Raw genomic sequence first — 162477 nt, 5'->3', positions numbered from 1 at the left:
GCCGGGGGTCCCCCCCTAGACCGCGCGGTGGCCCCCTCCGTGGACGGGGGGCGCCAACTTTTTTGGCCTGGCTTGGGGGGGGCCCCCCCCCCCCGGGGGGCGGGGGGGGGGGGGCCCCGGGCGCCCCGCTGCGGAAGAGCCGGGATCAGGCGTCGACCTTCTCCATGACCTCGTCGCTGACGTCGAAGTTGGCGAAGACGTTCTGCACGTCGTCGCTGTCCTCCAGCGCGTCGATCAGCTTGAACATCTTGCGCGCGCCCTCCTCGTCGAGCTCGACCTGCATGGTCGGGACGAAGCTGGACTCGGCCGAGTCGTAGTCGATGCCGGCCGTCTGGAGCGCGGTACGGACCGCGACCAGGTCGGTGGCCTCGCTGATGATCTCGAAGGACTCGCCGAGGTCGTTGACCTCCTCGGCGCCGGCCTCGAGCACCGACTCCAGGACGTCGTCCTCGGACAGCTCGCCCTTGGGGAGCACGACGACGCCCTTGCGGTTGAACAGGTACGAGACCGAGCCCGGGTCGGCCATGGAGCCGCCGTTGCGGGTCATGGCGACGCGGACGTCGGAGGCGGCACGGTTGCGGTTGTCGGTGAGGCACTCGATGAGCACCGCGACACCGTTCGGGCCGTAACCCTCGTACATGATCGTGGCGTAGTCGACGCCGCCGGCCTCGAGGCCGCCGCCGCGCTTGACCGCGGAGTCGATGTTCTTGTTCGGGACCGAGCTCTTCTTCGCCTTCTGGATGGCGTCGTAGAGCGTCGGGTTGCCGTCCGGGTCGGCACCGCCGGTGCGGGCCGCGACCTCGATGTTCTTGATCAGCTTCGCGAAGAGCTTGCCGCGCTTGGCGTCGATCACGGCCTTCTTGTGCTTCGTCGTAGCCCATTTAGAGTGGCCGGACATCTGCCTGTCTCCTTCGCGTAACCCTTTACTGAACGAACCCGAGAGATCCTACCGGGATCGGATCAGCTCGCGGCGCGCACCATGTCGACGAAGAGGCCGTGGATGCGGTGATCCCCCGTGAGTTCGGGGTGGAACGAAGTCGCCAGGACGTTCTCCTGGCGTACGGCCACGATGTGGCCGCCGTGCTCGGCGAGGACCTCGACCTGGGCGCCGACGGACTCGACCCAGGGGGCGCGGATGAAGACGCCCTCGACGGGTCCGTCCTCGATGCCCTGGACGGTCACGCCGGCCTCGAAGGACTCGTTCTGCCGCCCGAAGGCGTTGCGGCGGACGATCATGTCGATGCCGCCGAAGGTCTCCTGGCCCGAGCGCGGGTCGAGGATCTTGTCGGCGAGCATGATCAGCCCGGCGCAGGTGCCGTAGACGGGCATGCCCGCGGCGATGCGCTCGCGGAGCGGCTCCATGAGACCGAAGAGCACGGCCAGCTTGGAGATGGTGGTGGACTCGCCACCGGGGATGACGAGACCGTCGACCTCGGCGAGCTCCTCGGGGCGCCGGACCGGCCTGGCCACGGCGTCAGCCGCGGCCAGGGCGATCAGGTGCTCCCGTACGTCGCCCTGGAGGGCCAGGACACCAATCACGGGAGAGGGGTTCATCGGTGCTTACCAGCCCCGGTTGGCGTAGCGCTCGGCCTCGGGGAGGGTGTCGCAGTTGATGCCGACCATGGCCTCGCCCAGGTTGCGGGAGGCGTCCGCGATGACCTTCGGGTCGTCGAAGAAGGTGGTGGCCTTCACGATGGCGGCGGCGCGCTTGGCCGGGTCGCCGGACTTGAAGATGCCGGAGCCGACGAAGACGCCCTCGGCACCGAGCTGGCGCATGAGCGCGGCGTCGGCGGGGGTGGCGACACCACCGGCGGAGAACAGCACGACCGGCAGCTTGCCGAGCTCGGCGACCTCCTTGACGAGCTCGTACGGGGCGCGCAGCTCCTTGGCCGCGGCGAAGAGCTCGTTGTTGTCGAAGCCGCGCAGCTTGGCGATCTCGTTCTTGATCTGGCGCAGGTGGCGGACGGCCTCGACGACGTTGCCGGTGCCGGCCTCGCCCTTGGAGCGGATCATGGCCGCGCCCTCGGCGATGCGGCGCAGGGCCTCGCCCAGGTTGGTGGCACCGCAGACGAAGGGGGTCGTGAAGGCCCACTTGTCGGAGTGGTTGACCTCGTCGGCCGGGGTCAGGACCTCGGACTCGTCGATGTAGTCGACGCCGAGGGACTGCAGGACCTGGGCCTCGACGAAGTGGCCGATGCGGGACTTGGCCATGACCGGGATGGAGACCGCGCCGATGATCTCTTCGATCATGTTCGGGTCGGACATACGGGCCACGCCGCCGTCCTTGCGGATGTCCGCGGGGACCCGCTCCAGGGCCATGACGGCCACGGCGCCGGCGTCCTCGGCGATCTTCGCCTGCTCGGCGTTGACCACGTCCATGATCACGCCGCCCTTGAGCTGCTCGGCCATGCCGCGCTTGACGCGGGCGGTGCCGGTCTCGGGGGACTGGAAGGTGGTGGAAGGCGTGGTGGACACAGGTACCTCACTCGTGACAACGGGGGTTGACGACAAGAAGAGGAAACAGGCCACATGGGGTCCACATCAAGGGCCAATGTGGACCCGGTGGATCGTTTTCCCAGGTGACGTGGGGTCAGGCGGGTCGATCGGCAAGGGCCACGGGCGGCTCGTCGTCCATTTCGAAGGCCAGCGGGAAAGGCGCGTGGCCTGCGAGGCGGAACCAGCGGACCTTGCGGTGGCGGCGCAGGGCGCGGGCGGCCCGTACGGCGTCGTTGTGGAAGCGGCGTGCCATCGGGACCCGGCGGACGGCCGCGGCCAGCTCCTCCGCGGCCTCCGGGCCGCCGGGCGCCTCCCGTACGAGCTCCACCTGCTCCGGCTCGCCGAAGACGGCCCGCAGGGCCTGGCTGAGCTCGCTCTCGGCGACCTCGCGGTGGTCCTCCTCGGCCTGCCGGGCGGCGTGCGCGGCCTCGTACAGCACGATCGAGGCGGCGGGGTCGAGGACGCCGGAGGTCGCGAGCTCCTGGGTGACCGAGGCCCGGCGCAGGAGCTGGGCGTCGAGGGCGGCGCGGGCGGCGTCGATGCGGGAGTGGAGGCGGTCGAGGCGGCCGGCGGTCCAGCTGAGATAGACGCCGATGAGGATCAGCGCGACGACGGTCCAGATCAGGGTTTCGGTCACGGGCGCAAAGGCTACCCGGGCGGCGGCAGCACACCTTCCCAAAGGGCGTGGTCATGGGCGAACAGGACACGGACCGGCCGCCCGGCCGCGAGCTCGGCCAGCCGTCCGAGCCAGGGCCGGCGCGGGGTGCCGAACTCGCCGGCCGTGTCGTACGCCTGCCCCGCGAGGACCGTCAGGCGGTCGCCGTGGTCGAGGACGAGCGACTGGTGCCCGTCGACGTGGCCGGGCGTCGGCACGATCCGTACGCCGGGGGCGAGGACGTGCTCCCCGTCGACGGGCGTCCAGGCGACGCCCGGGAGGAGCGTGTCGATGGTGTACCCGCCCGCCCGCGCGGTGGCCAGCTCGCCGCGCTGGACGAGGGCGGGGGTGCCGGGGAAGCGCTGGTTGCCGCCGATGTGGTCGAAGTGGAGGTGGCAGTTGACCACCGCGTCCACCTCGCCGGGCGGCACGGTGAGCGGCCGGCGCTCGATCGCGTAGTGGGCGTCGGTCTCGGGAGACCCCTCGCCCATGCCGGTGTCGAAGAGGACGGTGCCGCCGGGATGGCGCACGAGGTACGCGAAGGCGGCCTCCACGCGCGCGTGCGTGCCGCCCCACTCGGCGGCGGGTCGGGTGAAGCGGCCGAGGTCGAGCCGCGTGACGTCGATCATGGAACCAGGTTGCGCCCGCCGGCCCCCGTCGCGCCCACCGGTTCCGCCGGGGGCGGAAAGGGCGGGCACGACGGGGAGGACCGGGATCAGAGGCCCAGCCGGGCCCTCAGGCCGCCCGTCTTCTCGTCCGTGTCGACCGCCGCGGCCCCGTCCGCGACCGTCTCGTAGACGGCGAGGATGTCCGCGCCGACCGTGGACCAGTCGAAGCGCCGCACGTGCGCCGAACCGCGCGCGCTCAGCTTCGCGCGCCGTGTCTCGTCGCCCAGGAGCCGGATCGCCGCGTCCGCGAGCGCGTCCGCGTCCTCGTTGGCGAAGAGCTCGCCCGCGGCACCCTGGTCGAGGACCTGGGCGAAGGCGTCGAGGTCGGCGGCGAGGACCGGCGCGCCCGCCGACATGGCCTCGACGAGGATGATGCCGAAGCTCTCGCCGCCGGTGTTGGGCGCCACGTACACGTCGACGCTGCGCAGCAGCCGCGCCTTGTCCTCGTCGCTGACCATGCCGAGGAACTCCACCCGGGACCGCATCTCGGGCGGCAGCGAGGCCACCGCCTCCTCCTCGTCCCCGCGCCCCGCGACCAGGAGCCGCGCCCCGGGCCGTTCGGTGAGGATGCGGGGCAGGGCGCGCATGAGGACGGGCAGGCCCTTCCTCGGCTCGTCGATCCGGCCGATGAAGCCGAGCGTCTCGCCCTGCCACTCCTTCTTCGGCTCGGCGCGGGCGAAGAAGTCCACGTCGACGCCGTTGGGGATGAGGACGGCGTCGCCGCCGAGGTGCTCGACGAGGGTCCGTCGCGCATACTCGCTCACCGCGATGCGGGCGCTGATCTTCTCCAGGGCGGGCTGGAGGATCGGGTACGCGGCGATCATGGCGCGCGAGCGGGGGTTCGAGGTGTGGAAGGTGGCCACGATCGGCCCCTGCGCCGCCCAGCAGGTGAGCAGGCCCAGGGAGGGCGAGGCCGGCTCGTGGATGTGGACGACGTCGAAGGTGCCGTCGTGCAGCCAGCGGCGCACCCGGGCGGCGGAGAGGAAGCCGAAGTTCAGCCGGGCCACCGAGCCGTTGTACGGGACGGGCACGGCACGGCCGGCCGAGACCACGTACGGCGGGAGGGGGGTGTCCTCGTCGGCGGGGGCGAGGACGGAGACCTCGTGCCCGAGCCGGATGAGGTGCTCGGCGAGGTCGCGGATGTGGAACTGGACGCCGCCCGGCACGTCCCAGGAGTACGGGCAGACGATCCCGATCCTCACGTGGTCCGCTCCCCGTCCCGGTCCGGGCTCGGTGGAGCCGCGGGGCGTTCGTCCAGGTCGGCGAGCCACAGGCGCTGCAGCATGTGCCAGTCCTCCGGGTGGTCCGCGATGCCGGCGGCGAAGGCGTCGGCCAGTGCCTGGGTGGCGGCGGCGGTCCGCTCGGTGCGGGTACCCGACTCGGGTACGTCGACGGGCGGGTGGATGCGGCCGCGCATGACGGCCGTGTCGTCGTACCAGAGCGTCACGGGCAGCAGCAGCGCGCCCGTCTGCTGCGCGAGGATCGCCGGTCCGGCCGGCATCCGCGCGGTGTCGCCGAAGAAGGCGACCTCGACGCCGGACGCCGACAGGTCGCGGTCGGCGACCAGGCAGACCAGGCCGCCGGCCCGCAGCCGCCGCGCGAGGGTCCCGAAGGCGGAGCCCCCGGTGTGCGGGAGGACCTCCATGCCGAGGGACTCGCGGTAGGCGACGAACCGGTCGTACAGCGTCTCCGGCTTGAGCCGCTCGGCGACCGTCGTGAACGGGACGCCGAGGGCGCGGGTCACCCACACGCCCGCCAGGTCCCAGTTGGCCAGGTGGGGCAGGGCGAGGATGACGCCGCGCCCGGCGGCGAGGCCGTCGAGCAGGTAGTGGGCGTCCTTGATGTCGACCTCGCGCTCGACACGCTCCTTGCTCCAGGTCGGCAGCCGGAAGGACTCCATCCAGTACCGCATGTACGAGCGCATGCCGGCCTTCGACAGCTCGGCGAGCCGCTCGGGCGTGGCGTCGGGCACCACGCGCGCGAGGTTGGACTCCAGCCGCAGGACGCTCTTGCCGCGCCGCTTCCAGGCGAAGTCGGCGATCCGTCGGCCGAGGCCGGTCGCCACCGGCTCCGGCAGCTTCTTCACGGTCGACCAGCCGAGGCCGTACACCCCGTCGGTCACCCTGTCCTTCAGCGCGCTCACGTGGCCGCCTCGCTCCCCCTGGCCGCGGCGTCCGCCTCGGCCGACTCCCGTCGTACCGTCACCACTCGCTGCCCCAGGGTCACCGCGCTGCCGACCGCCACGATCCACAGGGCGATCGGGAGCAGCACCTGGACGCCGGGCACGCCGAAGGCGTGGAGTCCGGCGAGACCGGCGGCGACCAGCGAGATGACGAGGCGCTCGGCGCGCTCGATCAGTCCGTTGACGGCGACCGGCAGGCCAATCGATTCGCCACGGGCCTTGGTGTACGAGACGACCTGACCGCTCGCGAGGCAGAAGATGGCGACCGCGCACAGCACGTTGTCGTCGCCCTTGCCCGCGTACCAGAGCGCGAAGCCGCCGAAGATCGCGCCGTCCGCGACCCGGTCGAGCGTCGAGTCGAGGAACGCCCCCCAGCGGCTGGAGATCCCCGCCTGCCGGGCCATGTTGCCGTCGACCAGGTCGGAGAAGACGAACAGGGTGATGACGATCGTGCCCCAGAAGAACTCTCCGCGCGGGAAGAAGACCAGCGCGCCGGCCATCACTCCCGCGGTGCCGATGAGCGTGACCGCGTCCGGAGTGACGCCCCGGCGGAGCAGAAACGCGGCGAACGGTGTGAGGACACGCGTGAAAAAGGCACGCGCGTACTTGTTCAGCATGGCCTTCCCGAGGTTCGGTGGGCCGCGCGGCCCCTATGACCACCGGCTCACCCATCGTAGCCACGCGCGCGCCGCCGACGTGGCGGGCACCCTTTCCCGCCACGTAGGTGCCCTCCCGCGGGCCCGCGCGTGTACGACGTATGGACGCGTCCCGAAGCCGGTGCAAAGCTCGAAGGACCACCGCGGGCACGCGCAGGAGCCGCACCGCGACACGCCACTCCCCCGCGACACCCGTCGTACCGCCGCACCGTGCGAGCAGTCGGGAGGAACACATCATGGGTGACAAGGCGAACACGACCCCCGGAGCCGCCGGCAGGGCTTTGACGGCCGACCGGCCCGCGTCGTTGCGGAACGTGGTGCTGGTCGGCCACAGCGGATCGGGCAAGACGACCCTCGTCGAGGCGCTCGCCCAGGCCACCGGGGCGGTCAACCGGGCGGGGCGCGTCGAGGACGGCGGGACGGTCTCGGACTACGACGAGATCGAGCACCGCCAGCAGCGCTCCGTACAGCTCTCGCTCGTCCCGGTCGGCTGGGACGGATTCAAGATCAATCTTCTCGACACCCCCGGGTACGCCGACTTCGTCGGGGAGCTGAGGGCCGGTCTGCGGGCGGCGGACGCGGCCCTCTTCGTCGTCTCGGCCGCGCAGGAGGCCGATGCCGTCGCCGCCTCGACTCGCATGGTCTGGGAGGAGTGCGCCGCCGTCGGCATGCCCCGGGCCATCGTCGTCACCCACCTCGACACCGCCCGCACCGACTTCACCGAGCTCACCGCCGTCTGCGCCGACCTCTTCGGGCGCGACGACCCCGACGCCGTCCTGCCCCTCTACCTGCCCGTGCGCGGCAGCGAGGGCGCCGACGGGCACGCGCCCGCCACGGGGCTCGTCGGTCTGCTCTCGGAGCGGGTCCTCGACTACTCGACGGGCGTACGGCGCGAGGAGGAGCCCGACGAGACCCAGCGGCAGGTGATCGCGGAGGCCCGCGCCCGGCTCATCGAGGGGATCATCGCCGAGAGCGAGGACGAGACCCTCATGGACCGCTACCTCGGCGGCGAGGAGATCGACCTGAAGACCCTCGTCGACGACCTGGAGAAGGCCGTCGCCCGGGGCAGCTTTTATCCGGTCCTCGCGGCCGCCCCCGCCGCCGACGGCGGCACGCAGGGCCTCGGCACCCTCGAACTCCTCGAACTGATCACGGGCGGCTTCCCCTCGCCCCTGGAGCACGAGCCGCCCGCCGTCACCACCCCCGACGGGCAGGCCCGGCCGCCGGTGAGCTGCGACCCCGACGGCCCCCTGGTCGCCGAGGTCGTCAAGACCGCGGCCGACCCCTACGTCGGCCGGATCTCCCTGGTCCGGGTCTTCTCCGGGACCCTGCGCCCCGACGAGACCGTCCACGTCTCGGGCCACGGCCTCGCCGACCGGGGCCACGAGGACCATGACGTCGACGAGCGGATCGGCGGCCTCACCTCGCCCTTCGGCAAGCAGCAGCGGCCCATGGCGCACTGCGTCGCCGGGGACCTCGCCTGTGTGGCCCGGCTGGGCCGCGCCGAGACCGGCGACACGATCTCCGCGAAGGGCGATCCGCTGCTCATGGAGCCGTGGAGCATGCCGGAGCCGCTGCTGCCGCTCGCCGTCGAGGCGCACAGCAAGGCGGACGAGGACCGGCTCTCGCAGGGCCTCGCCCGGCTGGTCGCCGAGGACCCGACCATGCGCCTCGAACAGAACCAGGACACCCGCCAGGTGGTGCTCTGGTGCCTGGGCGAGGCCCACCAGGACGTCGTCCTGGAACGGCTCCGCGGCCGGTACGGGGTGCAGGTCGACGCCGTGCCGTACAAGGTGTCGCTGCGGGAGACCTTCGGCGGTGCCGCGGCCGGCCGGGGCCGGCACGTCAAGCAGTCCGGCGGCCACGGCCAGTTCGCGATCTGCGAGATCGACGTGGAGCCGCTGCCGGCGGGCAGCGGGATCGAGTTCGTCGACAAGGTGGTCGGCGGCGCGGTCCCCCGCCAGTTCGTCGCCTCCGTGGAGAAGGGGGTACGGGCCCAGGCCGCCCGGGGCGTCGCCGCGGGCCATCCGCTCGTCGACGTCCGGGTCACCCTCCGGGACGGCAAGGCGCACTCGGTCGACTCCTCCGACGCCGCCTTCCAGACGGCCGGGGCGCTGGCGCTGCGCGAGGCGGCCGCCGACGTCGCCGTCCATCTCCTGGAGCCGGTCGCCGAGGTGCAGGTCCTCGTCCCCGACGAGTACGTCGGTCCGGTCATGAGCGATCTGTCGGGGCGGCGCGGCCGGGTCGTCGGCACCGAGCAGGCGGGGCCGGGACGGACCGTGGTCAGGGCGGAGGTGCCGGAGATCGAGATCAGCCGGTACGCGATCGACCTGCGCTCCGTGTCGCACGGCACGGGCCGCTTCGACCGCGCGTACGCCCGGCACGAGCCCATGCCGCCGCACCTCGCGGAGAAGATCCGCGAACAGGCCTGAAAGGAGCCCCGGTTGACGGGGCGACAACTGAGGACGTCCGCCCGGCGCGCGCCGGGCGGACGTCATTCGGCCGTCGGTATCCACAGGCCGTGACGCATCAGGCAGTACCCGGTTACGCTGTGGTGCCCAGCTCAGAAGGTGTGCGGGGCGCGGCAGTTGGGAACAGCCCGCAGAGGTGATCGCGGCGATGGGGGCGACAGTGGCTTTCGACGGATTCGGACCCGGGGCGCAAGTCCCCCTCATGGGCTCGGACGGGCAGACGGGGGCGACCCAGGCCCTCGCCTCGGCCGCGTACCGGGACAGCCCGCTCTCGACGATCCAGGAGGCGGACAACGACCTCTACAAGACGACGGTCAAGGAAGGGAGATGGGGGCTCTTCCGGCCGGACCTCGGCGAGGCCTTCTCGCGTGCCGTCCAGGTCCGGGTCCTCGGCGGCGCCCGCAAGGCGCTGATCCAGTCCTTCGGCGCCGACCCGCAGCCGGTCGTCGAGCACTGCCTCGCCGCCACGCACATCCGCAGACAGCGCGACGTCAAGCTGACCCTGATCACCTTCGTCTGCGGGGTGCTCTTCCTGCCCGGCCTGCTGCTGTGGCTCGGCGTCATCCAGCTCCGCCGCCTCGCCGCGGGGAACGAGAACCGGCGCGCGGGCGCCCTCGGCACCGCCCTCCTGTTCGCGGCCGGCCTCTTCGCGGCGATCGTCCTGGTCAAGCTGCCCTTCGACGGCATCCTGCCCAACTACCTGCGCGCGATGATCGTCGCGCCGGTCGTGGGCTGGTTCCTCGCGCGCCGCATCTGCGAGAAGTACGCGATCGACCTGCGGGAGCGCTGGACGGGCCTGCTCAGCGGCGGCGGCGTCGGCCCCCACGTCCCCAAGTCGGCTCCGCAGGACCCGGGCGAGAAGTCGGCCGAGGAACTCCGCGTCAACCTGGAGAAGCTCTCCGCCGAGCAGCAGTCCAACATCGTCTTCTACGCGGGCGCCAAGGGTGTCCTCGGGCTCGGCACCCGCTGGGGCAGCTGGACCCTCGCCGAGGAGCTCGTCCCCCAGGAGGGGCGGGAGATCCACGCGTTCCGCGCCTGGGACGTCATACGGAAGATCCACGACGAGCTCACGCTCCTGGAGCGCGGCTCGCTCAAGACGGGCTTCCCCAAGCCGACGGTCAAGCACTGGATCATCTCGCCGGTCGGGGAGGGCGCCGACGAGGTCACGCGCCCCGAGGGCGACAGCATCGTGCACTACCAGGTCAAGCCGCACGAGATACAGCGCATCTGCAACGACCAGCAGTTCGGCGCGGGCAACCGCCACTACCTCGGCGTGCAGTTCACGCTCTGGGACGGAAACCTCGTCCTCACGATGATGGTGACCGTCACCTCGCTGCTCCACACGCTGCGGATCGAGGTCACCGGACACGCGCTCGGGCCCGTGCACGGCCTGTTCACCACGAAGCCGAAGGCGAAGACCAAGGAGGTCTCCAAGACCGTCCGCTTCTGGGAGACGAGGGAGATCCAGCAGCCCCTCCTGGAGACCGACGACATCGTCCGGCTCGCGGTGCGCGCCCCGCTGACCTGGTACCCGCCGGTCCTGGAGTTCCTCGGCGGCAAGATGGTCCTGCCCGAGCCCTTCGGGCTCCGGCACGTGTGGGCCGGGCCGCTCTGGAAGAACCGCTTCATGGCCGACGACGCGATCCGCATGGCCACGCCGGTGCTGCGGGCCGTCCACTCCGCGACGGTCAGGATGCTGGACGACCACGGCGTGGACACGGAGCGCTTCACCAACCGCTCGATGTTCCTCGGCGGCGCCGTCCAGGACCCGGGCCCGAAGAAGGCCGACGTCTACGACGCCTGACCCGGGTCACCCCCGCACGGACGGACGGATCAGATGGTGGCCGGCCAGGCGTCGGCCAGCATCTTCCGGGTGTCCGCGAGCAGCTGCGGAAGCACCTTGGTGTGCCCGACGACCGGCATGAAGTTGGTGTCGCCGCCCCAGCGCGGCACCACGTGCTGGTGCAGGTGCGCGGCGATCCCGGCACCCGCGACGGCGCCCTGGTTCATGCCGATGTTGAAGCCGTGCGCCCCCGAGGCCGTCCGCAGCGCGACCATCGCGCGCTTGGTCAGGTCGGCGAGTTCCGCCGTCTCCGCCGCGTCCAGGTCCGTGTAGTCGGCGACGTGCCGGTAGGGGACGACCATGAGGTGGCCGCCGTTGTACGGGTAGAGGTTGAGGACCGCGTACACGCTCTCGCCGCGGGCGATCACCAGCCCGTCCTCGTCGGACTTCGACGGAATCGAGCAGAAGGGACAGCCGTCGTCGGCCCCCGGCCCGGTCGGCTTGTTCTCGCCCTGGATGTACGCCATCCGGTGAGGCGTCCACAGGCGCTGGAACGCGTCCCGCGTCCCGACTCCGATCTGCTGCTCCGGCTCAGTCGTCATGCTGTGCAGCATATTGCGTCGCCCGTTCGGAACGTGTCGCCGGGGCGGAAGATCCATGCAGCCGCCATGCTGATCCGATGAGCGACAGGTCACCGAACCCGCCCCGGCTGGAGCGCTGGGACCGCAGTATGGAGGCGCCGCTCGCGGTGGCCTCCGTGGTCTACCTGGCCGGCTACGCGGTGCGCATCCTCGCCCATCACCAGCTGTCCCAGGGATGGCTCGACCTCATCCTGGCGGTCACCCTCGCCTCCTGGGCCCTCTTCGTCGCGGACTACGTGGTGCGGCTCCGGCTCAGCGGTCTCGGCCCGCTCCGCTTCCTCCGCACCCATCTCCTCGACACGGTGGTCGTGGTCCTGCCGCTGCTGCGGCCGGTGCGGATGGTCAACATCTACAACCAGATCCAGCGCCGCCACGACGAGCCGCGGCTCGGCCTCTACGCACGCGTGATGGTCTACTCCGGCCTCACGGTGGCCCTGCTCGGCTTCGCGGGCGCCCTGACCGTCTACCAGTACGAGGCGGACGCCCCCGGCGCCTCGATCCTCACCTTCGGCGACGCGGTGTGGTGGACCTGCGCCACGCTCGCGACGGTGGGGTACGGCGACGTGGTGCCGGTGACGCCCATGGGCAGAGTGGTGGCGGTGGGCGTGATGGCCTGCGGCCTCGCCCTCCTCGGCGCGGTGACGGGTTCGTTCTCGTCCTGGCTGATCCAGGCGTTCCGGCGGGAGGACGAGACGGACGAGGGGACGGGGAACAGGGGGAGGCCCCCGGGGAACTCCCCGGGGGCCTCCTGAACGCGATCGGGGTCGTCAGACCTGGACGCGGTCCTCGACGATCTTGGCGATCTTGGCGATGGCCTCGTCGACGGGGATGCCGTTCTCCTGCGAACCGTCGCGGTAGCGGAAGGAGACGGCGCCGGCGGCCATGTCCTCGTCACCCGCGATGATCATGAAGGGGACCTTCTGCTTCTGCGCGTTCCGGATCTTCTTCTGCATCCGGTCCGAGGAGGAGTCGACGTCCACCCGCAGGCCCTGCTTCTTCGCCTTGGCGGCGAAGTCGTGCAGGTAGTCGACGTGCGCGTCGCCGATCGGGATACCGGTCGCCTGCACCGGCGCCAGCCACGGCGGCATCGCACCCGCGTAGTGCTCCAGGAGCACCGCGAAGAAGCGCTCGATCGAGCCGAAGAGCGCGCGGTGGATCATGACCGGGCGCTGCTTGGTGCCGTCCGGGGAGGTGTACTCCAGGTCGAAGCGCTCCGGCAGGTTGAAGTCGAGCTGGACGGTCGACATCTGCCAGGTACGGCCGATGGCGTCCCGCGCCTGCACCGAGATCTTCGGGCCGTAGAACGCGGCGCCGCCCGGGTCGGGGGTCAGCGGGAGGCCCTGCTTCTCGGCGACCTGCTGGAGGACCGCGGTGGCCTCCTCCCACACCTCGTCGGAGCCGACGAACTTCTCCGGGTCCTTGGTGGACAGCTCCAGGTAGAAGTCGTTCAGGCCGTAGTCGCGGAGCAGGTTGAGGACGAAGGTGAGGGTCTTGTCCAGCTCCTCCGCCATCTGCTCGCGGGTGCAGTAGATGTGCGCGTCGTCCTGGGTGAAGCCGCGCGCCCGGGTCAGACCGTGGACGACGCCGGACTTCTCGTACCGGTACACGGTGCCGAACTCGAACAGGCGCAGCGGCAGCTCACGGTAGGAGCGCCCGCGCGCGTCGAAGATCAGGTTGTGCATCGGGCAGTTCATGGGCTTGAGGTAGTAGTCCACGCCCTCGTCGAGCTGCATGGGGGGGTACATGCCCTCGGCGTACCAGTCCAGGTGGCCCGACTTCTCGAACAGCTTGCCCTTGGTGGCGTGCGGCGAGTAGACGAACTCGTAGCCCTCCTCCTCGTGGCGCTTGCGCGAGTAGTCCTCCATGACCCGGCGGATGATGCCGCCCTTGGGGTGGAAGACCGCGAGGCCGGAGCCGATCTCGTCCGGGACGGAGAAGAGGTCCAGCTCGTTGCCGAGCTTGCGGTGGTCGCGCTTCTCGGCCTCGGCCAGGAAGTCGAGGTGGGCCTTCAGCTCGTCCTTCGACGGCCAGGCGGTGCCGTAGATGCGCTGGAGCATCGGGTTCTTCTCGCTGCCGCGCCAGTAGGCGGCGGCGTTGCGCATGAGCTTGAACGCCGGGATGTTCCGGGTGGTCGGCAGGTGCGGACCGCGGCAGAGGTCCTTCCAGCACAGGTCGCCGGTCTTGGCGTCGAGGTTGTCGTAGATGGTGAGCTCGCCGCCGCCGACCTCGACGTCGGCGCCGTCGTCGGTGGACGCGGAGCCCTTGATGCCGATGAGCTCCAGCTTGTACGGCTCGTCGGCGAGCTCCTCGCGGGCGGCCTCGTCGGTCACCACGCGGCGGGAGAAGCGCTGGCCGCGCTTCTGGATCTCCTGCATCTTCTTCTCGATGACCTTGAGGTCCTCGGGAGTGAAGGGCTTCTCGACGTCGAAGTCGTAGTAGAAGCCGTCCCGCACCGGCGGGCCGATGCCCAGCTTGGCCTCGGGGAAGAGCTCCTGCACGGCCTGGGCCATGACGTGCGCGGTGGAGTGGCGCAGGATGTCGAGACCGTCCGGGGAGGAGATCTCCACGCCCTCGACGACATCGCCCTCGGCGAGCTCGTACGAGAGGTCCTTCAGCTCGCCGCCGACACGGGCGGCGATGACGGTGCGGTCGTCGGCGAAGAGGGCACCGGCGGTGGTGCCCGCGCTCACCGCCCTCTCCTCTGCCTCCGAGGCGGACTGGACGGTCACACGGACTTCAGACACGGGTGTTCTTCTTCCATTGGGGCGCAGGCAGGCACGAGGTGCCGGCGCCGACGGTGCGCGGCAGAGACGAGGTGCCGCGTCGCCGTCGATCTTACCGATCGGACAGGCCCGCCCGCGAAACGGTTTCCGCCGCACCGCGCCCTTCGCCCCGTACCGCCCGGAGACCCGTGCGTCGCCCCCGGCCGCGCCCCTCACCCCTCGTCCGGGCCGCAGGCCTCCTCGAAGTAGTCGAGGTTCTCGTGGAGCGACTTCATCAGCCGGTCCCGTTCCGCCTCGTCGACCTGGACGGGGACGACCCCGGAGGCGTCGGTCAGCCGCCGGAAGCCGCCCCGGCTCTCCAGGCGGCCCACGACCCGGATGGGCAGCCCGACGAGGTGGGCGTGGACGGCGGTGCGGTACTCCTCCTCGCCGAGGGTGACCCGGACGTGCGGGACCTCGGCCCCGCCGAGCACCCGCAGCCGGACGGTTCCGTCGCCGCGCGGGCCCGAGCGGCGCATCCGGACGACGGCCCCGGTGATGCGTACCGGCACGGAGGGCTCGTCGGTCAGGTAGCGGGCGCTCGCCTCGCGCAGGGCGGGCAGGTCGCCCGGAGAGAACTCGACGGGTTCGGGGCGGGCCGCGCAGCCCTCGGGCGCTCCGGCGGCCGGGGCCCATTCGAGGGCGACCCTGGCCCCTTCCGTGCCCCGGACCAGCGCGACGAGGGCCTCGGTGAGCTCGCGGCTGACGCCGGCCTCGACGGCGGCGTCGAAGGCCTCCATGCCGCCGGTGGCCCGCTGGTAGTCGGTGGCCTCCCGGGCCGCGTAGAGCGCGTGGTAGAGCCGGACGGCGATGGGACGGCCCGGCTCGACGGGCAGGAAGGCGGTCAGTCCGCGGCCGCCGGGAGCGGCTCCGACGACGACGGTCTCCAGAGAGGCCTGGGCGGGCCGGCGGTGGCGGGCGCCGTGGTAGCCGGCCCGGCCTCGGACGGCTAGGGCGCCCGCGAGGAGCAGCTGGCGGGCCGCCGACCTGAGCTGTTCCTGCACCGTCCAGGGGACCGTGCCGGCCGGTCCCGGGGGGACGTCGCGCCACCAGCGGATCTCGTCGCTGGGGACGGAGAGGCCGGTGAGGACCTCGCGCGCGGAGGGCGTACCGCTGTGGGCGAGGGCGGTGAGCGCCTCGCCGAGCAGGTCCTCGCAGTCCGGGAAGGCCCGGCTCTCCGGGACGAGCAGGCTCGTGCCGCCGCCCGGGCCGACGGGCGGGGTCCAGCGGCTGTAGCGGCCGGCGGCCCCGCCGCGCCGCCGCCAGCCGTGGCGGGCGAGGAGGGCGCCGAGGACGCGCGGGTCGACCCGGCCGGGGTCGGGCGTCCCGTGGACGTCGGCCCAGGGCCCGGCGGGCGGGGCGGGAATCCCGGTCCAGTGGCCGGGGGTGTCGCCGGGCGCCGGGTGGGGGCGGTAGGGCGGGGGAACGGGGGCGGGTCCGCGCCCGGACCCGCCCCCCTCCCCGAACCCTGGTTCGTCGACAGGCCGGTGCATCAAGGTCTCCCTCCCACGCCGACCCGGGTCATGATCTCGCAGAGCGCCCGGTCGTCGAAGATCCGTGCCGTCGGGATGCGCACGGTGGTCCGGCGGCGTCCCGTGACCGGGTGTCCGGCCAGGTTGGTCCAGTAGCAGCAGTGCCGCAGGTCGAGCCGGTCGTGGCTCGCCCGCAGCCAGTCCTCCTGGGACCTCGGGACAAGCATCACGACCAGGATCTTGTGCACGGACACGGGGGTCCGGGCGAGCTTCACCAGGTGGTCGTTGTCGAGGGTGAAGGAGAACGCGCTCCCCGGCGGGCGGGGAGGGATCTGGTAGGTGCACTTGAGCTGCACCTTGATGGTGACCTCGTCGTCGACGGTGTGTCCGGGCGAGCCGTGGCTCACGTGCCAGTCGATGCCGTTGTCCGGAAAGGGCTGGGACAGCGAGCAGCCGGCCGCGGCGGCGACGGCGTGCAGGTATCCCACCTGAAGGGTCTCCATGCATGCGGTGGTGGCGAGTGAGCCGCGCGTCGGTGCCACCCGCTGGGGCGGCAGCCCTCCCGACTCGGGCTGGGCGAGCGCCATGTCGTTTTTCCTTCCCCGTCCCCTCTGTTGTGACCGGTCCGCGTACGGCGCAAACAGTGCGGGTATCACCGTTTCGGGCAGGGGGTTGGCCATCTGCCGCACGTGTGCGAGGAGTTCGGGGATGACGACGCACTGGTACGAGGGGCCCCTGGCCGCTTTCGACACGGAGACCACGGGAGTTGACGTCGAGGGGGACCGGATCGTCTCGGCCGCCCTGGTGGTGCAGGACGCGGCCGGGGCGCGGCCGCGGGTGACGCGCTGGCTGGTCAATCCGGGCATACCGGTGCCCGCCGAGGCCACCGCCGTCCACGGCCTGACGGACGATCACCTCCAGCGGTACGGCCGGTGGCCGGCTCCGGTGATGGAGGAGCTGGCGCGCGCGCTGGCGGAGCAGACCGCGGCGGGACGTCCGCTGGTGGTGATGAACGCGCCGTTCGATCTGACGATCCTGGACCGCGAGCTGCGGCGGCACCGGGCGTCCTCGCTCGGCACCTATCTGGAGAGCGCCCCGCTGTGCGTGCTCGACCCGCGGGTCCTGGACAAGCACTTGGACCGCTACCGCAAGGGCCGCCGCACGCTCACCGACCTCTGCGCGCACTACGAGGTGGAGTTGGCCGGGGCGCACGACGCGGCGGCGGACGCGGCGGCGGCGCTGGAGCTCGTACGGGCGGTGGCCCGGCGCTTCTCGGCCCGGCTGGAGCGGCTGTCACCGGCGGAGCTCCACACGCTCCAGGCGGTGTGGCACGCCGCCCAGGCGCGCGGCCTCCAGGCGTGGTTCACGCGGCAGGGGACTCCGGAGACGGTGGACCCCGCGTGGCCGCTGCGGCCGGAACTGCGCACGGCGGCATGACGGATGGGGCGCGGCGGCATGACAAAAGCCGGCCCGTCTTTCGACGGACCGGCTTTTCCCGGTGGGCGATACTGGGATCGAACCAGTGACCCCTTCGGTGTGAACGAAGTGCTCTCCCGCTGAGCTAATCGCCCGGGAACGGTTTGAACCATACAGGCCGACGAGGGGTTCCTTCAAACCGTCCCGCCCGTCACCGATCGCCGCCTCCCGGCGACGCTCTCCGAGCGGCCTCCCTCATCTCGGCCGCGAGTCCCCGCCGTCCCCCGCGCATCATCAGCGCGTGGTTGACCCGGAAGGCCGGCCGTCCGGGGACGGCGAGCAGCCGCAGGAGGCGGGCGCGGACCTCCACCTCCTGCTCGTACACGGCGCGGGTGCCGGTTCCTTCCGCCGTGACGGTCCAGCGGGCCCACCCGTCCAGGTCCCCGCCGAGGCCGACCTCCAGGATCCGGGCGGCGGGGTCGCGGCGCAGGGCCCGGGCGGTGACGACGAGTTCGTACGGGAGGAGCGAGCGGAAGCGGGCGGTGCCGGTGGTGTCGTCGAGGGGGACCACCTCGCGGACCTGGGGCCACCAGCGGGGGTACTCCTCGGCCCGTTCGAGTACGGCGTAGACGGCGTCGGGCGGGGCGGCGAGCCGCCAGACGCTCCGGAAGCGGTACCGGCACCAGTCCATGCGTCCAGTCTGGGGTACTCAGGCCGGGATCTGAGTACGGTGACGCATTCCCGTGCCGTGTGGCCGGAGCCACACTCCCGGTATGAACACTTCCCTGCCGCCCGCGGACGAGCTGGTGCTCGTCGACCGCGAGCTGGCGCGACTCGACGCGCGCCGGACCGAGTTGCTGGCCCGCCGGGCCTGGCTGATCCGGGCGCTGTACCCGCCGGTCGCGATGTCGGCGGCGGCGCCGCCGGGCGCCCGGGCGCTCGCGGACTCGACCCCGCGGAGCGCGCAGAACGTGCTGCTGACGCTCGGTGGGACGCTCCTGACGATCGCCGCCGTCGCCTTCACGCTGGTGAGCTGGGGCTCGATGGGGATCGGCGGGCGCGCGGCGGTGCTGCTCGTGGTGACCTCGGCGGCCCTGGCGGCGCCGGTGGCACTGCTGCGGAAGGGTCTGGTCTCGACGGCCGAGTCGGTGGCGGCGCTGGGCCTCGTCCTGATGGTCCTCGACGCGTACGCGCTCCACCGGGTGGCGCCGGCCGGGACGGACGGCCTGGGGTACACGGCGGTGGCGGCCGCGGTCCTCGCGGGCGCGTGGACGGCGTACGGCTCGGCACTCCCCCGGCTGCGGACTCCGCTGCCGACGGCCGTGGTCGCGGCCCAGCTGCCGCTGCCGCTCGGCGCGCTCGCGGCCGGGAGCGGCCCGACGGCCTTCGCGTGGGCGGCGCTGGTGACGGCCGCGGCGGACGTGGCGGCGGTGCTGTGGACCCGTCCGGCGGCGGTCCGGATCACTGCGGCCACCGGGGCGGCGGCGCTGGGCGGCTGGTCGCTCCTGACGGGCGTGTGGCTCTCTCTGAGCTCCCCGTGGAGCGGCGCGCCGCTGCTGCTCGCGGGTGCGGCTCTGACGCTTTACGTGGCCTGGCGGCGGCCCGGGCTCGCGGTGGCGGCCTCGGTGCTCGCGGGCCTGTCGGCGGTGACGGCCCTCGGCGGCCTCCTCCGCGCGGCGCTCCCCTCGGACTGGACGGTCCCGGGTTACGTGGTCTGCGGCCTGGCCCTGGCGTGGCTGTGGCACGGGATCGGCGCGCGGGACGGTTCGGGTGCGTCGGAGGGTCCGGATGCGACGGCCGGGACCCCGTGGCTGCCCCGTGGCGTGCGGCAGGGGCTGGCGGCCGCCGGTGCCGGGGTCGTGGCGACGGGCGGTCTGTGGGCGCTGCCGCCCGTCGCCGTGGGGCTTCTGGGGCCGGTGGCCCGGACGACGGAGGTGTGGTCCGGTGAGCACACCGGGCGCACCCTCACCTGGTACCCGGCGACCGCGGCCCTGGTGCTCCTGGTGGTCGCCGCCGTGCTCGCGGCCGTCCCCCGGCTGTGGGCCCGCTGCGGCGCGCTCGCGGCGGTCTGGGCGCTGCTCACGGCTCTGCCGGTCTCCCTGGACCTGCCGTACGCGACGACGCTCGTGCTCCAGCTGCTCACCACCGCGGCCGCCCTCGGCCTCGCGGTCCGCCCCGGCCCGCTGACCCGCGGGGTGCGGCAGGGCGCGGCGGCGGCCACGGCGGCCGGGCAGTCCGCCGGCCCCGCCCTGCCGCCGCTCCCCGGTACCGGGACCCCCTGGGCCGGCTGGGCGCCCCTGCGGCCCGCGACGCGGCCGACCGTCCTGGAGCCCCGCACGGCGCTCGGCTGGTGCGCCTACGCCGGCGGGCTCGCGTCCGCCCTGAGCGCGGTCGCGCTCGCCCTGGACGTGCGCGGGGCGACCTTCGCCTCGCTGGGGCTGCTGCTCGGGCTCTTCACGGGCGTCGCCGTGCTCGGGGAGGGCGCGCGCCGGGTGGTCTCGGCCTGTGTCGCCGTCCTCACGGCGGCGGGGCTCGTCCTCGCGGTGGCGGCGGCGGCCGGTTTCGAGGACCACTGGACGGCCGTGGCGCTGCTCCTGGTCCCGGCGGCCGGCGCGGCCGTGGGTGCCCGGACGCGTACGGGTCCCACGACTCTGGCGGTGGAGATCACCGGTGCCTGCGTGGGGCTGCTCGCCCTGGGGATCGCCGCCTCCCGGCCCGCGTTCCTGGCGCTCGTGCTGGCCCTCGGCGGGGTGATCGCGGCGGCGACGGCGGTCCGGCCGGAGCGGCGGCGCTTCGCCTCGTGGACGGCGGCGGTCCTGTTCCTGCTCGCCACCTGGGTCCGGCTCGCGGTCTCGGACGTGACGACCCCGGAGGCGTACACGCTGCCGGTGACGGTGCCCGCGCTGGTCGTGGGCTTCCTGCGGCGGCGGGACCGGGAGGCCTCGTCCTGGACGGCGTACGGCCCCGGTCTCGCGGCGACGCTGGTGCCGAGCCTCGTCGCGGCCTGGGTGGACCCGGACTGGGTGCGCCCGCTGATCCTGGGGGTCGCGGCGCTCGTCGTGACGCTGCTGGGGGCGCGGTTCCGGCTCCAGGCGCTGCTCGTGCTCGGCGGCGGGGTGCTGGCCCTGGACGGGCTGCACGAGCTGGCCCCGTACGTCGTGCAGGTGGTGGACGCGCTGCCCCGCTGGCTGCCGCCGGCCCTCGCCGGGCTCCTGCTGCTCGCGGTGGGCGCCACGTACGAGCAGCGGCTGCGGGACGCCCGGCGGCTGCGGGACCGGCTGGGGCGGATGCGGTGAAACGCCGAAGGCCCGGGGACGGTGTTCCGTCTCCGGGCCTTCGGGCCGGGTGGTGGGCGATACTGGGTTCGAACCAGTGACCCCTTCGGTGTGAACGAAGTGCTCTCCCACTGAGCTAATCGCCCGGGCGCACCGCAAACATTACCCCATGTCAGCGGGGGTCCCGAACCACCGATCGATCACTGCTCGATCTTCCACGGCATGACGAAGCCGTACTTCCAGAGGTAGACGCCGAGCAGGGCGGCGACGATCACCAGACCGATGGTGGTGAGGATGATGTTCCGTCGGCGGACCTTGGGGTCGAGGGCACGCTGGGCGGCCTCGGTGACCTTCCGCTTGGTCCAGCGGAGAACGAGCTGCGCCCAGACGAACTCGGTCGCCCAGATCGCCATGCCGCCGAAGATGACCAGCCAGCCCGGTCCCGGCAGCGGCAGCATCACGACGCCCGCACCGACCACGGCCAGTCCGACGACGAAGACGCCCACCTGCCAGCTCAGGTGCAGGGTCCGTCGGGACTTGATGAACTCCGGTGCGCGGGATCCCAGTTCGGCTTCCTGGCCGGCTGCGGAATCCCCTGTGCGCTCGTCACTCTCCGCATTCATACCCCCTAACCTACCGGATGCCGGAGGCCTACCCGGATGGCGGTATTACCCGGGGTTACACACCGCCGTTCGAGCTACCTGAACGATCACAAAACCGACAGAGGGGTTTACAACGGCACCGGAGGTGGCATGTCGATTTCGCCGACGTGCGAATCCCCGAGCGCACACTGAGCGAAAGGCCCTGGCGCTTATGAACACCACGGTCAGCTGCGAGCTGCACCTGCGCCTCGTTGTGTCGAGCGAGTCCTCACTGCCTGTACCCGCGGGCCTGCGGTATGACACGGCCGATCCGTATGCCGTGCACGCCACCTTCCACACCGGAGCCGAGGAGACGGTCGAGTGGGTCTTCGCCCGCGACCTTCTCGCCGAGGGGCTGCACCGGCCCACCGGCACGGGCGACGTCCGCGTCTGGCCATCCCGTAGTCACGGCCAGGGAGTCGTCTGCATCGCGTTGAGCTCCCCCGAGGGAGAAGCCCTGCTCGAGGCCCCGGCGAGGGCCCTGGAGTCGTTCCTCAAGCGGACCGACGCCGCCGTGCCACCGGGCACCGAGCATCGGCACTTCGATCTCGACACGGAGCTCTCCCACATCCTGGCGGACAGCTGAGCCAGGCCGAGAGCCGTACGGCGCCGTCCGACTCGGGGCGACGGCGCCGCGCGCACAGTCACATAGGCACGACGACGGCGTTCCCCACCGCGCAGCCGGCGCGGTGGTGGGCGCCGTCGCCCCTTTCCCGGCCGCGCTAGAGTCAGCGCCATTCCGCGGGCGCCCGCCCGCGGCCGGCCAGGGAGCGAATCGTGCTGATCCCCCACGACACCCGGATCGCCCTCGACACCGTCGTCGATCTGATGAACACGGCGCCCCAGGGCGACCGTCCCGACGAGCTCGCGGACCTGGAGGGGCTTCGGGCCTTCGTGCGCAACCACAAGATCAGCGACGTGGGCGAACTCGGAGCCGCCGACCTGCGGGCCGTGCGCGAGGTCCGCGAGAAGTTCACCGCGGTCTTCTCCGCCCCTGAGCCCCGGATCGCGGCCCCGCTGATCAACCAGCTGGTGGCGGCGGCGGGCACCACCCCACAGCTCACCGACCACGACGGTTACGACCTGCACGTGCACTACTTCGCGCCCGGCGCCTCGGTGGCGGACCACCTCGGCGCCGACTGCGGCATGGCCCTCGCGTTCATCGTGGTGGCCGGCGAGCAGGAGCGGCTGCGGCGCTGCGAGGCGCCGGACTGCGGCCGGGCCTTCGTCGACCTGTCCCGCAACCGCTCGCGCCGTTACTGCGACAGCCGCACCTGCGGCAACCGCCTGCACGTGGCCGCGTACCGGGCGCGCCGCAAGGAAGCGGCGGGCTGACGGCCCGGCCCGCCGGCCCCGCGGGCGGTCGGGACGGGCGCGGTCACAGCACGAAGAGATCGTGCACGGCGGCCGTCAGCAGCAGGCAGCCGATCACCGCGAGGAAGATCATCAGCGGCGGCTGGGAGAGCGCGAACAGACAGCCGCGCGCTTCCTCCGCGGGCATGTCGACGGGTCCGGCGGCATCGGGGGCGGCGGGGACGGGGTCCCGCGAGGTATCCAGCATCTCGGGGGGATGATGACGCACATTCCGCCCGGGAAATCCCGCAACACGCCTCACTGCAAGGGGTGTTCACCCCTTCCCGTGGATCACGGGAAAGGGAATCGCCAGAAGTGATCAGATTCCGTGCTTCTTCAGAATCGCCTCGATGTCGCTGAAGTCCTCGCCGGCGGACTGGCCGGCCTGCGGCTTCGGGGCCGCGGCACGCGAGGGCGAGGAGGCGGCCGGGGCCACGGCACGCGGCTCGGCTCCCCCGGTGGTCTCCTTGCGGCCGGCCCGGCGCCGCTCGACGGCGCGCGTGGACGAGAACAGCAGCCAGGCGCCACCGAGCACGCCGAAGCCGGCCCAGGCCACCGGGCTGAAGGCCGTGCCTGCGATCCAGTCCACGGCACCGATCATCACGAGGCCGAGCGGCACCAGAGAGTAGGCGGCGATCCGGGCGGCGGCCAGGTAGCGCTTCCGGTACGCCGTGATCGCGGCGATGCCCAGGCCCGCCACGGCCGCCGCGGAGCAGATGGTCTCGGCGAGCATGCGATCCTCCAGGTCCGGGTGATACGTCCCTTCCATCCTGCACCGCCGAGGAGGGCCGGGGCCATGTCCCGGCGCCGTTCTCAGGGAGATCTCCGGGTCGTCCCGGCCGGATCTCCTCCTCAGGGCCTGGTGAGGGAGACTGCTGCCATGAACGACTCCACCACCGCACCCGCCTCCCCCGTCGTCCTGGAAGCCTGGTTCGACCTCCAGTGCCCCGACTGCTTCGCGGCCCTCGACGACGTCCGCGCCCTGCGCGAGACCTACGGCGACCGCCTCGACGTACAGCTGCGCCACTTCCCGCTGGCGAAGCACAAGCACGCGTACGCCGCCGCCCAGGCCGCCGAGGAGGCCTTCGACCAGGGCAAGGGCTGGCCGTACGTGGAGGCGCTGCTGGCCAGGACCGCCGCGCTCGGCGACCGGGGCGAGCCGGTGCTCCTGGAGGTGGCGGCCGAACTGGGCCTGGACGCCGAGGAGTTCGACACCGCCCTGATCGACGGCCGGCACCTGCTGACCGTCGACGCGGACGAGGCCGAGGGCAAGGCCGTCAAGGTCACCGGCACCCCGACCTATGTGATCGGCGGCGAGCGCCTCGACGGCGGCCAGAGCCAGGAGGGCCTGCGGCAGCGCATCGAGGAGATCGCCGACCGCCTCCTGAAGGGCTGAGCCCCCGCCCCTGCCCGGGTGCGCCTACAGGAGCACCTTGGCGCTGTTCACATAGGTCGTGAGGTACCCGAGGGACTCGTAGAGCCGGAGGGCCGGGGTGTTGCCCGCGAAGACGTGGAGTCCGAGCAGCCCGTCCCCGGTCCCGCGCGCGACCCGCTCGGCCAGCAGCATCAGGGCCCGGCCGTAGCCGCGCCCGCGCTGCTCCTCCGCGACCTCGATGTCGTACACGAAAGCGGCCCACCGCCCCGGTTCCAGCTCGATGCGGCCGGTCCACAGGAAGCCGGCGGGCCGCCCGTCCCGGACGACCACGTGGATCGCGACGCCGGGGGTGTCCAGGCCCTGCGGGAGGTACCGGCGGTGGCTGTCGTCCGCCTTGGCGCGCGCCTGGTCCTCGGGGACGCCTCGGTCGATCCAGCTCTGGGCGAAGCCCTCCTTGGCCCGCGCCTCCCACTCCGTGAACTCGCTCCCGGTCATGGGCCGGACCTCGACGCCCTCCGGCAGGGCCGGCGGCTCGGCGGCCAGCTCCTTGACCATGTTCCGGCTGCGCTCGGTGTAGCCGAGCGAGCGGGCCATCCGCAGGGCCGCCTCCGCGTCGGCGGGCACCGATATCTGCACCTCGGCGCAGCCCCAGCTCCGCAGCACCTCCTCGGAGGCGAGCGCGGCGACCGTGCCGCGGCCCCGCCGCCGGTCCGGTTCGTCCACCAGGAGTCCCTGGATCACACCCGAGGCGGCGCCGAAGGCGGGATCCGTGGAGAGGTGGACGGCGCCGACGCGGCGGCTGTTCACGCACACGTCGTAGGTACGGGAACGGCCGCCGTCGGGCGTCTGCTGAAGCGGCCCGGCCGGCCGCAGGGTGGTGGTCATCATGGGTGTTCTACCCACCCCGGGGCCGTCCGTCATCCCGATTTACGCGGACGCGGTCCGGTTCACGCGAGGCGAGGGTCCCGGTCCCGGGCCGCGCGCTCGTCGAAGACCCGCATGGCCTTGGCGGTGACCGGCCCGGGGGTGCCGCCGAGCTCGCGCCCGTCGGCACGGTGCACGGCCTGGACGTCGCGGAGGGTCGAGGTCAGGAAGATCTCGTCGGCGCTCTCCAGCACGTCCAGCGGCAGGTCGGTCTCCTCGGCGCCGGTCCACTCCACGGCGAGGGCGCGGGTGATGCCCGCGAGGCAGCCGGAGGAGACGGGCGGCGTGTGGATCGTGCCGTCGAGGACGACGAAGACGTTCGAGCCGGTGCCCTCGCAGAGCTGCCCCACGGTGTTGGCGAAGAGCGCCTCGGAGGCCCCCCGCTCACGCGCCCTGGCGAGGGCGACGACGTTCTCCGCGTACGAGGTGGTCTTCAGGCCGGCGAGGGCGCTGCGCTCGTTGCGGGTCCAGGGGACGGTGATCACCGCGGTGGAGTCGGGGCGGCGGCCGGTCTCGCCGAGTCCGACGACGAGGCTGGTGCCGGCGTCGCCGCGCTCCGAGCCGAGCGGGGAGAGACCGCCCGTGTACGTGATCCGCAGCCGGCCGAGCTCCATCGGGTTGGCGGCGAGGACCGCGGCGCAGGCCCGGCGGACCTCGTCGAGGTCCGGGTCGGGCAGGCCCAGGCCGCGGGCGGAGCGGGTGAGGCGCTCCAGGTGAAGGGTGAGAGCAAACGTTTCGCCACGTACGGCCTTCACCGTCTCGAAGACGCCGTCGCCGACGGTCAGCCCGTGGTCCAGCACGGAGACCCGGGCGGTCTCCGCGTCGTGCAGCCCGCCGTTGACCCAGAGTTTCATCGAGAGATGGCCTTTCCGCTCGCCTCGTAGGCGCCTGACTCGTAGGCGCCCGACGCTATCGCGACGAGCCGGCCCGCCTTCAGCTCGGTCTCCTCCCACTCGCGCTCCGGGTCCGAGCCCCAGGTGATCCCGGCGCCGGTGCCGAAGCGGAGGACGCCCTCGGCGCGGTCGATCCAGAAGGTGCGTATGCCGACGGCCAGCTCGGCGGTGCCCGCGTCGGCGTCGACCCAGCCGACGCCGCCGCAGTACGGGCCGCGGGGGGCGGTCTCCAGGGCCTCGATGATCCGCAGGGCGCTGGACTTGGGCGCGCCGGTGACGGAGCCGGGCGGGAAGGTGGCGTCGAGGAGCTCGGGCCAGCCGGCGCCCTCGCGCAGGATGCCGGTGACGGTGGAGACGAGGTGGACCAGGCCGGGGTGCTCCTCGACCGCGCAGAGGGCGGGGACGGCGACGGTGCCGGTCTCGCTGACGCGCCCCAGGTCGTTGCGGACCAGGTCGACGATCATCACGTTCTCGGCGTGGTCCTTGGGGAGGAGGTCGTCGGCGGTACGGCCGGTGCCCTTGATCGGGCCCGAGGTGATCAGGGCCTCTTCGCGGCTCAGATAGAGCTCCGGCGAGGCGGTGGCGATCTCCACGCCGTGCGCGGGCAGCCGGATCGTGCCGGCGTAGGGAGCCGGGTTGCCCCGGGCCAGCAGTGCGGTCAGGGCGTCGACGTCGGCGGCGGCCGGGTCCGGCAGCCGCGCGGTCAGCACCCGGCAGAGGTTCGCCTGGTAGACCTCGCCACGCGCGATGTGCTCGCGCACGCGCCGTACGCCCGCGATGTACGCGGAGCGGTCGAGAGAGGACGTCCAGTCACCCGCCCCCGGACCCCGCCAGGCCCCCGGCACGGGCGTGGGGACCGGCTCGCGCCGCACGTCGCCGAAGCGGGCGCAGGTCAGACGGCCCTCGAAGTCCGCACAGACGGCCCAGAAGCCGGCGGAGTCCAGTGCCTCGGGGTCATGGGTGACGTCCCGGAGATCGGTCGCGACGAGGCCGCCGAAGCGGGCCAGAGGAGCAAAGTCGTGCACGTGTCGAGTCTAGGTCGGCCGGAGCGGCTGCCCGGGGTCGTGTGCGCGGGCCACGGGGCGAGGCCGCCGCCGGGGCACGAGCGGGGGCGTACGCGGGGGCTGCGCGCCACCCGGGGAACACGGCGAGTGAACGCCGGGCGAACCCTCCGGCGGGTCCTGGCGGGCACCCCGGTCGGCGCGCAGGTCAGCACGCTGCGGAAACGCGTTTTTGTACTGGCCCAGGAATCCGCTAGAGTTCAACACGTCGCCGGGACGCGCAAGCGAAACGGAAACGACAAGCGGACGTGGCTCAGTTGGTAGAGCATCACCTTGCCAAGGTGAGGGTCGCGAGTTCGAATCTCGTCGTCCGCTCGATGTGGGGGATCTTCCCGAACCCCCGTTATCACTCCTGGTGGAGTGGCCGAGAGGCGAGGCAACGGCCTGCAAAGCCGTCTACACGGGTTCAAATCCCGTCTCCACCTCCAAGGACGATTAGCTCAGCGGGAGAGCACTTCCCTGACACGGAAGGGGTCACTGGTTCAATCCCAGTATCGTCCACTGGACCTTCGGGTCCCGGATCCCCGGATCCCCCGCGCGATTAGCTCAGCGGGAGAGCGCTTCCCTGACACGGAAGAGGTCACTGGTTCAATCCCAGTATCGCGCACACAGCACCCCGCACTGCCGCTCGCGGCACGTGCACACCCGCGCGATTAGCTCAGCGGGAGAGCGCTTCCCTGACACGGAAGAGGTCACTGGTTCAATCCCAGTATCGCGCACGCAGTACGTAGTATCTTCGAGTACGACGTGCACCGCCCCGCGCGATTAGCTCAGCGGGAGAGCGCTTCCCTGACACGGAAGAGGTCACTGGTTCAATCCCAGTATCGCGCACCACCTGAAGAAGCCCCCGGCCGCAGCTCGCGGCCGGGGGCTTCTTCGTGCTCAGGCCGCTCAGGAGGAGAAGAGCATCCGGCCGAAGCCACGCTGACGGTAGTGACCGCCGTGGTGGCCGCCCTGGTGCGGGGCACCCCAGGCGGGAGCCGCGGGGGCGGGCTGCGCCGGGTAGGCCTGCGGCGGCGGCGCCTGCTGGGCCCACTGGGACTCCAGGCGGGTCAGGGCCTCCAGCTCGCCGAAGTCCAGGAATATGCCGCGGCAGCCGCTGCACTGCTCGATCTGGACGCCGTTGCGGTTGTACGTGTGCATGGCCGCATGACACTTGGGACACTGCATGCTGGGCTCAACTCCCTGACATTGCCGTTCGAATGGTGGCTTCACCTTACGTGGACGCCGAAGGAGCCGAATCGGTTCGATGTCCGGCAATCCGCCCACAGGTGTCGATCATCACGTCCTCCACCTCGTCGAGCGGCCGGCGCTCGGCCGTGGACTTGGCGACGGCCAGCGCCGCCGTCTGGACCGTCAGGGCCCGGGCCGGGACGTCCAGTTGGACCCACGGATCGGCTCCGACGGCCGGGCCCTCCGCCTCCTGGTAGGCGCCGAGGAAACGCGACCACACCTCCGGCGGCAGGATGCCCGCGGCGAACCAGGCCGCGGGGCGGGCCAGATCCCACGCGGGATCGCCGAGGCCGAGGTCGTCGACGTCGATGAGCCGCCAGGGGCCCTCGCCGACCGACCGGGGCTCGCGCACCAGTTGGCCGAGGTGGAAGTCGCCGTGACAGAGCAGCCGGGGGCCCCGTTCCCCGCCCGCGGGAATCGTCCGCCAAGCACTCAGCACGGTGGCCGCGGCCGGATGGTCCGGCGCCGTGCGGCGCATCCGGTCCACGGCGAGCGACACCTTGAGCGGGGCCCGCATCTCCGGGAGCCGCGGGGCGAGCCCCGGCGGGGGCGGCGTGCGGTGGAGCCGGGCGAGGAGCCGCGCCGCGTCCTCCCAGGGGGCGGCGTCGGGGTCGTCCGGGGCGACGGGCGAGCCGTACGGCCACACCGTGACGGGGCGGCCGTCGAGTGCGGCACCGTCCTGCGAAGGGACGGGGAGCGGGAGCGGCGGCAGGAGGACGCCGGCCGCGTCGGGGTGGGCGGCAAGGGCGAGGCGGGCGCGGTGCGCCTCGGGGTCGGTGTCGGGCGCGTGGGCCTTGGCGACGAGCCGCCCGTGGCGCACGACGGTCCCGTCGTCCCGGTCCGCGAGGACCCGGACGAGGCCGCTCGCGCAGCGGCAGGGATCGCCGGGGCGGTGAGCGGCCGCCCGCGCGACGGCGGCGAGCCGGTCGAGCCCCTCGTACGACGCGGACCGGTCGAGCCCGTCGGGCCGCTCGCGCCGGACGGACGGGTCCGGCGGTGCTTCGAGGGCCGACCGGTCGAGCGGCGTCGGGGCGGGTGAGAACGGGTCTGCGGGGTCCACGCGGGGAGCGTACGCGCTGTTCCGGGAAGCGCGAAGGCCGGTCAGCTCCCCAGCTGACCGGCCTCACGCTGCCGTCCGCCACACCCCCGTCCCCACGGGGCTGATGGCCGGATGTCCCCGACCCGGGCCGCTCTCCCGGGTCCGGACGCTGTTCAGCGCCCCAACATCACGCCCACGGACGACGCCTGTGTGACCACTGCTTCCCAGCCGCCGAAGACGACGACGAGCAGGGCCGCGAGAGGGAGGACCATGGCCGTGGCCACCAAGGGGTGACGGCGGCCCGAAGGGCTGGTGGTCGACCGCGGTGCCGTGTACGCCATGGTTCCTCTCCTGTCGTGGTCGGCGCGGCGGGTGCTTGACCTCGGGGGACGAGTGCTGCACCCGCCGCTGACAACAACACTAGGGATCGGGAGGCCCCCGGACGTCATGCCCGCGTACCGACTTCCGGGCCTCCCGGAGGATGACGACCGGCCGTACGGAGTACTCCCCTGGGTGGAGACGGACGCCCGGAAGTGGGGGTCTTCCCGGAAGGGTCGGCCCCCGCCCGGACGGCCGGAAGCGCGGGCGCCGGGGGCGCCCGGCGGGTCACCGGGCGTGACATCGCTCACTTCCCCGGGGCCCGTCCGGATCCCGGGGTCCCCCGAGCCCTCCCCCGGGGCCGGGAGCCGCCCTCCGGGCCGTCGCCGGGTTCTCGCGTCCCTTCGTCAAGTGATCTGCAACGAAGGGGGGTTGGAGCTGCGGGTGCATGCGCTCCGAGCCCTTCCGTCCCCCTCAGCACTGACAATCGATCCCGGTGCGAGGGCGCGGCCTATGAGCACGTTCGGGCGCCACTACGTAAGCTGTGCCACGTCGAACGGACGAGGGGACGGACATGGCGATGATGCGGCTCCGGCGCGAGGATCCGCGGATCGTCGGGTCGTTCCGGCTCCACCGCAGGCTGGGCGCCGGCGGGATGGGGGTCGTGTACCTCGGGTCCGACCGGCGCGGTCAGCGCGTGGCGCTCAAGGTGATCCGGCCCGACCTGGCCGAGGACCAGGAGTTCCGGTCCCGCTTCGCCCGCGAGGTGTCCGCCGCCCGGCGGATCCGCGGCGGCTGCACGGCCCGGCTGGTCGCCGCCGACCTGGAGGCCGAGCGCCCCTGGTTCGCCACCCAGTACGTACCCGGCCCCTCCCTGCACGACCGGGTCGCCGAGGAGGGCGGACTGCGCGCCGCCGACGTGGCCTCCATCGGGGCCGCGCTCTCGGAGGGCCTGGTCGCCGTTCACGAGGCCGGGGTCGTCCACCGCGACCTGAAGCCCTCGAACATCCTCCTCTCCCCCAAGGGCCCCCGGATCATCGACTTCGGGATCGCCTGGGCCACCGGTGCCAGCACGCTCACCCACGTCGGGACGGCCGTGGGCTCGCCCGGCTTCCTCGCCCCGGAGCAGGTGCGCGGCGCGGCCGTCACCCCGGCCACGGACGTGTTCTCGCTCGGCGCCACCCTCGCTTACGCGTCGATGGCGGACTCCCCCTTCGGACACGGCAGTTCGGAGGTCATGCTCTACCGGGTCGTACACGAGGAGCCGCAGCTGCACGGTGTGCCCGACGCGCTGGCCCCGCTGATCCGGGCCTGTCTGGCGAAGGACCCGGAGGAACGTCCCAGCACGCTCCAGCTGTCGATGCGGCTGAAGGAGATCGCCGCCCGCGAGGCCCAGGGCCTGCCGGTCGCGCGTCCGCCCGTGCAGCGGGAGCGGGCCGAGGAGCGGAACCCCGCCCGGCCGACCGAGCGGTACACGGAGCGGGACACCCGCGGCCACGGTCCCGAGCGCGAAGCGGAGCGGGGGCAGGCGCGGGGCACGGGGTCGGCGTCCCGGCCCTCCGCGGGGCCCCGGACCGGCGGCTCGCGCGCGCCCCAGTCACGTCCCGGCACCCGGCCGGGCGCCCGCTCCACGTCCACGGGACGCCGTCCCGCCAACCCCCGCCTGCTGCGCCAGCGGCTGTTCGTCTTCGTCGTCGTGACGCTGGTCGTCGCGCTGGGCATCGCCGCCGCGCAGGCCCTGCAGGGCTAGGGCGTGTTGCGAAAGTAGCGCCGGCCGCCCGAAGGGCGGGCGAAGGCCGTGTCGGACCCAGGCCGGAAAAGCGGCGAGCCGACCAGGAGGTCGTGAGACCTCGGTCGGCTCGTGGCTCGGGGCCGGGAGGTCGCCGGACCTCACGCGGCCGTGCGATCAGGCTTCCGGGCGTCCCGTCGCCACCGCGTAGAACGCGACCGCCGCCGCCGCGCCCACGTTGAGCGAGTCGACGCCGTGGGCCATCGGGATCCGGACCCATTCGTCGGCGGCGCGCAGCGCCTGCGTGGAGAGGCCGTCGCCCTCCGCGCCGAGCATCAGTGCCACCCGCTCCAGCCGGTGCGGGGCCGCCTCGTCGATGGACGTCGCCTTCTCCGCCGGGGTCAGCGCGAGGATCTTGAACCCCGCCTCCCGTACCGCTTCCAGGCCCCGGGGCCAGGCGTCCAGGCGTGCGTACGGGACGGAGAAGACCGCGCCCATCGAGACCTTGACGGAGCGTCGGTAGAGCGGGTCCGCGCAGTCCGGGGAGAGCAGGACGGCGTCCATGCCCAGGGCGGCGGCGCTGCGGAAGATCGCGCCGATGTTGGTGTGGTCGTTGACCGACTCCATGATCACCACGCGGCGGGCGCCGGCGAGCAGCTCCGTCGCGTCCGGGAGCGGCTTGCGCTGCATCGAGGCGAGGGCCCCGCGGTGCACGTGGTAGCCGGTGACCCGCTCGGCGAGCTCCGGCTGGACCGCGTACACGGGCGCCGGGACCTCGTCGATGACATCGCGCATGACGTCCACCCACTTGGCGGAGAGCAGCATCGACCGCATCTCGTAACCGGCCTGCCGGGCGCGGCGGATGACCTTCTCGCCCTCCGCGATGAACAGGCCCTCGGCGGGTTCGCGTCTGCGCCGGAGCTCGACATCGGTCAGGCCGGTGTAGTCGCGCAGGCGCGGGTCGTCGGGGTCGTCGATCGTGATGAGTTCGGCCACGGGGTGATACTGCCTTGTCCGGGGTGTGGTGCCAATGGGGTGCGACGGCGGGTGACAGGTTTCAGTTACCTCTGGTTACTTCACCAGCTTGCCGGGGCCCTCGGCGACGACGTCGCCGATGACGATGACGGCCGGCGGGCGGACCTCCTCGGCCCTGACCGTCTCCGCGACCGTCGCGAGCGTCGCGTCCACCCGGCGCTGGGCGGCCGTGGTGCCCTCCTGGACGAGCGCCAGCGGCGTTTCCGGGGACTTGCCGTGGGCGATGAGCGCCTCGGCGATCTTCCCGATCTTGTCGACGCCCATGAGGATCACCAGGGTGCCGGTGAGCTTGGCGAGCGAGGCCCAGTCGACCAGTGAGCGCGGGTCGTCCGGGGCGACGTGCCCGCTGACCACGGTGAACTCGTGGGCCACGCCCCGGTGCGTGACCGGGATGCCGGCCGCGCCCGGGACCGAGATCGAGCTGGAGATGCCGGGGACGACCGTGCAGGCGATGCCCTCGACGGCGAGCGCCTGGGCCTCCTCCATGCCGCGGCCGAAGACGAAGGGGTCGCCGCCCTTGAGCCGGACGACGGACCTGCCCGCCTTCGCGTGCTCGATCAGCGCGTTGTTGATGGCCTCCTGGGCCATGAAACGGCCGTACGGGATCTTGGCCGCGTCGATGACCTCGACGTGCGGGGGCAGCTCGTCGAGGAGGTCGCGGGGGCCGAGCCGGTCGGCGATGACCACGTCGGCCTCGGCGAGGAGCCGGCGCCCGCGGACGGTGATCAGGTCCGGGTCGCCGGGGCCGCCGCCGACGAGGGCGACGAAGGGGGTACGGGAGCGGTGCGCGGGCGCTGCGAGGGAACCGTCCCGGAGGCCCTCGACGATCGCGTCGCGCACGGCGGCGGAGCGGCGGGGGTCGTGGCCGGTGAGCACCGCGACGGTCACGCCCGCGTCGCGGCCGGTGGCCGGGGTCCAGGCGGTCGCCGACTCGGCGTCGTCGGAGCGCACGCACCAGGTGCGGGTCCGCTCGGCCTCGGCGGAGGCCGCGGCGTTGGCCCTCGCGTCGGTGGTGGCGACGAGCGCGTACCAGGTGTCGGCGAGGTCACCGTCCTCGTACCGCCGCTTCACCCAGGTGATCTCGCCCGCCTCGGCCATCGCCTCGACGGAGGGGGTCGCGGACGGGGAGATCAGCGTGATGTCGGCGCCCGCGGCGATCAGTGCGGGCAGCCGGCGCTGGGCGACCTGGCCGCCGCCCAGGACGACGACGCGACGGCCCGCGAGACGGAGACCGACGGGGTAGGCGGGGTGCGCCGCGTGCTCGGTGTGCTCGGCCATGGGTGAGCGGCTCCTCGGAGGGGCTGTGCGGGTGCGGGCCGCTGCTGCGGTGAAGCGGCTGGTGAGGGTGGGCGGGAACGCCTGTGCCCACGATATCGGGGGTGCGTGGCCGTCACGCTGTGACGGATCTCCCGGTCGGTGCGTCCGTACGCGTCCGTGCGCGTGCGTCCGTGCGTGCGGACGCGCGGAAGCAACGCGCGGGGAGGGACGCACCCCGGCGCGTCTCCCCCTGTGCGGGTGGGGAGACGCGCCGGAGGTGCTACTTCTCGGTGACTCCGGCCGAGTCGAACGTGGCCACCTCGTGCATCGCGCGGGCCGCGCTCTGCACCAGGGGCAGCGCGAGCAGGGCTCCCGTGCCCTCGCCGAGGCGCAGGTCGAGGTCGACCAGCGGGCGCAGGCCCAGCTTGTTGAGGGCCGCCACGTGGCCCGGCTCGGCGCTGCGGTGGCCGGCGATGCAGGCCGCCAGCGACTCCGGGGCGATCGCCCGGGCCACCAGGGCCGCCGCGCCGGTCGAGACGCCGTCCAGGATCACCGGGGTGCGCAGCGAGGCCGCGCCCAGGATCAGGCCGACCAGGGCCGCGTGCTCCAGGCCGCCGATCGCCGAGAGGACGCCGATCGGGTCCGCCGCGTCCGGCTTGTGCAGGTCGAGCGCGCGGCGGACGACGTCCACCTTGCGGGCGTGCGTCTCGTCGTTGATGCCCGTGCCGCGGCCGGTGACCTCGGCGGCGTCCACCCCGGTGTACACCGAGATGAGCGCGGCGGACGCGGTGGTGTTCGCGATGCCCATCTCGCCGGTGAGGATCGCCTTGTTGCCCGCGGCGACGAGGTCGCGGGCGGTCTCGATGCCCACCTCGATCGCGGCCAGGACCTCTTCGCGGGTCATCGCGAGACCCGTGGTGAAGTCGCCGGTGCCCGGGCGGACCTTGCGGGGCAGGAGGCCGGGAGTGGCCGGGAGTTCGGAGGCGACGCCCACGTCGATGACGCAGACCTCGGCGCCGACCTGGTTCGCGAAGGCGTTGCAGACCGCTCCCCCGCCGAGGAAGTTGGCCACCATCTGGCCGGTGACCTCCTGCGGCCAGGGCGTGACGCCCTGGGCGTGGACCCCGTGGTCCCCGGCGAAGATCGCCACGGCCGCGGGCTCCGGGATCGGCGGAGGGCAGACCCGGGAGAGGCCGGAGAGCTGCGCGGAGATGATCTCCAGCATGCCCAGGGCGCCCGCGGGCTTGGTCATCCGCTTCTGGCGCTCCCAGGCCTCGCCGAGCGCCTTGGCGTCGAGCGGGCGGATGTTGGCGACGGTCTCCTGGAGCAGGTCGTGCGGCTCCTCGCCGGGCAGGGCGCGGCGGCCGTACGTCTCCTCGTGGACGACCCAGGCCAGCGGGCGGCGCTTGGACCAGCCCGCCTGGGCCAGCTCGGGCTCGTCCGGGAACTCGTCGACGTAGCCGACGCAGAGGTACGCGACCACTTCGAGGTGCTCGGGCAGGCCGAGGGCGCGGACCATCTCGCGCTCGTCGAAGAAGCTGACCCAGCCGACGCCGAGGCCCTCGGCGCGGGCGGCGAGCCAGAGGTTCTCGACGGCGAGCGCGGAGGAGTACGGGGCCATCTGCGGCTGCGTGTAGCGGCCCAGGGTGTGGCGGCCGCCCCGGGTGGGGTCGGCGGTCACGACGATGTTGACCGGGGTGTCGAGGATGGCCTCGATCTTCAGTTCCTTGAACTGCTTGGCCCGGGCCTTCGGGAGCGACTTGGCGTACGCCTCGCGCTGCCGCTGGGCCAGCTCGTGCATCGTCTGCCGGGTCTCGGCGGAGCGGATGACGACGAAGTCCCAGGGCTGCGAGTGGCCGACGCTGGGGGCCGTGTGGGCGGCCTCCAGGACGCGGAGCAGCACCTCGTGCGGGATCGGGTCGGAGCGGAAGCCGTTGCGGATGTCGCGGCGCTCGCGCATCACGCGCAGCACGGCCTCGCGCTCGGCGTCGTCGTAGCCGGGCGCCGGGGCGGTGACGGGGGCGGCGGGGGCGGCCGCCGGGTCCTCGTCGGAGGCGGCGGGCTCGTCGACGTCGGTGACGGCCTGCTCGTCGGGGACGGCCTGCTCGTCACCGGCGGTGGGTTCCGCGGTGACGGCCTGCTCGTTCGTGACGGCCTGCGGGTCGGTGACGGCCTGGTCCTCGGTGGCCGGAGCCTCGTCCGCGACGGGGAGGGCCTCGGCTACGGGGAGTTCGCCGGCCGTCGGCTCCGCCTCCGCGACGGGGAGTGCCTCGGCGGTGGGGAGCTCGGTGACGGCGTGCTCGGTGACGGCGTCCTCGTCGGCGGCCGGGAGCGCGTCGGCGGCCGGGACCTCGGCAGGTGCCGGGAGTTCGGCCGCGGCGACGGGCTCGTCGGCGGCGGGGAGTTCGTCGGCCTCCACCAGCTCCGCGGCGTCCACGAAGCCCTCGGGGTCCGTCTCCACCTCGGCGGCGGCCTCGGGCTGCGCCGCGACCGGCTCGGTGGGCTCGGCGACGGCGGGCTGCGCCGGCTCCTCGGCCGCCACGGGTGCGGGCACGTCGGCCGTCTCCACCGGGACCTCGGCCACGGCCTCTGACACGGCCTCGGGGGCCTGCTCGGGCAGGGGCTCAGGGGCGGCCTGCACCACGACGGGGGTCTCCGCGGGCGCCTGCTCCACCGCGGCCTCGGCCACGAGGGCGACCGGCTCGGCGACCGGAACCTCCGCGACGGGCTCCGCCGGGACCTCGGCCTCGCGGACCTCGACGGCGGGCTCGGGCTCGCGCGGCGCGGGCACGGTGGCCTGCGCCTCGGCCTGCTCCGGCTCCGGGGCCTCGACGGGCTCCTGCACGGGCGCCTCGGGAGCGACGGCCTCGGGAGCGACGGCCTCAGGCGCGACGGTCTCAGGCGCGACCGCCTCGGGCGCCAAGGTCTCGGGCGTCACGGGAGCCGCTACGGGTTCTGCCGCTACGGCGTCCACGGCCTCCACCGGCTCCTCGGCCGGGGTCGGGGCCAGGTGCGGGGCGGTCGGGACGGAGCCCTCGACCTGGACGAACTGCCCGGTCTGCGGGACGACCGTTTCTGCGGGGAGGACCGGCTCGGGCGCCACGGCCTCCTGCGGCTGCGCGGCCCACGGCTCGGCGCCCTGCGGCGCCAGCTGCTGGTCCTGCGGGATGTCGAAGTACTCGGGGCCCGTCGTGGGCGGTCCCGGGTTCCGCACGGGCATCGGCGCGGGACCTGTGGCCACGACCGGCGCGGGCTGCGGGGCCGGGGCGGGCGCGGCGGCCGGGCCGCGGTCGGCGAGCGAGAGCACGACGCCCCCGGCCTCGGGCACGGGCGGGCCCATGTGCAGCGGGCGGCGGGCGGGCGGCGGGATCGGGGCGCCGGCGGGCGGCGGGACGCGCACGCCGCCGAGGTCGACGGAGCCGGAGTCGCGGCCCGCGGCCTCGTGGGCGCCGGTGTCGAGGATGCCGGGCTCGTAGCCGTGGTCGGCGAGGACGGGCTCCTGCGCGGCGAGGGGGACACCGTGCGCCGGGGTGCCCTGGGCGGGCATGCCGTGCGCCGGAGTGTGAACCGGGGTCCCGTGCGCCGGGGTCCCGGCGGTCGGCGCCTGCGCCGCGGCCTGGCCCTGAGGGGCGGTCAGCACGTCGGCGAGGACGTAGGAGTCCGGGAGCGGACCCGTGAGGGGGTCGGTGAGCGGGTCTCCCAGCGGGGCCGCCGCCTCCGGGGCGGCGGCCACGGGCGGAACGCCCTGGTGCGGGACGACGGGGGGCGCGGGCGGGGCCGGTACGGCCACCGGCGGCGCGGGCGCGACGCCCGGCGGGTGCTCGCTCCAGGCGCCCTGGGCGCCCGGCATGAGAAGGATGTCGTCGTCCTCGGCTGCGTGCTCGGAGGGGTCCAGGAAGGTGTACGCGCCCGGTGCGGGGATGCCCGGCTGCTCGACCATGCCTGCGTTCTCCGGCAGTCCCTCGCCCGAGACCTGGCCGGTGTCCGTCATGCGTACCCCTCGCCCATCGCTTGTGCTTCCTTCAGACCTGCGCCCGTCGAGAACAACGAGCGCACGCGCCGCGCGGCACGAAGGACGCGCGGACACCCACTCATTGTCGCGGCCCTCGGCCGTCGTGGCAGGCAGATCCGCCACGGCGGGCTGTGGACTGCGCCACGTCGCGCGGTCCCCCCTTTGCGGAGTACCACATCGGCGGGCCGGAAGGGCCGCCCATTCCGGACATTCGACGGGGGTCCCCCAGCCTAGCGAGGGGGACGAACGCCGAACGTGCCGGTGCGGTACAACAATCGGCCAGCCTACCTGCCCCCGCGGGGCGGCGGGGTCACGGGGCGCCGTCGCTCCTGCGTCCGGCCAGCAGAAAGACCACCGAACGCTCCCTCTCCGACCAGTCGTCGGGGTCGAGCCCGACGGTCTGGAGCAGGAGGCTCTCGACGGTGTAGCCGCCGGCGGCGAGCGCGGTGCCGACGGCCTCCGCCTCGTCGCGCGTGGAGGCGTGGACGACGATGCGCTCGGGGCGCCGGTCGGTGCAGGCGGTGACGACGGGGACGCTGCCGGCCGCGATGCGGACGACGTCCGGTTCGGGCAGGTTCTCCAGGACGTGGGGGGCACGGCCCCGGACGGTCTGGAGGGGTACGCCGTGGCGGCGGGCGGCCGCCTCGGTGCGGGCGCAGGCGGCCGGATCGGTGTCCACGGCGATGACGGCGGCGCCGAAGCGCGCGGCCTCGACGGCGAAGGCGCCCCCGGCGCAGCCGATGTCCCAGACGAGGTCGCCGACACGGGGGCCGAGGCGGGCCAACTGGGCGGCGCGCAGCGCCGGGTCCTCGCCCGCGCCGGGCCGGATCGGCGGGGCGGCCCCCGTGGTGCCGCGCCCCCGGGGGCCGTACGCCTCGGGGCCGTGCTCCTCGGGGGCGTACTCCTCGGCGGGCAGGCCCCAGCCCCGTACGGGCCGCACGGCCGGGTCCTGGCCCATCAGCCAGGGGGCGGCCGGGGCGCCGGCGCCCGTGCCGCCCACTCCCCCGATGACGAGGACGACGTTGGGGTCCCGCCAGACGTGGTCCGCGGCCCGGTCGGAGGTGAGGACGGAGACCCGTTCGCGGTCGGTGCCGAGTTCCTCGCAGATGACGAAGGTGCGGTGGACGCCTTCGAGGAGGAGGGCGAGCTCGGCCGGTCCGGCGCCGGGCGAGGTGAGGACGGCGACCTTGGGGTGGGCGCGGCAGACGTTCACGGCGCGGCGCAGGGTCCGCTGGTGGGCGACGACGATCCGGGCGTCCTCCCAGGGCATCCCGGCGCGGGCGAAGGCCGCGGCCACGGAGGAGACGGCGGGGACGACCTCGACCTCCAGGCCGTGCTCGGGGGCGCGCAGGGTGCGGACGACGCCGAAGAAGCCGGGGTCGCCGTCGGCGAGGACGACGGCGGTGCCGCGGTGGCCCGCGATGCGGCGGGCGGCGAGGTCGACGCTGCCGAGGCGGACGCGTTCGGCGGCGGGGGGCACCCCGGGCAGTGCCAGGTGGTGGGCGGCGCCGGCCACCAGGGTGGCGGCGGAGAGTGCGGATCTGGCCGCCGAGGTGAGGGGCGAGCCGTCCCAGCCGATCACCGTGACCCGGTCCGCCATCGTCGTCTGTCTCCTGTGGTGTCGTCGCAGGTCGGGGGCGTGCCGAGCGTACCCCGGGTCGGTCTCCCGGGCTCAGCTCCAGTCGGTGTACGAGGAGTATCCGGCTTCGGCCATCTGGTCGGCGACGCCGTCGAGGTCCTCGGGGAGGAGGCCCCAGAGGATGAAGTCGGTGCGCAGCTCGGTCCAGCTGCCGTCCTCGGTGCGGGTGCGGGCTATGCAGGCGTTGCGCAGGACGCCCTCGCTGATGCAGCCGATCTTCTGGGCGACCTGCTGGGAGGCGGTGTTGTCGGCCGCCGTGCGCAGTTCGATGCGCTCGAACTTCTGGTCGTTGAAGAGCCACTGGGCGGTGGCGAGCGCGGCTTCGGAGGCGTATCCCTCGCCGCGGGCCCAGGGGGCGACGATGTAGGAGAGCTCGGTGGAGCGCACGCGCCAGTTCGTGTTGGTCAGCTGGACGATGCCCACGAGCCGCTGGGTGAGGAACTCGCTGACCCCGAGGTCGAGGCCGCGGCCGGCGGCGCGTTCGGTGGGGGCGTACTCGGTGATCCAGCGGCGGGCGGCGTCCTCGGAGTACGGCTGGGGGACGGCCGTCCAGGCGCCGACCATCTCGTCGTTCATCATCTCGGCGAGCGCCGGGGCGTCACCCGTTTCGAGCGCGCGCAGCACCAACCGGTCCGTGTTGATGGAGATGTCCGGAAAGGTGGTAGTCATGCTCAGCTCCATGCCGTGGACCGTCCGAATCGACCGTGAACGCACAGCATGCAGCATGCGGCCGTCGGTGCGCATGGCCGGGTCGGGGTGTGGCGAAGGCCCCGCGCACCGGACGGGGTGCGAGGGGCCTTCTGCGCAACAACTGTACGAGGGAACCTGCCTGACGGTTCCTCGGATGCCCCGAGCCGTGCTCGGCGGCCAAGTCGACGCCCTGCCCGGCGTCTTGCCCGGGCGCCCTGCTCGGCGCCTTACCCGGAGCCTTACTCGGCGACGGGTCCGAAGGCGGGGATGACCGATCCCTTGTAGGTGTCCTCGATGTACTTCTTCACCTCGGGCGAGTTGAGGAGCTTGGCGAGCTTCTGCACGCGGGCGTCCTTCTCGTTGCCCTCCTTGACGGCGAGGAAGTTGGCGTACGGGTTGCCCTCGGACTTCTCCAGGACGAGGGCGTCCTTCGCCGGCTCGAGCTTGGCCTCGATGGCGTAGTTGCCGTTGATGACGGCGGCGTCCACGTCGTTCAGGGCGCGGGGCACGGTGGCGGCCTCCAGCTCCTTGAACTCCAGGCCCTTCTTGTCAGTGATGTCGGAGAGCTTGGCGTTGGTGCCGACGCCCGGCTTGACGGTGATCAGGCCGTTCTCGGCGAGCAGCTGGAGCGCGCGGCCGCCGTTGGTGGTGTCGTTGGGGACGGCGATCGTCTGGCCCGGCTTGATGTCCTTCACCGACTTGAGGCTCTTGGAGTAGAGGCCCAGCGGCTCCAGGTGGACGTTGACCACGGGGACGATGGTGGTCTTGTTCTTCTGGTTGAAGTCGTCGAGGTACGGCTTGTGCTGGAAGAAGTTGGCGTCGACCTGGCCGGACTGAGTGGCGGTGTTCGGCAGGACGTAGTCCGTGAACTCCTTCACCTCCAGCTTCAGGCCTTCCTTCTCGGCCAGGTTGTCCTTGACGTAGTTGAGGATGTCGGCGTGCGGCGTCGGGGACGCGGCGACGACGAGCGGCTTGGAGGTGTCGCCGGAGCCGGCCGAGTCCTTGGCGGAGGACGGGTCCGAGGAGGTGCCGCAGGCGGTGAGGCCGAGGGCGAGGGCGGCGGTGGCGGCGATACCGGCGGTGAGCTTGATGTTCTTACGCACGAAGAGTGCCTCTTTCCGGTGGTGCGGTGGACGCCTGGACAACAAGTCCGGGCTGTTTCTTCGGGATCCTTCGAGGTTCTTCGAAGGACGAAGTCTGGGTGGCCGGGGAGGCGTTACGCGGTACGGCCCCGGCGGGCGAGGAGTCGGACGACTCCGTCGCCGATGAGCTGGACGACGGTCACGATCAGGACCAGGACGACGACCGTGACGAGCATGAACGTCGTGTCGAAGCGCTGGTATCCGTAGGTGACGGCCTTGGAGCCGAGGCCCTCGCCGCCGACCGCGCCGGCCATGGCCGAGTAGCCGATGAGCACGATCACCGTGGTGGTGACGCCCGAGACGAGCGAGGGCAGGGCCTGCGGGAGCAGCACCTTGCGGACGATGGTGGGGATGCCGCCGCCCATGGCCTGCACGGCCTCGACGAGCCCGTGGTCGACCTCGCGGATCGCCGTCTCGACGAGTCGCGCGAAGAAGGGGATGGCGCCGATGGCGAGCGGCACGATCATCGCGGTGGGACCGATGAAGGTGCCGACGACGAAGGTGGTGAAGGGGATCAGCGCGATCAGCAGGATGATGAAGGGCAGCGAACGCCCGATGTTCACGATCGCACCGACGACCTTGTTCACCGGCCGGTTCTGCAGCAGTCCGCCCTTGTCCGTGAGGACGAGGAGGATGCCGAGCGGCAGGCCGCCGAGCACGGTGACGACGGTGGCCCAGAGGACCATGTAGAGGGTGTCGACGGTGCCCTGCTCCAGCAGGGGCTGCATCTCCGACCAGGTCACTTGGCACCTTCCTTGGCCAGTACGGGAACGGTGTCGGCGACGACGCCCTCGGCTTCGACGAGTTCGACCTGGAGGCCCTGCTCGCGCAGGAAGCCGACCGGGACGACGTTGTCCTCGTACCGTCCGGGGAGCTCGATCCGCATCCGGCCGATCTGCTTCCCGCCCACGGTGTCCATCGCCGCCCCGAGGATCGAGATGTCGATGTTGTAGGTGCGGGAGAGCTGGGAGATGACCGGCTGGGTCGCGGACTCGCCCTGGAAGGTGACGTCGACGACCGTGCGGTCGGGGCCGGTGGGGGCGCCGCTGACCGGGAAGAGCTCGGCCGCCAGCTGGGAGCCGGGGGTGGCCAGCAGTTCGGCGACGGTGCCGGACTCGACGACGCGGCCGTGCTGCATCAGGGCGGCGGAGTCGCAGATCGTCTTGACGACGTCCATCTCGTGCGTGATGAGCAGGACGGTGAGGCCGAGCTGCTGGTTGAGGTCGCGCAGGAGCTGGAGGATCGAGCGGGTCGTCTCCGGGTCGAGGGCGCTGGTGGCCTCGTCGGAGAGGAGGACCTTGGGCTCGCCTGCGAGGGCGCGGGCGATGCCGACGCGCTGCTTCTGGCCGCCGGAGAGCTGGCCCGGGTAGGACTTGGCCTTGTCGGCGAGGCCGACGAGGTCGAGGAGTTCGAGGGCGCGGCGGGAGCGCTCGGCGCCGGGGACACCGAGGATCTCCAGGGGGAGCTCGATGTTGTCCTTGACGGTGCGGGAGGACAGCAGGTTGAAGTGCTGGAAGACCATGCCGATGCTGCTGCGCGCCCGGCGCAGGTCCTTCCCGGCGCGGCGGCCCTTCCCGGCGAGCGCGGTGAGGTCGACTCCGTCGACGGTCACGGTGCCGGAGGTGGGGCGCTCCAGGAGGTTGACGCAGCGTATGAGCGAGGACTTGCCGGCGCCGCTCTGGCCGATCACGCCGAAGACCTCGCCCTCGCGGACGTGCAGGTCGACGCCGTCCAGAGCGGTGACCTGGCGGCCGCGCGACTCGTAGACCTTGGTCAGGCCCGAAGTGGTGATCACAGGGTTTCCGTCACTGTCGAGTGCGCGGCGCGGGGTCCGCCGGGCACGGGGCATCGTCGTTCGGACAGTCAGGCGCACGGAGGCCTTCCCGGCGGGTGGCCGGGGTCGGCGGGTGCGCGGGGCAGGCACGGTCCGCCGCCGGAAGGCGGGAGGATCGGCGCGGCCGTCTGGCCTCGCTTCGGGGCGCGAGACGCTGGCGGGGGCCCTCAGAAGGCGCACATTCGACACATACAACGAGCACCGGGCGTCGTGATCGCCTCGGTCGCAAGGGTGCGGCTGCTCGTCGTGGTCATGTCTGCAAGTAAAGCATGCGCACTAGCGAACGAAAGGGAGGCGTCCGAATACCGGACACTGCTGAGACGCCATGCGGACACCGACGGGGCGGGGGCGGGGTCCTGTTCCGCCCGGTGTGGCCTGCGGGGACGGGGCGGGCCGGGGGTGCCGATGGTGCGGTTCGGGAGCGGCGACGGCGGGCGGATGTGGTCAAGACCACGGCCCGAGGGCGTGTTGCGAAAGTAGCGCCGGCCGCCCGAAGGGCGGGCCCGACGGCGCCTGGTGCGTGCGATCGCAAGGCGGAGGGTCGCCCCGATACTGGATGTATCGGGGTGATCCCGACAACGCGGCGAGCGTGCGTGCCAGACCCCGTCGGGCAGGCGGGACTTTCGCAACACGCCCTAGCGTCCGGAGGCGGGGGGCGAACGTCCAGAGGCGGGGGCGAGCACCCAGAGGCGGGGGGGCGAGCGCATCGGGCCTTTCGCACCGTAATACCCTCGGGCGCATGCTCGACGCCCTGACGGTCACGGTCTCCGTGGCCGCGCTCGCCCTCGCCGCCTGGTGCGGCTTCGCCGCCTTCCGGGACCAGTCCACCAAGGACTGGCACTTCATCGGCATGGCCGTCGTGACCTTCCTGGTCCTGGCCCAGCTGGTCGTCGGCATCGTGCAGCTCGCGCGCGGGGAGAAGGCCGAGGAGGGCGCGACGATCTTCGTCGCCTATCTGCTGGGCGCGCTGTGCGCGGTGCCGATCGCCGGGTTCATGTCGCTCGCGGAGCGCAGCCGGTGGGGCTCGGCGACGGTGGCGGCCGGCGCGGTCGTCCTGGCCGTGCTCGAAGTGCGCCTCTACGACATCTGGACGGTGGGCTGACCATGACCGAGACCCAGGAGAAGGCGGCGCAGGGCAAGAGGACCCGTCTCGTCTCGGGCCCGGGCATCCTGCTCGTCTGGCTGTACGGCGTGATGTCGGTCGGCGCGGTCTCGCGCTCGATCTACCAGATCGCGACCGAGTTCGACCGGGCGCCGCTCGCGTACGCCCTGTCGGCGGTCGCGGCCGTCGTGTACGCCTTCATCACCTACACCCTGGTACGGGGCGGGGAGGCGGCCCGCAGGGCGGCGCTGGTCTGCTGCGCGGCCGAGCTCGCGGGCGTGCTGGTCGTGGGGACCTGGACGCTGGTCGAGCCGTCCGCCTTCCCGGACGCGACGGTCTGGTCGGACTACGGCTACGGCTACCTCTTCATCCCGGTCCTGCTGCCGCTGACCGGCATCTGGTGGCTGCGGAAGTCGCGCGCGATGGCGACCGCCGCCTGAGGCGACGGTCCCGACGGCCGCCGCGCTCTCAGGCGGCGGCCTTCTCCAGGGTCACCAGGGTGAGCTTGGGGCCCAGCTCGCGGGCGGACACCTGCTCGTACCCCTTGCTGCGGTAGAGCCGCAGATTGCCCTCGCTGCGGTGGCCGGTGAAGAGCTGGAAGCGCTTGGCGGAGGGCTCGGCCGGCGGGATGTCGTCGGCGAAGTGGCGCTCGATCCCGTCGAGGAGTCGGCCGCCGAGGCCGTGGCGCCGCATGCGCGGGTGGACGATCAGCTTGGCGATGTGCACCGTGCCGTCCTCGTCGAGGCGGGCCCGCACCGAGGCGACGACCTCGTCGCCGAGCCGGGCCACCAGGCCGTACCCCTGGTCCAGTTCGGCGCGCAGGTCGTCGAGCGGCTGGGTGAGCGGTTCGATGGACCAGTCTCCGTACAGCTCCGCCTCGCTCTGGTAGCAGAGGTACTGCAGCTTCAGGATGTGCTCCGCATCCTGCGCGTCCGCTGCTGAGATGGTCACACTCAGGCCCATGTGTGCACGCCTCCCGCTCATGTGGTTCGCCGTCGGTTTATCGCACCCTTCCCCGTCGGCCGGGGGCGGGAACCTCTGCAGCCAGCATTCTGCGCAGGCATCCCAGGCATCGGGAACGCATCGGCCCCAAACTGCCTTGTGAGATACCCAACTCTCCTGCGATTTCTCGGTAGGTGGGGTCCTGGGGGTCGAGCATCGCGGTGAGCAGGCGCGGGCACCGGCCGGGCGTTCGAGTGACGGCGGCGCGCAGGGTGCGGTGGCGTTCGGCGACGAGGAGCGAGGTCTCCGGGGAGCCGTGCGGTCCTTCGGTGTCCGGCGGCGGTGCGGGCTCGTCCTGGTAGGGGCGCTCCCGGTCGGTGGTCCGGCGGGCGCGGCGGGCCTCGGCGCGGACGGCGCGGCGCAGCCAGTCGGCGGGGCGCTCGGGGGCACCCGTCTCCTGGAGGCGCTCCAGGAGACGGAGCCAGACGGCCTGTTCGAGGTCGCCGGGGTCGACGCCGGCCGCCGGGGCCTCGGCGTCCGACTCGGCGGCGAGCAGCGGGGCGAGGGCGGCGAGGAGGCCGGGGGTCTCGCTCTCGGTGAGCGAGCCGCTGTCGGTGTCGGTGTCGGTGGGGGTCTCCGTGCCGGTGGGGGTCTCCGTGCCGGTCTCGGTGTCGTCGGCCGTCTCGGGGGTGGAGCACGCGGGGGTCGTCATGACCGGCACGATGTCCGGGCGCTCGGGCGCGGTTGCGGTCCGGGTCCTAAACCACCCGGGAGGAGGCCGTTCGGCCCGGCGTCCGACCTGAACGGCCTCCTCCCGGGCGAGTTTCAGCCCCGGTCGGCGGCGTCGAAGTCCGCCGCGGCGAGCAGTGCGGTGTCGGGGTTGTCGGAGAAGATGCCGTCGATCCCCGTCTCCAGGTACCGCTTCAGGGCGCCGAAGGAGTCGCCGTACGCCGTCGGGTCCGTGCCACGGCGGAAGTCGGCGGGCAGGAAGCTGTTCTCGTTGCGGTGGGTGTACGGGTGGAGGAGCAGGCCCTCGGCGTGCGCGTCGCGGACGAGGGTGGTCGGGGTGCCGAGGCGCCCGGTCGCGTCCTTCGGGATCACCAGGTCGAGCGTGGGGCCGATGCCCTGCGCGTACGAGGCGATCCAGCGCAGGCCCGCGGGCGTGACGAGGTCGGCGACCGTGCGCGGGTCGCCGTCCTGAACGAAGTCCCAGGGGCGGCTGCTCGCGGCGGAGAGCAGGACGACTCCCGGGGAGTCGACCAGCTTCGCGAGGCGCTGGATGCTGCTGGGCTCGAAGGACTGGAGGAAGACCGGGGAGTTCGCGCGGTGGCGTCCGTACCGGCGCAGGAGCTTGGCGAGCCGCTCCTCCAGGCCGAGGCCGAGGGAGCGGAAGTAGGTGGGGTGCTTGGTCTCGACGTGCAGCCAGACCTCGCGGCCGCGGCGGCGGCCCTCCTCCTCGGCCCAGCGCAGCACCTCCTCGAAGGTGGGGATCGTCCAGCGGCCGTCGTAGAGGGTGTTCTCCTGGCGGGTGCCGGGGATCCGCTCCTTGGCCCGCAGGGTCTTGAGCTCGGCGAGCGTGAAGTCCTCGGTGAACCAGCCGGTGTACGAGGTGCCGTCGACGCTCTTGGTGGTCCTGCGGGAGGCGAACTCGGGGTGGTCGGCGACGTCGGTGGTGCCGGTGATGTCGTTCTCGTGGCGGCAGACGAGGTGCCCGTCGCGGGTGGGGACGAGGTCCTGCTCGATGACGTGGGCGCCGAGGTCGAGGGCGTGCCGGTAGGAGCCGAGGGTGTGCTCGGGGCGGTAGCCGCTGGCACCGCGGTGGGCGATGACGGTGGGGACGGGGAGGGAGCGGTGGCCGTGACCACGGCCGCGGCCCTCGCCCCGGGCCTCGGCGGCGTGGGCGGTGCCCGTGGGGAGGGCCGTCGAGGCCCCCAGTACCGCCGCGGCTCCGGCCGCTCCGAGAACGGTCCGCCGTGCCGGGGTCCGGCGCTCGCCCTGGGTCATGAAGGCTCCTCGTGTGTGATGTCCCGCACCTGTCAACGGGGAGCTCCGACGCTAGGCAAGGAGCCCCTACAAAGGGCAGACCTGCGTCGAACATGGCGGAAACACGCGTCAACACCGCGTATCCATTCGGTGAACCCGATGTGCGGACGAGTGTGACCCGCGAGTATCGTCGCCAGCTGCACCGTCAGCTGGTCCGACCCCGCGCGTCACCCCGGAGGAACCGTTGTCCCGTCTCGCGATCATCAAGGCAGTGCTCGGGCCGGTCATGCGCCTGATGTTCCGCCCCCGCGTGGAGGGCGCCGAGAACATCCCCGGGGACGGCCCCGTCATCCTCGCCGGCAACCACCTGACCTTCATCGACTCGATGATCATGCCGATCTGCCTGGACCGTCAGGTCTTCTTCATCGGCAAGGACGAGTACGTGACGGGCAAGGGCCTCAAGGGCCGGGCGATGGCCTGGTTCTTCACCAGCGTCGGCATGATCCCGGTGGACCGGGACGGCGGGCGCGGCGGTGTGGCGGCGCTGATGACCGGGCGGCGGGTCCTGGAGGAGGGCAAGATCTTCTCGATCTACCCGGAGGGCACCCGCTCCCCCGACGGCCGGCTGTACCGGGGCCGTACCGGCATCGCGCGCCTCACCCTGATGACCGGCGCGCCGGTGGTGCCGTTCGCGATGATCGGCACCGACAAGATCCAGCCGGGCGGGGCGGGGCTGCCGCGCCCGGGCAAGGTGACGGTCCGCTTCGGCGAGCCGATGGAGTTCTCGCGGTACGACGGGATGGACCGCGACCGCTACGTCCTGCGGGCGGTGACGGACTCGGTGATGGCCGAGGTGATGCGGCTCTCCGGGCAGGAGTACGTGGACATGTACGCCACCAAGGCGAAGGCCGCGTGACTCGCTGACGCACAGGACGGTGCCCCCGTACAGGAGTCCTGTACGGGGGCACCGTCGTGTTCGCCGCCGTGCGGCGCCGCGTCAGTGCTCGACGCCGTCCGCCAGCTTCTGGCCCCTCAGCAGGAACCAGGCCGCGACCGCCGTCGCGAGGAGGACCGCGGCGCCGACGCCGGCGGCGATCCGCAGGCCGTCGACGAACGCGTCCTGGGCGGCCGTGACCAGGGCCGTCGCGGTGTCCGGCGCGAGGGTGCCGGAGGCCTCGACCGCGCCGCCGAGCGACTCGTGGGCGGCCGATGCGACCTCGGAGGGGACGCCGGCCGGGGTGGTGAAGCCCTGGTAGACGCCGGTCACGATGGAGCCGAGGACGGCGATGCCGAGCGCGGCGCCGAGTTCGTACGCCGTCTCGGAGACGGCGGAGGCGGATCCGGCCTGCTCCTTCGGGACGCTGGAGAGGATCACGTCGGCGGTGACGGTGAACGAGAAGCCGGCGCCCACGCCGACGACGAGGAGCGCGGCACCGAGCAGCGGGTAGCCGGTCTGCTGGTCGAGCGTCGTCAGGACGGCGAGCGAGAGGCCGACCGCCGCGAGACCGCCGGCCACCACGGACCGTACGGAGAAGCGACGGGCGACGAGGCCCGCGATCAGTCCGGCCGTGACCGCGCCGATGGCGGCGGGGAGCTCGGCGAGACCGGCCTCCAGGGGCTGGCGGCCCTGGACCAGCTGGAAGAACTGGGACAGGAAGAACACCAGGCCGGAGAGGCCGAGGATGGTCAGCAGGTCGGCGAGGACGGCGCCGGAGAAGCCGCGGTTGCGGAAGAGGCGCATGTCCAGGAGCGGGGCGGGCAGGGTCAGCTGCCGACGGACGAACCCGGCCAGGCCGCCGATGCCGACGAGGGCCGCGACGGCGACGTCCAGGGAGAGGCCGTGCGAGGCCAGCTCCTTGACGGCGTACACGATTCCGATCATGCCGACGAGGGAGAGGCCGACGCTGGGCAGGTCCCAGGGGCCCGGGTTCGGGTTCTTCGACTCGGGGATCAGCTTGATGCCGACGAGGACGAGGACCGCCATGACGGGCAGGTTGATGAGGAAGACCGAGCCCCACCAGAAGTGCTCCAGGAGGAATCCGCCGACGACCGGTCCGACGGCGGCGCCGGCCGAGGCCATGGCACCCCAGATGCCGATGGCGACGCTGCGCTCGCGCGGGTCGTGGAAGAGGTTCCGGATGAGCGCCAGGGTGGACGGCATCAGGGTGGCACCGGCGACGCCGAGGAGCGCGCGGGCCAGGATCATCATCTCGGGGCTGGTGGCGTAGGCGTTCAGTACGGAGACCGCACCGAAGGCCGTGGCGCCGACGAGCAGCAGCTTCTTGCGGCCGATGCGGTCGCCGAGGCTGCCCATGGAGACCAGGAGTCCGGCGATGACGAAGGAGTAGACGTCACCGATCCAGAGCAGCTGGGTACCGGTGGGCTCCAGGTCCTCGGAGAGGAACGGGGTGGCGAGGCCCAGCACCGTGGCGTCGACCGCCACGAGGAGGACGGCCAGGACGAGGACGGAAAGGGCGAGCCACCGACCGGGGCGGTGCACGCCCTCGATATGGTCCGGGTGCTTGACGGTGCTGATGCTCACTTCTCCACGCTCCTGCGCGCTCCGCCGAGCAGCAGCTCGACGATCATGTATTGGAAGTCCTTGGCGGCGACCCGGCCGTCCTGCACGGCCCAGGCGCCGGAACCGATGAGCCCGTAGAAGGCCTCGGTGAGCCAGGCGGGGGTCAGGTCGATCCGGAAGGTGCCCTCTTCCTGGCCACGCCGGAAGAGGTCGGAGACCCGGGCGTCGAGGCGGGCCCAGCCCTCGTTCTGCTGGTCGCCCTCGAAGAGCTGGTTCTCGGTGACGAGGAACGACAGCAGGGGCGCGACGGGCTCCACCTCGGCGACGAGCCTCCGTACGACCTCGTCGGCGGGCCCGTCGTCGGTCCGGGCCCGCTCCTGGGCGGCCTCCAGCTCCTGGATCCCCAGCTCTTCGAGCGCCCGCACGAGGGCGTCCCGCCCGGCGAACTGGCGGTGCAGCGTGGCCCTGCCGATCCCGGCGGCCCGCGCGACCTCGTCCATGGTGGCGGTCGCCTTCCGCGAGAGCAGGGCGGCGGCTGCACGGAGCACCTGGGTGCGATCGACTGACATGAGACGACCATACACCGAATGAGACATCAATGTCTCACTCAATTCCTCGGTGTCTCAAAATGTGTCCGGAAGGCCCCTCCCTGAGGAAAGCCCCTCAGCACGGAGAACGACGACAGCGCCGCCGCCCGGAGGGGGCGGCGGCGCTGTGGCGGGGCGTCGCGGGGGGCTGGGGCCGAGGGAGACCTGGGGCTACTTCTGCTTGGCGGTGGACCAGGCGTGCTGGATCACCAGGTCCGCCTTGACCTCGACGAGCTGGGTGGCGACCGCCGAGGGGGCGGTGCCGCCGCGGCCGTCGCGGGAGGCGAGGGCGCCGGGGACGTTGAGAACGGTGCGGACCTCGGGGGTGAGGTGCTCGGAGATCTTCACGAACTGCTCGTCCGTGAGCTCGTCGAGCTCCTTGCCCTCGGACTCGGCGACCTTCACGCACTCGCCGGCGACCTCGTGTGCCACCCGGAACGGCACACCCTGCTTGACCAGCCACTCCGCGATGTCCGTCGCGAGCGAGAAGCCCGCCGGGGCCAGCTCCTCCATGCGCTCGCGGTTGACCGTGAGCGTGGCCATCATGCCGGTGAAGGCCGGCAGCAGGACCTCCAGCTGGTCGCAGGAGTCGAAGACCGGCTCCTTGTCCTCCTGGAGGTCGCGGTTGTACGCGAGCGGGAGGGCCTTGAGGGTGGCGAGCAGGCCCGTCAGGTTGCCGATGAGCCGGCCCGACTTGCCCCGCGCCAGCTCGGCGATGTCCGGGTTCTTCTTCTGCGGCATGATCGACGAGCCGGTGGAGAAGGCGTCGTGCAGGGTCACGAAGGAGAACTCCTTCGTGTTCCAGATGATGACCTCCTCCGCGATCCGGGAGAGGTTCACGCCGATCATCGCCGTGATGAAGGCGAACTCCGCCACGAAGTCACGGGAGGCCGTGCCGTCGATCGAGTTGCCCACCGAACCGCGCTCGAAGCCGAGGTCCTTGGCGACCGCCTCCGGGTCGAGCCCGAGCGAGGAGCCCGCGAGGGCGCCGGAGCCGTACGGAGAGACGGCCGTCCGGGTGTCCCACTGGCGGAGCCGCTCGGCGTCCCGGGAGAGGGACTGGGCGTGGGCCAGGACGTGGTGGGCGAAGAGCACCGGCTGCGCGTGCTGGAGGTGCGTACGGCCGGGCATGGCGACGTCCGCGTGCTCCTCGGCGAGACCGACGAGGGCGTCCTGGAGCTCGGCGACGAGCCCGCCGATGATGCGGGCGTGGTCCCGGAGGTACATCCGGAAGAGGGTGGCGACCTGGTCGTTCCGGGACCGGCCGGCGCGCAGCTTGCCGCCGAGGTCCGGGCCGAGCCGCTCCAGCAGACCGCGCTCCAGGGCGGTGTGGACGTCCTCGTCGGCGATGGTGCCCACGAAGGAGCCGTCGGCGACGTCGCCCTCCAGCTGGTCGAGGCCGGCGAGCATGCGGGTCAGCTCGTCCTCGGTGAGCAGGCCCGCCTTGTGCAGCACGCGCGCGTGGGCACGGGAGCCGGCGATGTCGTACGGCGCGAGGCGCCAGTCGAAGTGGACCGACGCGGACAGCTTCGCGAGGGCCTCGGCGGGGCCGTCGGCGAACCGGCCGCCCCAGAGCCGGACGTCACCGTTGTTGCTGCTCACTGCTGCTCCTCGGGAGGGTGGGTGTACGGGTGCGGGTCGCGCCGGGCGGCCGTCGCACGCCCTCAAGTAGGCATAACTATGCAGTGCACCGTATGTTTTGTCAATCCGGGCTCCGTCGGCGGGCCCACCACGGTGACCGGGTAATTCAGGGGCTTCCCCGTGCCGCTGGACCTAGGATCCGGCCATGTCGAGCAGTTCGTACGAGGACGTCACGGCCCGCCTCTCCCAGGCCGTGGAGGGGGCCGGACCCGGCGCGTGGGCGGACCTGGACGAGGAGATCCGAGGTCTGGCCCGATGGAGCCGTCTCACCCCGGCGCCGGGTGAGTGGCTCTCCGTCACGCCTCCCCGGCGGCCCACCGACGTCGAGCTGGCCCTCGCCCTCTGCGCCCCCGACGGCCGGATCCGGGAGGCCGCCCTTCCGTACGCCGCCCCCGTCCCCGCGCTCCTGCCCCTGGTCGTGATCCGGTGCGCCGACTGGGCCGGACCCGTACGCGAACGGGCCCGGGCCCTGCTGCGCGCGGAGCTGCCGGGTCTCGCCCCCGAGGCGCTCGCCCCCGTGGCCGCGGTCATCCTCCGGGAGGGCCGGCGGCTGCGCGGAGAGGCCGCGCGCGAGCTGCTGACCGCACGGCTCCGAGAGGCTCCGGCGGAGTGGCCGGCCTCGCTCCTCACCGCCGAGGACCGGGCCCTCCGGCGGCTCGCACACCGGGTCGCGATCGAGCGCGGCCTCCTCTCCCCCGCCCGGCTCGCCACGATCGCCGCCACCGACCACGACGTGGTCGTCCAGGACGTGTGCGCGCCCGCGGCGATCGCCGCCGCGGGCGAGGACGTCGACGAGAGGGTCCTCGCCCCCTTGCTGGCCTCCCGCGTCGGCCGCGTCCGGGCGACGGGAGTGACGGCGCTGCGCCGGGCCGGACGGGCCACGGACGCCGAACCGTTCCTGTACGACCGCTCCGCGCTGGTCCGCGCCTGCGCCCGCTGGACCCTGCGGGAGGCGGGCACCGACCCGCTGCCGCTCTACCGGGCCGCCTGCGCGTCCGGGGACCTGACGCCCGACTTCGCCCCGGCGGGTCTCGCCGAGTGCGGCGACCGGACCGCGGACGCGCCGCTGCTCTGGTCGCTGACCGCGCACGAGCGGCCCCGTGTGCGGGCGTCCGCCGTGGTGGGGCTGCGGCTGCTCGACGCCGCCCGGTTCCCCCGGCTCGTACCGCTGCTCGACGACGATTCGCCCCGGGTCGTACGCGAGACCCGGAAGGCGCTGGCCCCCTGGGCCGACCACTTCCCGGACGGTGCCCTGGCACCCGCGCCGCCACCCCCGGCGCCCGACCACCGCTCCGTCGGTGCCCCGGCGCCCATTGACGGGCCGATCGACGTGCCCTCCGATCCCGTCGACGTACCGGCCTCCGGGCTGCGTTCATGGCTCCGACGGGTGCTCCGGAGCGTCCGCCGACGGGAGGTCTGACCGCGGCCTGCCGTCGAACAGCCGCGCACGAGGGGCGGTGGCGGCCGTTCCGGCCTAGCGTCGCGACCGTGCGCGTCCTTCTCGTCCTCGGTGCCGCCCTGCTCTCCCTGGGCGCCGCCCCCGCCCCCGTACCCCCGCCGCTGCCCGCGCGGATGGCGTACACCGGCGGGGGCTCGCAGCTGATCACGGCCGAGGCCGCCCGCACGGGCGCCACCACGGGGACGCTCACCTGGTGGGACCGGCGCGGCGGGCGGTGGGTGAGGGCCGGATCCGCTCCCGCGCGCTTCGGCGCCAACGGGCTCGTCGAGGGGAACCGGCGGCGGCAGGGCACGAACACCACGCCCACCGGGCTCTACCGGCTGCCGTACGCCTTCGGGGTGCGGGCCCGGCCCGCCGGGACCCGCTTCCGGTACGTCCGGGTGACCGAGCGCTCCTGGTGGTGCCAGGACAACGACTCCCGCGCGTACAACCGCCGGGTCGAGGGCCTGCCCCGGGACTGCCGGGCCGCCGAGGCCGAGCACCTCGCCTCGTACGGCACGCAGTACGCGCACGCGCTCGTCATCGGCTTCAACTACGACCGTCCGGTGCGCGGACGCGGAGCCGGGATCTTTCTCCACGTCAACGGCCGCGGGGCGACGGCCGGTTGCGTCTCCGTGCCGGCCGACGCCATGCGTGCGGTCCTCGCCTGGGCCGATCCCGCGCGCCGGCCGCACATCGCCGTCGGCACGCGGAGCGGACCGACGGCGATCACCCGGTACTGAGCCTCCCGGCCCGCCTCGTCAGCCCTTCTGGGCCAACCGCAGCAGGTGGTCGGCGAGCGCCTGACCGCCCGTCGGGTCCCGGCTGATCAGCAGGAGCGTGTCGTCGCCCGCGATCGTGCCGAGGATCGCGTGGAGTTCGGCCTGGTCGATGGCGGACGCCAGGAACTGGGCCGCGCCCGGCGGGGTCCGCAGCACCACCAGGTTGGCGGAGGCCTCGGCGGAGATCAGCAGTTCGCCGGAGAGGCGCCGCATGCGCTCCTCCTTGGCGGACTCGCCGAGCGGGGCCTGCGGGGTGCGGAAGCCGCCCTCGCTGGGCACCGCGTAGATCAGCTCCCCGCCGGTGTTGCGGATCTTCACCGCGCCGAGCTCGTCGAGGTCGCGGGAGAGCGTCGCCTGGGTGACGCTCAGCCCGTCGTCCGCGAGGAGCTTGGCGAGCTGGCTCTGCGAGCGCACCGGCTGGCGGTTGAGGATGTCGACGATCCTGCGGTGGCGTGCGGTGCGGGTCTGCGGAACGGACGGCCCGCCGTGCTCGTTCTCCTGCGCGTCGGTCATCGTCGTCTCATTCTCCGGTTCGTCCTTGCCCGTTCGCCACGTCGAGGACTCCGGGGAGGGCCTGGAGGAAGGCGTCCGCCTCGGCGTCGGTGAGGACCAGCGGAGGCATGATCCGGATGACATCGGGGGCGGGCGCGTTCACCAGGAGGCCGGCGTCCTGGGCCGCCTCCTGCACCTGGGGTGCGAGGGGCCCGGTGAGCACGATACCCAGCAGGAGGCCCGCACCACGGACGTGGGAGACCAGCGGGTGACCGAGACCCTCGATTCCCTGGCGCAGCCGCTCCCCCACGGCCTTGACGTGGTCGAGGGCCGCGTCGGCCCCGAGGGTGTCCAGGACGGCGAGTCCGGCGGCGCAGGCGACCGGGTTGCCGCCGAAGGTGGTGCCGTGGTGGCCGGGGCCGAAGAGCTCCGCGGCCGGGCCGAAGGCGACCGTCGCGCCGATCGGCAGGCCGCCGCCGAGGCCCTTGGCGAGGGTCACGACATCCGGCTCGACGCCCTCGTGGGCCTGGTACTCGAACCAGTGGCCGCAGCGGCCGATGCCGGTCTGGACCTCGTCGAGGACGAGGAGGGTGCCGGTGGCGCGGGTGATCTCCCGGGCGGCCTTCAGATAGCCGGGGGGCGGGACGACGACGCCGTTCTCGCCCTGGATCGGCTCGATGACGACGAGGGCCGTGTCCTCGGTGACCGCGGCGCGCAGCGCCTCGGCGTCGCCGTACGGGACGTGGGTGACGTCACCGGGGAGCGGCAGGAACGGGGTCTGCTTGGCGGGCTGGCCGGTCAGGGCGAGGGAGCCCATGGTCCGGCCGTGGAAGCCGCCCTCGGTGGCGACCATGTGGGAGCGGCCGGTGAGCCGGCCGATCTTGAAGGCCCCTTCGACGGCCTCGGCGCCCGAGTTGCAGAAGAAGACCTTGCCGGGCCGGCCGAAGAGGGCGAGCAGCCGCTCGGCGAGGGCGACCGGGGGTTCGGCGACGAAGAGGTTCGAGACGTGGCCGAGGGTCCCGATCTGCCGGGTCACGGCCTCGACGATCGCCGGGTGCCCGTGGCCGAGGGCGTTGACCGCGATGCCGCCGACGAAGTCCAGGTACTCCTTGCCGTCGGCGTCCCAGACCTTGGCGCCCTCACCGCGGACGAGGGGCAGCCGGGGGGTGCCGTAGTTGTTCATGAGCGAGCCCTGCCACCGCTGGGTCAGCTGCTCGTTTCCGGTGCCGCTCATCATTCCCCCTGTCCGTCCGGCACGACCATCGTGCCGATGCCCTCGTCGGTGAAGATCTCCAGCAGGATCGAGTGCTGGACCCGGCCGTCGATCACGCGGGCGGTGGTGACCCCGTTCCGTACGGCGTGCAGGCAGCCCTCCATCTTGGGGACCATGCCGCTGGAGAGCTCGGGCAGCAGCTTCTCCAGCTGGCTCGCGGTGAGCCTGCTGATGACCTCGTCGCTGTGGGGCCAGTCCTCGTAGAGGCCCTCGACGTCGGTCAGGACCATCAGCGTCTCGGCACCCAGCGCCGCAGCGAGTGCCGCAGCCGCCGTATCAGCATTGACGTTGTAGACATGTCCGTCGTCCTGGGAGCGGGCGATGGAGGAGATGACCGGGATCCGGCCGTCCTCCAGGAGCGCCTCGATGGCGCCGGTGTCGATGGCGGTGATCTCGCCGACCCGGCCGATGTCGACCGACTCGCCGCCGATGACCGGCTGGTGCTTGGTGGCCGTGATGGTGTGGGCGTCCTCGCCGGTCATCCCGACGGCGAACGGTCCGTGCTGGTTGAGCAGCCCGACGAGCTCGCGCTGGACCTGTCCGGCGAGGACCATCCGTACGACGTCCATGGCGTCCTCGGTGGTGACCCGCAGGCCCGCCTTGAACTCGCTGACGATGCCGTGCCGGTCGAGGGCGGCGCTGATCTGGGGGCCGCCGCCGTGCACCACGACCGGCTTGAGGCCGGCGTGCCGCAGGAAGACGACGTCCTGGGCGAAGGCGGCCTTGAGGTCGTCGTCGATCATGGCGTTGCCGCCGAACTTGATGACGACGGTCTTGCCGTGGTGGCGGGTGAGCCAGGGCAGGGCCTCGATGAGGATCTCGGCCTTGGGAAGGGCGGTGTGCTTCCGCGCGGTGTGGCTCATGACGAGTACGCGCTGTTCTCGTGGACGTAGTCGGCGGTGAGGTCGTTCGCCCAGATGACGGCGGACTCGGTGCCGGCGGCGAGGTCGGCGGTGATGGTGACCTCGCGGTAGCGCATGTCGACGAGCTCGCGGTCCTCGCCGACGGAGCCGTTCCGGCAGACCCACACGCCGTTGATGGCGACGTTGAGCTCGTCCGGGTCGAAGGCCGCGGTGGTGGTGCCGATGGCGGAGAGCACCCGGCCCCAGTTGGGGTCCTCGCCGTGGATGGCGCACTTGAGGAGGTTGTTCCGGGCGATGGAGCGGCCCACCTCGACGGCGTCGTCCTCGGTCGCGGCGTTGATCACCTCGATGCGGATGTCCTTGCTGGCGCCTTCGGCGTCGCCGATGAGCTGCCGGGCGAGGTCGTCGCAGACGGCCCGTACGGCCTCGGTGAACTCGTCCTGCGCGGGGGTGAGGCCGGAGGCGCCGGAGGCGAGGAGGAGGACGGTGTCGTTGGTGGACATGCAGCCGTCGGAGTCGACCCGGTCGAAGGTGACGCGGGTGGCGCCCCGGAGAGCGCTGTCCAGGCCCTTGGCGTCGACGTCGGCGTCGGTGGTGAGGACGACGAGCATGGTGGCGAGGCCGGGGGCGAGCATCCCGGCGCCCTTGGCCATGCCGCCGACCGTCCAGCCCTCCTTGGTGACGACGGAGGTCTTGTGGACGGTGTCGGTGGTCTTGATGGCGATGGCGGCCTTCTCGCCGCCGTGCTCGGAGAGTTCGGCCGCGGCCTTCTCGACGCCGGGGAGGAGCTTGTCCATGGGGAGCAGGACGCCGATGAGACCGGTGGAGGCGACGGCGACGTCACCGGCGCCGACCTCGGGGCCCTTGGCGCTCAGGACCTCGGCGACCTTCTCCGCGGTGGCGTGGGTGTCCTGGAAGCCCTGGGGTCCGGTGCAGGCGTTGGCGCCGCCGGAGTTGAGGACGACGGCGGTCAGCTCCCCGTCGTCGAGGACCCGCTGGGACCAGAGGACCGGCGCGGCCTTCACGCGGTTGGAGGTGAAGACTCCCGCGGCGGCGCGGCGCGGCCCGGTGTTGACCACGAGGGCCAGGTCCGGGTTGCCGTTCTGCTTGATCCCGGCGGGGATGCCCGCCGCCGTGAATCCCTTCGCTGCGGTCACGCTCACTGTGCTTCTCCGTTCGCTTCTCCGCCCGCGCTGGGGGTACCGCCCGCCGAAGGCAGGGGGAGCAGAGGTGCGGGCATCGTCGTTGTCTGCGGACCGGCGGCTGCGCGTGCGTCTCTCACGGCGCGACTCCGATCGTGGAAAGTCCGGTGTCCTCGGGGAGGCCGAGGGCGATGTTCATGCTCTGCACCGCACCGCCGGCCGTGCCCTTGGTGAGGTTGTCGATGGCGCTGATGGCGATGATCCGGTTCGCGGCCGGGTCGTACGCGACCTGTACCTGAACGGCGTTGGAACCGTAGACGGACGCCGTCGCCGGCCACTGCCCCTCGGGGAGCAGGTGGACGAAGGGCTCGTCCGCGAAGGCCTTCTCGTACGCGTCCCGTACGGCCTCGGCGGTGACGCCGGGCTTCGCGGCGGCCGTGCAGGTGGCGAGGATGCCGCGGGGCATCGGGGCCAGGGTGGGCGTGAAGGAGACGGAGACCCGCTCCCCCGCCGGTGCGCTGAGGTTCTGGATCATCTCGGGGGTGTGGCGGTGGCCGCCGCCGACGCCGTACGGCGACATGCTGCCCATGACCTCGCTGCCGAGGAGGTGCGGCTTGGCGGCCTTGCCGGCGCCGGAGGTCCCGGAGGCGGCGACGATCACGGCCTCGGGCTCGGCGAGGCCGCCCGCGTACGCCGGGAAGAGCGCGAGCGAGACGGCGGTGGGGTAGCAGCCGGGCACCGCGATGCGCTTGGAGCCTTCCAGCGCGGCGCGGGCGCCGGGGAGTTCGGGGAGTCCGTACGGCCAGGTCCCGGCGTGCGGGGAGCCGTAGTAGGTCTCCCAGTCGGCGGGGTCCACCAGCCGGAAGTCGGCGCCCATGTCGACGACGAGGACGTCGGGACCGAGCTGCTCGGCGACGGCGGCGGACTGGCCGTGCGGCAGCGCCAGGAAGACGACGTCGTGCCCCGCGAGCTCCTCGGCGGCCGTCGGCGCGAGGACGCGCTCGGCGAGCGGGAGCAGGTGGGGCTGGAGGGCGCCGAGCTTCTGGCCCGCGTTGGAGTGGCCCGTCAGGGTGCCGATCTCGACGTGGGGGTGGGCGAGAAGCAGGCGCAGGAGTTCCCCGCCCGCATATCCGCTCGCGCCCGCGACCGCTGCTCGTACCTTCATCGAAAACCCTCCTCATGGATGGCATGACTATACGTGCGCCCGCAGTTTTATGCAACGACCACTCCCGGCCGCGGGGTGGTACTCACGGCGCGGCGCGAGGGTGGAGCGGAGCTTCTATCTCCAATCCGTGTCGTTTCTAGAATGACCGGATGGAGGACATCAACGCGATCGCACTGCTGCAGGACCCGGTACGGCGCCGCCTGTACGAGTACGTGGCGGCACAGGGCCGCGAGGTCGGCCGCAACGAGGCCGCGGAGGCGGCCGGGGTGGCGCGCACACTCGCCGCGCACCATCTCGACAAGCTCACCGAGGGCGGGCTGCTGGAGAGCGGCAGCCGCCGCCTGACGGGCCGCTCGGGGCCGGGGGCGGGCCGCCCCGCCAAGGTCTACACACGGGCGCGGACCGCGCGGTCGGTGTCACTGCCCGCCCGCGACTACCGCACCGCCGCCGAGCTGCTCGCCGAGGCCGCCGAGCAGGCCGGACTGGACGCCGGGCTCTGCGCGGCCGCGCGCCGCCGGGGCGAGGCCCTGCGCGGCTCCGCGGCACCCTGCGGCGACCTGGAGGAGGCCGTCGCGACGCTGGCCGCCCGCGGCTACGAACCACATCTGGAAGGCGCCGGGAGCGACGAAGGGACGACCGCACCCGTCGTCCGCATGCGCAACTGCCCCTTCCATGCCGTCGCCGAACGCTTCCCCCCGCTCGTCTGCGGCATGAACCTCGCACTCCTGGAGGGGCTGCTCGGCACGGACGGGGCCGTCCGTGCCCGCATGGACGCCCGCCCCGGGGAGTGCTGCGTGGTGGTCGAGAGTTCTAAAAACAATGTTGATTGACATAGAAAAGTGGGCCGTGCTGGGATGACGCCATGACCGCAGCCGCGCACGCCGCCCACCTCGCCCAGCTCAACGTCGCCACGCTCCGTCACCCCCTCGACGACCCGCGCGTGGCGCCGTTCGTCGAGATGCTCGATCCGGTCAACGCCGCCGCCGACGGCGCGCCCGGCTTCGTGTGGCGGCTCGTGGAGGACGGGGAGGCCGACGCCACCGGCCTGCGCCCGGCGGGAGAGGACGTCATCGTCAACCTGTCGGTGTGGGAGACGCAGGAGGCCCTGTGGGACTTCGCCTACCGCAGCGGGCACCTGGAGGTGATGCGGCGGCGCCGCGACTGGTTCGTGCGGCACGTCGAGGCGCACCTGGTGCTCTGGTGGGTTCCCGCGGGGCACCTCCCGACCGTCGGCGAGGCCCTGGAGCGGCTGGCGGACCTGCGGGCGCACGGGCCGTCCCCGCGCGCGTTCACCTTCGCCACCTCGTACACCGCCGCCGAGGCCGCCCCGGGCCTTCACGCCGCACCGCCGACGCCCTGAGGCGGGTTGCCCCGGCCCGGCAGGCCGGGGCGCGGGCCCCGTCACATCGCGGCGCGCCCTCACGTCAACGCGGTGACGGCACCGACGAGGAGTGAGGCCCCTATGCGCGACGACATGCTTACTGCCGCTCTGACCAGGAGATTCGACACCGATCAGGAGCTGCTGCGGGGCCTCGCCCTGCGGATGACCGGGTCGCGGGCCGAGGCCGAGGACGCGCTCGCGGCGGCACGGGCCGAGCTCGGGCGGGACGGCGCGGGCGTACTGCGCGCCTGGCTGGCGGCCCACGTGGTTCTGGCGTGCGCACGCGGGCTCCGGGAGCGTGCCGGGGGCGCGGGGCGGCCGGCTGGCGGGCTCCGGGAGCGCGCCCGGGGCATGGGGCGGCCGGCGGGCGGGCTCCGGGAGCGTGCCGCGGGCGCGGGGCGGCCGGCTGGCGGGCTCCGGGAGCGTGCCGCGGGCGCGGGGCGGCCGGCGGGCGGTGCCCCGTCCGTCGGAGAGGGGGTTCGAGGGCAGACGCCCGGTGTTCCCGACGCAACGGATTCCGTGTGGCTCGCGCTGCTCGTGGTCCTTGAGGCCCTCGGTGCCGAGGAGCGGCTCGCGTACGTCCTGCACGACCTCTTCGGGCTCCCGCCGGACGAGACCGCACGGGTCACCGGCGGCTCCCCCGCGGACGCCGCACGGCACGCCCGGCGCGTCCGGGAGCGGATGCGGGGCGGCGGAGCCGCGCGTGCCGACGGCGGTCCCGGCCGCCGGCGCGCGGTGGTGGAACGGTTCCTCGCGGCGGCCAGTGCGCGTGACGCCCGCGCACTGGCCGCCGTCCTCGACCCGGACGTCGTGGCGTACTCCGGGCACGGGCCGGTCCACGGCGCCCCGGCCGTCGCGGAGGCGGCCGGGGCCTTCGCCCGGCTCGCCCGCGTGGTGCGGCCCGCGCTGGTCGACGGGTCCGTCGGGCTCGTCGCCTTCGCGGCCGGCGTCCCGGTCTCCGCGGTGGCGTTCGCGCTCCGGCGCGACCGGATCGCCGTCCTCGACATCACCACCGGGGAGGACCGTGTGCGCACCCTCGACCTGGCCTTCCCCGACGACTGAGAGCGCGGCGGGACGAAATGCCCGTGCGCCGGGGCGGCCCGCTCCGTTAGCCTCGGCGCATGTCTACGCCCCGAATCTCCTAGCTGCGGACCCACTTCCACGCCACCCGTGTGTCCCTCAGCTGTTTCGGAGCGTTATCCCGCGATCACCGTTCGTGGTGCCGACGTGCGCGTCGGCGCCCGGCTCCTGCTGTCCGGCGTCTCCTTCCACGTCACCCCCGGCGACCGGATCGGCCTCGTCGGCCGCAACGGCGCCGGCAAGACCACCCTGCTCGACACCCTGGCCGGGCTGCGCGCCCCGGCCGGCGGCACCGTGACCCGTACCGGCTCCGTCGGCCACCTCCCGCAGGACTCGCGGGCCGCCGACCCGACCGTGTCCGTCACCGACCGGATCCTCTCCGCGCGCGGCCTCGACCGGGCCGTCCGGCGGCTCGCGGAGGCGGCCCGCCGGCTCGGCGAGGCACCCGACGCGCGGGCGCTCGCCGCGTACGACCGGGCGGAGGCCGACTTCGAGGCGGGCGGCGGGTACGCCGCCGAGGCGGAGGCGGCCCGCGTCGCCGCCGGGCTCGGCCTGCCCGCCGAGGTGCTGGACCGACCCGTCGGCCGGCTGTCGGGAGGGCAGAAGCGCCGCGTCGAGCTGGCGCGGATCCTCTTCGCCGGTCACGGCCCGGAGGACACCCTGCTCCTCGACGAGCCGACCAACCATCTGGACGCCGACTCGATCGGCTGGCTGCGCGGCTTCCTGACCGCGCACCGGGGCGGGCTGGTGCTGATCAGCCACGACGTCCAGCTCCTCACCGACACCGTCAACCGCGTCTTCCACCTCGATCCGGGGCGCGCCGCGCTCGACGTCCACAACACCGGCTGGCGCACCTACCTCGCCCAGCGGGACGCGGACGAGCGGCGCCGGGTGCGCGAGCGCGCCAACGCCGAGCGGAAGGCGTCCGCACTGCACGCGCAGGCGGAGCGCATGAAGTCCCGGGTGGCGACGGCGACGACGGCCCGCAGCATGGCGCGCCGGGCCGACCGCATGCTCGCGGGGCTCGACCCGGCGCGACAGGCCGAGCGGGTCGCCCGCATCCGGCTGCCCGAGCCCGCGCCCTGCGGCCGTACGCCGCTGGGCGCCGTCTCGCTCGCCAAGGCGTACGGGGAACGCCCCGTGCTCGGCGGGGTGGACCTGGCGGTGGACCGGGGCAGCAAGCTGGTCGTCCTCGGGCTCAACGGAGCCGGGAAGACGACGCTGCTGCGGCTCCTGGCCGGGGCGGAAACGCCCGACGCGGGGCGGGTCGTGCGCGGGCACGGGCTGCGCCTCGGGTACTTCGCCCAGGAGCACGAGACCCTCGACCCGGGCCGTACGGTCCGGGAGAACCTCGCGGGGGCGGCGCCGCACCTGACGGACGGTGAGGTACGGGCGGTGCTCGGCGCCTTCCTGTTCCGGGGCGACGAGGCCGACAAGCCGGCCGGGGTGCTCTCCGGCGGCGAGAAGACCCGGCTGGCGCTGGCCGCGCTCGTCCACTCCGGCGCGAACGTCCTGCTCCTGGACGAGCCCACGAACAACCTGGACCCGGCCTCCCGGGACGAGGTCCTGGCGGCCGTGGGCACCTACCCGGGCGCGATCGTCATGGTCACGCACGACGAGGGAGCCATCGACGCGCTGCGCCCGGAGCGGGTCCTGCTGCTCCCGGACGCGGACGAGGACCTGTGGAGCGAGGAGTACCGGGAGCTCGTCACCCTGGCGTGAGGTGATCCGGGACCCCCGGGGCCGGACCGCGTGTCGCGCCCCCGGGACCCTGGCCCTGGCCCTGGCCCTGGTTCTCGCCCTCGCCCTGGCCCTGGCCATGTGTCAGGGTCCGGTCCGGGGAGCGGAAGGGAAACCCCTGAGGTCCCGGCACCCACGCCCTAGTCTGGCGGCATGATCATCGATGCGCAGACCCACGTACGGATCGCCCGCCCCTCGCGGGACCTCGCCGCCGCCGAGCGGTTCTACGTCGAGGGGCTCGGCCTCGACGTGCAGTGGCGCACCACCGCCCGGGTGCCCGGCAAGCACGACCTGCTGATGGTCGGCCCGGCCGGTGGCGGCTGGCACTTCGAGCTGACGCGCGACCCCGAGCGGCCGGTGGAGCCCGCCCCGACCGTCGAGGACCTGTTCGTCGTCTACCTCGGCGCACCCGTGGAGGAGGAGCAGGTCGAGCGGCTGCTCGCGGCTGGCGGTACGCGGATACCCGCGCACAACCCGTACTGGGACGAGTACGGGGTCACCGTCGCCGACCCCGACGGCTACCCGCTCGTCCTCTGCTCGCGCACCTGGGGCTGAGGCCTCAGCGCCGGTCTTCCCGGTCCGGCTGACGCACCGCCCGGAGGACGACGAACTTCGCGTCGCTCGCGACGAGTTCGCTGTTCCCGAAGATGCGGCGGAGGGTCACGTGGTAGCCGAGGTGGCGGTTGCCGACGATCCACAGTTCGCCGCCCGGCCGCAGGGCGCGCCGCGCGTCGGTGAACATCCGGCGGGCGGTGCGGTCGGTGGTGGCCTGGTGGCTGTGGAACGGCGGGTTGTTGAGGACCAGGTCGACCGAGCCCGCGGGCAGCTCGCCGAGCCCGTCGCCGACGAGGAACTCGACTCGGCGGTCGTCGCCGACGTGGGCGCGGAAGTTGTCCCGGGCGGAGGCCACCGCCTGGTACGACTCGTCGGCCAGGACCAGTTCCGCCTGGGGCTCGGCCAGGGCGATGGCGAGGCCGACGACGCCGTTGCCGCAGCCGAGGTCGGCGACCCGGGCCCGGCCGAAGCCGCCGGGGAGGTTCGCGAGGAGGAAGCGGGTGCCGATGTCGAGGCGGTCGGCACAGAAGACACCGGCGTGGTTGGTGACGGTGAGTCCGGGGAGGCCGGGCGCGGGGGTGTCGGCCGGGAGCTCGTACCGGTAGGGCCAGGGGTTCGGGCCGGGCTTGAGAGCCGGGTCCGGCGTGGTGTGGATCAGTCGGGCCTTCTTCACCGCGAGCGAGGTGCGGGTGGGGCCGAGGATCCGCTCGAAGAGCTTGAGGGTGGAGGTGTGGATCTCCTTGACCATGCCGGTGCCGACGATCACGGTGCCCTCGTGCACGGCGGGCGCGATCCGGTGCAGCTGGTCCTCCAGGAGCGCGAGGCTCTTGGGGACGCGGACGAGGAGCACGTCGATCCGCTCGGGCGGCGGGTCCTGCGTCGTCAGCAGCCGGACGGCCCCGGGGGCGGCACCGGCGCGCGCGAGGTTGGCGCGGGTGGCCCGACCGCCGAGGTACGAGTCGGTGATCTGGACGAGTTCGGCGGGTCCTGCGGCCTGCAGGGCGGTCGCGAGGGCTCCCCAGCGGTCGCCGAGGACGGCGACGGTGCCGGAGAGGTCGGTACCGCTCTCGGCCAGGTGGCCCAGGAGGTATTCGTCGGCCGCGTCCCAGGCGCGCAGCTGCTCGCGCGGGTCCTCGGGGAAGCGGGTCAGCGTGAAGGCGCCCCATGACGTGCTCAAACGGTTCATCGTGCTCTCAGGCTAGCCGGTCGCGGCCCTGCTTCCCCGCCGGATGCCCGCCGGATGCGCATCAGGCGCGTAGGGGGGCCTTCGTTCAGCGCAGGGCGGCGTCGAGCTGGAGGTGCCAGAGGCCGGGGCGGCCGGTGAGGGTGACGGTGGAGAGCGGGCGGACGTCGACGTTCCAGTACGTGGAGGGCGGCGCCTTCAGCGCGTACACGAGGGCGGCCCGGACGACCGAGGGCTCGGCGACCGCGACGATGGAGCAGTCCTCGGCCGGGCGGGTGTCGAGCCAGTTCCCTATCCGGGTGATGAAGGAGAGGAGCGGTTCCCCGCCGTGCGGGGCGGTGCGGGCGTCGGTGAGCCAGGCGTCGACGGCGGACGGTTCGAGGGCGGCGACCTCGGCGAGGGTGAGGCCGCGCCAGCGGCCCATGTCGCACTCGCGGAGCGCGGGCTGGGCCAGGGGCGCGTAGCCGAGGGCCGTGCCGGTGGCACGGCTGCGCGGGGTCGGGGAGCAGTAGCGCAGCTCGGCCGCGCCGAGCGGGACGAGCGCGGGCGCGGCGACCTGCACCTCGTACCAGCCGGCCTCGTCGAGCGGCCGGTCGTCGTCGAAGCGTTCGGCGAGCAGGGAGGAGCTGCGCGCCGCCGCGACGAGCGTGACCCGAAGACTCATGGCCGCGATCGTGAGGCCGGTGGCCTCCGAGGTCAAGGGGTCGGACCGGGGCGGCCGGTCAGGCGGTGAGCTCGTCGACGGCCGAGCGCAGGCGGCGTACCCCTTCCGCGATCTCGACGGGTCCCGCCACACCCGCGAAACTCAGCCGGATGTGCCCGGCGGGGGGTTCGGCGCAGAAGTAGGGGCGGCCCGGGGCGACGGCGACGCCGGTGCGCAGTGCGGTGGCGAGGAGCGCGGCCTCGGGCAGGGTGTCGGGGAGGCGGAGCCAGAGCTGGTAGCCGCCGGAGGGGACGCGGGGCAGGGCGAACTCCGGGAGATGGAGGGCGATGGCCCCGGTCATGGCCTCCCGGCGTTTCCTCAGCTCCTGGGAGACGGCCCGGAGGTGGCGGTGCCAGGCCGGGGAGCCGACGAGTTCGAGGGCGGCCTCCTGGAGGGGGCGGGGGACGAAGAAGCTGTCGACGACCTGGATGGCGCGCAGGCGTTCCAGGACGGGCCCCCGGGCGGCGAGGGCGCCGACGCGCAGATTGGGCGAGGTGGCCTTGGTGAGCGAGCAGACGTGGACGACGACGCCGTCGGGGTCGTCGGCGGCGAGCGTCGCGGGGAGCGGCCCGGCGTCCTCGTGGACGAGCCGGCGGGCGAAGTCGTCCTCCACGACGAAGGCACCGGCGGCGCGGGCGATACGGACGACCTCGCGGCGCCGGTCCGGTGCGAGCGCGGTACCGGTCGGGTTCTGGAAGAGCGGCTGGCAGACGAAGACGCGGGCCCCGGTGGCGCGGAAGGCGGCTTCGAGGAGGTCGGGCCGGACGCCGTCGGCGTCGCACGGCACGGGGACGGGCCGGAGGCCGGCGGCGCGGGCCACGGCGAGCATGCCCGGGTAGGTGGGCGACTCGACGAGGACCGGGGCGCCGGGCGGGGCGAGGGCGCGCAGGGCGGTGGTGATGGCGGACTGGCCGCCCGCGGTGACCAGCACCTCGGCGGCGGTGACGCTGCCGCCGATCTCACGGGCGAACCACTCGCGCAGTTCGGGCAGGCCGTCGGTGGGCGGGCGCCCCCAGACTCCGGGCCGGCGTCCGGCGCGGGCCAGGGCCGCGGCGAGGGCCCGCTCGGGCTGGAGGGAGTGGTGGAGGTAGCCGCCGTTGAACTCGATCACTCCGGGCGGCGGCGTGGCGAGGGTGGCGAGGACGCCTGAGGCGTCGACGGCCCGGGGGACGAGTTCGGTGGCGATGTCGGCGCTGAGCGCGAGCTCCTGCCAGGAGGTGTCCCCGGCGACGGGGGTGGCGCGCGGCTCGGCGCGGAAGGCGCCGGCGCCGGGGCGGGTGACGACGAGGCCCTCGGCGGCGAGCTGGGCGAGGGCCCGGGTGACGGTGACCGGGGAGACGCGGTAGCGCTCGACGAGCGTGCGACTCGACGGCAGCTTTCCACCTGGCGAGTAGCGGTCGAGCTCCGCCCTCAAGGATTCCACCAGTTCCGCGACACTGCTACGCTCACTCATGAGACCACAGAATAGCGCTACCAACAGCAGCACGATAGCGGTCGCGAGCACTTCGGCCGCCACCGCGACCGCGACGGCCACCACCGCCGTCGGCGCCACCGCTCCCGCCTCGCGGACCCGTGGCACCCTGCTCGCCCTCCTCGGCGTGGTCTCCTTCTCCCTGACGTTCCCGTCGACCGTCTGGGGCCTGGAGAGCTTCGGCCCCTGGTCCCTGGTGGCCGTCCGCTCCACGCTCGCCGCCCTCATCGCCGGCGCCTTCCTCCTCGCCGGCCGGGTGCCGCTGCCGGAGCGCCGCCACCGGGCCGGCCTGGCCGTGGTCGCCGGCGGTGTCGTCATCGGCTTCCCGCTCCTGACCACGCTGGCCCTGCAGACCTCCACCACCTCGCACGCCGCCGTCGTCGTGGGTCTGCTGCCGCTCACCACCGCGACGCTCGCCGCGATCAGGACCGGGCGCCGCCCGTCGCGCACCTTCTGGTTCGCCGCGGTCTCCGGGGCCGTCGTCGTCCTCGCCTTCACGCTCCAACAGAGCGGCGGCGCCGTGTCCACGGGCGACGTCTACCTCTTCGGCGCTCTGCTCGTGTGCGCCGCCGGCTACACGGAGGGCGGCCGACTGGCGGCCCTCATGCCGGGCTGGCAGGTCATCGGCTGGGCCCTGGTCCTCTGCCTGCCGCTGATGGCGGTCGCCTCGGCGGTCACGCTGTCGATCGAGCCGGTCCACCTCAACGCCCACGGTGTCCTCGGCCTGATCTGGGTCGCCGCCGGTTCCACCTTCTTCGGCCTGTACGTCTGGTACCGGGGCATGGCGGAGATCGGCATCCCCAAGGCCAGCCAGCTCCAGCTCTCGCAGCCGCTCCTGACCCTGTTCTGGTCGGTCTTCCTGCTCGGCGAGTCGCTGCCCCTGGCCGCCCCGCTCGCCGCCGTGGGCGTCCTCGTCTGCATCGCGGTCACCCAGCGGGCGAAGAGCTGACGCGACGAACGGGGGTGGCGCGGGTCACAATGGCAGTCAGAGGCCCCGAACAGGACAGCGCGTTCGCGAGGAGGTCACCCCGATGCAGGCGAGCGTGGGCGACAAGCTGCTGGTGCACGGCCGCACCGTCGGTCATCACGACCGTACGGCCGAGGTTCTGCAGGTGCTGGGGGAGAACGGCACTCCCCCGTACCGCGTGAAATTCGACGACGACGGTCACGAGGCCCTGATGTCACCTGGCCCCGACACCGTCGTACGCCCTCACTCCGAGACGGGGGGCTGAGCCCTCCCCTTCGGCGGACGGACCCTGGTCGGGTAGTGATCGGCCACCACGGTGGCCATCGCCCCGGCCCGGTCCTCGGCCACCTCCTTCGCCGCGAAGAAGCAGTGCCCGCCGACCGAGTCGTACGTGGCGGCGAGCGCCAGATGGCGTGACAGCTCCCTCGGGTCCTGCCAGGCCGCCGGCTGGGCGGGATCGCCCGCCTTGTAGAGCGCCTCGCCGACGTACAGGCCCACACCGGTCCCCCGGACCACCGCGTCCCACCAGGGCAGCAGCTTCGCGTAGTCGGCGGCGGGCAGCCCGATGTTCCAGTAGAGCTGCGGCACGACGTGGTCGACCCAGCCCTCCCTGATCCACTTGCGCGTGTCGGCGTACAGGTCGTCGTACGTCTGGACTCCGGCACGGCTGTCCGAGCCCTCCGGGTCGGTGGCGATGTTCCGCCACACGCCGAAGGGGCTGATCCCGAAGGCCACGTTCTTCCTGGTCTCCTTGATCCGGACCGCCATCTCGGAGACCAGCAGATCGGTGTTGTTCCGCCGCCAGGCCGCCTTGTCGGGGAAGTCCGCCCCGTACCGCGCGTACGCCTCGTCGTCGGCGAAGACCTGCCCGGCCACCGGGTACGGGTAGAAGTAGTCGTCCCAGTGCACGGCGTCGATGTCGTAGCGTCGCACCGCGTCCAGCATCGCGTCCTGGACGAAGCGGCGGACCTCCGGAAGGCCGGGGTCGTAGTACAGCTTCCCGCCGTAGGGCAGCACCCAATCCGGACGGAGCCGGGCCGGATGGCCGGCGACGAGCCGGGTGGGATCCGTGTGGTTCGCCACACGGTACGGGTTGAACCAGGCGTGCAGTTCGAGTCCGCGCGCGTGGGCCTCCTCGACGGCCGTGCCCAGCGGGTCCCAGCCCGGGTCGCGGCCCTGCGTACCGGTCAGGCACTGCGCCCACGGCTCGTACGGCGAGGGCCACAGGGCGTCGGCGGTCGGCCGGACCTGGAGGACCACCGCGTTGAGGCGGCGCTCGACGGCCGTGTCGAGGTGGGCGAGGAGTTCGGCGCGCTGCGCCTCGGCGGTCAGGCCGGACCGGGAGGGCCAGTCGCGATTGGCGACCGTGGCCATCCACACACCCCGGAACTCACGCCGTCGGCGCGGCCGGCCCGACAAGGCATCCGGCGCCGCATCCGAGGCCGGACCCGTCCCGGCACCCGTCTCGGCACCCGCCGCCGCTCCGGCCGTCGCTCCCGTCACCGCGAGCGCCGCCCCTCCGGCGGCGCCGGCCACGAACCCTCTTCTGCCGATAGGCCGCACTTGTACCCCTCCGCTGTCGGATACGTCACACCCACCCGGACAGCATGCCCGCCCCGGACGATCGATCATCGGTTAATGAGCGGTAACGTCGTGGGGGTCGAGGCGGACGCACCGGAATCACACGGGGCCCGCCGCCAGAGAAGAGCGAAAGGCACGAGGTGACGGACTCCATGGCCGACATTGAGCGCGTCGGAGTGGTGGGTTGCGGCCAGATGGGCGCGGGCATCGCAGAGGTGTGTGCCCGCAGCGGCCTTGAGGTGAAGGTCGCCGAGACCACCGGCGAGGCGCTGGAGCTCGGCCGCACGCGGCTCTACAACTCGCTGACGAAGGCCGCCGAACGCGGCAAGATCAGCGAGGAGGAGCGGGACGCGACGCTCGCGCGCCTCAGCTTCACCACCGACCTGGGCGAGTTCGCCGACCGCGACCTCGTCATCGAGGCGGTCGTCGAGAACGAGCAGGTCAAGACCGAGATCTTCCAGGTGCTCGACCAGGTGATGACCCGGCCCGACGCCATCCTCGCCTCGAACACCTCCTCCATCCCGCTCGTCAAGCTGGCCGTGGCGACCTCCCGCCCCGACCAGGTCATCGGCATCCACTTCTTCAACCCGGCCCCGGTGCAGAAGCTCGTCGAGCTGATCCCGGCCCTCACCACCTCCGAGGGCACGATCAGCCGTGCGCAGGCCTTCGCCGAGAAGGCGCTCGGCAAGCACGCGATCCGGGCGCAGGACCGCTCCGGCTTCGTCGTGAACGCCCTGCTCGTGCCGTACCTGCTCTCCGCGATCCGGATGTTCGAGTCGGGCATCGCGAGCCGCGAGGACATCGACAACGGCATGGAGTTCGGCTGCGCCCACCCGATGGGCCCGCTGAAGCTCTCCGACCTCATCGGTCTCGACACGATCGCCTCGATCGCCGACTCGATGTACGCCGAGTTCAAGGAGCCGCTGTACGCCGCTCCCCCGCTGCTCCAGCGCATGGTGGACGCGGGCCGGCTCGGCCGGAAGACGGGTTCGGGCTTCTACCCGTACGCCTGACCTCCGCCTACCCCGAACACCGGACGGCCCGTACACACGCACAGGTACGGGCCGTCCGGCATGTCCGGCGCCCGCTCAGCCGAGGCGCAGATGGTGGAGCATCAGCAGCCCGGCCGCCATGTTGGCCGCCGGGATCTCGCCCCGGGCGATCATGTCGGGGACCTGTTTCAGCGGGATCCAGGCCCGCCGTGAGGACTCGAAGGCGTCCTCGGGCGGGCCGGTGTACGTGGCCCGCTCCGCCCAGTAGAGGTGGTGACGGGCGTCGGTGAGGCCGTTCGACGGCTCGACGGTGAGGAGATGGCGCAGCGGCCCCGGCCGCCAGCCGGTCTCCTCCTCCATCTCGCGGGCGGCGGCGGTCTCGACGTCCTCCCCGTCCTCGACGACACCGGCGGCCAGTTCCCAGCCCCAGCTGTCGGTGATGAAGCGGTGGCGCCAGAGCATCAGGACTTCGTCGGCCTCGTTGACGGCGGTCGCGACGGCGACCGGGCGGAGCCGGATCAGATAGTGGTCGAGGTGGCGGCCGTCCGGAAGTTCGACGTCCGCGAGGTTCACTTGGAACCAGCGATTCTCATACACAGAGCGTTCGCTCAGTTTCGTCCACTGCACGTTCTTGCCACCTTCCGACTGATCGGTGCTTGTTTGGTGGCAATATCGCAGCAGTTGGCGGGCTACAGGGGAACGCGCAGAGCCCCGTCGATGAGAGCCGCCGCTTCCCGGGCGTCGCCGCCGCCGCTCGCGAGCAGATGCTCCCGCACCTGCCGCAGACGGTCCCGCAGCCGTCGTGACTCCATGCCCCGGGCCCGCTCGGTCATCTCGACCGCCGTGCGCGCGGCCCCGTCGACCTCGCCCCGCCGCAGCTCGATCTGGCACAGCATGGCCAGCCGGTGCACCCGCCCCCGGTCGTGCGAGGGCGTCCGGACCGCCGCCGAGGCGTGCTCGTGGGCGGCCGGGAGATCGCCCAGACTGAGCAGGGCCTCCGCGACCTGCACGTTGACGAGCCCCGGCTGGACGTACCCCGTCTCGGCCGGTTCCGCCCCGGGGGTGATCCTCTCCGCCTCCGCCTCCGCCCGCCGGATGCAGGCCAGCGCGGCGGCCCCGTCGCCGAGATGCGCGTACGCCTTCGCCTGCATCGCCGTCAGATCGGCGGCCAGCGCCGGGGTGATCTGCCGTCCGGCGGCCCGCAGCGCGGCCTCCGCGAAGGCGACGGCCTGCCGGTACTCCCCCATGAACAGCGACTGGTTGACCAGGAGCGCGATGACGTAGGCGCCGAGCCCGCGGTCCCCGCTGGCCTTCGCGAGCCGCAGCGCCTGATGGAAGTAGCGCTGGGCGAGCCCGTGCGCGTCCGCGTCGTACGCGCAGATTCCGGCCACCGCGACCAGGCCGCCGGTGGCCCGGTGCAGCCGTCGGCCGAGCGCGTCGCTGTACGCGCCCCGGAGCAGCGGCGCGGTCTCGTTGGTGAGGAAGCCGACGATCCGGGCGCGCGTCGCGATGCCCCCCGCCTTGCGGTACATCTGCTCGTAGTGGGACCGGGCGGCGCTCAGTACGGCGATGTCCGCCGCGGAGACCGCGGCCCCCCGCCCGTCGCGGGAGACGTCCACGTCCTCCGGCGGGTTCTCCCACTCCCACACCGGCATCACCGCGGGCGTGCCGGTCACGGCCTGGGCGCCGACTATGTGCGGCCGCTGCTGCTCGTCGGAGCGCCACAGGGCGGCCGCGCGCTCGACGAAGCCGGAGAGCGGCGTGCCGAAGGCGGGCGGGGCTCCGCCCGGGACGCCGAGGCCGATGTCGTCCAGGGTCACCTGGCGGTGCAGCCGGGCGGCGAGCACCTCGCAGATCAGGTCGGGCACCTGGCCACGCGGGCGCTGGCCCTTCAACCACCGGGCCACGGCGGTGTGTTCGTAGCGCAGGGGGATCCCCCTGGCCCGGCCGGCCCGGTTCACGCGGGCGGCGAGCCCGGCATGCGAGACGCCCGCCTCGTCGAGCAGGGCGTCGAGCAGGGTGTTGGGCTGCATGCCCCCTCCGGTCGCTCGGTGGACTCAGCCTAGGGGTGTCGGAGCCGGCCCGTGGCCGAAACCGAACGGGGGGATTTCGCACGGGGTGTGAACGAAGTACCCGTTCTTCCGGTCCGCGCGCTCTGCCCGCCCCGTTCCCGCGGCGCTTGACTGTGCTTCTCGCCGCAAGGCGAAGACCGGGCCGCCGGCTCCCCCTCGTACAGTGCGGCCGCCCGGTCCGCGTCGTCCGCCCCGCTGATCTGCCCGACACTCCGTGGCGGGGCGGGCGACGCCGGTTCCGGCCCCTCCGCTCAACAGTGGGAGGAGGGGGCGGGCCGGGGGCGGCGCAGCCCGGGTTCGGCGGGCTGCGCCGGCACCCGGACACGGTCGTTGCGTACGACGAGGAGCGCGATGTCGTCCGCGAGCCGGCCGCCCGTGTGGTCGAGGAGGGCCGCGTGGACCCGGCGGACGAGCTCCGCGGGCGCCTGTCCGGCCAGCCGGGTCAGGGTGTCGCCGAGGGCGAAGAACCGGCCGCGCTGGTCGCGGGCCTCCTCCGCACCGTCGGTGTACAGGACCAGCGTCTCGCCCGGAAGCAGCCGGGAGCCGGCGTACGGCACGAGCACGGCGGGCAGCGGGAGGACCCCGAGCGGCGGAAGCGGCTCACCGAGCGGCAGCCGCTCCACCCGCCGTCCGAGGCGGTACGGGCCGGGGTGGCCGCAGTTGAGCACGGACAGCCGCCCGTCGGCCGCGACCTCCAGGAGCAGCAGCGTCACGAACTCCTCGGCCGCCGGATGTTCCGGCTCCACCCCGCCCCGCGCCGGGTGCTCGTCACGCGCCCGCTCCCGCAGGTGCCGTTCGAGGGCCCGCTCCAACCGCCGCAGCACTCCGCCCAGTTCGGGCTCGTCGTGGGCGGCCTCGCGGAAGCTCCCCAGCACGGCCACCACGGCCCCGAGCGCGGCGAGCCCGTGCCCCCGCACGTCGCCGACGACGATCCGCACGCCGTACGGGGTGGCCACCGCCTCGTACAGGTCCCCGCCGACGGACGCGCCCCGGGAGGCCGACAACTGCCCGGCGGCGAGCGCCAGTCCGTCGAGCCGTGCGGGCGGCGGGCGCAACAGCACCTGCTGCGTGGCGTCGGCGACGGCCCGCACCCGGGCCAGCTCGCGGGCGAGCCCCCGCCGGACGCCGAGGACGAGCCCGGTACCGACGGTGAGGAAGACGACGCTGGTGGCGATCCGCATGGGCAGCCCCGGCTGCCGGGCCAGCGGACACCCGAACTTCCACAGCACGGCCACCGCGCCCCAGGCGGTGGGAAGAGCGAGCGGGGCCAGCCGGCGGAGCCGGGAGCCAGCGGAGACCAACGACCTGGAACGGATCATGCACGGCCCTTCCCGAGCCACCGACAGCGCCCGAAGGCCCTGCGGCCCACAGGTCCGCCCCTGCGGCCGCGTCGATTCTGCCGACCGTACGCAGTACGGGGGAACACCCACCGGCGATCTCACCCGAAGGAGTGAGCACCCCCGGCGCGCCGCCCTTCGCCAGTCCTCCGCCACGCGCACACGCGGGCGAACACCGGTCCGGCGTACGCCCCGAGGGCCGCCGGTCGGCTGCGCGAGCGCGATGGGGTGCGTGGGCATAATCTGGAGGAAGAAGTCTTGATGAGGCCCCGTGACCGTCACATGTGAGGCCACTCACGATGAAGCTCCGCACCTCCTCCCGTGCCCTGGCCACGTCGGTCGCCCTGACCGCCGCGTTCGTGTGCGGATCGCTGGCCACCGCGGCTCCGGCCTCGGCCTATGCGCCCGACGCGACGACCGGGCAGCCTGGTCAGGTGGTACTTCCTCAGGTCCAGGTGGCCGACGTCGGCACCACCACGCAGGACCAGCGGCTCACGTTCCAGTCCGACGGGCCTCGGGTGTTCCGCTCCGCCGCCGTCCCGGCCGCGGACGCGCAGAACATCGTGGCCGCCTACGACCTCCAGCGGTGGAACGGCTCGCAATGGGTCAATGTGGCCCACCAGCTGTACGAGCGTCAGATCCTTCCCGGCGAGAACGAGATCCCCCTGTCCATGGTCTGGATCCAGCCGCCCACGAGCGAGGGCACGTACCGCATCGTGTTCAGTTTCGGCTGGAGCCGGACGAGCACTCCCGATCGCGTTCTGGGAGAACAGCGTTGGACGTCCAGCACGACGGACGACCTCACGTGCGGCGGAATCCTCCGGGCGTGCGACGCCCGCTCCGGACACCTCGTGATCGGTGCGCCCGTCCCCTAGGGCGTGTGTCGAAAGTCCCGCCTGCCTGGCGGCTCCCGGCACGCACGCTCGCCGCGTTGTCGGGATCACCCCGATACATACGGTATCGGGGCGACCCTCCGCCTTGCGATCGCACGCACCGGACACCGCCAGTCCTGCCCTTCGGGCAGACGGCGCTACTTTCGACACACGCCCTAGTCCGAACCGGGCGTGCGCGTGGGGAACCCTGAGGAGGGCAGCCTCGTGTTCCGCTCACTCCGTGTCATCGCCGCCCTCGTGGCCGCTCTTCTCAGCGCGCTCGTCCTGGGCGCCGGCCCCATACCCCCGCCCCTGCCGAACCCCGTCTGGGTGAGGAACATCGACGACGTCCTGAACCGGAGCAAAAGCCTCGTGGAGACGTACCGCCCCGGAGAGTCGGCCGCACTGACCGAGCTGAAGGCCAAGCTGGACGAACTCATGCAGGCGGTCCCGGCCCAGCGGTCGGAGGAGATCACGGCGGCCATCGTCCGAGGACGGCAACTGGCAGAGCAGTTTGACGACAGGGCCTAGGAGAACGGCGGAGGGCCGCCCCGGGAATCCCCGGGGCGGCCCTCCTCTCGCGTGCGCTACGGCGCTCAGGCGCCGCGCAGGACGGCGCCCGTGCGCTCGGTGGCCAGGGCCACGGCCGCATCGCGGGCCGCGGTGGCCTCGTCGACCGTGAGGGTACGGTCCGTGGCGCGGAACTTCAGCGCGTACGCCAGGGACTTGGTGCCCTCGTCCAGCTGGTCGCCGGTGTAGACGTCGAACAGGCGGACGGACTCAAGGAGTTCACCCGCGCCCTCGCGCAGCGCGGACTCGACCTCGGAGGCCGGGACCTCGGTGGCGACGACCAGGGCGACGTCCTGGGTGGCGACCGGGAAGGAGGAGATACGGGGAGCCTTCAGCGGGCCCTCGTTCGCCTTCTCCAGGAGGTCCAGGTCGATCTCCATCGCGCAGCTGCGGGCCGGGAGGCCGAAGGCCTTGACCACGCGCGGGTGGAGCTCGCCGGCGTGGCCGACGAGGACCTTCTCGCCGTCCACCTCGACGTGGAACGCGGCGCAGCGGCCCGGGTGCCACGGGGCGTGCTGGTCGGCGCTGATGATCAGCTCGACCCCCGACTCGGCGGCCACGGTCCGGCCGGCCTCGATCGCGTCCGCCCAGTCGGACGGCCGGCCCTTGCCCCACCAGCCGGCCTGCTCGCGCGCACCGGCGAGGACGACGGCGGCGCGGCGCGGCTGCGCGGGGAGCGCGGCGTTGACCTCGGCGACCTCCTCGTCGGTGGGACGGCGGTCGACGGGCAGCCGGACGGCGACGCCGGGCTGTCCCTCGGGCCGGAAGACGAGACCGGTCTCGAAGAGCGCCAGGTCGTGGCTGCCCCGGCTGTCGTTGCGGCGGAGCGCGCCGAGCAGGCCCGGCAGCAGCGTCGTACGGAGCGCGGGCTCCTCGTCCGAGAGCGGGTTCACCAGGGTCACGAGGCTGCGACGGGCGTCGTCCGCGTCGAGACCGAGGTTGTCGAGGGCCTGCGCGCCGATGAACGGGTAGTTCAGCGCCTCGACGTAGCCGGCGCCGGCCAGGGCGCGGCCCACGCGGCGGTGGGTGCGCTGGCGCTCGGTGAGCCCGCGGCCGGCCGGGGGCTTCGGCAGCGTGGAGGGCAGGTTCTCGTAGCCCTCCAGCCGGATGACCTCTTCGGCGAGGTCGTTCGGCTCGCTCAGGTCGGGGCGCCACGAGGGCACGGTGACGACGAGCTCGTCCTGGCCGTAGACGTCGCAGCCGACCTCCTGGAGGCGGCGGACGACGGTCTCGCGGCCGTAGTCGACGCCCGCGACCTTGTCCGGGTGGTTCGCCGGCAGGGCGATCGTGCGCGGCGCGGACGGGGCGGTGATCTCGGTGACGCCGGCCTCGGCCGTGCCGCCCGCGAGCAGCACGAGGAGGTCGACGGTGCGCTGCGCGGCCGCGGCGGCGGCCTGCGGGTCGACACCGCGCTCGAAGCGCTTGGACGCCTCGGAGGACAGCTTGTGCCGGCGGGCCGTGCGCGCGATCGAGATCGCGTCGAAGTGCGCGGCCTCGATGACGACCTCGGAGGTGCCGGTGACGACACCGGTCTCCGGGTCGGTCACCGGGTCGGCGATCTCCGTGTTGGCCCCGCCCATGACGCCGGCGATGCCGATCGGACCGCGGTTGTCCGTGATGACGAGGTCCGCCGCGTCCAGGACGCGCACGGTGCCGTCGAGGGTGGTGATCTTCTCGCCGGCCTCGGCGCGGCGGACCCCGATGGGGCCGTCGAGCCGGTTCCGGTCGTAGGCGTGGAGCGGCTGGCCGAGCTCCAGCATCACGTAGTTGGTGACGTCGACGGCCAGCGAGATCGGGCGCATGCCGGCCTTCTGCAGGCGGCGCTGCAGCCAGATCGGGGAGCGCGCCTCGGGCGCGAGGCCGACGACGGTGCGCGCGGTGAAGCGGTCGCAGCCGATCGGGTCGGAGACCTGGACCGGGTAGCCGTACGCGTTCGGCGCGGGCACGTCGAGGAGCGCCGGGTCGCGCAGCGGCAGGCCGTACGCGGTGGCGGTCTCGCGGGCGACACCGCGCAGCGAGAGGCAGTAGCCGCGGTCCGGGGTGACGGCGATGTCGAGGACCTCGTCGTACAGCTCCAGGAGGACCGTGGCGTCGATGCCGATCTCGTACTCCGGCGGGAGCACGATGATGCCGTGCGTGCCGTCGTCGCCCATGCCCAGCTCGTCGCCGGAGCAGATCATGCCGCGGGAGACCCGGCCGTACGTCTTGCGCTCGGCGATCCGGAAGTCACCGGGGAGGACGGCGCCGGGCAGGGCCACGACGACCTTGTCGCCGACGGCGAAGTTCCGGGCGCCGCAGATGATCTCCTGGGGCTCGCCGGTGCCGTTGGCCTGGCCGACGTCGACGGTGCAGAAGCGGATGGGCTTCTTGAACTCCGTCAGCTCCTCGATGGTGAGGACCTTGCCGACCACCAGGGGACCGGTCAGGCCGGTGCCGAGCTGCTCGACGGTCTCGACCTCGAGGCCTGCCGAAATGAGTTTGGCCTGGACGTCGCGGCCGGTCTCCGTCGCCGGAAGGTCGACGTACTCCCGCAGCCAAGAAAGCGGGACCCGCATCAGATCTCCATCCCGAACGGCCGGGTGAACCGGACGTCACCCTCGACCATGTCTCGCATGTCGTCGACGTTGTGGCGGAACATCAGCATCCGCTCGATGCCGAACCCGAAGGCGAATCCGCTGTACTTCTCGGGGTCCACACCGCAGGCGACGAGCACCTTCGGGTTGACCATGCCGCAGCCGCCGAGCTCGATCCAGCCCTCGCTGCCGCAGGTGCGGCAGGGACGGTCCGGGTTGCCGACGGACTCGCCGCGGCAGACGTAGCAGAGCATGTCCATCTCTGCGGACGGCTCGGTGAAGGGGAAGAAGTTCGGGCGGAGCCGGGTCTTCATGTCCGGGCCGAAGAGCGCCTGGACCATGTGGTCCAGGGTGCCCTTGAGGTCGGCCATGGTGAGGCCCTCGTCGACGGCGAGCAGCTCGATCTGGTGGAAGACCGGGGTGTGCGTGGCGTCGAGCTCGTCGGTGCGGTAGACGCGGCCGGGGCACACCACGTAGACCGGGGGCTCCCGGTCGATGAGGGTGCGGGCCTGGACCGGCGAGGTGTGGGTGCGCAGGACGACGCCGGACTCGTCGCCCGTGGTGCCTTCCGGCCCCTGGACGAAGAACGTGTCCTGCATCTGGCGCGCCGGGTGGTCCGGGACGAAGTTGAGGGCGTCGAAGTTGAACCACTCCGCCTCGACCTCGGGGCCCTCGGCGACCTCGTACCCCATGGAGACGAAGACGTCCGCGACACGCTCCATGAGCGTGGTCAGCGGGTGCCGGGCGCCTGCCGGGACACGGTCGTACGGCAGGGTGACGTCGACGGCCTCCTCGACGAGGACGCGGGCGTCCCGCTCGGCCTCCAGCTCGGTCTGCCGGGCGGCGAGCGCCTTGGAGACGATGCCGCGGGCCTGGCCCACGATCTTTCCGGCGGCGGCCTTGGCCTGCGGCGGCAGGGCGCCGATCTCGCGGTTGGCGAGCGCAAGCGGCGAGGTGCCGCCGGTGTGCGCGGTCTTCGCGTGCGCGAGCGCGTCGAGGTCGCCGGCGGCCGCGAAGGCGGCGAGCGCCTCGTCCCGCATGCGCTCGATCTCTTCCGGTTTCAAGGCCTCGACCTCGACCGGGTCGTACGACTTATTCGGTGCCGACATCTCTTCCCGTGCTTCCGTTTGGCTGGCTGGGCGCTGCCCCGCTCGACGACAAGGGCGCAAACGTGCCAAAGGTCGAGTCTAACGGGGCGCTCGGACGGTGATGAGCCCGTGGGCAGGCCGGGCGGCCTCAGATCTCTTCTGGAACTCGTCTGAATCGCGTCAGATCTCGTCAGATGAGATGGGCCGGGGTGCCGACGGGCAGGGTAAATCGGAACTCGGCCCCGCCACGGGGGCCCCGTCCGACGGTGATGGTGCCGCCGTGGGCCTCGACGATGCCCTTGACGATGTAGAGGCCGAGGCCGGTGCCGCCGCGTTTGCTGCCCCGCCAGAAGCGGGTGAAGACACGGCTCATCGACGCTTCGGGGATGCCGGGGCCCTCGTCGCTCACGGTGACCTCCGTCCCCTCTTCTCCGTCGTCGCCCGCCGTTCCGGGTGCCACCTCGATGGTGACGGTTCCGTCGCCGTGGCGCACCGCGTTTTCCAGGAGGTTGCCGAGGATCTGGTCGATCTTGTCGGGATCGGCCCACAGGGCGGGCAGGCCGGGCCTGATCCGTACGAAGAACCGGTCCGGGGACTGGCCGCCGGTGGTGTGGACCTGGATGTGGCGGCCGATGGCGGCGGCGAGGTCGACGGGCTGGCGGCGCACCTCAAGGCGGCCGGAGTCGATCCGGGAGATGTCGAGGAGTTCGGCGATGAGGCGCTTGATGCGGCCCGCGTCGGCGTCGACGGTCTCCAGCATGAGCCGCTTCTGCTCGTCGGTGAACCGCTCCCACTTGTCGAGGAGGGTCGCGGTGAAGCCCTTGACGGAGGTGAGCGGGGAGCGCAGCTCGTGGGCGACGGTGGCGATGAGCTCGGCGTGGCTGCGCTCGGTGCGGCGGCGGGCGTCGGTGCCGCGCAGGGAGACCACGACGCGGCGGACCGGGCCGGTGGGGTGCTCGCGGACGTACCGGGCGGAGACGAGGACCTCGCGGCCGCCGGGGAGGAGCAGGTTGCGCTCGGGCTGGCCTCGGCGGGTGGCGAGGCCGCCGTACGGGTCGGTGAGGGCCCACCAGCGGCGCCCCTTGAGGTCCTCCAGCGGGAGGGCCTGGTCGAGGGGGAGGCCGAGGGCCCGGTCGGCGGGTACGGCGGTGATGCGGCCGGCGGCGGCGTTGAAGCAGACGACCCTGCCGGTCTCGTCGGCGATGACGAGTCCGTCGGGCAGGTCGTCGGGGTGGACCCCGGCGAAGGTGACGGGCCCGGCGTCCGCGGTGGGGGCCGTGGCGTCCGGGCCGGCGGTGGAGGCCGTGGTGTCCGGTCCCTCCGTGTCCGCGGCTGCCGGGGCGGCTCCGGGCTGCTCCGGGGCGTGCGGCGCGGCGCTCCGTGCCTGTGCGGGACTGTCCGTGCCGACCGTCATCCCCGTATCCCACCCCTCCGTGTAGCGCAGTGGGCCCCCGAGTGCGTCACTCTACTGGGCACAGGCGCCGGAATGGACCCTTCAGGCGGAGGTTCGGGGGCGCTGGGCGCGTGCGGAGGCGTACAGGCACACGGCGGCCGCGGTGGCGAGGTTGAGGCTCTCGGCCTTGCCGTGGATGGGAACGCGGACGACGGCGTCGGCGAGGGCCCTGGTCTCCTCGGGCAGGCCCCAGGCCTCGTTGCCGAAGATCCAGGCGGTGGGCCCGCCCATGGTGCCGGCGTCCAGCTCGTCGTCGAGGTCGTCCTGGCCCGCTCCGTCGGCGGCGAGGATCCGTACGCCCGCGGCCTTGAGGCCGGCGACGGCCTGCTCGACGGGGACGCCGACGGCGACCGGCAGGTGGAAGAGGGAGCCGACGGAGGCGCGGACGGACTTCGGGTTGTAGAGGTCGACGGAGGCGTCGGTGAGGACGACGGCGTCGGCTCCCGCGGCGTCGGCGCAGCGCAGCACGGTGCCGGCGTTCCCGGGGTCGCGTACGTGCGCGAGGACGGCGACCAGCTTGGGGCGGGCGGCGACGATCTCCTCGAAGGGCGAGTCGAGGAAGCGGCAGACGCCGACGATGCCCTGCGGGGTGACGGTCTGGGAGACCTCGGCGAGGACCGCGTCGGAGGCGTGGTGGACGCGGGCGCCGGAGGCGAGGGCGGCCTCGATGATCGGGGCGTACCGCTCGGCGGCCTCGACGGTGGTGAAGAGCTCGACGAGAGTGGGTTCGCCGCTCGCCCCGCGGTGCTCGACGGCCTCCCGGACGGCCTGCGGGCCCTCGGCGATGAAGAGGCGGTCCTTGCCCCGGAAGTTGCGCTTGGCGAGCCGTCGGGCGGCGACGACGCGCGGGGAACGCGGGGAGATCAGCTCGGGGGTGACCATGAGGTGCGGCGGTTCTCTCTATCGAGGGGGACGGCGACTTCGGGGGCCGACGCACCCGGACCCGCAGGCGCGAGCGCCTGCGGGTCCGGGCAGAGGTACTGCGGCCTGGAAGATCAGGCGGCGGCCTTCGGGGCGTTGACGTCGGCCGGCAGAGCCTTCTGCGCGACCTCGACCAGCGCGGCGAACGCGTTGGCGTCGTTGACGGCCAGCTCGGCGAGGATCTTGCGGTCCACCTCGATGTTGGCGGCCTTCAGACCCTGGATGAGGCGGTTGTACGTCATGCCGTTCAGACGGGCAGCCGCGTTGATGCGCTGGATCCACAGCTGACGGAAGTCGCCCTTGCGCTTCTTGCGGTCGTTGTAGTTGTAGACCAGCGAGTGGGTGACCTGCTCCTTGGCCTTGCGGTACAGGCGCGAACGCTGACCGCGGTAGCCGGAGGCCGCCTCGAGGATCGCCCGGCGCTTCTTGTGGGCGTTGACTGCCCGCTTGACGCGTGCCACTTGTTAACTCCTTGTAGCGGGGTCGCGGTGGGTACTCACACGACCCGAAAAAACGAATGGATCCCGGTCTGAGCCGGATGCCCCCGTCGCCGAGGGCGGGAGATCAGATCAGATGCCCAGCATCTTCTTGATCTTGGCGGCGTCACCCGGGGCCATCTCGGCGTTGCCGGTGAGGCGACGCGTCAGCTTGGACGACTTGTGCTCGAGCAGGTGGCGCTTGCCGGCGCGCTCGCGCATGATCTTGCCGGAGCCGGTGACCTTGAAGCGCTTCTTGGCACCGGAGTGCGTCTTGTTCTTCGGCATCGCGCCGTATCTCCTCGTCAGTGGCGCTCCCCCGGTGCGGACACCGGACTGCCGGGAGCGTCAATTCTTCGTGTGGTGGTTCCGGGCGGGGCCCTGGGCTGCCTGGGTGGCAGCCCGTGGGGTCACGCCTCGGGGTTCTCGACCGGAGCCTCGGCGGGAGCCTCGGCGACCGGAGCGGCCTCGGCCGGAGCGTCGGACGCCTCGTCGGCGGCGGCACCCTGACGCTCGGCCTTGCGCGCGGCCTGGGCCTCACGCGCCTCGGCCATGGCCTCGGTCTTCTTCTTGTGCGGGCCGAGAACCATGATCATGTTCCGGCCGTCCTGCTTCGGGTTGGACTCGATGAAGCCAAGCTCCTCGACGTCCGACGCCAGCCGCTGAAGCAGCCGGAAACCAAGCTCGGGGCGGGACTGCTCACGACCACGGAACATGATCGTGATCTTGACCTTGTCGCCCTGCTTGAGGAACCGGACGACGTGACCCTTCTTGGTGTCGTAGTCGTGCGGGTCGATCTTCGGCCGGAGCTTCATCTCCTTGATGACCGTGTGCGCCTGGTTCTTGCGCGCCTCACGGGCCTTCATGGCCGACTCGTACTTGAACTTCCCGTAGTCCATGAGCTTGCACACGGGCGGACGGGCGTTCGCCGCGACCTCGACCAGGTCGAGGTCGTACTCCTGTGCGAGCTCCAGGGCCTTGGCAAGCGGAACAATCCCGACCTGCTCGCCGCTGGGTCCGACAAGTCGCACCTCGGGAACGCGAATCCTGTCGTTGATGCGGGGCTCGGCGCTGATGGATCCTCCTAGGTAGCACCACGCGACCGCCTGGCGGACGGACGCGCAACGTCTGTTCATTGAGACCAACCGAGCCGGCACATGAAAAACGCCCCGGACGGGACACAGGCGGGGCTCCAAGGAAATACCGGAGCACCGCCGCGGTGAACCGCGGGGCGCAGACTCGGGCGGTTCCATCGTCCGTACGGAACGATGGGGACCGCCTGACCGGTGACCCGCCGCCCGTGAGGGTGGTCAGGTGGGAGTACGGAGCCTCCACTTGTGGGCCGGGCACACACGTGTCCGGCCGGTCGTTACACAAGGTTAGCAGGACCCGGCGGTCTCCGCTAACCGAGGACCGGCCTATCGTATGAGTCATGAGCGAGACCCCCCAGAACGAGTCCGCGGACTCCCCCGAAAACCCCGACTTCGACGCCATGACCCGCGACATCGCGGAGGTCCCGGCCGTCGAGGTGATCGTGACGGTCGCCGTCAACCTGATGAGCGCCGCCGCGGTGAAGCTCGGGCTCACCGAGGAAGGCGACAAGTACAAGGACCTCGACGAGGCCCGCAAGCTGGTGCACGCGCTCGCGGGCCTGCTGGACGCCGGCGCGACGGAGGTCTCCTCCTTCCACGCCGCTCCCCTGCGGGACGGCCTGAAGTCCCTCCAGCTCGCCTTCCGCGAGGCCTCCCTGATCCCGGACGAGCCGGGTCAGGGGCCGGGCGAGAAGTACACGGGTCCCGTGTACGGCTGATCCGCCCGTACGACTTACCTCTTCACGTAGAAGGGCTCGCCCGGAGGCGTGGCCGAGGCCGGCAGGAGTGCCAGGTCGAGGCCCCGCACCAGGCGGGCCCTCAGTGTTTCGTCGGCGGCCAGGGCGCGGGCCACGCGCTGGGCGGCCTCCGCCGGGGCGGCGTCCCCGGCGAGGACCAGGGCGAGGGTGCCGTCCGCGCTGCCGGGGCCCAGGTGGGCGCGGAGGACGGCGGGCTCGGCGGCGACGGCGGCCCGGACGGCCTCGCGCACGGCGGGGTCGTCGAGCGGGTCGGCGCTGGCGCGGCCCTCGGCGAGGGCGAGCAGCGCGGGACCGCTCAGCTGGTACGGGACGGGGCCCGCGAGGTCCAGGACGACGGTGTCGGCCTTCTCGTGCGCCGCGGCCTGGAGCGCCTGGTGGAGCGGGACGGCCACGGGCCGGGCCTCCGGGTCCCAGAGGGCGAGCGAGGCGATCGAGGTGAAGGCGGGCAGGGCCCGGCGGTCGCCGGCGGTGAGGGTGGGGACCGCCATGTCGCTGGTCTTCTCGCGGCGCAGGCCGTTCTCGTCGGTCTCGACCTCGCCGAGGACGGCGACGACGGGGACGAGGAGCCGGGCGCCCTTGAGCGCTTCGAGGACCGGGCCGTGCGCGGTCCTGTCCTCCGCCCAGGCCGCGAGGGCCGCGGCGAGCCGCGGGTCGGCGGTGCCGTCGTCGTCGGAGAAACCGGGGTCCGGGATGTTCTTGAGCGCCACGCACCGAGCCTAACCGGCGAAGGGCCGTGCGCTGTCCGCCGGGTGGCGGGCGGGGATCGCCGGGGTGGGGCGGGGACTGCCGGAGGGCGGGGCGGGAGTGGTTCACCGGCGGGCGGGGGCCGTCCGTCGGCGGGCGGGGCCGTCCGCCGGTCGTCGGTGCCCGGCCGGTCAGCGGGGGCGCTTCGTGCGGCCGATGGCGAACGCGGTCAGAAGCAGCAGGGCGCCGAGTCCGCCGGCGACGGGCGCCAGCAGGCCGAGGGGGCGGCTCTCCTCGACGGCGGCCGTCGGTCCGGGACCGAAGTACTGCTTCCGGTAGCCGGTGGTGGCGTTCTTGGGGTCGCCGCCCTTGAGCGCGGCCCCGGCCTCGATGGCGGCGGCCGGGTCGACCGTCCCGTACCCCCTGGAGTCGCTCCGGCCGCCCTTCGGGCGGTTGCGGGCGGTGTCGATCAGGAGCTGCTTGACCTGGGCCGGGGTGAGGTCGGGGTGGGCGGACCGGACCAGGGCCACGGCGCCGGAGACGAACGCGGCGGCGGCGCTGGTGCCCCAGCCCTCGTAGTAGCGGCGGTCGGGGTCGGCGATGACGATGTCGACGCCGGGGGCGCTGACCGTGGCGTACCAGCGGCGGGTGGAGAACGAGGCGCGGGTGCCGTAGCGGTCGACGGCGGTGACGGCGATGACGCCGGGGTAGGCGGCGGGGTACGAGATGTGGTCGCCCTTCTCGCCGCCGTTGCCGGCGGAGGCGACGACGGAGACGCCCTTGGCGAGCGCGTACTGGACGGCGGCGTCCTCGCCCGCGTCGGGGTGGGCGGACTTGGAGTCGTCCCCGAGGGAGAGGTTGATGACGTCGGCGCCGTGGTCGGCGGCCCAGCGGATGCCTTCGGCGAGGGCGGTGCCGCGGGTCTTGCGGGCCTTGTCGCGGGCCTTGTCGCTGCTTTCCAGGATGACCCGGACGGGCAGGATCTCGACGCCGGGGGCGACGCCGAGGACGCCGCTCTCGTCGCCGGGGCCGTGGCCGTGCCCGGCGATGATGCCGGCCATGGCGGTGCCGTGGCGGGCCCAGGCGCGGTCGCCCTCGGAGGCCCCGAAGCCGATGAGGTCGTGGCCGGGGAGGACGGAGCCGGCGAGGTCCGGGTGGTCGGCGTCGACGCCCGTGTCGAGGACGGCGACCTTGATCCCCTCGCCCTTGGTGGTGCGCCAGGCCTCCGTGGTGTGCATGGCCTCCAGGCCCCACTGGCGGGCCCGGATGGTGTCGGCGTGGGCGGGGGCGGTGGTCGCGGGCAGCACGGAGAAGGAGGCGGCGAGGAGCACGACGGCGGCCGCGCGGGCGGGACCGGCCGCGCGTGTGACGCCGGCCGCGCGGGCGGTGACGGAGGGGCTCGGCATGGAGGGAGTCGGCCCGGTCGGGGTCGGGGTCGGGCGGGTCACCGGGCGTTCTCCCTCTCCTTGACGGTCGCGGCCACGGCCTTGCGCAGCAGTGCTTCGAAGCGTCCGGTGATGCCCTTGGCCTCGTGACCGAGGCCGGACTGGGCGGTGGCGTCGGTACGGCCCCGGGCCATCGCCCGGTCCGCGGGCTGCGGGCGGTCGACGGCGCGGCCGTCGGCGAAGCCGGAGACCGCGGTGACGACGACGGGGAGGTCGGCGGGGGCGCTCAGCCACCAGCTCGCGCGCTGGCGGGCGCCGAACGCGGCCGCGACGGTGGAGGGGCCGGAGAGCGCCGGGGGGACGTCCTCGCCCAGGCGGGCGGTGAGGCCGCCGCCCTGACCGAGGGTGCGCTGCGTCTCGGCCTCGGCGCGGGTGAAGACGAGGCCGACGGTGATCACGCTGCTGGCGGTGGCGTCGGTGTACGTGGCGCGCAGGACGCGCTCGCAGCCGAGCGGCTTGAGGGTGGCGAGCAGGCCCTTGGGGAGGACGGCGGGCGAGCAGGCGGTGTCCGGGGCGACCACGATCCGCGTCCAGGTCCGGGCGGCGGCGCCGGGGCCCGCGCCGGGGCCGGGGAGCGTGCGGGGGAAGAGGGTGTCGACGGGGGCGTTGTGCCAGAGGTCCTTCGCCTCGGTGTACCCGGCGGGTTCGGCGGGCCTCGCGGGTTCGGCCGAGGCCAGCCATATACCGGCGAGGGCCCCGCCGATGAGCCCGCCGCCGAGGACGACGCAGGCCGTGACCGCGAGCACGCGCCCGGTGCGGCGCGGGCGTACGGGGCGCAGGCGGGTGGTGGTCTCGGCGGGCGACTCGGGCGGCAGGGTGCCGGCGAGGCCGTATCCGTACGGGGGCGGGGTGGCGGGGCGCGTCGTCCGGGCCGCGCCGGAGGTGTCGCGGATCGCCCGGAGCCGGGTGGTGGTCTCCACCTCCGGCAGCTCGCCGGCCCCGGACGGGGCGCCCCCGGCGCGGCCGGGCGCGGACGCCTGACGGGACGACAGCGGCGGGGCCTCCTGCGGGAGGGGCGCGGAGACCCCCGCCGGGCGCGCGGACGCGGCCCGCGTCGGCTGCTGCTGGGCACGGGTGGTCTCGGCCGCTCGGGGCGCTGCGGGCGCCGCCGAGGGCGCTCCCGCGGACGCGGAGACGGACGCGGGGCGCGGCGGGGCCGACCGGGGAACCGCCGGGGGTGCCGTCCTGGGGCGCTCGGGGGCGCCGGGGGCGGTCTGCGGCGCGGTCGCAGTGGCCGGGGTGGTTCCCGGGGCAGGGAGCGCGACGGAAGGGGCCGGGGCGGCCGGCGACGCGACCGGAGGGGCCGGGATGGCCCCCGGGGCGGGGCTCGGCGCGGGAGCCGGGGGCGTCGGCGACGTGACGGGAGCGGCCGGGGCGGTCACCGGGGCGGGGCTCGCGGGAGCCGGGGCCGTCGGCGACGCGACCGGAGTCGCCGGGGTGATCCGCGGCGCGGGGCCGGCGGGGGCCTCCGGCGGGGCCGTCGGGCGCGGTGGTGCCGTGCGGCGGTCGAAGGTTTCCGCGGCCGTGGGGGGCGCCGTGCGCGGCAGGGGGGCCTGGGGGTTCGCGGATGCCGGGTGGTCGAGGCCCTCCGGCGCGGGAGGCATCGGGCGGGGTCCGGGGGTGCCCTCGGGAGCCGGTGCCTTGGCGCGCGGCGCGGGGGCCTGGGCGGTCGGGGGTGCCGCTTGGAGCGGCTGCGGGAGGAGCGCGTCGGTGATGCGGGACGTGGGGTGTGGGTGTTCCGCGGTCATCCCCGTCCCCCGCTCGTGTCGACAATGCCCGTCACTCTACGGGCTGTTCCCCGTCGTGGAGGAACCCGGGCGGACCGAGGCCGGGGGCTACCCACCCGTATACCTGTCTGGCAAGCTCGGGCCATGACTCCCCGCGCCGCCGACCGGGCCCGTTACGACCGCGCCACCGCTCACCTCGACGCGCCCGTGGCGATCGTCGACCTGGAGGCCTTCGACGACAATGCGGCGGACCTCGTCCGCAGGGCCGCAGGCAAGCCGATCCGCGTCGCGAGCAAGTCCGTGCGCTGCCGCGCGCTCCTGGAGCGGGTGCTCGCGCGGGACGGGTTCGCCGGGATCATGTCGTTCACTCTGGACGAGTCGCTGTGGCTGGCGCGCGCCGGCTTCGAGGACGTGCTGCTCGCCTATCCGTCGGCGGACCGCGCCGGCTTCGCCGAGCTCGCCAAGGACCCGAAGCTCGCCGCCGCCGTGACGGTGATGGTCGACGACGTGTCCCAGCTCGATCTGATCGACGCCTCCCGCGCGGGCGGGGCGGAGGAGATCCGGGTCTGCCTGGAGCTGGACACGGCGCTCCACCTCCTCGGCGGGCGGGTCCGGATCGGGGCCCGGCGCTCGCCGCTGCGCACCCCCGCCGCCGTGGCCGAGGTGGCGCGCTCCGTGGTGCGGCGTCCGGGGTTCCGGCTGGTCGGGATCATGGCGTACGAGGGGCATGTCGCCGGTGTCGGCGACGCGGTCGCGGGCCGGCCGCTGCGCTCGCGGGCGATCCGGCTGATGCAGTCCGCCGCCCGCCGGGAGCTGGCGGAGCGCCGGGCGGCCGTCGTCCGTGCGGTCCGGGCGGTCGCCCCGGACCTGGAGTTCGTGAACGGCGGCGGCACCGGGAGCGTGCAGCACACGGCGGCCGAGGACGCGGTGACGGAGATCGCCGCCGGTTCGGGGCTCTTCGTGCCGCGGCTCTTCGACAACTACACCTCCTTCGACGGCCGGCCGGCCGCGCTCTTCGCGCAGCCCGTCGTCCGACGTCCCGGTGTGGGCGTGGTGACCGTGCTCGGCGGCGGCTATCCCGCGTCCGGGGTGGCGGGCCCGGACCGGCTGCCCGTGCCGTATCTGCCGGAGGGGCTCCGCTACGACCCGCAGGAGGGTCCGGGCGAGGTCCAGACCCCGCTGCTCGGCTCGCCGGCCGACGACCTGCGGATCGGCGACAAGGTGTGGTTCCGGCACGCGAAGGCCGGCGAGCTCTGCGAGCGGTTCGCTCAGCTCCGGCTGGTCGAGGGCGACCGGGTCACGGCCACCGTGCCGACGTACCGGGGGGAAGGGCAGACCTTCCTCTGAGGAGGCCGTGCGGGGCGTCTCAGAAGACGGTGTCCCGCTGGTCCGGGATCACCGTGCCGTCGGGGCGGCGGACCGGTTCCGCCGTGCCGTCGCCCGCCGTGTAGCCCGTCGTGGCGCAGGGGTACGGGGTGGTCTTCTGCCGCTTCGGCTCGATGAACATGGGGTTGACGAGCCAGCGGCCGTCACCGTTCTCGTATGCCCGGCACATGAGTTCGTTCTTGTTGCGGTTGAGGACCAGGCGCAGGCCCGTCGCGTCCCGCAGGAACGAGATGTCCGTGTCGGAGTCGCCGGCGGCGAACACCTGCCGCCGTGCGGCCGGCTGGACGCGCTCGGCGGCGGGTCCGCGCACGCCGAGGATCTCCTGGTTGATCCAGCAGCGCTTGCCGTCGATGTACGTGATCATCTCGTCCTCGCCGTCGCGGACCGTGCCGCAGCCTTTGAGGTGGGCGGTGAGCCGGCCGTGCTCGGTGGTGTTGCGGATGCCGAGGGCATGGGAGGGGTCGACTCCGACGCCCTTCGCCCAGACGTCGACGACGGGTTCGGGCGAGGCGGAGACGATCCAGACGTCGAAGCCGGCGCGCCGGAGGGTGCCGATCAGGTCGCGCTGCTGCTCGTAGTAGCGGATCCAGCCGGTGACCTGTGCGGTGCCGACGCGCTGGGTGGCGCCCTGCGGGGCCGCGAGGTTCTCGGTCCGGGCGGCGGCCGCGAAGGACTCGACCTGGCGGGTGGTCCAGCCGCGCAGGAGCTGGGCGAGCCAGGCGTACTGGGGCTCCATGCGGCGGTGGTCGTGTCCGGCGAAGGCGGTCTTCCCGCCGGTGGTGGCGCCCGTGCCGTAGACGGCGAGGAGTTCGTCGGCGCAGCGGGTGTCGGTGGAGGTGGGGAGGGTGCGGGTACCGGTGGGACAGGCGTCCCCGAGGGCGGTGGCGGCCTCGGGGGTGAGGTGGCGGCTGGTGGTGGACCAGTCGCCGCCGCGGGGCGGGCGTATGCGGTCGTTGCGCAGGAGCCAGTAGAAGGTGGCGTCGCCGACGTCGTTCTTGATGACGGTGTTGTCCCAGTCGAAGACCGCGAGGGGCTTCTTCCTCCCGCTCCCCTTCCCGGTGCCTCTGTTCTCGCAGTGCTCGGCGATGAGGGCGTCGATGCGCGCCTTGTTGTCGCCGTACCAGCCGTCGGAGCTCTTCAGGGCGGGGCAGGCGGCGGTCCCGGCCTCGGCCTGTCCGGCGGAGGCGGGGCCGGTCGCCGCGAGGGTCCCGGCGAGGACGAGGGCGGCGGCGGCCGCGGACGTGCGGAGCCGGTGGTTCATGATCGCTCTCCTGTCTGTACGCCGAACAGCCGGGCGCCTTGCGACGCCCGGCTGCCGGGTGGGGATGTGGGGGTGTGCGGGGGGGGTGTGGCGGCGGTCTAGAGGGGCGTCACGTACGCGCCCGAGATCCCGCCGTCGACGAGGAAGTCGCTGGCGTTGACGAAGGAGGAGTCGTCGCTCGCGAGGAACGCCACGGCGGCGGCGATCTCCTCGGCCTCGGCGAAGCGGCCGACCGGGATGTGCACGAGGCGGCGCGCGGCCCGCTCGGGGTCCTTGGCGAACAGCTCCTGGAGGAGGGGCGTGTTGACCGGCCCGGGGCAGAGGGCGTTGACGCGGATGCCCTCGCGGGCGAACTGGACGCCCAGCTCGCGGGACATCGCGAGGACGCCTCCCTTGGAGGCCGTGTACGAGATCTGGCTGGTGGCCGCGCCCATGATCGCGACGAAGGAGGCGGTGTTGATGATCGAGCCCCGGCCCTGGCGGCGCATGTAGGGGAGGGCGGCCTTGCAGCACAGGAAGACGGAGGTGAGGTTGACGTCCTGGACGCGCTTCCAGGCCTCCAGGCCGGTGTCCAGGATGGAGTCGTCGTCGGGCGGGGAGATGCCGGCGTTGTTGAAGGCGATGTCGACGGAGCCGTAGGTCTCGAAGGCGGTGCGGAACAGCGCCTCGACCTCCTCCGGGTCGGTGACGTCGACCTTCACGAAGGTGCCGCCGACGGCCTCGGCGGCGGCCTTGCCGGCCACCTCGTCGATGTCTCCGCAGACGACGTTGGCGCCCTCGGAGGCGAGCCGCCGGGCGGTGGCGAGTCCGATGCCGCTGCCGGCTCCGGTGATGACGGCGGTACGGCCGACCAGGCGGCGGCAGATGATCTCGTTGCTCACAGTGCGGGACCCTCCGTGCTGATGAAGACGTTCTTGGTTTCGGTGAAGGCGGTCAGGGCGTCGGGGCCCAGTTCGCGGCCGAGGCCGGACTGCCGGTAGCCGCCGAACGGGGTCCAGTAGCGGACGCTGGAGTGGGAGTTGACGGAGAGGTTGCCGGCCTTGACGGCGCGGGAGGCGCGCAGGGCGCGGCCGACGTCCCGGGTCCAGATCGAGCCGGAGAGGCCGTACTCGGTGGCGTTTGCGAGCCGGATCGCGTCGGCCTCGTCGTCGAAGGGCAGGACGACGGCGACCGGGCCGAAGATCTCCTCGACGGCGCAGGGGGCGTCCTCGGGGATGCCGGTGAGGACGGTCGGCGGGAACCAGAAGCCGGGGCCTTCGGGGGCCTTGCCGCGGATCCCCGGGAGGTCCTCGGTGGCGTAGGAGCGGACGCGGTCGAGCTGGGCGCGGGAGATGAGGGGGCCCATCTGGGTGCGCTCGTCGAGCGGGTCGCCGACGACGATCTCCTCGACGGCGGGGGTGAGGAGCTCCAGGAAGCGGTCGTAGGCGCTCCGCTGCACGAGGATGCGGGTGCGGGCGCAGCAGTCCTGGCCGCTGTTGTCGAGGAAGGCCATGGGGGCCGCGGCGGCCGCCGCCTCGATGTCCGCGTCGGCGAAGACGATGTTGGGGCTCTTGCCGCCGAGTTCGAGGGTGAGCCGCTTCACCTTGTCGGCACACTTGGCCATGATCGATTTGCCGACCCGGGTGGAGCCGGTGAAGACGATCTTCGCGATGCCGGGGTGCTCGACGAGGGCGTTGCCCGCGACCGGTCCCGTGCCCGGGAGGACCTGGAGGAGCCCTTCGGGCAGGCCCGCCGCGAGGGCGAGTTCGGCGAGGCGGAGCGCGGTGAGGGGGGTGGTCTCCGCGGGCTTGAGGATCACCGCGTTGCCGGCGGCGAGGGCGGGCGCGGTGGCCCAGGCGGCGATCGGCATGGGGAAGTTCCAGGGCGCGATGACGCCGACGACCCCGAGGGGTTCGAGGATGGTGACGTCGAGGCCGCCGGCCACCGGGATCTGGCGGCCGTTGAGGCGCTCGACTCCCCCGGCGGCGAAGTCGAGCAGGTCGCGGACGTTGCCGGCCTCCCAGCGGGCGTTGCCGATGGTGTGTCCGGCCTCGGCGACCTCCAGGTGGGCGAGTTCCTCGACGTGCTCGTCGACGACGGCGGCGAAGCGGCGGAGCAGCCGGGCACGGTCGGCGGGCGCGGCGGCGGCCCAGCCGCGCTGGGCGGCGGTGGCGCGGGCGACGGCGGCGTCGATGTCGGCCGGGGTGGCGGCGGGGACGGTGGCGACCAGCTCCTCCGTCGCCGGGTTCAGTACGTGGAGCAACTCGTTCCTTTCGGTACTCACGGGCTCAGAGGCGTTCGAAGGAGCGGCGCAGCTCCCAGTCGGTCACCGCGGCGTCGAAGGCGTCGAGCTCGACGCGGGCCATGTTGCGGTAGTGGGCGACGACCTCGGCGCCGAAGGCGGCCTTGGCGATCTCGCTGGTCTCCCACAGCTCGGCGGCCTCGCGCAGGGTGGTGGGGACGTGCGCGTACTCGGCGGTGTAGGCGTTGCCGGTGCAGGGCGGCGGCAGTTCGAGGCGCTGCTCGATCCCGTACAGGCCGGCGGCGACCAGGCCCGCGACGGCGAGGTAGGGGTTGACGTCGCCGCCGGGGAGGCGGTTCTCGAAGCGGGTGGAGCGGCCGTGGCCGACGGTCCGGAGCGAACAGGTGCGGTTGTCGTGGCCCCAGGCGACGGCGGTGGGCGCGAAGGAGCCGGGCTGGAACCGCTTGTAGGAGTTGATGTTGGGGGCGTAGAGGAGGGAGAAGTCGCGGAGGGCGGCGAGCTGTCCGGCGAGGAAGTGCCGCATGGTCGCGGACATGCCGTGCCGGTCGTCCCCGGCCATCACGTTCTCCCCGTCGGCGTTCTGGAGGGAGAGGTGGATGTGGCAGGAGTTGCCCTCGCGCTCGTTGTACTTCGCCATGAAGGTGAGGGAGTAGCCCTCCTGGGCGGCGATCTCCTTGGCGCCCGTCTTGTAGACGGCGTGCCGGTCGCAGGTGACGAGGGCCTCGTCGTACTTGAAGGCGATCTCGTGCTGGCCGGGGTTGCACTCGCCCTTGGCGGACTCGACGGTGAGTCCGGCGCCGGTCATCTCGTTGCGGATGCGGCGCAGGAGGGGTTCGATGCGTCCGGTGCCGAGGACGGAGTAGTCGATGTTGTACTGGTTGACGGGGGTGAGGCCGCGGTAGTTCGCGTCCCAGGCCTGCTCGTAGCTGTCCTTGAAGACGATGAACTCCAGCTCGGTGCCGACGTGGGCGGTGAAGCCGTGTTCGGCGAGGCGCTCCAGCTGGCGGCGGAGGATCTGGCGGGGGGCCGCGACGACCGGGGTGCCGTCGGCCCAGGCGAGGTCGGCCGTCACCATGGCGGTGGCCTCGTTCCAGGGGAGGCGGCGGAGGGTGGTGAGGTCGGGGTGCATGGCGAAGTCGCCGTAGCCGCGGTCCCAGGAGGACATCTCGTAGCCGTCGACGGTGTTCATCTCGGTGTCGACGGCCAGAAGATAGTTGCAGCCCTCGGTGCCGTGGCCGAGGACGTCGTCCAGGAAGAACTGCGCGGCGAACCGCTTGCCCTGGAGCCGTCCCTGCATGTCGGGGAAGGCCAGGACTACGGTGTCGATCTCGCCGCTCGCGACGAGGGCGTGCAGCTCCTCGACGGTGAGCGGGGGTGTGCGGTCTGCCACGGGATTGCTCCTCCTTCGGCCTGCCGGGAGCCATAAGGTATTGCCGAAGACCATTGCTTGGGAAGTCCTGGAGAAAGGGAAACGAGGAACGTGGCCAGTACGAGTGAACCGGCGGACCGGCTGACGCCCGTGCTGCGGCCGGTGCGGGCGGGCAACGGCTTCGAGGAGGCGCTGCAGCAGATCCTCCAGGTGGTACGGCTCGGGCTGGTGCCCGGCGGCGAGCGGCTGCCCGCCGAGCGGGAGCTGGCGGACCGGATGGGGATCAGCCGGGTGACGCTGCGCGAGGTCCTCAAGGTCCTCCAGGAGCAGGGGCTCGTGGAGAGCCGGCGCGGCCGGTACGGCGGCACGTTCGTGCTGCCCCGCGTCCAGACCGCCGACGAAGACGAGCTCCGCCGCCGGATCGCCTCGGTCGACATGGAGGACACCCTGCGCTTCCGTGAGGTCCTGGAGGTGGGGGCCGCCGGGCTCTGCGCGGCCCACGGACTCGACACGGCGGGCGCCGAGCGGCTGCGGGCCGCACTGGCCGCGACCCATGACGCCCCGCTGGCCGAATACCGCCGCCAGGACACCCTGCTCCACCTCACGCTCGCCGAGCTCTCCGGCTCGCCGACGCTCACCGCCCAGTACGCCGCCGTACGGGCGACGGTGAACGACCTGCTGGACTGCATCCCCCTGCTCGTACGCAATCTGGAGCACTCCCAGCACCAGCACACCGCGCTGGTGGAGGCGGTCCTCGACGGGGACGCGGACGCGGCGCGCGAGGTGATGCGGGAGCACTGCGCGGGCACGGCGGCGCTGCTGCGGGGGTTCCTGACATGAGGCGGGCGTCCCCGGGTACGTAACCCGAAAGTAACGCACGGGGCTTGCGCTCCCCCACCGGCCACCGCAAAGGTATGGCTCCAATCCATTGGGCCCGTTGCGGGGAGCTGACGCTGCCATGACGCTCGAAGACACCACCGGCACACCCGGGGGCACCACCCCACCGAAGGACGACTACCTGGAACGGCGCGCCCTGCGCCGCGGCAGCGCCGGCTGGCTGCTGCTCACCGGCCTCGGCGTCGCCTACGTCGTCTCCGGGGACTTCTCCGGCTGGAACATCGGCCTGTCGAAGGGCGGCTTCGGCGGACTCGCCGTCGCCATGGTCCTCATGGGCGCGATGTACGCCTGTCTGGTCTTCGCGCTCGCCGAGCTCTCCGCCATCCTGCCCACGGCGGGCGGCGGCTACGGCTTCGCACGCCGGGCGCTCGGCACCTGGGGCGGTTTCCTCACCGGCACGGCGATCCTCATCGAGTACGTCCTCGCCCCCGCCGCGATCTCCATCTTCATCGGCGACTACGTCGAGTCCCTCGGCCTCTTCGGCCTGGAGTCCGGCTGGCCGGTCTACCTCGTCTGCTTCGCCCTCTTCATCGGGATCCACCTGTGGGGCGTGGGCGAGGCGCTGCGCTTCAGCCTGATCGTGACGGCCATCGCGGTCGCGGCGCTCGTCGTCTTCGCGCTCGGCGCGTTCACCGACTTCCACGTCGACGGCCTGAACGACATCCCGGTCGACGGCGAGGCCTTCGGGTCGAACTCCTGGCTGCCCTTCGGCCTGCTCGGGATCTGGGCCGCGTTCCCCTTCGGCATGTGGTTCTTCCTCGGCGTGGAGGGCGTACCGCTCGCCGCCGAGGAGGCGAAGGACCCCGTCCGCTCGATGCCGAAGGCGCTCGCGATCTCGATGGGGATCCTGGTGCTCCTCGCCGTCGTGACCTTCCTCGCCGCCACCGGGGCGCGCGGCTCGGCCGCCGTCCAGGACGCGGGCAACCCGCTCGTCGTGGCGCTCCAGGGCGACGGGGAGCCCACGGCCCTCAGCCGCTTCGTGAACTACGCGGGCCTCGCGGGCCTCGTCGCCTCCTTCTTCTCCCTCATCTACGCCGGATCGCGCCAGCTCTTCGCACTCTCCCGGGCCGGCTACCTGCCCCGGTTCCTCTCTCTCACCAGCCGCCGCAAGTCGCCGTACCTGGGGCTGCTCATCCCGGGCGCGATCGGCTTCGCACTCGCCGCCGGCACCGGCGACGGGGCGCGGATGCTGAACATCGCGGTCTTCGGCGCCACGATCTCGTACGCCCTCATGGCGCTCTCGCACATCGTGCTGCGACGGCGCGAGCCCGGCCTGCACCGGCCGTACCGGACGCCCGGCGGCATCGTGACCTCGTCCGTCGCCTTCGTCCTGGCGCTGTCGGCGCTGGTCGCGACCTTCCTGGTGGACCGGACGGCGGCCTTCATGGCACTCGGGGTGTACGTGATCGCTCTCGCCTACTTCGCGTTCTACAGTCGGCACCATCTGGTGGCCGGCGCGCCGGAGGAGGAGTTCGCGGCGCTCGCCGCGGCCGAGGCCGAACTCGCCCGCGACTGAGCCTCCGGGTCACCGATGTCCGTACCGCCACCCGCCTTTCGGAGGAAGCACGTGTCCAAGCCGCTCATCGGCGTGACCACCTACCTGGACCAGGCCCGTTGGGGGGTGTGGGACATGCAGGCCGCGCTGCTGCCCTCGCGGTACCCGTGGCTCGTCCGGGAGAGCGGGGGGCTCGCCGTGATGCTGCCGCCCGACGGGCCGGCCGCGGCGGCGGAGGTCGTGGCCCGGCTCGACGGGCTGGTCGTCGCGGGCGGGGCGGACGTCGAGCCCGTACGGTACGGGGCCGAGCCCGACCCCCGTACCGGTCCGCCGGCCCGCGCCCGGGACTCCTGGGAGCTGGCCCTGATCGACGCGGCCCTGGCCTCGGGCACGCCGCTGCTCGGGATCTGCCGGGGGATGCAGCTGCTGAACGTGGCCCTCGGCGGGACGCTGGTCCAGCACCTCGACGGACACGTGGAGGCGGTCGGCGTGATCGGGCGGCACGCGGTCAAGCCGGTGCCGGGCACGCGGTACGCCTCCCTCGTGCCCGAGCTGACCGAGGTGCCGACCTACCACCACCAGGCCGTGGACCGGCTGGGCACGGGCCTCGCCGTCTCGGCCCACGCCGAGGACGGCACGGTGGAGGCCGTGGAGCTGTCCGACCCCGCCTGGGCCCTCGGCGTGCAGTGGCACCCGGAGCTGGGCGAGGACCTGCGGGTGATGCGCGGCCTCGTCGAGGCGGCGGGGGGCCGCCGGGGGTGAGCCCCCGGCGCGGGCGCCGGCGCCGCGAGGCAGGCCCTTGGCCTCAGTGCGCGGGTGCGGGCGGGGGGGCCGTCGACGCCGTAGGCCTGGCTCCCGGCCTCAGTGCGCGGATGCGGGAGAAGGCTCTCCCGCCGCGAGCCGGGCCCTCGGCCTCAGTGCACGGGTGCGGGCGGGGGCGCCGTGAGGTCGGTCCAGGTCGTCGGGCCCGCCGTGCAGGGGCCGCCGTCGTGGACCAGCAGGCGTCGCTGCGCCGGGTCGACCGCGACCGTGGCCAGGGTCGCCCACCGGCCGCCCAGGGTCCCCTCGGCGGGGGCGTGGCAGCAGACCTCGGCGCCGTCGTCCCGGTGGGCGGCGAGCAGGCGCACGAGCGCGTCGGGGCCGAGCGGGCCGGGTTCCGCCTCGCGGACGCGCGCGGAGAGCAGGCGGTGGCGGTCGTACGTCTCCGCCTCCCGGCGCCCGCGCAGCTCCCCGGCCGCGAGGGCCGGATCGAGGAAGTGGTTGGTGCGGACCAGCCAGCCCCGGTCGTCCGGGGTGACGACCGCCGAGCCGCCGGGGGCGAGTTCGACGGAGGCGGCACGGTCCGCCGTCACCACCGTGACGACGGTGGACGCCGAGACCGGGGCGGCCGTGAGGAGGTCGAGCGCCTCCGCGAACGAGCCGGCCGAGCCGAGCACCCGGCGGGCCACGAGATGGACGGGGACACCGCCGGCGGCGTCGCCCGCGTGGCCGAGGATGTTGAAGAGCACGCCCACACCGGCGTCGTTCACGCCGATCTTCCCGAGGACGCCGTGCTCGGTGATCCCCGCGAAGCCCCGGGTGTCGCCGGTGACGGTCTGGAGGTGCCAGGCGTCGGCCAACTCCTCGTGCCAGTCCCAGCACTGGCCGCCGGCGGTGGTCCCGGCCCCGCCGGTACGGACGAGGGTGGAGCACTCCCCCGTCCTCGGCGCGCCGGCCTCGGCGAGGATCTCGGTGCGCGCGTTGAGCGCGGCGATCGTCGTGCACGGCAGCCCGGAGCCTTCGGCGACCCCTTCCATCTCCTCGACCAGTTCGGGCGCCCAGGCCCGGGTCGCGTCGACGGTACGGAGGGCGAGGGCGGGCACGTCGAGCGTCCGGCCGCTGCCCGCCGCGACGGTCGCGAAGAGTTCCTCGTACACCTTCCAGGCCCGTGCGATGCCGTCGCGGGCCTGCCGGCCCCGGTCCTCGCCCCGGCGCCTCGGCGAGTCCCCGCCGATCCGGAGGACCGTACGGCCGGTCACGCGGAGGCCCGGGCGGCGAGCACGGCGGAGTCGTTCCGCATCAGGAGGGCGTAGAGGCCCGCGGCGACCGTCATGCCGACCGGCAGGGAGAGGTCGAGGCCGCCCATGGCTCCGGCGACGGGGCCCGTGTAGAGGGTGTTGACGCAGAGGGCGGCCGAGGCCACGCCCGTCACGAGGGCGAGGGCGCCCGGGAGGTTGACGCCCCGGGTGTACCAGAAGGGGCCGCCGGGGGTCTCGTCCGAGAGCGCGGGGCCGTCGTAGCGGCAGCGGCGGAGCACGATGTCGGTGGCGTAGACGGCCATCAGGGGACCGCTCAGGACCACGATCACCTGGAGCACGTTGCTGACGGTGTCGAGGAAGTTCGAGACGAGCAGCCCGTAGAGGGTCAGGGCCACCGCCGCGGCGCCGTCGAAGAGGACGCTGACGGTCCGGCGGATGCGGAGGCCGACGGCCTGGAGGGCGAGGCCGGCGCTGTAGGCGGTCAGGGCGTTGATGGAGATCGTGCCGAGGACCAGAGCGAGCAGGAAGACGGGGGTGAACCAGCCGGGCAGGATCGTCTGGAGCGCGTTCTGCGGGTCGCTCATGTCGACGACGGTCGCGGCGAACGCGCCCAGCGAACAGACGGCGACGCTGGGCAGGAAGGCGCCGAGCGCCGTCCAGACGACGACCGCCTTCTTCGAGGCCGTGCGGGGCAGATAGCGGGAGAAGTCGGCGCTCGTGGTGTACGAGAGCGGCCCCGAGGCGATCATCGTCGTCCCCGCGACGAGCAGGGTCCAGAGGGGGGCGCCGCCGAGCCGCTCTGCGGGGGCGTACGAGAAGTCGGCGTGCCGCAGGACGGCGAGCGCGACGACGCCGAAGGCCGCGACCAGGGCGAGGGTGATCGGCAGGTACAGCTTGATGATCAGGGCGTGCCCGTAGACGCTGATGACCAGGGTGAGCGCGGCGATGACCACGATCACCGCCACCTTGACGGGGGTGTTCGCCGTGATGCCGGCCTTCTCGACGAGGGCGAAGGCGGCGGTCGCCGCGGCGGCGAGGTTGAGGGCGAAGTAGCAGACGGAGACGAGCCAGCCGCCGACGGCGTTGTTCACGCGGTTGCCCAGGACGCCGTAGACGGCCCGGGTGATCACCTCGCTGGGCGCACCCGCGGCGGGTCCCGAGGTGGCGAGCAGGCCGGTGAGCAGCCAGAAGAGGTTGCCGACGACGATCACGGCGACGGCCTGCCAGAGGGTCAGGCCCATGAGGACGAGGGCACCGCCGATGACGAGGCTGAGGTAGTTCACGTTGGCCGCCGCCCACACGGAGAAGAGCTCGCGGGGGTGTCCGTGGCGCTCGCCGTCGGGGATGTGGTCGATGCCGTGCGCCTCGATGCGGCCGGGCCTGTCGGCGGCCGCCGGAGGAGTGGCCTCGGCCTCCTGGGAGCGCGGGATCGGGTCGGGAATCGTGGCAGCCATGCGGCCCTCCGAGTGCGGGTGATGCCCTCCAGGCGACCGTTCGGTGCCCACCTGGTTGCTTATTGGTCGCACACTCAATAGCATCCCGGGTATGTCGTCAAGCGTCCAGCGCAAGCGAATTCGGAAATCCCCGGAAGCCCGACGGGCGGAGATCGTGGAGACCGCGGCCCGCGTCGCCCTGACCGAGGGCCTCGAGTGCGTCACCCTGCGGCGGATCGCCGACGAGCTCGCCGTCCGGCCGGGTCTGATCAGCCACTACTTCCCCTCGGCGGAGGACCTGGTGGCCGAGGCGTTCAGCGTCGCCTCCACCGGCGAGCTCGACGCGCTGCTGCCCGCGGACCGGGCGCACGGGACACCCACGCAGTACCTCGCGCGGTACTTCGCGCTCTCGGCCGGTGACGCCTACGACGACATCAGCCGCCTCTGGATCAACGCCCGGCACCTCAGCCGCTACCGTCCCGTCCTGCGCGACCGGGTCGCCGTCCAAGAGCTCGCCTCCGACGACCGCCTCTCGGGGCTCATCCGCGAGGGCGTGGAGCGGGGCGAGTTCCGCACGGACGACCCGCGGGCGGCGGCCATCCAGATCCTGGTGGTGCTCGACGGTCTGGGCGCCCACGCGAACACCGACAGGAGCGACCGGCCGGCGGCCGTGACCCGGATGGCCGTCACGACGGCGGAGCGCGAACTCGGCCTGCCGTACGGCACCTTGACCGAGGTGACACCGCTCCCGGAACCGACGGAAGCGACCGGGCCGACCGGGCCGACCGGGCCGGGTGAGCCTGCCGAGACGGGCGACGAGCGCGCGTCCGGCGAGGAGCCCGGTGGGTCGGGTGGGTCCGGCGAGTCCGGTGACGCCGGTGGGTCGGGTGGGTCCGGGGAGTCCGGTGACGCCGGTGGGTCCGTTGGGTCCGGTGGGTCCGGCGAGTCCGGCGAGTCCGGTGGGTCCGGCGGCTCCGGTGGGTCCGGCGGCTCCGGCTCCTCCGGGGAGTCCCCCGGGCCTGCCGACCCGGCCTCTCCCCGCTGACGGCCTTCACCCCGCCGCCCCCACCGGTCCCAGCGCCTCCCCCGGCCCCGCACCCAGCACCCGTACCCCGCTACCGATCGCCACGTACCGCCTCCCCCTCCCCCCTGGAGCCCCCGTGAGCACCACCCGACTCGTCCTGCTCTCCGCCCGGCTGCTCGACCCCGCAAGCGGGGACTTCCTGCCGCAGACCGCGCTGGCCGTCTCCGGCGACGGCCGGATCTCCGCTCTGGGCGACGACCGCGAGATCCGCGGCCTCGCCGGTCCCGGCACCACCGTCGTCGACCTCAAGGGCGCCGTCGTCACCCCCGGTCTCGTGGACGGTCACGTCCACCCGGTCACCGGCGCCGAGCTGACCGGCGGCCTGGACCTGTCGCACTGCGCCGGCCTCGACGACGTACGGGAGGCGCTCGCCCGCGAGGTCCGGCGCCTCGGCCGCGGGGAGTGGCTGTTCGCCTGGGGGCTCGACCCGAACGTCTTCGGCGACCGGCCCGTCGGGATCGCCCCCTTCGACTCCGTGCTCGACGGGGTGCCGGCCTTCCTGCTGCTCTTCGACGCCCACTCGGCGCTGGCCAGCCGCCGGGCGCTCGAACTCGCCGGGGTCGACGGGCCGCGGACCTTCGCGCAGGCCTCCGCCGAGGTCGTCTGCGACGCCGACGGGCGCCCGACCGGACTGCTCCAGGAGGACGCCGCCTGCGCGCTGGTCGAGCGGGTCGCCCCGCAGCCGACCCGCGAGGAGCGCCGGGAGGGGCTCGCGACCGCCCTGCGGTCCATGGCGGCGGCCGGTCTGACCGGCGGCCACGTCATGGACGCGAACGGGGACAGCCTCGCGCTGTACCGGGAGCTCGACGCCGCCGGTGAGCTGCCGCTGCGACTGCGCGTCGCGCCCTGGTGCCAGCCCGGCACCGACGCGGACGGCGTGCGCGCCCTGATCGAGCAGCAGGGCACGGGCGGCGCGCTGTGGTCGGTGACGGGCGTGAAGCTCTTCATGGACGGGACCATCGACAACGGCACCGCGTGGCTGGAGCGGCCCGACCGCAACGGCGAGTCGACGGCCGCGTTCTGGCCGGAACCCGCCGCGTACACGGAGATCGTCGGGGAACTGCACCGGGCGGGAGTGGCCACGGCGACGCACGCGATCGGGGACGCGGCCGTACGCCACGCCCTCGACTCCGTCGAGAAGGCCCAGGCCTCCGGCGCGGTCCGGGTACGCCACCGGGTGGAGCACATCGAGACGGTGCCGGACGACACGCTCCGCCGGTTCGCAGAGCTCGGCGTCGTCGCCTCCATGCAGCCCACGCACTGCTGCGACTTCACCCGCGCCGACCACACCGACAACTGGTCCCGCCGTCTCGGCGAGGAGCGGGCCTCGCGGGCGTGGCGCTGCCGTGACCTGCTGGACTCCGGGGCGACCGTCGTCCTCGGCTCCGACTGGCCCATCGCGCCGTTCCCGCCGCTCGGCGTGCTGGCCGGGGCCCGGCACCGGCGTCCGAGCCGTGACCTCGGCCAGGCGCCGCACGGGCCCGAGCAGGCCCTGACGGGGCTGGAGGCGCTGCGGGGCATGACGACGGGACCGGCGTACGCGGCGGGCGAGGAGCACGAGGCGGGCCTGCTCGCGCTCGGCCACCGCGCCGACCTCACGGTCTTCGCGGACAGCCCGGTCACGACGTCGGCGACCGAGCTCCCGGACCTGCCGGTCCTCCTCACGGTCCTGGACGGCCGGATCACCCACCGCGCCACGGGAGTCTGAGGACCCCCCGGCCGAACCCCCGGCCCGTCCTCAGCCCGTCGGGCGGGCGCGGGTCAGTGACAGCAGGTCCCGGGCCGGGCCCGTCGGGCGGTGGCCCGCGGGCCAGACCGCGCGGAGGTCGCGGCGGAGCAGGACACCCTCGACGGGGATCGCGACCAGGCGGCGGGAGGCCAGCTCCTCCGAGATGGCGAGTTCGCTGAGGACCGCCGGGCCCGCCCCGCTGACGGCCGCGGCCTTCACGGCCGTCGTGGAGGCGAGTTCGAGGAGAGGCTCGGCGAGACCGCCGTGCCCTGCGAGGGCCGCGTCCAGGACCTGCCGGGTCCCCGAGCCGCGCTCCCGCAGGATCAGCGGGGTCGCGGCCAGTTCCGCCGGGTCCAGGGAGCCGCGCCGCCGGGCCCAGGGGTGCGAGGGCGCGGCGACGAGCGCGAGCCGGTCGTGCGCGACGACCGCCCCGTCGAGCCCGTCCGGCACGGCGAGCCCCTCGACGAAGCCGACGTCCGCGTCGCCCGCGAGGAGCTGCTGCGCGACCGTCGCGGAGTTCCCGGCCTGGAGCGACACGGCCGTGTCGGGGCGCTCGGCTCGCAGCGCGATCAGCCAGCCCGGCATCAGGTACTCGGCGATGGTCATGGACGCGGCCACCCGCAGCCGCGAGTCGCGCCGCCCGCGCAGCGCCTGGGCGCCCGCGTCGAAGGCCTCCGCGGCCTCGACGATCCGCCGCGCCCAGTCCGTCACGAGCGCGCCCGCGTCGGTGAGCCGCGAGCCGCGCGGCGAGCGGTCGACGAGAGCCACGCCGAGCTGGCGCTCCATCGAGCGGATCCGGCTGCTCGCGGCGGGCTGGGTGATCCCGACCTCGCGGGCGGCCGCGCCGAGGCTGCCGTGCCGGGCGACGGCGAGGAGCAGTTCGAGCGCGCCGAGGTCGGGGACCCGGTGGGACAGGTGCGGCCTCGGCTCGTCGCCCGCCGGCCCGGGCCGCCCCGGTATCTCACTGCTCATAAACCCAGCTTATGACGTCATAGTCGCAAGATCCCTGGTGGGTGTGGTGAAAGGGCGCGACGGTGGGGTCATGGCAAGCCTCGCAGCACCCCGCACGGCCTCCGGTCCGCACTCCCGCGCCACCACCCCCGGCGCGCACACCGTCGCCCCGGCCGCACCTCCGGCCCGCTCGGCGTCCCCGGTCACCACCGCGGCCACCACGCCGGCCGTCTCCCCCGCCCGCCTCGTCCGCTCCGTCCGGCACCTCGGACCCAACTGGTACGCCTCCGTCATGGGGACGGCCATCGTCGCCAACGCGGGCGCGGCCCTCCCGGTGGACGTCCCCGGACTCCGTACCGTCTGCGCCGCGGTCTGGGCCCTGTCGCTCGCGATGCTGCTCGTCCTCCTCGCCGCCCGGACCCTGCACTGGATCCACCACCGCGACCAGGCCCGCGTCCACCTCATGGACCCCGCCGTGGCGCCGTTCTACGGCTGTCTCTCGATGGCCCTGCTCGCCGTCGGCGGCGGCGCGATGATCGTGGGCCGGGACTGGATCGGGCTCCCCGCCGCCCTGGCGCTCGACACCGTCCTGTTCACCGCGGGCACGGTGATCGGCCTGGCGGCGGCCGTGGCCGTCCCGTACCTCATGGTCGTGCACCACAAGATCGAGAGCGCGTCCCCGGTCTGGCTGCTGCCGGTCGTCGCCCCCATGGTCTCCGCCGCGCTCGGCCCGCTGCTCGTACCCCACCTGCCCGCCGGGCAGGCCCAGCAGACGCTGCTCGTCGCCTGCTACGCGATGTTCGGGCTCAGCCTGCTGGCCACCCTGGTCATGCTGCCGCTGGTCTTCGGCCGGCTCGTGACCGGCGGCCCGCTGCCCCTGGCGCTCACCCCCACGCTCCTCCTCGTCCTGGGCCCGCTGGGCCAGTCGACGACCGCCGCGAACAAGTTCGCCGACGTGGCCCCGGGCGTGCTGCCCGCCCCGTACGCGCACGGCTTCGCCGCCTTCGCCGTCCTCTACGGCGTGCCCGTGACGGGCTTCGCGCTCCTCTGGCTGGCGCTCGCCGGGGCCATGGTGCTGCGGGCGCGCCGGCGGGGCATGGGCTTCGCGATGACGTTCTGGGCGTTCACCTTCCCGGTCGGGACCTGTGTGACCGGTGCCGAGGGACTCGCCGCGCACACCGGTCTCGCCGCGTTCCGGTGGCTCGCCGTCGGCCTGTACGTGTTGCTCGTGGCGGCCTGGCTGGTGGCCGGTTTCCACACGGTGCGCGGGCTGCTCAGCGGCGCGCTGCTCGCCGGGCCCGGGTCAGCTCCCACGACAGCGCCCGGGGCGCCTCGGCCAGCGACGGCCCGTACCAGGTGAGCAGACGTCCGTCGACGAGGGCGGCGGCGGTCCCGGGGAAGGCCTCGGGGCCGTCGTTCGCCGTGAAGCGGTAGGGCTCGTCGGGCAGGACGACGAGGTCGGGCGCGGTGGCGCGGAGCTCGTCGATCGGGATCCGCGGATAGCGGTCGAGATGGTCCTCGTAGACGTTGCGCACGCCGAGGCGGGCGAGCAGGTCGCCCGCGAAGGTGTCGCTGCCGAGGACCATCCAGGGGCGGCGCCAGATCGGCACGACGGCGGTCGGCGGCCGGCCGTCCGGTCCGGGCTCCAGGGGCGTCACGGAGTCCCAGGCGGCCTCGGCGTCGACGAGCCAGCGCGGTCTGCGCGGGACGCCGCAGGCGGCGAGGACCCGTGTCAGTTCGCTCAGGCCCTGGTCGAGGGTGCGGATCTCGGTGACGAGGACGTCGAGCCCGGCGGCCCTCAGGGCGGCGAGGTCGGGGGCACGGTTCTCCTCCTCGTTGGCGAGGACGAGGTCGGGCGCGAGCGCGGTGATCGCGGCGACGTCGGGGTTCTTGGTGCCGCCGATCCGCGCGACGTCGAGGCCCGCGGGGTGGGTGCACCACTCCGTCGCGCCGACGAGGACTCCCGGCGCGGAGACGGCGACGGCCTCCGTCAGGGAGGGGACGAGGGAGACGACCCGCGGCACGGCGCCGGCGGTCCTCATTCCTCCTCGACCTCGACGTGGTCGGCGACGGCGACGACGAGAAGGCGGGTGCCGGGCTCGGTGGCGCGCCAGCGGTGCCGTACGCCGCCGGAGAGGTAGAGCGTGTCGCCGCGGCCCAGCCGGTGGGCGCGGCCCTCGGCCTCGACCTCGGCGGCGCCGTCGGCGACGTACAGCAACTCGTCGTTCCGGTGCTGGAACTCGCGGCCCGCGTCCTGCTCGCCGGTGAACTCCATGGCGTGCAGCTGGTGGCGGCCGCGGACGAGCCCGCGGACGCCGGCGGGCAGCGCGGCGGACCGCTCGTCGGCCCGGACGACGTCGACGGTGCGGGAGGCCTCGGCGGCGGCGAGGAGCTCGCCGGCGCTGGTCTCCAGGGCCTCGGCGACGAGTTCGAGGGAGCGGCGGCTGGGGCGGGCGCGTTCGTTCTCGACCTGGCTGAGGAAGGGCACGGAGAGGCCGCTGCGGGAGGCGACGACGGCCAGGGTGAGCTGCAGCGCTCGCCTGCGTCTCTTGACGGCCGCGCCCACGCGGGGCGCTTCCTTCTCGTCCATGTCGGCTCCCTCCCTCGTGCCTCGCGCGTATCCGTACCGGGCGGTTACCTGAACCTTACGCAGCTTTGGGGCGGGGTTTCTCGTCGTGCCGAAAAGGGGTGGTCGCCGATCACGTTCGGCGACCACCCCTTTTCGGCCAGTGAGCGGACGGGCCTACTGCGGAGCGAGTTTCTCCGCGAGGCCGGGGTTGCGGTCCAGCCAGGTGCGGACGGCCTGCTGCTCCTTGCCCTTGCCGGTCTCCTGGATGACGGCTTCGAGGTCCGTGAGCTGCTTCTCGGTGAGCTCGAAGTCCTTCAGCCAGGCGCCGACCTCGGGGTTGTCGGCGGAGAAGCCCTTGCGGGCGAGGGTGTGGACGCCGTCGCCCTTGCCCCAGCTGCCCTTGGGGTCGGCGAGCTTCTTCAGGTCGTGGGCCGAGTAGGCCCAGTGCGGGGACCAGAGGGTGACGACGACCGGCTCCTTGCGCTCGTACGCGCGCTTCAGCTCGGCCAGCATGCCGGGGGTGGAGCCGTCGACGACCTCGTACTCGCCCTCCAGGCCGTACTCCTTGAGGACCTTGTCCTTGAGGATGCCCATCATTCCGGCGCTGGGCTCGATGCCGACGATGCGGCCCTTGAACTGTCCGGCCCTGCCCTTGAGGTCGGCGAGCGAGTCGACGCCCTTCACGTACGAGGGGACGGAGAGCTCCAGGGAGGTGGGGCCGTACCAGGAGCCGAGGTCCTCCAGCTTGTTCCTGTACTTGTCCCAGTACTGCTGGTGCGTGACGGGGAGCCAGGCGTCGGTCTGGAAGTCGAGCTGCCCGCCGGCGAGGCCGGTGTAGAGGGCGCCGGCCTCCAGCTGCTTGGTGTCGACCTCGTAGCCGCGCCGCTCCAGGAGCTCCTTCCAGAGGTACGTGGAGGCGATGCCCTCGTCCCAGGGGATGTAGCCGATGCTGATCTTCTTGCCGTGGCCGCCGCCCGGGCCCGAGGCGCTGGCGGGGCTCGCTCCGGAGCCGCCGAGGAAGCCCGTACCGCCGGCGACGAGGGCGAGGACGACGACGCCGACGAGGGCGGTCACGGGCTGCGGGCGGTGGGCCCACAGCTTCGCGCCGGGGCGCTTGGCGCTCAGCGCGGCGCGGGCCTTGGCGGCGGCGCGGCGGCCGAGCGGGGAGACCTGGCGGCCGAGGGCCCCGGTCATCCGGTCCAGGTACATGGCGAGGACGACGATGGAGACGCCGGCCTCGAAGCCGAGGCCGATGTCGACGTTGCCGATGGCGCGGTAGACCGCGCCGCCGAGGCCGCCGCCGCCGACCATGCCGGCGATGACGACCATGGAGAGGCCGAGCATGATGACCTGGTTGACGCCGGCCATGATCGTCGGCAGGGCGAGCGGGAGCTGCACGCGCAGGAGGGTGTCGCGCGGGGTGGTGCCGAAGGCCTGGGCGGCCTCGACGAGTTCGCCGTCGACCTGGCGGATGCCGAGCTCGGTCATCCGGACGCCCGGAGGCAGCGCGAAGACGATGGTGGCGATGATGCCGGGGACGACACCGACGCCGAAGAAGATGATGCCGGGGATGAGGTAGACCATCGCCGGCATGGTCTGCATGAAGTCGAGGACGGGCCTCAGGATGGCGCTGACCGTCTGGGAGCGGGCCGCCCAGATGCCGAGCGGTACGGCGATCGCCAGGGTGACGAGGGTGGCGACGAGGACGAGGGAGAGCGTGGCCATGGCCTCGTCCCACAGCTGCACCGAGTCGACGAGCGCGAAGCCCGCGAAGGCGAGGACGCCGGCGGCGAGGCCGCGCAGCCACCAGGCGACGACGGCGAGGATGCCGGCGAAGAGCAGCGGCTGGGGTGCGGACAGGACGGCGTCGATGCCGTCGTAGAGGCCGGTGACGCCGGTGCTGACGGCGTCGAAGAGCCAGGAGAGGTGGGCCTGGAGCCAGTCGACGGAGCTGTCGGTCCAGTCACCGAGGGGGAGCCTAGGCACGGGCGGTCACCTCCTCGCTCGCGAGCCCGCCCATGACGGCGAGGAGACGTTCCGTCGGTACGACTCCGAGGACGGAGCCTTCGGAGTCCTGGACGGTCACGGGGTGCCGGGCCAGGGCGGCGACGGCGCACAGGTCGGCGACGAGGGTGTCGGGTCCCACGGCCCGGCAGTCGCAGTCCGCAGGGCAGTCGGCCGGCACGGCGCCGTCGGTCATGACGGCGGAGGCGGTCAGCACGCGGGAGCGGTCGACGTCCTGGATGAAGGAGGCGACGTAGTCGTCGGCGGGACGGACGAGGATGTCCTCGGCGGTGCCGAGCTGGACGATCCGGCCGTCGCGCATGACGGCGATCCGGTCGCCGAGGCGCATGGCCTCGTTGAGGTCGTGGGTGATGAAGACGATGGTCTTCTTCAGCCGCTGCTGGAGCACGAGGAGCTGGTCCTGCATGTCGCGGCGGATGAGCGGGTCGAGCGCGCTGAAGGACTCGTCCATGAGGAGCAGGTCGGCGTCGGTGGCGAGGGCGCGGGCGAGGCCGACGCGCTGCTGCATGCCGCCGGAGAGCTCGTCGGGCCAGGACTTCTCCCAGCCGGCGAGGCCGCACAGTTCGAGGGCCTCGGCGGCGCGGGTCTCGCGCTCGGCGCGCGGGACGCCCTGGACCTCCAGGCCGTAGGCGGCGTTCTCGAGAACGTTCCGGTGCGGGAAAAGCGCGAAGTGCTGGAAGACCATGCTGATCTTGGTGGCGCGGACGGCGCGCAGCTCGCGGGGGGAGAGCGCGGTGAGGTCGCGGCCGTCGAAGAGGACCCGTCCCGCGGTGGGTTCGAGCAGACCGTTGAGCATGCGCAGGAGGGTGGACTTACCGGAGCCGGACAGGCCCATCACGACGAAGATCTGACCGGGTTCGACGACGAAGCCGGCGTCGACGACGGCGGCCGTCGTCCCTTCGCCACGCAGTTCGTCACGGTCGGCACCGTCGGCGAGCCGCCGGACGGCCTCGTCGGGTCGTCTGCCGAACACCTTGTACAGGTGGTCGGCCTGGAGCCTGGACACATACACCTCACGGGTAGCAACGAGAACGGCCCGCCACCCCCGCGCGGCCGGGCCGTGGAGCGGGCGGGATCGGCCCGCGGCCCGTCGCGTACGGGGATTCTCCTGTGCCGAATCCCCGTACCGGGTTCCGCTCCGGGCTCGCGCCTGCCCTCCTTCACAGGGTGCAAACGCAAAGGTGACGGGGGTCACGTGCATGCGGAGAGCCGGGGCGGGGGCAGGCCCGCCAGGGGCGAGGTCACGGGGGGCCTGTCGCTCGGAGGGGAGTGTCGGTGGGGTGCGGCATGATCGGGGGGTGACGCGACGCCTGATGCTCCTCGACACCGCCAGCCTCTACTTCCGCGCGTACTTCGGCGTACCGGACTCGGTCCGCGCGCCGGACGGCACTCCGGTGAACGCCGTGCGCGGGCTCCTCGACTTCATCACCCGGCTCGTCCAGGACCACCGCCCCGACGAGCTGGTGGCCTGCTGGGACGAGGACTGGCGGCCGCAGTGGCGGGTGGACCTGATCCCCTCGTACAAGGCGCACCGGGTGGTGGTCGAGACGGAGACGGGCCCGGACGTGGAGGAGATCCCCGACACGCTCTCCCCGCAGGTGCCCGTGATCGAGGACGTCCTCGCGGCGCTCGGGATCGCCCGGGTCGGCTCCGCGGGGTACGAGGCGGACGACGTCATCGGGACGCTGGCGGGCCGCGCCGCCGGACCGGTGGACATCGTCACGGGCGACCGGGACCTGTTCCAGCTCGTCGACGACGCGCGCGGGGTGCGCGTGCTGTACCCGCGCAAGGGCGTCGGCGACTGCGACCTGGTGGACGACGAGCTGATCCGCACGAAGTACGGCGTGCGCCCCGACCAGTACGCGGACTTCGCGGCGCTGCGCGGGGACGCGAGCGACGGGCTGCCCGGGGTGAAGGGCATCGGCGAGAAGACGGCCGCGCAGCTGATCACGGAGTACGGGGACCTGGCGGGGGTGCGGGCGGCGGCCGAGGACCGGACGTCGAAGCTGACGCCTGCGAAGCGGCGCGGCATCGTGGAGGCGGCCGCGTACCTGGACGTGGCACCGACGGTGGTGCGGGTCGCCGGGGACGTACCACTGCCGGAGTTCGACCCGGCCCTGCCGACGGCACCCCGTGACCCGGCGGCCCTGGACGCGCTGGTGAAGCGGTGGGGTCTGGGCGGGGCCGTGGGCCGGCTGCTGCCGGTCCTGGCCCGCTGATCGCCTTGATCCACACTGGGCGACAGCACCAGGGGATGCTAGCTTAGGCATACCTAAGTTCGTCGAGTCAGGAGAGCCCCTCGTGGCAGAGCAGCCGGCCCGCAAGGCACCGAAGGCCACCGAAGCGCGCGTGGTGCGCACCGAGCGGATCACCCCGCACATGGTGCGGGTCGTCCTGGGCGGCCCCGGACTCGACTCCTTCGAGGCCGGCGAGTACACCGACCACTACGTGAAGCTGCTGTTCGCCCCGGAGGGCGTCACCTACCCCGAGCCGTTCGACATGGAGCGGATCCGGGAGGAGTTCCCCCGGGAGCAGTGGCCGACGACGCGGACGTACACGGTACGGGCCTGGGACCCGGTCCACCGCGAGCTGACCGTCGACTTCGTGGTCCACGGCGACGAGGGCCTCGCGGGCCCCTGGGCGGCGCGGGCCCAGGCGGGCGAGACCGTGCGCTTCCTCGGCCCCGGCGGCGGCTACACGCCGGACCCGGCGGCGGACTGGCACCTGCTCGCGGGCGACGAGAGCGCGCTGCCGGCCATCGCGGTGGCGCTGGAGCGGCTGCCCGCGGGGGCCCGGGTGCACGCCTTCGTGGAGGTCTCGGACGCCGCGGAGGAGCAGAAGTTCGCGACGGCGGCGGGCGTGGACGTCACCTGGCTGCACCGGGGCGACCGTCCGGCGGGCGAGGCCGTCGTGGAGGCCGTGCGGGGGCTGGACTTCCCCGCGGGCGACGTGCACGCCTTCGTCCACGGCGAGGCGGGATTCGTGAAGGACCTCCGCCGGCACCTGCGGATGGAGCGCGGAGTGGCGCGCGAGCGGCTGTCCATCTCGGGGTACTGGCGCCTGGGCAAGACGGACGAGGCGTGGCGCGCGATCAAGCGCGAGTGGAACGACCAGGTGGAGCGCGAGCAGGAGAGCTGACACTCCGAGCACGCGTGAGGGGGGGTGGGCCGAGGGCCCCACCCCCCCCCTCACGGCATCACTCACCCCTCGACACCGCACACCGCACACCGCACACCGCACACCGCACACCGTCATGTCACGTCACCTCACGACGTCACGTCACCTCACGACCTCACGTCGCCTCACGACCTCACGTCATTCCCTGTCGTCAGGCCCGCCGAAGACTCGGTTCGAGGCGTCCACGTGCGCCAGCCGCCGCAGTGCCGCGAAGATCGCGTCGCCGAGCACCGTGCCGACCACCGCGCTCTCGACGAGCTCCTCGCGCGCCACGTGGTGCGCCACGTAGTCCATGTCCGCCCGCGCCACCTGCTCCGCCGCGTCCGCGTAGGCGTCGAGGATCTCGGCGAACCCGCCGTGGCCGACGTCGTCGAGCGCCGCGAGGGCCGCCGCCAGCGCCTCCCCCGCCGGGTTCTCCGGATAGGCGTGCCAGCCGCGCGCGGCGACCAGCTCCGCGACGCTCTTCCGCGCCTCCTCGATCACGGTGTCCGGCTCACGGTCGTAGCGAGGCACCAGCCGGTTCGCCGTGACGCCCAACACCTTGTGCATCGACCGCTCGGGGTCCTCGACCGCCACGATCACGTCACGGATCGCCGCAACCGACATGCCGCCCACGTCGAGGAGTGCCCGGATCAGCCGGAGGCGCTGGACGTGCGTCTCCCCGTACGAGGCCTGGTTCGGGCTCGTCAGCTCTCCGGCCGGCAGCAGCCCTTCCCGTACGTAGAACTTGATCGTCGGTACGGACACCCCGGTCCGGCGACTCAACTCTCCGATGCGCACCGCGCGTTCACCTCTCCGGTCTTTCGACGGCCTTGCCGACCGACACCTCCATCATAGATAGTGGCGCTATCAGATAGTGGCGAGTGCCACTATCCATAATCCCACGGGGGGATTCGTATGTCCTCACTCAGCCCACTCGCCCGGCTGCACCGACCGCTGGTCTGGTTCGCCGGCTCGATGGTCGCCCTCGCACTCGTCTCCGCCGTCGGCCTGGCCGTCGACGACCGGATCCTGGTCGGCGCGCCGATCTGGGCCAAGCCGTTGAAGTTCTCGGTCTCATTGGTCGCCTACACGCTCTCGCTCGCCTGGATGATCTCCCTGCTCCCCACGACCCACCGCGCCCACCGCGTCGGCTGGTGGGCCGGAACCGTCGTCGCCGTCTCCTTGACGGTCGAGATGGTGCTCATCACCCTCCAGGTGGTCCGCGGCACCCAGAGCCACTTCAACCAGGCGACCCCCTTCGACAACGCCGTCTTCCAGATCATGGGAGCCAGCATCGCCATCCTGTGGCTGAGCGCCCTGGTCGTCGCGGTACTCCTGCTGCGCGCCCGGATCCTCGACCGCGCCACCGCCTGGGCCGTCCGCCTCTCCTCAGTGATCGCCCTCGCGGGCGCCGCCGTCGGCTTCCTGATGGTCCCGCCGACACCGGAACAGCGAGCGGTCGACAACCCCCCGATCAGCGGCGCCCACAGCGTCGGGGTCCCGGACGGCGGCCCCTCCATGCCGGTGACCGGCTGGTCGACCACCGGCGGCGACCTGCGCGTGCCGCACTTCTTCGGGATGCACGCGCTCCAGCTGCTCCCGCTGCTCCTGCTCGTCCTGGCCGCTCTCGCACCGCGCTTCGCCCGGCTCGCCGACGACCGGGTGAGGCTCCGCCTCACCCTCACGGCCTCCGGCGCCTACGCGGCGACCTTCGCCCTGCTGACCTGGCAGGCCCTGCGCGGCCAGGCCCTGTCCGCACCGGACGCGGTGACGCTCACCGCGGCGGGGGCGATCGCCCTGGCGACCGCCGCCGCGACCGCCCTCTCCCTCCGGGGGCCCTCCCCCACCCCCACCCCCTCCCCGTCCCCCGCCCCGCCCCCGTCCCCCTCCGAGGAGGCCGCGGCATGACCGCCTTCCTCTTCGAGCTGACGTTCCTCCTCGCGGCGCCCGTCTGGCTGCTGATGATCCTCACGCCGGGGTGGCGGATCACCGAACGTGTCGCCGGCTCGCCGCTGACCGTCCTCCCGCTCCTCGCGGTCTGGGCCGTCTTCGCCGGCCCCGTCCTGCCGGAGCTGTGGACGGCGGTGAGCAGCCCCGACATCGACACCTTCCGTGAACTGGCCGCGCTCCCGAACGGCGCGGGCGCGATCTGGGCCCAGATCCTCGCCTGGGACCTGCTCCTCGGCCAGTGGATGTACCGCGAGTCCCGCCGACTCGTCCTCTCCCCCTACCTGATGGCCCCGCTCCTCCTCATGACGATCCTGCTCTCCCCCATCGCCCTCCCGCTCTTCCTGGCGGCACGGTCCTGGAAGAGCAGGCAGGGTTTTCCGGACACCCTTTGAGCACCGTCGCACCACACGGTGAGGGCAACGGCCGCGTTCGGCACTGCGCCGCAACTGCCGGTCCTGCCGCCGGACATCGCACCCGGCCGACCGATCCTGAAGGCCCTACGGCCCGGCTCCCCCGCCACACGGGGGTGGCCGGGCCCCGCACGTTCCGGGCGGTTCGGCCGGTTGGTTCTCCTGCCGCCCAACTGCCTCTCACCTGCCCCTCTTTCGCGCGGAGACCGCTGGCGTGATCTCCACCCGACGATGTTGACCGTGCTCATCTCGCGCCCGAAGCTCTCACCTGGCCCGCCCAACCGCCACATCGTCACCACGACTGTCCGGCACGCGGGTTGACCATTTCCCCTCTCCGTAAGGATCTTGCGATGCGCCGTACGGCCACGTTCTTAGCCACCGCCCTGCTCGCGGCAGCCGCCGTGCTCACCGCGCCCGCCGCCGGCGCCGCCGAGCGTCCCGCCCCCGTCGCCGACGGCCCCGCCATCGCCGCCCAGCAGTCCGCGAGAACCGTCCCGGGCCCCGGCGGCGTCGGGAGCTGTACCGAATCGGGCAACTCCGCCACCTGCACCGGCCTCGACCCGATGCAGACCTGGAGTGTCAACGGCACCTGCGCGACCTGGGACTTCGCCACCAATTCCTACGTCTTCTCGCAGGCGTGGGGCGGGTTGGTCAGGGGCGACACCACCGCCTTCGCGACCTGCTTCGGCTCGGCCACGTGGTGGTGGGGCGGCGTCTCGTTCGGATCCCCCGTCCCGGCCGGTCCGGTCGGGCAGGTCACCGGCCTCGCGGGCAAGTGCCTGGACGTGCGCGGCGGCAGCATGGCCAACAAGACTCCCACCCAGATCTGGGACTGCCTCGGCAATGTGAACCAGACGTGGAAGGTCGGCGCCGACGGCACCATCCGCGCCGTCGGCGTGTGCCTGGACGTCTGGAACGGCCGCACCGACAACGGCACCCAGGTGCACACCGGCCCCTGCAACGGCAACATCGCCCAGCAGTGGTCGGTCCGGAGCGACGGCGCGATCGTCAACACGAAGTCCGGCCGCTGCCTGGACGTCCGCGCCTACGACACCACCAACGGCAACGTCGTGCAGATCTGGGACTGCAACGGCACCTCGAACCAGATCTGGCACCTGCCCGTCTGATACGACCCGGCCGCCCGGCCCGGTGGCCTGCGCCCCGGAGTCTGCACCCCGGGGCCCTCGCCCCGGGGCCGCCGGGGCGTCAGTTCCGGGCGCGGACGGTGGCGACGACCTCGCGGTCCGGCTGGAGGGTGAGGCTCGGGACCGGGCGTATGTCCCTGGTGTAGAGCTCCAGCTCGAAGCGGCGGGCGAGGACGGCCAGCACCAGGACGGCCTCGACGAGGGCGAAGCGGGTGCCGAGGCAGACGCGGGGGCCGCCGCCGAACGGGAACCAGGCGTACTCCGGTATGTCCTCGGCGGGTCGGCCGTCCTCGGTGGTGAGCCACCGCTCGGGGCGGAAGGCCTCGGCGTCGCCGTACCAGCGGGGGTCGCGCTGGGTGGCCCACTGGCTGGACCAGACGCGGGTGCCGACGGGGACGGGCCGGCCGCCGAGGGTGGCGCCCTCCTTGGCGATGCCGGTGATGAGCCAGATCGTCGGGTAGAGACGGAGGGTCTCCTTCACGACGGCCTGGGTGTACGGAAGGGAGGCGTAGTCGTCGTAGCCGGGTTCGTGGTCGGCGAGGACCCGGTCGAGCTCCTCCTCAAGGGCTTCACGGACCCTCGGGTTGCGGGAGAGCAGGTACCAGGCCCAGACGAGTGTCGAACTGGTCGTCTCGTGGCCCCCGATGTAGAGGGTGACCGTCTCGTCGCGGATCTCCTGGTCGGAGAGCCGGGCGCCGGTCTCGTCCCGGGCGGCGAGCAGCCGGCTGAGGAGGTCGGGGCGCTCGGTGTCGCCGTCTCGGTGCCGGGCGACGACGCGGGAGACCTCCGCGTCGATGACGGCGGTGGCGCGCTTGATGCGGGCGCGTCCGGGGGTGGGGACCCAGTCGGGCAGGATCGCTCCGATGCCGCTGAACTCGGCGCCGATCTCCTGCTGGGCGATGTCCATGGCCCGACCGATGGCTTCGGCGTCGGCGGCCGTGTCGACGCCGAAGATGGTGCGGACGGCGATGAGTTGGGTGAGGGCCGCCATCTCCTTCTTGACGTTGATGGGCTGTCCGTCGCTCCACCGGTCGGCGAGGTCGACGGCGCACTCCGTCATGGTCGCCGCGTAGGACCGGACCTGCTTGGGGCGGACGGAGGGCTGGACGAGGGAGCGCTTGCGGCGCCAGTCGGCGCCCTTGGCGACGACGACGCCGTTCCCCAGGAGGGTGCGGAAGGCGATGCCGAGGTCGGGCTGGTCGAAGGTCCGCTCGACCTCGGTGAGGAGTTCGCCGACCGTGTCGGGGTGGGCGATGAAGAGGGCGGGGCCGCGGCCGAAGCGCCAGCGGACGAAGTCACCGCGCTCCCTCAGCTGTTCGAAGAAGGCGAGGGGGTCCTTGCCGAAGGCGGGCAGGTTCCCGAGGAAGGGAAGTCCTCGGGGGCCGTCGGCGATCCGTGGTGTCGGCTGTGCCGTGTCGCCGCGTGCCCCGGCGTCCTGACCGGCGTGCGTGGTCATGTGCGTCCCCTCCCCAACTGGCCTTCCCTGTGTACGAGTCCATGCAAGCGGAAGGGCTGACCGGCGCGCCACCCCTGTGGACAACGCCCTGTGGACAACCCCTCGCACAGGGGACGGAACGGCCGGTGCCCGTGGCGTGATCGCCACGGGTACCGGCCTGAAAGGAACGTGCCTGAAAGGAACGCGCCTTAAGGGCACGTGCCTGAGAGGAACGTGACTTGAGGGAACGTGCCTGAGAGGAACGTGCCTCGAGGGAACGTGCCTCGAGGGAACGTGCCTGAAGGGAACGTGTGTCGTCAGCCCACCGAGCTGTAGGCGACGACGCCCCGCAGCAGCGAGTCGACGGCCTTGCGGGCGTTCTTGGAGACCGTGCTGTTCTCCTTGGGCGCCGCCGCGGCGATCTGTCCGAGGACGTCGATGACCTGCTTGCACCAGCGGACGAAGTCGCCGGCGGGCATGTCCGCCTCGCGGAGGACCTCGTCGAGGCTCTTCTCGGAGGCCCACTGGTAGGCGGCCCAGGCGAAGCCGAGGTCGGGCTCGCGCTGGCCGACGCCCTCCGCCTGGTTGATCTTGAATTCCTCTTCGAGGGCGTCGAGACGTCCCCAGATCCTGACCATCTCGCCGAGCGCCGCCTTGGCGTTGCCCGTGGGCAGCTTCGGCGCGACGGCGTCGTCGGCCTGGCGCGACTCGAACACGAGGGCCGAGACGCACGCGGCCAGTTCGGCCGGGGTGAGCCCCTCCCAGACCCGGTCCCGGAGGCATTCGCTCGCCAGCAGGTCGAGCTCGCCGTAGAGCCGGGCGAGCCGTTTGCCGTTGTCGGTGACCTCGTCGCCCCGCAGGTAGTCGAGCTCGGTGAGGAGCGCGACGATCCGGTCGAAGGTCCGGGCGATCGTGTTCGTCCGCCCCTCGATGCGCCGCTCCAGCTGGTGCGTGTCGCGCTGGAGGCGGTGGTAGCGCTCGGCCCAGCGGGCGTGGTCCTCGCGCTCGTCGCAGCCGTGGCACGGATGTGCGCGCAGCTCGGTGCGCAGCCGGGCGATCTCGCGGTCGTCGGCGGCGGCCGAGCGCTGTCTGTGGTGACGCTCGGGGTGGACGTGCCCGGCCTTCGACCGCAGCGCGGAGGCCAGGTCCCTGCGGGACTGCGGCGAGCGCGGGTTGAAGGACTTGGGGATCCGCATGCGGTCGAGTGCCTCGACGGGGACCGGGAAGTCGATGGAGGCGAGCCTCTTGACCTGCCGCTCGGCGGTGAGGACGAGGGGCCGGGGTCCGTCGTGGTGCTCGAAGCCGCGGTGCCCGTTGGTCCGCCCGGCGGGGATGCCGGGGTCGAGGACGAGGGCGAGTCCCGCGAACTTGCCGGTGGGGACGTGGATGATGTCGCCGGGCTTGAGCTTCTCCAGCGAGCCGGCGGCCTGGGCGCGCCGCTGGGCGGCGCCCTGCCGGGCCAGTTCCGTCTCGCGGTCCTTGAGGTCGCGGCGGAGCCGCGCGTACTCCTCGAAGTTCCCGAGGTGGCAGGTCATGCCCTCGCGGTAGCCCTCCAGGCCCTCTTCGTTCTTCTGTACCTGGCGCGAGATGCCCACGACGGAGCGGTCGGCCTGGAACTGTGCGAAGGAGGTCTCCAGGAGCTCGCGGGAGCGGTGCCGGCCGAACTGGTCGACGAGGTTGACCGCCATGTTGTACGAGGGGCGGAAGCTGGAGCGCAGTGGGTAGGTGCGGGTGCCGGCGAGTCCGGCGAGGTGGCCGGGGTCGAAGCCGCGCTGCCAGAGGACCACGGCGTGGCCCTCGACGTCGATGCCGCGGCGGCCGGCGCGGCCGGTGAGCTGGGTGTACTCGCCGGGGGTGATGTCGGCGTGCTGCTCGCCGTTCCACTTGACGAGCTTCTCCAGGACGACCGAGCGCGCGGGCATGTTGATGCCGAGGGCGAGGGTCTCGGTGGCGAAGACGGCCTTCACGAGGCCGCGGACGAAGAGCTCCTCGACGACCTCCTTGAAGGTGGGGAGCATGCCGGCGTGGTGGGCGGCGATGCCCCGCTCCAGTGCTTCGAGCCACTCGTAGTAGCCGAGGACGTGGAGGTCCTCGGTGGGGATGGAGGCGGTCCGCTCCTCGACGATCTCGCGGACGCGTCGGCGTCCCTCTTCGTTGTTGAGGCGGAGCCCGGCGTGGAGGCACTGCTGGACCGCGGCCTCGCAGCCGGCGCGGCTGAAGATGAAGGTGATGGCGGGGAGCAGGCCCTCGGCGTCGAGGCGCTCGATGACCTCGGGGCGGCCGGGTGTCCAGATGCGGGAGCGCTGGCGGCGCTCGCGCTCGCGGTCGGCCTCGCGGATCATCTTGCCGCGGCGCCGGTCACGCGGGTTGTACGTCGAGTTCTCGGTGCGGGACAGGCGGACGAGGTCGGGGTTGACCTCGCGGCGGGAGGAGCCCCGGCCGCCGTGGTCGGTCTCCTCCTCGAAGAGGTCGTACATCCGGCGTCCGGCGAGGACGTGCTGCCAGAGGGGTACGGGACGGCTCTCCGAGACGATGACCTCGGTGTCGCCGCGGACGGTGTCGAGCCAGTCGCCGAACTCCTCGGCGTTGGACACGGTCGCGGAGAGTGAGACCAGCGTGACGGATTCGGGGAGGTGGATGATCACTTCCTCCCAGACGGCGCCGCGGAAGCGGTCGGAGAGGTAGTGCACCTCGTCCATGACCACGTAGCCGAGGCCGGAGAGGGCCTGTGACCCCGCGTACAGCATGTTGCGGAGGACTTCGGTGGTCATGACGACGATCGGTGCGTCGCCGTTGACGCTGTTGTCGCCGGTGAGCAGGCCGACCTTGTCGGCGCCGTACCGCTTGACGAGGTCGGCGAACTTCTGGTTCGACAGCGCCTTGATGGGTGTCGTGTAGAAGCACTTGCGGCCCTGGCCGAGGGCGAGGTGGACGGCGAACTCGCCGACGATGGTCTTGCCGGAGCCCGTGGGCGCGGCGACGAGCACGCCCTTGCCCGCTTCGAGTGCCTTGCACGCCTCGATCTGGAAGTCGTCCAGGTCGAAGTCGTAGAGCTCGCGGAAGGGGAACAGCGCGGTGGCCTGCTCGGCGTTTCGGGCAAGGGCGGCCGCGTACGCCTCGGCTGGTGTGAGGTCCTCTGTCATCTTGTTGTCGAGCCTACCCGCCACGTCTGACAGTGACGCGATCTTTATCGGGGCAATGCCCGCGGGGGCTCCGGCGCGGGACATGCGAAGGTCCCCGGACCGAGTCCGGGGACCTTCGCGTGATCAGGGGACCTCTACGGGGTCAGGTGATGTCGTCGTAACCGTTGAGCCGGTGTGCGGCGGCTCCGCCGGTCTCTCCCGGTCCGGTGGCCTGTCCGGGCAGGGCCCGTGCGGCGGGGACGGCTTCGACGGCGCCCACTGCCTCGGGCGTGAGGTCGAGGACGGAGGCCTCGTCGTCGTCGAGTGCGGCGTCGGGGTTCTTGCGGTTGCGGCGGCGGTCGTTCAGGAGCGAGAAGCCGACGGCTCCGAAGTACAGGATCGTGATGGGTCCCGCGAGGGCGATCATGCCGACCGGGTCGGTGGTCGGGGTGATGATCGCGCCGAAGACGAAGACGCCCATGATCACGCCGCGCCACCAGCCGGCCATGCGGCGACCGGTGAGGATACCGGTGAGGTTGAGCATCACCAGGACCAGCGGGAGCTCGAAGGCGAGGCCGAAGACGAGCACCATGCGCAGGGTGAAGTCGAGGACGTCACCGAGCGAGAGGAGGTTCTCGGCGCCACTGGGGGTGAGGCTGATCAGGACCTTCACGCTGATGGGAAGGATCAGGTACGCGAGGTAGGCACCGGCGGAGAACAGCGGAACGGCCGCGGCGACGAACGCGTACGTGTACTTCTTCTCCTTCGTGTGCAGTCCGGGCGCGACGAACGCCCACAGCTGGTACAGCCAGACCGGACTCGCGACGACGAGACCCGCGGTCAGGGAGACCTGGATCGTCGTGCTGAAGGGGGCCGTCAGTGTGTTGAAGGTGACCCTCGCGCAGTTTCCGCCGTCACTGGTGACGCCCTCTGCACACTTGGGCACCGATTGCGACAGGAACACCAGGAGCTCCTCGCTGTACACGAGGGCGACGATCGTCACCGCTGTGATGGCGAGGAGACCCTTCGCCAGTCGGTTGCGGAGTTCACGCAGGTGCTCCACGAGGGGCATGCGGCCCTCGGGATCCTTCTCCTGCTTGCGGGCAGACTTGGGCAACCCACGTCCTCATCTCGTGCGGCAGCCGCCGCACGGTGCGGCGGCCGCGGCGGACCGGGTCAGCGCTTGGTGGTGTCCGAGGGCTCGGTCACGGGACGCGAGCTGGTCACGTCGCCGGGAGCGGCCTGGATCGTGCGCGGCGCGGGCTGCTGGTCCTGCGCTCCGGTTCCGGCGTGCGGCGGGTCGGCGGGGGCGGGGGCGCTCTGCTGGTCGTCCGACTTCATCGCCTTGGCCTCGCTCTTGAGGATGCGGGCCGACTTGCCCAGCGAACGGGCCATGTCCGGGAGCTTCTTGGCGCCGAACAGGAGAATGATGACGACGAGGATGAGAATGATCTCGGTGGGGCCGAGCCTACCCATAGCTGTTTACCTTCTTCACCGAGGCGACATGGAGTGCGTGCCCGGCGGGTCGGACATGCGTCCGGCCACCGCGCTGCCTGCGATCGTAACCCGCAGGAGTAAACGCGGGGCAATGCCCGTGCATACTCCCGATTGCGTCCCACGAGCCCGGACCGAGGCCGCTTCCTGCAGCGTACGGCACCGGCTCAGCGCAGTGTCTCGCCGGTCCGGGCCAGTCCGAGGGCGGAGTTCTCCAGGTCTTCGGCGGCCTGGGTGATCCGCTCTGTGGTGTGGGCCACTTGACGGCCGAGGCGCTGGACCTCCAGGAAGACCTTGATGCCGAGGACACCGAGGACGGCGATGCCGAGGAAGCCGAGGGCGATGGCGAGCATGGGCCAGAACATGGTCAGAGCCTAGACCTTGGGCGGGATCGGGTCGTTCGGGCGGTGGTCAGACGGTGGTGTGGAGGCGCAGGGTCCGGACGCCGCCGCCGGTGAGGAGCTCGACGATGCGTTCGCCCGCGGGCTTGCGGACGGAGCTGCCGCACTCCGGGCAGGTGAAGGAGTAGAAGGTCGTGCGCCGGCTCGCGCCGATGGCCAGGCGCAGGGCGCTCGCGGAGAGTTCGAAGCGGGCACGGCAGTCGGGGCAGGCGGCCTTGAAGAGGACGGGGGCCATCGTCGCGGCAAGACCAGGCATGACGGACATCTCCCTCGATTCCCATGGGAACAACCGGTTCGGCACCACAACAGCAACAGCGTCCTCGCGGCGGAGAACGTCACACACCCTCGTACGCGGCGAGCGCGGCGGTCGCCGCCTCCCGGGCGCTGTCGGCGAGCTCGCGCGGGGCGACGATCCGCCCGTCGCTGCCCAGTCGCAGCCCGAGCCGTCGCAGCGAGGCGGGGTCCGGCGTGCGCAGTGTGATCCGCAGGCCGCCGTCGGGCAGCTCCTCGGCCCGGTCGTGCGGGTAGTACTCGGCGACCCAGCGGCCGCCGGGGCCGACCTCGACCACGACCTCGGGGTCGTCGGCGGAGGGCTGGACCAGGCCTTCGGAGAGGTCGCGCAGCTCCAGCTCGGGCGGGGCCGCGTGCTCGTCGAGGAGCCGGATCTCGACGACCCGGTCGAGGCGGAAGGTGCGGCGCGCCTCGGAGAGCCGGCACCACGCCTCCATGTAGGTGTGGCCGACGGCGAAGAGCCGGATCGGGTCGACCTCGCGCTCGGTCAGCTCGTCGCGCGCGGGCGAGTAGTAGCGCACCCACAGCCGGCGGCGCTCGGAGATGGCCCGGTCGACCTCGGCGAAGACGCCGCCCTCGGACTCGAAGGTGACCGAGAGCCGGGCGCTGGCCCCGGCGGCCTCGCCGGCCGCGGCCTCCAGCTTGGCGGTGGCGCGGACCAGGGCGTCCCGGTCGCTCTCGCGGAGCCCGGGCAGGGTGGCGACGGCGCGGGCGGCGACCAGGAGGGCGGTCGCCTCGTCGGCGGCGAGCCGGAGGGGCTCGGCGACGTCGTCGGGGTTGTGCCACCAGATCCGGTCGCCGTCGGTGTCGATGTCCAGCAGGTCGCCGCCGCGGAAGCTGGTGCCGCACATGGGCAGCACGTCCAGGTCGGAGATCAGCTCGTCCTCGGTGATCCCGAAGGCGCGTGCGACGTCGGCGACGTGGGCGCCGGGGCGCTCACGGAGATAGGTGACGAGGGACAGCATCCGCCTCGTCTGGTCGATCGCGTTGGCAGCCATGTGTACGTCTCCCCCTCAGCCCTTGGCCACGGCGCGCAGCCGGTCCAGTACATCCGCCCGCAGGTCGGCGGGTTCCCGTACGACGACGTCCGGGCCGAATTCGACGAGCCAGGCGTCGAGCCCGTGTCCGTACGGGATCTCCAGCTCGTCCCAGCCGTCGTCGCCCACCTGTACGGACTGGGCGCGGGCCCGCAGCGGGTAGCCGCAGCCGGCGCGCAGCCGGATCCGGGCGGAGCGGGTGGCGGTCTCGCCGGCCCAGCTCTCGACGGTCTCGCGGACGGTGACGACGTCGGGTACGGGGGCGGTGAAGGCGCCGGCCCGGGAGCGGACCTTGCCGGTGATCCGGGAGAGGCGGAAGACGCGCTCGGCGCCCCGCTCGCGGTCCCAGCCCGCGAGGTACCAGTGGCCGCGCCAGCATTCGAGGGTCCAGGGCTCGACCTGGCGGGTCTCGGGGCGGGCGGCGTTGGCCTTGCGGTAGTCGAAGACGACGGGCCGGCGGTCGCGGCAGGCGAGCATGAGGGGCTCGAAGGCGGCCTCGTGGACCGGGATGCGGGGTTCGAGGGCGCTGGGCTGGACGTCGTACGAGTCCTCCGCCTCGGGCATTCCGGCGGCGCGGAGCTTCTGGAGGGCGCCGCTGGCGGCCCCGGCGAGGCGGGCCTGCTGCCAGACCTTGGCGGCGAGGCCGAGCGCGGCGGCCTCCTCGGCGTCGAGGGTGATGGGCGGGAGACGGTTGGAGTCGCGGCGGGCGAGGTAGCCGGTCTCGCCCTCCAGGTTCTCGACGGTCTCGATGACGAGGCCCAGCTCGCGCAGGTCGTCCTTGTCGCGCTCGAACATCCGGTTGAAGGCGTCGTCCCCGCTCGCTTCGAGGTAGGCCTCGATGGAGCTCCGGAGTTCGCGCTTGCTCAGCGGGCGGCGCGTCCCGAGCAGGCACAGCGCGAGATTCATCAGCCGCTCGGACTTGGCAATCGCCATCGACGCCCCGCACCTCTTTTGCCGGTTCCACTTGTCGGACGTCCGACCGTACCGCCCCGGGGTGTCGGGACAAAAGCCGAGGGCCCCCGCCATGGACGGCGGGGGCCCTCGGAGCGGCCGGAACGGCCGGGGGGACGGATCAGACCGCGACCAGGTCGCAGACGAAGATCAGCGTCTCGCCCGGGGCGATGGCGCTGCCCGCGCCACGGTCGCCGTAGGCGAGGTGGGCGGGGATGATCAGCTCGCGACGGCCGCCGACCTTCATGCCCTGGACGCCCTGGTCCCAGCCGGAGATGACCTGGCCGACGCCGAGCTTGAACTGGAGCGGGGTGCCGCGGTTCCAGGAGGAGTCGAACTCCTCGCCGGTGGAGAAGGCGACGCCCACGTAGTGGACGGAGACGGTGGCGCCGGCCTTGGCCTCGGCGCCGTCACCCTCCCAGATGTCCCTGATCTTCAGGTCCTTCGGCGGCTCGCCACCCGGGAAGTCGACCTCGGGCTTCTCGATGCTCACTGAACTGCTCCTCATACTGATGAACTGCGCGATCGGGACAGTCTTACATCTTCGTCAGGATGTCCACGGCGAAGACCAGCGTGGAGTTCTTCGGGATCCCCTGCTGCTCCTTGTCGCCGAAGGCCTCGGACGGCGGGGCGACGATGAGGACGCGGCTGCCGACCTTCTTGCCGACGAGGCCCTTCTTCAGGCCCTCCAGCGTGAGCTGCGGGAGCGGGAAGTTCGTGGGCTTGCCCGTGGCGTACGTGGAGTCGAAGACCTTGCCGTCCTTCCAGAGGGCGGCGACGTAGTTCACGACGACCGTGTCGGTCTCCTTGACGACCTCGCCCTTGGACTCGAGGACGTAGTTCGCGACGAGCTTGGTCGGCGGGGCGACCTTGGGGACGGTCAGCGTGGGCGCCTTGCCGTCCGTGTTGGTGCCGACCTTCGGCAGGTCCTTGTCGTCCTGCGCGACCGGGGTGCCGGTGGCGGACTTCGGGATCGTGACGGACTTCAGGATGTCCACGACGAAGACGAGGGTGGCGTTGGGCTTGATGCTCGGGGGCGAGCCGGCCGCGCCGTAGCCGAGCTCCGGCGGGATGCCGACCTCGATGCGGCTGCCGACCTTCTGGCCTTCGAGGGCCTGCTCCCAGCCCTTGATGACCTTCCCGTCGCCCAGCGTCAGGTCGAAGGGCTGACCGCGGTCGAAGCTGTTGTCGAAGGGGGTGGTGGAGTCCCAGGCCTGGCCCAGGTAGTTCACCTGGAGGGCGTCACCCTTCTTCGTCACCGGGCCGTCGCCCTCGCTGATGACGTTGACCTTCAGTTCCTTGGGCGGGTCGCCCACGCCCTTGGAGAGGGTCGGCTTCTCGCCGAACTTGGCCCCCGCGGTGATGGCGGGCAGCCCGTTCGTCATCGAAGCGGAATCGGAGCCCTTGTCGTCGCTGCCGCACGCCGCTGTCGAGAGCAGCAGCAGCGGGACGACGAGAAGGCCGGCAAGTCGGCGCACGTGTTCCTCAGATCTCAGACGGCACAGTAGTTGTGCCGACACTCTAGGCGCTCCTCCTGTCACGTCGAGGGCCCCGCACGTCAAACGTGCGGGGCCCGGGGCTCGTCCGTGCCGGTCCTACATTCCGGCGATCAGCTTTTCCACCCGGTCGTCGACGGAGCGGAACGGGTCCTTGCACAACACCGTGCGCTGCGCCTGGTCGTTCAGCTTCAGGTGGACCCAGTCGACGGTGAAGTCCCGGCGCTGTTCCTGGGCGCGGCGGATGAAGTCGCCGCGGAGCCGTGCCCTGGTGGTCTGCGGGGGCACCGACTTGCCCTCGAAGATCTTCAGGTCGTTGCAGATCCGGGCCGCCTGGCCGTTCTTCTGCAGCAGGTAGTAGAGCCCGCGTCGGCGGTGGATGTCGTGGTACGCGAGGTCTATCTGCGCGACGCGCGGGTTCGACATGGTCATGTTGTGCTTGGCCCGGTAGCGCTCGATGAGCCGGTGCTTCATGACCCAGTCGATCTCGGTCTCGATGCGGTCGAGCCGCTCGCTCTCGATCGAGTCGAGTGTGCGGCCCCACAGCTCCAGGACCTGCGCGACGGTGCCGGAGCGGATGCCGCGCCGGTCGACGAAGTCGACGGCCTTCTCGTAGTACTCGCGCTGGACCTCCAGTGCGGAGGCCTCGCGGCCGCTGGCGAGCCTGACCTTGCGCTGGCCCGTGATGTCGTGGCTGACCTCGCGGATGGCCCGGATGGGGTTCTCCAGGGTCAGGTCGCGCATCACGGTGCCGGCCTCGATCATGCGGAGCACCAGGTCGGTGGCGCCGACCTTCAGCAGCATGGTCGTCTCGGACATGTTCGAGTCGCCGACGATGACGTGGAGGCGGCGGTACCGCTCGGCGTCCGCGTGGGGCTCGTCCCGGGTGTTGATGATGGGCCGTGAGCGGGTCGTGGCGGAGCTGACGCCCTCCCAGATGTGCTCGGCGCGCTGGGAGACGCAGAAGACCGCGCCACGCGGGGTCTGGAGGACCTTTCCGGCACCGCAGATGAGCTGCCGGGTGACGAGGAAGGGAATGAGGATGTCCGCGAGGCGGGAGAACTCCCCGTGGCGGGCGACGAGATAGTTCTCGTGGCAGCCGTAGGAGTTTCCGGCCGAGTCGGTGTTGTTCTTGAAGAGATAGACGTCGCCCGCGATTCCCTCCTCGTGCAGGCGGCGTTCGGCGTCGACGAGCAGGCCCTCGAGAATGCGCTCGCCTGCCTTGTCGTGGGTGACCAGTTCGGTCACGTCGTCGCATTCCGGTGTTGCGTATTCCGGATGCGAACCCACGTCCAGGTACAGGCGGGCGCCGTTCCGCAGGAAGACATTGCTGCTGCGGCCCCATGACACGACACGGCGGAAGAGGTAGCGCGCCACTTCGTCAGGAGACAGTCGGCGCTGTCCCCTGAACGTGCACGTGACGCCGTACTCGTTCTCCAGCCCGAAAATGCGGCGGTCCATGTCTGAACATTACGCCTGACGGCGTGTGATGAAACCGGGTTGGGCGTTCCCGTTCCGATCATTTTCCGATCAGTGCGTGTTCTTTTCGGTGTGTACGGAGGTGGGGCCGCCCGCACCGACGGCGTGTCGCGCGTCCTGCGTGGCCGAAACCACCGGGGGCGCCGGGTTCGCGGGGGCGTGGAGGACACGGCCGGTGGCGAGGAGGACCAGGAGGGCGACGAGGCCGCCCGCTCCGGCCACGGCGAATCCGGCGACGGTCCCGGCGAGTTCCACGGCGGGTCCCGCGACCGCGGAGCCGAGGGCCGAGCCGACGCCGAACGTCGTGACGAGCCAGGAGAAGGCCTCGGTGACGGTGCCGGCCGGGGCGTGCCGGTCGACCACGATGAACGCGCAGGCGAGGACCGGGGCCAGGAAGACGCCGGAGAGGGCCGCGAGGCCGGTCATGGCGACCGGTCCGGGGGTGAGGACGAGCGGCAGGTAGCAGACCGCGAGGAGGAGCACGAGGACGCGCAGCCGCCGCTCGGGGGCGCCGGACCACTGCCGGGCGCCGTAGGTGACGCCGCCGACGAGGGCTCCGAGGCCGAGCGCGGCCATCAGCCAGCCGTAGACCGACGGGGTGCCCCGGTCGTCGGCGTAGGAGACGGCGGCGACGGTGATGGAGCCGAGGGCGAGGCCGACGAAGAAGAACGAGCCGAGGAGGGCGAGGAGACCGGGCGAGCGCAGGGCGCCCAGCCAGTGGGCCTCGCGGGGTGCGGAGCGCCAGGCGCGGGAGGGCTCGGAGAGGACCACGGCGAGGGCGCCGAGGACGCCGAGGACGTTGATGACGAGCAGGGCCGCGGCGGGCGACCACAGGGAGACGAGGAGGGTCAGCAGCAGCGGGCCGACGGTGAACATGACCTCCTGGGCGACCGCGTCCATGGCGTACGCCCGGTGGACCCGGTCCTCACGGCCGAGGACGCTCGGCCACAGGGCCCGGAGGCCGCCCTCCAGGGGCGGGGTGAAGAGGCCGGCGGCGATCACGGCCGCGTAGGCGAGGGCGAGCTGGTCGATGCCGGTGAGCGCGAGCAGGACCATGCCGAGGGCGGAGAGGACCGCCGCGGGCAGCTGGACCCGGGGCTGGCCCTTGAGGTCGACGGCGCGGCCGAGGAGGGGCTGGCCGACGGCGGTGGCGACGCCGTAGGCGGCGATGAGGCCGCCGGCGAGCGTGTAGCTGCCGCCCTGGTCGCGGACGAAGAGGGTGAGGGCGATGGGGCCGACGCCGTTGGGCAGCCGCCCGACGAGCGTGCCGGCCAGCAGCCGGGCGGCGTGCGGTGCCCGGAGTATGTCGAGATAGCCGCCGTGTGCCGTGGCCTCGGTGGCCATGTCGGTCTCCCCTCCCCCGGACTCGCCGAGGTTTTACGTATAACGTCCGAGGTCATACGTACCATGTCCGCAGCGCGCGGGTCCACCCCGCGCCAGGCCACCCCCCGGGTGACCGGCCCGTGAACCGTCCGACGCGGAGGCTTGTGTGCAGACCCCGGAGCCGCTCGGCGGCGCCCGCCCCACCAGCAGGGACGTCGCCAGGACCGCGGGCGTCTCGCAGGCCACCGTGTCGCTCGTGCTCGGCGACAAGTGGCGCGGGCGTGTGTCGGAACGCACGGCCGAGGTCGTGCGGGAGGCCGCCCGGAGCCTCGGCTACCGGCCCAACCTCGCCGCCCGCAACCTCCGCCTCGGCCACACGCGTACGGCGCTGCTCGTCGTCCCGGCGCTCACCAACGAGTTCTTCGCCCGCGTCTACACGGGCGCGGCGACCGTGGCCGCCCGGCACGGCTTCGGGGTCGTCCTGTACCCCTCCCCCGACGGCGTCGGCCCGGCCAGGGACCCCTTCGCCTCGGCGCGGGCGGCCCTGGACGGGGTCATCGCGTCCTCGATGGCCTCGGACGCGCTGAAGGCCTTCCGGGGCACCGACCTGCCCCTGGTCATGCTCGACAGCGACCCCGCCGACACCGGCGCCGCCGCGCACGTCAACCTCGACATCGCGGACGGCATGCGGCAGGTCACGGGCCACCTGCTGGCCCTCGGCCACCGGCACTTCGTCCACCTGGCCTCGGCCGTGCCGTCCTGGACCTTCGACGTCCGCGGCGCCGCGCTCGCCGAGGCCCTCGCCGGCGTCTCGGTGCGGACGGTCCGGGCGCCCCTGGACGTGCACGGCGCGATGGCCGCCACCGAGCGCGCCCTCGCCGCTCCCGGGCCCCGCCCCACCGCGCTCGTGTGCGACGACGACATCCTCGCGGCGGGCGCCTGCAAGGCCCTGCGGCGCCTCGGACTGCGGGTCCCCGAGGACGTCTCGGTCACCGGTTTCGACGACCTCGCGCTCGCGACCGCGGTCGAACCGGAGCTGACCACCGTCTCGCTGCCCGCCGAGCGCATCGGCGAGCGGGGCATGGCGGCCCTCCTGGCGGTCCTCGCGGGCGAACCGCCGCAGCCGGACGACCTCCCGGTCACCCTGGTCCCCCGCGGCTCCTCGGGCCCCCCACCGGCCGCCTGAGCCGACGACGCCGAGGGCCCCCTCCTCGGCGGACAGGCCGAATACCCGACCCGAGGCGGGAAAGTCGAGGGCCTCGACCCGCGGCGGACAAGCCGAAGGCCCCGGTCCGAGGCGGACAAGCCGAAGGCCCCGGTCCGAGGCGGACAAGCCGAAGGCCCCGGTCCGCTCGCGCGCACCGGGGCCCCTTCGACAAGGAACGCCTACTCCTCCGGAACCTCGTCCGAGGGCTCGTCCGTCTTCGTCACGGCCGCGTTGTCCGCCTGAAGGAGACGGGACAGCTGGCGGCCGATGATCCGCTTGAACTTGCGCTGCTGCGGGCGCGTGCGGTCCAGGACCGCCACCTCGAGGCGCTCCGCGGGGATCTCCCGCTCGCTGCCGTTGGTGTCCCGCGAGAGCGCCTGCACGGCCAGCTTCAGGGCCTCGGCCAGGGACATGCCGTCCCGGTGCCGCTGGTCCAGGAAGGAGCTGATCTGCTCCGCGTTCCCGCCGACCGCGACCGAGCCGTGCTCGTCCACGATCGAGCCGTCGTGGGGCAGCCGGTAGATCTGGTCGCCCTCCGGCTCGGTGCCGACCTCGGCGACGACCAGCTCCACCTCGTACGGCTTCTCCCCCGCGCTGGAGAAGATCGTGCCGAGCGTCTGGGCGTAGACGTTGGCCAGGCCGCGCGCGGTGACGTCGTCCCGGTCGTAGGTGTAGCCCCGCAGGTCGGCGTAGCGCACGCCGCCGATGCGGAGGTTCTCGTACTCGTTGTACTTGCCGGCGGCGGCGAAGCCGATCCGGTCGTAGATCTCGCTGAACTTGTGCAGGGCTCGCGAGGGGTTCTCGCCGACGAAGACGATGCCGTCCGTGTACTGGAGGACGACGAGGCTGCGGCCTCGGGCGATGCCCTTGCGGGCGTACTCCGCCCGGTCGGCCATGGCCTGCTGGGGTGAGACGTAGAACGGAGTGGACACCGGCGGTCCGTCCCTTTCTTCTGGGCTCCTACAGAGCGACGAGTGGTCAGAGCAGGGCGGCGCGCGGCCCGTCGGGCTGCGCGAGACGCCGCTCGGTGACCGACCGGGCCAGCTCCGAGGACTCGGCCTCGGTGAGCCTGCGGAAACCCTCCTCGGTGATGACGGTGACGAGCGGGAAGATCCGGCGGGCCATGTCGGGGCCACCGGTCGCCGAGTCGTCGTCCGCCGCGTCGTAGAGCGCCTGCACGACCAGGGTCGTGGCCTGCTGCTCGGTGAGGTCGGCGCTGTAGAGCTTCTTCATCGAGCCGCGCGCGAAGATCGAGCCGGAGCCGGTGGCGGCGTACCCCTGCTCCTCGGAGCGGCCGCCGGTGACGTCGTAGGAGAAGATCCGGCCCTTGCCCTTGCCCTCGTCCCAGCCCGCGAAGAGCGGCACGACGGCGAGGCCCTGCATGGCCATGCCGAGGTTGCCCCGGATCATGGTGGACAGGCGGTTCGCCTTGCCCTCCAGGGAGAGCGTGGCGCCCTCCACCTTCTCGAAGTGCTCCAGCTCCAGCTGGAAGAGCTTGACCATCTCCACGGCGAGACCGGCGGTGCCGGCGATGGCGACGGCGGAGTACTCGTCGGCCGGGAAGACCTTCTCCATGTCGCGCTGCGCGATCATGTTGCCCATGGTGGCCCGCCGGTCGCCGGCGAGGACGACCCCGCCGTCGAAGGTGACCGCCACGATGGTCGTGCCGTGCGGGGCGTCGAGGACGCCCTCCGGCAGCTTCCGGCGGCTCGGCAGCAGCTCCGGCGAGTGTGCCGACAGGAAGTCCAGGAAAGAGGACGATCCCGGCGTCAGGAAGGCCGCCGGCAGACGCCCGGTGCTACGAGGGTTGGCTTCCACGCGATTCCTTCCGGGTGGGAGAGTCGGCCCGCCGTGGGACGCGCGGGCCGATCTTGCTTGCTGTGCACGGACCATACCCGTGCCACCGCCTGTCATCCGTCCCCGGACCCACGGCTTTTGCCGGGGCTCCGGGGACGGAGGGGTACAGGCGCGGGAGGCGGCTACTCGCCGCCCTTCTGGACGAAGCTACGAACGAACTCCTCCGCGTTGGACTCGAGGACGTCGTCGATCTCGTCCAGCACGGAGTCCACGTCGTCGCTCAGCTTCTCCTGGCGTTCCTGGAGATCGGAGCTCGCCTCCGTGGTGGTCTCCTCGACCTCCTCCGTGGAACGCGTCGCCTTCTGCTGTCCGCCGCCGGTGTCCTTGGTCGCCATATCCCTCACCCCGCTCGAAATCGGCCCGCTCGGTTGAGTCCGTACAAGATCAGACCCTATAGGTCGGGTCTGACTTCGGCCCCGCAGTTTCCACTTCGCCCGGGCACTGATTCCATGATTCCCAGTGCCGGGGCATTTCAGGCCCGTACCGGGCCCCCGATCATCCGCCGGACAGGACGCGGACGAGTTCCTCCGCGGTCCGGCAGCGGTCCAGGAGCGCCTTCACATGGGCCTTGGTGCCGCGCAGCGGCTCCAGGGTCGGCACGCGCTGGAGCGAGTCCCGGCCCGGCAGGTCGAAGATCACCGAGTCCCAGGAGGCCGCGGCCACGTCGTCGGCGTACTGCTCCAGACAGCGGCCCCGGAAATAGGCCCTGGTGTCCTCCGGAGGCACCGTCTCGGCCTCCCGCACCTCGGGGTCCTCCAGGAGCCGCTTCATGCGCCCTCGGGCCACCAGGCGGTTGTACAGGCCCTTCTCCGGGCGCACGTCCGCGTACTGGAGGTCCACCAGGTGCAGGCGGGCCGCGTCCCAGTCCAGGCCGTCCCGGCGCCGGTAGCCCTCCATGAGCTCCCGCTTGGCGATCCAGTCGAGCTCGCCGGCCAGGCTCATCGGGTCGTTCTCGAGCCGGTTGAGGGTGTCCTCCCAGCGCGTGAGGACGTCCTTCGTCTGCTCGTCCGCGTCCGAGCCGTACCGCTCGTCCACGTACTTCCTCGCCAGCTCGAAGTACTCCATCTGGAGCTGGACCGCGGTGAGCGTCCGGCCGCTGCGGAGCGTGACGAGGTATTCGAGGGTCGGGTCGTGCGAGACCTGGTGGAGCGTCCTGACGGGCTGGTCGACGGCGAGGTCCACGGTGATGAACCCGTCCTCGATCATCGACAGGACCAGCGCGGTCGTGCCGAGCTTGAGGTAGGTCGAGATCTCCGAGAGGTTGGCGTCACCGATGATCACGTGCAGTCGGCGGTACCTCTCGGCGTCCGCGTGCGGCTCGTCGCGCGTGTTGATGATGGGCCGCTTGAGGGTGGTCTCCAGACCCACCTCGACCTCGAAGTAGTCGGCGCGCTGGCTGATCTGGAAGCCGTTCTCCCGGCCGTCCTGACCGATGCCGACCCGGCCCGCCCCGGTCACGACCTGGCGGGAGACGAAGAAGGGGGTCAGGTGGCGCACGATGTCCGAGAAGGGGGTCTCCCGCTTCATCAGGTAGTTCTCGTGCGTGCCGTAGGAGGCGCCCTTGTTGTCGGTGTTGTTCTTGTAGAGGTGGATCGGCTGGGCTCCGGGGAGCTGGGCGGCGCGGACGGCCGCCTCCGCCATGATCCGCTCGCCGGCCTTGTCCCAGAGGACGGCGTCCCGCGGGTTGGTGACCTCGGGCGAGCTGTACTCGGGGTGGGCGTGGTCCACGTAGAGCCGGGCACCGTTGGTGAGGATCACGTTGGCCAGGCCGATGTCCTCGTCGGTGAGCTGGCTGGAGTCCGCGGCCTCGCGGGCGAGGTCGAAGCCGCGGGCGTCCCGCAGCGGGTTCTCCTCCTCGAAGTCCCAGCGGGCGCGGCGCGCCCGGTGCATCGCCGCCGCGTAGGCGTTGACGATCTGGGACGAGGTGAGCATGGCATTGGCGTTCGGATGCCCTGGGACGGAGATCCCGTACTCCGTCTCGATGCCCATTACTCGCCGTACGGTCATGCGGCCCTCCTTGCCCGGCGTCGCTCACAGTGCGCGACTCGGCGTTACCGAAGAGCCTAGAACGGCTCCGCGCTGGTGGGGAGATCACTTGCGGTATTTCCCGTGCTGCCGGAAGAAACCCGTGCTGCCCGGGAAGAATTCTGGACGGAATGCACCGGCTGCGGATGCCCGGTTTCCGGACATCCGCAGCCGGTGTGCGTTTTACAGGTACTGACCGGTGTTGGCCACCGTGTCGATGGAGCGTCCCGTGTCCGCGCCCTGCTTTCCGGTGACGAGCGTGCGGATGAAGACGATCCGCTCGCCCTTCTTCCCGGAGATCCGGGCCCAGTCGTCGGGGTTGGTGGTGTTGGGCAGGTCCTCGTTCTCCTTGAACTCGTCCACGCAGGCCTGGAGGAGGTGGGAGACCCGGATGCCCTTCTGGTTGTGGTCGAGGAAGGCCTTGATGGCCATCTTCTTGGCCCGGTCGACGATGTTCTGGATCATCGCGCCGGAGTTGAAGTCCTTGAAGTAGAGGACTTCCTTGTCGCCGTTGGCGTACGTGACTTCGAGGAAGCGGTTCTCCTCGGATTCCGCGTACATCTGCTCGACGACCGACTGGATCATTCCGTGGGCGGCGGCGGCCTTCGAGCCGGCGTGCTCGGAGATGTCGTCCGTGTGGAGCGGCAGGGTGGCCGTGAGGTACTTCGCGAAGATGTCCTTCGCGGCCTCCGCGTCCGGACGCTCGATCTTGATCTTGACGTCGAGCCGACCGGGCCGCAGGATCGCGGGGTCGATCATGTCCTCGCGGTTGGAGGCGCCGATGACGATGACGTTCTCCAGGCCCTCCACACCGTCGATCTCGGCGAGCAGCTGGGGGACGATGGTGTTCTCCACGTCCGAGCTGACACCGGAGCCGCGGGTGCGGAAGAGGGATTCCATCTCGTCGAAGAAGACGATGACGGGGGTGCCCTCGCTCGCCTTCTCCCTCGCACGCTGGAAGACGAGGCGGATGTGCCGCTCGGTCTCGCCGACGTACTTGTTGAGGAGCTCGGGCCCCTTGATGTTGAGGAAGTAGGACTTCCCCGCGGGCTGTCCGGTCACCTCGGCGACCTTCTTGGCCAGCGAGTTGGCCACGGCCTTCGCGATCAGCGTCTTGCCGCAGCCCGGCGGCCCGTAGAGCAGGATGCCCTTGGGCGGTCGGAGCTCGTGCTCCTTGAAGAGGTCGGGGTAGAGGTACGGGAGCTCGACCGCGTCGCGGATCAGCTCGATCTGGTTGCCCAGACCGCCGATCTTGTCGTAGTCGACGTCCGGGACCTCCTCCAGAACGAGCTCTTCGACCTCGCTCTTGGGGATGACCTCGTAGACGTAGCCCGACCTGGCGTCGAGCAGCAGGGCGTCGCCGGGGCGGATGGTGACGTCCAGCAGAGGCTCGGCGAGCCTCACCACCCGCTCCTCGTCGGTGTGCCCGACCACCAGGGCGCGCTCGCCGTCCTCGAGGATCTCCTTGAGGGTGACGATGTCCCCGGCGCGCTCGAACTCCATGGCCTCGACCACGTTGAGCGCTTCGTTGAGCATGACTTCCTGGCCGCGCCGGAGCTCTTCGAGCTCGACGCTGGGGCTCACGTTCACCCGGAGCTTGCGGCCCCCGGTGAAGATGTCGCACGTGCCGTCCTCGTTCGCCTGCAGGAAGACACCGAAGCCGGCCGGCGGCTGTGCGAGCCGGTCGACCTCCTCCTTGAGGGCCACGATCTGGTCGCGGGCCTCACGGAGCGTATTGGCGAGCCGCTCGTTCTGCGCGGACACGCCGGCCAGGTTCGTCTGCAGCTCGACGATCCGCTCTTCGAGAATCCTCGTGTGTCGCGGAGAGTCGGCGAGCTTGCGGCGCAGGACGGCGATTTCCTGCTCGAGATAGGCAACCTGACCGGCGGGGTCCTCAGACCCTCGCCCCGGCCGGATGCCGCGGTTGATGTCGTCGTCGTGGGCTGCCACGGTCCTCACCTCCTCCAAGGGGAGCTGGACGCTTCCTGACCCTACCTGCGTGGGTGGTGATTGAAACCCCTAGATCAAAAAGACTCCGGGCCGTGTCCGATCTTCACCCTTGCGCTTCCCCTCTCGCCAGCTGAATACCCACCCTTTCGCCGTCTGAAAGCGGGCGGTTGTATCGTCGTCATGGGTCAACACCCTTCAGAGGGGGCCCGACTTACCCGCGCGAAGCAGAAACGGCAGGAGAAATGACCGTGCAGAACGAGGCCCCGGCGACGGGTGTCGAAGAGGCCCTGGAGGTCTGGATCGACCAGGACCTGTGCACCGGGGACGGGATCTGCGCGCAGTACGCTCCCGAGGTCTTCGAGCTGGACATCGACGGGCTCGCTTATGTGAAGAGCGCCGACGACGAGCTGCTGCAGGACAGCGGGGCGACGACGCCGGTGCCGCTGCCGCTGCTCCAGGACGTGGTGGACTCGGCGAAGGAGTGCCCGGGCGACTGCATCCACGTGCGCCGGGTCTCCGACAAGGTCGAGGTGTACGGCCCCGACGCGGAGTGACGGGTCAGGCGCTCCGTGCCTCGGCACGGGCGACGCGGACGAAGGCGCCGCCCTGCCAGTTCCAGCTGACCTGCTCCTTCTCGTCGGGGCAGCACATGGGGACGTCGAGGGACGAGTAGCCGAGCAGGGTGGCGTGGACCGCTCCGTCGCGTACGTGGAGCTCGGCGACGCTCTTGCCCGCTTCCGGCTCGACGAGCGTGGCCACCACGCGCGCGGGGGTGCCCGTGCCCTTGCCGCGGGTCAGGACGTAGACGCCGCTCGGCGGTGTGCCCGAGCCGGCTTCGCAGTGCACGACCGCAACGGTCTCCGGGTTCCCGTCGCCGTCGAGGTCGCCGGAGGCACGCTTCGCGATCTTGTGGGGGCCGCCCCTGCACTCCAGGGGGAAGTCGACCGTCGCGGCCTCGGGGGCGGGCGCCGGACGCGGGGCGGCGGGGGCCCCCGTGGCTCCGGCGGGGCCGGGCTGGAGCAGTCCGGCCAGGGCGACGACCGCGGCGGTCGCGGTGGCGGTCGCGAGCCAGTGCGCGGGTCTGGCGTGCGTGTGCGCGAGGCCGGACGGATCCACGGGGTCCTGGGCGGCGGAGTGCTGCACGCGAGACGTCTCCTGTGAGGGCGGTGCGGAGGGTTTCGGGCATCGTGCCACACGTCACAGGGCTACGGAACAGGCGGGGTCTCACCGGGCGTCGGCCGCGGCTGCCCGTGCGTCAGACCTCGGGGCCGCGCGTCGCCGCGGGCGGGCCACGCGGCGCCGCGGGCGGGGCCGACCGGGCTCGAACATGAGGACGCCGCCGTCGAGTTCCAGCCCGGGGGCGGGAAGTCGACGGCGGCGGCGTGCGGGTGTCGGGACGTCAGCCCTTGTTGGGGCCTTCGTAGTCCTCGCCGTACGCGCCCTTGGCGGGGCGGCGGCGGCGCATCGGGGGCTCGACACCGTCCGCGAGGCGGCGGGCGGTGACGAGGAAGCCGGTGTGGCCGATCATGCGGTGATCGGGCCGGACGGCGAGGCCCTCGACGTGCCAGTTGCGGATCATGGACTCCCAGGGCTGCGGCTCGGCGTAGCAGCCGAACTCGCGGATGGACTCCACGGTGCGCGCGAGCTGCGTGGTGGTCGCCACGTAGCAGCAGAGGATGCCGCCGGGGACGAGGGCCTTGGAGACGGCCTCCAGGCACTCCCAGGGAGCGAGCATGTCCAGGATGACGCGGTCGACGTCCGTGTCGGACAGGTTGTCCTGGAGGTCGCCGACGGTCAGCTGCCAGGCCGGGTGGGGACCGCCGAAGTAACGCTCGACGTTGCCCTTCGCGATCTCGGCGAAGTCCTCACGGCGCTCGTAGGAGTGCAGCATGCCGCTGTCGCCGATGGCGCGCAGGAGGAAGCTGCTCAGCGAGCCCGAGCCCACTCCCGCCTCCACGACGCGGGCGCCGGGGAAGATGTCGGCGAAGGCCAGGATCTGCCCCGCGTCCTTGGGGTAGACCACGGCGGCGCCGCGGGGCATGGACAGGACGTAGTCGGGGAGCAGGGGGCGCAGCGCGAGGTAGGCGACGTTTCCCGTGGTACGGACAACGCTGCCCTCGGGGGCGCCGATCAGTTCGTCGTGCGGGAAAGAACCCTTGTGGGTGTGGAAGTTCTTTCCCTCTTCGAGCGTGAACGTGTAGTGACGGCCCTTGGGGTCGGTCAGCTGAACCTGGTCCCCGACCTTGAAGGGCCCGCGTCGGCGGGCGGCACCGGTCGGTTCGGACATGTGAGCACCTTATCAAGGGCCCGGGGTTACGAAGACGGTCGCGCCATGGCCCGGACGAAGGCGCGCTCCACGTCGGTGGTGGCGAGGACTCCGTAGATCTCCCCGGTCTCCTCGACGACGAGGTACTCGGTGGCGGGGCTGGCGCGGAGGTGGTCGAGGAGGGGCTGGCCGGTGAGTTCCGCGGGGACGCGCATCCCGTCCACGAGGTCCTGGGTGAGGGCGCTGACGGCGACCCAGGGGCGGCGGTGCTGGGGCACGGCGGCGATGGCGGCCTCGCGGACGATGCCGGTGGGGTCGCCGACGCCGTCGACGACGACGAGGGCGCGGGCGCCGGCCTCGTTGGCGCGGCGGAGGGCCTCGGAGAGGGGGGTGGCGGGTTCGACGGGGATGGCGCGCCGGGTGAGGGTGCGGGCGCGGAGCTCGGGGAGGTGCTCGCGGAGCCGGGCCACGCGGAGGCTGTTGCCGGCGCCGGTCCAGATGATCGCGGCCAGGATGGCGGCGAGGAGGGCGTCGGTGACGGTGTCGAGTCCGCTGATGTCGTCGGTGGAGTTGCCGAGGAAGCCGGTGCGGGTGAGCAGGGGCAGGCCGACGAGGACGAGGACGGCGAGGGCGCGGCCGACCCAGGCGGCCGCGACGGTGCCGGTCATGGGCTTGCCGGTGATCTTCCAGACGACCGCGCGGAGCATGCGGCCGCCGTCGAGGGGGAGGCCCGGGAGCAGGTTGAAGGCGGCGACGATCAGGTTGGAGATCATCAGGCCGGCGAGGAGGACTCCGGGGACGGTGCCGGGCTCGACCAGGTACAGGGAGAGGTAGAACACGCCGGAGAGGACGAGGGAGAGGAGCGGGCCGACGAAGGCGAGGACGAACTCGCGGCCGGGGGTCTCGGTCTCCTTCTCGATCTCGGAGACGCCGCCGAAGAACTGGAGCTGGATGCGGCGCACGGGCAGCTTGAAGCGGAGCGCGGCGATCGTGTGGGCCAGCTCGTGGACGAGTACGGAGGCGTAGAAGGCGACGGCGAAGAAGAGGGAGACGAGGTAGCGGGCGGCGCCGAGTTCGGGCAGGACCCGCTCGATCTGGTCGCCGAAGACCCAGGTGATGAGGGCGGCGACCAGGAACCAGCTGGGTGCGACGTAGACGGGCACGCCGAAGGGGCGGCCCATGAGGATCCCGCCGCCGGGCTCCTCGGTCCGCTGCGGCTTGGGCTCGTCCTGGTTCACGGGTTCCTTTCGTCGCGACGTGTGGACCACGTCGGTGCGTCACGGTTCGATCATGCAGTGCGACGGGGTCCCAGGTCGATGGTATTCCGCTCGCTGTCGGTGGCGGGTCGTAGGGTCTGTGTCATGAGTACGAGCGAGCAGGTGCCGGCGGAGCCCCGGGCGCCCATGTCGTTGTCGCCGTCGCGGGCGAGCGATTTCATGCAGTGTCCGCTGCTGTACCGGTTCCGGGTGATCGACCGGCTGCCGGAGAAGCCGAGTGCGGCGGCGACCCGGGGCACGCTGGTGCACGCGGTGCTCGAGCGGCTCTTCGACGATGCGGCGGCGGAGCGGACGGCGCCGCGGGCGAAGGCGATGGTTCCGGGGCAGTGGGAGCGGCTCCTGGAGGCGAAGCCGGAGCTGGGCGAGCTGTTCGCGGAGGATCCGGACGGGGAGCGGCTCGCGGGGTGGCTGGGTGAGGCGGAGCGGCTGGTCGAGCGCTGGTTCACGCTGGAGGACCCGACGCGGCTGGAGCCGGCCGAGCGCGAGCTGTTCGTGGAGACGGAGCTGGATTCGGGGCTGCGGCTGCGCGGGGTGATCGACCGGGTCGACGTGGCGCCCTCGGGCGACGTGCGGATCGTCGACTACAAGACGGGCAAGGCGCCGCGGCCCGAGTACCGCGAGGGCGCGCTGTTCCAGATGACGTTCTACGCGCTGGTGGTGTGGCGGCTGAAGCGGGTGCTGCCGCGGCGGTTGCAGTTGGTCTATCTGGGCAGCGGGGACGTGCTGACGTACGACCCGGTGGAGGCGGACCTGCTGCGGGTGGAGCGGAAGCTCCTGGCGCTGTGGGACGCGATCCGGCTGGCGACGGAGACGGGTGACTGGCGGCCGCGGCCGACGAAGCTGTGCGGCTGGTGCGACCACCAGGAGGTCTGTCCGGAGTTCGGGGGGACTCCCCCGGTGTATCCGCTGAAGATCGTTGCCGCGCGCCCGCCGGAGTCGGGTGAATCCGGGCAGGGCAGAATGGACCCGGCGCCGTCGGCACCGTGACGGCGGCCCGTGCCGTGAGCTCAGCCCGCCCCGTGAAGGAGTCCTTGTGACGATCCGCGTCCTCCTGGTCGACGATCAGCCGCTGCTGCGCACCGGCTTCCGGATGATTCTGGAGGCGGAGCAGGACATCGCGGTGGTGGGCGAGGCCGGTGACGGTCTCCAGGCGCAGGAGCAGGTGCGTGCGCTGCAGCCGGACGTGGTCCTGATGGACATCCGCATGCCGCGGATGGACGGTGTGGAGGCGACCCGGCAGATCACGGGTCCGGGCCGGGACGGTCCGGCGAAGGTGCTGGTGCTGACCACGTTCGACCTGGACGAGTACGTGGTGGAGGCGCTGCGGGCGGGGGCGAGCGGCTTCCTGCTGAAGGACGCCCCGGCGAACGAGCTGGTGCAGGCGATCCGGGTGGTGGCGGCGGGCGAGGCGATGCTGGCGCCGTCGATCACGCGCCGGCTGCTCGACAAGTACTCGGCGCATCTGCCGACGGGTGAGGAGCAGGTGCCGGACGCCCTGAGCACGCTGACCGACCGTGAGGTCGAGGTGCTGAAGCTGGTGGCGCGGGGCCTGTCGAACGCGGAGATCGCGGCGGACCTGTTCGTCAGCGAGACGACGGTGAAGACGCATGTGGGCCATGTGCTGACGAAGCTGAGCCTGCGGGACCGGGTGCAGGCCGCGGTGTACGCGTACGAGAGCGGTCTGGTGCGGCCCGGCGGCAATCAGTAGCCGGTCGCGGGTACGGCGGAGGGCCCGGTGCGCGTGTCGCGCGCCGGGCCCTCCGTGGTGCGGGCTCAGCCCTTCTTCAGCTCCCAGAAGCGGAAGACGGTGGACGCGTCGAGGGTCCATTCGAGGCCGGTGACGTCGTCGCGGGCGACGGCGTACTGCTTGCCCTGCCAGAGCGGGAGGAGCGGGAGTTCCTCGGCGACGAGGTCCTGGAGCTGCCCGTACTCGTCGGAGGAGGCGGCGCGGTCGGCGAGGCCGGCGGTCTTCGGGAGGATCTTGCCGGTGATGGTGGCGTTCTCGTAGCCGTTGCCGAGGACGTTGCCCTCGCCGAAGAAGGGGGCGGTGAAGTTGTCGGCGTCGGGGTAGTCGGGGACCCAGCCCTTGACGTAGACGCCGTACTTGCCGGCGGCGATGTCCTTCTCGTACTGGTCGAAGGCGACGGACTTGACGTCGGCCTCGAAGAGTCCGCTGGCGTTGAGCTGGCCGGCGATGGCCTTGAGCTCCTGGTCGGTGGCCGGGCCGTAGCGGCTGGGCGTGGACCAGAGGGTGAGCTTGACCTTGCCCTTGATGTCCGCGTCGCGCAGGGCCTTCTTCGCCTTGGCCGTGTCGGGGCTGCCGTAGGTGTCGAAGAAGGCGGTGTTGTGACCGGCGATGCCCGAGGGGACGATCGAGTAGAGCGGCGTGGCCGTCGACTTGTAGACGTTCTCGACGAGCTCCTCGCGGTTGACGAGGTGGGCGATGGCCTTGCGGACGCCGAGCTTGCCGACCACGGGGTCGTTCACGTTGAAGACGAGGTGCTGGACCTCGGCGCTGGTGCCCTGGATGACCTCGATGCCCCGGTCGTCCGTGGTGTCGGAGTTCTCGAGCGCGGCGATGTCGTCGGCGGCGAGGCCTCGGTAGGCGACGTCGATGTCACCGTCGGCGAGGCCCTTGGAGAGGGCGGCGCGGTCTCCGCCGTAGAGCTTGAGGGTGATGGCCCCGTTCTTGGGCTTGGCGGTGCCCTTGTAGTTGGGGTTGGCGGAGAAGGTGGCCTCGGTCTCGCTGAAGGAGTCCAGCTTGTAGGGGCCGGAGCCGGTGGCCTTGCCGTCGGTGCGCAGGGCGTCGGCGGGGTAGTCCCGGTGGTCGACGATGGAGCCGGCGCCGGAGGCGATCTTGCTGGGGAAGGTGGCGTCCGGGACCTTGAGGCGGAAGACGACGGTCTTCTCGTCGGGGGTCTCGATGGACGCGATGCTGGAGAGCAGCGGCGCGGGACCGGACGGGTCGGCGATCTTGAGGGCCCGCTCGAAGGAGAACTTGACGTCCTTCGAGGTGAGCGCGTTGCCGTTGGAGAAGGTGAGGCCGTCCCGGAGGGTGCAGGTGTACACCTTGCTGCCCGAGGTGAAGGCGCACTTGTCGGCGGCCTCGGGCTCGGGCTCGGCACCGCCCTTGGGGAAGGCCAGCAGGGACTGGAAGACGTTGTTGAACAGCAGCCAGGAGCCGGGGTCGTAGCCGGCCGCCGGGTCGGTGGCGAGGATCTCGTCGGACATGCCGACGCGTATGCCGCCGCCGGAGCCCGAGCCTCCGCCCTGCTCGGTGCCGCAGCCGCTGAGGAGGGCGGCGGACAGCCCCGCGGCGAGCGGGGCCGTCAGCCACTTGTTGTGTGCCTTCACAGAACTTGCCTCTTGATCTCTTGCCAGGCCGGCCGCGCGCTGGTGCGCGGCCGGTAACCGATCCTGTCGCGGGTGGTTATGCGGTGCCGCGGCCCAGTTCCCAGAGCAGCAGGTCGGAGGACGTGTTGAGCGCGTACTCGACCCCCGAGAGGTCGTCGCGTGCGGCGACGTACTGCTTGCCCTGCCACAGCGGCAGGACGGGCACGTCCTCGGCGACGATCTTCTGGATCTGCCCGAAGACGGGGCTTGCGGCGGTGCGGTCGGCCTGCCGGCGTGACCGCGGGATGAGCTGGTCGCGGACGACCTTGTTGACGTACGGGGTGTTGAGGAAGTTGTCGCTGTCCAGGAAGGGAGCGATGTAGTTGTCCGGGTCCGGGTAGTCCGGGAACCAGCCGAGTCCGTAGACGGCGTAGTCGCCGCGCTTCTGCGCCGGGCGGAAGGTGGACCACTCCGCGCCGCGGGTGGTGGCGGAGAAGAGGCCGCTGGCGTCCAGCTGCTTCTTGAGCGCCTCGAACTCCTGGGCGGTCTCGGAGCCGTAGTGGTCGGTGGTGTAGTTCAGGGTCACCTTGACCGGGGTGCTGACTCCGGCGTCCTTGAGGATCTTCGTGGCGCGGGCGGTGTCGGAGTCGCCGTACGCGTCGTAGAAGGGGGTGGCGTGGCCGGTGATGCTGGAGGGGATGAGCGAGTACAGCGGCTCGGCGGTGGGGCCGTAGACGCCGTTGACGAGGGCGCCGCGGTCGACGACGGCGGCCATGGCCTGGCGTACGGCCTTCTCCTTGACGGAGGGGTCCTTGGTGTTGAAGCCGAGGTAGCGGATCTCCAGGCCGGGGACCTCGGTGACGCGGATGCGTTCCTTGGGGGTCTCGGTGAGCTCCCGGATCTGCTTCTGCGACAGCGAGCGGGCCATCATGTCGATGTCGTCGCTCTCCAGGGCCTTGCCCATGGCGCCGGCGTCGGCGAAGGCGCGCAGCTCGACCTTGTCGTTGCGCGGGACGATGTCGCCCTTGTACTTCGGGTTCCTGGTGAAGACGAAGCGGGCGGCCTTCTCGCCCTCGCGCTCGACCTTCATCGTGTACGGGCCCGAGCCGTCGACGTCGAAGCCGTCGCGGAGCTTGTCGGCGGGGTACTTGTCCTTGCTGAGGATGCCGGCGACGGGGGTCGAGAGCTTGTACGGAAAGGTGGCGTCGGGGGCCTTGAGGTGGAAGACGACCTCGTCGGCGCCCTTGGCCTCGACGGTGTCGATGCCGGCGAGGAGCGCGGCCGTTCCGTTGTCCGACTTGATCTTCAGGACGCGCTCGATGGAGTACTTGACGTCCTCGGCGGTGACCGGCGTGCCGTCGGCGAAGGTGAGGCCGGGGCGGAGCTTGCAGCGGTAGCTCTCGCTGGCCTTGTCGGAGAAGCCGCAGCTCTGGGCGGCCTCGGGGACGGGCTCACCGCCGCCGCGGGGCACGTGCAGCAGCGTCTGGACGGTCTGTCGCAGGATGTTCCAGGTGCCGGTGTCGTAGGCGAAGGCCGGGTCGAGCGGGGCGGGGGCGTCCTGGGTCGCGATGAACTGGTCCGTGGTGCCGACGACGATGGCTCTGCCGTCCTCCGCTCCGCCACAGGCGGCGAGCAGGGGGGCCAGCAGTACGGCCGCGGCGGGCAGCACCAGGGTCTTGCGGTTCATCAGGGACGTTCTCCTCATCCGGCACTGGGATACAGCGGTCTGGGACACTCCGCCGCCGGCCGCCCGGTCGGGGCGGGAGCGATCGGGCCGGGTGTTGCGATCGGTCCTGTGCTCACGGCGACTTGGGTGTGCGCCGGTGCACGCGGTTATACGGCGAAGTACTCGCGAAAGATTAGTGGGCGCGGCCCCTATTGCCCGACCGCGGGCAGGGCCGGGGTAATCGCACAGTGATCATGAATACGGAAGGCTCGATAGTCATGCGGCGCCGCGATGCGGACGGGGGCCACCGAACCGGGACAGATGGGATCGCCGAAACCAGATGATTCCGGTCACCTCACGCATCCAGGCCACCCACCGGCGGGCACTCTGGGTGACGAAGGTCACGTGGAGGCTTTATCGGTGAATGGCCTGGCCGATTTCCGCGGCGAGAAAGCGCGGTCCTTCGGGAAAGCTCAGAAGAAGCTCAGATGCGGGTGATCAAAGTGCGCAGGAAGGGCACGTCGACTTCCTCCAGGGAACTCACCACGACGCGGCCCGGGGACGGCGCGATCGGGGCGACGGAGGGCACCGCGACGACCCGGCATCCCGCGGCCTCGGCGGCCGCCACACCGGTCGCCGTGTCCTCGATGACGGCACAGAGCGTCGGGTCGGCGCCCACGCCGCGCGCGGCCGTCAGATAGGGCTCGGGGTGCGGCTTGGTGCGGCCGACCTCGTCCCCGGCGACGGTGAGCGCGAAGCGGTCCCGGCCGAGCGAGGCGAGGATCCGGTCGATGATCCGCCGGTGCGAGGCGGAGACCAGCGCGGTGGGGATGTTGTGCCGGGCCAGCTCGGCGAGGAGCCGCTCGGCGCCGGGCATGAGCGGGACGCCCCGGGCGATGCGCTGCTCGAACTTCTCGTTGAGCAGGACCGTCAGCTCGGCGACCGTGATGTCGGCGCCGGTGGAGTCGATGAGGTAGCCCGCGCTGCGGGTCATGGGGCCGCCGACGACGATGTCCCGCCAGGCCTCGTCCAGCCGGTGTCCGAGGTCCGCGAAGACCTCGACCTCGGCGTCCCACCAGAACCCCTCCGTGTCGACGAGGGTCCCGTCCATGTCGAGGAAGACCGCCTGCAGGGCGGAGCTTCCGTTCGCACGGAACAGGGACGCGGGCACCGTACTGGTCATCCGGCACACCTTCCTTGGAGGGACGAGAAGGCCGGCCCCCCTCCCCGGTACGGGGAGGAAGACCGGCCTGCACTGGACCGACAAGTGTACGTCGCAGGCGCCCCAGGCGCTCGGATTTACCTCGCGGCGCTCACCGGGCGTTGAAGTACGTCGCCTCCGGGTGGTGGATCACGATGGCGTCGGTGGACTGCTCGGGGTGGAGCTGGAACTCCTCCGACAGGTGCACGCCGATCCGCTCCGGCTGCAGCAGGTCCGCGATCTTCGCGCGGTCCTCCAGGTCGGGGCAGGCGCCGTAGCCGAGGGAGAAGCGCGCGCCGCGGTACTTCAGCGCGAACATGTCCTCGACGGCCGCCGGGTCCTCGCCGCCGAAGCCCAGCTCGGCGCGGACGCGCGCGTGCCAGTACTCGGCGAGGGCCTCGGCGAGCTGGACGGAGAGGCCGTGCAGCTCCAGGTAGTCGCGGTAGGAGTCGGACTCGAAGAGCTTGGCGGTGGCCTCGCCGATCTTCGAGCCGACGGTGACGACCTGGAGGCCGACGACGTCGGTCTCGCCGGACTCCTCCGGGCGGAAGTAGTCCGCGAGGCAGAGGCGGCGGCCCCGGCGCTGGCGCGGGAAGGAGAAGCGGGTCCGCTCGTTCCCGGCCTCGTCCAGGATGATCAGGTCGTCGCCCTTGGAGACGCAGGGGAAGTAGCCGTGGACGACGGCCGCCTCCAGGAGGTTCTCCGTGTGGAGGCGCTCCAGCCAGCCGCGCAGCCGCGGCCGGCCCTCGGTCTCGACGAGCTCCTCGTACGAGGGTCCGTCCCCGGCCCGGTTCTGCTTGAGGCCCCACTGGCCCTTGAAGAGGGCGCCCTCGTCGAGCCAGGACGCGTACTCCTTGAGCGGGATGCCCTTGACGACCCGCGTGCCCCAGAAGGGCGGCGTGGGCACCCGGTTGTCGGTGGCCACGTCGGACCGGCCGGCGGGCTCCTGCTCCTCGACCTGGAGGGCCGCCGCGTCCCGCTTCACGACACGGCGCTGCTTGAGCTCGGGGAGCGCGGCGCCGGGGACACCCCGCTTGACGGAGATGAGGGCGTCCATGAGGCGCAGGCCCTCGAAGGCGTCGCGGGCGTACCGGACCTCGCCCTGGTAGATCTCGTGGAGGTCCTGTTCGACGTAGGCGCGGGTGAGGGCGGCGCCGCCGAGGATCACGGGGTACTTGGCGGCCAGCTCGCGCTGGTTCAGCTCCTGGAGGTTCTCCTTCATGATCACGGTGGACTTCACGAGGAGGCCGGACATGCCGATGACGTCGGCCTTGTGCTCCTCGGCGGCTTCCAGGATCGCGGAGACGGGCTGCTTGATGCCGATGTTGACGACGTTGTAGCCGTTGTTGGAGAGGATGATGTCGACGAGGTTCTTGCCGATGTCGTGGACGTCTCCGCGGACGGTGGCGAGGACGATCGTGCCCTTGCCCTCGGCGTCGGACTTCTCCATGTGCGGTTCGAGGTGGGCGACCGCCGTCTTCATGACCTCGGCGGACTGGAGCACGAACGGCAGCTGCATCTGGCCGGAGCCGAAGAGCTCGCCGACGGTCTTCATGCCGTCGAGGAGGGTGTCGTTGACGATGTCGAGGGCCGCGCGCTCGACGAGGGCCTCGTCGAGGTCCGCCTCCAGGCCGTTCTTCTCGCCGTCGATGATCCGGCGCTTGAGCCGCTCGTCGAGCGGCAGCGCGAGGAGCTCCTCGGTCTTGCCGGCCTTCAGCGACTTGGTGTTGACGCCCTCGAAGAGCGCCATCAGCTTCTGCAGCGGGTCGTAGCCCTCGGCCCGGCGGTCGTAGATCAGGTCGAGGGCGGTGGTGACCTGCTCGTCGTCGAAACGGGCGATCGGCAGGATCTTCGAGGCGTGCACGATCGCCGAGTCGAGGCCGGCCTTCACGCACTCGTCGAGGAAGACCGAGTTGAGGAGGATGCGCGCGGCCGGGTTGAGGCCGAAGGAGATGTTCGACAGACCCAGGGTCGTCTGGACCTCCGGGTGGCGGCGCTTCAGCTCGCGGATCGCCTCGATCGTGGCGATGCCGTCCTTGCGCGACTCCTCCTGACCGGTGCAGATCGTGAAGGTCAGGGTGTCGATGAGGATGTCGGACTCACGGATGCCCCAGTTGCCGGTGAGGTCGTCGATGATCCGCTCGGCGATGGCGACCTTGTTCTCGACGGTACGGGCCTGGCCCTCCTCGTCGATGGTCAGGGCGATGAGCGCGGCGCCGTGCTCCTGCGCCAGCCGGGTGACCTTGGCGAAGCGGGACTCCGGGCCGTCGCCGTCCTCGTAGTTGACGGAGTTGATGACGGCGCGGCCGCCGAGCTTCTCCAGACCGGCCTGGATGACGTCGACCTCGGTGGAGTCGAGGACGATCGGCAGGGTGGACGCGGTGGCGAACCGGCCGGCCAGCTCCTCCATGTCGGCGACGCCGTCGCGGCCGACGTAGTCGACGCAGAGGTCGAGCATGTGCGCGCCCTCGCGGATCTGGTCCCGGGCCATCTCGACGCAGTCGTCCCAGCGGCCGTCCAGCATGGCCTCGCGGAACTTCTTCGAGCCGTTGGCGTTCGTCCGCTCGCCGATCGCCATGTACGAGGTGTCCTGGCGGAACGGGACCGTCTGGTAGAGCGAGGCGGCGCCGGGCTCGGGGTGGGGCGTGCGCTCGGGGGGCGTGACGCCGCGCACCCGGTCGACGACGTGGCGCAGGTGCTCGGGCGTCGAGCCGCAGCAGCCGCCGATCAGCGACAGGCCGTAGTCGCGGACGAAGTTCTCCTGGGCGTCGGCCATCTCCGCCGGGGACAGCGGGAAGTACGCGCCGTCCTTGGTCAGGATGGGCAGGCCGGCGTTGGGCATGCACATCAGCGGCGTGCGCGAGTGGCGGGCGAGGTAGCGCAGGTGCTCGCTCATCTCGGCGGGGCCGGTGGAGCAGTTCAGGCCGATCATGTCGATGCCGAGCGGTTCGAGCGCGGTCAGCGCCGCGCCGATCTCCGAGCCGAGCAGCATGACGCCCGTGGTCTCGAAGGCGAGCGAGCAGATGAGCGGCACGTCGACGCCGAGGGCGTCCATGGCGCGGCGGGCGCCGATGAGGCTGGACTTGGTCTGCAGCAGGTCCTGGGTCGTCTCGACGATCAGGGCGTCCGAGCCGCCGGCCAGCAGGCCCTCGGCGTTCTGCTGGTAGCCGTCGCGCAGGACGTCGTACGTGGTGTGGCCGAGCGACGGCAGCTTGGTGCCGGGGCCGATGGAGCCCAGCACCCAGCGCTGGCGGCCGTCCTTGGCGCCGTACTCGTCGGCGACCTCGCGGGCGATCCGGGCGCCGGCCTCGGAGAGCTCGAAGATGCGGTCGGCGATCTCGTACTCGCCGGCGGCCGAGTGGTTGGAACCGAAGGTGTTCGTCTCGACGCAGTCGACGCCGACCTCGAAATACGCCTCGTGGACCGAGCGAACGATGTCAGGTCGGGTCACGTTCAGGATCTCGTTGCAGCCTTCGAGGTTCTGGAAGTCCTCGAGGGTGGGGTCCTGTGCCTGGAGCATGGTGCCCATGGCTCCGTCGGCGACGACCACTCGACTGGCGAGTGCCTCGCGGAGGGCTGCGGCGCGGTTCCGGCTGTCAGCGGAAGGGGTCGGCAACGAGGCCATGGATGAGCTCCCTGGGATGCGACGGCTGTCGGCTTTGCACTCTCGGTGGAGGGTGCACGGGGTCAGCGTAACCGCGCTCGGCCCGGGGTGGACATGGTGTCCCACGGGCCGGACGGCATCCTGTGTGCGGGGACTCCCGGTACGGACCGTTCTTGACCGACACTGTCTTGTGTGAGCCAAGGTCGGCATCGACCGATAGTGTTCAGCATTGTCGAACAGCGTGAAGAGGGAGAAGGGTCGGGCGATGGCGAAGAACATCCAGTCGCTTGAACGGGCGGCGGCGATGCTGCGACTGCTCGCGGGCGGCGAGCGCCGGCTCGGCCTGTCCGACATCGCGTCCTCGCTGGGGCTCGCGAAGGGCACGGCCCACGGCATCCTGCGCACGCTCCAGGCGGAAGGCTTCGTGGAGCAGGAGGCGGCCTCGGGCCGCTACCAGCTGGGGGCGGAGCTGCTGCGGCTCGGGAACAGCTATCTGGACGTGCACGAGCTGCGGGCCCGGGCCCTCGTCTGGACGGACGACCTCGCGCGGTCGAGCGGCGAGAGCGTGCACCTGGGGGTGCTGCACCAGCGGGGCGTCCTGATCGTGCACCACGTCTTCCGGCCGGACGACAGCCGTCAGGTCCTGGAGGTGGGGGCCATGCAGCCGCTGCACTCCACCGCACTGGGCAAGGTCCTCTCGGCCTACGACCCGGTGGCCCACAGCGAGGTGCTGGAGGTGGATCGGGAGGCGTTCACGCCCCGGACGACCACGGAGCTGCCCGCCTTCGAGTCGCTGCTCGACCTCACCCGGGCCAAGGGCTGGGCGGCGGACGTGGAGGAGACCTGGGAGGGCGTGGCCTCGGTGGCGGCGCCGATCCACGACCGGCGGCGGATGCCGGTCGGCGCGGTGGCGGTCACGGGCGCGGTGGAGCGGCTCTGCCCGGGCGGGGAGCTGCGGCCCGAGCTGGTGGCGGCGGTACGGGACTGCGCCCGCGCCGTCTCGCGGGACCTGGGGGCCGGCCGCTTCTGACATCGCGCGACGGCACGCGGGGCGCCCACGGGCACCCACCGGACGCCGTACCGCGATCCGACGCCCCGTCAACAAAAACCCGCCGGTAACGATCCCGTTATCGGCGGGTTTTTCGCTTCCCGGACCCTTGACGCGCTGTTAAGCCGGGGGCAAAACTTCCGTGCATCGGTCGGCAATGCCGAACACCTAACGGCAATAGGCGCTAGAGTGTGGCAGTGCCAAGGGCCGACAACGCCCTCACACGAGGGCGCGGACCACCGGTGGGACCCGGGGTTCGCCTTCCCCTGGACGAAGGACAAAGGAGTCGCGGGTGTCCAGCTCCGACATCTTCCTCGGCGAGACCATCGGTACCGCCGTACTCATCCTGCTCGGCGGCGGTGTCTGCGCCGCCGTCACGCTCAAGAGCTCGAAGGCCCGCAACGCGGGCTGGCTCGCGATCACCTTCGGGTGGGGCTTCGCCGTGATGACGGCCGTCTACATGACGGCTTCCCTCTCCGGCGCCCATCTGAACCCCGCCGTCACGGTCGGAATCGCGATCAAGGACGGCGACTGGGGCAACGTCCCGGTCTACGTCGCCGGCCAGATGCTCGGCGCGATGATCGGCGCCGCGCTGGTCTGGGTGACCTACTACGGACAGTTCCAGGCCCACCTCAGGGACCCGGAGACCGTCGGCGAGAAGCCGATCGAGGGCCCCGGCCCGGTGCTCGGCATCTTCTCCACCGGCCCCGAGATCCGGAACACCTGGCAGAACCTGGCCACCGAGATCATCGGCACGGTCGTGCTGGTCCTGGCCGTGCTCACCCAGGGCCTCAACGACAGCGGCAAGGGCCTCGGCGTCATAGGGGCGCTCATCACCGCCTTCGTCGTCGTCTCGATCGGCCTCTCGCTCGGCGGCCCGACCGGCTACGCCATCAACCCGGCCCGTGACCTCGGTCCGCGCATCGTGCACGCCCTGCTCCCGCTGCCGAACAAGGGCGGCTCCGACTGGAGCTACGCCTGGATCCCGGTCGCCGGTCCGCTGATCGGTGGCGCCATCGCCGCGGGTATCTACAACATCGCGTTCGCCTGAGCCGTCCTTCTCCCTGACCTCCCTTGGAGCACACCGTGACCGACGCACACACGTCCGGCCCCTTCATCGCGGCCATCGACCAGGGCACCACCTCCTCGCGCTGCATCGTCTTCGACAAGGACGGCCGGATCGTCTCCGTCGACCAGAAGGAGCACGAGCAGATCTTCCCGAAGCCGGGCTGGGTCGAGCACGACGCCGCCGAGATCTGGACCAACGTCCAGGAGGTCGTCGCCGGCGCCCTCGCCAAGGCGGAGATCACCTCGGCCGACGTCAAGGCCATCGGCATCACCAACCAGCGCGAGACCACGCTGCTCTGGGACAGGCACACCGGTGAACCCGTCCACAACGCCCTCGTCTGGCAGGACACCCGCACCGACGCCCTCTGCAAGGAGCTCGGCCGCAACGTCGGCCAGGACCGCTTCCGCCGCGAGACCGGCCTGCCGCTCGCCTCGTACTTCTCCGGCCCCAAGGTCCGCTGGCTCCTCGACAACGTCGAGGGCCTGCGCGAGCGCGCCGAGCGCGGCGACATCCTCTTCGGCACCATGGACTCCTGGGTCATCTGGAACCTGACCGGCGGTGTCGACGGCGGCCACCACGTCACCGACGTCACCAACGCCTCGCGCACCATGCTCATGAACCTGCACACCATGAGCTGGGACGAGAAGATCCTGCAGTCGATGGAGATCCCGGCCGCGGTGCTGCCGGAGATCCGCTCCTCCGCCGAGGTGTACGGCACGGTCAAGGGCGGAGTCCTCGACGGCGTCCCGGTCGCCTCCGCGCTCGGCGACCAGCAGGCCGCCCTCTTCGGCCAGACCTGTTTCGCCGAGGGCGAGGCCAAGTCCACGTACGGCACCGGCACCTTCATGCTGATGAACACCGGCGACAAGATCATCAACTCCTACAGCGGCCTGCTGACCACGGTCGGCTACCAGATCGGCGACGCCAAGCCGGTCTACGCCCTGGAGGGCTCGATCGCCGTCACCGGTTCGCTGGTGCAGTGGATGCGCGACCAGATGGGCCTGATCAAGTCCGCCGCCGAGATCGAGACCCTCGCGTCCTCGGTCGAGGACAACGGCGGCGCCTACTTCGTGCCGGCCTTCTCGGGCCTGTTCGCCCCCTACTGGCGCTCCGACGCCCGCGGCGTGATCGCCGGCCTCACCCGGTACGTCACCAAGGCGCACATCGCCCGTGCCGTCCTGGAGGCCACCGCCTGGCAGACCCGCGAGATCACCGACGCCATGACGAAGGACTCCGGCGTCGAGCTGACCGCGCTCAAGGTCGACGGCGGCATGACCTCCAACAACCTGCTGATGCAGACGCTCTCGGACTTCCTGGACGCGCCGGTCGTGCGTCCGATGGTCGCCGAGACGACCTGCCTCGGTGCCGCCTACGCCGCCGGCCTGGCCGTCGGCTTCTGGCCGGACACCGACGCGCTGCGCGCCAACTGGCGCCGTGCCGCGGAATGGACCCCTCGCATGGACGCCGACAAGCGTGACCGCGAGTACAAGAGCTGGCTCAAGGCCGTCGAGCGGACCATGGGCTGGATCGAGGACGAGGAGTAAGACGACATGACCACCCTGCAGAGCGTCCCTGCCCTTGGGACGCACCCGGCGTCCGGCTCTCTCCCGAGCCGCGCCGAGACCCGGGACCAGCTTTCCAAGGCGACGTACGACCTCCTGGTGATCGGCGGCGGCATCCTGGGCATCTCCACCGCCTGGCACGCCGCGCAGTCGGGCCTGCGGGTGGCCCTGGTGGACGCCGGCGACTTCGCCGGCGCCACCTCCTCCGCCTCCTCGAAGCTCCTCCACGGCGGTCTGCGCTACCTGCAGACCGGCGCGGTGAAGCTGGTCGCGGAGAACCACTTCGAGCGGCGTGCGGTCTCCCGCCAGGTGGCACCGCACCTCGCCAACCCCCTCACGTTCTACCTGCCCGTCTACAAGGGCGGCCCGCACGGCGCGGCCAAGCTCGGCGCCGGCGTCTTCGCCTACAGCGCCCTCTCGGCCTTCGGTGACGGCGTCGGGCACCTGCTCTCCCCCGCCAAGGCCGCCCAGGACGTGCCGGAGCTGCGGACGGACAACCTGAAGGCCGTGGCCGTCTACGGCGACGACCAGATGAACGACGCCCGCATGGCGCTGATGACGGTCCGCGCCGCGGTCGACGCCGGGGCCACCGTCCTCAATCACGCCGAGGTCACCGGGCTGCGCTTCACCCGCGGCCGGGTCACCGGCGCCGAGCTCAAGGACCGCACCAGCGGCGACGAGTTCGGCGTCACCGCCCGCCTCGTGCTCAACGCGACGGGCCCGTGGGTCGACCACCTGCGCAAGATGGAGGACCCGAACGCGGCCCCCTCCATCCGCCTCTCCAAGGGCGCGCACCTGGTCCTCAAGCGGACCTCGCCGTGGAAGGCCGCGCTGGCGACCCCGATCGACAAGTACCGCATCACCTTCGCCCTCCCCTGGGAGGACATGCTGCTCCTCGGCACGACCGACGAGGAGTACGAGGGCGACCCCGGCCAGGTCGAGGTCACCGAGAAGGACACCGCCCAGATCCTGGACGAGGCCGCGTTCTCCATCCGCGACCAGCAGCTCTCACGCGATCTGATCACCTACGCCTTCGCCGGTCTGCGGGTGCTCCCGGGCGGTCCCGGCGACACCTCGAAGGCCAAGCGCGAGACGGTCGTCACCGAGGGCCGCGGCGGCATGCTGTCGGTGGCCGGCGGCAAGTGGACGACCTTCCGCCACATCGGCCGCACGGTCATGAAGAAGCTGGAGCAGCTCCCCGGCCACCCGCTGGGCGAGGACTACGAGTCGGTCTCGACGCTGCCGAAGCGGCTCCCGCTGCCCGGCATCGCCAACCCGAACGCGGTCGCGCACCGGCTGCTCGTCGACGGCCCGGCGCCCGGCCCGCGGATGGCCGCCGACACGGCCAAGCACCTGGCCACGCACTACGGCTCGCTCTCCTTCGACATCGCCCGCATGGCGAACGAGAACCCGGAGCTCGCCGAGCGCATCCACCCGGACGCTCCCGAGATCTGGGCGCAGGTCGCCTACGCCCGCGACCACGAGTGGGCCGAGACCGCGGACGACGTGCTGCGCCGCCGTACGACGCTGACCATACGGGGCCTGGCGACGGACGAGGTCCGCGCCGGTGTCGAATCGATGCTGCGGAAGTAACACCCGTACACCCAGGGGCGGTTCCTCTTCGAGGGGCCGCCCCTGAGGCGTGCCACGCGCCGTCCACACCGCCGCAACACTCCGCGCGCAGAGTGGAGGCATGAGATTCCAGGTCCTCTCGATCGTCCCCCACTCCCCGCACCCGCTCACCGGCGAACTCCTCTCCGCCGCGGACCGGTTGGAGCAGGTCGTCGCGCTCGGCGAGACCGCCGAGCGGCTCGGCTTCGACGCGTACGCGGTCGGCGAGCGGCACGCGGGCCCGTTCCTCTCCTCCGCGCCGACCGTGCTCCTCGCCGCGCTGGCGGCCCGCACCACCCGGATCCGGCTCCTCACCGGCGTCACCGTCGTCGCGGTCCTCGACCCCGTCCGGGTCGCCGAGGACTACGCCACCCTCGACCAGCTCTCCAGGGGCCGGCTCGAACTCGTCGTCGGCAAGGGCGCGGAGGCCGGTCACTTCGACCTCTTCGGCCTGGACGAGGAGCGGCAGTGGGACCTCCAGAAGGAGAAGTACGAGCTGCTCCGCCGGCTCTGGACGGAGGAGGGCGTCGACTGGGAGGGCGAGTTCCGGCCGCCGCTGAAGGGCGTCACCACGATCCCCCGCCCGTACGCCGGTCCGCCGCGGATCTGGCACGGCTCGGCGACCAGCCTCAACTCCCCCGAGCTCGCGGCGAAGCACGGCGACCCCCTCTTCACCGCCAACGCGATCCAGCCGAGGGAGGCGTACGCGCGGCTCATCGCCCACTACCGCGAGAAGTTCGAGGAGTACGGGCACGATCCGGCCCACGCGCGCGTGGCGGCCGGTTCGGGCGGGCTGCTCATCGCCGACACCGCCGAGCAGGCCGTCGCCCGCTACCGGGACCTGTACGAGGCGAAGGTGCGGCAGAGCTTCCGCCCGCACCTGGAGGGCAGGACCGGCTACAACACCCCGTTCCGCACGATCGAGGACGCGATCGCGGGCGGGCCCCAGCTGATCGGCTCGCCGCAGCAGATCATCGACAAGATCCTCGGCTACCACGAGCACTACGGGCACGACCTTCAGTCCGTCACGGTCGACGGCTTCGGCCGGTCCACGGCCGAGCAGACGGAGACGCTCCAGCGCTTCGCCGAGGAGATCGCGCCGGTCGTCCGGAGGGAGGCGCCGAGCACGCTCTGGGAGGAGTGAGACCGCCGTGTGCGGAGGCGAGTTCCTGGGTAGTCGATCAAGGCCGCACGGGTTTTCGGGGCTGTCCGGGGGCTGCGGGCGGACCGCCGGAAAGCCGTAAGGTTGGTCCGTACGACAGGAACTTCGAAAAGGAGGCGCTGGGTGATCGAGCTCGAGGGGGTACCCGAGCTGATCGACCCGGTCATGGTGGCCGCGTTCGAGGGCTGGAACGACGCCGGCGACGCCGCCTCCACCGCGGTCGCCCATCTGGACCGGGAATGGAAGGGCGAGGTGTTCGCGGCCCTCGACGCCGAGGACTACTACGACTTCCAGGTCAACCGTCCCACGGTCTTCCTGGACAACGGGGTCCGGAAGATCACCTGGCCGACGACCCGGCTCTCCGTGGTCCGGATCGGCGGCGACAAGCCCCGTGACCTGGTGCTCGTGCGCGGGATCGAGCCCTCGATGCGCTGGCGCTCCTTCTGCAACGAGCTGCTCGCCTTCGCCCACGAGCTGGGGGTGGAGATGGTCGTGATCCTGGGCGCGCTGCTCGGGGACACGCCCCACACCCGGCCCGTCCCCGTCAGCGGGGTGACGTCCGATCCGGATCTGGCGCGGACGATGGACCTGGAGGAGACCCGGTACGAGGGTCCGACGGGCATCGTCGGCATCCTCCAGGAGGCGTGCACGCACGCGGGCGTGCCCGCGGTGAGCCTGTGGGCGGCGGTGCCGCACTACGTGTCGCAGCCGCCGAACCCGAAGGCGACGCTCGCGCTGCTCAACCGCCTGGAGGACCTCATCGGTCTGCGCATCCCGCTGGGCGAGCTGCCCGAGGACGCGCGCGCGTGGCAGCTGGGCGTGGACCAGCTGGCCGCCGAGGACAGCGAGGTCGCCGAGTACGTGCAGACGCTGGAGGAGGCGCGGGACACGGCGGAGCTGCCGGAGGCCTCGGGCGAGGCCATCGCGCGCGAGTTCGAGCGCTATCTGCGGCGGCGCGAGCCGGGCACCGGGCCCGGGGGCGGCCCCGGGGTGGCGACGGAGGGCGGCGACTCGCCGTTCCTGCGGGATCCCGGGAGCGGCCGGACGAGGCCCCCGAGGCCGGAGCGGCCGGCGCCGGGACCCGGGCCGGAGTCGGTGCCGGGGTCCGGAGCGGGACCGGAGCAGGCCGGCGAAGGGCCGGCGGACGAGCCGCCCGGCGAGAGCGGGGACGGCGACTCCCAGGAGTAGCGGTCGGTACGGGAGGGGTGCCCGAGGGCGCCCCTCCCGTACGTGTGTCGGACCGTGTGACCGGGCGGGACCGCGTAAGACCGCGGGACGGTGCGACGGTCCTGGCAGTCCGTCAGTACGTCGTACGGACGGCCGTCCGTCCCTACGTCGGACGGCCGTCGCTCGCCACGCGGTCACGCGGTCACGCGGTCACGCGCAGGTGAACCGGGCCGCCGCCCAGTCGCCGTGGTCGCCGCTCTTCGACCCGTTGGTGTCCGTGATCCGCAGCCGGAGGTGCCGGGCCCCGGTCACGTCGACGTCCACCGGCAGGGTCGCGGACGCGCCCGTCAGCCGGGGCGAGGTCCACAGGACCTTGCCGTCCGCCTCGACCGAGAAGGCCACGTCCCCGTAGCCGTTGATCTCGTCGTCGATGCCGACGTCCGCGGTGAGGGCGGTGCAGCGCCCGCCGAGGTAGACCTCGATGTCGGAGTCGGCGTGGGCGCCGATCCCCTTCTCGTAGGTCTTCCCCGCCAGGGTGAGCGGCCGGCCGTCGGCCGCGCCGGACTCACCGTTGGAGCGGTCGCGTTCGGGCGGCCCCCAGCCGTTCGTGGAGCGCAGCCAGACCAGGTCGCTCGCCCAGGCGTCGGCCGTCGGCGGCGGGGGCATCACGCCGACCGAGAACCGCTGCGTGGCGGTGCGGTCGGTGCCCGCGGCGCGGTGGCGCGCGCTCGCGGTGAGGGTGGCGTCGCCGGGCTTCGCGTCCGCGGCGGGGGTGACGGCCACGTCCACGCGCCGGGTGGTGCCGGCCGGGATCCGGCCGATCGGTGCGGCCGGGGTGACCTGCCAGCCGGCCGGTGCGGCGAGCGTGACGCGGACGTCGGTGGCGTCCCGGGTGCCCGCGGTGACGTCGACCGCGACCGTGCTCGGGGTGCCCGCGCCGAGCTCCTGGCCGGTGGGGACGGCGAGGGTGGCGGGCGCGCCCGGTACGGCGCCGCCGACCGCGCTGGTCTCGGTCAGCCGCAGCTCGAAGGCGCGGTCGGTGGAGAGGGCCGCGGTCTTGATCCGGACCACTCCCCCGCGGTCGTCGCGGTCGTACCACCAGCCCTGGGCGGCCGCGTCGAAGGCGGCGCGGGAGGTGAGGGCGGGCAGCCTGGTCCCGTCGAGCCGGACGGCGCCGGGGGCGTCGCCGGTGTGGACGGTGAAGGCGTACGGCCGGGCGGTGGGCTTCCCGGTGTACGTGCCCTTGCTCGCGCCGATGCGGACGGTGACGTCGCCGGGGCCGCCGTTCGGGGCGCGGACCTCGGCGCGCTGGGTGGCGTACCTGCCGCCGCGGTGTTCGCGGGTGACGCCGTCGTCCTCGTACAGCTCGAAGGAGGAGTCGCCCTTCGGGTAGACGTCCCAGGCGATCGGGTCGCCGGGGGCGCGGTCGGTGTACGAGCGGATGTCTCCGGGCCACATGGGGACGGTCGCCCCGGCCCGGACGAAGAGGGGCAGGGTGTCGAGCGGGGCGCTGTAGTCGTCGACGGTGACGGGGCCCTCGTAGGTGCGCCCGCTCCAGTAGTCGATCCAGGTGCCCTTGGGGAGGTAGATGCCGTCGCGTTCGACGGCGTCCTGGTAGACGGGGGCGACGAGGAAGTCCTCGCCGCTGAGGAACTGGTACTTCGCCGCCTCGCTCGCGGCCTTCGGGTCGTCCGGGTACTCCAGGACGAGCGGCCGTGCGAGGCCGACGCCGGTCTTCGTGGCGCGGTGGGCGTGGCTGTAGATGTACGGGAGCAGGGCCTCGTGGAGCTTGAGGGAGGCGCGGTTGATCGAGGTGTACGGCTCGCCGTACCGGAAGGGCTGCTTATCGCTGGCGGCCCAGCCGTCCATGGTCATCGTGACCGGCAGGAAGGTCTTCCACTGGAGGTCGCGGGTGTACGTCTTGGCGCTGCCGCCGAAGATGCCGTCGACGTCGCCGGTGGTGTAGGCGAGGCCGGACATGGAGGCGCCGGCGTAGGTGGGGATCTGCCAGCGGATGTACTCCCAGCTGCCCGCCTGGTCTCCGGACCACTGGACGCCGCAGCGCTGGGCGCCGGACCAGCTCTCGGGGGCCCAGGTGAAGCCGCGGGCGTCGCTGTTCGCCTCGATGCCGGCGTGGGCGTCCTTGCAGCCGTCGAGGGCGAACTTGTAGCCCGCGCCGACCCAGGCGACGTCGAGCTTGGCGACCCGCTGGCCGGCCTTGACCTGGTCGGCGAGCTTGTCGAGGCCGTCCTCGGTCCACAGGCCGAGCTTCATGCCCCGCTCACCCAGGCCGGTGGAGGCCTCGGCGAGGTTCTCGTAGCCGCAGCCGTAGCCGTCGTTGACGAGCATCCAGCCGTTGGGCATGTCGTTCTCGACGTAGCCGTCGGCGACCTTCAGGGCGTCGAGGGTGCGGCGTTCGCCGCGGTTGGCGTTGTGGAGGTAGCAGTCGGCGTCGCCGATCTCCAGGCCGTAGACGGGCGGGAGGAAGGGCTTGCCGGTGAGGCGGGTGTACTGGCCGATGACGTCCTTGAGCGCGTCCTGGCCGGTGCCGGCGAAGTAGTAGGCGTCGAAGCGCCGTTCCTTCGCGGTGGTGGTGACGGGCTGGGTGAAGGCGTAGGTGTTGGGCGCGTACGTGTTGCGGAAGACGCCGTAGCCGGCCGAGGAGAGGTAGAACGGCACGGAGTTGGGGTGGCCGCCGTCGTTCCAGTTGTAGTCGACGGCGACCTCGACCGTCTTGTCGCGGTGGGTGGTGTTGCCGCGGCCGTTCTGCATGCCGGCGCCGTAGAACTGCTCGTCGGCGCCCCGGGCGAGGGTCTGGGTGGTGCGGTCCTGGTTCCAGGTGAGGCCCTGGGACTCGGACCAGAGCGGGGTGCCGTCGGCGCGTACGGCCGAGAAGCGCAGCGGCGACTTGGTGACGCGGAGGGTGACCGCGGAGGTGCCGAGTTCGTACCGGTCGCCGAGGTCGCGCCACCGGGTGGCCGGGGGCGGGCCCTGCGGCAGGACGATGTCGGTGCCGGTGGCGTCGGTGAACTTGCCGTCGGGGGCGAGTTCGATGCGGAAGGTGTCGGCGGTGACGAAGGAGACGCGGGCCTCCGCCTGGCCCGCGGTCAGCCGGTAGGCGGCTCCGTCGGCGGCGAAGCCGGTGACGTCTCCGACGGTGGTGTCGGACGGGTCGGCCGAGGCGCTGCCACCGGGTCCCGCGAAGGCGGTGAGCAACCCGAGCAGTGCACCGGCGACTGCAGCTCTCATGCGCATTGATGATTGCATGAGGCTTATTTAGCGCAGATTCGAGCATCGCGACAGGACAAAAGGAACCGCCCTCGGACTTCGTCGGGAAGTCCGAGGGCGGTTGCCCGAAAGCCGGTTGCTCCGAAGCGCTCCCTTACAGGGCGACGCCCAGGAGTGCGTCGACGGTGCGGGAGACGAGACCGGGGGCGGACTCGTCCGTGCCGCCCTCGGCGGTCTGGAGCGCGGCCCAGCGGTCGACCGCGGCCAGGGCGGCCGGGGCGTCGAGGTCGTCGGAGAGGGCCTCGCGGACCTCCTCGACGAGCGCGTCGGCGGACGGGCCGTCGGGGCGGGAGACCGCGGCGCGCCAGCGGTCGAGCCGATCCACGGCGTCCTGGAGGACCTGGTCGGTCCACTCCCAGTCGGCACGGTAGTGGTGGGAGAGGAGCGCGAGCCGGATGGCGGCCGGGTCGACGCCGTCGCGGCGCAGGCGCGAGACGAAGACGAGGTTGCCCCGGGACTTGGACATCTTCTCGCCGTCGAGGCCGACCATGCCGGCGTGGACGTACGCCTTGGCCATCGGGAACTCGCCGGTGAGGGACTGGGCGTGGGAGGCGCCCATCTCGTGGTGCGGGAAGATCAGGTCGGAGCCGCCGCCCTGCACGTCGAAGCCCATGCCCAGGTGGTCCAGGGCGATGGCGACGCACTCGATGTGCCAGCCCGGACGCCCGGCGCCGAGGCTGCCGCCGTCCCAGCTCGGCTCGCCCTCGCGGGCCGCCATCCACAGCATCGGGTCGAGCGGGTTCTTCTTGCCGGGGCGCTCGGGGTCGCCGCCGCGCTCGGCGGAGAGGTGGCGCATCAGCTCGGCGGAGTAGTTCGAGACCTGGCCGAAGTGCGGGTCGGCGTCGACGGAGAAGTAGATGTCCCCTTCGAGCTCGTACGCCGCGCCGGAGTCCCTGAGCTGCTCGACGAGCGGGATGATGCCCGGTATGGCCTCGACGGCGCCGATGTAGTGCTGCGGGGGCAGCATCCGCAGGGCGGTCATGTCCTCGCGGAAGAGGGCGGTCTCGCGCTCGGCGAGGCCGACCCAGTCGATGCCGTCACGGATGGCGCGCTCAAGGAGCGGGTCGTCCACGTCCGTCACGTTCTGGACGTACAGCACCTGCCGCTTGGTGTCGAGCCACACGCGCTGAACGAGGTCGAACGCGTTGTAGGTCGCCGCGTGACCCATGTGGGTCGCGTCGTACGGCGTGATGCCGCAGACGTAGATACGGGCGACGGGGCCGGGGGCGAGGGTGACTCGTCCGCCGGTCGCGGTGTCGTGGATCCGGAGGTCGCGGCCCTTGCCGGGAAGGGCGGGGACCTCAGAAGCGGGCCAGGCATGCATGACCCGAGCGTAACCGGACAGGTGTTCCGGATACGAACCGGATCCGGGATCTTGACCGATTAGGCGCTCTTGCGGGTCGGAGGCTTGCGTGCATACCCCCCAGGGGTGCAGACCCCCCTCCCGCGATGGCCGAAACCTTTCGGTCGGGCCTCAGACCGGCGGCCAGGGGATCGGCGGCCACAGCCCCGAGGGCTCAGGGTGCCGCCCGCTCGCCCGCAGCGCGGCCACGCGCGCGCGCACGGCCGCCACCTCGGCGCCGGTCAGCAGTTCCGCCAGACGGGTCGCGAGGGGCGCTCCGGGCGCCAGGAAGCGGTCGAGGCCGTCGAGGACCTCGGCGGCCTCGGCGGGCAGCTCCTCGCCCGCCCAGCCCCACAGGAGGGTGCGCAGCTTGTCCTCGACGTGGAAGGTGACCCCGTGGTCGATGCCGAACAGCCGGCCGTCGGGGGCCGGCAGCAGATGCCCGCCCTTGCGGTCGCCGTTGTTGATGACGGCGTCCAGGACGGCGAGCCGCCGCAGCTCCGGGGTGTCGGCGTGGACGAGGAGCGCGGTACGGCCCTCGGCGATCTGCGCGGGCCCGACGGCCTTCCAGCCGTCCCCGGCCTCGTCCTCCTCGGTGAGGGCGAGCAGCCGCGCCTCCGGGTCGGCCTCGATCCACAGCTGGACCATGCCCTCCCCGTACGGTCCCTCGCGGAGCACCGTCGGCGGGATCAGGCCCCAGCCGGTGGCCTCGGAGATCTCGTACGCGGCGACCTCGCGCTGCGCGAGGGTGCCGTCCGGGAAGTCCCACAGGGGCTGCTCCCCCGCGACCGGCTTGTACACGCAGGCCGCCTCACGGCCCTCGTACGCGACGGAGCAGTACAGCACGGCGTTGGACGCCTCGCCGACCCGGCCGCGCACGGTGAGCTCACCGTGCGCGAGCAGCTCGGCGGCCGGCAGGGTCTCGGGGCTGCTGCTCATGCTCCGCGGCGGTATCCGTTCTGGCGCGGGCAGACGTGCCCCTCGGGGTCGAGCGGCAGGCTGCACAGCGGGCACGGCGGCCGGCCGGCGTTGACGACGTCCAGGGCCCGCTTGGCGAAGGACCGGGCCTGGGAGCCGGTGAGCCGGACGCGGAGCATCGGCGGACCGTTCTCCTCGTCCTGGAGCAGGCGCTCCTCGGCCTCGGCGAGGTCCTCCTCGGACTCCACGTCGAGTTCGACGAGCGCCTGCGCCTCGACGATCAGGCGCTGCTCCTCGCCGTCCCAGGCGAGCGCCATGGTGCCGACCCGGAACTCCTCCTCGACGGGCGCGTCGAGGGGGGCCGTGTCCGCGCTGTCGGCGGGGGCGATCGAGGGGACGGGGGCGTTGCCGCCGGTGCGGCGCACGACCTCGTCCAGGAGCTCGTCGATGCGCTCGGCGAGCGCGGCGACCTGCGCCTTCTCCAGCGCGACACTCGTGACCCGGCCGCTCGCGGACGCCTGGAGGAAGAACGTACGGCGGCCAGGCAGTCCGACCGTGCCGGCCACGAAACGCTCCGGTGGGTCGTAGAGGAACACCTGACGGGACACGTTCCCGGCTCCCTAAAGTCTCGACAGTCGTACTACAGCGGCGCAACCACCCTACTGCGCGGAGGGATCACGGTGCGCCCGCACCACCCCCGACCTCCGCCGCACCACTGTTGTCGGGGGCCTCCCGGGGGACGAGCGCGGCGAAGTCACCGGTGTCGCCGAGGCGGAGGAGGAAGGGGCGCAGCCGCGTGTAGCGGATGACGGTGACCGAGCAGGGGTCGACGTGGATCCGCTGGAAGAGGTCGAGGTGGAGGCCGAGGGCGTCCGCCACGATCGACTTGACGATGTCCCCGTGGGAGCACATGACGTACGTGGCGTCCTCGCCGTGCTCGGCCTCGATCCGGGCGTTCCAGTCCCGTACGGCCTCCACGGCGCGGTTCTGCATGGCGCGCATCGACTCGCCGCCGGGGAAGGCGGCCGCGGAGGCGTGGGCCTGGACGACCTCCATCAGCGGATCGTCGCTCAGCTCGGCCAGCTTGCGGCCGGACCAGTCGCCGTAGTCGCACTCGCTGATCCGCTCCTCGACGTGGAGCGGGAGGTCCGGGCGGGCGTCGAGCAGCGGCCGCAGGGTCTCCTGGCAGCGCTGGAGGGGGCTGGAGACGGCCGCGGCGAGCGGCACGCCCGCGAGCCGCCCGGGCAGCGCGGCGGCCTGCGCCGCGCCGCGCTCGTCGAGCGCGACCCCGGGCATGCGCCCGGCGAGGACTCCGGAGGTGTTGGCGGTGGAGCGTCCGTGCCGGACGAGGATCAACGTGGCCATGCGGGCCAGCCTAGATGAATGAGTCCGATTTCCGTGCTGGTCGCGACCATGGCGAAGGGCGCCCGTTGGTCAGTGTGTGAAGACAAACCTGGACGCCCTTCTGG

Annotated in this window: 145 protein-coding genes, 8 tRNA genes and 1 pseudogene; 53 read left to right on the top strand and 101 right to left on the bottom strand. The window is 72.5% G+C overall.

The features are described from left to right. Positions 1-145: 145 nt before the first annotated feature. From ACF08F_RS20770 to pgsA, 8 genes are all read right to left on the bottom strand, one after another. Positions 146-898 (bottom strand): YebC/PmpR family DNA-binding transcriptional regulator, encoded by a 753-nt coding sequence (locus tag ACF08F_RS20770; RefSeq protein WP_392299990.1) that lies wholly within the window; start codon positions 896-898, stop codon positions 146-148. 62 nt (positions 899-960) lie between these two features. Next, complete coding sequence (gene pdxT, locus ACF08F_RS20765) at positions 961-1554, bottom strand: pyridoxal 5'-phosphate synthase glutaminase subunit PdxT (protein WP_392299989.1); 594 nt, start codon at positions 1552-1554, stop codon at positions 961-963. A 6-nt stretch (positions 1555-1560) separates the two neighbouring features. Continuing rightward, positions 1561-2475, bottom strand: a complete 915-nt coding sequence (pdxS, locus tag ACF08F_RS20760) for a pyridoxal 5'-phosphate synthase lyase subunit PdxS (RefSeq protein WP_392299988.1) — start codon at positions 2473-2475, stop codon at positions 1561-1563. A 115-nt stretch (positions 2476-2590) separates the two neighbouring features. Beyond that, complete coding sequence (locus tag ACF08F_RS20755; protein WP_055644542.1) at positions 2591-3133, bottom strand: hypothetical protein; 543 nt, start codon at positions 3131-3133, stop codon at positions 2591-2593. 11 nt (positions 3134-3144) lie between these two features. Further along, the gene (locus ACF08F_RS20750; RefSeq protein ID WP_392299987.1) at positions 3145-3780 is read right to left on the bottom strand and encodes an MBL fold metallo-hydrolase; all 636 of its coding nucleotides are present in this window, start codon (positions 3778-3780) and stop codon (positions 3145-3147) included. 86 nt (positions 3781-3866) lie between these two features. Then, entirely contained in the window at positions 3867-5021 is a 1155-nt protein-coding gene (locus ACF08F_RS20745; RefSeq protein WP_392299986.1) for a glycosyltransferase family 4 protein, read from the bottom strand. Beyond that, a complete protein-coding gene (locus ACF08F_RS20740; RefSeq protein WP_392299985.1) occupies positions 5018-5962 on the bottom strand; it encodes a phosphatidylinositol mannoside acyltransferase in 945 nt (314 codons plus the stop codon). Before ACF08F_RS20740 ends, ACF08F_RS20745 begins: the two co-directional genes overlap by 4 nt. Beyond that, positions 5959-6618 carry a phosphatidylinositol phosphate synthase gene (gene pgsA, locus ACF08F_RS20735; protein ID WP_392299984.1) on the bottom strand — a complete coding sequence of 220 codons (660 nt, stop codon included), beginning with the start codon at positions 6616-6618 and terminating at the stop codon, positions 5959-5961. The genes ACF08F_RS20740 and pgsA overlap by 4 nt, the downstream gene beginning before the upstream one ends. A 275-nt stretch (positions 6619-6893) precedes the next feature. Between pgsA and ACF08F_RS20730 the strand changes: the two genes are divergently transcribed. Both ACF08F_RS20730 and ACF08F_RS20725 read left to right on the top strand, forming a co-directional pair. After that, the gene (locus ACF08F_RS20730) at positions 6894-9089 is read left to right on the top strand and encodes an elongation factor G-like protein EF-G2 (RefSeq protein WP_392299983.1); all 2196 of its coding nucleotides are present in this window, start codon (positions 6894-6896) and stop codon (positions 9087-9089) included. Positions 9090-9276: 187 nt separating this feature from the next. Further along, positions 9277-10932, top strand: a complete 1656-nt coding sequence (locus ACF08F_RS20725) for a hypothetical protein (protein ID WP_392299982.1) — start codon at positions 9277-9279, stop codon at positions 10930-10932. 29 nt (positions 10933-10961) lie between these two features. On the opposite strand, the gene ACF08F_RS20720 is transcribed toward ACF08F_RS20725, so the two are convergent. Further along, positions 10962-11525, bottom strand: coding sequence for an HIT domain-containing protein (locus tag ACF08F_RS20720; RefSeq protein ID WP_055644536.1), 564 nt, complete (start codon positions 11523-11525; stop codon positions 10962-10964). A gap of 65 nt (positions 11526-11590) precedes the next feature. Here ACF08F_RS20720 and ACF08F_RS20715 point away from each other — a divergent pair, with 65 nt between their 5' ends. After that, positions 11591-12304 carry a potassium channel family protein gene (locus tag ACF08F_RS20715; protein WP_392299981.1) on the top strand — a complete coding sequence of 238 codons (714 nt, stop codon included), beginning with the start codon at positions 11591-11593 and terminating at the stop codon, positions 12302-12304. 15 nt (positions 12305-12319) lie between these two features. Here the strand turns inward: ACF08F_RS20715 and thrS are convergent, their stop codons facing one another. From thrS to ACF08F_RS20700, 3 genes are all read right to left on the bottom strand, one after another. Beyond that, positions 12320-14296, bottom strand: coding sequence for a threonine--tRNA ligase (gene thrS / locus ACF08F_RS20710; RefSeq protein ID WP_392299980.1), 1977 nt, complete (start codon positions 14294-14296; stop codon positions 12320-12322). 191 nt (positions 14297-14487) lie between these two features. Beyond that, a complete protein-coding gene (locus tag ACF08F_RS20705; RefSeq protein ID WP_392299979.1) occupies positions 14488-15807 on the bottom strand; it encodes a hypothetical protein in 1320 nt (439 codons plus the stop codon). Beyond that, positions 15807-16373 carry a DUF4365 domain-containing protein gene (locus ACF08F_RS20700; protein WP_392299978.1) on the bottom strand — a complete coding sequence of 189 codons (567 nt, stop codon included), beginning with the start codon at positions 16371-16373 and terminating at the stop codon, positions 15807-15809. The genes ACF08F_RS20705 and ACF08F_RS20700 overlap by 1 nt, the downstream gene beginning before the upstream one ends. 121 nt (positions 16374-16494) lie before the next feature. Here ACF08F_RS20700 and ACF08F_RS20695 point away from each other — a divergent pair, with 121 nt between their 5' ends. Continuing rightward, on the top strand, positions 16495-17223 hold the full coding sequence (locus ACF08F_RS20695) for a 3'-5' exonuclease (RefSeq protein ID WP_392299977.1): 729 nt from the start codon (positions 16495-16497) through the stop codon (positions 17221-17223). Between the two features lie 62 nt (positions 17224-17285). Here ACF08F_RS20695 and ACF08F_RS20690 read toward each other — a convergent pair. Next, a tRNA-Val gene (locus tag ACF08F_RS20690) sits at positions 17286-17357 on the bottom strand. A gap of 56 nt (positions 17358-17413) precedes the next feature. Further along, the gene (locus tag ACF08F_RS20685; protein WP_392299976.1) at positions 17414-17893 is read right to left on the bottom strand and encodes an SRPBCC family protein; all 480 of its coding nucleotides are present in this window, start codon (positions 17891-17893) and stop codon (positions 17414-17416) included. Between the two features lie 82 nt (positions 17894-17975). Here ACF08F_RS20685 and ACF08F_RS20680 point away from each other — a divergent pair, with 82 nt between their 5' ends. Further along, on the top strand, positions 17976-20498 hold the full coding sequence (locus ACF08F_RS20680; RefSeq protein ID WP_392299975.1) for an SCO7613 C-terminal domain-containing membrane protein: 2523 nt from the start codon (positions 17976-17978) through the stop codon (positions 20496-20498). 50 nt (positions 20499-20548) lie between these two features. On the opposite strand, the gene ACF08F_RS20675 is transcribed toward ACF08F_RS20680, so the two are convergent. Together ACF08F_RS20675 and ACF08F_RS20670 are read right to left on the bottom strand one after the other, a co-directional pair. Beyond that, positions 20549-20623, bottom strand: a tRNA-Val gene (locus ACF08F_RS20675). A 54-nt stretch (positions 20624-20677) separates the two neighbouring features. Continuing rightward, positions 20678-21100, bottom strand: coding sequence for a TIGR02611 family protein (locus tag ACF08F_RS20670; protein WP_392299974.1), 423 nt, complete (start codon positions 21098-21100; stop codon positions 20678-20680). A gap of 190 nt (positions 21101-21290) precedes the next feature. Here ACF08F_RS20670 and ACF08F_RS20665 point away from each other — a divergent pair, with 190 nt between their 5' ends. Then, the gene (locus tag ACF08F_RS20665) at positions 21291-21704 is read left to right on the top strand and encodes an SsgA family sporulation/cell division regulator (RefSeq protein ID WP_015032345.1); all 414 of its coding nucleotides are present in this window, start codon (positions 21291-21293) and stop codon (positions 21702-21704) included. Positions 21705-21895: 191 nt separating this feature from the next. Further along, the gene (locus ACF08F_RS20660) at positions 21896-22453 is read left to right on the top strand and encodes a CGNR zinc finger domain-containing protein (protein WP_392299973.1); all 558 of its coding nucleotides are present in this window, start codon (positions 21896-21898) and stop codon (positions 22451-22453) included. A gap of 43 nt (positions 22454-22496) precedes the next feature. Here the strand turns inward: ACF08F_RS20660 and ACF08F_RS20655 are convergent, their stop codons facing one another. Beyond that, complete coding sequence (locus tag ACF08F_RS20655; RefSeq protein ID WP_392299972.1) at positions 22497-22679, bottom strand: hypothetical protein; 183 nt, start codon at positions 22677-22679, stop codon at positions 22497-22499. A gap of 111 nt (positions 22680-22790) precedes the next feature. Then, positions 22791-23204: a hypothetical protein gene (locus tag ACF08F_RS20650; protein ID WP_392299971.1), complete on the bottom strand. Its 414-nt coding sequence runs from the start codon at positions 23202-23204 to the stop codon at positions 22791-22793. Positions 23205-23351: 147 nt separating this feature from the next. Here ACF08F_RS20650 and ACF08F_RS20645 point away from each other — a divergent pair, with 147 nt between their 5' ends. Further along, positions 23352-23867 carry a DsbA family protein gene (locus tag ACF08F_RS20645; RefSeq protein WP_392299970.1) on the top strand — a complete coding sequence of 172 codons (516 nt, stop codon included), beginning with the start codon at positions 23352-23354 and terminating at the stop codon, positions 23865-23867. Positions 23868-23891: 24 nt separating this feature from the next. On the opposite strand, the gene ACF08F_RS20640 is transcribed toward ACF08F_RS20645, so the two are convergent. From ACF08F_RS20640 to ACF08F_RS20630, 3 genes are all read right to left on the bottom strand, one after another. Next, the gene (locus ACF08F_RS20640; protein WP_392299969.1) at positions 23892-24731 is read right to left on the bottom strand and encodes a GNAT family N-acetyltransferase; all 840 of its coding nucleotides are present in this window, start codon (positions 24729-24731) and stop codon (positions 23892-23894) included. 62 nt (positions 24732-24793) lie between these two features. After that, on the bottom strand, positions 24794-25624 hold the full coding sequence (locus tag ACF08F_RS20635) for an aminotransferase class IV (RefSeq protein ID WP_392299968.1): 831 nt from the start codon (positions 25622-25624) through the stop codon (positions 24794-24796). After that, positions 25621-26688, bottom strand: a complete 1068-nt coding sequence (locus ACF08F_RS20630) for a chorismate-binding protein (protein WP_392299967.1) — start codon at positions 26686-26688, stop codon at positions 25621-25623. Before ACF08F_RS20630 ends, ACF08F_RS20635 begins: the two co-directional genes overlap by 4 nt. 278 nt (positions 26689-26966) lie before the next feature. On the opposite strand from ACF08F_RS20630, the gene ACF08F_RS20625 reads away from it, so the two are divergent. The 6 genes from ACF08F_RS20625 to ACF08F_RS20600 all read left to right on the top strand — a co-directional run bounded on the left by ACF08F_RS20625 (position 26967) and on the right by ACF08F_RS20600 (position 27558). Then, positions 26967-27039: transfer RNA gene (locus tag ACF08F_RS20625), tRNA-Gly, on the top strand. Between the two features lie 39 nt (positions 27040-27078). Next, a tRNA-Cys gene (locus ACF08F_RS20620) sits at positions 27079-27152 on the top strand. 1 nt (position 27153) lies between these two features. Then, positions 27154-27225 (top strand) — tRNA-Val (locus ACF08F_RS20615). Between the two features lie 34 nt (positions 27226-27259). Continuing rightward, positions 27260-27331, top strand: a tRNA-Val gene (locus ACF08F_RS20610). Between the two features lie 40 nt (positions 27332-27371). Beyond that, positions 27372-27443, top strand: a tRNA-Val gene (locus ACF08F_RS20605). A gap of 40 nt (positions 27444-27483) precedes the next feature. Further along, positions 27484-27558, top strand: a tRNA-Val gene (locus tag ACF08F_RS20600). A 57-nt stretch (positions 27559-27615) separates the two neighbouring features. Here the strand turns inward: ACF08F_RS20600 and ACF08F_RS20595 are convergent. The 3 genes from ACF08F_RS20595 to ACF08F_RS20585 all read right to left on the bottom strand — a co-directional run bounded on the left by ACF08F_RS20595 (position 27616) and on the right by ACF08F_RS20585 (position 29337). Next, entirely contained in the window at positions 27616-27894 is a 279-nt protein-coding gene (locus ACF08F_RS20595; protein WP_150272035.1) for a zf-TFIIB domain-containing protein, read from the bottom strand. Between the two features lie 46 nt (positions 27895-27940). Beyond that, complete coding sequence (locus ACF08F_RS20590) at positions 27941-29017, bottom strand: phosphotransferase family protein (RefSeq protein ID WP_392299966.1); 1077 nt, start codon at positions 29015-29017, stop codon at positions 27941-27943. A gap of 152 nt (positions 29018-29169) precedes the next feature. Further along, positions 29170-29337: a hypothetical protein gene (locus ACF08F_RS20585; RefSeq protein WP_024758747.1), complete on the bottom strand. Its 168-nt coding sequence runs from the start codon at positions 29335-29337 to the stop codon at positions 29170-29172. 551 nt (positions 29338-29888) lie between these two features. Here ACF08F_RS20585 and ACF08F_RS20580 point away from each other — a divergent pair. Further along, positions 29889-31064 (top strand): serine/threonine-protein kinase, encoded by a 1176-nt coding sequence (locus ACF08F_RS20580; RefSeq protein ID WP_392299965.1) that lies wholly within the window; start codon positions 29889-29891, stop codon positions 31062-31064. A gap of 156 nt (positions 31065-31220) precedes the next feature. Here ACF08F_RS20580 and ACF08F_RS20575 read toward each other — a convergent pair whose 3' ends face one another. The 8 genes from ACF08F_RS20575 to ACF08F_RS20540 all read right to left on the bottom strand — a co-directional run bounded on the left by ACF08F_RS20575 (position 31221) and on the right by ACF08F_RS20540 (position 42613). Further along, positions 31221-32039 carry a TrmH family RNA methyltransferase gene (locus tag ACF08F_RS20575; RefSeq protein WP_392299964.1) on the bottom strand — a complete coding sequence of 273 codons (819 nt, stop codon included), beginning with the start codon at positions 32037-32039 and terminating at the stop codon, positions 31221-31223. 75 nt (positions 32040-32114) lie between these two features. Then, positions 32115-33356, bottom strand: coding sequence for a uroporphyrinogen-III C-methyltransferase (gene cobA, locus ACF08F_RS20570; RefSeq protein ID WP_392299963.1), 1242 nt, complete (start codon positions 33354-33356; stop codon positions 32115-32117). A 259-nt stretch (positions 33357-33615) separates the two neighbouring features. Further along, positions 33616-37326, bottom strand: a complete 3711-nt coding sequence (gene cobT / locus ACF08F_RS20565) for a nicotinate-nucleotide--dimethylbenzimidazole phosphoribosyltransferase (protein ID WP_392299962.1) — start codon at positions 37324-37326, stop codon at positions 33616-33618. 331 nt (positions 37327-37657) lie between these two features. Next, entirely contained in the window at positions 37658-38947 is a 1290-nt protein-coding gene (gene cbiE / locus ACF08F_RS20560; protein ID WP_392299961.1) for a precorrin-6y C5,15-methyltransferase (decarboxylating) subunit CbiE, read from the bottom strand. A gap of 72 nt (positions 38948-39019) precedes the next feature. Then, on the bottom strand, positions 39020-39655 hold the full coding sequence (locus ACF08F_RS20555) for a GNAT family N-acetyltransferase (protein ID WP_392299960.1): 636 nt from the start codon (positions 39653-39655) through the stop codon (positions 39020-39022). Positions 39656-39915: 260 nt separating this feature from the next. Beyond that, complete coding sequence (locus tag ACF08F_RS20550) at positions 39916-40779, bottom strand: MetQ/NlpA family ABC transporter substrate-binding protein (protein WP_392299959.1); 864 nt, start codon at positions 40777-40779, stop codon at positions 39916-39918. A gap of 113 nt (positions 40780-40892) precedes the next feature. Further along, complete coding sequence (locus tag ACF08F_RS20545; protein WP_392299958.1) at positions 40893-41561, bottom strand: methionine ABC transporter permease; 669 nt, start codon at positions 41559-41561, stop codon at positions 40893-40895. Continuing rightward, positions 41558-42613, bottom strand: coding sequence for a methionine ABC transporter ATP-binding protein (locus ACF08F_RS20540; protein ID WP_392299957.1), 1056 nt, complete (start codon positions 42611-42613; stop codon positions 41558-41560). Before ACF08F_RS20540 ends, ACF08F_RS20545 begins: the two co-directional genes overlap by 4 nt. Positions 42614-43391: 778 nt before the next feature. Here ACF08F_RS20540 and ACF08F_RS20535 point away from each other — a divergent pair. Both ACF08F_RS20535 and ACF08F_RS20530 read left to right on the top strand, forming a co-directional pair. Continuing rightward, positions 43392-43754 carry a hypothetical protein gene (locus ACF08F_RS20535; RefSeq protein ID WP_392299956.1) on the top strand — a complete coding sequence of 121 codons (363 nt, stop codon included), beginning with the start codon at positions 43392-43394 and terminating at the stop codon, positions 43752-43754. 2 nt (positions 43755-43756) lie between these two features. Beyond that, complete coding sequence (locus ACF08F_RS20530) at positions 43757-44194, top strand: hypothetical protein (RefSeq protein ID WP_392299955.1); 438 nt, start codon at positions 43757-43759, stop codon at positions 44192-44194. Between the two features lie 28 nt (positions 44195-44222). On the opposite strand, the gene ACF08F_RS20525 is transcribed toward ACF08F_RS20530, so the two are convergent. From ACF08F_RS20525 to ACF08F_RS20515, 3 genes are all read right to left on the bottom strand, one after another. Beyond that, positions 44223-44717 (bottom strand): GNAT family N-acetyltransferase, encoded by a 495-nt coding sequence (locus ACF08F_RS20525; RefSeq protein WP_392299954.1) that lies wholly within the window; start codon positions 44715-44717, stop codon positions 44223-44225. Between the two features lie 37 nt (positions 44718-44754). Continuing rightward, positions 44755-45408: a sigma-70 family RNA polymerase sigma factor gene (locus ACF08F_RS20520; protein WP_392299953.1), complete on the bottom strand. Its 654-nt coding sequence runs from the start codon at positions 45406-45408 to the stop codon at positions 44755-44757. A 113-nt stretch (positions 45409-45521) separates the two neighbouring features. Beyond that, on the bottom strand, positions 45522-46700 hold the full coding sequence (locus ACF08F_RS20515; RefSeq protein ID WP_392299952.1) for a glycerophosphodiester phosphodiesterase: 1179 nt from the start codon (positions 46698-46700) through the stop codon (positions 45522-45524). Between the two features lie 223 nt (positions 46701-46923). Between ACF08F_RS20515 and ACF08F_RS20510 the strand changes: the two genes are divergently transcribed. Next, positions 46924-47595 carry a lysophospholipid acyltransferase family protein gene (locus tag ACF08F_RS20510; protein ID WP_392299951.1) on the top strand — a complete coding sequence of 224 codons (672 nt, stop codon included), beginning with the start codon at positions 46924-46926 and terminating at the stop codon, positions 47593-47595. An 81-nt stretch (positions 47596-47676) separates the two neighbouring features. Here ACF08F_RS20510 and ACF08F_RS20505 read toward each other — a convergent pair whose 3' ends face one another. From ACF08F_RS20505 to argH, 3 genes are all read right to left on the bottom strand, one after another. Next, the gene (locus ACF08F_RS20505; protein WP_392299950.1) at positions 47677-49221 is read right to left on the bottom strand and encodes an MFS transporter; all 1545 of its coding nucleotides are present in this window, start codon (positions 49219-49221) and stop codon (positions 47677-47679) included. Continuing rightward, complete coding sequence (locus ACF08F_RS20500) at positions 49218-49769, bottom strand: TetR/AcrR family transcriptional regulator (RefSeq protein WP_392299949.1); 552 nt, start codon at positions 49767-49769, stop codon at positions 49218-49220. Before ACF08F_RS20500 ends, ACF08F_RS20505 begins: the two co-directional genes overlap by 4 nt. Before the next feature lie 189 nt (positions 49770-49958). Continuing rightward, on the bottom strand, positions 49959-51389 hold the full coding sequence (argH, locus tag ACF08F_RS20495) for an argininosuccinate lyase (protein WP_392299948.1): 1431 nt from the start codon (positions 51387-51389) through the stop codon (positions 49959-49961). Between the two features lie 184 nt (positions 51390-51573). On the opposite strand from argH, the gene ACF08F_RS20490 reads away from it, so the two are divergent. Both ACF08F_RS20490 and ACF08F_RS20485 read left to right on the top strand, forming a co-directional pair. Next, positions 51574-52848, top strand: a complete 1275-nt coding sequence (locus ACF08F_RS20490; RefSeq protein WP_392299947.1) for a hypothetical protein — start codon at positions 51574-51576, stop codon at positions 52846-52848. Between the two features lie 68 nt (positions 52849-52916). Beyond that, entirely contained in the window at positions 52917-53609 is a 693-nt protein-coding gene (locus ACF08F_RS20485; protein WP_392299946.1) for a L,D-transpeptidase, read from the top strand. 18 nt (positions 53610-53627) lie between these two features. Here the strand turns inward: ACF08F_RS20485 and ACF08F_RS20480 are convergent, their stop codons facing one another. The 5 genes from ACF08F_RS20480 to argC all read right to left on the bottom strand — a co-directional run bounded on the left by ACF08F_RS20480 (position 53628) and on the right by argC (position 58583). Continuing rightward, positions 53628-54161, bottom strand: a complete 534-nt coding sequence (locus ACF08F_RS20480; protein WP_055644505.1) for an arginine repressor — start codon at positions 54159-54161, stop codon at positions 53628-53630. A 7-nt stretch (positions 54162-54168) separates the two neighbouring features. Next, positions 54169-55374 carry an acetylornithine transaminase gene (locus ACF08F_RS20475; RefSeq protein WP_392299945.1) on the bottom strand — a complete coding sequence of 402 codons (1206 nt, stop codon included), beginning with the start codon at positions 55372-55374 and terminating at the stop codon, positions 54169-54171. Next, entirely contained in the window at positions 55374-56276 is a 903-nt protein-coding gene (gene argB / locus ACF08F_RS20470) for an acetylglutamate kinase (protein ID WP_392299944.1), read from the bottom strand. The genes ACF08F_RS20475 and argB overlap by 1 nt, the downstream gene beginning before the upstream one ends. After that, entirely contained in the window at positions 56273-57439 is a 1167-nt protein-coding gene (gene argJ / locus ACF08F_RS20465) for a bifunctional glutamate N-acetyltransferase/amino-acid acetyltransferase ArgJ (RefSeq protein ID WP_392299943.1), read from the bottom strand. Before argJ ends, argB begins: the two co-directional genes overlap by 4 nt. Positions 57440-57554: 115 nt before the next feature. Next, positions 57555-58583, bottom strand: coding sequence for an N-acetyl-gamma-glutamyl-phosphate reductase (gene argC / locus ACF08F_RS20460; RefSeq protein WP_392299942.1), 1029 nt, complete (start codon positions 58581-58583; stop codon positions 57555-57557). A gap of 149 nt (positions 58584-58732) precedes the next feature. On the opposite strand from argC, the gene ACF08F_RS20455 reads away from it, so the two are divergent. The 5 genes from ACF08F_RS20455 (at position 58733) to ACF08F_RS20435 (ending at position 63339) form a co-directional block, all read left to right on the top strand. Beyond that, entirely contained in the window at positions 58733-59413 is a 681-nt protein-coding gene (locus ACF08F_RS20455) for a helix-turn-helix transcriptional regulator (RefSeq protein WP_392299941.1), read from the top strand. A gap of 32 nt (positions 59414-59445) precedes the next feature. Next, entirely contained in the window at positions 59446-59943 is a 498-nt protein-coding gene (locus ACF08F_RS20450) for a DUF3291 domain-containing protein (RefSeq protein WP_392299940.1), read from the top strand. 114 nt (positions 59944-60057) lie between these two features. Beyond that, entirely contained in the window at positions 60058-61026 is a 969-nt protein-coding gene (locus ACF08F_RS20445; RefSeq protein ID WP_392299939.1) for a sigma factor-like helix-turn-helix DNA-binding protein, read from the top strand. 165 nt (positions 61027-61191) lie between these two features. Beyond that, on the top strand, positions 61192-62766 hold the full coding sequence (locus ACF08F_RS20440; protein ID WP_392299938.1) for an ABC-F family ATP-binding cassette domain-containing protein: 1575 nt from the start codon (positions 61192-61194) through the stop codon (positions 62764-62766). 171 nt (positions 62767-62937) lie between these two features. Then, a complete protein-coding gene (locus ACF08F_RS20435) occupies positions 62938-63339 on the top strand; it encodes a VOC family protein (RefSeq protein WP_392299937.1) in 402 nt (133 codons plus the stop codon). A gap of 4 nt (positions 63340-63343) precedes the next feature. Here the strand turns inward: ACF08F_RS20435 and ACF08F_RS20430 are convergent, their stop codons facing one another. From ACF08F_RS20430 to ACF08F_RS20420, 3 genes are all read right to left on the bottom strand, one after another. Further along, positions 63344-64525: a methyltransferase gene (locus ACF08F_RS20430; protein WP_392299936.1), complete on the bottom strand. Its 1182-nt coding sequence runs from the start codon at positions 64523-64525 to the stop codon at positions 63344-63346. 85 nt (positions 64526-64610) lie between these two features. Continuing rightward, entirely contained in the window at positions 64611-65186 is a 576-nt protein-coding gene (locus tag ACF08F_RS20425) for a histidine phosphatase family protein (protein ID WP_392299935.1), read from the bottom strand. Between the two features lie 58 nt (positions 65187-65244). Continuing rightward, positions 65245-66678, bottom strand: coding sequence for a PLP-dependent aminotransferase family protein (locus tag ACF08F_RS20420; RefSeq protein ID WP_392299934.1), 1434 nt, complete (start codon positions 66676-66678; stop codon positions 65245-65247). Between ACF08F_RS20420 and ACF08F_RS20415 the strand changes: the two genes are divergently transcribed. Together ACF08F_RS20415 and ACF08F_RS20410 are read left to right on the top strand one after the other, a co-directional pair. Further along, on the top strand, positions 66677-67645 hold the full coding sequence (locus tag ACF08F_RS20415) for a DMT family transporter (RefSeq protein ID WP_392299933.1): 969 nt from the start codon (positions 66677-66679) through the stop codon (positions 67643-67645). The genes ACF08F_RS20420 and ACF08F_RS20415 overlap by 2 nt on opposite strands. Before the next feature lie 82 nt (positions 67646-67727). Beyond that, positions 67728-67928, top strand: a complete 201-nt coding sequence (locus ACF08F_RS20410) for a DUF1918 domain-containing protein (protein ID WP_392299932.1) — start codon at positions 67728-67730, stop codon at positions 67926-67928. Here ACF08F_RS20410 and ACF08F_RS20405 read toward each other — a convergent pair. Continuing rightward, on the bottom strand, positions 67907-69199 hold the full coding sequence (locus ACF08F_RS20405; RefSeq protein WP_392299931.1) for a glycoside hydrolase family 10 protein: 1293 nt from the start codon (positions 69197-69199) through the stop codon (positions 67907-67909). The genes ACF08F_RS20410 and ACF08F_RS20405 overlap by 22 nt on opposite strands. 197 nt (positions 69200-69396) lie before the next feature. On the opposite strand from ACF08F_RS20405, the gene ACF08F_RS20400 reads away from it, so the two are divergent. Then, positions 69397-70257 (top strand): 3-hydroxybutyryl-CoA dehydrogenase, encoded by an 861-nt coding sequence (locus tag ACF08F_RS20400; RefSeq protein ID WP_392299930.1) that lies wholly within the window; start codon positions 69397-69399, stop codon positions 70255-70257. Between the two features lie 75 nt (positions 70258-70332). On the opposite strand, the gene ACF08F_RS20395 is transcribed toward ACF08F_RS20400, so the two are convergent. The 3 genes from ACF08F_RS20395 to ACF08F_RS20385 all read right to left on the bottom strand — a co-directional run bounded on the left by ACF08F_RS20395 (position 70333) and on the right by ACF08F_RS20385 (position 73627). Beyond that, positions 70333-70863 (bottom strand): NUDIX hydrolase, encoded by a 531-nt coding sequence (locus ACF08F_RS20395; protein ID WP_024760676.1) that lies wholly within the window; start codon positions 70861-70863, stop codon positions 70333-70335. Positions 70864-70925: 62 nt separating this feature from the next. Then, entirely contained in the window at positions 70926-72269 is a 1344-nt protein-coding gene (locus ACF08F_RS20390; RefSeq protein ID WP_392299929.1) for a transcriptional regulator, read from the bottom strand. A gap of 290 nt (positions 72270-72559) precedes the next feature. Beyond that, a complete protein-coding gene (locus tag ACF08F_RS20385) occupies positions 72560-73627 on the bottom strand; it encodes a PP2C family protein-serine/threonine phosphatase (RefSeq protein WP_392299928.1) in 1068 nt (355 codons plus the stop codon). 317 nt (positions 73628-73944) lie between these two features. On the opposite strand from ACF08F_RS20385, the gene ACF08F_RS20380 reads away from it, so the two are divergent. Both ACF08F_RS20380 and ACF08F_RS20375 read left to right on the top strand, forming a co-directional pair. After that, positions 73945-74520, top strand: a complete 576-nt coding sequence (locus ACF08F_RS20380; protein ID WP_392299927.1) for a hypothetical protein — start codon at positions 73945-73947, stop codon at positions 74518-74520. A gap of 222 nt (positions 74521-74742) precedes the next feature. Continuing rightward, on the top strand, positions 74743-75048 hold the full coding sequence (locus ACF08F_RS20375) for a hypothetical protein (protein WP_392299926.1): 306 nt from the start codon (positions 74743-74745) through the stop codon (positions 75046-75048). Between the two features lie 65 nt (positions 75049-75113). On the opposite strand, the gene pheT is transcribed toward ACF08F_RS20375, so the two are convergent. The 7 genes from pheT to infC all read right to left on the bottom strand — a co-directional run bounded on the left by pheT (position 75114) and on the right by infC (position 82734). Then, positions 75114-77642, bottom strand: a complete 2529-nt coding sequence (gene pheT, locus ACF08F_RS20370) for a phenylalanine--tRNA ligase subunit beta (RefSeq protein ID WP_392299925.1) — start codon at positions 77640-77642, stop codon at positions 75114-75116. Then, complete coding sequence (gene pheS / locus ACF08F_RS20365; RefSeq protein ID WP_189509710.1) at positions 77642-78769, bottom strand: phenylalanine--tRNA ligase subunit alpha; 1128 nt, start codon at positions 78767-78769, stop codon at positions 77642-77644. Before pheS ends, pheT begins: the two co-directional genes overlap by 1 nt. Before the next feature lie 169 nt (positions 78770-78938). After that, positions 78939-80162, bottom strand: coding sequence for an ATP-binding protein (locus ACF08F_RS20360; RefSeq protein WP_392299924.1), 1224 nt, complete (start codon positions 80160-80162; stop codon positions 78939-78941). 81 nt (positions 80163-80243) lie between these two features. Next, positions 80244-81083, bottom strand: coding sequence for a TrmH family RNA methyltransferase (locus tag ACF08F_RS20355; protein ID WP_392299923.1), 840 nt, complete (start codon positions 81081-81083; stop codon positions 80244-80246). Positions 81084-81196: 113 nt separating this feature from the next. Further along, the gene (gene rplT / locus ACF08F_RS20350; protein WP_015032398.1) at positions 81197-81583 is read right to left on the bottom strand and encodes a 50S ribosomal protein L20; all 387 of its coding nucleotides are present in this window, start codon (positions 81581-81583) and stop codon (positions 81197-81199) included. Between the two features lie 108 nt (positions 81584-81691). Next, positions 81692-81886: a 50S ribosomal protein L35 gene (rpmI, locus tag ACF08F_RS20345; RefSeq protein WP_030204697.1), complete on the bottom strand. Its 195-nt coding sequence runs from the start codon at positions 81884-81886 to the stop codon at positions 81692-81694. A 122-nt stretch (positions 81887-82008) separates the two neighbouring features. After that, complete coding sequence (infC, locus tag ACF08F_RS20340) at positions 82009-82734, bottom strand: translation initiation factor IF-3 (protein ID WP_392299922.1); 726 nt, start codon at positions 82732-82734, stop codon at positions 82009-82011. Between the two features lie 296 nt (positions 82735-83030). On the opposite strand from infC, the gene ACF08F_RS20335 reads away from it, so the two are divergent. Next, complete coding sequence (locus ACF08F_RS20335; protein WP_055644482.1) at positions 83031-83408, top strand: DUF1844 domain-containing protein; 378 nt, start codon at positions 83031-83033, stop codon at positions 83406-83408. Positions 83409-83422: 14 nt separating this feature from the next. Here ACF08F_RS20335 and ACF08F_RS20330 read toward each other — a convergent pair whose 3' ends face one another. The 3 genes from ACF08F_RS20330 to ACF08F_RS20320 form a co-directional block, all read right to left on the bottom strand. After that, a complete protein-coding gene (locus ACF08F_RS20330) occupies positions 83423-84154 on the bottom strand; it encodes an SseB family protein (protein WP_392299921.1) in 732 nt (243 codons plus the stop codon). Between the two features lie 168 nt (positions 84155-84322). After that, positions 84323-85537: a type VII secretion-associated serine protease mycosin gene (mycP, locus tag ACF08F_RS20325; RefSeq protein ID WP_392299920.1), complete on the bottom strand. Its 1215-nt coding sequence runs from the start codon at positions 85535-85537 to the stop codon at positions 84323-84325. Positions 85538-85575: 38 nt separating this feature from the next. After that, positions 85576-87324 (bottom strand): hypothetical protein, encoded by a 1749-nt coding sequence (locus ACF08F_RS20320; protein WP_392299919.1) that lies wholly within the window; start codon positions 87322-87324, stop codon positions 85576-85578. A 123-nt stretch (positions 87325-87447) separates the two neighbouring features. Here ACF08F_RS20320 and ACF08F_RS20315 point away from each other — a divergent pair, with 123 nt between their 5' ends. After that, positions 87448-88650, top strand: coding sequence for an amino acid deaminase/aldolase (locus ACF08F_RS20315; RefSeq protein WP_392299918.1), 1203 nt, complete (start codon positions 87448-87450; stop codon positions 88648-88650). Positions 88651-88669: 19 nt separating this feature from the next. Here ACF08F_RS20315 and ACF08F_RS20310 read toward each other — a convergent pair whose 3' ends face one another. From ACF08F_RS20310 to ACF08F_RS20295, 4 genes are all read right to left on the bottom strand, one after another. Further along, positions 88670-89950, bottom strand: a complete 1281-nt coding sequence (locus ACF08F_RS20310; protein WP_392299917.1) for an HAD family hydrolase — start codon at positions 89948-89950, stop codon at positions 88670-88672. 98 nt (positions 89951-90048) lie between these two features. Then, positions 90049-90831 (bottom strand): 3-oxoacyl-ACP reductase, encoded by a 783-nt coding sequence (locus tag ACF08F_RS20305; protein ID WP_392299916.1) that lies wholly within the window; start codon positions 90829-90831, stop codon positions 90049-90051. Then, positions 90828-92192, bottom strand: coding sequence for an aldehyde dehydrogenase family protein (locus tag ACF08F_RS20300; protein WP_392299915.1), 1365 nt, complete (start codon positions 92190-92192; stop codon positions 90828-90830). The genes ACF08F_RS20305 and ACF08F_RS20300 overlap by 4 nt, the downstream gene beginning before the upstream one ends. Before the next feature lie 25 nt (positions 92193-92217). Further along, positions 92218-93582 carry a glutamine synthetase family protein gene (locus ACF08F_RS20295; protein WP_392299914.1) on the bottom strand — a complete coding sequence of 455 codons (1365 nt, stop codon included), beginning with the start codon at positions 93580-93582 and terminating at the stop codon, positions 92218-92220. Between the two features lie 90 nt (positions 93583-93672). Between ACF08F_RS20295 and ACF08F_RS20290 the strand changes: the two genes are divergently transcribed. The 3 genes from ACF08F_RS20290 to ACF08F_RS20280 all read left to right on the top strand — a co-directional run bounded on the left by ACF08F_RS20290 (position 93673) and on the right by ACF08F_RS20280 (position 96715). Further along, entirely contained in the window at positions 93673-94401 is a 729-nt protein-coding gene (locus ACF08F_RS20290; protein WP_392299913.1) for a FadR/GntR family transcriptional regulator, read from the top strand. Positions 94402-94519: 118 nt separating this feature from the next. Beyond that, positions 94520-95974, top strand: a complete 1455-nt coding sequence (gene eat / locus ACF08F_RS20285) for an ethanolamine permease (RefSeq protein WP_392299912.1) — start codon at positions 94520-94522, stop codon at positions 95972-95974. A gap of 51 nt (positions 95975-96025) precedes the next feature. After that, entirely contained in the window at positions 96026-96715 is a 690-nt protein-coding gene (locus ACF08F_RS20280) for a gamma-glutamyl-gamma-aminobutyrate hydrolase family protein (protein ID WP_392299911.1), read from the top strand. Positions 96716-96867: 152 nt separating this feature from the next. Here the strand turns inward: ACF08F_RS20280 and ACF08F_RS20275 are convergent, their stop codons facing one another. Together ACF08F_RS20275 and ACF08F_RS20270 are read right to left on the bottom strand one after the other, a co-directional pair. Next, positions 96868-97971 carry a C45 family autoproteolytic acyltransferase/hydolase gene (locus ACF08F_RS20275; RefSeq protein WP_392299910.1) on the bottom strand — a complete coding sequence of 368 codons (1104 nt, stop codon included), beginning with the start codon at positions 97969-97971 and terminating at the stop codon, positions 96868-96870. Beyond that, entirely contained in the window at positions 97968-99425 is a 1458-nt protein-coding gene (locus tag ACF08F_RS20270; protein ID WP_392299909.1) for a purine-cytosine permease family protein, read from the bottom strand. Before ACF08F_RS20270 ends, ACF08F_RS20275 begins: the two co-directional genes overlap by 4 nt. Before the next feature lie 91 nt (positions 99426-99516). Between ACF08F_RS20270 and ACF08F_RS20265 the strand changes: the two are divergent. Then, positions 99517-100137 (top strand): annotated as a pseudogene (locus tag ACF08F_RS20265) (TetR/AcrR family transcriptional regulator); the annotation flags it as partial. A gap of 427 nt (positions 100138-100564) precedes the next feature. Continuing rightward, the gene (locus ACF08F_RS20260) at positions 100565-102196 is read left to right on the top strand and encodes an amidohydrolase (RefSeq protein ID WP_392299908.1); all 1632 of its coding nucleotides are present in this window, start codon (positions 100565-100567) and stop codon (positions 102194-102196) included. A 30-nt stretch (positions 102197-102226) separates the two neighbouring features. Here the strand turns inward: ACF08F_RS20260 and ACF08F_RS20255 are convergent, their stop codons facing one another. Then, entirely contained in the window at positions 102227-103189 is a 963-nt protein-coding gene (locus ACF08F_RS20255; RefSeq protein ID WP_392299907.1) for a LysR family transcriptional regulator, read from the bottom strand. Positions 103190-103259: 70 nt separating this feature from the next. On the opposite strand from ACF08F_RS20255, the gene ACF08F_RS20250 reads away from it, so the two are divergent. Beyond that, a complete protein-coding gene (locus ACF08F_RS20250; protein WP_392299906.1) occupies positions 103260-104528 on the top strand; it encodes a TDT family transporter in 1269 nt (422 codons plus the stop codon). On the opposite strand, the gene ACF08F_RS20245 is transcribed toward ACF08F_RS20250, so the two are convergent. The 4 genes from ACF08F_RS20245 to ACF08F_RS20230 all read right to left on the bottom strand — a co-directional run bounded on the left by ACF08F_RS20245 (position 104443) and on the right by ACF08F_RS20230 (position 108768). Beyond that, entirely contained in the window at positions 104443-105210 is a 768-nt protein-coding gene (locus tag ACF08F_RS20245; protein WP_392299905.1) for a helical backbone metal receptor, read from the bottom strand. The genes ACF08F_RS20250 and ACF08F_RS20245 overlap by 86 nt on opposite strands. Next, on the bottom strand, positions 105207-105758 hold the full coding sequence (locus tag ACF08F_RS20240; protein ID WP_392299904.1) for a helix-turn-helix domain-containing protein: 552 nt from the start codon (positions 105756-105758) through the stop codon (positions 105207-105209). The genes ACF08F_RS20245 and ACF08F_RS20240 overlap by 4 nt, the downstream gene beginning before the upstream one ends. 153 nt (positions 105759-105911) lie before the next feature. Continuing rightward, positions 105912-107723 carry an ABC transporter permease/substrate binding protein gene (locus ACF08F_RS20235; RefSeq protein WP_392299903.1) on the bottom strand — a complete coding sequence of 604 codons (1812 nt, stop codon included), beginning with the start codon at positions 107721-107723 and terminating at the stop codon, positions 105912-105914. Then, positions 107716-108768, bottom strand: coding sequence for a glycine betaine/L-proline ABC transporter ATP-binding protein (locus ACF08F_RS20230; protein ID WP_392299902.1), 1053 nt, complete (start codon positions 108766-108768; stop codon positions 107716-107718). The genes ACF08F_RS20235 and ACF08F_RS20230 overlap by 8 nt, the downstream gene beginning before the upstream one ends. A gap of 307 nt (positions 108769-109075) precedes the next feature. Between ACF08F_RS20230 and ACF08F_RS20225 the strand changes: the two genes are divergently transcribed. Together ACF08F_RS20225 and ACF08F_RS20220 are read left to right on the top strand one after the other, a co-directional pair. Next, a complete protein-coding gene (locus tag ACF08F_RS20225) occupies positions 109076-109981 on the top strand; it encodes a 5'-3' exonuclease H3TH domain-containing protein (RefSeq protein ID WP_392300123.1) in 906 nt (301 codons plus the stop codon). 82 nt (positions 109982-110063) lie between these two features. Further along, positions 110064-110900 carry a siderophore-interacting protein gene (locus ACF08F_RS20220; RefSeq protein ID WP_392299901.1) on the top strand — a complete coding sequence of 279 codons (837 nt, stop codon included), beginning with the start codon at positions 110064-110066 and terminating at the stop codon, positions 110898-110900. Between the two features lie 177 nt (positions 110901-111077). Here ACF08F_RS20220 and ACF08F_RS20215 read toward each other — a convergent pair whose 3' ends face one another. After that, entirely contained in the window at positions 111078-111719 is a 642-nt protein-coding gene (locus ACF08F_RS20215) for a MerR family transcriptional regulator (RefSeq protein ID WP_392299900.1), read from the bottom strand. Positions 111720-111836: 117 nt separating this feature from the next. On the opposite strand from ACF08F_RS20215, the gene ACF08F_RS20210 reads away from it, so the two are divergent. The 3 genes from ACF08F_RS20210 to ACF08F_RS20200 all read left to right on the top strand — a co-directional run bounded on the left by ACF08F_RS20210 (position 111837) and on the right by ACF08F_RS20200 (position 114408). Continuing rightward, a complete protein-coding gene (locus ACF08F_RS20210; protein ID WP_392299899.1) occupies positions 111837-112829 on the top strand; it encodes a hypothetical protein in 993 nt (330 codons plus the stop codon). After that, positions 112826-113263: an ABA4-like family protein gene (locus ACF08F_RS20205; RefSeq protein ID WP_392299898.1), complete on the top strand. Its 438-nt coding sequence runs from the start codon at positions 112826-112828 to the stop codon at positions 113261-113263. The genes ACF08F_RS20210 and ACF08F_RS20205 overlap by 4 nt, the downstream gene beginning before the upstream one ends. 368 nt (positions 113264-113631) lie before the next feature. Beyond that, positions 113632-114408, top strand: coding sequence for a ricin-type beta-trefoil lectin domain protein (locus ACF08F_RS20200; protein ID WP_392299897.1), 777 nt, complete (start codon positions 113632-113634; stop codon positions 114406-114408). A 79-nt stretch (positions 114409-114487) separates the two neighbouring features. On the opposite strand, the gene ACF08F_RS20195 is transcribed toward ACF08F_RS20200, so the two are convergent. From ACF08F_RS20195 to ACF08F_RS20140, 12 genes are all read right to left on the bottom strand, one after another. Then, complete coding sequence (locus tag ACF08F_RS20195) at positions 114488-115882, bottom strand: cytochrome P450 (RefSeq protein ID WP_392299896.1); 1395 nt, start codon at positions 115880-115882, stop codon at positions 114488-114490. A 296-nt stretch (positions 115883-116178) separates the two neighbouring features. Continuing rightward, positions 116179-119004 carry a DEAD/DEAH box helicase gene (locus ACF08F_RS20190; RefSeq protein ID WP_392299895.1) on the bottom strand — a complete coding sequence of 942 codons (2826 nt, stop codon included), beginning with the start codon at positions 119002-119004 and terminating at the stop codon, positions 116179-116181. A 142-nt stretch (positions 119005-119146) separates the two neighbouring features. Then, positions 119147-120055: a twin-arginine translocase subunit TatC gene (gene tatC, locus ACF08F_RS20185; RefSeq protein WP_392300122.1), complete on the bottom strand. Its 909-nt coding sequence runs from the start codon at positions 120053-120055 to the stop codon at positions 119147-119149. Between the two features lie 104 nt (positions 120056-120159). Then, on the bottom strand, positions 120160-120459 hold the full coding sequence (tatA, locus tag ACF08F_RS20180) for a Sec-independent protein translocase subunit TatA (protein ID WP_392299894.1): 300 nt from the start codon (positions 120457-120459) through the stop codon (positions 120160-120162). A gap of 185 nt (positions 120460-120644) precedes the next feature. Next, positions 120645-120842, bottom strand: a complete 198-nt coding sequence (locus tag ACF08F_RS20175) for a hypothetical protein (protein WP_392299893.1) — start codon at positions 120840-120842, stop codon at positions 120645-120647. A 46-nt stretch (positions 120843-120888) separates the two neighbouring features. Beyond that, positions 120889-121134: a hypothetical protein gene (locus tag ACF08F_RS20170; RefSeq protein WP_392299892.1), complete on the bottom strand. Its 246-nt coding sequence runs from the start codon at positions 121132-121134 to the stop codon at positions 120889-120891. A 79-nt stretch (positions 121135-121213) separates the two neighbouring features. Continuing rightward, on the bottom strand, positions 121214-122167 hold the full coding sequence (locus tag ACF08F_RS20165; RefSeq protein WP_392299891.1) for a helix-turn-helix transcriptional regulator: 954 nt from the start codon (positions 122165-122167) through the stop codon (positions 121214-121216). Between the two features lie 15 nt (positions 122168-122182). Further along, positions 122183-123139, bottom strand: a complete 957-nt coding sequence (locus tag ACF08F_RS20160; RefSeq protein ID WP_392299890.1) for a helix-turn-helix transcriptional regulator — start codon at positions 123137-123139, stop codon at positions 122183-122185. Between the two features lie 139 nt (positions 123140-123278). Beyond that, the gene (locus ACF08F_RS20155) at positions 123279-123650 is read right to left on the bottom strand and encodes an FKBP-type peptidyl-prolyl cis-trans isomerase (protein WP_392299889.1); all 372 of its coding nucleotides are present in this window, start codon (positions 123648-123650) and stop codon (positions 123279-123281) included. A 43-nt stretch (positions 123651-123693) separates the two neighbouring features. Next, entirely contained in the window at positions 123694-124635 is a 942-nt protein-coding gene (locus ACF08F_RS20150; protein WP_392299888.1) for an FKBP-type peptidyl-prolyl cis-trans isomerase, read from the bottom strand. Positions 124636-124752: 117 nt separating this feature from the next. Continuing rightward, positions 124753-126114, bottom strand: coding sequence for a Pup--protein ligase (gene pafA / locus ACF08F_RS20145; protein WP_392299887.1), 1362 nt, complete (start codon positions 126112-126114; stop codon positions 124753-124755). A 69-nt stretch (positions 126115-126183) separates the two neighbouring features. Next, on the bottom strand, positions 126184-127476 hold the full coding sequence (locus ACF08F_RS20140; protein ID WP_392299886.1) for an MFS transporter: 1293 nt from the start codon (positions 127474-127476) through the stop codon (positions 126184-126186). A 145-nt stretch (positions 127477-127621) separates the two neighbouring features. Between ACF08F_RS20140 and ACF08F_RS20135 the strand changes: the two genes are divergently transcribed. Then, on the top strand, positions 127622-128641 hold the full coding sequence (locus tag ACF08F_RS20135; protein WP_392299885.1) for a LacI family DNA-binding transcriptional regulator: 1020 nt from the start codon (positions 127622-127624) through the stop codon (positions 128639-128641). 200 nt (positions 128642-128841) lie between these two features. Here ACF08F_RS20135 and prcA read toward each other — a convergent pair whose 3' ends face one another. The 5 genes from prcA to arc all read right to left on the bottom strand — a co-directional run bounded on the left by prcA (position 128842) and on the right by arc (position 134494). Continuing rightward, positions 128842-129594: a proteasome subunit alpha gene (gene prcA / locus ACF08F_RS20130; protein ID WP_392299884.1), complete on the bottom strand. Its 753-nt coding sequence runs from the start codon at positions 129592-129594 to the stop codon at positions 128842-128844. A gap of 46 nt (positions 129595-129640) precedes the next feature. Further along, positions 129641-130480, bottom strand: coding sequence for a proteasome subunit beta (prcB, locus tag ACF08F_RS20125; protein WP_392299883.1), 840 nt, complete (start codon positions 130478-130480; stop codon positions 129641-129643). 161 nt (positions 130481-130641) lie between these two features. Continuing rightward, positions 130642-130854: a ubiquitin-like protein Pup gene (locus ACF08F_RS20120; protein WP_055644448.1), complete on the bottom strand. Its 213-nt coding sequence runs from the start codon at positions 130852-130854 to the stop codon at positions 130642-130644. Between the two features lie 160 nt (positions 130855-131014). Further along, positions 131015-132526 carry a depupylase/deamidase Dop gene (gene dop / locus ACF08F_RS20115; RefSeq protein WP_392299882.1) on the bottom strand — a complete coding sequence of 504 codons (1512 nt, stop codon included), beginning with the start codon at positions 132524-132526 and terminating at the stop codon, positions 131015-131017. A 201-nt stretch (positions 132527-132727) separates the two neighbouring features. Then, positions 132728-134494, bottom strand: a complete 1767-nt coding sequence (gene arc, locus ACF08F_RS20110; RefSeq protein ID WP_392299881.1) for a proteasome ATPase — start codon at positions 134492-134494, stop codon at positions 132728-132730. A gap of 242 nt (positions 134495-134736) precedes the next feature. On the opposite strand from arc, the gene ACF08F_RS20105 reads away from it, so the two are divergent. Continuing rightward, positions 134737-135048 (top strand): ferredoxin, encoded by a 312-nt coding sequence (locus ACF08F_RS20105; protein WP_392299880.1) that lies wholly within the window; start codon positions 134737-134739, stop codon positions 135046-135048. A 4-nt stretch (positions 135049-135052) separates the two neighbouring features. Here ACF08F_RS20105 and ACF08F_RS20100 read toward each other — a convergent pair whose 3' ends face one another. The 3 genes from ACF08F_RS20100 to ACF08F_RS20090 form a co-directional block, all read right to left on the bottom strand. After that, positions 135053-135637 carry a hypothetical protein gene (locus ACF08F_RS20100; protein ID WP_392299879.1) on the bottom strand — a complete coding sequence of 195 codons (585 nt, stop codon included), beginning with the start codon at positions 135635-135637 and terminating at the stop codon, positions 135053-135055. A gap of 256 nt (positions 135638-135893) precedes the next feature. Then, entirely contained in the window at positions 135894-136781 is an 888-nt protein-coding gene (locus tag ACF08F_RS20095; RefSeq protein WP_015032448.1) for a tRNA (adenine-N1)-methyltransferase, read from the bottom strand. 26 nt (positions 136782-136807) lie between these two features. Next, positions 136808-137941, bottom strand: a complete 1134-nt coding sequence (locus ACF08F_RS20090) for a site-2 protease family protein (protein ID WP_392300121.1) — start codon at positions 137939-137941, stop codon at positions 136808-136810. Between the two features lie 180 nt (positions 137942-138121). Between ACF08F_RS20090 and ACF08F_RS20085 the strand changes: the two genes are divergently transcribed. Both ACF08F_RS20085 and ACF08F_RS20080 read left to right on the top strand, forming a co-directional pair. Next, the gene (locus ACF08F_RS20085) at positions 138122-139024 is read left to right on the top strand and encodes a RecB family exonuclease (protein ID WP_392299878.1); all 903 of its coding nucleotides are present in this window, start codon (positions 138122-138124) and stop codon (positions 139022-139024) included. Positions 139025-139070: 46 nt separating this feature from the next. Next, the gene (locus tag ACF08F_RS20080; RefSeq protein ID WP_392299877.1) at positions 139071-139745 is read left to right on the top strand and encodes a response regulator; all 675 of its coding nucleotides are present in this window, start codon (positions 139071-139073) and stop codon (positions 139743-139745) included. 65 nt (positions 139746-139810) lie between these two features. Here ACF08F_RS20080 and ACF08F_RS20075 read toward each other — a convergent pair whose 3' ends face one another. The 4 genes from ACF08F_RS20075 to metH form a co-directional block, all read right to left on the bottom strand. Then, on the bottom strand, positions 139811-141391 hold the full coding sequence (locus ACF08F_RS20075; RefSeq protein WP_392299876.1) for an ABC transporter substrate-binding protein: 1581 nt from the start codon (positions 141389-141391) through the stop codon (positions 139811-139813). A 76-nt stretch (positions 141392-141467) separates the two neighbouring features. After that, the gene (locus tag ACF08F_RS20070; RefSeq protein WP_392299875.1) at positions 141468-143057 is read right to left on the bottom strand and encodes an ABC transporter substrate-binding protein; all 1590 of its coding nucleotides are present in this window, start codon (positions 143055-143057) and stop codon (positions 141468-141470) included. 463 nt (positions 143058-143520) lie between these two features. Beyond that, positions 143521-144219 (bottom strand): HAD family hydrolase, encoded by a 699-nt coding sequence (locus ACF08F_RS20065; RefSeq protein WP_392299874.1) that lies wholly within the window; start codon positions 144217-144219, stop codon positions 143521-143523. 130 nt (positions 144220-144349) lie between these two features. After that, complete coding sequence (metH, locus tag ACF08F_RS20060) at positions 144350-147862, bottom strand: methionine synthase (RefSeq protein ID WP_392299873.1); 3513 nt, start codon at positions 147860-147862, stop codon at positions 144350-144352. Between the two features lie 244 nt (positions 147863-148106). Between metH and ACF08F_RS20055 the strand changes: the two genes are divergently transcribed. The 6 genes from ACF08F_RS20055 to ACF08F_RS20030 all read left to right on the top strand — a co-directional run bounded on the left by ACF08F_RS20055 (position 148107) and on the right by ACF08F_RS20030 (position 155481). After that, positions 148107-148871, top strand: a complete 765-nt coding sequence (locus ACF08F_RS20055; RefSeq protein WP_392299872.1) for an IclR family transcriptional regulator — start codon at positions 148107-148109, stop codon at positions 148869-148871. A gap of 310 nt (positions 148872-149181) precedes the next feature. After that, a complete protein-coding gene (locus ACF08F_RS20050; protein ID WP_141297402.1) occupies positions 149182-149940 on the top strand; it encodes an MIP/aquaporin family protein in 759 nt (252 codons plus the stop codon). Positions 149941-149975: 35 nt separating this feature from the next. Then, positions 149976-151502, top strand: a complete 1527-nt coding sequence (glpK, locus tag ACF08F_RS20045; protein WP_392299871.1) for a glycerol kinase GlpK — start codon at positions 149976-149978, stop codon at positions 151500-151502. A 6-nt stretch (positions 151503-151508) separates the two neighbouring features. Next, the gene (locus ACF08F_RS20040; protein WP_392299870.1) at positions 151509-153113 is read left to right on the top strand and encodes an FAD-dependent oxidoreductase; all 1605 of its coding nucleotides are present in this window, start codon (positions 151509-151511) and stop codon (positions 153111-153113) included. A gap of 100 nt (positions 153114-153213) precedes the next feature. Then, positions 153214-154275 (top strand): LLM class flavin-dependent oxidoreductase, encoded by a 1062-nt coding sequence (locus ACF08F_RS20035; protein WP_392299869.1) that lies wholly within the window; start codon positions 153214-153216, stop codon positions 154273-154275. Between the two features lie 141 nt (positions 154276-154416). Continuing rightward, on the top strand, positions 154417-155481 hold the full coding sequence (locus ACF08F_RS20030; RefSeq protein WP_392299868.1) for a PAC2 family protein: 1065 nt from the start codon (positions 154417-154419) through the stop codon (positions 155479-155481). A 189-nt stretch (positions 155482-155670) separates the two neighbouring features. On the opposite strand, the gene ACF08F_RS20025 is transcribed toward ACF08F_RS20030, so the two are convergent. The 5 genes from ACF08F_RS20025 to ACF08F_RS20005 all read right to left on the bottom strand — a co-directional run bounded on the left by ACF08F_RS20025 (position 155671) and on the right by ACF08F_RS20005 (position 162373). After that, positions 155671-158727, bottom strand: coding sequence for an NPCBM/NEW2 domain-containing protein (locus tag ACF08F_RS20025; RefSeq protein ID WP_392299867.1), 3057 nt, complete (start codon positions 158725-158727; stop codon positions 155671-155673). Positions 158728-158842: 115 nt separating this feature from the next. Further along, complete coding sequence (mshC, locus tag ACF08F_RS20020; protein ID WP_392299866.1) at positions 158843-160072, bottom strand: cysteine--1-D-myo-inosityl 2-amino-2-deoxy-alpha-D-glucopyranoside ligase; 1230 nt, start codon at positions 160070-160072, stop codon at positions 158843-158845. Positions 160073-160222: 150 nt separating this feature from the next. Then, a complete protein-coding gene (locus ACF08F_RS20015; RefSeq protein WP_392299865.1) occupies positions 160223-161029 on the bottom strand; it encodes an SCO1664 family protein in 807 nt (268 codons plus the stop codon). After that, complete coding sequence (locus ACF08F_RS20010) at positions 161026-161616, bottom strand: DUF3090 domain-containing protein (protein ID WP_150271872.1); 591 nt, start codon at positions 161614-161616, stop codon at positions 161026-161028. Before ACF08F_RS20010 ends, ACF08F_RS20015 begins: the two co-directional genes overlap by 4 nt. A gap of 67 nt (positions 161617-161683) precedes the next feature. After that, positions 161684-162373: a histidine phosphatase family protein gene (locus ACF08F_RS20005; RefSeq protein WP_392299864.1), complete on the bottom strand. Its 690-nt coding sequence runs from the start codon at positions 162371-162373 to the stop codon at positions 161684-161686. Positions 162374-162477: the final 104 nt, after the last annotated feature.

It is taken from the genome of Streptomyces sp. NPDC015130 (assembly GCF_043080005.1).
Classification (GTDB): Bacteria; Actinomycetota; Actinomycetes; order Streptomycetales; family Streptomycetaceae; genus Streptomyces.
This window is presented reverse-complemented; position numbering and strand designations above follow the sequence as displayed.

What these genes read in the sequence shown, in the direction of transcription:
- ACF08F_RS20770 (WP_392299990.1), bottom strand. Translation starts at nt 898, where the DNA reads ATGTCCGGCCACTCTAAATGGGCTACGACGAAGCACAAGAAGGCCGTG.
- pdxT (WP_392299989.1), bottom strand. Translation starts at nt 1,554, where the DNA reads ATGAACCCCTCTCCCGTGATTGGTGTCCTGGCCCTCCAGGGCGACGTA.
- ACF08F_RS20750 (WP_392299987.1), bottom strand. Translation starts at nt 3,780, where the DNA reads ATGATCGACGTCACGCGGCTCGACCTCGGCCGCTTCACCCGACCCGCC.
- pgsA (WP_392299984.1), bottom strand. Translation starts at nt 6,618, where the DNA reads ATGCTGAACAAGTACGCGCGTGCCTTTTTCACGCGTGTCCTCACACCG.
- ACF08F_RS20730 (WP_392299983.1), top strand. Translation starts at nt 6,894, where the DNA reads ATGGGTGACAAGGCGAACACGACCCCCGGAGCCGCCGGCAGGGCTTTG.
- ACF08F_RS20725 (WP_392299982.1), top strand. Translation starts at nt 9,277, where the DNA reads ATGGGGGCGACAGTGGCTTTCGACGGATTCGGACCCGGGGCGCAAGTC.
- ACF08F_RS20720 (WP_055644536.1), bottom strand. Translation starts at nt 11,525, where the DNA reads ATGCTGCACAGCATGACGACTGAGCCGGAGCAGCAGATCGGAGTCGGG.
- ACF08F_RS20715 (WP_392299981.1), top strand. Translation starts at nt 11,591, where the DNA reads ATGAGCGACAGGTCACCGAACCCGCCCCGGCTGGAGCGCTGGGACCGC.
- ACF08F_RS20705 (WP_392299979.1), bottom strand. Translation starts at nt 15,807, where the DNA reads ATGCACCGGCCTGTCGACGAACCAGGGTTCGGGGAGGGGGGCGGGTCC.
- ACF08F_RS20700 (WP_392299978.1), bottom strand. Translation starts at nt 16,373, where the DNA reads ATGGCGCTCGCCCAGCCCGAGTCGGGAGGGCTGCCGCCCCAGCGGGTG.
- ACF08F_RS20695 (WP_392299977.1), top strand. Translation starts at nt 16,495, where the DNA reads ATGACGACGCACTGGTACGAGGGGCCCCTGGCCGCTTTCGACACGGAG.
- ACF08F_RS20685 (WP_392299976.1), bottom strand. Translation starts at nt 17,893, where the DNA reads ATGGACTGGTGCCGGTACCGCTTCCGGAGCGTCTGGCGGCTCGCCGCC.
- ACF08F_RS20680 (WP_392299975.1), top strand. Translation starts at nt 17,976, where the DNA reads ATGAACACTTCCCTGCCGCCCGCGGACGAGCTGGTGCTCGTCGACCGC.
- ACF08F_RS20670 (WP_392299974.1), bottom strand. Translation starts at nt 21,100, where the DNA reads ATGAATGCGGAGAGTGACGAGCGCACAGGGGATTCCGCAGCCGGCCAG.
- ACF08F_RS20665 (WP_015032345.1), top strand. Translation starts at nt 21,291, where the DNA reads ATGAACACCACGGTCAGCTGCGAGCTGCACCTGCGCCTCGTTGTGTCG.
- ACF08F_RS20655 (WP_392299972.1), bottom strand. Translation starts at nt 22,679, where the DNA reads ATGCTGGATACCTCGCGGGACCCCGTCCCCGCCGCCCCCGATGCCGCC.
- ACF08F_RS20650 (WP_392299971.1), bottom strand. Translation starts at nt 23,204, where the DNA reads ATGCTCGCCGAGACCATCTGCTCCGCGGCGGCCGTGGCGGGCCTGGGC.
- ACF08F_RS20645 (WP_392299970.1), top strand. Translation starts at nt 23,352, where the DNA reads ATGAACGACTCCACCACCGCACCCGCCTCCCCCGTCGTCCTGGAAGCC.
- ACF08F_RS20640 (WP_392299969.1), bottom strand. Translation starts at nt 24,731, where the DNA reads ATGACCACCACCCTGCGGCCGGCCGGGCCGCTTCAGCAGACGCCCGAC.
- ACF08F_RS20635 (WP_392299968.1), bottom strand. Translation starts at nt 25,624, where the DNA reads ATGAAACTCTGGGTCAACGGCGGGCTGCACGACGCGGAGACCGCCCGG.
- ACF08F_RS20595 (WP_150272035.1), bottom strand. Translation starts at nt 27,894, where the DNA reads ATGCAGTGTCCCAAGTGTCATGCGGCCATGCACACGTACAACCGCAAC.
- ACF08F_RS20585 (WP_024758747.1), bottom strand. Translation starts at nt 29,337, where the DNA reads ATGGCGTACACGGCACCGCGGTCGACCACCAGCCCTTCGGGCCGCCGT.
- ACF08F_RS20580 (WP_392299965.1), top strand. Translation starts at nt 29,889, where the DNA reads ATGGCGATGATGCGGCTCCGGCGCGAGGATCCGCGGATCGTCGGGTCG.
- cobA (WP_392299963.1), bottom strand. Translation starts at nt 33,356, where the DNA reads ATGGCCGAGCACACCGAGCACGCGGCGCACCCCGCCTACCCCGTCGGT.
- cobT (WP_392299962.1), bottom strand. Translation starts at nt 37,326, where the DNA reads ATGACGGACACCGGCCAGGTCTCGGGCGAGGGACTGCCGGAGAACGCA.
- cbiE (WP_392299961.1), bottom strand. Translation starts at nt 38,947, where the DNA reads ATGGCGGACCGGGTCACGGTGATCGGCTGGGACGGCTCGCCCCTCACC.
- ACF08F_RS20555 (WP_392299960.1), bottom strand. Translation starts at nt 39,655, where the DNA reads ATGACTACCACCTTTCCGGACATCTCCATCAACACGGACCGGTTGGTG.
- ACF08F_RS20535 (WP_392299956.1), top strand. Translation starts at nt 43,392, where the DNA reads ATGCTCGACGCCCTGACGGTCACGGTCTCCGTGGCCGCGCTCGCCCTC.
- ACF08F_RS20530 (WP_392299955.1), top strand. Translation starts at nt 43,757, where the DNA reads ATGACCGAGACCCAGGAGAAGGCGGCGCAGGGCAAGAGGACCCGTCTC.
- ACF08F_RS20525 (WP_392299954.1), bottom strand. Translation starts at nt 44,717, where the DNA reads ATGGGCCTGAGTGTGACCATCTCAGCAGCGGACGCGCAGGATGCGGAG.
- ACF08F_RS20520 (WP_392299953.1), bottom strand. Translation starts at nt 45,408, where the DNA reads ATGACGACCCCCGCGTGCTCCACCCCCGAGACGGCCGACGACACCGAG.
- ACF08F_RS20515 (WP_392299952.1), bottom strand. Translation starts at nt 46,700, where the DNA reads ATGACCCAGGGCGAGCGCCGGACCCCGGCACGGCGGACCGTTCTCGGA.
- ACF08F_RS20500 (WP_392299949.1), bottom strand. Translation starts at nt 49,769, where the DNA reads ATGTCAGTCGATCGCACCCAGGTGCTCCGTGCAGCCGCCGCCCTGCTC.
- ACF08F_RS20490 (WP_392299947.1), top strand. Translation starts at nt 51,574, where the DNA reads ATGTCGAGCAGTTCGTACGAGGACGTCACGGCCCGCCTCTCCCAGGCC.
- ACF08F_RS20480 (WP_055644505.1), bottom strand. Translation starts at nt 54,161, where the DNA reads ATGACCGACGCGCAGGAGAACGAGCACGGCGGGCCGTCCGTTCCGCAG.
- ACF08F_RS20475 (WP_392299945.1), bottom strand. Translation starts at nt 55,374, where the DNA reads ATGAGCGGCACCGGAAACGAGCAGCTGACCCAGCGGTGGCAGGGCTCG.
- argB (WP_392299944.1), bottom strand. Translation starts at nt 56,276, where the DNA reads ATGAGCCACACCGCGCGGAAGCACACCGCCCTTCCCAAGGCCGAGATC.
- argC (WP_392299942.1), bottom strand. Translation starts at nt 58,583, where the DNA reads ATGAAGGTACGAGCAGCGGTCGCGGGCGCGAGCGGATATGCGGGCGGG.
- ACF08F_RS20455 (WP_392299941.1), top strand. Translation starts at nt 58,733, where the DNA reads ATGGAGGACATCAACGCGATCGCACTGCTGCAGGACCCGGTACGGCGC.
- ACF08F_RS20450 (WP_392299940.1), top strand. Translation starts at nt 59,446, where the DNA reads ATGACCGCAGCCGCGCACGCCGCCCACCTCGCCCAGCTCAACGTCGCC.
- ACF08F_RS20445 (WP_392299939.1), top strand. Translation starts at nt 60,058, where the DNA reads ATGCTTACTGCCGCTCTGACCAGGAGATTCGACACCGATCAGGAGCTG.
- ACF08F_RS20435 (WP_392299937.1), top strand. Translation starts at nt 62,938, where the DNA reads ATGATCATCGATGCGCAGACCCACGTACGGATCGCCCGCCCCTCGCGG.
- ACF08F_RS20430 (WP_392299936.1), bottom strand. Translation starts at nt 64,525, where the DNA reads ATGAACCGTTTGAGCACGTCATGGGGCGCCTTCACGCTGACCCGCTTC.
- ACF08F_RS20425 (WP_392299935.1), bottom strand. Translation starts at nt 65,186, where the DNA reads ATGAGTCTTCGGGTCACGCTCGTCGCGGCGGCGCGCAGCTCCTCCCTG.
- ACF08F_RS20415 (WP_392299933.1), top strand. Translation starts at nt 66,677, where the DNA reads ATGAGACCACAGAATAGCGCTACCAACAGCAGCACGATAGCGGTCGCG.
- ACF08F_RS20420 (WP_392299934.1), bottom strand. Translation starts at nt 66,678, where the DNA reads ATGAGTGAGCGTAGCAGTGTCGCGGAACTGGTGGAATCCTTGAGGGCG.
- ACF08F_RS20410 (WP_392299932.1), top strand. Translation starts at nt 67,728, where the DNA reads ATGCAGGCGAGCGTGGGCGACAAGCTGCTGGTGCACGGCCGCACCGTC.
- ACF08F_RS20400 (WP_392299930.1), top strand. Translation starts at nt 69,397, where the DNA reads ATGGCCGACATTGAGCGCGTCGGAGTGGTGGGTTGCGGCCAGATGGGC.
- ACF08F_RS20390 (WP_392299929.1), bottom strand. Translation starts at nt 72,269, where the DNA reads ATGCAGCCCAACACCCTGCTCGACGCCCTGCTCGACGAGGCGGGCGTC.
- ACF08F_RS20385 (WP_392299928.1), bottom strand. Translation starts at nt 73,627, where the DNA reads ATGATCCGTTCCAGGTCGTTGGTCTCCGCTGGCTCCCGGCTCCGCCGG.
- ACF08F_RS20380 (WP_392299927.1), top strand. Translation starts at nt 73,945, where the DNA reads ATGAAGCTCCGCACCTCCTCCCGTGCCCTGGCCACGTCGGTCGCCCTG.
- pheT (WP_392299925.1), bottom strand. Translation starts at nt 77,642, where the DNA reads ATGCGGGTCCCGCTTTCTTGGCTGCGGGAGTACGTCGACCTTCCGGCG.
- pheS (WP_189509710.1), bottom strand. Translation starts at nt 78,769, where the DNA reads ATGTCGGCACCGAATAAGTCGTACGACCCGGTCGAGGTCGAGGCCTTG.
- ACF08F_RS20360 (WP_392299924.1), bottom strand. Translation starts at nt 80,162, where the DNA reads ATGACGGTCGGCACGGACAGTCCCGCACAGGCACGGAGCGCCGCGCCG.
- ACF08F_RS20355 (WP_392299923.1), bottom strand. Translation starts at nt 81,083, where the DNA reads ATGGTCACCCCCGAGCTGATCTCCCCGCGTTCCCCGCGCGTCGTCGCC.
- rpmI (WP_030204697.1), bottom strand. Translation starts at nt 81,886, where the DNA reads ATGCCGAAGAACAAGACGCACTCCGGTGCCAAGAAGCGCTTCAAGGTC.
- infC (WP_392299922.1), bottom strand. Translation starts at nt 82,734, where the DNA reads ATGAACAGACGTTGCGCGTCCGTCCGCCAGGCGGTCGCGTGGTGCTAC.
- ACF08F_RS20335 (WP_055644482.1), top strand. Translation starts at nt 83,031, where the DNA reads ATGAGCGAGACCCCCCAGAACGAGTCCGCGGACTCCCCCGAAAACCCC.
- mycP (WP_392299920.1), bottom strand. Translation starts at nt 85,537, where the DNA reads ATGCCGAGCCCCTCCGTCACCGCCCGCGCGGCCGGCGTCACACGCGCG.
- ACF08F_RS20320 (WP_392299919.1), bottom strand. Translation starts at nt 87,324, where the DNA reads ATGACCGCGGAACACCCACACCCCACGTCCCGCATCACCGACGCGCTC.
- ACF08F_RS20315 (WP_392299918.1), top strand. Translation starts at nt 87,448, where the DNA reads ATGACTCCCCGCGCCGCCGACCGGGCCCGTTACGACCGCGCCACCGCT.
- ACF08F_RS20310 (WP_392299917.1), bottom strand. Translation starts at nt 89,950, where the DNA reads ATGAACCACCGGCTCCGCACGTCCGCGGCCGCCGCCGCCCTCGTCCTC.
- eat (WP_392299912.1), top strand. Translation starts at nt 94,520, where the DNA reads ATGACGCTCGAAGACACCACCGGCACACCCGGGGGCACCACCCCACCG.
- ACF08F_RS20270 (WP_392299909.1), bottom strand. Translation starts at nt 99,425, where the DNA reads ATGGCTGCCACGATTCCCGACCCGATCCCGCGCTCCCAGGAGGCCGAG.
- ACF08F_RS20255 (WP_392299907.1), bottom strand. Translation starts at nt 103,189, where the DNA reads ATGAGCAGTGAGATACCGGGGCGGCCCGGGCCGGCGGGCGACGAGCCG.
- ACF08F_RS20250 (WP_392299906.1), top strand. Translation starts at nt 103,260, where the DNA reads ATGGCAAGCCTCGCAGCACCCCGCACGGCCTCCGGTCCGCACTCCCGC.
- ACF08F_RS20245 (WP_392299905.1), bottom strand. Translation starts at nt 105,210, where the DNA reads ATGAGGACCGCCGGCGCCGTGCCGCGGGTCGTCTCCCTCGTCCCCTCC.
- ACF08F_RS20240 (WP_392299904.1), bottom strand. Translation starts at nt 105,758, where the DNA reads ATGGACGAGAAGGAAGCGCCCCGCGTGGGCGCGGCCGTCAAGAGACGC.
- ACF08F_RS20225 (WP_392300123.1), top strand. Translation starts at nt 109,076, where the DNA reads ATGCTCCTCGACACCGCCAGCCTCTACTTCCGCGCGTACTTCGGCGTA.
- ACF08F_RS20210 (WP_392299899.1), top strand. Translation starts at nt 111,837, where the DNA reads ATGTCCTCACTCAGCCCACTCGCCCGGCTGCACCGACCGCTGGTCTGG.
- ACF08F_RS20205 (WP_392299898.1), top strand. Translation starts at nt 112,826, where the DNA reads ATGACCGCCTTCCTCTTCGAGCTGACGTTCCTCCTCGCGGCGCCCGTC.
- ACF08F_RS20200 (WP_392299897.1), top strand. Translation starts at nt 113,632, where the DNA reads ATGCGCCGTACGGCCACGTTCTTAGCCACCGCCCTGCTCGCGGCAGCC.
- ACF08F_RS20195 (WP_392299896.1), bottom strand. Translation starts at nt 115,882, where the DNA reads ATGACCACGCACGCCGGTCAGGACGCCGGGGCACGCGGCGACACGGCA.
- ACF08F_RS20190 (WP_392299895.1), bottom strand. Translation starts at nt 119,004, where the DNA reads ATGACAGAGGACCTCACACCAGCCGAGGCGTACGCGGCCGCCCTTGCC.
- tatC (WP_392300122.1), bottom strand. Translation starts at nt 120,055, where the DNA reads ATGCCCCTCGTGGAGCACCTGCGTGAACTCCGCAACCGACTGGCGAAG.
- tatA (WP_392299894.1), bottom strand. Translation starts at nt 120,459, where the DNA reads ATGGGTAGGCTCGGCCCCACCGAGATCATTCTCATCCTCGTCGTCATC.
- ACF08F_RS20175 (WP_392299893.1), bottom strand. Translation starts at nt 120,842, where the DNA reads ATGTTCTGGCCCATGCTCGCCATCGCCCTCGGCTTCCTCGGCATCGCC.
- ACF08F_RS20170 (WP_392299892.1), bottom strand. Translation starts at nt 121,134, where the DNA reads ATGCCTGGTCTTGCCGCGACGATGGCCCCCGTCCTCTTCAAGGCCGCC.
- ACF08F_RS20165 (WP_392299891.1), bottom strand. Translation starts at nt 122,167, where the DNA reads ATGGCTGCCAACGCGATCGACCAGACGAGGCGGATGCTGTCCCTCGTC.
- ACF08F_RS20160 (WP_392299890.1), bottom strand. Translation starts at nt 123,139, where the DNA reads ATGGCGATTGCCAAGTCCGAGCGGCTGATGAATCTCGCGCTGTGCCTG.
- pafA (WP_392299887.1), bottom strand. Translation starts at nt 126,114, where the DNA reads ATGGACCGCCGCATTTTCGGGCTGGAGAACGAGTACGGCGTCACGTGC.
- ACF08F_RS20140 (WP_392299886.1), bottom strand. Translation starts at nt 127,476, where the DNA reads ATGGCCACCGAGGCCACGGCACACGGCGGCTATCTCGACATACTCCGG.
- ACF08F_RS20120 (WP_055644448.1), bottom strand. Translation starts at nt 130,854, where the DNA reads ATGGCGACCAAGGACACCGGCGGCGGACAGCAGAAGGCGACGCGTTCC.
- dop (WP_392299882.1), bottom strand. Translation starts at nt 132,526, where the DNA reads ATGACCGTACGGCGAGTAATGGGCATCGAGACGGAGTACGGGATCTCC.
- ACF08F_RS20105 (WP_392299880.1), top strand. Translation starts at nt 134,737, where the DNA reads ATGACCGTGCAGAACGAGGCCCCGGCGACGGGTGTCGAAGAGGCCCTG.
- ACF08F_RS20095 (WP_015032448.1), bottom strand. Translation starts at nt 136,781, where the DNA reads ATGTCCGAACCGACCGGTGCCGCCCGCCGACGCGGGCCCTTCAAGGTC.
- ACF08F_RS20090 (WP_392300121.1), bottom strand. Translation starts at nt 137,941, where the DNA reads ATGGGCCGCCCCTTCGGCGTGCCCGTCTACGTCGCACCCAGCTGGTTC.
- ACF08F_RS20085 (WP_392299878.1), top strand. Translation starts at nt 138,122, where the DNA reads ATGAGTACGAGCGAGCAGGTGCCGGCGGAGCCCCGGGCGCCCATGTCG.
- ACF08F_RS20070 (WP_392299875.1), bottom strand. Translation starts at nt 143,057, where the DNA reads ATGAACCGCAAGACCCTGGTGCTGCCCGCCGCGGCCGTACTGCTGGCC.
- ACF08F_RS20065 (WP_392299874.1), bottom strand. Translation starts at nt 144,219, where the DNA reads ATGACCAGTACGGTGCCCGCGTCCCTGTTCCGTGCGAACGGAAGCTCC.
- metH (WP_392299873.1), bottom strand. Translation starts at nt 147,862, where the DNA reads ATGGCCTCGTTGCCGACCCCTTCCGCTGACAGCCGGAACCGCGCCGCA.
- ACF08F_RS20055 (WP_392299872.1), top strand. Translation starts at nt 148,107, where the DNA reads ATGGCGAAGAACATCCAGTCGCTTGAACGGGCGGCGGCGATGCTGCGA.
- ACF08F_RS20040 (WP_392299870.1), top strand. Translation starts at nt 151,509, where the DNA reads ATGACCACCCTGCAGAGCGTCCCTGCCCTTGGGACGCACCCGGCGTCC.
- ACF08F_RS20035 (WP_392299869.1), top strand. Translation starts at nt 153,214, where the DNA reads ATGAGATTCCAGGTCCTCTCGATCGTCCCCCACTCCCCGCACCCGCTC.
- ACF08F_RS20025 (WP_392299867.1), bottom strand. Translation starts at nt 158,727, where the DNA reads ATGCAATCATCAATGCGCATGAGAGCTGCAGTCGCCGGTGCACTGCTC.
- mshC (WP_392299866.1), bottom strand. Translation starts at nt 160,072, where the DNA reads ATGCATGCCTGGCCCGCTTCTGAGGTCCCCGCCCTTCCCGGCAAGGGC.
- ACF08F_RS20015 (WP_392299865.1), bottom strand. Translation starts at nt 161,029, where the DNA reads ATGAGCAGCAGCCCCGAGACCCTGCCGGCCGCCGAGCTGCTCGCGCAC.
- ACF08F_RS20005 (WP_392299864.1), bottom strand. Translation starts at nt 162,373, where the DNA reads ATGGCCACGTTGATCCTCGTCCGGCACGGACGCTCCACCGCCAACACC.